This is a genomic window from Bradyrhizobium sp. CER78 (assembly GCF_029846235.1).
GTDB lineage: Bacteria > Pseudomonadota > Alphaproteobacteria > Rhizobiales > Xanthobacteraceae > Bradyrhizobium.
Genome location: NZ_JARVWP010000009.1, coordinates 57,082 through 287,767 on the forward strand (window position 1 = coordinate 57,082; position 230,686 = coordinate 287,767).

General features: G+C 64.5%; 201 protein-coding genes, 1 tRNA gene and 2 pseudogenes (2 of these 204 running past the window's edge). 110 read left to right on the forward strand and 94 right to left on the reverse strand.

Translation table 11 applies throughout. The annotated features are described in order from the left end of the window. Positions 1-641 carry the 5' portion of an enoyl-CoA hydratase-related protein gene (locus tag QDT69_RS20525; RefSeq protein ID WP_279708283.1) on the reverse strand. 97 nt of this gene lie to the left of the window's left edge, so the window shows 641 of its 738 coding nt (coding positions 1-641); it begins with the start codon at positions 639-641; its stop codon lies off the left edge, out of view. Between the two features lie 141 nt (positions 642-782). Next, on the reverse strand, positions 783-1,304 hold the full coding sequence (locus QDT69_RS20530) for a cupin domain-containing protein (RefSeq protein WP_279708284.1): 522 nt from the start codon (positions 1,302-1,304) through the stop codon (positions 783-785). A 144-nt stretch (positions 1,305-1,448) separates the two neighbouring features. Here QDT69_RS20530 and QDT69_RS20535 point away from each other — a divergent pair, with 144 nt between their 5' ends. Continuing rightward, the gene (locus QDT69_RS20535; RefSeq protein WP_279708285.1) at positions 1,449-1,664 is read left to right on the forward strand and encodes a CsbD family protein; all 216 of its coding nucleotides are present in this window, start codon (positions 1,449-1,451) and stop codon (positions 1,662-1,664) included. Positions 1,665-1,720: 56 nt separating this feature from the next. On the opposite strand, the gene QDT69_RS20540 is transcribed toward QDT69_RS20535, so the two are convergent. From QDT69_RS20540 to ggt, 3 genes are read right to left on the reverse strand one after another with little or no spacing between them, the layout of a single operon-like run. After that, positions 1,721-2,728, reverse strand: coding sequence for a D-2-hydroxyacid dehydrogenase family protein (locus tag QDT69_RS20540; RefSeq protein WP_279708286.1), 1,008 nt, complete (start codon positions 2,726-2,728; stop codon positions 1,721-1,723). A 29-nt stretch (positions 2,729-2,757) separates the two neighbouring features. After that, a complete protein-coding gene (locus tag QDT69_RS20545; RefSeq protein WP_279708287.1) occupies positions 2,758-3,216 on the reverse strand; it encodes an FKBP-type peptidyl-prolyl cis-trans isomerase in 459 nt (152 codons plus the stop codon). 35 nt (positions 3,217-3,251) lie between these two features. Then, entirely contained in the window at positions 3,252-4,838 is a 1,587-nt protein-coding gene (gene ggt / locus QDT69_RS20550; RefSeq protein ID WP_279708288.1) for a gamma-glutamyltransferase, read from the reverse strand. A 194-nt stretch (positions 4,839-5,032) separates the two neighbouring features. Here ggt and QDT69_RS20555 point away from each other — a divergent pair, with 194 nt between their 5' ends. Further along, positions 5,033-5,785: a rhodanese-related sulfurtransferase gene (locus tag QDT69_RS20555; RefSeq protein ID WP_279708289.1), complete on the forward strand. Its 753-nt coding sequence runs from the start codon at positions 5,033-5,035 to the stop codon at positions 5,783-5,785. Continuing rightward, the gene (locus QDT69_RS20560) at positions 5,778-5,993 is read left to right on the forward strand and encodes a SlyX family protein (protein WP_279708290.1); all 216 of its coding nucleotides are present in this window, start codon (positions 5,778-5,780) and stop codon (positions 5,991-5,993) included. Before QDT69_RS20555 ends, QDT69_RS20560 begins: the two co-directional genes overlap by 8 nt. 30 nt (positions 5,994-6,023) lie before the next feature. Here the strand turns inward: QDT69_RS20560 and QDT69_RS20565 are convergent, their stop codons facing one another. Then, a complete protein-coding gene (locus QDT69_RS20565; RefSeq protein ID WP_279708291.1) occupies positions 6,024-6,911 on the reverse strand; it encodes a LysR family transcriptional regulator in 888 nt (295 codons plus the stop codon). Positions 6,912-7,307: 396 nt separating this feature from the next. Here QDT69_RS20565 and QDT69_RS20570 point away from each other — a divergent pair, with 396 nt between their 5' ends. The 3 genes from QDT69_RS20570 to QDT69_RS20580 are packed head-to-tail and all read left to right on the forward strand — an operon-like array spanning position 7,308 to position 9,717. Beyond that, positions 7,308-7,721, forward strand: coding sequence for a pilus assembly protein (locus tag QDT69_RS20570; protein WP_279708292.1), 414 nt, complete (start codon positions 7,308-7,310; stop codon positions 7,719-7,721). Position 7,722: 1 nt separating this feature from the next. Continuing rightward, entirely contained in the window at positions 7,723-9,381 is a 1,659-nt protein-coding gene (locus tag QDT69_RS20575) for a pilus assembly protein TadG-related protein (protein ID WP_279708293.1), read from the forward strand. A gap of 45 nt (positions 9,382-9,426) precedes the next feature. Beyond that, a complete protein-coding gene (locus tag QDT69_RS20580; protein WP_279708294.1) occupies positions 9,427-9,717 on the forward strand; it encodes a PilZ domain-containing protein in 291 nt (96 codons plus the stop codon). A 150-nt stretch (positions 9,718-9,867) separates the two neighbouring features. Here QDT69_RS20580 and QDT69_RS20585 read toward each other — a convergent pair whose 3' ends face one another. Further along, the gene (locus tag QDT69_RS20585; RefSeq protein WP_279708541.1) at positions 9,868-10,053 is read right to left on the reverse strand and encodes a hypothetical protein; all 186 of its coding nucleotides are present in this window, start codon (positions 10,051-10,053) and stop codon (positions 9,868-9,870) included. Between the two features lie 143 nt (positions 10,054-10,196). Here QDT69_RS20585 and hemE point away from each other — a divergent pair, with 143 nt between their 5' ends. After that, the gene (hemE, locus tag QDT69_RS20590) at positions 10,197-11,243 is read left to right on the forward strand and encodes a uroporphyrinogen decarboxylase (RefSeq protein WP_279708295.1); all 1,047 of its coding nucleotides are present in this window, start codon (positions 10,197-10,199) and stop codon (positions 11,241-11,243) included. Positions 11,244-11,402: 159 nt separating this feature from the next. Here the strand turns inward: hemE and QDT69_RS20595 are convergent, their stop codons facing one another. The 6 genes from QDT69_RS20595 to QDT69_RS20620 form a co-directional block, all read right to left on the reverse strand. Further along, a complete protein-coding gene (locus tag QDT69_RS20595) occupies positions 11,403-13,034 on the reverse strand; it encodes a choline dehydrogenase (RefSeq protein WP_279708296.1) in 1,632 nt (543 codons plus the stop codon). 178 nt (positions 13,035-13,212) lie between these two features. Further along, positions 13,213-14,022, reverse strand: coding sequence for a GntR family transcriptional regulator (locus QDT69_RS20600; protein WP_279708297.1), 810 nt, complete (start codon positions 14,020-14,022; stop codon positions 13,213-13,215). 127 nt (positions 14,023-14,149) lie between these two features. Continuing rightward, a complete protein-coding gene (locus QDT69_RS20605) occupies positions 14,150-14,479 on the reverse strand; it encodes a 2Fe-2S iron-sulfur cluster-binding protein (RefSeq protein WP_074127886.1) in 330 nt (109 codons plus the stop codon). 12 nt (positions 14,480-14,491) lie between these two features. Further along, positions 14,492-14,788 (reverse strand): ferredoxin, encoded by a 297-nt coding sequence (locus QDT69_RS20610; protein ID WP_279708298.1) that lies wholly within the window; start codon positions 14,786-14,788, stop codon positions 14,492-14,494. 3 nt (positions 14,789-14,791) lie between these two features. After that, entirely contained in the window at positions 14,792-15,136 is a 345-nt protein-coding gene (locus QDT69_RS20615; RefSeq protein ID WP_279708299.1) for a 2Fe-2S iron-sulfur cluster-binding protein, read from the reverse strand. 21 nt (positions 15,137-15,157) lie between these two features. Then, entirely contained in the window at positions 15,158-15,925 is a 768-nt protein-coding gene (locus tag QDT69_RS20620) for an iron-containing redox enzyme family protein (RefSeq protein ID WP_279708300.1), read from the reverse strand. 303 nt (positions 15,926-16,228) lie between these two features. Here QDT69_RS20620 and QDT69_RS20625 point away from each other — a divergent pair, with 303 nt between their 5' ends. Genes QDT69_RS20625 through QDT69_RS20635 form a run of 3 tightly spaced genes read left to right on the forward strand, consistent with a single transcriptional unit; the run spans position 16,229 to position 19,798 of the window. Beyond that, positions 16,229-17,770 carry a hypothetical protein gene (locus QDT69_RS20625; RefSeq protein ID WP_279708301.1) on the forward strand — a complete coding sequence of 514 codons (1,542 nt, stop codon included), beginning with the start codon at positions 16,229-16,231 and terminating at the stop codon, positions 17,768-17,770. A gap of 10 nt (positions 17,771-17,780) precedes the next feature. Continuing rightward, complete coding sequence (locus QDT69_RS20630) at positions 17,781-19,286, forward strand: aldehyde dehydrogenase family protein (RefSeq protein ID WP_279708302.1); 1,506 nt, start codon at positions 17,781-17,783, stop codon at positions 19,284-19,286. Between the two features lie 38 nt (positions 19,287-19,324). Further along, positions 19,325-19,798: a heme-binding protein gene (locus QDT69_RS20635; RefSeq protein WP_279708303.1), complete on the forward strand. Its 474-nt coding sequence runs from the start codon at positions 19,325-19,327 to the stop codon at positions 19,796-19,798. On the opposite strand, the gene QDT69_RS20640 is transcribed toward QDT69_RS20635, so the two are convergent. Both QDT69_RS20640 and QDT69_RS20645 read right to left on the reverse strand, forming a co-directional pair. Continuing rightward, positions 19,788-21,407 (reverse strand): bifunctional 3-(3-hydroxy-phenyl)propionate/3-hydroxycinnamic acid hydroxylase, encoded by a 1,620-nt coding sequence (locus QDT69_RS20640; RefSeq protein ID WP_279708304.1) that lies wholly within the window; start codon positions 21,405-21,407, stop codon positions 19,788-19,790. The two genes, QDT69_RS20635 and QDT69_RS20640, sit on opposite strands and share 11 nt — an antisense overlap. Before the next feature lies 1 nt (position 21,408). Continuing rightward, positions 21,409-22,404, reverse strand: coding sequence for a VOC family protein (locus QDT69_RS20645; protein ID WP_279708305.1), 996 nt, complete (start codon positions 22,402-22,404; stop codon positions 21,409-21,411). A gap of 263 nt (positions 22,405-22,667) precedes the next feature. On the opposite strand from QDT69_RS20645, the gene QDT69_RS20650 reads away from it, so the two are divergent. Next, positions 22,668-24,629, forward strand: a complete 1,962-nt coding sequence (locus QDT69_RS20650; RefSeq protein ID WP_279708306.1) for an EAL domain-containing protein — start codon at positions 22,668-22,670, stop codon at positions 24,627-24,629. Between the two features lie 21 nt (positions 24,630-24,650). Here the strand turns inward: QDT69_RS20650 and QDT69_RS20655 are convergent, their stop codons facing one another. From QDT69_RS20655 to QDT69_RS20685, 7 genes are all read right to left on the reverse strand, one after another. After that, positions 24,651-25,631: a PDR/VanB family oxidoreductase gene (locus QDT69_RS20655; RefSeq protein ID WP_279708307.1), complete on the reverse strand. Its 981-nt coding sequence runs from the start codon at positions 25,629-25,631 to the stop codon at positions 24,651-24,653. A 12-nt stretch (positions 25,632-25,643) separates the two neighbouring features. Then, positions 25,644-26,390, reverse strand: coding sequence for a GntR family transcriptional regulator (locus tag QDT69_RS20660; RefSeq protein WP_050424033.1), 747 nt, complete (start codon positions 26,388-26,390; stop codon positions 25,644-25,646). A gap of 5 nt (positions 26,391-26,395) precedes the next feature. After that, complete coding sequence (locus QDT69_RS20665) at positions 26,396-27,445, reverse strand: aromatic ring-hydroxylating dioxygenase subunit alpha (RefSeq protein WP_279708308.1); 1,050 nt, start codon at positions 27,443-27,445, stop codon at positions 26,396-26,398. A 248-nt stretch (positions 27,446-27,693) separates the two neighbouring features. Continuing rightward, complete coding sequence (locus QDT69_RS20670) at positions 27,694-28,659, reverse strand: DUF2778 domain-containing protein (RefSeq protein WP_279708309.1); 966 nt, start codon at positions 28,657-28,659, stop codon at positions 27,694-27,696. A gap of 290 nt (positions 28,660-28,949) precedes the next feature. Then, on the reverse strand, positions 28,950-31,331 hold the full coding sequence (locus tag QDT69_RS20675) for an EAL domain-containing protein (protein WP_279708310.1): 2,382 nt from the start codon (positions 31,329-31,331) through the stop codon (positions 28,950-28,952). A 146-nt stretch (positions 31,332-31,477) separates the two neighbouring features. Continuing rightward, complete coding sequence (locus tag QDT69_RS20680) at positions 31,478-31,888, reverse strand: DOPA 4,5-dioxygenase family protein (protein WP_279708311.1); 411 nt, start codon at positions 31,886-31,888, stop codon at positions 31,478-31,480. A gap of 22 nt (positions 31,889-31,910) precedes the next feature. Continuing rightward, entirely contained in the window at positions 31,911-32,531 is a 621-nt protein-coding gene (locus QDT69_RS20685) for a class I SAM-dependent methyltransferase (protein WP_279708312.1), read from the reverse strand. A 185-nt stretch (positions 32,532-32,716) separates the two neighbouring features. Between QDT69_RS20685 and QDT69_RS20690 the strand changes: the two genes are divergently transcribed. Beyond that, positions 32,717-33,421, forward strand: a complete 705-nt coding sequence (locus QDT69_RS20690) for a hypothetical protein (protein ID WP_279708313.1) — start codon at positions 32,717-32,719, stop codon at positions 33,419-33,421. Between the two features lie 616 nt (positions 33,422-34,037). Here the strand turns inward: QDT69_RS20690 and QDT69_RS20695 are convergent. After that, entirely contained in the window at positions 34,038-34,691 is a 654-nt protein-coding gene (locus QDT69_RS20695) for a PilZ domain-containing protein (RefSeq protein ID WP_279708314.1), read from the reverse strand. Positions 34,692-35,068: 377 nt separating this feature from the next. Here QDT69_RS20695 and QDT69_RS20700 point away from each other — a divergent pair, with 377 nt between their 5' ends. Beyond that, positions 35,069-35,905, forward strand: coding sequence for an enoyl-CoA hydratase (locus QDT69_RS20700; protein WP_279708315.1), 837 nt, complete (start codon positions 35,069-35,071; stop codon positions 35,903-35,905). A 218-nt stretch (positions 35,906-36,123) separates the two neighbouring features. On the opposite strand, the gene QDT69_RS20705 is transcribed toward QDT69_RS20700, so the two are convergent. The 8 genes from QDT69_RS20705 to QDT69_RS20740 form a co-directional block, all read right to left on the reverse strand. Next, positions 36,124-36,906 (reverse strand): SDR family oxidoreductase, encoded by a 783-nt coding sequence (locus tag QDT69_RS20705; RefSeq protein WP_279708316.1) that lies wholly within the window; start codon positions 36,904-36,906, stop codon positions 36,124-36,126. An 86-nt stretch (positions 36,907-36,992) separates the two neighbouring features. After that, positions 36,993-37,916, reverse strand: a complete 924-nt coding sequence (locus QDT69_RS20710; RefSeq protein ID WP_279708317.1) for an NAD(P)-dependent oxidoreductase — start codon at positions 37,914-37,916, stop codon at positions 36,993-36,995. Continuing rightward, positions 37,916-38,785 carry a hypothetical protein gene (locus tag QDT69_RS20715; protein ID WP_279708318.1) on the reverse strand — a complete coding sequence of 290 codons (870 nt, stop codon included), beginning with the start codon at positions 38,783-38,785 and terminating at the stop codon, positions 37,916-37,918. Before QDT69_RS20715 ends, QDT69_RS20710 begins: the two co-directional genes overlap by 1 nt. Before the next feature lie 20 nt (positions 38,786-38,805). After that, positions 38,806-39,552 (reverse strand): TetR/AcrR family transcriptional regulator, encoded by a 747-nt coding sequence (locus QDT69_RS20720; RefSeq protein ID WP_279708319.1) that lies wholly within the window; start codon positions 39,550-39,552, stop codon positions 38,806-38,808. Between the two features lie 59 nt (positions 39,553-39,611). Then, positions 39,612-40,490, reverse strand: a complete 879-nt coding sequence (locus QDT69_RS20725; RefSeq protein ID WP_279708542.1) for an SMP-30/gluconolactonase/LRE family protein — start codon at positions 40,488-40,490, stop codon at positions 39,612-39,614. Between the two features lie 35 nt (positions 40,491-40,525). Beyond that, positions 40,526-41,596, reverse strand: coding sequence for a galactose mutarotase (locus QDT69_RS20730; protein WP_279708320.1), 1,071 nt, complete (start codon positions 41,594-41,596; stop codon positions 40,526-40,528). 2 nt (positions 41,597-41,598) lie between these two features. Next, positions 41,599-42,528, reverse strand: a complete 930-nt coding sequence (locus QDT69_RS20735) for a Gfo/Idh/MocA family oxidoreductase (protein WP_279708321.1) — start codon at positions 42,526-42,528, stop codon at positions 41,599-41,601. 237 nt (positions 42,529-42,765) lie between these two features. After that, on the reverse strand, positions 42,766-43,791 hold the full coding sequence (locus QDT69_RS20740) for a histone deacetylase family protein (RefSeq protein ID WP_279708322.1): 1,026 nt from the start codon (positions 43,789-43,791) through the stop codon (positions 42,766-42,768). A gap of 151 nt (positions 43,792-43,942) precedes the next feature. On the opposite strand from QDT69_RS20740, the gene QDT69_RS20745 reads away from it, so the two are divergent. Then, complete coding sequence (locus QDT69_RS20745; protein WP_279708323.1) at positions 43,943-44,554, forward strand: TetR/AcrR family transcriptional regulator; 612 nt, start codon at positions 43,943-43,945, stop codon at positions 44,552-44,554. Between the two features lie 4 nt (positions 44,555-44,558). On the opposite strand, the gene QDT69_RS20750 is transcribed toward QDT69_RS20745, so the two are convergent. Continuing rightward, complete coding sequence (locus QDT69_RS20750) at positions 44,559-45,503, reverse strand: fatty acid desaturase (RefSeq protein WP_279708324.1); 945 nt, start codon at positions 45,501-45,503, stop codon at positions 44,559-44,561. A gap of 14 nt (positions 45,504-45,517) precedes the next feature. Beyond that, positions 45,518-46,549 carry an alpha/beta fold hydrolase gene (locus QDT69_RS20755; protein WP_279708325.1) on the reverse strand — a complete coding sequence of 344 codons (1,032 nt, stop codon included), beginning with the start codon at positions 46,547-46,549 and terminating at the stop codon, positions 45,518-45,520. Between the two features lie 214 nt (positions 46,550-46,763). Between QDT69_RS20755 and QDT69_RS20760 the strand changes: the two genes are divergently transcribed. The 7 genes from QDT69_RS20760 to QDT69_RS20790 all read left to right on the forward strand — a co-directional run bounded on the left by QDT69_RS20760 (position 46,764) and on the right by QDT69_RS20790 (position 55,193). Beyond that, on the forward strand, positions 46,764-48,101 hold the full coding sequence (locus QDT69_RS20760) for an MFS transporter (protein ID WP_279708326.1): 1,338 nt from the start codon (positions 46,764-46,766) through the stop codon (positions 48,099-48,101). A 343-nt stretch (positions 48,102-48,444) separates the two neighbouring features. Continuing rightward, positions 48,445-49,350, forward strand: coding sequence for a LysR substrate-binding domain-containing protein (locus QDT69_RS20765; protein WP_279708543.1), 906 nt, complete (start codon positions 48,445-48,447; stop codon positions 49,348-49,350). A 126-nt stretch (positions 49,351-49,476) separates the two neighbouring features. Further along, positions 49,477-50,418: a 5-dehydro-4-deoxyglucarate dehydratase gene (gene kdgD / locus QDT69_RS20770; protein ID WP_279708327.1), complete on the forward strand. Its 942-nt coding sequence runs from the start codon at positions 49,477-49,479 to the stop codon at positions 50,416-50,418. A gap of 31 nt (positions 50,419-50,449) precedes the next feature. Continuing rightward, positions 50,450-51,805 (forward strand): glucarate dehydratase, encoded by a 1,356-nt coding sequence (gene gudD, locus QDT69_RS20775; protein WP_279708328.1) that lies wholly within the window; start codon positions 50,450-50,452, stop codon positions 51,803-51,805. A gap of 22 nt (positions 51,806-51,827) precedes the next feature. Then, complete coding sequence (locus tag QDT69_RS20780) at positions 51,828-53,276, forward strand: aldehyde dehydrogenase family protein (protein WP_279708329.1); 1,449 nt, start codon at positions 51,828-51,830, stop codon at positions 53,274-53,276. Positions 53,277-53,383: 107 nt separating this feature from the next. Then, positions 53,384-54,925 (forward strand): galactarate dehydratase, encoded by a 1,542-nt coding sequence (garD, locus tag QDT69_RS20785; protein WP_279708330.1) that lies wholly within the window; start codon positions 53,384-53,386, stop codon positions 54,923-54,925. Between the two features lie 97 nt (positions 54,926-55,022). Then, positions 55,023-55,193, forward strand: a complete 171-nt coding sequence (locus tag QDT69_RS20790; RefSeq protein ID WP_279708331.1) for a hypothetical protein — start codon at positions 55,023-55,025, stop codon at positions 55,191-55,193. Positions 55,194-55,235: 42 nt separating this feature from the next. On the opposite strand, the gene QDT69_RS20795 is transcribed toward QDT69_RS20790, so the two are convergent. Then, positions 55,236-56,741 carry a CYTH and CHAD domain-containing protein gene (locus QDT69_RS20795; RefSeq protein ID WP_279708332.1) on the reverse strand — a complete coding sequence of 502 codons (1,506 nt, stop codon included), beginning with the start codon at positions 56,739-56,741 and terminating at the stop codon, positions 55,236-55,238. Between the two features lie 96 nt (positions 56,742-56,837). Further along, positions 56,838-57,095 carry a hypothetical protein gene (locus tag QDT69_RS20800; protein WP_347952052.1) on the reverse strand — a complete coding sequence of 86 codons (258 nt, stop codon included), beginning with the start codon at positions 57,093-57,095 and terminating at the stop codon, positions 56,838-56,840. A gap of 214 nt (positions 57,096-57,309) precedes the next feature. On the opposite strand from QDT69_RS20800, the gene QDT69_RS20805 reads away from it, so the two are divergent. Further along, positions 57,310-57,486, forward strand: coding sequence for a hypothetical protein (locus QDT69_RS20805; protein ID WP_168193390.1), 177 nt, complete (start codon positions 57,310-57,312; stop codon positions 57,484-57,486). Between the two features lie 45 nt (positions 57,487-57,531). On the opposite strand, the gene QDT69_RS20810 is transcribed toward QDT69_RS20805, so the two are convergent. The 6 genes from QDT69_RS20810 to leuC are packed head-to-tail and all read right to left on the reverse strand — an operon-like array spanning position 57,532 to position 63,464. Then, positions 57,532-58,404, reverse strand: a complete 873-nt coding sequence (locus tag QDT69_RS20810) for an ABC transporter permease (protein WP_279708334.1) — start codon at positions 58,402-58,404, stop codon at positions 57,532-57,534. Further along, positions 58,401-59,234 (reverse strand): ABC transporter ATP-binding protein, encoded by an 834-nt coding sequence (locus QDT69_RS20815; RefSeq protein ID WP_279708335.1) that lies wholly within the window; start codon positions 59,232-59,234, stop codon positions 58,401-58,403. The genes QDT69_RS20810 and QDT69_RS20815 overlap by 4 nt, the downstream gene beginning before the upstream one ends. After that, positions 59,231-60,292: an ABC transporter substrate-binding protein gene (locus QDT69_RS20820; RefSeq protein ID WP_279708336.1), complete on the reverse strand. Its 1,062-nt coding sequence runs from the start codon at positions 60,290-60,292 to the stop codon at positions 59,231-59,233. Before QDT69_RS20820 ends, QDT69_RS20815 begins: the two co-directional genes overlap by 4 nt. Then, entirely contained in the window at positions 60,292-61,425 is a 1,134-nt protein-coding gene (gene leuB, locus QDT69_RS20825; RefSeq protein WP_279708337.1) for a 3-isopropylmalate dehydrogenase, read from the reverse strand. The genes QDT69_RS20820 and leuB overlap by 1 nt, the downstream gene beginning before the upstream one ends. After that, entirely contained in the window at positions 61,422-62,057 is a 636-nt protein-coding gene (gene leuD, locus QDT69_RS20830; RefSeq protein WP_279708338.1) for a 3-isopropylmalate dehydratase small subunit, read from the reverse strand. Before leuD ends, leuB begins: the two co-directional genes overlap by 4 nt. Before the next feature lie 3 nt (positions 62,058-62,060). Then, positions 62,061-63,464, reverse strand: a complete 1,404-nt coding sequence (leuC, locus tag QDT69_RS20835; RefSeq protein ID WP_279708339.1) for a 3-isopropylmalate dehydratase large subunit — start codon at positions 63,462-63,464, stop codon at positions 62,061-62,063. A 145-nt stretch (positions 63,465-63,609) separates the two neighbouring features. On the opposite strand from leuC, the gene QDT69_RS20840 reads away from it, so the two are divergent. After that, complete coding sequence (locus QDT69_RS20840) at positions 63,610-64,389, forward strand: helix-turn-helix domain-containing protein (RefSeq protein ID WP_279708340.1); 780 nt, start codon at positions 63,610-63,612, stop codon at positions 64,387-64,389. A 136-nt stretch (positions 64,390-64,525) separates the two neighbouring features. On the opposite strand, the gene ald is transcribed toward QDT69_RS20840, so the two are convergent. Continuing rightward, positions 64,526-65,641: an alanine dehydrogenase gene (gene ald, locus QDT69_RS20845; RefSeq protein ID WP_279708341.1), complete on the reverse strand. Its 1,116-nt coding sequence runs from the start codon at positions 65,639-65,641 to the stop codon at positions 64,526-64,528. Positions 65,642-65,767: 126 nt separating this feature from the next. Here ald and QDT69_RS20850 point away from each other — a divergent pair, with 126 nt between their 5' ends. Then, positions 65,768-66,256: an Lrp/AsnC family transcriptional regulator gene (locus QDT69_RS20850; protein WP_279708342.1), complete on the forward strand. Its 489-nt coding sequence runs from the start codon at positions 65,768-65,770 to the stop codon at positions 66,254-66,256. 182 nt (positions 66,257-66,438) lie between these two features. Here QDT69_RS20850 and QDT69_RS20855 read toward each other — a convergent pair whose 3' ends face one another. Next, positions 66,439-66,987 carry a cytochrome b gene (locus QDT69_RS20855; RefSeq protein WP_279708343.1) on the reverse strand — a complete coding sequence of 183 codons (549 nt, stop codon included), beginning with the start codon at positions 66,985-66,987 and terminating at the stop codon, positions 66,439-66,441. A gap of 455 nt (positions 66,988-67,442) precedes the next feature. Between QDT69_RS20855 and QDT69_RS20860 the strand changes: the two genes are divergently transcribed. The 4 genes from QDT69_RS20860 (at position 67,443) to QDT69_RS20875 (ending at position 72,515) form a co-directional block, all read left to right on the forward strand. Continuing rightward, complete coding sequence (locus QDT69_RS20860; protein ID WP_279708544.1) at positions 67,443-68,414, forward strand: hypothetical protein; 972 nt, start codon at positions 67,443-67,445, stop codon at positions 68,412-68,414. Positions 68,415-68,500: 86 nt separating this feature from the next. Beyond that, positions 68,501-69,211: a gamma-glutamyl-gamma-aminobutyrate hydrolase family protein gene (locus QDT69_RS20865; RefSeq protein WP_279708344.1), complete on the forward strand. Its 711-nt coding sequence runs from the start codon at positions 68,501-68,503 to the stop codon at positions 69,209-69,211. A 241-nt stretch (positions 69,212-69,452) separates the two neighbouring features. Continuing rightward, positions 69,453-71,189, forward strand: coding sequence for an ABC transporter permease subunit (locus QDT69_RS20870; RefSeq protein ID WP_279708345.1), 1,737 nt, complete (start codon positions 69,453-69,455; stop codon positions 71,187-71,189). A 15-nt stretch (positions 71,190-71,204) separates the two neighbouring features. Beyond that, positions 71,205-72,515 (forward strand): nitrate/sulfonate/bicarbonate ABC transporter ATP-binding protein, encoded by a 1,311-nt coding sequence (locus QDT69_RS20875; protein ID WP_279708346.1) that lies wholly within the window; start codon positions 71,205-71,207, stop codon positions 72,513-72,515. Between the two features lie 97 nt (positions 72,516-72,612). On the opposite strand, the gene QDT69_RS20880 is transcribed toward QDT69_RS20875, so the two are convergent. Both QDT69_RS20880 and QDT69_RS20885 read right to left on the reverse strand, forming a co-directional pair. Then, entirely contained in the window at positions 72,613-72,963 is a 351-nt protein-coding gene (locus tag QDT69_RS20880) for a hypothetical protein (protein WP_279708347.1), read from the reverse strand. Between the two features lie 235 nt (positions 72,964-73,198). Beyond that, positions 73,199-74,134 (reverse strand): LysR substrate-binding domain-containing protein, encoded by a 936-nt coding sequence (locus QDT69_RS20885; protein WP_279708348.1) that lies wholly within the window; start codon positions 74,132-74,134, stop codon positions 73,199-73,201. Positions 74,135-74,335: 201 nt separating this feature from the next. Here QDT69_RS20885 and QDT69_RS20890 point away from each other — a divergent pair, with 201 nt between their 5' ends. The 4 genes from QDT69_RS20890 to QDT69_RS20905 all read left to right on the forward strand — a co-directional run bounded on the left by QDT69_RS20890 (position 74,336) and on the right by QDT69_RS20905 (position 80,415). Next, entirely contained in the window at positions 74,336-75,667 is a 1,332-nt protein-coding gene (locus QDT69_RS20890) for an MFS transporter (protein ID WP_279708349.1), read from the forward strand. 19 nt (positions 75,668-75,686) lie between these two features. Next, positions 75,687-76,712 carry an amidohydrolase family protein gene (locus QDT69_RS20895; protein ID WP_279708350.1) on the forward strand — a complete coding sequence of 342 codons (1,026 nt, stop codon included), beginning with the start codon at positions 75,687-75,689 and terminating at the stop codon, positions 76,710-76,712. 239 nt (positions 76,713-76,951) lie between these two features. Then, positions 76,952-77,626, forward strand: coding sequence for an RraA family protein (locus QDT69_RS20900; protein WP_279708351.1), 675 nt, complete (start codon positions 76,952-76,954; stop codon positions 77,624-77,626). A 311-nt stretch (positions 77,627-77,937) separates the two neighbouring features. Beyond that, positions 77,938-80,415, forward strand: coding sequence for a TonB-dependent receptor (locus QDT69_RS20905; RefSeq protein ID WP_279708352.1), 2,478 nt, complete (start codon positions 77,938-77,940; stop codon positions 80,413-80,415). A 222-nt stretch (positions 80,416-80,637) separates the two neighbouring features. On the opposite strand, the gene QDT69_RS20910 is transcribed toward QDT69_RS20905, so the two are convergent. The 3 genes from QDT69_RS20910 to QDT69_RS20920 all read right to left on the reverse strand — a co-directional run bounded on the left by QDT69_RS20910 (position 80,638) and on the right by QDT69_RS20920 (position 82,596). After that, positions 80,638-81,411: an SDR family NAD(P)-dependent oxidoreductase gene (locus QDT69_RS20910; RefSeq protein ID WP_279708353.1), complete on the reverse strand. Its 774-nt coding sequence runs from the start codon at positions 81,409-81,411 to the stop codon at positions 80,638-80,640. A 91-nt stretch (positions 81,412-81,502) separates the two neighbouring features. Next, the gene (locus QDT69_RS20915) at positions 81,503-82,120 is read right to left on the reverse strand and encodes a hypothetical protein (protein WP_279708354.1); all 618 of its coding nucleotides are present in this window, start codon (positions 82,118-82,120) and stop codon (positions 81,503-81,505) included. A gap of 80 nt (positions 82,121-82,200) precedes the next feature. Then, positions 82,201-82,596, reverse strand: coding sequence for an MAPEG family protein (locus tag QDT69_RS20920; RefSeq protein WP_279708355.1), 396 nt, complete (start codon positions 82,594-82,596; stop codon positions 82,201-82,203). A 258-nt stretch (positions 82,597-82,854) separates the two neighbouring features. On the opposite strand from QDT69_RS20920, the gene QDT69_RS20925 reads away from it, so the two are divergent. From QDT69_RS20925 to QDT69_RS20935, 3 genes are all read left to right on the forward strand, one after another. Next, positions 82,855-83,226 (forward strand): hypothetical protein, encoded by a 372-nt coding sequence (locus tag QDT69_RS20925; RefSeq protein ID WP_279708356.1) that lies wholly within the window; start codon positions 82,855-82,857, stop codon positions 83,224-83,226. Between the two features lie 147 nt (positions 83,227-83,373). Further along, positions 83,374-85,644 (forward strand): TonB-dependent receptor, encoded by a 2,271-nt coding sequence (locus QDT69_RS20930; protein ID WP_279708357.1) that lies wholly within the window; start codon positions 83,374-83,376, stop codon positions 85,642-85,644. Positions 85,645-85,800: 156 nt separating this feature from the next. Continuing rightward, the gene (locus tag QDT69_RS20935; protein WP_279708358.1) at positions 85,801-85,953 is read left to right on the forward strand and encodes a hypothetical protein; all 153 of its coding nucleotides are present in this window, start codon (positions 85,801-85,803) and stop codon (positions 85,951-85,953) included. A gap of 37 nt (positions 85,954-85,990) precedes the next feature. On the opposite strand, the gene QDT69_RS20940 is transcribed toward QDT69_RS20935, so the two are convergent. Continuing rightward, the gene (locus QDT69_RS20940) at positions 85,991-86,899 is read right to left on the reverse strand and encodes a LysR family transcriptional regulator (RefSeq protein ID WP_279708359.1); all 909 of its coding nucleotides are present in this window, start codon (positions 86,897-86,899) and stop codon (positions 85,991-85,993) included. A 136-nt stretch (positions 86,900-87,035) separates the two neighbouring features. Between QDT69_RS20940 and QDT69_RS20945 the strand changes: the two genes are divergently transcribed. The 24 genes from QDT69_RS20945 (at position 87,036) to QDT69_RS21060 (ending at position 113,807) form a co-directional block, all read left to right on the forward strand. Continuing rightward, positions 87,036-87,809 (forward strand): SDR family oxidoreductase, encoded by a 774-nt coding sequence (locus QDT69_RS20945; RefSeq protein WP_279708360.1) that lies wholly within the window; start codon positions 87,036-87,038, stop codon positions 87,807-87,809. A 239-nt stretch (positions 87,810-88,048) separates the two neighbouring features. Continuing rightward, positions 88,049-88,984 carry a helix-turn-helix domain-containing protein gene (locus QDT69_RS20950; protein WP_279708361.1) on the forward strand — a complete coding sequence of 312 codons (936 nt, stop codon included), beginning with the start codon at positions 88,049-88,051 and terminating at the stop codon, positions 88,982-88,984. Between the two features lie 118 nt (positions 88,985-89,102). Next, positions 89,103-90,347, forward strand: coding sequence for an acyl-CoA dehydrogenase family protein (locus QDT69_RS20955; protein WP_279708362.1), 1,245 nt, complete (start codon positions 89,103-89,105; stop codon positions 90,345-90,347). Positions 90,348-90,372: 25 nt separating this feature from the next. Further along, positions 90,373-91,092 (forward strand): SDR family NAD(P)-dependent oxidoreductase, encoded by a 720-nt coding sequence (locus tag QDT69_RS20960; RefSeq protein WP_279708363.1) that lies wholly within the window; start codon positions 90,373-90,375, stop codon positions 91,090-91,092. 478 nt (positions 91,093-91,570) lie between these two features. Next, on the forward strand, positions 91,571-92,821 hold the full coding sequence (locus QDT69_RS20965; RefSeq protein ID WP_173641103.1) for an ABC transporter substrate-binding protein: 1,251 nt from the start codon (positions 91,571-91,573) through the stop codon (positions 92,819-92,821). Positions 92,822-92,957: 136 nt separating this feature from the next. Continuing rightward, positions 92,958-93,776 (forward strand): AraC family transcriptional regulator, encoded by an 819-nt coding sequence (locus QDT69_RS20970; protein WP_279708364.1) that lies wholly within the window; start codon positions 92,958-92,960, stop codon positions 93,774-93,776. 121 nt (positions 93,777-93,897) lie between these two features. Beyond that, on the forward strand, positions 93,898-94,908 hold the full coding sequence (locus QDT69_RS20975; RefSeq protein ID WP_279708365.1) for a branched-chain amino acid ABC transporter permease: 1,011 nt from the start codon (positions 93,898-93,900) through the stop codon (positions 94,906-94,908). A 1-nt stretch (position 94,909) separates the two neighbouring features. Further along, positions 94,910-95,995: a branched-chain amino acid ABC transporter permease gene (locus QDT69_RS20980; protein ID WP_279708366.1), complete on the forward strand. Its 1,086-nt coding sequence runs from the start codon at positions 94,910-94,912 to the stop codon at positions 95,993-95,995. After that, entirely contained in the window at positions 95,988-96,770 is a 783-nt protein-coding gene (locus tag QDT69_RS20985) for an ABC transporter ATP-binding protein (RefSeq protein WP_279708367.1), read from the forward strand. The genes QDT69_RS20980 and QDT69_RS20985 overlap by 8 nt, the downstream gene beginning before the upstream one ends. Then, positions 96,763-98,973, forward strand: coding sequence for an ABC transporter permease (locus QDT69_RS20990; RefSeq protein WP_279708368.1), 2,211 nt, complete (start codon positions 96,763-96,765; stop codon positions 98,971-98,973). Before QDT69_RS20985 ends, QDT69_RS20990 begins: the two co-directional genes overlap by 8 nt. A gap of 3 nt (positions 98,974-98,976) precedes the next feature. Beyond that, the gene (locus QDT69_RS20995) at positions 98,977-99,810 is read left to right on the forward strand and encodes a phosphoenolpyruvate hydrolase family protein (RefSeq protein ID WP_279708369.1); all 834 of its coding nucleotides are present in this window, start codon (positions 98,977-98,979) and stop codon (positions 99,808-99,810) included. A gap of 26 nt (positions 99,811-99,836) precedes the next feature. Then, positions 99,837-102,731 (forward strand): flotillin family protein, encoded by a 2,895-nt coding sequence (locus QDT69_RS21000; RefSeq protein WP_279708370.1) that lies wholly within the window; start codon positions 99,837-99,839, stop codon positions 102,729-102,731. 9 nt (positions 102,732-102,740) lie between these two features. Further along, entirely contained in the window at positions 102,741-103,178 is a 438-nt protein-coding gene (locus QDT69_RS21005) for an SRPBCC family protein (RefSeq protein WP_092124412.1), read from the forward strand. 216 nt (positions 103,179-103,394) lie between these two features. After that, on the forward strand, positions 103,395-103,838 hold the full coding sequence (locus QDT69_RS21010) for an SRPBCC family protein (protein ID WP_279708371.1): 444 nt from the start codon (positions 103,395-103,397) through the stop codon (positions 103,836-103,838). A gap of 15 nt (positions 103,839-103,853) precedes the next feature. Continuing rightward, positions 103,854-104,672, forward strand: coding sequence for an FAD binding domain-containing protein (locus tag QDT69_RS21015; RefSeq protein ID WP_279708372.1), 819 nt, complete (start codon positions 103,854-103,856; stop codon positions 104,670-104,672). 5 nt (positions 104,673-104,677) lie between these two features. Then, positions 104,678-105,157: a 2Fe-2S iron-sulfur cluster-binding protein gene (locus tag QDT69_RS21020; RefSeq protein ID WP_279708373.1), complete on the forward strand. Its 480-nt coding sequence runs from the start codon at positions 104,678-104,680 to the stop codon at positions 105,155-105,157. 12 nt (positions 105,158-105,169) lie between these two features. After that, positions 105,170-106,762: a molybdopterin cofactor-binding domain-containing protein gene (locus QDT69_RS21025; RefSeq protein WP_279708374.1), complete on the forward strand. Its 1,593-nt coding sequence runs from the start codon at positions 105,170-105,172 to the stop codon at positions 106,760-106,762. Between the two features lie 2 nt (positions 106,763-106,764). Then, complete coding sequence (locus tag QDT69_RS21030; RefSeq protein ID WP_279708375.1) at positions 106,765-107,787, forward strand: molybdopterin cofactor-binding domain-containing protein; 1,023 nt, start codon at positions 106,765-106,767, stop codon at positions 107,785-107,787. A 9-nt stretch (positions 107,788-107,796) separates the two neighbouring features. Continuing rightward, positions 107,797-108,678, forward strand: coding sequence for a MoxR family ATPase (locus tag QDT69_RS21035; protein WP_021075857.1), 882 nt, complete (start codon positions 107,797-107,799; stop codon positions 108,676-108,678). After that, positions 108,675-109,793, forward strand: a complete 1,119-nt coding sequence (locus tag QDT69_RS21040; protein ID WP_279708377.1) for a VWA domain-containing protein — start codon at positions 108,675-108,677, stop codon at positions 109,791-109,793. Before QDT69_RS21035 ends, QDT69_RS21040 begins: the two co-directional genes overlap by 4 nt. Beyond that, positions 109,790-110,680, forward strand: a complete 891-nt coding sequence (locus tag QDT69_RS21045; RefSeq protein WP_279708378.1) for an amidohydrolase family protein — start codon at positions 109,790-109,792, stop codon at positions 110,678-110,680. The genes QDT69_RS21040 and QDT69_RS21045 overlap by 4 nt, the downstream gene beginning before the upstream one ends. A 51-nt stretch (positions 110,681-110,731) precedes the next feature. After that, the gene (locus QDT69_RS21050; protein WP_279708379.1) at positions 110,732-111,580 is read left to right on the forward strand and encodes an MBL fold metallo-hydrolase; all 849 of its coding nucleotides are present in this window, start codon (positions 110,732-110,734) and stop codon (positions 111,578-111,580) included. Positions 111,581-111,598: 18 nt separating this feature from the next. Continuing rightward, positions 111,599-113,170 (forward strand): isochorismatase family protein, encoded by a 1,572-nt coding sequence (locus tag QDT69_RS21055; RefSeq protein ID WP_279708380.1) that lies wholly within the window; start codon positions 111,599-111,601, stop codon positions 113,168-113,170. 10 nt (positions 113,171-113,180) lie between these two features. Continuing rightward, positions 113,181-113,807, forward strand: coding sequence for an NAD(P)H-dependent oxidoreductase (locus QDT69_RS21060; protein WP_279708381.1), 627 nt, complete (start codon positions 113,181-113,183; stop codon positions 113,805-113,807). 494 nt (positions 113,808-114,301) lie between these two features. On the opposite strand, the gene QDT69_RS21065 is transcribed toward QDT69_RS21060, so the two are convergent. The 3 genes from QDT69_RS21065 to QDT69_RS21075 all read right to left on the reverse strand — a co-directional run bounded on the left by QDT69_RS21065 (position 114,302) and on the right by QDT69_RS21075 (position 116,989). Next, complete coding sequence (locus QDT69_RS21065) at positions 114,302-115,675, reverse strand: HAMP domain-containing sensor histidine kinase (protein ID WP_279708382.1); 1,374 nt, start codon at positions 115,673-115,675, stop codon at positions 114,302-114,304. Continuing rightward, complete coding sequence (locus QDT69_RS21070) at positions 115,662-116,354, reverse strand: response regulator transcription factor (protein WP_050425526.1); 693 nt, start codon at positions 116,352-116,354, stop codon at positions 115,662-115,664. The genes QDT69_RS21065 and QDT69_RS21070 overlap by 14 nt, the downstream gene beginning before the upstream one ends. Positions 116,355-116,482: 128 nt before the next feature. After that, positions 116,483-116,989, reverse strand: a complete 507-nt coding sequence (locus QDT69_RS21075; RefSeq protein ID WP_279708383.1) for a hypothetical protein — start codon at positions 116,987-116,989, stop codon at positions 116,483-116,485. 430 nt (positions 116,990-117,419) lie between these two features. On the opposite strand from QDT69_RS21075, the gene QDT69_RS21080 reads away from it, so the two are divergent. Then, positions 117,420-118,883 carry a catalase gene (locus QDT69_RS21080; RefSeq protein ID WP_279708384.1) on the forward strand — a complete coding sequence of 488 codons (1,464 nt, stop codon included), beginning with the start codon at positions 117,420-117,422 and terminating at the stop codon, positions 118,881-118,883. Positions 118,884-119,041: 158 nt separating this feature from the next. Here the strand turns inward: QDT69_RS21080 and QDT69_RS21085 are convergent, their stop codons facing one another. From QDT69_RS21085 to QDT69_RS21100, 4 genes are all read right to left on the reverse strand, one after another. Beyond that, positions 119,042-121,381: a Tex family protein gene (locus QDT69_RS21085; protein ID WP_279708385.1), complete on the reverse strand. Its 2,340-nt coding sequence runs from the start codon at positions 121,379-121,381 to the stop codon at positions 119,042-119,044. 118 nt (positions 121,382-121,499) lie between these two features. Further along, positions 121,500-122,354, reverse strand: a complete 855-nt coding sequence (locus tag QDT69_RS21090) for an amidohydrolase family protein (RefSeq protein ID WP_279708386.1) — start codon at positions 122,352-122,354, stop codon at positions 121,500-121,502. After that, positions 122,351-123,388, reverse strand: coding sequence for an aldo/keto reductase (locus QDT69_RS21095; RefSeq protein WP_279708387.1), 1,038 nt, complete (start codon positions 123,386-123,388; stop codon positions 122,351-122,353). The genes QDT69_RS21090 and QDT69_RS21095 overlap by 4 nt, the downstream gene beginning before the upstream one ends. 156 nt (positions 123,389-123,544) lie before the next feature. Continuing rightward, positions 123,545-123,862 (reverse strand): monooxygenase, encoded by a 318-nt coding sequence (locus tag QDT69_RS21100; RefSeq protein WP_279708388.1) that lies wholly within the window; start codon positions 123,860-123,862, stop codon positions 123,545-123,547. A gap of 81 nt (positions 123,863-123,943) precedes the next feature. Between QDT69_RS21100 and QDT69_RS21105 the strand changes: the two genes are divergently transcribed. Both QDT69_RS21105 and QDT69_RS21110 read left to right on the forward strand, forming a co-directional pair. After that, entirely contained in the window at positions 123,944-124,519 is a 576-nt protein-coding gene (locus tag QDT69_RS21105; RefSeq protein ID WP_279708389.1) for a TetR/AcrR family transcriptional regulator, read from the forward strand. Between the two features lie 38 nt (positions 124,520-124,557). Beyond that, positions 124,558-124,962, forward strand: a complete 405-nt coding sequence (locus tag QDT69_RS21110; protein WP_279708390.1) for a GFA family protein — start codon at positions 124,558-124,560, stop codon at positions 124,960-124,962. A gap of 19 nt (positions 124,963-124,981) precedes the next feature. Here the strand turns inward: QDT69_RS21110 and QDT69_RS21115 are convergent, their stop codons facing one another. From QDT69_RS21115 to QDT69_RS21150, 8 genes are all read right to left on the reverse strand, one after another. Beyond that, positions 124,982-125,821, reverse strand: a complete 840-nt coding sequence (locus QDT69_RS21115; protein WP_279708391.1) for a class I SAM-dependent methyltransferase — start codon at positions 125,819-125,821, stop codon at positions 124,982-124,984. Between the two features lie 52 nt (positions 125,822-125,873). Beyond that, positions 125,874-126,731: an alpha/beta hydrolase gene (locus QDT69_RS21120; RefSeq protein ID WP_279708392.1), complete on the reverse strand. Its 858-nt coding sequence runs from the start codon at positions 126,729-126,731 to the stop codon at positions 125,874-125,876. Positions 126,732-126,814: 83 nt separating this feature from the next. Continuing rightward, the gene (locus QDT69_RS21125; RefSeq protein WP_279708393.1) at positions 126,815-127,876 is read right to left on the reverse strand and encodes a hypothetical protein; all 1,062 of its coding nucleotides are present in this window, start codon (positions 127,874-127,876) and stop codon (positions 126,815-126,817) included. Between the two features lie 192 nt (positions 127,877-128,068). After that, the gene (locus QDT69_RS21130; RefSeq protein ID WP_279708394.1) at positions 128,069-129,190 is read right to left on the reverse strand and encodes a branched-chain amino acid ABC transporter substrate-binding protein; all 1,122 of its coding nucleotides are present in this window, start codon (positions 129,188-129,190) and stop codon (positions 128,069-128,071) included. A gap of 228 nt (positions 129,191-129,418) precedes the next feature. Continuing rightward, positions 129,419-129,970: a hypothetical protein gene (locus tag QDT69_RS21135; protein WP_279708395.1), complete on the reverse strand. Its 552-nt coding sequence runs from the start codon at positions 129,968-129,970 to the stop codon at positions 129,419-129,421. Next, a complete protein-coding gene (locus QDT69_RS21140) occupies positions 129,939-131,153 on the reverse strand; it encodes an acyl-CoA dehydrogenase family protein (protein WP_279708396.1) in 1,215 nt (404 codons plus the stop codon). The genes QDT69_RS21135 and QDT69_RS21140 overlap by 32 nt, the downstream gene beginning before the upstream one ends. A 172-nt stretch (positions 131,154-131,325) precedes the next feature. Next, positions 131,326-132,345 (reverse strand): DUF4424 domain-containing protein, encoded by a 1,020-nt coding sequence (locus QDT69_RS21145; RefSeq protein ID WP_279708397.1) that lies wholly within the window; start codon positions 132,343-132,345, stop codon positions 131,326-131,328. A 37-nt stretch (positions 132,346-132,382) separates the two neighbouring features. Continuing rightward, the gene (locus tag QDT69_RS21150) at positions 132,383-132,823 is read right to left on the reverse strand and encodes a hypothetical protein (RefSeq protein WP_279708398.1); all 441 of its coding nucleotides are present in this window, start codon (positions 132,821-132,823) and stop codon (positions 132,383-132,385) included. A gap of 349 nt (positions 132,824-133,172) precedes the next feature. Between QDT69_RS21150 and QDT69_RS21155 the strand changes: the two genes are divergently transcribed. Then, a complete protein-coding gene (locus QDT69_RS21155) occupies positions 133,173-133,406 on the forward strand; it encodes a hypothetical protein (protein ID WP_279708399.1) in 234 nt (77 codons plus the stop codon). Between the two features lie 32 nt (positions 133,407-133,438). Here QDT69_RS21155 and QDT69_RS21160 read toward each other — a convergent pair whose 3' ends face one another. Continuing rightward, positions 133,439-134,413 (reverse strand): AraC family transcriptional regulator, encoded by a 975-nt coding sequence (locus QDT69_RS21160; RefSeq protein ID WP_279708400.1) that lies wholly within the window; start codon positions 134,411-134,413, stop codon positions 133,439-133,441. A gap of 241 nt (positions 134,414-134,654) precedes the next feature. Between QDT69_RS21160 and QDT69_RS21165 the strand changes: the two genes are divergently transcribed. Beyond that, a complete protein-coding gene (locus QDT69_RS21165; protein WP_279708401.1) occupies positions 134,655-135,056 on the forward strand; it encodes a hypothetical protein in 402 nt (133 codons plus the stop codon). On the opposite strand, the gene QDT69_RS21170 is transcribed toward QDT69_RS21165, so the two are convergent. Next, on the reverse strand, positions 135,053-136,033 hold the full coding sequence (locus tag QDT69_RS21170; RefSeq protein WP_279708402.1) for an AraC family transcriptional regulator: 981 nt from the start codon (positions 136,031-136,033) through the stop codon (positions 135,053-135,055). The genes QDT69_RS21165 and QDT69_RS21170 overlap by 4 nt on opposite strands. A gap of 392 nt (positions 136,034-136,425) precedes the next feature. On the opposite strand from QDT69_RS21170, the gene paaG reads away from it, so the two are divergent. Both paaG and paaZ read left to right on the forward strand, forming a co-directional pair. Continuing rightward, a complete protein-coding gene (paaG, locus tag QDT69_RS21175) occupies positions 136,426-137,217 on the forward strand; it encodes a 2-(1,2-epoxy-1,2-dihydrophenyl)acetyl-CoA isomerase PaaG (protein WP_279708403.1) in 792 nt (263 codons plus the stop codon). Between the two features lie 113 nt (positions 137,218-137,330). Further along, on the forward strand, positions 137,331-139,358 hold the full coding sequence (paaZ, locus tag QDT69_RS21180) for a phenylacetic acid degradation bifunctional protein PaaZ (protein WP_279708545.1): 2,028 nt from the start codon (positions 137,331-137,333) through the stop codon (positions 139,356-139,358). Between the two features lie 393 nt (positions 139,359-139,751). On the opposite strand, the gene QDT69_RS21185 is transcribed toward paaZ, so the two are convergent. Together QDT69_RS21185 and QDT69_RS21190 are read right to left on the reverse strand one after the other, a co-directional pair. Then, positions 139,752-140,405, reverse strand: a complete 654-nt coding sequence (locus tag QDT69_RS21185) for a TetR/AcrR family transcriptional regulator (RefSeq protein ID WP_279708404.1) — start codon at positions 140,403-140,405, stop codon at positions 139,752-139,754. A 198-nt stretch (positions 140,406-140,603) separates the two neighbouring features. Then, a complete protein-coding gene (locus tag QDT69_RS21190) occupies positions 140,604-141,524 on the reverse strand; it encodes a LysR substrate-binding domain-containing protein (protein ID WP_279708405.1) in 921 nt (306 codons plus the stop codon). Between the two features lie 100 nt (positions 141,525-141,624). Here QDT69_RS21190 and QDT69_RS21195 point away from each other — a divergent pair, with 100 nt between their 5' ends. From QDT69_RS21195 to QDT69_RS21260, 14 genes are all read left to right on the forward strand, one after another. Then, positions 141,625-142,398 carry an ABC transporter ATP-binding protein gene (locus tag QDT69_RS21195; protein ID WP_279708406.1) on the forward strand — a complete coding sequence of 258 codons (774 nt, stop codon included), beginning with the start codon at positions 141,625-141,627 and terminating at the stop codon, positions 142,396-142,398. Next, positions 142,395-143,117, forward strand: coding sequence for an ABC transporter ATP-binding protein (locus QDT69_RS21200; RefSeq protein ID WP_279708407.1), 723 nt, complete (start codon positions 142,395-142,397; stop codon positions 143,115-143,117). Before QDT69_RS21195 ends, QDT69_RS21200 begins: the two co-directional genes overlap by 4 nt. 1 nt (position 143,118) lies before the next feature. Then, positions 143,119-144,033, forward strand: coding sequence for a branched-chain amino acid ABC transporter permease (locus tag QDT69_RS21205; RefSeq protein ID WP_095733037.1), 915 nt, complete (start codon positions 143,119-143,121; stop codon positions 144,031-144,033). Between the two features lie 3 nt (positions 144,034-144,036). Next, positions 144,037-145,110, forward strand: a complete 1,074-nt coding sequence (locus tag QDT69_RS21210; RefSeq protein ID WP_279708408.1) for a branched-chain amino acid ABC transporter permease — start codon at positions 144,037-144,039, stop codon at positions 145,108-145,110. A gap of 31 nt (positions 145,111-145,141) precedes the next feature. Further along, on the forward strand, positions 145,142-146,329 hold the full coding sequence (locus QDT69_RS21215; RefSeq protein WP_279708409.1) for an ABC transporter substrate-binding protein: 1,188 nt from the start codon (positions 145,142-145,144) through the stop codon (positions 146,327-146,329). 91 nt (positions 146,330-146,420) lie between these two features. Further along, positions 146,421-147,149, forward strand: coding sequence for a LamB/YcsF family protein (locus QDT69_RS21220; RefSeq protein WP_279708410.1), 729 nt, complete (start codon positions 146,421-146,423; stop codon positions 147,147-147,149). A 37-nt stretch (positions 147,150-147,186) separates the two neighbouring features. Then, positions 147,187-147,429: an acetyl-CoA carboxylase gene (locus tag QDT69_RS21225; protein ID WP_021082329.1), complete on the forward strand. Its 243-nt coding sequence runs from the start codon at positions 147,187-147,189 to the stop codon at positions 147,427-147,429. Between the two features lie 14 nt (positions 147,430-147,443). Beyond that, entirely contained in the window at positions 147,444-148,844 is a 1,401-nt protein-coding gene (locus QDT69_RS21230) for an acetyl-CoA carboxylase biotin carboxylase subunit (RefSeq protein ID WP_279708413.1), read from the forward strand. 43 nt (positions 148,845-148,887) lie between these two features. Beyond that, positions 148,888-149,763 carry an allophanate hydrolase subunit 1 gene (locus QDT69_RS21235; RefSeq protein ID WP_279708414.1) on the forward strand — a complete coding sequence of 292 codons (876 nt, stop codon included), beginning with the start codon at positions 148,888-148,890 and terminating at the stop codon, positions 149,761-149,763. After that, entirely contained in the window at positions 149,753-150,730 is a 978-nt protein-coding gene (locus tag QDT69_RS21240) for a biotin-dependent carboxyltransferase family protein (protein ID WP_279708415.1), read from the forward strand. Before QDT69_RS21235 ends, QDT69_RS21240 begins: the two co-directional genes overlap by 11 nt. Before the next feature lie 175 nt (positions 150,731-150,905). After that, positions 150,906-151,871, forward strand: a complete 966-nt coding sequence (locus QDT69_RS21245) for a LysR family transcriptional regulator (RefSeq protein WP_279708416.1) — start codon at positions 150,906-150,908, stop codon at positions 151,869-151,871. 106 nt (positions 151,872-151,977) lie between these two features. Beyond that, positions 151,978-152,937: a helix-turn-helix domain-containing protein gene (locus QDT69_RS21250; RefSeq protein ID WP_279708417.1), complete on the forward strand. Its 960-nt coding sequence runs from the start codon at positions 151,978-151,980 to the stop codon at positions 152,935-152,937. Between the two features lie 190 nt (positions 152,938-153,127). Beyond that, positions 153,128-155,152, forward strand: coding sequence for a hydantoinase/oxoprolinase family protein (locus QDT69_RS21255; protein WP_347952053.1), 2,025 nt, complete (start codon positions 153,128-153,130; stop codon positions 155,150-155,152). A gap of 3 nt (positions 155,153-155,155) precedes the next feature. Then, positions 155,156-157,117, forward strand: a complete 1,962-nt coding sequence (locus QDT69_RS21260) for a hydantoinase B/oxoprolinase family protein (RefSeq protein WP_279708419.1) — start codon at positions 155,156-155,158, stop codon at positions 157,115-157,117. 221 nt (positions 157,118-157,338) lie between these two features. On the opposite strand, the gene QDT69_RS21265 is transcribed toward QDT69_RS21260, so the two are convergent. Together QDT69_RS21265 and QDT69_RS21270 are read right to left on the reverse strand one after the other, a co-directional pair. Then, positions 157,339-158,097: an SDR family NAD(P)-dependent oxidoreductase gene (locus tag QDT69_RS21265; RefSeq protein WP_279708420.1), complete on the reverse strand. Its 759-nt coding sequence runs from the start codon at positions 158,095-158,097 to the stop codon at positions 157,339-157,341. Positions 158,098-158,177: 80 nt separating this feature from the next. Further along, positions 158,178-159,449: an ROK family protein gene (locus QDT69_RS21270; RefSeq protein ID WP_279708421.1), complete on the reverse strand. Its 1,272-nt coding sequence runs from the start codon at positions 159,447-159,449 to the stop codon at positions 158,178-158,180. Positions 159,450-159,690: 241 nt separating this feature from the next. Here QDT69_RS21270 and QDT69_RS21275 point away from each other — a divergent pair, with 241 nt between their 5' ends. From QDT69_RS21275 to QDT69_RS21310, 8 genes are all read left to right on the forward strand, one after another. Beyond that, positions 159,691-160,656, forward strand: a complete 966-nt coding sequence (locus QDT69_RS21275; protein ID WP_279708422.1) for a sugar-binding protein — start codon at positions 159,691-159,693, stop codon at positions 160,654-160,656. Positions 160,657-160,720: 64 nt separating this feature from the next. Then, a complete protein-coding gene (locus QDT69_RS21280) occupies positions 160,721-162,247 on the forward strand; it encodes a sugar ABC transporter ATP-binding protein (RefSeq protein ID WP_279708423.1) in 1,527 nt (508 codons plus the stop codon). Then, complete coding sequence (locus QDT69_RS21285; protein WP_279708424.1) at positions 162,244-163,305, forward strand: ABC transporter permease; 1,062 nt, start codon at positions 162,244-162,246, stop codon at positions 163,303-163,305. Before QDT69_RS21280 ends, QDT69_RS21285 begins: the two co-directional genes overlap by 4 nt. A gap of 73 nt (positions 163,306-163,378) precedes the next feature. Beyond that, a complete protein-coding gene (locus tag QDT69_RS21290; protein WP_279708425.1) occupies positions 163,379-163,507 on the forward strand; it encodes a hypothetical protein in 129 nt (42 codons plus the stop codon). Positions 163,508-163,605: 98 nt separating this feature from the next. Then, positions 163,606-164,961 (forward strand): carbohydrate porin, encoded by a 1,356-nt coding sequence (locus QDT69_RS21295; RefSeq protein ID WP_279708426.1) that lies wholly within the window; start codon positions 163,606-163,608, stop codon positions 164,959-164,961. A gap of 40 nt (positions 164,962-165,001) precedes the next feature. Then, on the forward strand, positions 165,002-165,766 hold the full coding sequence (locus QDT69_RS21300) for an ATP-binding cassette domain-containing protein (protein WP_279708427.1): 765 nt from the start codon (positions 165,002-165,004) through the stop codon (positions 165,764-165,766). Next, positions 165,766-166,848 carry an ABC transporter permease gene (locus QDT69_RS21305; protein ID WP_279708428.1) on the forward strand — a complete coding sequence of 361 codons (1,083 nt, stop codon included), beginning with the start codon at positions 165,766-165,768 and terminating at the stop codon, positions 166,846-166,848. The genes QDT69_RS21300 and QDT69_RS21305 overlap by 1 nt, the downstream gene beginning before the upstream one ends. Positions 166,849-166,942: 94 nt before the next feature. After that, the gene (locus QDT69_RS21310; protein ID WP_279708429.1) at positions 166,943-167,875 is read left to right on the forward strand and encodes a sugar-binding protein; all 933 of its coding nucleotides are present in this window, start codon (positions 166,943-166,945) and stop codon (positions 167,873-167,875) included. Between the two features lie 35 nt (positions 167,876-167,910). Here the strand turns inward: QDT69_RS21310 and QDT69_RS21315 are convergent, their stop codons facing one another. From QDT69_RS21315 to QDT69_RS21365, 11 genes are all read right to left on the reverse strand, one after another. Beyond that, positions 167,911-168,681, reverse strand: a complete 771-nt coding sequence (locus QDT69_RS21315) for an adenylyl-sulfate kinase (protein ID WP_279708430.1) — start codon at positions 168,679-168,681, stop codon at positions 167,911-167,913. A gap of 55 nt (positions 168,682-168,736) precedes the next feature. After that, complete coding sequence (locus QDT69_RS21320; RefSeq protein ID WP_279708431.1) at positions 168,737-170,662, reverse strand: tetratricopeptide repeat-containing sulfotransferase family protein; 1,926 nt, start codon at positions 170,660-170,662, stop codon at positions 168,737-168,739. Beyond that, positions 170,655-172,553 (reverse strand): tetratricopeptide repeat-containing sulfotransferase family protein, encoded by a 1,899-nt coding sequence (locus QDT69_RS21325; protein WP_279708432.1) that lies wholly within the window; start codon positions 172,551-172,553, stop codon positions 170,655-170,657. The genes QDT69_RS21320 and QDT69_RS21325 overlap by 8 nt, the downstream gene beginning before the upstream one ends. 77 nt (positions 172,554-172,630) lie before the next feature. After that, a complete protein-coding gene (locus QDT69_RS21330; protein ID WP_279708434.1) occupies positions 172,631-174,085 on the reverse strand; it encodes an HlyD family type I secretion periplasmic adaptor subunit in 1,455 nt (484 codons plus the stop codon). Continuing rightward, the gene (locus QDT69_RS21335) at positions 174,075-176,240 is read right to left on the reverse strand and encodes a type I secretion system permease/ATPase (RefSeq protein ID WP_279708435.1); all 2,166 of its coding nucleotides are present in this window, start codon (positions 176,238-176,240) and stop codon (positions 174,075-174,077) included. The genes QDT69_RS21330 and QDT69_RS21335 overlap by 11 nt, the downstream gene beginning before the upstream one ends. 28 nt (positions 176,241-176,268) lie before the next feature. Next, positions 176,269-179,355, reverse strand: a complete 3,087-nt coding sequence (locus tag QDT69_RS21340; RefSeq protein ID WP_279708436.1) for a hypothetical protein — start codon at positions 179,353-179,355, stop codon at positions 176,269-176,271. A gap of 247 nt (positions 179,356-179,602) precedes the next feature. Then, the gene (locus tag QDT69_RS21345; RefSeq protein WP_279708437.1) at positions 179,603-179,845 is read right to left on the reverse strand and encodes a hypothetical protein; all 243 of its coding nucleotides are present in this window, start codon (positions 179,843-179,845) and stop codon (positions 179,603-179,605) included. A 52-nt stretch (positions 179,846-179,897) separates the two neighbouring features. Next, positions 179,898-191,180, reverse strand: a complete 11,283-nt coding sequence (locus tag QDT69_RS21350; RefSeq protein WP_279708438.1) for a filamentous haemagglutinin family protein — start codon at positions 191,178-191,180, stop codon at positions 179,898-179,900. A 178-nt stretch (positions 191,181-191,358) separates the two neighbouring features. Beyond that, positions 191,359-192,339 carry a FecR domain-containing protein gene (locus tag QDT69_RS21355; RefSeq protein WP_279708439.1) on the reverse strand — a complete coding sequence of 327 codons (981 nt, stop codon included), beginning with the start codon at positions 192,337-192,339 and terminating at the stop codon, positions 191,359-191,361. Between the two features lie 93 nt (positions 192,340-192,432). Continuing rightward, positions 192,433-192,948, reverse strand: a complete 516-nt coding sequence (locus tag QDT69_RS21360) for a sigma-70 family RNA polymerase sigma factor (RefSeq protein WP_279708440.1) — start codon at positions 192,946-192,948, stop codon at positions 192,433-192,435. Beyond that, positions 192,945-193,616 (reverse strand): secretin and TonB N-terminal domain-containing protein, encoded by a 672-nt coding sequence (locus QDT69_RS21365; protein WP_279708441.1) that lies wholly within the window; start codon positions 193,614-193,616, stop codon positions 192,945-192,947. Before QDT69_RS21365 ends, QDT69_RS21360 begins: the two co-directional genes overlap by 4 nt. Positions 193,617-193,700: 84 nt before the next feature. On the opposite strand from QDT69_RS21365, the pseudogene QDT69_RS21370 reads away from it, so the two are divergent. Both QDT69_RS21370 and QDT69_RS21375 read left to right on the forward strand, forming a co-directional pair. Further along, positions 193,701-194,065 (forward strand): annotated as a pseudogene (locus QDT69_RS21370) (LysR substrate-binding domain-containing protein); the annotation flags it as partial. An 87-nt stretch (positions 194,066-194,152) separates the two neighbouring features. Continuing rightward, a complete protein-coding gene (locus tag QDT69_RS21375) occupies positions 194,153-194,641 on the forward strand; it encodes a dCMP deaminase family protein (RefSeq protein WP_279708442.1) in 489 nt (162 codons plus the stop codon). A gap of 26 nt (positions 194,642-194,667) precedes the next feature. On the opposite strand, the pseudogene upp (QDT69_RS21380) reads toward QDT69_RS21375, so the two are convergent. The 3 genes and pseudogenes from upp (QDT69_RS21380) to QDT69_RS21390 all read right to left on the reverse strand — a co-directional run bounded on the left by upp (QDT69_RS21380) (position 194,668) and on the right by QDT69_RS21390 (position 197,802). Then, positions 194,668-195,296: pseudogene (gene upp, locus QDT69_RS21380) on the reverse strand (uracil phosphoribosyltransferase). Between the two features lie 14 nt (positions 195,297-195,310). After that, entirely contained in the window at positions 195,311-196,546 is a 1,236-nt protein-coding gene (locus tag QDT69_RS21385; protein ID WP_279708443.1) for a URC4/urg3 family protein, read from the reverse strand. Between the two features lie 8 nt (positions 196,547-196,554). Next, entirely contained in the window at positions 196,555-197,802 is a 1,248-nt protein-coding gene (locus QDT69_RS21390) for a GTP cyclohydrolase II (protein WP_279708444.1), read from the reverse strand. 268 nt (positions 197,803-198,070) lie between these two features. On the opposite strand from QDT69_RS21390, the gene upp (QDT69_RS21395) reads away from it, so the two are divergent. From upp (QDT69_RS21395) to QDT69_RS21430, 8 genes are all read left to right on the forward strand, one after another. Then, a complete protein-coding gene (gene upp, locus QDT69_RS21395; protein WP_279708546.1) occupies positions 198,071-198,706 on the forward strand; it encodes a uracil phosphoribosyltransferase in 636 nt (211 codons plus the stop codon). A gap of 411 nt (positions 198,707-199,117) precedes the next feature. After that, positions 199,118-200,152, forward strand: a complete 1,035-nt coding sequence (locus QDT69_RS21400; protein WP_279708445.1) for an ABC transporter ATP-binding protein — start codon at positions 199,118-199,120, stop codon at positions 200,150-200,152. A gap of 17 nt (positions 200,153-200,169) precedes the next feature. Next, complete coding sequence (locus QDT69_RS21405; RefSeq protein ID WP_279708446.1) at positions 200,170-201,462, forward strand: extracellular solute-binding protein; 1,293 nt, start codon at positions 200,170-200,172, stop codon at positions 201,460-201,462. Between the two features lie 87 nt (positions 201,463-201,549). Next, positions 201,550-202,431, forward strand: coding sequence for an ABC transporter permease (locus tag QDT69_RS21410; protein ID WP_050419336.1), 882 nt, complete (start codon positions 201,550-201,552; stop codon positions 202,429-202,431). 1 nt (position 202,432) lies between these two features. Continuing rightward, positions 202,433-203,311, forward strand: coding sequence for an ABC transporter permease (locus QDT69_RS21415; RefSeq protein WP_279708447.1), 879 nt, complete (start codon positions 202,433-202,435; stop codon positions 203,309-203,311). 10 nt (positions 203,312-203,321) lie between these two features. Further along, positions 203,322-204,056 (forward strand): aspartate/glutamate racemase family protein, encoded by a 735-nt coding sequence (locus tag QDT69_RS21420; protein ID WP_279708448.1) that lies wholly within the window; start codon positions 203,322-203,324, stop codon positions 204,054-204,056. A gap of 93 nt (positions 204,057-204,149) precedes the next feature. Continuing rightward, positions 204,150-205,211, forward strand: coding sequence for an amidohydrolase family protein (locus tag QDT69_RS21425; RefSeq protein WP_279708449.1), 1,062 nt, complete (start codon positions 204,150-204,152; stop codon positions 205,209-205,211). After that, positions 205,204-205,716 (forward strand): nucleoside deaminase, encoded by a 513-nt coding sequence (locus QDT69_RS21430; RefSeq protein WP_279708451.1) that lies wholly within the window; start codon positions 205,204-205,206, stop codon positions 205,714-205,716. Before QDT69_RS21425 ends, QDT69_RS21430 begins: the two co-directional genes overlap by 8 nt. 90 nt (positions 205,717-205,806) lie before the next feature. Here the strand turns inward: QDT69_RS21430 and QDT69_RS21435 are convergent, their stop codons facing one another. Beyond that, positions 205,807-206,904, reverse strand: coding sequence for a hypothetical protein (locus QDT69_RS21435; protein ID WP_279708452.1), 1,098 nt, complete (start codon positions 206,902-206,904; stop codon positions 205,807-205,809). A 556-nt stretch (positions 206,905-207,460) separates the two neighbouring features. On the opposite strand from QDT69_RS21435, the gene QDT69_RS21440 reads away from it, so the two are divergent. From QDT69_RS21440 to QDT69_RS21455, 4 genes are all read left to right on the forward strand, one after another. After that, on the forward strand, positions 207,461-209,032 hold the full coding sequence (locus QDT69_RS21440; protein ID WP_279708453.1) for an ABC transporter ATP-binding protein: 1,572 nt from the start codon (positions 207,461-207,463) through the stop codon (positions 209,030-209,032). Beyond that, a complete protein-coding gene (locus QDT69_RS21445) occupies positions 209,016-210,107 on the forward strand; it encodes an ABC transporter permease (RefSeq protein WP_279708454.1) in 1,092 nt (363 codons plus the stop codon). The genes QDT69_RS21440 and QDT69_RS21445 overlap by 17 nt, the downstream gene beginning before the upstream one ends. Beyond that, on the forward strand, positions 210,094-211,011 hold the full coding sequence (locus tag QDT69_RS21450) for an ABC transporter permease (protein ID WP_279708455.1): 918 nt from the start codon (positions 210,094-210,096) through the stop codon (positions 211,009-211,011). The genes QDT69_RS21445 and QDT69_RS21450 overlap by 14 nt, the downstream gene beginning before the upstream one ends. A 76-nt stretch (positions 211,012-211,087) precedes the next feature. Then, a complete protein-coding gene (locus QDT69_RS21455; RefSeq protein WP_279708456.1) occupies positions 211,088-212,167 on the forward strand; it encodes a BMP family ABC transporter substrate-binding protein in 1,080 nt (359 codons plus the stop codon). Between the two features lie 123 nt (positions 212,168-212,290). On the opposite strand, the gene QDT69_RS21460 is transcribed toward QDT69_RS21455, so the two are convergent. Beyond that, entirely contained in the window at positions 212,291-213,640 is a 1,350-nt protein-coding gene (locus QDT69_RS21460; protein ID WP_279708457.1) for an 8-oxoguanine deaminase, read from the reverse strand. A gap of 119 nt (positions 213,641-213,759) precedes the next feature. Here QDT69_RS21460 and QDT69_RS21465 point away from each other — a divergent pair, with 119 nt between their 5' ends. Both QDT69_RS21465 and QDT69_RS21470 read left to right on the forward strand, forming a co-directional pair. Then, on the forward strand, positions 213,760-214,581 hold the full coding sequence (locus QDT69_RS21465) for an FAD binding domain-containing protein (protein WP_279708458.1): 822 nt from the start codon (positions 213,760-213,762) through the stop codon (positions 214,579-214,581). Between the two features lie 13 nt (positions 214,582-214,594). Next, positions 214,595-217,318: a molybdopterin cofactor-binding domain-containing protein gene (locus tag QDT69_RS21470; protein ID WP_279708460.1), complete on the forward strand. Its 2,724-nt coding sequence runs from the start codon at positions 214,595-214,597 to the stop codon at positions 217,316-217,318. Positions 217,319-217,371: 53 nt separating this feature from the next. On the opposite strand, the gene pucL is transcribed toward QDT69_RS21470, so the two are convergent. From pucL to QDT69_RS21500, 6 genes are all read right to left on the reverse strand, one after another. Continuing rightward, positions 217,372-218,214 (reverse strand): factor-independent urate hydroxylase, encoded by an 843-nt coding sequence (pucL, locus tag QDT69_RS21475; protein ID WP_279708461.1) that lies wholly within the window; start codon positions 218,212-218,214, stop codon positions 217,372-217,374. Between the two features lie 84 nt (positions 218,215-218,298). Continuing rightward, complete coding sequence (gene uraD, locus QDT69_RS21480; protein WP_279708462.1) at positions 218,299-219,183, reverse strand: 2-oxo-4-hydroxy-4-carboxy-5-ureidoimidazoline decarboxylase; 885 nt, start codon at positions 219,181-219,183, stop codon at positions 218,299-218,301. A gap of 140 nt (positions 219,184-219,323) precedes the next feature. Further along, positions 219,324-219,620 carry a hypothetical protein gene (locus QDT69_RS21485; protein ID WP_279708463.1) on the reverse strand — a complete coding sequence of 99 codons (297 nt, stop codon included), beginning with the start codon at positions 219,618-219,620 and terminating at the stop codon, positions 219,324-219,326. A gap of 637 nt (positions 219,621-220,257) precedes the next feature. Continuing rightward, entirely contained in the window at positions 220,258-220,848 is a 591-nt protein-coding gene (locus tag QDT69_RS21490; RefSeq protein WP_279708464.1) for an NAD(P)H-dependent oxidoreductase, read from the reverse strand. Between the two features lie 80 nt (positions 220,849-220,928). Continuing rightward, on the reverse strand, positions 220,929-222,302 hold the full coding sequence (locus tag QDT69_RS21495; protein ID WP_279708465.1) for a cytosine deaminase: 1,374 nt from the start codon (positions 222,300-222,302) through the stop codon (positions 220,929-220,931). A 75-nt stretch (positions 222,303-222,377) separates the two neighbouring features. Beyond that, the gene (locus QDT69_RS21500; RefSeq protein WP_279708466.1) at positions 222,378-223,283 is read right to left on the reverse strand and encodes a LysR family transcriptional regulator; all 906 of its coding nucleotides are present in this window, start codon (positions 223,281-223,283) and stop codon (positions 222,378-222,380) included. 200 nt (positions 223,284-223,483) lie between these two features. Here QDT69_RS21500 and QDT69_RS21505 point away from each other — a divergent pair, with 200 nt between their 5' ends. The 6 genes from QDT69_RS21505 to QDT69_RS21530 are packed head-to-tail and all read left to right on the forward strand — an operon-like array spanning position 223,484 to position 229,061. Continuing rightward, complete coding sequence (locus QDT69_RS21505) at positions 223,484-224,482, forward strand: ABC transporter substrate-binding protein (protein WP_279708467.1); 999 nt, start codon at positions 223,484-223,486, stop codon at positions 224,480-224,482. A 56-nt stretch (positions 224,483-224,538) separates the two neighbouring features. Beyond that, positions 224,539-225,339 carry an ABC transporter permease gene (locus QDT69_RS21510; RefSeq protein WP_279708468.1) on the forward strand — a complete coding sequence of 267 codons (801 nt, stop codon included), beginning with the start codon at positions 224,539-224,541 and terminating at the stop codon, positions 225,337-225,339. A gap of 46 nt (positions 225,340-225,385) precedes the next feature. Beyond that, positions 225,386-226,405, forward strand: a complete 1,020-nt coding sequence (locus QDT69_RS21515; protein WP_279708469.1) for an aromatic ring-hydroxylating dioxygenase subunit alpha — start codon at positions 225,386-225,388, stop codon at positions 226,403-226,405. A 24-nt stretch (positions 226,406-226,429) separates the two neighbouring features. After that, entirely contained in the window at positions 226,430-227,830 is a 1,401-nt protein-coding gene (locus tag QDT69_RS21520; protein ID WP_279708470.1) for an FAD-binding oxidoreductase, read from the forward strand. A gap of 11 nt (positions 227,831-227,841) precedes the next feature. After that, positions 227,842-228,672: an ABC transporter ATP-binding protein gene (locus QDT69_RS21525; RefSeq protein WP_279708471.1), complete on the forward strand. Its 831-nt coding sequence runs from the start codon at positions 227,842-227,844 to the stop codon at positions 228,670-228,672. A 5-nt stretch (positions 228,673-228,677) separates the two neighbouring features. Beyond that, positions 228,678-229,061 carry a RidA family protein gene (locus QDT69_RS21530; RefSeq protein ID WP_279708547.1) on the forward strand — a complete coding sequence of 128 codons (384 nt, stop codon included), beginning with the start codon at positions 228,678-228,680 and terminating at the stop codon, positions 229,059-229,061. A gap of 579 nt (positions 229,062-229,640) precedes the next feature. Here the strand turns inward: QDT69_RS21530 and QDT69_RS21535 are convergent. Both QDT69_RS21535 and QDT69_RS21540 read right to left on the reverse strand, forming a co-directional pair. Further along, positions 229,641-229,741: transfer RNA gene (locus QDT69_RS21535), tRNA-Ser, on the reverse strand. A 376-nt stretch (positions 229,742-230,117) separates the two neighbouring features. Then, positions 230,118-230,686, reverse strand: partial view of a family 1 encapsulin nanocompartment shell protein gene (locus QDT69_RS21540; RefSeq protein ID WP_279708472.1) — the 3' portion only. Its footprint extends 250 nt past the window's final position; only the last 569 of its 819 coding nucleotides appear in the window; its start codon lies beyond the right edge, outside the window; it ends in the stop codon at positions 230,118-230,120.

The window sequence follows — 230,686 nt, forward strand, 5'->3', positions numbered from 1 at the left end:
ACGTCGGCGACCGTCTCCAGCGGCCCCTTCGGCATGGCTTCACGGGCGAGCTTCTTCAGCGCGCGGACCACCAACGGCGCGTTGCCGGCGATCTTCGCGGCCATCTCCTGTGCCATCGCGATATGCTGTCCCTTTGGCACGACCTTGTTGACGAAACCGATCTGGAAGGCGCGCTCCGCCGACATCTCCTCGCCGACCAGCAGAAACTCCATCGCGACCTTGTGCGGCATGCGCGCCATCACCGACGAGACGCCGCCCGCGGTGGTTCCGATCTTGCCCTCGGGATAAATGAAACGCGTCGTCTCCGACGCCACGCACAAATCGGCCATCTGGACCAGCACGAAGGCACCGCCGACGACCCAGCCAGACGTCGCCGCAATGACCGGCTTGTCCAGTTCGACGCCCAGACCGGGCACCGCGTGCCACATATTGACTGGAAGGTCGGCCACATCGGCGCCGACCGAGAAATACTTCTCCTCCGCGGAAGCCAGCACCGCGACGCGATCGTCGCTATCGCGGAAGCGCAGCCAGGCATCACGCAACTCGCTGCACAGCGCATTGTTCAGCGCATTGTGCTTTTCGCTGCGAGCCATCGTGATGGTGGCGACGTGATCCGCACTCTCGTAACGAACGAGCGTCATGCTGGCCTCCTACCCTAGACTGTCATTCGGGGGCACGCGAAGCGTGAACCTCGGGTGCGCAATTGCGCACCGGTGAATCTCGAGATTCCGGGTTCGATGCTCTGCATCGCCCCGGAATGACGTTGCAGCCAAGCCGCGTCGTCACTTCTTCTCGTCGGGATGCCGGTGCACCGGATCGACCCACAGCACGTTCTCGGGCTTCTCGACCGGCTCGATGTCGAGATTGATCGCGACCGCCTCGCCGTCGGAGCGCACCAGCACGCATTCCAGCACCTCGTCGGGACTGGCATTGATCTCCTGATGCGGCACGTAGGGCGGCACGAAGATGAAGTCGCCGGGACCGGCTTCGGCGGTGAACTGCAGCTTCTCGCCCCAGCGCATCCGCGCCTTGCCCTTCACGACATAGATGATGCTCTCGAGGTGACCGTGATGATGCGCGCCGGTCTTGGCGTCCGGCTTGATGCTGACAGTGCCCGCCCACAATTTCTGCGCGCCGACGCGGGCGAAATTGATCGCCGCCTTGCGGTCCATGCCGGCGGTCGACGGGACATTCGGATCGAGCTGGTTGCCGGGAATCACGCGGACGCCGTCGTGCTTCCAGCGCTCGTCGTCGTGATGATGACCGTGGTCATGAGAATGGGTGTGATCGTGGGAACCGCTCATCGCTCTTGCTTTCGTTGGTCGAGTTTCGTGCCTGGAACGCTATCGAAAAGCGCGCGCGCAGGCGAGCGCAAAATCGGAACATTGCCAATCGGAACATCGCGGTGTCCGAGCGCGTTGCGTCAGCGTATTTCGAAGGAGTATTTCATGACCAGCACGACCGACAAGATCAGGGGCAGGGCTAACGAGGCGATCGGCAGGCTCAGGCGGCGCATTGGCAAGGCTACCGGTTCTCCGGCGATGCAGGGCCGAGGCGTGATCCAGGAAGCCAAGGGCAAGGGACAGAAGGCACTCGGCGGCGCCAAGCGGATCGTCAGAAATGCGCTCAAGCGAGCGACCTCAGCGGCCCATTGGCCTCGCTGAACGACAACGAGACGGCCGGCCGATCGGGCCCGCTGTTCGAGCATGTGCGACGCTCGTCAGCCGCGCGGGCGCGGATGTGCCAGCACATCCGGATGTGCCAGCACATCCGGATTGACCACATTGGTCGGCGTACCGGCAACGTAGGCCACGATCTGATCGAAGATATCGGTGAACTGGATCTCGTATTCGTCGCGCGAGACGTAACCGAGATGCGGCGTGCAGACCACATTGTCCATGTTGAGCAGCGGGTCCGTCGTGTCGCGCAGCGGCTCCTTCTCGTAGACATCGACCGCGGCCATACCGGGCCGGCCGGCCCGCAGCGCCTCGACGAGCGCGCCCGGCTCGATCAGCGGCGCGCGGCTGGTGTTGACGATCAGCGCGGTCTGCTTCATGCGCGCGAGGTCTTCCGCCTTGACGATGCCGCGCGTGGCGTCGACCAGCCGCATATGCAGCGACAGCACGTCGCAGCGGGCGAAGAAATCCGCCTTGCTGGCCGCGGTCTCGTAACCGTCGGCGCGCGCCTTCGCCAGCGCAGCCTCGCGCGCCCAGACCAGCACGTTCATGCCGAACGCCTTGCCATAGCCCGCGACCACGGCGCCGATGCGGCCGTAGCCGTAGATGCCGAGCGTCTTGCCGCGCAACGTATGGCCGACGCCGATCTGCCATTTGCCGGTTTTGAGCGCCGCCATCTGCTGCGGGACCGCGCGCATCGCCGCGAGGATCAGGCCCCAGGTGAATTCGGCGGTGGCGTAGGACGGCGTATCGGCATGCTGGCTCGACGACACGATGATGCCGAGCCGCGTGCAGGCGTCGATGTCGATATGCGGATAGACGCTGCGCTGGCTGATCAGCTTCAGCTTGGGCAGCCGTTCGAGCAGCGGCGTGCGGATCTGGGTGCGTTCCCGGATCAGGACCAGCGCGTCGGTGTCGCGCAGCCGTTCCGCAAGCGCGTCGACGTCCTGGACATGATCGTTCCAGATCGTGACGTCGTGGCCGTGGAGCTTGTGGAAGCAATCGAGGGTGCGCAGCGTGTCGAAATAATCGTCGAGGATCGAGATCTTCATCGCTGCGCCTCCCCTTTCTCGGGTGCCGCTTATTTCACGCCCAGCAATTCGACGTCGAACATCAGCGTGGCATTCGGCGGGATCACGCCGCCGGCGCCGCGCGCGCCGTAGCCGAGGTTCGGCGGAATGATCAGCGTGCGCTTGCCGCCGACCTTCATGGTGGCGACGCCCTCGTCCCACCCCTTGATCACGTGACCCTGGCCGATCGGAAACTCGAACGGCTCGTTGCGATCGACCGAAGAGTCGAATTTCTTGCCCTTCTGGCCGTTCTCGTAGAGCCAGCCGGTGTAGTGCATGACGCAGGTCTGGCCGGGCTTCGGCGAGGCGCCGGTGCCGACCTTGCTGTCGATGATCTGGAGGCCTGAAGCTGTGGTCATGGGCTTTCCTGCGGTTTGGGCCATTGCCGGACCGCCGGCAACGGATGTGGAGACTGCCGCCGCAAGGCCGGCGAACGCAGTCCTGATGATCGTGCGTCGTGAAGATTGCATCCGGGACGTCCTTCCTTGATTGATATTGATCGCGATCAGTAGCCGAGCGCGCAACCGTCCTTGCGCGGATCGGAGCCGCCGGTCAGCGTGCCCTTGTCCCAATCGATCCAGATGCCCTGGCCGCCGCCGAGCGGCGCGACCACGCTGGTGGTCTTGTGGCCGATCTTCTTCAGGCCTTCGACAATCTCCGCCGGCACGCTGTCCTCGAGCTGATAGACGCCCTCGTAATGCAGGCCGCGCGGCATGTCGATCGCTTCCTGAATGTCACAGCCATAGTCGAGCATGTTGGTCAGCACACGGGTCTGCCCGACCGGCTGATACTGCCCGCCCATCACGCCATACGGCATGACCGCACGGCCGTTTTTGGTGGCCAGCGCCGGGATGATGGTGTGCAGCGGACGCTTGCCCGGCGCGATGCAATTCGGATGGCCGGGCTGGATGCGGAAGCCGCCGGCGCGGTTCTGCAGCAGGACGCCGGTCTTGTTGGAGACGATCGCCGAGCCGAACGAATGCGCGATCGAGTTGATGAAGGAGCAGACGTTGCGATCCTTGTCGACCACCGTGATGTAGACGGTCGACGGATTCATCGGCGGCGCGACGTTCGGCAGTTCGAGCAGCCGGTCCATCCGGATGTTCTTGATGTGCTCGTCGGCGAATTCCTTCGAAAGGATGCCGGCGACATCGACGTGGGCGTGCTGGGGATCACCGATATATTGCTCGCGCATCATGTAGGCGATGCGCGCGGCCTCCGCCTCGAGGTGGAAGCGCTCGATGCTGAGCGGCTTGAACTTGGTCAGGTCGAAGCGCGACAGGATGTTGAGCATCACCAGCATGGTGATGCCCGGGCCGTTCGGCGGGCACTGCCAGACGTCGTAGCCCTTGTACATCGTGCCGATCGGCGAGGTCGTCTCGGTCGAATGCGCCGCGAAGTCCTCGAGCGTGTGCAGGCCGCCGATGCCGCGCAGCGTGTCGACCATGTCGGCGGCGATCTCGCCGCTATAGAAGGCGTCGCGGCCCTTCTGCGCGATGGCGCGTAGCGTCTTGCCGAGCTCGGGCTGGCGGATCACGTCGCTGGCGACCGCAGGCTTGCCGTGCGGCAACAGATAGCGCTCGGTGTTGGTGCCGTTCTTCAGCTTCTCGAAGCCGTTCTTCCAGTCGAAGGCGATGCGCGGAGCGACGACATAGCCTTCTTCGGCGGCCTTGATCGCGGGCTGCAGCAGCCGGTCGAAGCCGAACTTGCCGTGATCCCTGAGGATCACGTCCCAGGCATCGATGGCGCCGGGAATGCTGACGGCATGCGCCGAGGTCAGCGGCACCGAATGGATCTTGCGCTCGAGATACCAGTCGGCGGTCGCCGCCATCGGCGCCCGGCCGCTGCCGTTGTAGGCCGTGATCTTGCCCTCGCCCTTCGGCTGGATCAGCGCAAAGCAGTCGCCGCCGATGCCGGTCGATTGCGGCTCGATGACGCCGAGCAGCGCGCAGGCCGCGACCGCAGCGTCCGCGGCCGTGCCGCCCTCGCGCATCACCTCGATGGCCACCAGCGTCGCCTGCGGATGCGATGTGGCAACCATCGCGTTCTGGGCGTGGACCGTGGAACGGCCGGCGAAGTGGAAATTCCTCATAACGGAGAGCTCGCTTGATCGTGATGGGCTGATGCTGCTGCGGCGGATGGGCGCCAAAGGGATAGCAAGGGGATCGAAAGTACATGGCACATTCATCCCCGACTGAGCAATGCCTGGCATGCCAGAGGGATTATCCCGGTAATGCATGGCTTTGCGGGGTTACGCCGACCCGGCCGGGCTGATAAACCCCGGCCATGCCCCTCAAGGTCGCCGCCTTCTACCAGTTCGCCGCGCTGCCCGACTTCCGCGCGTTGCGCGAGCCGCTGCGCGCGCTCTGCGCGGGGCTCGATCTCAAGGGCAGCGTGCTGCTCGCGCATGAGGGCATCAACGGCACCATCGCCGGCAGCGACCAAGCGATCGATGGCTTCGTCGCCGAACTCAGGCACGGGCCGCTGTTCGGCAGCCGCCTCGACAATCTCGAGCTGAAATTCTCCGAGGCCGCGCAGATGCCGTTCCAGCGGCTCAAGGTACGGCTGAAGAAAGAGATCGTGACGCTCGGCGACACCACCGTCGATCCGACGCGGCAGGTCGGCACCTATGTCGACGCCGCCGACTGGAACGAACTCATCGCCTCGCCTGACATCATGGTGCTCGACACCCGCAACGCATTCGAGGTCGCGATGGGCAGCTTCGAAGGCGCGATCGATCCCAGGATCGCGAGCTTTGGACAGTTCAAGGAATTTGCCGCGCGGCACCTCGACCCCGCGAAGCACCGCCGGATCGCAATGTTCTGCACCGGCGGCATCCGCTGCGAGAAGGCGAGCGCCTATCTGCTCGCGCAGGGCTTCGCCGAGGTCTATCACCTCAAGGGCGGCATCCTCAGATATCTCGAGGAAACGCCGCAGCACGACAGCCGCTGGCGCGGCGACTGTTTTGTGTTCGACGAGCGTGTCGCGCTCGGCCACGGGCTGCGCGAGCGTGGATGCGAGGACGCCACGCATGAATGACACGGCAAGACTGATCGAACGGATCGATGCGCTGGAGGTCCGCCTGACCTATCAGGACGAAACCATCGAGACGCTCAACCAAACCATCACGGCGCAATGGAAGCAGATCGACGCGTTGACACGCCAGCTCGCCGAGCTGCGCGACCGGCTTCAGGAGGCCGAACGCCAGGCGCCAGGCCCCGCTAACGAGCGCCCACCGCACTATTGATCGGCGCCGCCGGACTGCCGCGGCACCGGACTACATGTTGCTCGCCTGACGCATCGGCTTGGCGCCGCTGAAGAACAGGCTGGACAACCGCTGCACCATCGCCGTCGCGCGGCTGCCCTCGAGGCCCGGACGAACACACAGCAGGCGCTTCTGCACCGGAAGCTCCGGAAGATAATAGTCCTTCGCCGAAATCAGCGAGGACGGGATCATCCGCTCGGGGCACGCCGTCAGGCCGTATCCGGCCCGTGCGGCTTCCAGTCGCAGTTGGTGGTTCGGGCTCCTGAACACGATCTTGTACGAGATGTTGTGCCTGGTGAGCGTCCGGATCATCCAGTCGTCGCCCGGCCACGCCAGGATCGGGATCGGGGCGCCCGGCCGCAGCACAAAATCGCGTGATCGCACCCACAGCGAACGCTCGTCGGCCTCGGCGGCGATCGTCACCTCGTCTTCGTTCTCATGTGACGGGTTGCTGTAGACGAAGGCGATGTCGATGTAGCCGTCGATCAATCCCCTGATCACGATCGGCGACATATCGACGTGAACCAGCACGTCGGCGAGCGCGTCGGCGGGATGCAGCTTGAGGAACTCCTCGGCGAGCATCGTGCTCATGCCGAGCCGCAACGGCTGCGGTCCTTCATGATTGCCGCCGAGCCGAAGCAGCTGATCGTTCGCTTCGAGGATGCGCCTTGCCTGCTGCACGGCAACCTTGCCGAGCTCGGTGGTCGTGGTGCCGTTTGCCGTTTTGACGAAGAGCGCGCCACCAACCAGGCTCTGCAGTCGTTTGACCTGCGAACTGATCGCCGGCTGACTGAGGCCGAGACGCTCCCCGGCCTTCGATAGACTTCCCGTCTCTGCAATCGCAACGACGGTGCGAACGATTTCAGTAGGAATATTCAAATGCTGACGTGGTCTGTGCATCGCGAGCCCTCCAATCTCAGCACGGGACGCAATTACGTTCTCCAGTATGTGATTCAGCTATACTAACATTTGGTTGCACTTTCGTTTAGTTTCAATTTGTCGCGGCACCGCCGTGATTGCGCGCCATATGTATTGTTACGTGCATTGCCACGTAATGCTACGGTATCGGACGGCTGCAGCTGCACACGCGCGCAGCACCTCGACACCATCGGCCCCCGGATTTTTGCGGACACGGCATCAAAGATTCTGATCGCCCCATAACGCATCGCGCACCCAATAAGTCCAAGCGCCGCCATTCATCTGAATTGGCGCCCCTGATTCGCGGAAGCGTTTTCATAGTTTTCCTTAATCAAAGCCCCGCAACGTGGCGCCGTAACTTGCGTTTCGAGGTGTCTCATGACCAGGTTTTTTCGCTGTCGAAGCGGCGCTTCTGCTGTCGAATTTGCGCTGATGCTGCCGCTGTTCCTTGCCTTCATTTTCGGCATCATTGTATTCGGTTCGTATCTTGCGATGGTGCATGGCGTTCAGCAACTCGCGGCCGAAGCGGCGCGATCGTCGATCGCCGGAATGACCGACACTGAACGCAACAGCCTCGCAACCAATTACGTCACCGCCAACGTATCGACCTATCCGCTGCTCGTTCCCAGCAACCTCACCGTGAATGCCGCGCCGTCGGCATCGAACGCGAACGTCTACATCGTGACGCTCAACTACAACGCGGCCGGCAACTTCATCTACAAGCTGCCTTTCGTGCCGGCGCCTGCGAGCACCATCGTCCGCTCCGCTGCGATTCAGTATGGGGGGTTCTAGGATGAGCGGCACCCTCACGCTGATGCGGCGCTTCGGCGCCGACGAGCGGGGAAATTTCGCGATGATCAGCGCCGGCCTGATGACGCTCCTGATCGGGTGCGCCGGGCTTGCCATCGATCTCGGCACGATCTTCGCCGATCGGCGCAAGACCCAGACCACCGCCGACCTCGCTGCAATCGTCGCCGCCGCCAATTTGAGCAATCCGGTCAACGCCGCCTCCGCGACGGTGACGCAGAACAACTATCCGGCCAGTGCGCTGGTCAAGGTCGAGACCGGGACCTACACTGCAAGCAGCGCCATCGCGCCGCAGTCCCGTTTCGTGACCCCGGCGGTCGGCGTTGCGAACGCCGCGCGCGTCACGCTGACGACCAAGACCCCGCTCTACTTCGCGCGCTACCTGACCGGCGCGAGCAGCTTCAACATCACGACGACCGCCACCGCGACATCGACCGAAATGGCCACATTCGAGATCGGCTCGCGGCTGCTCTCGGTCAACGGCGGGGCGCTCAATGCGCTGCTCGGCCCGATGCTCGGCACCACGCTGTCGCTTTCGGCGATGGACTACAACTCGCTGATCAGCGCCAAGATCGACGCGCTGGACTTCCTCTCGGCGCTGGCGACCCGGGTCAACCTGACCGGCGTCAGCTATGGCGACCTCCTGAGCAGCAACGTCAAGGTCGGCGATTTGATGGCGGCTGCGCTGACCACCCAGCAGATCACCAATGGCGCGGGTGCCGCGACCACCGCGCTGTCGACGATCTCCCAGGCCGTTACCGGCTCCTCGACCAAGGTTTCGCCGGGCACCCTGATCGACCTCGGGCCCTTCGCCAACCTCACGATAGGGCAAAAGCCGAAGGTCGGCGCCAGCGTCTCGGTGTTCGACCTCGTCAACACGGTGGCGCAGATCGCCAACGGCAGCCATCAGATCGCAACCTCGGTCAATCTCGGCCTGCCCGGCATCGCCAACGTGTCGGTGATCGCGACGATCGGCGAGCGCCCGGTCGGCTCGAGCTGGATCGCGATGGGCACCCAGGGCGTGAGCGTGCACACCGCGCAGACCAGGATCCTGGCGACGATCAACGTTCTCGGCTCCGGCAGCATCGCGTCGATCAATCTGCCTGTCTATGTCGAGGTCGCCTCAGGGACCGCGACGCTCAATGCGGTGTCGTGCGGCCATCCGAACATCAACACCTCGCAGGTCACCGTCGGCGTGACCCCGGGAATCGTGGATGCCTGGATCGGCAACGTCACGGTCGCCGACATGACCAACTTCGCGACCAAGCCCAATCCGCCGCCGGCGACGCTGGTCACTGTGCTGGGGATCCCGATCACGGGCCTCGCCCATGCCGGCATGGGCAACACCACGCCGACCAACGTCAATTTCAGCTACAGCGACATCCAGGCAGGAACGAAGAAGACCGTAACGACGACCAACTTCCTGTCTTCGCTGACGGCAAGTCTGCTCGGTGACCTCACGCTCAACATCGCTGGCATTCCGATCCCGGGATTGGGCGCGCTCGTCATGAGCATCCTGAACGGCGTGACGAGCCCGATCGATCAGGTGCTGGCGTCGCTGCTCTCGACGCTCGGCATCGGGCTCGGCCAGGTCGACGTCTGGGTGCTGGGCATCCGCTGCGACGGCGCCGTGCTGGTGAACTAGAGCACGATCGCGACCGGGCATCACACCGGGGGGTAGGAGACTGCCGTGAGTACAACAATAAGAAGATACAAGACCGACAGCCAGCGAATGGCCTTGATGAAACGCGGCACGATCTTGTTCCGCAACACCAGCGTCGAATGTCTTGTGCTCAACATCTCGACCGGAGGGGCCGGACTTGCGGTGGAAAGCGACGCCGCACTTCCGTTCGCGTTCGACCTCGAGATCGAGAGCGAGCCGATCCGGCGGCACTGCATTCTGGCCTGGCGCCTGGAGCGCCGGCTCGGCGTGACCTTCGAATTCGACCGGATGCAGCGTCCCGAAGGCGGCCCGATCTAGTTGATCGCGACGCTCACATGATACGGCGCCAGGGTGATTGCACCCAAGCCGCTAGTGCGCGCCCGCGTCGAACCGCCACGACGCGGCGGTTCGTTCCAATATGATTGAGCTGATCTCGCGTCGTGGTTAGCAATCGCTGGGATATACCAGCTAATTGTCCCGATTGCCGTCGTGCTTCGATGGCGAGGGCTGCGTGGCGCTGACCGGATCGGAAGCCGGGAAGGTATCCTCCAATCCCTCCTTCAGCTGGTTGCGGGCCTTGCGGTCGGCGGCCTGTGCCTCGTGCGGCTTCTCGGCATGCTTGTCGTGCGCCGCAGGATCGAATTTCTTGGTCATATCGAATTTCTTGGTCATATCGTCCCTCCATCCCTCCCAGAGGGCAACGCGCCCACGCAAACAGGGGTTCCAGAACCGCCTTGGCCCGCTGCGCCGCAGCGTGTATCAGGGGCCAAATTTTGACCGAGATCAGGAACCTTCGCGTGCCCCAGGATCCCACCACGAAGCCGCTCATCGACCTCCTGTCGGGTTACCGGCAAGCCACGCCGCCGCTCTGGATGATGCGGCAGGCCGGCCGCTATCTGCCGGAATATCGCGAGCTGCGTGCCAAGGCCGGCGGCTTCCTGGATCTCTGCTTCACGCCCGAATTCGCCACCGAGATCACGCTGCAGCCGATCCGCAGGTTCAACTTCGACGCCGCGATCATCTTCTCCGACATCCTGGTGATCCCCTACGCGCTCGGCCGTTCGGTGCGCTTCGAGGCCGGCGAAGGACCCCGGCTCGATCCGCTGGCGACGCCCGGCGAGATCGCGACGCTGGCGACGCACGCCAATTTCGACCAGCTCGAGCCGGTCTTTGAAGCCCTGCGCCGCGTCCGCCGCGAGCTTGAGCCCCACATCACGCTGATCGGCTTCTGCGGCGCGCCATGGACGGTTGCGACCTATATGGTGGCCGGACAGGGCACGCCGGACCAGGCGCCGGCGCGGATGCTCGCCTACCGGCATCCGGACGCGTTTGCCAAAATCATCGACGTCCTGGTCGAGAACTCGATCCACTACCTCGTCGGTCAGCTCAAGGCCGGTGCCGATTGCCTGCAGATCTTCGACACCTGGGCCGGCGTGCTGCCGCCGCGCGAGTTCGCCCGCTGGTCGATCGAGCCGACCCGGCGCATCGTTGCCGGGGTGCGCAAGCAGGTCCCCGGTGCCCGGATCATCGGCTTTCCGCGCGGCGCGGCGGGCATGCTGCCGGCCTATGTCGAACAGACCGGCGTCGATGCCGTCTCGATCGATTGGGCGGCCGAGCCGTCGATGATCCGCGAACGGGTGCAGAGCCGCGTTGCCGTGCAGGGCAATCTCGATCCGCTGGCCCTGATCGCCGGCGGCGCCACGCTCGACCGTGCGGTGGACGACGTGCTGGAGAATTTCGGCCAGGGACGGCTGATCTTCAACCTCGGCCACGGCATCCTGCAGGAAACGCCGATCGCCCATGTCGAGCAGATGGTCGCACGGGTGCGCGCGTACAAGGGGTGAGGCAAAGCCCCCCTATCACCATCACGCTGAGGAGCGCGCTCTTGCGCGCGTCTCGAAGGGTCGACGGCCCGAGTCTCTCCGAGCCGCACGAGCGGGGCCGTGCATCCTTCGAGACACCGCTTCGCGGCTCCTCAGGATGACGGGTTCGCTACTGCCGCGCTACCTCGCGTCCTCCAAAATCATGTCCGACGCCTTCTCCGCGATCATGATCGTCGGCGCGTTGGTGTTGCCCGACATCAGGTCCGGCATGACGGACGCATCGACCACGCGCAGACCATCGATGCCGCGCACCTTGAGCCTGTTGTCGACGACCGCGAGCGCATCGTTGCCCATCCGGCAGGTCGAGGTCGGATGATAGACCGTGCTGCCGGTGCGGCGGCAGAACTCGAGCAAATCGTCGTCGCTGACCACCTTGGCGCCGGGATCGACTTCGCCGACCGAATATGACTTCAGCGCCGGCGCGGCCAGGATCTTGCGCAGGATTCGGATGCCGTCGATGAAGGCACGGCGATCGGTCTCGGTCGCGAGATAATTGATGCGGATTTCCGGCGGCACGCTCGCATCCGCGCTCCTGATCTTCAGCGAGCCGCGGCTCTCCGGGCGCAGCTGGCAGACCGAAGCCGTGAAGCCCGAGAACGGATGCAGCTTCTCGCCCATCTTGTCGGTCGAGAACGGCAGGAAGTGGATCTGGATGTCGGGTGACGCCAGCCGCGGGCTGGTCTTGAAGAACGCGCCCGAGGTGCCGGCCGCGATCGTCAGCGGGCCCTTGCGCAGCGCCGCGTAGCGCAGGCCGGCCATCACGCGGCGCACCGGATTGTTGACGACGTCGTTCAGCGTCACCGTCTGGGCGCAGCGCGTGACGATGCGCACCTGCATGTGATCCTGCAGATCGTTGCCGACGCCTGGCGCATTGAGCACGATCTCGATGCCATGCTGCTTCAACAGATCGGCGGGGCCGACGCCGGAGAGCTGCAACAGTTGCGGCGAGTTGTACGCGCCGCTCGAGACCAGCACCTCCTTGCGCGCCTTGGCCGTGCGCAATTGCCCGTCCTGTCTATACACAGCGCCGCTCGCACGCTTGCCGTCGAACAGGATGCGCTGCGCCAGCGCCGAGGTTTCGACACACAGATTGCCGCGCGTCAGCGCCGGCCGCAGATAGGACCTCGCGGTGCTGGCGCGCCGGCCGCGCCGCGTCGTGGTCTGGAAGAAGCCCGCACCTTCCTGAGTCGCGCCGTTGAAATCCGGATTGGTCGGAATGCCGACCTCGGCCGCGGCATGCACGAAAGCTTCCGACAGCGGATCGTGATGGCGCCAGTCCGACACCGGCAGCGGGCCGCCGGCGCCGTGATACTTGTCGCCGCCGCGCTGCTGGTCCTCCGCCTTCCGGAAATAGGGCAGCACGTCGTCATAGCCCCAGCCGGCATTGCCGCGCTGGCGCCAGCGGTCATAGTCCTCGTGCTGGCCGCGCACATAGAGCAGGCCGTTGATCGAGCTGGAGCCGCCGAGCACTTTTCCGCGCGGCTGGAACACCTGCCGCCCGTTCAGGCCGGGCTCGGGCTCGGTCTGGTACATCCAGTTGACGGACTTTTCCTTGAACAGCTTGCCGTAGCCGAGCGGGACATGGATCCAGATGTTGGTGTCCTTCGGCCCGGCCTCGAGCAGCAGCACCGAATGCTTGCCGTCGGCGCTCAGCCGATTGGCGAGCACGCAGCCGGCCGAGCCGGCGCCGACGATGACGTAGTCATACTCGGCGACGTCGTTGGTCGACGCGCCATGATTGTTGTTGTTCATTGGTTTCCCCCGGCCATGCGGCGCGGCCGGCAGAGTTGCGTCCCTGCCCAGCATTGGGAAAAGACCTAGCGAGCGAGGCAGATGCGGTCAAGAAAGTAAGCGCACGATCCGGAGCGGTACCACCGGACCTCTGACCGCGGGATCGATGGCCACAAACGCCTCAACGCGACGCGCGCGTTCAGCTCCCCGCTTTTCGCCGCCGCGTACCGGCGCGTTCCGGGTTCCGGCGCGCGGGCTTGGTCGCCGTTTGATCGACGCGGGAGCCGGACGGCAGGCCGTATTTTGCCGACGCAGCCTCCAGCGAGGCCTCCTCGTCAGGCACATGCAGGCTCGAGAGAAAATCCGCGCCGGCCCGCATCACATGCTCGGCCGCAAGCGTCGCCGCGGCACGCTCATCGCCGGCGATGATGGCGCGCAGGATCGCCGCGTGCTCGTCCCAGGTGCGGGCCTGGCGTACCGGATCGGTCGGTGAGAACAGCATCGCCGTGCGTTCGCGCAGCCGCTTCAGCAGATCCGCAAGCACGCGGTTGCGGCCGGCCTCGGCCAGTTCATGGTGGAATTGCTGGTTGAGATCCGGCAGCAGGTCGTAGCGCCGTCCCGCAACCGCCTCGTTGCCCTGCTTCAAGACCGCCGCGATCCGCTTAATGATGCTCTCCTCGCGGCGGCGCGCAGCAAGGCGCGCGTTCTGCCCCTCGAGCAGCGCGCGGACCTCGACCGTCTCGCGCGCCTCCTCATCGCTCATCGTGATCACGGAGGCACCGCGCCGCGCGGTCACCTCGACGAGCCCTTCCGACTCCAGCACGCGGATCGCCTCGCGCACGGGATTGCGGGACACGCCGAGCTCATCGGCGAGACGGCCCTCGACCAGCCGCTCGCCGGGCTTCAGCCGCCGGCTCAGGATCGCCTGCCGCAGCTCCTCGATGACCCTGCCGTGGAGGGAGAGATAGTCGTCGCCGAGACGTTTGGAGCTTCCGAGCTTGCCTGCCATGAACTGACCCGTCCGGCCGCGCCTCGCTCAATGCATGGACACCGGAGGTCCAACGAGCTGCCAGACTCCTGGCCGAATGACCGCGATTGCGTATTTAGACCGCCGGCTGCATGCCATCAAGCCGCGCTCATTCGCCGTCAACAGCTACAGGCCGCGCCGCCTGCACCGCGGTCTTCGGCACCCACGACACGCTGACGCTGCCGGTCAGAAAGGTCTGGCACGCCATCCGATAGCCGGCGGCGAACTGCGCGTCGGTGAGGTGCTTGCGCTCCTTCGGCTTGATCGCATCGGTGTTCTCGATGCCCTTCTCGATCAGGCATTTGCAGGTTCCGCACAGCCCGCCGCCGCACTTGAACGGAATGCCGCCCTGCTCGCGCAGCGAGACGCGCAGCAGGTTGCTGTTCTCCGCGGCGGTCACGGTTTTCCCGCCATTGGTCAGAAACGTGACTTCGATCATCCCGGCATCCGCTCAGCGCTTGCGCAGTTTGGTGTCCATGTGGCCGAACGTGATGAGGTGCTCGAGCTCGTTCAGCGCCCGCTCCGGCGTTTCGAACTTCTCGAGGAATTTCGAGGGCACCTCGTTCACGATCGGCGGTGACCAGGCCTCGTCGATCACCCTGACCTTGGTCTCCGCGACCAGCTCGGCAATCACGAACGTCGCTTTCCTGATGCCGTAGAACAAATAGTCATAGGCCGCGAGCGGGCGCAGGCCCTCGACGATCTCGGTGCGAAACTGCCCCGGCTTGCTCGTCAGTATCACATACATCGGTCACGTCCTCCCAACCGCGGCGCCGGCCGGCGCGACGATGTCGGCCAGCGGGGCCGCCTCCTGCGACAGTTCAACGTCATGCGTGAGCCAGAGCTGGCAGGCGAGGCGATAACCCTGCTCGATCCTGGCACCGAGGCGCTTCTTCTCTTTCCAGTTCGGCTCCGGCAGGTGCTCGCCGCCCTTGATGATCAGCGACGCGCACTTCCCGCACTTCCCCATCCCGCAGCCGTACAGGAAGTTGGGATAGGGAAACTGGCGGATGCCGGCGCGGACGACGAGATTGGTGTTCTCCTTGACCTCGCCGGTGAAGGTCTCGCCATTGCGGTGAAAAATGACGTTGGGCATCGCCGCGCTGCTCCCCGCGATTCAGGCCTGCAACAGCACGCGTTCTTCAGCCGAGACGCCGCTGGCGAGATCGAGCTCCGCCAGTGGAATGTCGTTTGCGACATAGTCGTGGTACAGCGCGGTGGTGTAGAGCAGCCGCATCTGTGCGCCGACCTCGCAGATCTTGAGGCAGCGCTGCTGCAGCTCGACCGTATTGGCGTGCTCCAGCACGATCTGGTAGCCGCGCTCGCCGTGGATCTCGTCCGACACGATGTGAAGGTCGAAGAACTCGACCTCCTCGTCGGTGAATTTGTACTTCTCGCGCAGGGTCGGCGTCTGCTTGCGATAGATCGAAGGCACCTGCGACTCCAGACCGACCACGAGGCCGGCCACCGCGACGATCGGATCCTCGCGCATCGCCACCGCATAGCACCAGCTCTGCAGCCCCCGCGTCGTCGGCGTCATGTTGTCGGGATCCTTGATGCGCGCCGCGGTCGTGCCGCAGGCCTCCGCGAAGCGGATCAGGAGATCGGTATGACGGTCGCCGCCGATCTCTTCCTCATACATGTTGGCGAGCAGGAAGTCCTTGGCCTCCTGGTACTGCTCCGGCATCCGCGCATAGATATAGCCGAGGTAGTCGGCGAACGGACCGACATAGTGATAGTGGTTCTCCGCCCAGCGTGCGAGATGCGCGCGGCTGAGCTTGCCGCTGGCCCAGGCGACGCTGAACGGCGCCTTGTTGGCGCTCTTCCCCTTGATGGCGTTTTCGAGGGCCGCTCGAAATTCCACATGATCCATCAGCTTCTGCATCGTGGCGCTCCTGTGCCGTGAAGAAATTGCCGTCCAGACAAACCGGTCATGGTCATACCCAGCTTTTTCTGTATACTGTATACGATTTTGGTGACTGTCAACACCGAAGACCGGACTCCTCACCCCGCATCCTCAGCGGCATTATCCGCATGGTAAGCCGCTATTTGGTGCTTCCATTGCACAAAAATGCGGTCAGGATGCTCCCGCCCATTATACGCCGCGTGGATCGCGAGCCCGCAATTTGCGCTTGCCAATCTTGAATACAGTATACATTAATTGCGCATTAGAGGGGAAACAACAAACATGCAGCACGCTCCGATCGTCGCCGCACATTGGGTCTATCTGCTCGGCGTCGCCGTCATCGTTCTCACCATGATCTGGCGCGCCAACGTCGTGGTGCCGTCGGTGATCGCAACGCTCCTGGTCGCGCTTGCATGGACGCACAGTCCGGTCGCGGCGCTCGCCAGCGTCTTCAACGCGAGCTTCACTGCCGCCAAGGAGCTCTTCAACATCTTCCTGGTGATCGCGTTGATGACGGCGCTGCTGAATGCGCTCAAGGTGCTGCGTTCGGACATTCGCATGGTCGAGCCGTTCCGCGCCGTGATGAAGACCGGACACACCGCCTACTTCGTGCTTGCCGGCATCACCTATGTGATCTCGCTGTTCTTCTGGCCGACGCCGGCAGTGCCGCTGGTCTCGGCGGTGCTGCTGCCCGCAGCGATTGCCGCCGGCCTGTCGCCGCTTGGCGGCGCCATTGCGATCGCGATCGCCGGACAAGGCATGGCGTTGTCGTCGGACTACGTGATCGGCGTCGCGCCCGGGATCAGCGCCAAGGCGGCCGGCGCTGCGGTCAGCGCCGCCACCGTCGCGGACCGCGCGCTGGTGCTGTCGCTCATCACCGGCGGCATTGCGCTGACGCTCGCCTATTTCGCGATCCGCAAATCGATCACCGAGCCCGACGACCGGCTGCTGGAGCGTTGGCAGGCGCAGTCGAGCAACGGCGAACTGACGCGGCTGGAGCAGGAGGGCAGCTTCGACAAGGCGGAGATCGCGCGCGGCACTGCGGAGGGACAGCGGCCGTTCGCGACCCAGGCCCAGATCGACAAGGAACTTGCCGGAGTGCCGACGCGCCGCGAAGGCTGGTCGAAATTCTTTGCGGTTGCGACCCCACTCGCCTTCCTCTGCGTCATCGCGGTGATGGTGCTGGCCAAGCTCGGCATCGGCCATGACCTCAAGGGCGGCGACGCGGCCGCGCTGGTTGGCGGCGTCGCCGCGATGCTGATGATCTGCGCAACCTCCATCTCTGAAAACCTGCGCAAGTTCCTCGACACCAGCGCCGACCACGTCACCGAAGGCTTCGTGTTCGCCTTCAAGGCGATGGGATCGGTGCTGCCGATCGCGGGCTTCTTCTTTCTCGGCGCCGAGCCGGGCCTGTCTGCGCCGATCCTCGGAGTTCCGGCAGCCCAGGCACCGAGCCTTCTGTTCGAACTGATCCAGACCGCCCAGGCCTGGATCCCGGGCAACGAATTCTTCGTCGCCTTCGGGATTTTGATATCAGGCATGATCACCGGCATCGACGGCTCAGGTTTCGCCGGCTTGCCGCTGACCGGCTCACTGTCGGGTGCGCTGGCGCCGTCGGTCGGAATGCAGCCTGCGACGCTCGCCGCGATCGGCCAGATGGGCGCGGTGTGGACTGGCGGCGGCACCCTGGTGGCCTGGTCGTCACTGATCGCGGTGGCCGGCTTCGCGCGCGTCCCCGTCTTCCAGATCGTGCGGATCGCGATGGTCCCCGTATTGACCGGGCTGGCGATATCGACCGTCTGCGCGGTCCTGATCTGGCACTGAGGAGAATCCTGTGACGATAGCTGAAACGACGGTCCGCAATGCGCGCCCTTCCACCGAAGGCGCAGCCGACATCGAGGAGTTTCCAAACCTGATCGGCGGCGAGCTAATCTCAAGTAGTTCCGGCAGACTGTTCGCGAACATCAATCCCGCGGACACCAGCGACCTGGTCGGACGCTTCCAGCAATCGACCGCCGCCGATGCGCAGGCGGCCGTCAATGCTGCCGCCGCCGCGTTCGAAGGCTGGAGGCGGACGCCGATCACGAAGCGCGCCGCCATCCTGAACCGGGCCGCCGATCATCTCGAGGCACGCGCAGATCAGATCGCGCGGGAGATCACGCGGGAAATGGGCAAATCGCTCGGCCTCGCCCGCGACGAGGTGCTGCGCTCGGCCCAGACCCTGCGGTTCTACGCCGTCGAAGGACAGTCGCTCACCGGCGAGGTGTTTCCGAACGACGATGCGGACATGACGGTCTATACGCTGCGCGAGCCGCTCGGCGTCGTGTCGGTCATCACGCCCTGGAATTTTCCGATTTCGATCCCGGCGCGCAAGATCGCGCCGGCGCTGATCACCGGCAACACGGTGGTGTTCAAACCGTCGTCCGATGCACCGCTCAGCGGCTATCGTCTGGCAGAAGCGCTGATGGTAGCGGGCCTGCCCAAAGGCGCGCTCAACTTCATCACCGGCAAGGCCGGCGAGATCGGGCCTGGGATCACCGAGCCGCCGGTCATTCGCGCGATTTCCTTCACCGGATCGACGTCCGCCGGCGAACAGATTTGCCGTGCGGTCAGCTTCGTGACCCGCACGCAGATGGAGCTCGGCGGCAAGAATCCGCTGATCGTCATGGACGACGCCGACCTCGATCTGGGCGTGGATTTGACCGTCAAGGGCGGCCTGTCGCTGGCCGGCCAGGCCTGCACCGGCACCAGCCGCGTGTTGGTCATGAAGCAGGTGCGCGCCGAATTCACCGCGCGGCTGCTCGCCAAGGTGAAGGCAATCAAGATCGGCAGCGGCCTCACCAGCGGAATGGACATGGGGCCGCTCGCCACAGCGCGGCAGCTCGAAACCGTGCTGCGCTATGTCGCGATCGGGAAGAAGGAAGCGACGCACCTCTATGGCGGCGATCGGCTCACCGGCGCCGCCTATGACGGCGGATACTTCGTCTCGCCCGCGATCTTCACCGACGTGACCCAGGACATGACGATCGCACGCGAGGAGATCTTCGGCCCCGTGATCGCCATCATCGAAGTCGATAGCTACGCCGACGCGATCGCCAAGGCCAATGCCAGCGAGTATGGGCTGTCGGCCGCAATCGTGACCCGCAACCCGCGCGCGATGCACGATTTCGCGAGCGACATCCAGTCCGGAACGGTGAAGATCAACCGCACCACCACCGGCAATTTGATCAACGCGCCGTTCGGCGGATTGAAACGGTCGAGCACCTCGACATTCCGCGAGTCCGGCCGGACCGGCCTCGAATTCTACACCCAGATCAAGACGGTCTACCGCGGCGTCTGAGCCACGATCGACCATCTAGCCAATCCCGGAAGATAGCGATGAGACAGACATTCAAGCTTGAACTTGCCGAAGCCCGCCACATGATCGCCGCCGCGATCCGTAAATCCGCCGAAATCGGCGTTGCGGAGACGGTCTGCGTGACCGACGACGGCGGCTATCCGCTGGCGCTGGAGCGGATGGATGGCGCGCGGATCACCGGCCCGCAGATCGCCTGGAACAAGGCGTTCACCGCAGCCGGCCACAAGCGCTCCACCCATCTGTTCAACCAGCCGCCGAACGGACCCGCCCTGCCCGGCAATGAGGCCTTCGGCATCCAATGGAGCTTCGACGGAAAGTTTGCCGTGTTCGTCGGCGGCTTTCCGATCGTCGTCGACGACGAGGTGGTCGGCGGCATCGGGCTCAGTGGCGGCAACGGCGAGCAGGACACCCAATGCGGCGTCGCGGCGCTGCAGGCCTTGCAGGAGCTGCTGCACGGCCACCGCGTTCTGGTCGCGGCCGATATCAAGAAGTGACGGGATTCGCCGGAATTGATGAGGGCGCCGCACCCAGAGCTTCCAGCAGTTGACCGACGAGCAGATTGAGCTCGTCGGCATTGCCGGCGGCCCCGAACACGTAACGATCGGGCCGCACGATGACCGCCGCGGCGCCGTGTTGCCGCATCCAGTCGGCGAACAGACCGTCACGCTCCACCACGCTCAGAACGCCGTCGGCATCGCCGCTTTCACCCGACGTGGTGATGACGACGCGCTCGCCGGCGAGATGCTGCCATGCGGCACGGGATTCGTCCGACAGCCACGCCATCGGCGCCGCGGCCGCCGTCACGATCGCAAATTCCGGTTTCAGCAGATCGTCGAGCCGGCAGGTCCGCCCGTCCGGCGCGCGCACATGCGGCTGCACGAACAGCCGCCCGGCGAGATCGGTATCGCGCGCGATCAGGCCGGACACGAGATCGGGGATGAATTTCTGTCTGATGGTTTCGGCCGTGCCCGCCTTCAGGTCGGCGCGCAGCCGCACGTCGCGCTCAGCGGCGGCCGCTGGATCGAGCTCGCCGATGATCTTGCCGAACTCCTTGGCGCTGGCGACGACGGCGCGAACATGCGGCTTGCGCTCGATCTCGTAGCTGTCGAGCAGCGTCTCGCCAGCGACGCCGCGCAGCACCAGCCTCAGCTTCCAGGCGAGGTTCACGGCATCACGGATGCCGGCGCACAGCCCCTGCCCGAGGAACGGCGGCGTCTGATGCACGGCATCGCCCATCAGCAGCACACGACGATCGCGCCAGCGCTGGCCGAGCAGAGCGTGGAAGCGATAGACCGCCGAGCGCCAGATCGTGAGATCGGAGATGTCGGTGAAGCCCTGCAACAGCCGCACCACATTGTCGGGTGCGCCGGCGGCTTCCGGATCCTCGCCCGGCAGCAGCTTGATCTCCCAGCGCCGCAGATTGCGCGGGCCCGGCACGAAGGTGCCGGGACGCGACGGCCAACAATACTGAAAACTCCTGGCCGGCCGCTTGGCGGGATCGCTGGTCAGCGTGTCGACCACCATCCACCATTCGTCGAAGGCGAGATCTTCCAGGCCGACGCCGAGCTGCTTGCGCACGAAGCTGTTGGCACCGTCGCAGCCGACCAGATATCGCGCGCGGATCAGGAACTCCTCGCCTCGCTCGCGCCGCGCGGTCAACGTCACCGCGCCGTCGTCCTGCTGCAGCGCCACGCCGGCCGCCGCGAGGAAGACGTCGGCATGCGTATATTCGGCGAGCTTGTCGCGCAGCGCCTGCTCGAGATCGGGCTGCACGAAGGTCACGTTCGGGATCCAACCGAGCGGAAACGGCGGCGGCATCGGATCGAAGATCTTGATGATCTCGCCGTCGACGCCGAGATAATGCGATCCTTTGTGCGGCGCGATCGCCTGCTCCATGAAATCGCCGAGCCCGATCGCCTGCAGCGCGCGCAGCGCCTCGTGATCGAGCGTGATCGCGCGCGGCTTGTCGTAGATGTCAGCGACGCGCTCGACGACGGCGACGCGCAAGCCGGCTTTCGCCAGCAGATTGGCGAAGATGGCGCCGACCGGCCCGAGGCCGACGATTGCCACATCATAGGTGGGATTTGCGACGGACAACGACATGCTACTTCGCGAGGTAGCTCTCGAGCGTCAGCGGCATCGGCTTCATTTGCGGCTCGCGGATCGGAACATCGGCAAACGGCGTCGCCTCCTCGAACCAGGCCTGCCGCGCCGGCAAGCCCCATGGAAACGAGATCTTATGGTCGGACGGATCCCAGCCGATCGGCTCGTTCTCGATGTCCATGATCTGGTAGTGGGTGTTGAACAGTTCGACGCGGTGCCCGTCGGGATCGCGCATATAGACATACATCGCGTGTCCCGGCCCGTGCCGCCCCGGGCCGCGTTCGACGGCCGCGCCATAGCCGAGCTCGCCGGCGAGATCGCAGGCGTTCAGCAGATGGTGCACCTCGGGCGCGAGGAACGCGAAATGATGCAGCCGCGGTCCCGCGCCGTTGAACAACACGATGTCGTGCGGATTGCCCTTGCGCTGCAAGAATACGCCGCGCAGATCGAAGGTGCCGGCGGGCGCGATATACTCGCTGAGCCGAAAGCCGGCCGCAGTGTAGAACTCGCACGCCTTGCGCACGTCCGGCGTCAGCACCTGATAGTGATCGAGCCGCAGCGCCGAGCCGCCGGCATGGCGGCTGAATTGGGTGATCATGCGCAGCTCGACCGGCATGGTCGCACAGAACTCCAGCGGCGTGCCGGCCGGATCGGTGGCCTGCAGCGTGCGGCCCTGGTGCGGCACCTCGGCCCAAGCAGCGCGACAGCCATGCGCCTCGAAGAAAGCCTTGAGCTTGTCGAGGTCGTCGTCTTGAAACACCCGCAGGCCAAGCCGTGCGCAGACGGCGTCCGCGCCCTTGCGCAACACAAGGCTGTGATGGCAGGCCTCCTCGACGCCGCGGAAGTAGAGCGCATCGCCCTGCTCCGCGGTCAAGATCAGCCCGATCACCTTTTCGTAAAACTGCCGGCTCGTCGCGAGGTCGCGGACGGTCAGGACCACATGGCTCGCCCGCGTGATACGAAACCCGGGATCGTGGTTCGTGGTCGGCAAGCTCATGTGCACCTTCTGGTTTTGCCGTTCGCGGCAACCCAACTCATTGCGAAAAACCGGCAGGCGATCAAGCAGCGTGGTGGGCAAACTCTGCCGGTCCGTGACGTCGCGTCACGCATTTGTATCGATTTGTTAGCAATGCCCGCCCGTGGAACCGAAACGTGAGCCCACCGTGGCACGGTCTGTTCCAATAGTTCATAGTTTGTCAAAGGTTTGCAGAGAATTCTTCGGCGCTGCGCCACGGCCAACCGCGCAGGCAACGTGGTGAGATGCGTACCTATCTCAGATCATATTTCGCGGCCCTGTTCGCGGGTGACCTCGCGGTCTTCGGCGCACCACCGACGGATGAAGCGCTTGCCGGCCACATCCGCGCCGAGCAGGTGTCGCTCGTGCTCGGCTATTCCTTCGGCATCATGCTGGCCAACGCCTGCAACGCGATGGTGCTGGCCGCTGCACTCTGGCAATCGCCCGATTGGATCTTTGCGCTGGTGTGGGCCGCCGCCGTCAGCGGCGCGGCGCTGCTCTTCGGCCTGCAGGCGCGTGCGTCGCGCCGCATCGCCAAGCCGCAATTCGTCTCGCGCCGGACCATGTACCGGCTGGTGCGCAATGCGGTGGCGCTCGGCGCCGCCTGGGGCGTCGTCCCCGTTGCCTTCTTCGCCAACGCATCGAGCGGCGCGCAATTGGTGATCACGTGTCTCTGCGCCGGAATGCTGGCCGGCGGCGCCTTCGCCTTCTCCACCATCCCGATCGCCGCGATCGCGTTCACCGCGCCGATCTTCGTCGGCACTGCGATTTGCCTCGGCCGGGACGGCGACTTCATCTATCTCCTGATGGCGGTCCTCGTCCTGGTCTACGGCTCCGTGCTGCTGCGCGGCGTCTTCGTCAATGCGTTCGAGTTCCGCCGGCGCATCATCGCCCAGCATGAGGCCGAGCGGACGGTGCGGCAGGATCCGCTGACGCATCTGCCGAACCGCGTCGCCTTCAACGAGGCGCTCAACGGCGCGCTGAACCGATTGTCGCGCTCGGGCGAGGAATTCGCCGTGCTGCTGCTCGATCTCGATCGCTTCAAGGAGATCAATGACAGGTTCGGCCGTCCGGCGGGCGACGAATTCCTGGTGCAGGTCGCGGCCCGGCTGCAGCGCTGCACGCGCGCGGCCGAGCATGTCGCGCGGATCGGCGGCGACGAGTTCGCGCTGATCATGTCCAATCTGACCCGGCCCGAGGACGTGCTCGCGATCGCCGAACGGTTCGTCGCAGCCTTCGCCGATCCATTCCCGATCGACGGATTCGAGATATCAAGCGCGATCAGCATCGGCATCGTGCTCGCGCCGCGGGACGGCAACACGTCGCACGATCTGCTCAAGCATGTCGACATCGCGCTCTACCGGGCGAAGAAGACCGGTCCCGGCACGATCTGCTTCTTCGAGGCGAGCGACGACCAATCGGCGCGCGACCGCCGCGCGTTGCAGCGCGATCTCGAACAGGCGATCGAGGCGAACCAGCTGTTTCTGGTCTACCAGCCGTTCCTCGACATCCGCAAAGGCCGCATCACCGGCTTCGAGGCGCTGCTACGCTGGCAGCATCCGGTGCGCGGCCTGATCCCGCCGAGCGTCTTCATTCCGATCGCCGAGGAGAGCGGACTGATCCACCAGCTCGGCGAGTGGGTGATCCGCCACGCCTGCGCGATGCTGTCGCGCTGGCCAGACGACATCAGGATCGCGGTGAATTTCTCCGCGGTCCAGTTCCAGAACGTCGGCATCCTGCAGACCATCGTCGAGGCGCTTGCGGAGGCGAATGTTGCGCCGAACCGGCTCGAGATCGAGATCACCGAGTCGATGCTGATCTCGAAATACGGATCGGCGCCCGCGATCCTGAACGGGCTGCTCGAGCTCGGGCTAACGGTCGCACTCGACGATTTCGGCACCGGTTTCTCGTCGCTGACCTATCTGCGCAAGCTGCCGTTCAGCCGCATCAAGATCGATCAATCCTTCATCCGGGACATGCTGACCCAGCCGGATTGCGCGGCAATCGTCAAATCGGTGATCGGCCTCGCGCAAGACCTGCAGATCGGCGTCGTCGCGGAAGGCGTCGAGACCGCCGATCAGCTCGAATATCTGCGCCAGACCAGCTGCGACGAGGTCCAGGGCTACCTGATCGGCCGGCCGATGTCGGCCAGCGAGATCACCGCGCTGCTCGATCACGATCCGCAGCACTCGGTGCACGCGGCGTAGCCCGATCGAGCGCCGCGCGCGTCACGGAACGTCGGCGCGATGCAGTGTGTCCACCGTGATGGTGCCGCGCGCACGCGAAACGCACGCGCAGATCTTGCGGCTTTCCCGCTTCTGGTGCTCGCTGAAGAAGACGTCGCGATGGTCGATTTCGCCGTCGACAGCGACCACATCGAGCGCACAGACGCCGCATTCGCCGCGCCGGCAGTCGCTCATCACCTCATGACCGGCGTCGTTGAGCACGTCCAGCATCGAGCGGTCGTGCGGGATCACGAACTCGGTACCCTCGCCCGCAAGCCGCACCCGGAACGCCTCGGTCGGCAACAGCCCGCTCGATCCAAAGGTCTCGTAACGCAGATCGGTGATCGCCCGGCCTGACGCTTCCCAGGCACGCCGGGCCGCATCGAGCATCCGCATCGGGCCGCAGAACAATGTCATCGTATCCTGCGGCAGGTTTGCGAAGACGCGCTCGAGATCGAGCCGCCGGCCCTCGTCGCCGGCATGGACGATCAGGCGCTCGCCGAGCAGACCTTCGAGCATGTCGAGATAGGCCGCATCGCCGCGCGTGCGCACGGCATAATGCAGCGTGACCCCGGCGTCACGGCGGGCCAGCGCCTGCGCCGCACCGACGATCGGCGTGATGCCGACGCCGCCTGCGATCAGGCAGAACTGCCGCCGCGTCCAGTCGAGCTGCACCAGCGAGGCGGGCTGCGTGATGTTGAGCCGCGCCCCCGGCGCGAGCGACCACATGTAGCGCGAGCCGCCGCGGGAATCCGGCGCGCGCCGCACCGCGATCCGGAAACCTTTCGGATCGACTTCGCCGACCAGCGAATAGGAACGGGTCTGCGGCTGGCCGTCGATGGTGACGCCGACATCGATATGACTGCCGACGGGATAGGGCGCGCCGGTGAAATGATCCGGCCGCAGCAGGAACTCGCGGATCGCAGGCGTGAGATCGCGCACAGCTAGCAGCGTCGCTGATGTCCAGGTTTCAATGAATCGCATGGCGCGCTCCGCTCAGCCGGATGTGATCAGCGCCAGCGCCGGCAGCAGATCGAGGTGAGTGCGGTTGCGCAGCGCCAGCCGCAGATTGCGCGCCGCAAGCCGGGCGTGCTCGCGCATGACCGCTTCGGCGCGCGCACCCTCGCGGTTCTCGATGGCGTCGACCACCACGCGGTGATGGTCCTGCGCGATCAGCAGGATCTGGCGCGCCTCGGGCAGGGCCGATTGCGCCATCACGAAGCCGCTCGGCGAGGCGAACGGCAGCGCCGAGGCGCGGTCGATCTGCCGGATCAGCGGCGGGCTGCGCGACAGCTCGGTGAGCAGCGCATGGAAGCGCGCGTTGAGCGCGACATAGGACGAAAACGCTTCGACCGAGATCGGATCCTGCCGCACCAGGCCGTCGATCTCGTTGAGGCATTCCTTGAGCGGCTCGAGATCGCGCGACGAGACGCCGCGCTCGGCGGCAAAGCGCGCAGCCAGCCCCTCCAGCGTGCCGCGCAGCTCGATCGAATCGAGAATGTCGCGCTCGGAAAACGCCTTGACCATGAAGCCGCCGGACGGGATCGCCTCCAGCAGGCCTTCCTCCTCCAGCCGGACCAGCGCCATCCGCACCGGCGTGCGCGACACCCCGGTGATCTCGACCGCCTGCAGCTCGGAGATGCGCTCGCCCGGCCGCAGCCGGCCGGAGAGCACGAGGTCGCGCAGCGCAAGCTGCGCCCGCACGGTCTGCGACACGGAGCGATCGGTCTCGCGTTCCGCCATGCCGCCTACTCCGCCGCCTGCATCTGCTGCGGCGGATTCTCCTTCGCCACCATGCGGTCGATGACGCGACGCGCCCACATCGCGCCGGCATCGATGTTGAGATTGTAGAATACGCGGTCCGGATTCTCGTCCATCGCGCGCTGCTGCGCCTCCAGGATGATCTCGTCCTCGTGGAAGATGCCGGCGACGCCGTCGCGGATTTCGCTGGTCAGGCGCTGCTCGGTGATGCGGTGATTGCGGACGAAGGCCCAGAAGTAATGGCAGGTCTTCTCGGTCTCCGGCGTGATGGTGTTGAGCACATAGCCGTTGACGCCCTGCGAGCGATCGCCCTCCGGCGCGCCCGATCCGGCCGGCGCAACGCCGACATCGATATTGACGGTGCACGGCGCCTCGAAACGGATGATCTGCCAGCGATCGATCGGGCCCGGCTTCTGCAGCTGCTTGGCCCAGAACGGCGGCGCCTCGATGCCCTGCATCCAGCGCGTCACGGTGACGGTCTTCTCGCCATGGGTGACATCGAACGGCGCTTCGGCGACCGCGTCATTGCCGATGCTCGAGCCGTGCACGAAGGTCTCGTGCGTGAGGTCCATCAGATTGTCGACGACGAGTCGGTAGTCGCATTTGACGTGAATGGTCTTGCCGTCGCCGGCCCAGGCCGGATCGTGGTTCCAGTGCATGTCGGGCACCAGCGCCGGATCGGCCAGCGCCGGATCGCCCATCCAGAGCCAGATGAAGCGGTGACGCTCGACGACGGGGTAGGCGCGCACGCAGGCCGACGGATTGATCGTCTCCTGCGAGGGCATGAAGGTGCAGCGGCCCTGCGCATTGTATTTCAGGCCGTGATAACCGCAGACCACGGTGTCGCCGTCGAGCCGGCCCTTGGAGAGCGGCACCAGCCGATGCCAGCAGGCATCCTCGAGCGCCACCACCTCACCGTCACCCTTCCGGTACATCACGACATGCTTGCCGCAGATCGTTCGCGGCAGCAGCGCGTGCTTGATCTCGGCATCCCAGCCGGCCGCGTACCACGCGTTCATGGGGAAGGGTTTTGGCATCGTTCGCTCTCTCAGCATCTCCTCGGATACTGAATGTATACATCACTGACTTATATCGTGCAAGTAACGGTATTATAATACTTTAATTGCCATACTCGTATACATAAACTGATATCTGCTAGGTATGAGAGCTTTGCCTGAACGTTCCATCACGCACACGGCGCATCGCCGGCGCTTTCGCGCCGGAGGCGAGGAGACATACTGAATGCTGAAGGACTTGATGCGCCGAACAGCGCCGGCGCGCGGCCTTAAGAGTTCGACGCCGAGCGGGTCGAGGCCGACTGAACATCCCTGATGCTGATGACGACGGCGATGCGCTTGATCGTGCCGCTGCGGTAGGCCTGCAGGAACTTGTCGTAGTGCTTGACCGAGATGCAGCCGTTGGAGTCGCCGTTCGGCCCGAGCATGTAGCTGTGGACCAGCAGGCCGACGCGCCCGAACGTATCGCTGCCATCGACCGGCGTCATGCGCAGCGCCGGCACGCCGTGGAACAGCTTTTCGCGCGGCTTCATCTCATAGATGCCGGGCGGCGTTGCACCGGCGTTGCGGGCGTTCACATGCGCCGGATCGTCGAGCAGATTGCCGAGCCCCGAATGCGCTTCGAACTTGGTGCCGTCGGGCATGTACACAATGCGGCCGGTGATATCGTAGACCGCCGTGGTGCTGTCATAACCGAGCTTGCCGAGATCGGGGCTCGGGCCGGACAACAGGCCGTCATTCGGATCGACCGAGGCCAGCTGAATCTTGCCCGGCATCATGTCGGCGATCTTCTGCAGGAACGTCCGGTTGTCGCCCTGCTGCACCGGCGCCTGCGGCGGCAGCGGCTGATCGTTGCGCGCGAGCAGATTGGCCTCGGCAGGGCGCGACCGCGGCATCGGCACGGCGGGTGCGGTCGTCACCGTGGTCGTTGCGGCGACCGACGCCGTCGCCGGCTCGCTGCTGCTCGGCAATTCGGTCTGCGTGTCACGCAGCTGACCAGACAGCGCGTCCTCGATCTGACCGAACTCGGAATTGAAATCGCCGCGGCTCGAACGGAACCCGCGACGCAGAGGATAATAGAGCGAAGCCGTGTTGATCGTGGAGCGAGATCCGAAGCGGTCGTCGAAATTCAACGAGGCGGTGGTGTTGGCGAGTGCCGGTCCATGCAGCCATGCGGTCGGATCGATGCCGACCATCCAGGCGGCAAGGCCAGACGACAGGACGAGCGCGCTCACAGCGAACGCCGTGCTGCCCACCAGAGACATGCCGCGGCTTGACCTACGCCCGGCAGCTTTCGTCGTACGTTGACCCATCATCCCCAAGTTCGGTGTTCTGGGGCCTGTTAGCCGGCCCACGTGGGATTCACCGATCACTCATCATATCAGGGAATTAGAGTAAGGCATAATCGAGACGAAGCCGGCAACGACAGGTTTTTTAACGTTTTTCGGATGGAAAGTGCCAGGGAATCAGTCCCGTAAGGGCTGAAACGGACGAAAAAGTCCCGATTCGGGACAATTTCGGCGACTCAGGCGATCTTTTCTTCCCGCAGCGTCAGCACCGGGACCGGCTTGCCGATCGCGTAACCCTGGACGTAGTCGACCCCGATCTGGCGTAGCTCGTCCAGGATCGCGAGGCTCTCGACGAACTCCGCGACCACCTGCTTCTGCATGATCTTGGCGGTCTTGGTGATCATCTCCACCATCGCGCGATCGACCTTGCTGTTGAGGATCTCCTTCACGAACGAACCGTCGATCTTGATGATGTCGACCGGCAGGTGCTTCAGATAGGCGATCGAGGACATGCCGGTGCCGAAATCGTCGAGCGAGAAGCTGCAGCCGATCTCGCGTAACCGCGCGATGAACGTCTGCGCCTCGTCGAGATTGGAGATCGCGCTGGTCTCGGTGATCTCGAAACAGACCAGCGCCGGCGGGACGTCGTGCTGCGCGAACAGCCCGGCGACGAAATCGACGAAGTCGCTATCACCGATGGTAGCGCCAGACAGGTTGATGGCGTAGCTCGCGATCTTGCGCGGATGGTGCTTGCGCTCGGCGATGATCTCGAAGGCGCGGCGCACCACCCAGCGGTCGATCAGCGGCATCAATCCGTAGCGCTCGGCGGCGGGCAGGAAGCTGCCGGGCGGCACCAGGGCGCCGTTCTCGTCGCGCAGGCGCAGCAGCAGCTCGCGCCGGTCGTTGCCCTTCAGCACGCCGTTCACCGGGCGGATCTCCTGCTCGTAAAGGCAGAAGCGGCCCTCATCCAATCCCTTGCGGATGCGATTGACCCAGCTCATCTCGGCGACCCGCACCGCCATGCCGGTATCGGACGGACGGTGCTCCTGGACGCGGTTGCGTCCCTTGTCCTTGGCAAGGAAGCAGGCGACGTCGGCAAGCCGCAGCGCGTCCTGTACGCCGGCGCTGTCGGCAAGCGCGACCAGGCCGATGCTGGCGCTGATCCTGAAGCTCGAGCCCTCATGAACGAAGTTCGACTGCTCGACCACCGCCCTGATCCGCTCCGCGACATCGGCGGCAACGTCGTGCGTGGCAGAGCCGTCGTCGCGCAGCAGAATGCCGAATTCGTCGCCGCCGAGACGCGCAACCAGCCCGCTGTCGCCAACCTCGGCGGTCAGCAACCGCGCCACCTGTCTCAGCAGCCGGTCGCCGGCCATGTGGCCGCAGGTGTCGTTGACGATCTTGAACTGATCGAGGTCGATCAACATCAGATCGGCGCCAACAGCCGGTGCGCCCGACATCGCCTTGTGCAGCTCGAACTCGAACTGCCGCCGGTTCGCAAGGCCGGTGAGCGCGTCATGCGAGGCGGCCCACGCCAATTCCTCGACCAGCCGCCGCTCGGCGGTCATGTCGTGAATGATCATGACGCGGCCGGACGGCTCACCTTCATGCACGATCGGCGTCTCGACCACCGAGACCGGCACGCTGGATTGATCCGGCCGCACCAGCAGCCGCTGCTGCGGCCGGCTTTCGTCATCGCCATCCGCGCTCTGGAACGATCCGCGCACCGGCTGCTCGGCGATGTTGAACAGCGATGAAAGCTGCCATCCGGTCACGTCCTGCCCCGCCGCGATCAGCCGCTGCGCGGCGGCGTTCATGTAGCCGACGCGATCGTCCTGCGTGGTCACGATCACAGCATCGCCGATCGAGGCCAGCGTGAGCTGGGCGCGCTCCTTCTCGACCGCGAGCGCGGCCTCGGCAAGCCAGCGCCGCCACAGCATCCGCCGCGTGTGGAACAGCACGATGCCGGCAAGGCAGGCCGCGATCACGAGATTGACCAGCAGCAGCAGTGCGGAGACCTGACGCGACGCCTTGCCCAGTTCGTCCGAGAAATCGACGGCAAGCGTGCTCAGCGCGGCATCGACCGCACCGATCCGCTCGGCCCAGTGCTTGATGGCCGCAGCCGAGGGATCATGCAGCGCGACGTCGTTCGCGGCCTCGTTCCTGATCTCGATCAATTGATCGAGCAGCGCATCCGAATTCCGCCACGCCGTCACCGCGCCGGCCACGTGGTGCATCTTGCGGAAGTATTTGAACAGCCAGATCAGGCCACCGATGTCGTCATCGTGATTGCCCGCCTTGGCGAAACCGGCGCGGGCCACGGCGTCGTTATTGCCTGGCGATTCCAACGCGCGCCGCGCCGTGCGATCGGCCAGCGGCACCGCGATCGCGGCGTCGAACTTCTGCAGATAGAGCGGCGCGCCGGTGCTGACATAGGTCTGGAGATAGTGAATGGCGTCCTTCTGCCCCTTCGACCACATGCTTTCGCCCGCCACATAGGCCCTGACCGCGGACATCACCTGCAGGCTGCCCGCCGACAGGCCGCCCAGCAGCAGCACGATCGCCAGCAGAGGCCCGACGACCCGCCACAGCGCCCAGCTTCGGAATGAAAAGAACATGCCCAATGCGCCCAACCCTGAAATAGTCGGGTGAGCCTAGGAACGGTGACTTAACCTCACGTTGCAAAACGCGATGAGTTTGAAACGACTTGGTTGTAATTGAATTACGTCAAACTTTACGCACCCGGCGACCGGACCCGCAGCGGTCATGGGCGCAATGTCGGCGACGTATTCGGCGCCGGTGCCTGCTCCATTTCGGCCTCTTCGGGCAATTTGTCGGCATGGACGGCGAGCGGCGCGCCGATCCAGAGCGGATCGTCGCGATGATCGCGGCGCGGATTGGTCGTGTTGGGATGGACCAGGATGCTCAGGCTGCCGTGGTTGAGCATCAGCCACGGCACCAGGGTCGGAAACAGCTCGGCCGCAAACGCCACCTGATACATCGCCTGATCGTGCGGGCCGACCTTGACGTCGTGCCAACGCCCAAGCGTGACCAGGAAACGCTCGCCCATCCAGGTGCGCAGGCGCTCAGCCTCGCCCCGGCTGGTTGCGGGATCGTAATAGACATGGGCGTGATAGCTCGCGATCTCGGCGATCGTCCGTGGCGCGTCCGTCATCTCACCTCTCCTCCCGCGGCTGTCACCTGCGCCGCAGCACACTGAACTGGAACGACTGCGTCGCGCCCCAGGGCGTGACGTGCCGGTGCGCCTCATGCGCAATCAATTCGAATGCCGGACCGATGGCCCGGCCGAGCGTTGCGGGATCATAGCGCTGCACCGGCAGCCCGCTGCATTTCTCCGGACCGTCCAGCGCGAAGGTGCCGATCACGGCGTGGCCGCCTGCCTTGACGCCGCGATGCAGCCGGTCGAGATAGGCCGCGCGGTCGTTCTCCTCGACCAGAAAATGAAACGCCGCACGATCGTGCCAGATGTCGAAGGCCCGCGGCGGCTGCCAGACCGTCGCATCATCGGCGACCCAGCGCACCGCATCGCCTGTCGCGCCAATGCGCTTCCGCGCGCTCGCCAGCGCCGCCTCGGAGAGATCGAGCACGGTCAGATCGTGGAAGCCATTCGTCAGCAGCGCATCGACGAGGCGCGAGGCCCCGCCGCCGATGTCGATGATCGACGCGTCGCGGCTCGGCGCCACGGATTCGATCAGGCGTAGCGAAGGCTGCGGATCGGCTTGCGACCAGCTCACCTGCTGCTCGCCCTTGGTCAGATAGACGGTCTGCCAATGCGATTGGCGATCAGATGCGGTCATGGCGATACGTCCCGAAAGCGGCAGCAACCTGCGTTGCGCGCGGTTAACCATGAGCTAGGCGCGGCGCTATCCCGCGTCAACCGGCAGCAGCCGGCACACCCGGCCGCATGGCGGCAAATGCCGCATTTGCATCGCCGCATTTTCCATCTAACCTGACCGGCAGGTTGAGATCGGGGCGCCCGGGGATGGCCAATTTCGGCTGGACACGCGTCAACAAGCCTGCACAAGCGGAGGATGCCGCCAGCGACTTGCGCGGCCTCACCGACCCATCCGCGTTTCTCGCCGCGCTCGACAAGGTGGTGCCGCGCTATCTCGATCTCGCCGACAACGGCGTGCTGGTCTATCCTGCCTGCAAGCGCAAGCCCGGCGACCTGCTCGGCGATCCCAGGGCGATCTGGGAGCACACCCGCCTCGAAGCGATGCGCTACGTCCCGATGGTGCCGCGCAAGGATACCGCACTGCTGACCGATCCGGCCCGCCAGGCCGAGACGATCGATGCCTTCCTGCGCCAGCGCGCGCATGACAACACCGTTGTCGATTTCACGGGAACGGCGATCGAGGACTACGGCATCGCGATCTATGCGGCGCTGAACTGGCTGAACCATTGCGGCGCCATCGTGAACGCCGATCCGCAGAAATTCTCCGGCACGCTGCGAAGCTTCCGCAAGGTCATGGTCGTCGCCCGGCAGTGGTGGGCGCTCGACGGCGCCGCGGAGCGCTGCCGGCAGATGCTGGAGGCGCGCGAGCGGCCGCCGCTGGTGTTCTTCCTGCTGTGGGCCGAATGCACCAACCTGGCACGCGAGATTGCGATCGCGGCGGCCGGTGCGACTGCTGCCGAGGACAGCATCGCGCGCATGCGCGCAGCCGACGATCCGGAACAACTGACGTAGCGAAGAGGCCGGCGCTGTCCTGGTTAGGACACTCGCTCGCTATGGGAATTAGGACACCCGTTAAGCATGCTGGAAAAAAGCTGCAAATGATTTACGTTTGATTCACATACTTTAATTGACTGGCTCAGGCTTTGATTCGATCATTCAAACACTGGGCAGGCTGTTTCATTAAGATCAATTTACAAGCCCAGAAGGGGCCGTCTATTACCCGACAAGCGGCGGTTCGGCGTGAGAATGGGAATAAAGAACGGCCCCGGCGATGAAGCTTCGCTGGGGCCGTTTCTTCGCCGGCGGTTTTAGGTCGCGCTCGCTGCCATGCCTATGTGAATGCGGGAACGGTTATCCGGCCGCACACAAGTCCCATGTTCGATCAGATCGACGTCGTCGAATGCGCCGGCTCTGGGTTGATCGGCCTCGCTCTAGGCGCGGCCTACATCCTCATGTCCTAAAGCCACCTCTTGGATGACACGTAAACTTGGCCCCAGCTTGTGCCCCCTCGCTGGGGTCGACGAATCTAAAAGTGAAAGAGGCCGCCACTGAGCGGCCTCACCGTAGACCAATCCGAGCCACGGCCATCCAATACGAACAGCACCAAGAAGCCGGCGGAGCCCGATGGTCAGGCAACAGGGTCCGCGTCGGCGGACACCACCAGCAGATCCTTGGACTTGCGCGCGATCAGGCGGCCGAGATCGCCCTGCTTGTAGGTCTCGACGAACTTGATGGCGAAGCCGTTCGGCAGATGCCGGACCACGCGCCCGACACAGGCACCGATCGCCAGCGGCATGCCGATCGGCGGCTGCACCTCGGAGGACACCGCGGCGCCCGACAGCGACATATCGATGATGAAGCAGCTCTGCACGGTGCCGTCCGCCAGGGTCAGCATCGCGTGCGGCGCGACGGGAACGAAACGCCGATTGTTGCGCGCCTCGCGGACGCTCGGATCCTTCTGCTTCTTCTCGATCCAGGTCAGCTTGTCGGCGAACTTCTCGCGCCTTGCATGCGTCATCTCGAGCTCGAGCAGGAAGCTGCCGCTCATCGTGTCGGTGATGCAGCCCTCGAACTTGCCGAACTCCTCGAAATACGAGGTCAGCCGGTCGCCGACCTTGCCGACGACGGGCACGTCCACGATCATGCGGAACGGCGAGACGCGCGTGGTCCGGCAGGCAAACGTGCGCAGCTTGCCCTGCGCATCGTACCAGTTCGGCAGCGTGTAGCTGCCGTTGACCGCGATCCTGACCGCGCGTTGCTTGAGGAACTTTTCGACAGACACGACTTGACCTCGCCCGAGGCGATGTGAGTGCACGGAGGTCAGGGCAGACCGACATCCGGGTCGGTCTGGTGGTGGAGACATCCGCTACCGACGCGATGGCAGCGGGAAGGCTGCGGCACGCGTCCCAGCGCGCCGCGGGAGGGTCCTGGCGCGCAGGTGCGTACAGTCGTACCGTCGAAAAACTAGGGAAAAGTTAAACCGGGACGGAGCGCGGGCGGCGCACTCTATGGCGCAAGCCTTACGCGGCAGTTCATTTTGCGAGCCGTACAACTACCGGGAGAGTTGCCGCACGCCGATGCAATCGCGCCGTGCCCTAAACCGGCTGCCTCGGCTACCGGCCGGGTGCTAGGCTTGGCCAAAATCAGAGCGGACCTCACATGGCAAATATCACGGCAAATATCTCGGCAAACATCTCGGACAAATCGCTTGCCGACGGCAAGATCCTGCAAAGCGTGGTCGACGGCGTCGGCGTCATCACCTTCAACAATCCCGGCAAGCGCAACGCGATGTCGCTGGAGATGTGGGAAGGGCTCGGCGAGGCGTTGATCGCGCTACGCGACGATCCAGCCGTCCGCGTCGTGATCCTGGTCGGCGCCGGCGACAAGGCCTTCGTGTCGGGCGCCGATATCAGCCAGTTCGAGAAGACGAGACACAACGCTGAGGCCTCCGAGGAATATTCCCGCCGCAGCGCCGCCCAGCGCGCCTTGCTCGCGGATTACCCGAAGCCGACCATCGCCTGCATCCGCGGCTTCTGCCTCGGCGGCGGCATGCAGGTCGCGATGCTGACCGATATCCGCATCTCCGGTGCCAGCGGCCAGTTCGGCATTCCCGCCGCCAAGCTCGGCATCGCCTATGGTTATGACGGCTTGCGCCATCTGGTGTCGCTGGTCGGCCCGTCCTGGGCGCGGCTGATCATGTATACCGGCATGCGGATCGATTCCGCGGAAGCGCTGCGGATCGGCCTCGTCGATCGCGTGCTGCCGGATGCCGAGCTTTGGGACGCGACCATGGAGATCGCGCGCACCATCTCGGGCAACGCACCGCTGGCGATCAAGGCCGCCAAGATCACCATCGCGCAGGTGCTGAAGGATCCCGCCGATCGCGACATGGCCGCGATCAGGCAGATCGGCATCGACTGCATGGACAGCGCGGATTTCCGCGAAGGCCGCAACGCCTTCATGGAAAAGCGCAAGCCGCAGTTCAAGGGCCGGTAGAGCGTTTTCGAGCGAAGTGGCTGCCGGTAAAGTGCGTCAAAAACATCCGCTGTCATCGCCCGGCTTAACCGGGCGATGACAGATGCGGATGAGAACGCCGCCTGCATGATTTCTGAATATTAGAAATATATCCCTGAGTTGCCCGACGCGTCAAGTCCCCGGCTCGACGGCCGGCCGCTACTTTGCATGGGGTTGTTTTCGATATTTCGGCAGCGCCCCTACTTCTTGTCGTGGACCGGCACCGTGTAATTGAGGATCAACCGGCCGCCGTCGGGATAGATGGTCTGGCCGGTGATGTAGGAGGCATCGTCGCTGGCGAGGAACGCGACCACCGAGGCAACCTCGCTCGGCTCGCCGCAGCGGCCGACCGGGGTGCGCGACAGCACGCTGCGCCGCGCGTCCTCCGACGAGAAGATCGCGGTTGCCACCATCTCGGTCAGGATCGTGCCGGGCCCGACCGCCACGACGCGAATGCCGTGCGGCGCCAGCGCCACGGCGGCGACCGAGGTGAGCTGCTTCATCGCGCCCTTGGACATCGCGTAGGTCGCAAGCGAGGGGATCGCGAGCAGCGCATTGACCGATGACATGTTGACGACGACGCCGCCACCGCCCTGCGCAATCATCTGGCGCGCCGCGGCCTGCACGCCGAAGAAGGCGCCCTTCAGGTTGATCCCCATCACGTCATCGAACTCGGCCTCGGTGATGTCGAGAAAGTCGCGGTTGCGCGCGACGCCGGCATTGTTGACCATGACGTCGAGCCGGCCGAACTCCTTCACCGCCGTGGCGACGATGCGATCAACGTCGGCGCGCTTGCTGACATCGGCTTCCACCGCCCGCAGCTGATCGACATGTCCGAGTTCCTGGGCGGTGTGGACCAGCCCGGAGGCATCGACGTCCGAGATGACGACCCTGGCGCCATCGGACAGGAAGCGCGCGGCACAGGCCTTGCCGATGCCGCGCGCCGCTCCGGTGATGGCGACGACCTTGCCGGAATTCTTCATGGGAGTGCCTCCAAAACAAAGCTGTTTACGGAGCAATAGCGCATTGCGCGGCGGCAGGGAACGCGGCGGATTCTCCGCGCGATGCGTCAGGACTTGATGCGCGCGAGAATCCGATCGGCCTCGATCCGCCAATCGGCGCTGCGGGCGAAGTCCGCCGTGCCCTTAGCCCCGAACACGCCCTCATCGGCAAGATCGGCGATCCAGCTTTGCCGCTCGGCGGTCCCCGACGCGGACCATGGCGTCAGCCCGGCCTCGCGCACGGTCTCCGCCACCTCGCACACCTCCTCGGCGCGCCGCCGGCCGTGCTCGATCACCCGCTGGAAGAAATAGGCGCCCTGCTTCTCCCAGTCGACGCCAGGGAAGGTCTCCTTGAGCGAAGCCAGCACGGCGTCCTCGACGCCATAGGCGCGCGCGGTGGTAAAACTCTCGATCACCATCGCTTCCAGGCCCTTGATCATGATGCTGCGGCACATCTTGACCGCCGAGGACACGCCAAGCTCGTCGCTTGCAACCTTGGCGGCGAAGCCGAGCGCGACCAGCAGCGGCGCCAGCTCCCGCGCGCCCTGGCCGCCGAGCAGCAGCGGCACCTTGATCCGGTACGGCGGCAGTGAGGTCATCACCGCGCCCTCGACATAGCGGCCGCCGGCGCCATCGATGTGGGCCGCCGCGCGCTGCTTGGCGCCGGGCGAGGCCGAGTTGAAATCGAGGAACCAGGCGCCCTTCCGGATTGCGGGCGCGCAGGCCCCGGCCACCGGCACCGCCTGGCTCGCCGTCACCGCCGAGATGATGAAATCGGCGCGCGCCGCGAGATCGGCATGCGATTCCGCAAGCGCGACGCCGTTCTTCGCGGCGTGTGCACGCAGCGGCGCGTCCTGCCCGCGGTCGAGCTTGATGTCGTAGGCGGAGACCTTGATGCCCTCTTTGCGAAGATCTTCGGCCAGGATGCGGCCGACCTCGCCATAGCCGAGCATGCCGATCTGCCACTGTCGCGGATCGCTGGAGATGGTCATCAGTTCAAGTCCCGTGTTGTGTCGTCGAACAGCTCGTCGACCGTGACGCGCCGGGGGATCAACGCCTGCTGGGCGCAATAGTCGATCATCAGCTCGAGCGCCTTGCGGTTCGCCTCGACGCCGAACGGCACCATGTCCGGGACGCCAGGCGGTCCAGCCTCCGCCTTGCTGCGCTTCAGGAGATCGTAGAGGCTCCGCACCACATCCGGCCGCGACGTCGCGAGCCGCGTTGTCACCACCACCAGGTGATTGACCGGCACGACGCCATGCCGCGCGTACCACCGCGCCGCCTCCGCGGCCGGATCGGCGAACAACGGCTTGAGCGCCGGATCATTCGAGGTCTCGCCCAGCACGGCGTCGAGTTCACCATCCCTGAGCATCTGGATGATGCTGCTTCCCTTCGGGGCGCGCTCGGTGCGGTCGACATATTCGGCGACATGCGGGTCCTCGAAGGTCACCCAATTGATGCTGTCGAGGTTGACGCCATGGTCGTTGGCGAGGATGCCGCGCATCCACGCTCCGGTCGTGGTCGTGAACGAGCGGATACCGACCCGCTTGCCTTCGAGATCGGCAGGCGCAAGCGCGCCGCGATCCGCGCGACAAAGCGCGTGGCCGTGCTGGAAGCGGCCGACCATCGCCGCCGGCAGCAGCACCAGCGGCTTGCCGTACGCCCTTGCCATCAGATAGGTCACGATCGCCATCTCGCAGACGTCGAACGCCTGCTCGCGCACCATCGACTTGAACGCGGCATTGGTCGGCGTGAACTCGGTGAAGTCCAGATCGAACAGATCCGAGCCCAGCTCACCGCGCTTCGCCGCCTGGACGTGCGGGTGATTGCCAAGCACCGTGCGCAACCGAAGCTTCTCCATGGCGACGAACTCCGCGGGGGTCAGGTCAGCGCCCGTCCTTGAGTAACGCCCGGCGCCTTGCGCGGTGGGGGTGTCGCCGGATCGAGCGGCGCGGCTTGCAGCGCGGCGACCGTCGCGCGCACCAGCTCCTCGATGGCATGGCCGGCATCGGTGCCGTCGGCGCTGCCGCGCGACAGGCGCGAGACGCGCTCCGGCGTCACCAGCGTGTAGTAGAGCGCGCCGAGCAAGAAGTGGCCGCGCCAGACCAGATCGGTCCGCGGAATGTGCGGCAGGCTCTCATGGATCGCGTCGATGAAGGCATGGCTGGTGTCGTCGAAGGTCTGCGCGATGATCTTGCGCACCACCTCGTTGCCCTCCGCCGACATGATCGCGCGCAGCCGCGTGAACCGCGTGCCGCCGCCGGCAAGGTCGCTGCCCGAGGTGAAGGCCGGCAGCACATAGGCGCGCACGATCGCCTCGAGCCGGTCCTGCAGGTCGCGCACCCGCCGCGCCGCCGCCAGAAGCTCGGAGCGCCGCCGGTTCATCGGGCCGCAATGGCGCCGATAGATTTCGAGCAGCAGGCCGTCCTTGGTCTTGAAGTGATAGGTCACGCTGCCGGGATTGGCGCCCGCGGTCTGTGCGATGTCGCGCACCGAGACGGCGTTGAAGCCGTAGGTCGAGAACAACTCCTCCGCCGCGGCGAGGATCGCCTCGCGCATGTTCGGCTTGCGCGTGCTGACGGCCTTCGCGTCGGCCTTTGCGTTGGACTTGGCGGGCTTGCGGACCATATTTGTACTATCGTCCAAATATTCAGGTCGCGTCAACAAGGCGGCCCGCGGGCCCGCGATCAAGACAGTTTGACGTCGGGCTCGGCCCGGCCGCGTGCCGCCGCATCGAGCAGAAAGGTCTGGCCGTGGCCGGGATCAGCCGCGCGCTGCGCTTCATCCATGTCCTGCCAGGCAGAAGTGACCAGCACGCGCGAGAAATCGCGGCCGACAAAGGCCGGGCAGCTCGATTGCTTCGCCGGCACCTTCAGCGAGCGCAGATGCCGGCCAGAGGGATCGTAGACGTCGACGCAGCCGCCGCCCCAGCGCGCATTCAAGATCATGCCGTCGGCGTCGACGATCGCGCCGTCGAGCCCGCCGACGCCTTGATGTCTGATCAAGTCGATCGGCTCGCCCGTCGGCAATCCCGTTGCTGGATCGAGCGGTACGCGATGCAGCACGTTGGTCGCGGTGTCGGCGAAGTAGCCGACGTCGCCCGCGGGCGAAAAGCACATCGCATTCGGGATCGTAATCCCGGGATAAAGCCGCGTGATGCGGCCGCGGTGCAGCGCGTAGATCGCGCCGGCGCCCTGCTCGGCCTGGCGCCCCATGGTGCCGAGCCAGAAGGTGCCCGACGGATGCACGCGTGCATCGTTGGAGCGCGTCACCGCATTGTCGGCCTCCAGCGCGGCAAACAGCTCCAGGCGTCCGCCCGCAACCTGCCGCACATAAAGTCCATCTTCGGTCAGGATCAGCTGCCGCTCGCCATCGATCCGCGCCAACGCACTCGCCATCTTCGGCAGCGCGTGAATGATTGTGCGGCCATCTGCAAAACGATGCTCGAACAGGCGACGCTCGCGGATGTCGAACCACCAGGCGGTATCGGTCGATGCGTCATAGGTCGGGCCTTCGCCGAGATGACAACGCTCGGCCGACAGCACGGATGTCGGCACCTCTTCCATCAGCGGCTCGGCGGCACGGTCGGTCATTGCGTCACTCACACGGTTGAAAAGCGGTAGACGATACTGCGCCGGTAGATCTGGCCGGGATCGAGCCGCGCCGACGGGAAATCCGGCCGGTTCGGCGTATCCGGCCAGGCGTGCGGCTCGAGACACAGTGCGTCGGATTGCCGATAAAGCCGATCGCCCTTGCCGGCGGTCGAGCCGTCGAGGAAGTTGCCAGAATAGAACTGCAGTCCCGGCTGATCGGTGAACAGCTCCATCACGCGGCCGCTGTGCGGCGCCTCGAGCCGCGCGGCGAAGCGAAGGCCCGTCCCCGAGGCCAGACAGAAATTGTGGTCATAGCCGCGCCCGAGCCGCAGCTGCTCGTCATTCATCCTGATCCGCTCGCCGATCGCTGTCGGCTTGCGGAAGTCGAACGGCGTGCCGTCAACCGGGCGCGGCGATTCCGGTAACGGAATCGCCGTGGCATCCACCGCGAGAAAGTGGTCGGACGCGATCGTCAGCCGGTGATCAAGGATCTCCATGCCCGAGCGCGCGCCGTCGAGATTGAAGAAGCTGTGATTGGTGAGATTCACGTATGTCGGCCGGTCAGTCGTCGCCTCGTAGGTGATCGAGAGCTCTATTGAATCGCGGACGCGATAGGTCACCCGCGTCGCGAGCGTGCCCGGATAGCCCTCCTCGCCATGCGGGCTCTCGCGCTCCAGCACCAGCGTCGGCTCCAGGTCATCTGATAGCTCGGCGATCCGCCACAGCTTGCGATCAAAGCCCTGCGGCCCGCCGTGCAGCGCGTTGGGGCCGTTGTTGGCCTCGAGGTTCACCGTCTCGCCATCGAGCACGAAGCGCGCGCCGGCGATCCGGTTGGCATAGCGCCCGATCGTTGCGCCGAAGAATTTACGCTGCGCGAGGTAACCGTCGAGCTCGTCGTGGCCGAGCACGACATCGTCGCAATGCCCGCTGCGATCCGGTGTGAGCAGCGCTTGCAGCGTGGCGCCGAAGGGAAGGATCGCGGCCTCAAAGCCGTGCGCGCCGCGCAATGTCACGCGTTCGACCATGGTGCCGTCGTGCAACTTGCCGAAGGGCGCGCGAGCAATGCTGGCTGATGTCATTTTCAGTCCTCGAACGCCTCGACGGGGCGCCGTCGCCCCAGCATGAAGCTATCAGCGACGAGCCGCAAGGGCGCGAGGTCGACGTCGGATTTTCCGTTCGACGTCAACGCGACGAAGCGGCGGTACAGCGCCGGATATTCCTCGTCAGTGGCATCGACCACCAGCCTGTTGCCGTCGCGTAGCTGCCGTCCGCCTTTCGACAGCGTCACCGGCCCGGCCTCGGTCTCGCACAGGATGTCCCAGCTCGGCGGCCCGCTCTGCCGAAAATCGAATTCGGCGTGGATCGGCAAGCCGTTCGCATCGGACAGTTCGATTGCTGCTGCAATCGGCGTCTCTCGATTGGCGGGAAAGTCCAGCACCGCACTTTTGACAAAGACCGGATACGGCAGGATCTCGGTCAGGATCGACAGCGCGTTGATGCCGGGATCGAACACGCCGGAGCCGCCCGGCTCGAAGATCCACGCCTGGCCGGGATGCCAGACGCGGACGTCTTCCTTCCAGATGATGGTGACCTTGCTGATCGTGCGTCCGGCGAGCAGTTTTCGCGCCGGACCCACCGCGGGTGCGTAGCGCGAATGCCATGTCGCAAACAATGTCCGGTTCGCCTCATGCGCGGCGGCAATCAGCGGCGTGAGCTCGCTCACCGTGGCGCCCGGCGGCTTCTCCAGCAGCACATGCTTGCCCGCGGCGAGCGCCGTGGCAGCCTGCACGTGACGCACCTGCGGGGGCGCGCACAGCGCGACCGCATCGAACTCCGGCCCGTCGCGCAACAACTCCGGCAGGTCGCGGAAATGCGGCAGGCCGGATGGAGTCTTGGCAGGATCGACCACCGCGACGAGTGCGGCGCCTGACGTCTTCGCGATCGCAGGCACGTGTTGCCGGCACGCGATCTCGCCGAAACCGACGATGGCGATGCGAAGCAGGTCGCTCATGGCCGTCCTCGCGTTGCTGCCCGCCGGGCCAGCCGATGCCGCCAGGCGAGATCATAAGCCAGCGCCGAATACCAACGGCATGATCCGGGTTTGGTTGCAATCGTGCAAGCCCACGACGCCTTGTTGTGGCACACGCGGCTGGGACATCGGTTCTGATCCATCGCAACCGATGCTCCAGTCTGTTGTTTCGACGGGCTTTCTTCACGCGAACCGGTCACCGTGTCATTCGAAACCACGCTAGCGCGCGGCCTCGAATCCGCCGAGCACCGCCGTCAGATTGGCACCGAGGATGTCGGAGAGATAGCCGCCCTCCTGGACCAGCACCGTCGGCAGTCCGAAGCGCGCCAGCGCCTCGCCGATCCGCCGGAAGCCGTCGGTGGTGACAGCGAGACCTGCGAGTGGATCCTTCTCGGAAGCGTCGAGACCGAGCGCGACCACGAGCGCGGTCGGCGCGAAGGAACGGATCGCCTTCTCCGCCAGAGCGAGCGCCTTGACGTAATCGTCGTCGCCGGTGCCCTTGGCGAGGGGAATGTTGAGATTGGTGCCGAGACCGGGCCCGGCGCCGCGCTCATGCGCATAGCCCCAGACGAAGGGGTAGAAGAACGACGGATCGGCGTGGATCGAAACGGTGAAGACATCGCCCCGTTCGTAGAAAATGCCCTGGGTGCCGTTGCCGTGATGCACGTCGACATCGAGGATCGCAACGCGCTCGTGCTTCTGGCGCAGATGCTCGGCCGCGATCGCGCCGTTGTTGAGGAAGCAGAAGCCGCCGGCGAGATCGCGGTAGGCGTGATGGCCGGGCGGACGGCACAACGCGTAGACAGCGTCCTCGCCGTCGAGCACCATCTGCGCAGCCGTGACCGCGACATCGCTAGAGGCGCACGCGCCGGCCCAGGTGCCGGGGCCGATCGGGGCCGCGGTGTCGACTGTGTGCCAGCCGAGCTTGCCGACGATGTGGGTGGGATAGGTGCCGGCGTTACGCACCGGATGCATGTTCGCGATCATCTCCGGTCCAGCATTGCCGAGCGCCGACCATTCGTCCCAGGCACCTTCGAGAAAGCTCAGATATTCGGGACTGTGCACCCGCGCCCGCGGCCCCTGCCCGAACTTGGTCGGCTCGATCAGCGTGTGCTTGCCGGCTTTCAGGCCCGCTAGCAGGCGGTCGGCGCGCTCGGGCTGCTCGGTGGTGCGCTGGACCACACCGCGGACCAGGAAGAACTGCGGATCATGGCTGCGGTGCAGATCACTGTAGACGGCCTTCACGGGACACTCCTGTTTGAACGGCGGCTGAGCTGGGTCTTCGCTGGCGCGTTGCACACTATCAGCGACAGCGATGATCTGAAACCGAGCGCGATTTCATGCTATGTCCGCATGCAGCGCAATGATTCAAAGACGCAGGACGCGAATTCCGGCCATGGCGGGCAGCAAGGCGGAGACCGAGGATGCGACGACGGGACGGCGCGGCCGGCCGCGCTCCGCCGCGACCACAGCCGCGATCTTGCAAAGCGCCTATACGCTGATGGCGACAACAGGCCTTGCCGCCACCACCATCGACGCGATCGCCAAACATTCCAACGTCTCGAAGATGACGATCTACAAATGGTGGCCGTCGCGCGAAGCCCTGCTGATCGATGCCTTCCTCGACCAGGCCTCGCGCGCCGTGCCGCTGCCCGAGGCGGGTGGTCCGTCGGCCCGCATCCGCCGCCATGTCGCGACCTATGTCGAGGCACTGCAAGGCGAATTCGGACGGGTGCAGCTTGCGGTGATCTCGGAATGCATCTCGAAGACCGGCACGGCCGAGCTGTTCTATGAGCGCTATCTCGGTCTTCGCCGCGCCAGGATGATCGAGATCATCGCTGCCGGCCAGAAGGACGGCAGCATCGGCGCGCCGGGCGTGCCGGGCGATATCTATGACGCGATCTATGGCAGCCTGTTCTATCGCTATGTCTTCGGCATCAAGCCGCTGACGTCCGCCTATGCGCGCAATCTCGTCAATCTGGTGCTGCGGCCTCGCGCCGACGCTTGAATAGTCAGGCAGAACGCTGACGGCGGAACCAGGCCCAGGTCTCGCGCGTCACGGCGCGGTAGTTGCGGCCGCGATAGACGATGTGGCCATCAACGATGGCGTTCAGCTTCGGCAACGCATGGAACGGCACCGTCGGATAGGCGTGATGCTCGACATGGTAAGGCATGTTCCAGGCGAACCACTTCATGATCCGGCCGGTCATCGTGGTGCGGGTGTTCTCGAACGCACTCCGCGTCCGCTCGCAACCGGTATGCTCGGCATAGAGATAGGGGCGCAGGATCAGCTGACCGGCCAGCAGCGGCACGATCCAGGCCCACAGCAGGATCGCACTGTGCAGCGCGAGCGATGCCGCCAGCAGCAACAGATAGCCGGCGAGATAGAGCCTTGCTTCCAGCACAATCGCGGCGCGCTTGTGCTGTGGAATCCACGGCACGATCACCTGTCCGGTGAGTGCGTGCCGAAACATCAGACGGATGCGGACCACTACCTGCAACAGTCCCGAATAGGCGATCGCGAGCTGGGTGTCAGACGCGGGCTTGGGACCGACGATCAACTCCGGATCTTTCTCCGGATCCTGGGTGTAGCGATGATGGTCCCAGTGAAACAGGCAGTAGTACTGGTAGGGCAATCCAATCATGAATGCAGACAGGTTGCCGACGACAAGATTGAGCGCATGACTGCGGAACGCCGTCTTGTGCGCGGTCTCGTGCACCACCATGAACAGGAACGCGACGAAGTACCCCTGGATGGCGATCAGCGGCAGCGCCCACGGCAGCCCGTAGCGCGACGCGACCAAATAGATCAGCGCGCCGATGACGACGATCATGCCGTAATGGCTTGCCGCGCGCACCGCGCCGGCAAGATTCGATTTGATCGACAGATCGCGGAGGATCAGCGGGCTGAGCGGCTTCAGGCGCGGTCCGGCGTCACTGGCTTCTGCGGTGCTCATGGTCGTCTCACCTGTCAACGTTGCAGCAGCGCCGAGATCTCGGCGTTGATGAAGGCGCGGTCTTCGGCGTTGTTGATCGGATTGCCGGCGCGGTGGCCGTGGATGGAGGGGATCGGGTGCAGCGCCGCGGAGCGGGCATTGACCAGGCGGCCGAGTTCCTCCTCGTTGTCGCGCGGGTCGAAATAGCGGTCGGTACGGCCCGGCATCAGCAGCATGTGCGCCTTGATCGCCGCCAGCGCGCAATCGAAGTCGCCGCCGAATTCATCGCAGCGGCTGACGTCGCCGGCCTGCCAGATCGCGATTTGCGCCAGCAGATCGTTGGCATCACGCCGCGCGAAGGCGCCGTCCCACGATCCCGCGAGGTAGTCTTCCAATGAGTTGAAGCCGGCCTCGCGCCAGACTTCCCCGCGATAGAATTCATGCGACATCGCCCAGCCGGCATAGACGCGTCCCATTGCGCGCAGGCCCGCCGCCGGCTTGCTGACGAAGCGGCCATCCCGGTAAGCGGGATCGGCAGTCAAAGCGGCCTTCACGCCTTCGAGAAACACATAGTTGTAAGGCGAGCACCTCGCGCTGCCGCACACCACGGCTGCGCGCTCGACCATGTCGGGATAACGCGCAGCCCAGTGATAGGCCTGCATGCCGCCCATCGACCAGCCATAGACCAGCGCGAGCCTGGTCACGCCAAACCGCTCGACCAGCAGCCGCCGCTGGACGGCGACCGCATCATGATAGGTGAAGGCGGGAAACGGCGCACCGCCGAGCAACTCGGCCGAATTCGACGGCGAGGATGAGAGACCGTTGCCGAACAGGTTCGCAATGATGATGAAGTAACGCGCGGGATCGAGCGCACCGCCCGGCTGCACCAGCCAGTCGATGTCATCGTGCTGCGCAGCGAACGACGTCGGATAGAGGATGACGTTGTCCTTGGCCGCATTCAGCGTGCCGTAGGTCTTGTAGGCGAGCAGAAGCTGCGGAAACACCGCGCCGCCCTGCAAGGTTACCGAACCTGCCTCGAACACCTCGTAGTCGCGTGGCGTGGTCATCAGCATTCGACCTCGAACAGGTAGGCGCGACACTGCGCCCTCAATAACTGTACTAATAGTACACTAATTAGCAAGGCGATGCAAGGGCCGTAAAGGTGGAATGACACCGGGCCGATCCATTCAAAATCGGTATGGATCAATACCCGTTTGGGCTTGGACCCATTGTCGTCATCTCTCTAGGACAGACCCCGAGGAAATTTCCAAGGAGGCGCGAATGAGCGCAATTGTGTCCGCCACGGATGCGCGGCGATCCCGCGTCCGGCTGTTGATCGTGACGATGCTGTTTCTCGTCACCACCGTGAACTATGCCGATCGCGCCACGCTCTCGATCGCCGGCCCCGCCCTCTCCAAGGAATTGCATCTCGACCCGGTCGCGATGGGTTACGTGTTCTCTGCGTTCGGCTGGTCCTATGTGATCGCGCAGGTGCCTTGCGGCTGGCTGCTCGACCGCTTCGGTTCGAAATGGGTCTATGCGATCAGCATCATCGTGTGGTCGGTGCTCACCGCGATGCAGGGCATGGTCGGATTCCTGGCCGCGGGAACCGCGATCGTCGTGCTGTTCGCGCTGCGCTTCCTGGTCGGCATTGCCGAGGCGCCGTCATTCCCGGCCAATGCGCGCATCGTCGCGGCCTGGTTCCCCGGCAATGAGCGCGGCACCGCGTCGGCCTTCTTCAATTCGGGGCAGTATTTCGCGACCGTGATCTTCGCGCCGCTGATGGGCTGGATCGCGCATGAGCATGGCTGGAGCCACGTGTTCTACGTGATGGGCGGGCTCGGTATCATCATGGGGATCGTCTGGATCAAGACGATCTACGAGCCGAAGGACCATCCTGCGATCAACGAGACCGAGTTCGACTACATCAAGCAGGGCGGCGCCCTGGTCGACATGGACGCGGCGAAGGACGGCAAGGCGCGAGACAGCGGCCCGCGCTGGGATCACATCCGCCAGCTGCTCGCCAACCGCATGATGCTCGGCGTCTATATCGGCCAGTACTGCATCAACACGCTGACCTATTTCTTCCTGACCTGGTTCCCGGTCTATCTGGTGAAGGAGCGCGGGCTGTCGATCCTGCAGGCCGGCTTCGTCGCGACCTTGCCGGCGCTGTGCGGCTTCATCGGCGGCGTGCTCGGCGGCGTGATCTCGGATTACATCCTGCGCCGCACCGGCTCGCTGACCATGGCGCGCAAGATCCCGATCGTCGGCGGCATGCTGCTGTCGATGGTGATCATCGGCTGCAACTACGTCGACAGCCAGGCGCTGGTGATCGGCTTCATGGCGCTCGCCTTCTTCGGCAAGGGCATCGGCGCGCTCGGCTGGGCTGTGGTCTCCGACACCTCGCCGAAGGAAGCCGGCGGCGTGTCCGGCGGGCTGTTCAACACCTTCGGCAATCTGTCCTCGATCACGACGCCGATCATCATCGGCTACATCCTGGCCGCCACCGGCTCGTTCAACGGCGCGCTGGTGTTCGTCGGCGGCAACGCGCTTGTCGCGGCAATCGCCTATCTCTTCATCGTCGGCGAGATCAAGCGGGTGCAGCTGAAGGCGGCCTGATAATTAGCGGCTTCGCCCACGATGAAACCGGCCGCTCCGCGAGCTCGCTTCACCTCTCCCGCTTGCGGGGGAGGTCGCAGCGCATCGAAGATGCGATGCGGGTGGGGGCTCTCTCCACAGTACGACTCGTGGAGAGAGCCCCCACCCCACCCCTCCCCCGCAAGCGGGAGAGGGAGTAGAGCTCCCTCGCGGTCACATTCTAATCCAGCCCCGTCACCCTTTGCGTAACCTCAAACGGCGGCTTCGGCCGCCGTCTTTGTCTGCTTTTTGTCTTCTTGGCCAGTGGGAGGCATCGATGCTAGAACGTACAAATCCGCGATCGATCCATTCCGGGTTAGCATCGATGTTCGACCTGAGCCAGCTCCGCTGTTTCGTCACGGTGGCGGAAGAATTGCACTTCGGCCGCGCCGCCGCGCGGCTCAACATGACCCAACCGCCGCTGAGCCGGCAGATCCAGGTGCTCGAGCACATCATCGACGCGCCGCTGCTGGAACGCACCAGCCGTTCGGTGCGGCTGACCCCTGCGGGCCGCAGCTTCCTGCCGGAGGCGCGGCGTATCCTCAAGCTCGCGGAATCCGCCTCGCAGGTCGCACGCCGCATTGCGCTCGGCAAGACCGGCTCGCTCAAGATCGGCTTCACCGCGGCGGCCGCCTACGGCTTCCTGCCCGACCTGATCGCAGCCGCCCGCTCCCGCCTGCCTGAGGTCGACTTTTCGCTCAAGGAGATGGTCTCCGGCGATCAGTTCGAGGCGCTCACGACAGGCCAGATCGATGCCGGCCTGCTGCGCCCGCCGATCGCGCGGCCGGAATTCGCCAGCCGACGCGTCGTCGCCGAGCCGCTGCTCGCGGCGATCCCGAAGAAGCATCCGCTGGCTGCAGCCGAGACGATCAGCATCAAGGATTTCGACGACCAGCCCTTCGTGATGTATTCGCCCTATGAGGCGCGCTACTTCCACGACCTCCTGGTGTCGATGTTCACCCGCGCCGACGTGCTGCCGCGCTATGTGCAGCATCTCAGCCAGATCCACTCGATCCTCGCGATGGTGCGCGCCGGGCTCGGCGTCGCGATCGTGCCGGAGGCCGCCGCCAGCCTGAAGATCGCGGACGTCAAGCTGAAGCCGCTGAAGCTGCGCACGCAGGTGCCGGTCGAGCTGTTCATGGTGTGGCGGCGCGATCACGAGAACCAGCTGCTGCCGTCATTGATCGAGATCGCAACCGAAATCGCGGCGCCGCAGCTGCGCGGCGATTGATGCAGAGTTAGCATCGCTCGATACCGCGTTTGGCTTGGACGCGCATCGAACCATTCCCTAGAAACTCCGCCATGGACGCGCGCTGCTCGCGCATCCCTATCCCAACAGCATTCAAGGAGTGGCGCCATGAGCAAGATGACCCCTCGGGAGATGGCCGCGAGAATCGGCGGCGGCCTCCTGTCTTTTCCCGTGACCCCGTTCAACGCGGATTACTCGTTCGACGAGGCGACCTATCGCGCCAACATGGACTGGCTGTGCGGCTATGACGTCGCCGGCCTGTTCGCAGCCGGCGGCACCGGCGAATTCTTCTCGCTGACCCCAACTGAAGTTCCGCACGTCGTGAAGATCGCGGTCGAGGAGACCAAGGGCCGCGTTCCCGTGCTGGCCGGCACCGGTTACGGCACCGCGATCGCGCGCGAGATCGCCGTTGGCGCCGAGAAAGCCGGCGCCGATGGCCTCTTGCTGCTGCCGCCCTATCTCACGCATGCCGAGCAGGACGGCCTCGCCGCGCATGTCGAGGCGGTGTGTTCGTCGGTGAAGATCGGCGTCATCGTCTACAACCGCGACAATGCGATCCTGCAGCCCGACACGCTGGCGCGGCTCTGCGAGCGCTGCCCGAACCTCGTCGGCTACAAGGACGGCATCGGCGACATCGAGCTGATGACCCGCGTCTACACCAGGCTCGGCGATCGCCTGACCTATATCGGCGGCCTGCCGACCGCGGAAACTTTTGCGCTGCCCTATCTCGACATGGGCGTCACGACCTATTCGTCGGCGGTGTTCAACTTCGTGCCGGAATTCGCCACCCAATTCTACGCCGCGGTGCGCCGGCGCGATCATCAGACCATCCATGCAGGCCTGAAGGATTTCATCCTGCCGCTGATCGCGATACGCAACCGCAAGAAGGGTTATGCGGTGTCGATCATCAAGGCCGGCATGAAGGTGATCGGCCGCGATTCCGGCCCGGTGCGGCCGCCGCTCACCGATCTCACCGAGCAGGAGATCGCCGAGCTCGCGGCACTGGTGGCGAAGCTGCCGCAGGCCGCCGCGCAGCAGGCGGCAGAATAAGCTGAACGGCAAAGAACGAAGGGAGGAGCAGATGATTCAAGACACGATCCGCAGCGGCTTTGCCGGCGCCCCCGTCGTCACGGCGATGGAGGTGATCCCGGTCGCCGGCCGCGACGGCATGCTCCTCAATCTGAGCGGCGCGCACGCGCCGTTCTTCACCCGCAACCTCGTCATCCTCACCGACAACTCCGGCCACACCGGCGTCGGCGAGGTGCCGGGCGGCGAGAAGATCAAGAAGACGCTCGAGGATGCCCGCGACCTCGTCGTCGGCCAGACCATCGGCGCCTGCAACAACATCCTGGCGTCGATGCGCCAGACCTTCGCCGACCGCGACGCCGGCGGCCGCGGCAAGCAGACCTTTGACCTGCGCGTCACCATCCATGCGGTCACCGCGGTGGAGTCAGCGCTGCTCGATCTGCTCGGCCAGCATCTCAATCTGCCGGTCGCAGCGCTGCTCGGCGAAGGCCAGCAGCGCGCCGATGTCGAGACGCTCGGCTATCTCTTCTTCGTCGGCGACCGCAGGAAGACCAGCCTTCCCTATGTCGAGGGCGAGACCGGCAAGCCCGACTGGTTCGATCTGCGCCATCAGGTTGCGATGACGCCGGAGGCGATCGTGCAGCTCGCCGAAGCCACGCAAGCGCATTACGGCTTCGCCGATTTCAAGCTCAAGGGCGGCGTGCTCGCGGGCGAAGCGGAGATCGAGGCCGTCACCGCCATTGCAAAGCGTTTCCCGAAGGCACGTGTCACGCTCGACCCGAACGGCGCCTGGTCGCTGGATGAAGCGATCCGGCTCTGCAGCAACACGCATGGCGTGCTCGCCTATGCCGAGGATCCCTGCGGCGCCGAGGCCGGCTTCTCCGGCCGCGAGATCATGGCCGAGTTCCGCCGCGCTACCGGGCTGCCGACCGCGACCAACATGATCGCGACCGATTGGCGCCAGCTCTCCCACGCGCTGCGGCTCGGGGCGGTCGACATCCCGCTCGCCGATCCGCATTTCTGGACCATGCAGGGCTCGGTGCGGGTGGCGCAGACCTGCCGCGACAACGGGCTGACCTGGGGCTCGCACTCCAACAACCATTTCGATATTTCGCTGGCGATGTTCACCCATGTCGGCGCCGCGGCGCCCGGCAAGGTGACCGCGATCGACACCCACTGGATCTGGCAGGATGGCCAGGCGTTGACCAAGGAGCCGCTGCAGATCAAGGGCGGCAAGATCGCGATCCCGGATCGGCCGGGCCTCGGCATCGAGATCGATCGCGGTGCCATTGCGGCCGCGAACGCGCTATACAAGCAGCATGGTCTCGGCGCCCGCGACGACGCGCTGGCCATGCAGTTCCTGATCCCGGGCTGGACCTTCGACGACAAGCGTCCCTGCCTCGTGCGCTAACAACAAAAGGTTGGAGAGAACAATGACCGCTCACCAGAAGAACTTCATCGCCGGCGAATGGGTCGACGGAACCAGCATCACGCGGGACATCAACCCCTCCAACACCAAGGACGTGGTCGGCGAATACGCCAAGGCCGACAAGGCGCAGACCGAAAAGGCGATCGCCGCCGCAAAGGCCGCCTTCCCGGCCTGGGCGCGCGCGACGCCGCAGGAGCGCTTTGACGCGCTGACCCAGATCTCGGTCGAAATCCTCGCCCGCAAGGAAGAGCTCGGCCGCCTGCTGGCGCGCGAGGAAGGCAAGACGCTCCCCGAGGGCATCGGCGAGGTGGCGCGCGCGGGGCAGATCTTTGCGTTCTTCGCCGGCGAGGCGCTGCGGCTGATGGGCGAGAAGGGCGCATCGGTGCGTCCGGGTCTCGACGTCGAGATCACCCGCGAGCCGGTCGGCGTCGTCGGCATGATCACGCCCTGGAATTTCCCGATCGCGATCCCGGCCTGGAAGATCGCCCCGGCGCTCTGCTACGGCAACACCGTGGTGTTCAAGCCGGCCGAGCTGGTGCCGGGCTCTGCGCATGCGCTGTCCGAGATCATCGCGCGCTCCGGCATTCCGGCTGGCGTCTTCAACCTCGTTCTCGGCTCGGGCTCGGTGGTCGGCCAGACGCTCCTGGATCATCCTGACGTTGCCGCGATCTCCTTCACCGGCTCGGTGCAGACCGGCCGCAAGATCGCGCAGGCCTGCGTGCTCTCCAACCCGATGAAGAAGTTCCAGCTCGAAATGGGCGGCAAGAACCCGCTGGTCGTGCTCGACGACGCCGACGTCAAGGTCGCGGTCGAGGTCGCCGTCAACGGCGCCTATTTCTCGACCGGCCAGCGCTGCACGGCGTCGTCGCGCCTGATCGTCACCGCAGGCATTCACGACCGCTTCGTCGATGCGATGACCGAGCGGATGAAGGGCCTGTCGGTGGACGACGCGCTGAAGAGCGGCGTGCATGTCGGCCCGGTCGTCGACCAGAGCCAGCTCGACCAGGACCTCCGCTACATCAAGATCGGTCAGGATGAAGGCGCCCGCCTGCACTGGGGCGGCGAGCTGTTGAACCGCGAGACGCCCGGCTTCTATCTACAGCCGGCGCTGTTCACCGGGGCGAGCAATCAGATGCGCATCGCCCGCGAGGAGATCTTCGGCCCGGTCGCCTGCGTGATCCGCGCCAAGGATTATGAGGAGGCGCTCGCGATCTCCAACGACACCGAGTTCGGCCTCGCCTCGGGCATCTGCACCACAAGCCTGAAATACGCCTCGCACTACAAGCGCAACAGCGAGGCCGGCATGGTGATGGTCAACCTGCCAACCGCCGGCGTCGACTACCACGTGCCGTTCGGCGGCCGCAAAGGCTCGAGCTACGGCGCGCGCGAACAGGGCGCCTATGCCCGCGAGTTCTACACCACGGTGAAGACCGCCTATACGTTCCCGGGCTGAGATGCGTAGGGTGGGTTAGCGTCAGCGTAACCCACCATCGGCACCGCACACGAAACGCGGCGGGTTACGCCTTCGGCTAACCCGCCCTACAGACTTCCGGAGCCCTCATGGACCAGTCGATCGGCGCGCAGGAGCAGCCCCGCTACATCAAGCTCAACGCGCGCGACAATGTCGCGATCGTGGTGAATGATTTCGGCCTGCCGGCCGGCTCCCGCTTCGCCTGCGGCCTCACGCTGCGCGCCTTCGTGCCGCAGGGCCACAAGACTGCGCTCGATGACATCGCCGAGGGCGCGCCGATCATCCGCTATGGCGAGGTGATCGGCCATGCGCTGTCGCCGATCCTGGCCGGCGAGTGGGTCGACGAGGCGCGCATCCGCATGCCCGACGCGCCGCCGCTCGATCAGCTCGAGATCGCGACCGCGGTGCCGCCGGCGATGCCGCCGCTCGAAGGTTTTACGTTCGAAGGCTACCGCAATCCCGACGGTTCGGTGGGAACGAAGAATATCCTCGGCATCTCCTCATCCGTGCAATGCGTCAAGGGCACGATGGAATATGCAGTCAAGCGCATCCGCGCCGAGCTGCTGCCGAAATATCCCAATGTCGACGACGTCGTGCCGCTGACCCATGCCTATGGTTGCGGCGTCGCGATCACGGCGCCCGATGCTGTGGTGCCGATCCGCACCCTGCAGAACCTCGCGCTCAATCCGAATTTCGGCGGCGAGATCCTCGTCGTCGGGCTCGGCTGCGAGAAGCTCGCGCCGGAACGGCTCGTGCCGGAGGGCATCAGCGATGCCATCGTGCGGATGCAGGATGAAGCCTTTGACGGCTTCGGCGCCATCGTCGATGCGATCATGACGCAAGCCGAGGCCCGGCTGAAGGTGCTCAACACCCGCAAGCGCGAGACCTGCCCGGCCGCCGATCTCGTGATCGGCTTGCAATGCGGCGGCAGCGATGCGTTCTCCGGCGTCACCGCCAATCCCGCCGTCGGCTTCGCTGCCGACCTCCTGGTGCGATCAGGCGCGACCGTGATGTTCTCGGAAGTCACCGAGGTGCGCGATGCGATCCAGCTTCTCACCCGCCGCGCGGTCAACGAGGATGTCGGCCGCGCGCTGATCCGCGAGATGGCCTGGTACGACGCCTATCTCGCCCGCGGCGGCGCCGACCGCAGCGCCAACACCACGCCGGGCAACAAGAAGGGCGGCCTCGCCAACATCGTCGAGAAATCCCTGGGCTCGATCGTCAAGTCGGGCTCCGGCCCGATCGCGGGCGTGCTGTCGCCGGGCGAGAAGGCACGGCAGAAGGGCATGCTGTTCGCCGCGACGCCGGCCAGCGACTTCATCTGCGGCACGTTGCAGCTCGCCTCCGGCATGACCTTGCAGGTGTTCACCACCGGCCGCGGCACGCCCTACGGCCTTGCCGCCGCGCCTGTCATCAAGGTCGCGACCCGCAGCGAGCTGGCGCGGCGCTGGAAGGACCTGATCGATTTCGACGCCGGCTGCATCGCGACCGGCGAGAAGACCATCGAGGAGACCGGCTGGGACCTGTTCCACCTGATCCTCGACGTCGCGAGCGGGCGCACCAAGCCGTGGTCGGACAAGTGGGGCATCCACAACGACCTGACGCTGTTCAACCCGGCGCCGGTGACTTAAGCGCACCCAGATCCCGGATTAACCGCCTGTTAGCCACGTCCTCACTGGCCGGGGAACGTCGCAATTCGATTCAAATTGTCTGGGCATGGAGGCAGCCGTGAGCCGGACATTCGACGATCTCAAGGACAAGGCCGACCGCGCTGAGCGGCTGGTACGCACGGGTTTGGACCCGCTGACCGCCGAGCGGCTGCGGGCATTCGCCGAGGAATGCCGCCGTCAGATGGCAGCGACCGAGCAGGACGAGCGCGGCGCACCACACGCGGCGTGACACATCGCGTCATACGAAAGCCGCGACGAGACGGTGCATGCCCTAAAACGGCTTCAGTCCGCGCACTTCCTGCGCGGCGATCTTGATCAGCGGCTTGACCGCCTGCTCCTCGCGGCCAAGCACCACGCCGGATGCGAATGCACGGTCGCGTTCCCTGCGATGCGGCGCCTTGAGCGCAGCGTCGACCGCCAGCTTGCGATGCGCGACGAAATCGTTGAGCGAACCGAGCCCATCCTGGATCCGCTTCAGCTGCTTTGACAGCCGCTTGAGCTGCTTCCGCTCGTGCTTACCCGCGAACAGACTCTCAAAGAAGTCGATGGCGTATCTGATCTTCTTGGCCCTGATGCGCACCTTGTGCCGCTGCCGGGCCGCCAGTTCGTCGATATGGCGGCCGTCCTTGCGCAGCTTCCTGATCCGGCGATGCAGCAGCGCGGCGGCGAACTCGCCGATCGGGCCGCCTTCGTCCTCGACCGCGATCGTCTGCTTTGCTTCGATCCACTGCATGGTATCGATCAGCATCGACCGGTAATGCTGCGAATCGACCGCCTGCCTCGCGCGCGCGAATGCCCGGTCGCGGCGGACGGAGAATTCCTGCCGGATCGCCCTGCCGCCTCGTCGCAACAGCGCATCATGCGACGCAGGCTCGATATCTTCCTTGACGAACACGTCCAACTCGCGTGCCGGCGCGAGCGCGCTGGTCAGCCACTTCAACTGCGTCTTGACCTCTTCGGTCGAAGCCTTCGGCAGGATCTTCGAGAACAACGAGATCGCGGCGCGCAGCCGCCGCAGGCCGACCCGCATCTGGTGAACACCTTCGTGCTCTCCCTCGCGGACCGCATCCGTATTCGAAGAGAAGTGCCGGAACGTTGAACGCGCGATTACCCGAAAGGCCTCGCCTGCCGTGAACTCGGAATCAAGCATGACCCTCTCGGCGGAGACGGAGCCATGCTGATCATGATCTGCCAGTTCATACCCACGCTCGGCCTTCGAGCAGAGATCGAGTTCAGCGCCGGACCGCCGCTCCAGCGCCCTGGCGACCCGGAACAGATCGAGCACCCGCCCGCTCTTCAGCTCGAGCTCGACCTCCCGGATCGGACGGTACCGAAGGCCAGCTGTCGTGCGACCGCGATCGATGGCAAGCTCGATCTCGCTGCGCTTGGTCCGAAGCGGCACTGTGATGCGCTGCACCGATGTCTCGAACACCGGCTTCAGCTTGCGGCGCAGCCTGCCCGACGCGAGCTCCTCGAGCGGCGTGCCCTCGGCCTTTTCGAGGTCGAATGCGTCATCCCTGAGCTCGCTCTCCCATTCACCTCGCGCAAACTGTCGACCCGCGCCGGACTTGATCGTCTGAACATAGTCGTGGCCATCATAGCGCACGCGCAGTGTCAGCCCATGCCGTTTCAGCTTGTGCTTCGCGGTATCAAAATAGGTTGAGACGAGATCGCTCGTTGACGGTTCGCCGGTCTTGGCGCCGGCGATCCGCGGCTTCTCCAGCGCCTTGAGCTTGCGCCCGGGAACGCGAAATTTGAGCTCTGTCTCGGCAGCCATTGCCTCTCCACGGATAACCCATCGCGATCACGCGACGAGCAAAAGTCCGCCGCGACGGGATCGCAGCGGACTTTTGACCACACGCCCGTTCAACTATTAGTCGTCGTCGTCGTGAATCACGGTCTTGCTGCGATCGCCGAACTCATCCCGCGTCTTGATGACCGTGGTCCGGTCGCTGCGCGGTTCACGCTCCCTGATCACCGTGGTACGGTCACGATCGCGGTCGCGATACTCGGGGGCCCGGCCCACCGTCACGCCGGCGCCAACCGGACCTACGCGGACACCGACATCGTCGGCGAACACAGGCGATGCGATCGCGGTCACCGTGGCCGCGGCGAGCAGATACTTCCTTATGACGTCTCTTCTCCAGTTTCGACGTGAAGAACGAACGCTGGCTGCGACCATACCGTTCCTATGCTGGCTGTGCTGCATATGCTCACGCGCAAATACGGAACATCGCGCGGGAACTCGCTGAACAGACATTCACGTGTGTGGCGAAATGCTCATGTTCCACGCGTTGAATAGCCTGATTTGATGTCCCACGTCCTCACTAACAGGAGGACGTTCCATGAAGCAATCACAGCACTTCCTCGACAATGCCGAGAACTGCGCGCAGCTTGCCGAGCGCGCCGACGACGAGCCGACCTACAACCGCTTCAAGCGCATGGAAGCGGCCTGGCGCGCCCTGGCAGTTGAACAGGATTGGCTCGACGGCGAGACCTCGCCGGCGCAAACCGCAGCGTGAACCGGAGGCCTGTGGCGGCGGATGCGACGCCGTCACGGCCCTCGTCTATTCGGCGCTGCGTTGCCGCTGCCAGCGCAGCAGATAGGCCTGCAGCCGCCAGATGATCGCCGACAGCACGACGCCGACCAGCATCAGCACCACGACAGCTACCATCATGCCGGATGCCTCGCCGCGGGCCTCCGACTCGATGATCAGTCGGCCGATGCCGCGCTCGGCGCCGATGAACTCGCCGACGATGACGCCGATCAGCGCAAACGAGATCGCAGGCGTCAGCGAGGCGAACACCCAGGCCATGGTCGAGGGGATCACCACCGTGCGGGTGATCTGCCATTCGCTGGCGCCGAGCAGCCGCGCGGCGTTGGTGAAACCCTCGTCGATCGAACGCGCGCCCTCGAAGGTGTTGAAGAACACCAGGAACACGACGACGATCCAGGACGTCACGATCTTCGACATGTCGCCGATCCCGAACGCCAGCACGATGATCGGCGCCAGCGCGATCCGCGGGATCGAATTCACCGCGGTGATGAAGGGCTGAAAGATTGCGCTGAGCCGATCGGAGCGCCCAAGGATCAGCCCCGCGACGAAGCCAGAGACCACGCCGGTGACGAAGCCGAAGAAAGTGTTCTTCAGCGTGATCGCCGTTGCCGCCCAGAGATTGTTCTCGTTGCGCGCAAGGCATTTGCCGAAATCGCCGTTGAACCAGCTGTTGAACGCACCGAGCTTCGAGGTCAGGCAGCTCTGGATCAGGAAATTGTCTGATATCATCGACGGCTTCGAGATGAAATACGGATCGAGCAGGTCGGGCACCAGCCATGGCAGCTTGGTGCGCAGATCGTAGCCCCATTGCCACACCGACAGCACCACGGCGCAGATCAGGACCTGCCAGCCGACCGTCCCGAGCGTGCTGTACTTCTTCATGTGCTGCGGCCCTTGACGAATTCCTCGCCAAGCGAATGCCAGATGTGCTGGAACAGCTCGGCATAATGCGGGGTCTCGCGCACCTTGACCGCATCGCGCGGGCGGTCGAAATCGACCGTGAACATATCCTTGATGCGGCCCGGTCGCGCCGAGAACAGGATGATGCGGTCGGCGAGCGTGAGCGCCTCGCCGAGATCGTGGGTCACGAACAGCACGGTCTGCTGCTCGCGCTCCCAGATCCGCAGCAGCACCTCGTGCATGTCGATCTTGGTGTGGGTGTCGAGCGCACCGAACGGCTCATCCATCAACAGGATCCGAGGCTCGACGATCAGGGTCCGCATCAGTGCCGCGCGCTGCCGCATGCCGCCCGACAATGCCGACGGATAGGCGTTCTCAAATCCCTTGAGCCCGGCCTGCGCGACGCATTCCGCGATGCGCTCTTTCCGTTCGTGCGCGGGCGCGCCTGACAGCTCCAGCCCATAGCCGATATTGTCGCCGACGGTCCGCCACGGAAACAGCGTGTCGCGCTGGAAGACGTAGCCGACATTGGGTGTCGCCTTGCCGGCGACGACGCGCTTGCCGTCGATCAGGATCTCGCCGCCCGTGGGGCGGATCAGCGAGGCGATCATGTTGAGCACGGTGCTCTTGCCGGAGCCCGACGGCCCGAGCAGCGCGACGAACTCGCCGCGGCGGACGTCGAAGCTGACGTCGCGCACCGCCTCGATCGTGGTTTTGGCGAGCTGGAACGACTTGCTCAAGCCCTTGACCTCGACGCGGCGCTCGGCCGAGGCGCGCGGCGATGTGGTGACGCTCGTCTCGAGCGCGCTCAACCCGGATAGGCCTTTCGCGCCGCGTCGATAAGGTTGGAGTTGACCACGTCTGCGATCTTGAGCGGCTTGATGCCGGTCATCTCGCGGAACCAGACCTTCTCGCCGCGCGCGAAGCTCGCCGCGTCGACCGAGCCCTCATAGTCAGCGACTTTCTGGATCGCGGTGATCTCGAGCAGATTGGCGTCGCGCGAGGTGCTGCCGACATAGGGCTCGATGGCGTCGTAGACCTCGGCCGGCTTGTGCGCCTTGATCCATTGCGACGCGCGCCACAGCGCGGTGACGTAGGCCTGCATCTTGGCCGGGTCCTTGTCGATGGTGGCCTGCAATGTGAAATGCGCGGTCACCGGCACCTTGCCGCCGATATGCTTGTTCCAGATCGCCTCATCGGTGCCGTCGAACAGCAATTCGCCCCAGCCCTGCTGCTGCGCCTCGTTCAACAGCGACAGCGAGCTGACGAGGATGTCGACCTGCTTCGACTTCAGCGACCCCAGCATGGTGTCGACATTGCCGGTGCCGATCCAGGTCACCTTGTCGTCCAGCCCCATGGTTTCCATGTAGTAGGACGCCCAGACATGATTGGTGCCGCCGAGCGAGGAGACCGAGACGATCGGCTTGCGGCCGTCGGGCCGCTTCCACTGCGTGAACGCCTCCAGCGAGTTGATGCCCTGGTCCTTCAAATCCTTGCGCAGGATGAACATCACCGAGTTCGACCGTGTGTCGACCGGCAGAAGCACGCGCGCGGCGCGGCCGTGATTAGTCAGCTGCATCGGGTGGGTGACGTCGCCGATGCCGATGTCACCCTGCGACGATGCGATGATCTCGCGGGTCTTCACACCGCTGCCGCCCTGCACCAGCTTGCAGTCGAGCCCGGCCTCCTTGAAGTAGCCGATGCGGTCAGCGACAAATTGCGTCTGATAGACCGGCACCGCAACCGGATAGATTGCGCGGCCCGGGGTCGCCTGCGCCCATCCACGCCCGTTCACCAGCGCGGCACCGCCGGCGGCGATCACCGTCAGAGCCGATCGCCGCGAAATCTGAGGCGTGGTCAGGCGCGCCATTACGCGTGCTCCTTGGCCGAGATCTTGTCCAGCGCGTTGAGCACCGCATCGCCCATCTGGACGGTCGACAGCCTCTTCGCACCGGCTTCCGCAATGTCGGCCGTTCGGGCGCCGGAGGCAAGTGCGGTCTGCACCGCTCGCTCCAGCAAATCGGCGTCCGCGGGGCGGTTCAAGGTCAGGCGCAGCAGCATCGCGACGCTGAGGATCGAGCCGAGCGGATTGGCGACGCCATTGCCCGCGATGTCGGGCGCGCTGCCATGCACCGGCTCGTACAGCGCCTTGCGCCGGCCGAAGCGATCGACCGGGCCGAGCGAGGCCGACGGCAACATGCCGAGCGAGCCCGAGGCCATCGCCGCACAGTCGGACAGGATGTCGCCGAAGATGTTGCCGGTCACCATCACGTCGAACTGCCGCGGCTCGCGCACGATCTGCATCGCGGCGTTGTCGACATAGAGATGGGTCAGCTCGACGTCGGAGAACTCCTCCTTGTGCAGGGCGATCACCTCCTCGCGCCAGACCACGCTGGTCTCCAGCACATTGGCCTTGTCGACCGAGCAGACCTTGTTGCGCCGGGTCCGCGCCAGCTCGAACGCCGAGCGCGCCACGCGGCGAATCTGGTTGGTGGTGTATTGTTCGGTGTTGAAACCGCGGCGCTGGCCGTCGGGCAAGGTCTCGATGCCGCGCGGCTCGCCGAAATAGATGCCGCTGGTCAGTTCACGGATGATGACGAAGTCGACGCCTTCGAGCACCTCGGCTTTCAGCGGCGCGGACGCCGACAGCGCCGGGCTCGCCATGATCGGACGCAGATTGGCGTAGAGATCGTATTTGCTGCGCAGCCCCAGCAGGCTGCCGGCCTTGCGCGCAGCCGCCGGCACTTCGGTGGTCTCCGGTCCGCCGGTCGCGCCCCACAGGATGGCGTCGGCCTCGTCCATCGCCTCTGCGGTGTCCTCGGGCAGCACCTTGCCGGTCGCCAGATACGGGATCAGGCCGTATTGCGCCTCGCGCAAGGTCATCGGCACGTTACGCTTGGCCGCGAACCAGTCGAGCACGCGGCGCGACTGCGCGGTGACCTCGGGGCCGATGCCCTCGCCGCCGACCACGGCGACCTTGATCATGTTGGATTGCGTGCTCATGCTGATATCCTTGTCGAATGAATCCAGGGCCGCGCGGTGCGGTCGGAAGCCTGGAAGGCGTGGATCTCGTCGTCGCGTTGCAGGGTCAGCGCCACCTCGTCGAGCCCCTTCAACAGCCCGTCGCGCCGCCGCGGATCCATCTCGAACGAATGCCGCGCGCCCGACGGCGACACGATAGTTTGCGCTTCCAGGTCGATCGAGACCTTGCCGGCGCCCTGTGTCGCCTCGATGTCGGCGGCAAGCTGATCCACCACCGCCTTGTCGACGATGACAGGCAGGATTCCATTCTGAAAGCAGTTGGCGAAGAAGATGTCGCCGAAGCCAGAGCCGATGACGGCGCGGATGCCGCGCTCCTGCAGCGACCACACCGCGCCCTCGCGCGACGAGCCGCAGCCGAAATTCGGTCCCGTCACCAGGATCTCCGCCTCCCGGTACGGCTCGCGATTCAGGATGAAATCCGGATTCTCGGAGCCATCGGGCAAATAGCGCAGCGAGCCGAACGCCCATTTGCCGAGCGTGCCGCGGATCGAATTGCCGACCAGCCGCTCGATGCGGATGATTACGTCGGTATCGATATTGCTGCGCATGATCGGCGCGGCGGTTGCGGTGAGCTTGTCGAACGGTTTCGGCATCGTCTAGCGCCCCATCATCCTGACGTCGGCGATCGCGCCGGCGATGGCCGAGGCCGCCGCGCTCGCGGGGCTCGCCAGATGCGTCCGCGCGCGTGGCCCTTGCCGGCCGACGAAGTTGCGGTTCGAGGTCGAGACCGAGCGCTGCCCCGGCGCCACCACCTCGCCATTGGCGGCAAGGCACATCGAGCAGCCCGGCTCGCGCCACTCGAAGCCGGCGTCGATGAAGATCTTGTCGAGCCCTTCGGCGACCGCCTCGCGCTTGACGTTCTCCGAGCCGGGCACCACCCAGGCGCGGACACCTGCGGCGACCTTGCGGCCGCGCGCGACCTCGGCCGCGGCGCGCAGGTCGCTTAAGCGGCTGTTGGTGCAGGAGCCGATGAACACCCAGTCGACCGGCGTGCCGGCGATCGGCGCGCCGCCTTGCAGGCCCATATACTCCAGCGCGGTCTCGACCGCCGCGCGCCGTGCGGGATCGTCGATCGCCTTCGGGTCGGGAATGACGCCGTCGACGCCGACGACATGTTCGGGGCTGATGCCCCAGGTCACCTGCGGGATGATCTTCTCGACATCGATCACGACCTCGCGGTCGAACACGGCGTCGGGATCGCTCGGCAATTCGCGCCACGCCTTGACCGCGCGATCCCACATCTCGCCCTGTGGCGCATAGGGACGGCCGCGCAGGAATTCGAAGGTCTTCTCGTCCGGCGCCACCATGCCCATCTTCGCGCCGAGCTCGATCGAGAGGTTGCAGATCGTGAGCCTTCCCTCGATCGGCAGCGCGCGGATCGCACTCCCCGCATATTCGACGGCGTAGCCGGTGCCGCCGGCTGCGCCGATCTGCCCGATCAGCGCCAGAATCATGTCCTTGGCAGTGACGCCGAGCGGCAGCTTGCCTTCGAAGCGCGCGCGCAGCGTCTTCGGACGGCGCTGGATCAGCGCCTGCGTCGCCAGCACATGGGTGAGTTCGCTCGATCCGATGCCGAAGGCGAGCGCCCCCAAGCCGCCATGGGTGCAGGTGTGGCTGTCGCCGCAGACGATCGTCGCGCCGGGCAGGCTCAGGCCGAGTTCGGGTCCGATGACGTGAACGATGCCCTGGCCGGGCTGATCGACATCGAACAGCGTGATGCCGCTCGCCGCGGTCTCGACCCGCAGCGCGGCGAGCAATTCCTGTCCGATCTTGCTGGTCCCGGCGCGGCCGGGCGCCGTCGACAGCGCGTGATCGGGCGTCGCGAATGTCAGTTCGGGATTGTGAACCTTGAGGCCACGGCTCTTGAGATCGAGCAGGCCGCGCGAGCCGCCGAGATCGTGCAGCAGATGGCGATCGATATGAAGGAGATCAGTGTCCTCGCTCAAACGGGCAATGACATGCTGGTCCCAGATCTTCTCGAGCAAACTTCGGCCGGGCATCCGCCTTCCCCTGCTCTCTGCGTTTCCATGCGACTTGATCTAATTGGCGCCAATCTGTGCCAAAGTTGTCGTCAAGTGAAGCAGTTTGGGCCTAACATCACATATGTGATGGAGGCGCGGTACCTGCCCCGCCGCGGAGACTGCCATGCCGAACGCGAATAAGACGGCGATTGTCAAATCGGCCATGCGGGTGTTCGCAGTTCTGGAGTTCTTTCGGGAAACCAAGCGGGCTGCTTCCGTGACTGAAATAGCTTCCGCGCTGGCGATGCCCCAATCGAGCACGTCAGTGTTGCTCCGCACTCTCGTTGAATTGAACTACCTCGAATACGAGCGAAAGACGCGGCGCTTCATCCCTAGCTACCGGGTCAATCTGCTGGGTGATTGGATCCGTCGTTCTCCGTTCCGTGACAAGAAGCTCACCGATCTGATGGAGGAACTCTGGACCGCAACCGGCGGCGAAACCGTCATGCTTGGGCAACAGGCCGGTGCCGCCGGGATGCAATATCTGCACGTTGTCCCCGGCGGCTCTCAGCTTCAGTACACTGCACATGCCGGTCAAATACGACCGATGGTTCGGACCGCGCTCGGACACGTGCTGCTGAGCCAAATGCCGAACACCAAGATTCGCGGCATCATCCGCCGCAACAACGCCGAGGAGCCGAACCAGCCGGCGCGCGTCCGCGAAGCGGCCTTTCTCGAGGAGGTCGAGCGCATTCGCCGTCGCGGCTTTTCCGAGTCAGGCGGCCGTACGACGCCGGGCGCAAGCACAATAGGCATGCTTGTTCCCCTGCCAAAGCGCCGCGCTCCGCTCGCGATCGGCATCGGCGGACCAATCGAACGGATTGCGGCAAAGCGCGCGCATATCATTGAAGTCATGCAGAGCCGGCTGAAAGCACTGACCGGCGAAGCCAGGTCGGACGCTTGACGCATCGTGCGGATGACAGAACCGTAGCCCGGATGCAGCGAAGCGAAATCCGGGGCTGGTCTCTCCGCTGAGGGACCGCCCCAGGATTTCGCTTTCGCTCCATCCAGGCTACGAATACCCGGGCTTGCCGAAATTGCTACGAAGCCAGCGCTTCCTCCGGCATCACGGCCGACAGATGCTGGCTCTCGGCCACGGCACGATTGGTGATGCGGCCGCGATGGACGTTGAGGCCCGCACGCAGATGCGGATCCTCGACCAGCGCGCGCAGTCCCTTCGAGGCCAGCGCCAGGCCGAACGGCAAGGTGGCGTGGTTGAGCGCGTGGCTCGAGGTGACGGGTACGGCGCCCGGCATGTTGGCGACGCAATAATGCACGATGTCGTCGACCAGATAGGTCGGCGCCTGGTGCGTGGTCGGCTTCGAGGTCTCGAAGCAGCCGCCCTGGTCGATCGCGACGTCGACCAGCACCGCGCGGCGCTTCATGCCTGAGAGCTGCGCGCGCGACACCAGCTTTGGCGCGCTGGCGCCGGGCACCAGCACCGCACCGATCACCACGTCAGCCGCGAAAACTTCCTGCTCGATTGCCTCCAGTGTGGCGTAACGGGTGCGGACGCGGCCGATGAACAAATCGTCGAGCGCACGCAGCCGCGGCAACGAGCGGTCGAGGATGGTGACGTCGCTGCCGAGCCCAGCCGCCATCCGCGCCGCATGGGTGCCGACCACGCCGCCACCGATGATCGCAACGCGCGCCGGCGGAACGCCCGGCACACCGCCGAGCAGCTTGCCCATGCCATCGGCGGATTTGCGCAGCGCGGCGCCCGCGGCCTCGATCGCAAGGCGGCCGGCGACTTCGCTCATTGGCGCCAGCAGGGGCAGCCCGCCATGCGCGTCAGTGACGGTTTCATAGGCGACCGCCGTGCAGCCGGAGGCGATCAGCCCCGTGGTCTGCGGCACGTCGGGCGCAAGATGCAGATAGGTGAACAGGATCTGTCCCTCGCGCAGCCTGATCCATTCCGACGGCTGCGGCTCCTTCACCTTGACGATCATCTCCGCGACGGAGAACACCTCTTCGGCGGTGTCGGCGATCCGTCCGCCGGCCTGGGTATAGGCATCATCGCCGGCACCGATGCCGTCGCCGGCGCCGCGCTGCACCACGACCTCGTGGCCATGGGCCACATATTCCCGCACCGAGGCCGGCGTCAGCCCGACCCGATATTCCTCGACCTTGATTTCCTTGGGCACGCCGACACGCATGGTCCGCTCCTTGCAGAATTGGTTTCCGCCAACCACAAGGCTATGCCCCGTCACACGGGGTTTCTCAGCGAATTCCGGCTTGCCCACAGCCGGATACGCTCATATCCTTCGTCGTTGGCTTTGCTCTTGAAGGAAAACTGCGTGGACGGTCTCGATCGTATCGACCTCAGAATCCTCGCCGAGCTGGTCACTGATGCCCGCGCGAGCCAGATCGAGCTTGCCGAGAAGGTCGGGCTGTCGCCGACCGCCTGCGCGCGGCGCATCCGCCATCTCGAGGAGATCGGCGTGATCCGCGGCTACCGCGTCGACCTCGAAGCGTCAGCGCTTGGCCTCGTCACGACCGTCGTCGTCACCATCACGCTGGAGAAGCAGAGCGAGGATTATCTCGCCGCCTTCGAGGCCGCGATCGCGCGCTGTCCCGACGTCGTGTCCTGCCATCTGATGTCGGGCAGCGACGATTATCATCTGCAGGTCATCGCCCGCGACATCGCCGACTTCGAGCGCATCCACAAGCAGCATTTGTCGCGGATGCCGGGCGTCGCCCGCATCCATTCCAGCTTCGCGATGCGCGAAGTGGTCCGCCGCACCATTCCCGAAACCGCGCTGCGCGGTTAGTCCGAAAGAGTGGGGCCGCGATGGGATTGCGCTCCCTCTCCCGCTTGCGGGGGAGGGTTGGGGTGGGGCTCTCTCCACGAGTCATATTGTGGAGAGAGTCCCCACCCGGCGCTACGCGCCGACCTCCCCCGCAAGCGGGAGAGGTACAGCGAGTTTGCCGATAGACTGAGTAAGCTCAGACGTCAGGTCGGATTGCGGCTCGCGCGCGGCCACATCCGCGCTAGCGTCTCGTCCTTCTTGACGACGACATGCCAGAGCGTCGCCGCGATATGCAGGGCGACTACGGCGTAGACGACATAGGCGAGCGCGCCATGCGCAAGCTCGCCGGCCTCCGCCACCGCCTTGTTGTCGGTGAACAGGCGCGGCCAGCTGAAGGTCCAGAAATAGCGCAGCGAATAGCCGCCGGCCGACGAGAACATGTATCCGGTCACCGGCATCACGAACAGAATGGCGTAGAGCGCCCAGTGATTGAGCCGTGCTGCAATCCGGACCAGCGGCGAGAACGATCCCGGCTCCGGTGGCGCCGTGGTCGCGGCGCGCACGATCAGCCGCAGGATCGCCAGGAAGAACAGGGTGACACCGAGCGACTTGTGCAGCTCGAGCAGCTCGCGCCGCGGCGACGTCCCGGCCGGCTGCAGCCCGCAATACAGCCCGATCAGCATCGCCGCGATGAACAGCACCGCCGTCGCCCAGTGAATCCTGCGCAGCAGCGGGTCGTAGCTGGCCGTCATGTCCGTCGTCACAAGGCGCCTTCGCTTGAAGCCAGCCCGTGCGGGTGCGGCCCGAAAAAGGAAGCCGTTCTCTAGAGGATCGGGCGGAGCCTGCCTACCCGCCGCGGATGTCACATTCGATCACGATCGCGAAGGCCTGGCTTTCCACGCCGTCATTCCGGGGCGCGCGAAGCGCGAACCCGGAATCCATCAGGCAGCGACACGGCGGCCCGATGGATTCCGGGCCTGCGCCTTCGGCGCATCCCGGAATGACGAGAGGGGTTGGGCCGCTCGCTGTCATAAACGCCGGGGCCGCCGCTCACTGTCACGATCGCCGCGCTGTCACAAACGCTGTCACAATCCGTAGCCGCCCGGCCCCGCGCCACACGCATTTTTTAGTCGTGATTCGCGTCCTTCTATGACAGAATTACTACAGTTCAATATCAATTCGGTTACACGCGGAGCGGTGAATGAGCATGGAACGGCGGGCACGGCCGGTTTCGCTGGCTTGGTCGAATCCAGTGGTCCGGTGGTGGGGTCTCTTGAGCCTCGTCAGCGCCGCCAACATCGCGGTCTGGTTCGCGCTGTATCGCCAGTTCCATGAGCAGTCGAACGGCAGCTTCAGCAACACCTCCGGCATCGGGCTGATGCTGCTGCTCTGCGCGGCCTATGTGTTCGGCTGCGCCTTCCGCTCGGTGCTGCCGCGCGCCGACGTGCAGCGCATCTGCCTGTTCGACACCTGGCTGTCGAGCGTCGTGGTCGGCCGCACCGTCGCCACCGTCGCCGAGGTCTGTTTCGCCGCGCAATGGGCGATCATCCTGCATCAGCTCGGCACCATGACCGGCGCCGAGACCACCGTGACCATCGCCTGGATCATCGTGCCGCTGATCGTGATCGCGGAATGCTTCTCCTGGTATGCGGTGCTGACCACGCATTATCTCTGCAACGCGATCGAGAACTCGATCTGGGCCGTGGTGTTCTTCCTGGTCGGGATCGCGCTGTGCCGGCTGCTGCCGGAGTTTCACGGCCCGGTGCGCTGGGCCTTCGTCGTGGCGATCGTCGGCATCGCCGCCTTCCTCGCCTTCCTGATGACCATCGACGTCCCGATGTACCTGAATCGCTGGCGCGCCAACCTCGCCGCCGGCGGCACGCTGCTGCATCCGCTCGACGGCCTGCGCGACGTCAGCCGGCGCTGGGTCGTGACCCACGACATCGCCGAGTGGCGCGAGGAGATCGCCTGGATGTCGCTGTATTTCAGCATGGCGGTGTGGTCGAGCCTCGCGCTCTGCGTCGGCTATTCGCTCGAGGATCAGCTGCCGCGCTACCGCACCGAGCCCGTCATCGTCAGCACTGCGCCGGCGAGCGTGACGACGCCTGTGATCGCCCACACGACACCGGCAGCACAGCACACCGCGACGATCGACGCGGCGGCACCGTCGCAGAATTGATCGACGGCCGCCCCAGCGCGGCTTGAGGTGATCAGCGCTTTCGGAGTAAAGGCTGGGTCATCCCCGCTCCTCCGTCAGCGCGTTTCATGCCCCGCATCACCATCATCGAAACCGGGCTCGTCAGCCCGCAATACCGCGAGCGCCACGGCAGCTATCCGCAGATGTTCCAGCGGATGGTGGCCGCATCAGATCCATCTCTGACGTGCGACGTCGTGAGCGTCGCCAAGGGCGAGGCGCTGCCGGATCCAGCCACGCTGGATGCGATCCTGATCACGGGATCTGCGGCAGGCGTCTATGACGATGTCGAATGGATCGCGCCGCTCGAAGCCTTCGTGCGCGCGGCCCATGACAAGCATGTTCCGATGGTCGGCGTCTGCTTCGGCCATCAGTTGATCGCGCAGGCGCTCGGCGGCACGGTGCGCAAATCGGAGAAAGGTTGGGGCATCGGCCGCCACGTCTATCGGATCGCACCGGACAACGGCCTGCTCGACGGTGAGACGATTGCGGTGGCCGCCTCGCACCAGGACCAGGTGATCATCCCGCCCGCCTCCGCGAGCACGATCATGTCATCCGCCTTCACGCCGCACGCCGGGCTGCTCTATGCCAACGGCACGACATTGTCGGTGCAGCCGCATCCAGAATTCACCGCCGACTACGCCGATGCTTTGTGCGACCTGCGCCGCGGCCTCGCGCCCGACGCCGTGGTCGACACCGCCAAGGCGTCGCTCGCCGAGCCGCTCGACCACGCCATGCTTGGCGGCGTGATCACGCGCTTCCTGACCCGTCCCGGCTCCTGAATCACCGGCTTCGCGGGCGGACCCCGCGACCGGCATCCGTTCATCCCTCCATTGCGGCGTCCCCGCCCGGCGAATCTATGCGCAACCGCTCACCTCGTCCGGCAGGTATCGTCCGAGAGGCGCAATGCCCCATCTCCCGACTACCCTATTGTCGTGAATCCTGCCTATAAGCCGACCTTGGGGGCCGGTTCCGATCCCGTCGGGCCGCAATCATGCCGGTTCTGCCCTCGAAGGTGGCCTTATGTCGTTTCAGGACGTTCGCTCAGCTGTATGGGGACCTGTCTTCCTGCGGCCCAATTTCTGGGACCTTGCGGCGTTGTTGCTGCTGGTCGGTGCGATGGTGCTCGTCGTGTATGGCGGCGAGCAGACCATCGTTCCCCTGTCCGATCTTAAGCGGACGCCAGTATCGCTCGATCCAGCAAACCTGCCTTACTACGCGCTCAGGACCACGATGCGGATGCTGCTGGCGATCGTCTGTTCGATGGTCTTCACCTTCATCTACGCCACTGTCGCGGCCAAGAGCCGGCGCGCCGAGATGGTACTGATCCCGATGCTCGACATCCTGCAGTCGGTGCCGATCCTCGGCTTCCTCACCTTCACCGTCGTGTTCTTCATGAACCTGTTTCCCGGCCGCGTGCTGGGCGCGGAGTTCGCCTGCGTTTTCGCGATCTTCACGAGCCAGGCCTGGAACATGACGTTCAGCATGTATCAGTCACTGCGCAACGTTCCGAAGGACCTCGACGAAGCGACCGCGAGCTTTCACCTATCGGGCTGGCAGCGGTTCTGGCGACTGGACGTTCCCTTCGCGATGCCCGGCCTGATCTGGAACGCAATGATGTCGATGTCCGGCGGTTGGTTCTTCGTCGTGGCGTCGGAGGCGATCACCGTCGGCAAGACGACCGTGACTCTTCCTGGCGTCGGCTCCTACGTTGCCACGGCGATCGAGCAGAAGAACCTGCCTGCGATCGGCTACGCACTCATCACGATGCTGATCGTCATCATCGCCTATGACCAGTTGCTGTTTCGTCCGATCGTTGCCTGGGCCGATAAATTCCGCTTCGAGCAGACTGCCTCCGGCGAAGCTCCGACATCGTGGATGCTCGATCTGTTCCGACGAACACGCGCGCTGCGCGCCCTGACCTATCCACTGGGAATGGCCAACAAGGCGATCTCCACAATGCGCATCAGCTGGCCCGTGGCGCTGCGGCGCGACGGCAAACCTGGGCAATCTTCGCGCATCATCGACGGCATCTGGATTACGGTGATCGTTGCTACGGCTAGCTATGCGGCCGGGCTGGCGTACCAATATCTCTCCGCCTCGCTCGGGTTGTCTGATGTCGTCGATGCCATCGGATACGGGCTCATCACGCTGCTGCGCGTCATCGTGTTGATCGCGTTGGCCACGCTGATCTGGGTGCCGGTCGGCGTCTGGATCGGTCTGCGGCCCAAGCTTGCGGAGCGGATCCAGCCGCTCGCGCAATTCCTCGCGGCATTTCCGGCCAACCTCGCCTTTCCCGTGTTCGTCGTGCTGATCGTCCGCTATCACCTCGATCCCAATATCTGGCTGAGCCCGCTGATGATCCTGGGCACCCAGTGGTACATCCTGTTCAACGTGATCGCGGGCGCCGCCGCCTTCCCGACGGACCTGCGCGAGGCGGCCAGCAGCCTCCACCTTGGGGGGTGGCGATGGTGGATGAAGGTCGTACTGCCCGGCATCTTCCCCTATTACGTCACGGGGGCGATCACCGCGTCGGGCGGATCCTGGAACGCCTCGATCGTCGCGGAGGTCGCGAGCTGGGGCAATACCCATCTGGTCGCCACCGGCCTCGGCGCCTATATCGCTCGCGCAACCGAGGCCGGCGACTTTCCCAAGGTCGTGCTCGGGATCGTCGTCATGTGCATCCTGGTCACGTTGTTTAACCGCCTGCTGTGGCGACCGCTCTACGCCTTCGGCGAGCGCCGCCTTCGCCTCGGCTGATCGAGAGGAATCCCGATGCTCGACCAAACCAAGCAAGCCGCCCTGATCGACATCCGCAACGTCTGCCGGTCGTTCCCGAAAGGAAGCGGTGAGCAACTGCTGGTGCTCGAAAATGTCGACCTGACGATTCATGCTGGCGAGATCGTCGGGCTGCTCGGCCGCTCCGGATCGGGCAAGTCGACCTTACTGCGGATCATCGCGGGGCTTGTCGCGCCGTCATCGGGCGCTGCGACCTGCCGCGGCGAAGTGATCGCGGGGCCGCCGAACGGCGTCGCCATGGTGTTCCAGTCATTCGCGCTGTTCCCCTGGCTGACGGTCTTGCAGAACGTCGAGCTCGGACTGGAGGCGCTTGGCGTCGATGCTCCCGAGCGCCGCAAGCGCGCGCTCGCGGCAATCGACCTGATCGGCCTCGACGGCTTCGAATCCGCCTACCCCAAGGAATTGTCGGGCGGCATGCGTCAGCGCGTCGGCTTTGCGCGCGCGCTGGTCGTGCACCCCGACCTGTTGTTGATGGATGAACCGTTCTCGGCGCTCGACGTGCTGACGGCCGAGACGCTGCGTACCGACCTGATCGACCTTTGGATCGAAGGCCGACTGCCAATCAAGTCAGTGCTGATGGTGACGCACAATATCGAGGAGGCCGTCCTGATGTGCGATCGCGTCCTGGTGTTCTCGTCGAATCCGGGACGCGTCGCTGCCGAATTCAAGATTGACCTGAAGCATCCGCGCAATCGGCTGGATCCGACGTTCCGCCAGCTCGTCGATCAGCTCTATGCCCGGATGACACAACGAGAGGAACCCAAGGCGCCTACGCTCGGGGGAATTCCCGGCTCCGGTGTCGGCATGGTTCTGGATCACGTCTCGTCCAACGTGCTGTCGGGCCTGATCGAGACGCTGGCCGGTCCTCCCTATGGCGGACATGCCGACCTTCCGGTGCTGGCGAGCCAGCTTCAGCTCGAGACCGATGAAATCCTGCATCTCGGCGAAACGCTGCAACTGTTGCGCTTTGCCCAGCTCAGCGAAGGCGACGTGGTGCTGACCGAAGCCGGCGTGCGCTTTGCGCATCTCGACACCGACACGCGCAAGAAACTGTTCGCCGAGCACCTCATCAACTACGTGCCGGTGATCGGCCTGATCCGCCGCGTGCTCGACGAGCGGCCCTCGCACATGGCGCCGGCCGCGCGCTTCCGCAACGAACTCGAGGACTACATGTCCGAGGACTACGCGGATGAAACTCTCAAGACCATCGTGTCCTGGGGCCGCTATGCCGAGCTGTTCGCCTATGACGAGCAGTCCGAGACGTTCAGCCTGGAGAATCCGGGGTAAGCGATCGCCGGATTACCGCACGCCGGGCCGCTCGACCACGCCACGCTCGGCGGCGTGGTCATGCACTTCCTCACCCGCCGCCCCCCAATAAGACCGCTCAGGTCATGCTGCCCGGCATGAAGCAGCGCACGCGCGGGTGGCCGTCGATATAGTGCTTCCACACCATGGTTCGCCCGATCTTGTTCGGCTCGGTGATCAAGGCCTCGTCAGGCACTACGACCCATTCACTGTCGATCAGCACGCGATAATGGCCGTGATCCGACTCCCAATCGGGATCGGCGACCACATATCCGTCGGCATCCGAGCAGCACTGCCCGTAGCCGCTGTGCAGGCTTTCAAACCAGGGCTTCAATGGTGAGTTGGCGTAGCGGCCGTCGTCGCGCGCCAGGGTCGGCGATGTCAAGAACACCGTCCCAAGCAGGACTGCCGCACGTGTGAGAGCGTGCATCTTGTCGTCTCCGCAGATGTCAAATAGCTGCGGGCGCGCATCACCAATCCTTCGCTCGCGACATTGCCGTCGCAGGCGGAAGCACGACGAATCGGCGCCCCAGCATCTGACATTCGGCTATGCAAGAGCAGCGCCAGACTGCGTTCCGGGAGACTACGGCCTACGAAAGTATGGGGTCCGCGGACCGTCGCGTGCGACGCCCGACAAGCGGCCGGTCGCCTTCCGCGTGGCGCGATCAACGGCTCGCTGCGGCGACCTCGGGAACGAGCGGCGGTGCGCTGCGCGATGCCGCCTGCAATGCGCATTCGACGAACCGGCGCGGCAGCAGCGAGGCGTTTGAGCGCATCGCCACCAGCATGCGACTCTCGGCGTCCGGCGTATCGAGTGTCTTGGCGACGACGTTCATGACGCCGGCCTGCTGGTAGCAGGACGGCAGGATCGAAAGCCCGATTCCGGCCGCGACGAGGCTGAGCACGGTGCGCAGTTCATGCGCCTCCTGCGCGATCCGCGGCGCAAAGCCCGCGCGCCGGCACAGCATCGCAGCCTGATCGCCGACGCCGCAGCCGCTCTCCGCCATGCCGACGAATTCGTGCTCGGCAAGATCGGCAACGCCGAGCTTGCCGGGTGCTGTGGCGAGCGGATGATCGATCGGCAGGAACACCATCAGCCGGTCGCGCCAGACGACATGAACCTGCAGATCGGCCGCCGGCCGGAAGTCGAGCGGCGGCCGCATGATCGCGACATCGAGCTCGGCGTCGGCGAGAGCCTGGAGCTGCTTCGCCGTCGACATGTGCCTGAGCTCGATCTTCACCCGCGGATAGCTGGCGCGGAAGTTGCGGAACAATTCGGCGAACATGTCGAGCATCGGAACAGAATCCGTGAAGCCGACACGAACCGCGCCGGCTTCACCGCGCGCGGCGCGGCGTACGGTCTCCGACGCAAGGTCGAGCTCGCTGACGGCGCGGCGCGCGTGCTCCAGCAGCAATTGTCCGGCCTGGGTGAGCTCGACGGCACGCCGTGTCCGCGACAGCAGCTGCGTGCCGAGCTCCTCTTCCATCGCCTTGATCTGCGTGCTCAGCGGCGGCTGGCTGACATGCAGCCGTTTGGCGGCGCGGCTGAAGCTGAGCTCCTCGGCCACGGCGATGAAATAGCGAAGCTGCCTGTAGTCCATCGCTTATTCCGATTCCCTATAAGTGACGGGTCAAAGCGGTATTTGACCTCCCAGGACCGTTTCCCGATCTTGGCGCCAAAACGCGGTCCCTCCAAGGGGCAACACGCGCAGCCGGTCAGCCATGCGAAATCGCCGCGAATAACAGGCGTTCTGCCCGGTTCGGATCACAGGCGCGACAACAAAAAGCAAGGGAAGAATCCAATGGGCCAGGCGTCCGTCAGCGAGCTCGAACAGCAAACCATCCGCCGGGTCTATTGGCGGCTGATCCCGGTCCTGTTCGTCATGATGTTCTTCAACTATCTCGACCGCATCAATCTCGGCTATGCCGGGCTGACGATGAACAAGGATCTCGGCCTCAGCCCCGCGATCTTCGGCTTTGCCGCCAGCATCTTCTTCCTCGGCTACATGGTGCTCGAGGTACCGAGCAATTTGATGCTGCACTGGCTCGGGGCGCGGATCTGGCTGGCGCGGATCCTGATCACCTGGGGCCTCGTCGCCACACTCACCGCCTTTGTCTGGAATCCGCTCAGCCTCTACGTGATGCGGTTCGGCCTCGGCGTCGCGGAAGCCGGCTTCATGCCCGGCGTCGTGCTTTACCTCACCTACTGGTTCCCCTCGCGCTATCGCGCCCGCGCGGTCGCAGGATACATCATCGCCGGCTCGTTCTCGGCCGTAGCCGGCGGGCCGATCTCGACCAGCATCATGACCTGGTGCGACGGCACGGCCGGCCTGCATGGCTGGCAATGGATGTTCATCGCCGAGGGCGTGCCGACCATTCTGCTCGGCCTGTTCACGCTCTATTATCTGACCGACCGCCCGACCAAGGCGAGCTGGCTCACCAAGGAGCAGGCCGCCTGGCTGGAGGGCGAGCTCGCCGCCGAGCGGGCCGAGATCGAACAGCAGGGGCAGCACAGGTTGATCGAATGCGTGCTCGACATCAGGGTCTGGCTGCTCGCGGCGCTGTTCGGCTGCGCGCTGGTCGGCATCTATGGCCTGCTGCTGTGGCTGCCGCAGATCATCAAGGGCATGGGCGATCTCAGCAACATCCAGGTCGGCTTCCTCTCGGCGATCCCGCCGCTGCTCGGCGTCATCGGCACCATCGTGGTCAGCCGCAGCTCGGACAAGACCGGCGATCGCAAGTTTCATCTCGCGGCCGTCTATCTGCTCGCCGCCGTCGCGATGCTCGGCAGCGCCTATGTCGCGAGCCCGGTGCTGGCCTTCGTGTTCCTGTGCATCGTCGGCTTCAGCCTGAATGCCGGCAATCCGCTGTTCTGGAGCATCAACGCCTCGCTGCTGACCGGCGCGGCCGGCGCCGCGTCGATCGCGATGGTCAACACGCTGGCGCAGTTCGGCGGGCTGATCGGGCCGTGGTGCATCGGCCTGATCAAGGATTCCACCGGAAGCTTCTCCTGGGCGCTGGTCGGCATCGCCGGCTTCCTGTTCGTCGCATCCGCCATCGCCGCCACCATGCGCGTCAAGCCGCGCGAGACGGAATTGACCGGCGCGATCCCGTCATCCGTCGCACAGTCATAACACTGCCAAGGACACCACCATGATAATCGATTGTCACGGCCACTACACCACCGAACCGGCCAAGCTGCAGATCTTCCGCGACAAGCAGCTCGCCGGCCTCGCCGACAAATCGCGCCGGCCGCTCTCCACCAATCTCGGCATCACCGATGACGAGATTCGCTCGAGCGTCGAGGGTGCGCAGCTTCGCCTGCAGAAGGAGCGCGGCACCGACGTCACGATCTTCTCGCCGCGCGCCGCCGGCATGGCGCATCATGTCGGCAAGGAAACAACCAGCCGTGAATGGACCACGATCTGCAACGACCTGGTGCACCGGGTCTGCACCCTGTTCCCGCAGAACTTCGTTCCCGTGTGCCAGCTGCCGCAGAGCCCTGGCGTGGCGCCCAAGAACTGCGTCGAGGAGCTGGAGCGCTGCGTGACCCAACTCGGCTTCGTCGGCTGCAACCTCAATCCCGATCCGGCCGGCGGTTATTGGTGCGATCCGCCGTTGACCGATGAATGGTGGTATCCGCTCTATGAGAAGATGGTCGAGCTCGACGTGCCGGCGATGGTCCATGTCTCCTCGTCCTGCAATCCCTGCTTCCACGGCACCGGCGCGCATTACCTCAACGGCGACACCACCGCCTTCATGCAGTTCCTGACTTCCGATCTGTTCAAGCGCTTCCCGACGCTGCGGTTCATCATCCCGCATGGCGGCGGCGCGGTGCCCTATCACTGGGGACGCTACCGGGGTCTCGCGCAGGACATGAAGCTGCCGCCGCTGTCGGAGCATCTGCTCAAGAACGTGTTCTTCGACACCTGCGTCTATCATTTGCCCGGCATCGAGCTGCTGACCCGAGTGATCCCGGTCGAGAACATCCTGTTCGCGTCCGAGATGGTCGGTGCGGTTCGCGGCATCGATCCGGAGACGGGTCATCACTTCGACGACACCCGCCGCTACATCGACGCGCTGCCGCTCAGCGCCGAGGACAAGGCCAAGATCTTTGAAGACAATGCCCGCCGCGTCTATCCTCGCCTCAACGCCCATCTCGACCGCCGCGCGCACTAGGTGATGGTTGAACCGATCCGGCCGCAGACCCGCTTCACCTCTCCCGCTTGCGGGGGAGGTCGCATCGCAGGATGCGATGCGGGTGGGGGTTCTCTCCACGACACGACTCGCGGAGAGAGCCCCCACCCCAGCCCTCCCCCGCAAGCGGGAGAGGGAGCCCATCTGCTGCGCGGCCGCAGTTTAGCCCAATCCAATCATGCTCCAAGCAATCACGCTCAAGCAGACCCCGGAGAAAACCGATGGCCATAGGATTTGCAATTCACAAGGCAAAGCGGAAAGTCTCGCCTGATCTGGTCGCGCGCTACCGCACGCTGCCGGTCGCCAATATCAGCGATGTGATGTCGCGGATCGCGGGCACCAACCGGCTGCGGCCGATGCACAAGGGCGGCTGGCTCGGCGGCCCGGCGCTGACCGTGAAGACCCGGCCCGGCGACAATCTCATGGTGCACAAGGCGATCGACCTCGCCCAGCCCGGCGACGTGATCGTGGTCGATGCCGGCGGCGTCCTGGTCAACGCCATCATCGGCGAGATCATGTCGACCTTGGCCGAGAAGAAGGGCGTCGCAGGCTTCGTGATCGACGGCTCGATCCGCGATGCCGGCGCGATCCGCGCCGGAGCGTTCCCGGTGTTCGCCGCAGGCGTCGCCCATCGCGGGCCCTACAAGGACGGCCCGGGCGAGATCAACTGCGCGATCTCGATCGACGGCATGATCGTCGAGCCCGGCGATCTCATCGTGGCCGACGATGACGGCGTGCTCTGCGTGCCGCATGACGACGCCGAGGCGATCTGCAAGCTGACCGAGGCCAAGAAGGCGACCGAGGAGAAAGCCATCCAACAGATCCTCGCCGGCACCAGCGACCGCCGCTGGGTCGATGAAGCCCTGCAGCGGCTCGGCTGCGAGTTCAAGGACTAGACCCCGTTGCCCAAGAGGCGGGAGTGCCCGCTTCTTGGGCACGAATTTGCGTAAAGCTGGCCGGAATCACCCGCCCCGGCTGTCCGTCCATCGAAATCGGGAATTTTTCCCGATGACCGATGGAAAGAATCCCGCCCTCCCGGGACACATCTCGTTTGCCAAAGCACCAGCGCTCCCGCAGTCTCAGGACTAGGGTTCGTCGGGGATAAAAGCCGAACCGCGACAATGGGGTGGGCGTTATGGCTGGTACGTTGTTGCGTACGGCAACACGGTTTCTGTCTTGTTCGGTCCATACCCCCGGCGCTGCGGCCGTGCTCACCGCCATCGGAGCCGCAGCGCCGCTGACCGCGGGCGCCCAGACCCCCGCCCCGACCGAGCTGCCGCCGGTCTCCGTGATTGCCCCCTCGCCGCTGTCGGGCACGCGCAGCATCAAGCCCGCCTCGCGGCCGGTGGTGCGGACCTCGCGGACCGCCCGGACACGGGCCGCCCCGGCGCAAACCGCAGCAGCACCCGAGGGCGGCGCCGGGGTCCCCGGCCCCTCCGAGCGCGACTCGAGCCTGCTCGACCGCGACAAGATTCCGTCCAACACCGAGGTGCTGACCTCGGCCGATTTCAGCCGCAACTATTCGACCAACTTCCTCGACTCGGTGAACCGCAAGCTGCCCGGTGTCACGCTCACCGACCAGACCGGCAACCCGTTCCAGCGCACGCTTGATTACCGCGGCTTTGTCGCCTCACCGGTTCAAGGCACGCCGCAGGGCATCGCGGTCTATCAGAACGGCGTGCGCATCAACGAATCCTGGGGCGACGTGGTGAACTGGGATTTCATCCCGGAAAAGGCCATCGACCGGGTTTCGCTGGTGCCCAACAACCCGATCTTCGGCCTGAACGCGATCGGCGGCGCGCTCAGCATCCAGATGAAGAACGGCTTCATCTATCAGGGCTCCGAGGCGGAACTGTTCGGCGGCTCCTACGGGCGCGTGCAGGGCAGCGTGCAGGCCGGCGGCCAGCGGGACAACATCTCCGCCTATGCGGCGTTCGAATCCGCCTATGATCGCGGCTGGCGCGACCATGCGAATTCGTCACACATCAACCGGATGTATGTCGACGTCGGCGCGCGCAACGATGACACCGAATTCCACGTCAACTTCACCGGCGCCAGCAATCTGCTCGGCAACGTCGCGGCAACGCCGGTCGAGATGCTCAACCAGCGCTGGTCCAGCGTCTACACCTGGCCGCAATCGACACTGCTGCAGCTCGCCTTCGTCAACGCCACCTTGAGCCACAATTTCTCGGACACCTGGTCGTTCCAGGGCAATGCCTATTTCCGCGGCTTCCGGCAGACCCATGTCGACGGCAACGGCACCGACGTTGCGCCGTGCGACGATCCCACGACCTTGTGCATCGGCGACGGCCTTCCGGTCTTCGGTCCAGCCGATGGCCCGGCCACTCCGAACACGCTCGGCAACGCCTTCCTCGGCGAAATCGACCGCAACCGGGCCGCGACCAACAGCTACGGCGGCACGGCGCAGTTGACCAATTCGGACAAGCTGTTCGGGCACGACAACCACGTCGTGATGGGTGTCAGCGTCGACCACGGCAACACCAAATTCACGGCGAGCAGCGAGCTCGGCACGGTCGACCCGAACAACCTGTTCGTGACCGGCACCGGCGTCTTCATCAACCAGCCCGACGCAGGCCTCAGCCCGGTCGATCTGCGCGCCACCAACACCTACACCGGCATCTACCTCACCGATACGTTCGATGTGACCAACAAGTTCTCGGTGACCGCTGGCGGGCGATTCAATTACGCCCAGATCGATCTGCAGGACCAGACCGGGACCAATGACCTGCTCAACAGCAGCAACCGCTTCCAGCGCTTCAATCCGGTGATCGGCGGCACCTACAAGATCACGTCGAACCTCACCGCCTATGCCGGCTATTCGGAAGCCAACCGCACGCCGACGCCGCTGGAGCTTGGCTGCTCCGATCCCAACCATCCCTGCATGATCGACACCTTCCTGGTCGCCGATCCGCCGCTCAAGCAGGTGGTGTCGCACACCGTCGAAGCGGGCCTGCGCGGCAGCTGGGGCCGCGATGCCAAGACGGGCGTTCTGAGCTGGGGGCTGGGCGCGTTCCGCACGCTGTCCGACGACGACATCGTTCAGGTGGCAAGCCCGCTCGGCGTCAACAATTTCGGCTTCTTCCAGAACGCCGGGCAGACCTTGCGCCAGGGCATCGAGGCCAAGCTCGACTACCGCTTCGATCGCTGGAACGCCTACGCCAACTACACCTATGTCGATGCGACCTATCAAAGCGCGATCACGCTGTTCTCGCCGAATAATCCGAACGCCCAGATCGACCCGAACAACGACAGCGTCTCGTTCGTCAACGTCAAGCCGGGCGACCACATCCCTGGCATTCCCGCGCACCGCTTCAAGGCCGGCGTCGACTACAACGTCACGGATGCGTGGAAGGTCGGAGCCGACCTCAACATCGTGGGCAGCCAGTGGCTGATCCATGACGACACCAACAAGAGCCCGAAAGTGCCGGCCTACTCGGTCGTCAATCTGCACACGTCATATCAGATCACGAAGAACATCGAGGTGTTCGGCCTGATCAACAATGTGTTCAACCAGCATTACTATCTGAGCGGCGCGTTCTACCAGACCGGCGGCTTTGTCAGCGCCGGTGGTGCCCCCAACCTGATGGCGCAGCTCAGCGATCCCCGCGCCTTCGTGCCCGGCATGCCGCTCGCCGCCTATGCCGGCATCAGGGCGAAGTTTTAGGGCATTATAAAGTTAGGTTGAAGCGGCCAAGAGAAGCGAACTCGCTGCACCTCTCCCGCTTGCGGGGGAGGTCGGATCGCATCGATAGATGCGATCCGGGTGGGGGTTCTCTCCTCGTAAAGAGTGTCGACCGTGGAGACACCCCCACCCCAACCCTCCCCCGCAAGCGGGAGAGGGGGCGCAGTTCCTTGGGGCTGCAGATCGACTTCAGTTCATTGATGCCTACGCCACCGTCCCGCCGTCGACCGGCATCGCGATGCCGGTGACGAACGAGGCCTTGTCCGACAACAGGAACACCGCGACCTCGGCGATCTCCTCGGGGCGCGCGGCGCGGCCCATCGGATTGCGGGTGACCGCGGCCTTGATCAGTTCCTCGGGATCGGCCTCGTTGTGGCCGGGCTGGTCGGGCCGATTGACGAACACCCGCAGCATCGGCGTGTCGATCGCACCGGGACAGATCGCGTTGACGCGCACGCCATCCTTGGCGTGGCGCTTGGCGAGCGCACGCGCCAGACCAATGACGCCGGCCTTGGCCGCCGAATAGGTCGGGCTCCACGGCGAGCCGACCAGGCCGGAGGTCGATGCGGTGAACAGGATGCTGCCCTTGCGCCGCGCCGTCATCTGCGCGAGCGCCGCATTGGTCGTGATCAGCTGCGAGCGCAGATTGAGATCGACGCTGAGATCCCAGCCTTCGAGATCGTCGATCACGGACGGACCGGGAATGCCGAGGTGATTCCACACGCAATCGAGCGCACCGAATTCCTTCACGGTCGCGGCGACGATGTCGCGCGAGAACTTGTCGTCGCGCAGATCGCCGGCCAGCGCCAGCGCGCGTCCGCCGCCTTTCTTGATCTCGTCGACCACCGCCTTCGCGCCGGCCTCGTTCTGGTCGACCACCGCAACCGCGGCGCCCTCGCGCGCGAGGATGCGCGCGCCGGCGCGGCCGGCGCCCGATGCCGCAGCGGTGACGAGTGCGATCTTGCCCTGCATGTCCATGTTTCGATCCCGATTGTGCCCGTGAGGCCGAGCCTTCTTGGTGCTGGTTGGTTGAATCAGGACCGCGCCGCCGCAGTCTTGCGCTGAAGCGCTAGCGGCCGCCGAACAGAACCGGGGACTGGCCGGGCAACAGCTGCGAATGAATGTCGCTGTCCATGCGCTCGGCCCCCTGCTGGGTGAAGCTGGCCCCGAAGGACAGGCTGACATTCGAGCTCGGGCGGAACTCGACACCTGCACGCGCCGAATAGCCGGCGTTGACGCCTTGATTGCCGCTGAACGGCGCCAGCGGGCCGCCGGCGCCGGGGGGATTGTATTTCAACGAGTCGAAGCCGGCGAAGAACGTCACGGGCGTATTGCCGACGCCCTTGAAGTTGTAGCCGACCTGCGCGCCCTGATATTCGAGCCCGCCGAATGCCGCCGATTGGCCGAGCCCGTTCCAGCCGACACGGCCGCCTTCGCCGCCGACAAACCAGCCGTCCGGCCGGCCGTTCAGATACGAGAAGTCGGCGCCCTGCGCGCCGGCGGCGTCAAAGCTCGGAAAATTGCCGTAAGTGTCCGCCTTCTGGCCATCGGCCAGGCTGCCGCCGAAACCGAACAGCGAGCCCGGGGTCCAGTAGCGCACCGGTCCGGCCTGGGCATTGGCCTGCTGGCCGCTCAGGCACAGCACCAGGAAGATGATTGCGAGACCGGATTTGCTTGCGAGGGACATTCCGACTGACCGCCACGTTGGGCCCAAATTATACGTCCCGGACGCCGGGAATGCCAGCGCGGCACGCCGATCTTGGGCCGTCAGCCCAGGAACAGCCCCGCAACGATCATGAGAATGCCGATCGTAGGCACGTTCCAGACCAGCGAACGGAGCAGCGCGATATCCGCCAGATACACAATGGCGTAAAGGAGGCGGCCCCAGAAATAGCAATGGGCTCCCCACATTGTGAGCCCGTTGTGCTTGCCCGTCACCGCAGCCGCAAGAATTGCGGCCGCGAACAATGGAAACGTCTCGAGGAAATTGCGAAGGGTCCGTTCAGCCCTTCCGGCAATGCCGGTGAGCGGGGCAACGGGCTGCTCCCGCGAGCTGGCCGTCCATCGATACCCCCGCTGCCAGCTCTGCAGATGCGACGCGACGAGGATGTGCGCAATGCCGAGTACAACGCTTGCCGCAAGCAGCTCGAGTTCGACGGTCATGCAGGCAGCATAGCATCGGCCGCGCCGATGTACGCTCGGCTTCCGTCGCGCCCATCGCATAAGGCGCACCTAGAGAGCGTTTTGCCGCCTCAATCGCGATGTTGCAATTTCGTCCGATCGCCCGGAAATTGATCGCATTGCCCAGCAATGCGGATTGACAGGCTGGTGGGTTTTCGAAACTGTGCGGCATTGCGCCGCATGGGGGCTGTGGGCTTTACGCCAACTGGCCAATCCCGCTTGGCGCGGAATGGCGTCGTCATGAAGTGGTTTCGCTCGAACATCAGGCAGGGGACTCGGCTGGCGCTGTTGGCGCTGTCGATCCAGTTCGTGCTGTCGTTCGGGCATTTTCATGCCATCGCGCCGGCCCAGGCCACGACATCATTGGCGACGCATGTCGAGCGCGCTTCGCGCGACGCGCCGCGTTCGAACCCCGATTCCGATCAGGCAACCGACCTTTGCGCCATCTGCGCCGTCGTGGCGATGGTCAACTCGGCAGTACCGGCGCCAGCATTGCCGCCGTTGCAATTGCCTGATGCCGCCGGTCTGCTCTGCTGGCAGATCGACAATTATGCGGCGCCGGTCGAGATCGGCCGGCTTCACTATCAGCCGCGCGCGCCTCCGGTCGCCTGACATCCCCGCACACTTGAACGTCGAACGCAGCCTCGCACCGGCTGCCGTTTGATCAATCGGAATCTGGCCGTCGCGCAGCGACGGTGGGCTCGACCGCGTCTTCCTCAGAAGGATCCGGATCGCTGCCTGACGAGATCGGGAACCAACATGTCAGGACATATCAGACGACACGCCGCCGGTGCGGCCTCACTCTTGTTCTGCGGGATGAACGGCGCCGCACTCGCGCAGACGACGGCGCCGACCACCACCCTTCCGGACGTCACGGTGACGGCGCCGCAGAGCCACGCCGCGCCATCAGGGCCGAAAAAGCCGAAGACCCGCGTTGCCGCCGGCGGCGGCCACCGCGCGCGACGAACCGGCGCGGTCACGGCGACGCCCGAGTCTCCAGAACAGACGCAGGCTCAGGCCGTAGCAAGCCAGAATACGCGGCTCGACCAGGCCCGCGCCGCCCTGCTCGCGCCGACCGGCGCCAACAGCTACCAGATGAGCCAGCAGTTCCTTCAGTCGCTGCCGCAGGGAACCAACACCACGCTGGACAAGGCGCTGCTACAGGCGCCAGGCGTCTCGCAGGACTCGGCGGCAAGCGGCGAACTGCACGTGCGCAACGAGCACGCCAACCTGCAATACCGCATCAACGGGATCATGCTGCCGGACGGCGTCGGCGCCTTCGGCCAGATCATCGACACCGGCATCGTCGGCAGCATGGCGCTGATCACCGGCGCGCTGCCCGCGCAATACGGCCTGCGCACCGCTGGCGTGCTCGACATCCAGACCAAGACCAACGCCTTCAACAATTCCGGCAGCATCAGCGTCTATGGCGGCAGTCATGGCAACTTCACCACCAGCGTCGACTATGGCGGCACGGTCGGACAGACGCAGTACTACGTCTCCGGCCGCTATTTCGGCAGCGACGTCGGCATCGAGAACCCGACACCGGCCTACAACGCGATCCACGACCGGACCGATCAGGAGAAAGGCTTTGCCTATATCTCGACGGCGATCGATCCGACCAGCCGGCTGACCTATATCGGCGGCGTCTCCAACGGCAACTACCAGATCCCAAACAATCCCGGGCAAACTCCGGCCTTCACCGCTTTCGGCGTCTCCAATTTCGACTCCGCGCTGCTCAATGAGCGGCAGCGGGAGTTCAACCAATTCAATGTCGTCGCCTACCAGAAGTCGGGCGACGGCTTCGACTACCAGGTCGCCTATTTCAACCGCTACAGCCAGCTGCACTTCATGCCCGATCCGATCGGCGATCTCGTGTTCAACGGGGTAGCTTCGGACGTGTATCGCCAGAGCTTTGTCAACGGAATCCAGGAAGACACGTCCTACAGGCTGGGCTTCGCGCACACGCTGAAGTTCGGCATGTCGTTCAGCGCCGAGCGCTCGCTGGTCAATAATGGTTCGACCGTGCTGCCGCTCGACGATGCCGGCAACCCGATCGACGCACCATTCTCCGTGTTCGATTCCAACGCCAAGACCGGATATCTGTTCTCCACCTATATCGCCGACGAGTGGAAAATCACCAACCAGCTGACGCTCAACGCCGGGCTGCGCTTCGATCAGATGTGGCAATATGTCGACGCCAACCAGCTGAGCCCCCGGGTCAGCCTGACCTGGAAGCCCGTCGAGGGCACGACCTTCCATGCCGGCTATGCGCGCAACTTCACGCCGCCCGAGCAGGTGCTGGCCGCCCCGACCAATCTTTCGCTGGTGCAGAACACGACGGCGCAGCCGGCGATCTCGACCAACGATCCCGTGCTGCCGGAGCGCTCGCACGTGTTCGACATCGGCGTGACGCAGAAGGTCTATGCGATCCCAGGCCTCGAAGTCGGCATGGACGCCTACTACAAGATCGCGACCGACCTGCTCGACGACGGCCAGTTCGGCCAAGCCTACGTCCTGACCGCCTTCAACTATGCGAAAGGCACCAATGAAGGCGTCGAGCTGACGGCGAGATACGACCACGACAATCTGCACCTCTACGGCAATGTCGCGATCGCAAGGCAGGTCGCTACCAACGTCGTGTCGAACCAGTATCTGTTTGATCCGGACAAACTGGCCTACATCGCCAACAATTACGTCAACACCGATCATGCCCAGGCGGTGACCACATCGGTGGGCGGCTGGTATCAATGGCACGACACCAAGTTCAGCGCGTCGCTGATCTACGGCTCAGGCCTGCGCGACGGCTTCGCCAACACCGGCACGGTGCCGCCCTATTCGCAGGTCAATGTCGGCGTCTCGCACGACTTCAACATCGTCGCGCCGAACAAGCCGACAACGCTGCGCCTCGACGTGGTCAACCTGTTCGACACCGTCTACCAGATCCGCGACGGCTCCGGCATCGGCGTATTCGCGGCGCAATACGGCCCGCGCCGCGGCGTCTATGCCGGCATCACGCAGAAGTTCTGACGCGGCCGACCACCGAGCGGGCGGTACGTGGAGCACTGAAAGTATTGCTCCGAGATCAATCTTTCTATTGTACCGATCAATGTGCCTGACCATATCTGGTTCATCGAACACGTTGCACCGGGTAAGCCCGTTGCAAGCCGCATGGAGACAACTGAAATGGAGATCAATTATCTCGATACGTTCCTGGCATTCCTCGGAATGACCTTCGGACTGGTCTCGGTGCTGCCCGGCCTGTTTTTCCAGCCCAAGGCCGAGGTGAAGCGCGCGACAAGGACGGGCTCAAGCCGCGCCGCCAACAGCAGGCGATGACGCGCCGCGGCCGCCAGGCCGGCATCACGCAGAAGCTCTAGCCCGCCACAAGCAGCTTCTCCTTCAACAGTGCCGTCAGCCAATCGGCAAACACCTGCAGCCGCCGCGACAGATGCTGGCGGTGCGGATAGAGCAAGGTCATCGGCATCGGCATGGCGCGGTGCTGCGGCATCACCTCGACGAGGTCGCCGGCATCGAGGTGCCGCCTCACGTCATAGGCGGGAATCTGAATCAGGCCGAGGCCGGCAAGGCAGCACGCGATATAGGCCTCGGCGCTGTTGACGGTGACGCGACCGCGCATTGCGATGCTGCGTGCCGCGCCCTGCTCGCGCCATTCCCACGCCTCGATCCGTCCCGTGGATGGCGAGGCGTAGTTGACCGCCCAATGCGCGGCGAGATCATCCGGCGTCTGCGGCGTGCCGTGGCGCGCGAGATATCCCGCGCTCGCGACGTTGATCAGCGTGAGGTTGCCGAGCGGCCGCGCGATCAGACCGGAATCGCCGAGCGGGCCGACGCGCACCACGCAATCGGCGGAGTCCTCGATCAAATTGATGGCGCGATCGGTGACGCCGAGATCGATGTCGATCTGCGGATAGCGATCGAGGAAGGCCGGCAGCGCCGGCGCGATGATCAGGCGTCCGATCCGCCCGGGCACGTCGACCCTGAGCCGGCCCGACGGTTCGGCGGCGGTATGGCGGAACAGGGTCTCGGCTTCCTCGACGTCGGCAACGACGCGCAAGCACCGTTCGTAGAACGCCGCGCCATCATGCGTCGGTGACACTTTTCGTGTCGTGCGATGCAGCAGCCGGGCGCCGACGCGCTGCTCCAGTTCCGCGACGGCTGACGAGACCGACGAGCGCGGCAGCCCCAGCGTGTCCGCCGCCCGGGTAAAGCTCGCGCATTCGACGACGCGCGCGAAGATGCGGAAGAGATCGATGCGGTCCAAGATCGGGCCCCGATTGTTCGCCATTTCTGACAAGTGACGTCAGAATGCACGGCTTTATCGGCAAATCCTAGACGATATCGTTGCCTCCAGAAAGCGGCCGCAGGGCGTGGCCGCAAGATCTGGAGCAGCCAACGCCATGACCGACCACAGCATCAACGACAAGACCGTCATCATCGCCGGCGGCGCCAAGAATCTCGGCGGCCTGATCGCGCGCGATCTCGCGGCCCACGGCGCGAAGGCGGTCGCGATCCATTACAACAGCGCCGCCACCAAGGCCGATGCCGACGCGACCGTCGCTGCGATCAAGGCTGCCGGCGCCAACGCGGTCGCCTTGCAGGCCAACCTCACGACAGCGGGCGCGATGGAGAAGCTGTTCACTGATGCCGTCGCCGCGATCGGCCGTCCCGACATCGCGATCAACACCGTCGGCAAGGTGTTGAAGAAGCCGATGGTCGAGATCTCGGAGGCGGAATACGACGCGATGAGCGCGGTCAACGCCAAGTCCGCGTTCTTCTTCCTCAAGGAAGCCGGCCGTCACGTGAACGACAACGGCAAGATATGCACGCTGGTGACGTCGCTGCTCGGCGCCTACACGCCGTTCTACGCCGCCTATGCCGGCACCAAGGCGCCAGTCGAGCATTTCACCCGCGCGGCCTCGAAGGAATTCGGCGCACGCGGCATCTCGGTCACTGCGATCGGCCCCGGCCCGATGGACACGCCGTTCTTCTATCCGGCCGAAGGCGCCGACGCGGTCGCCTATCACAAATCGGCAGCGGCGCTGTCCGGCTTGTCGAGGACCGGCCTCACCGACATCAAGGATATCGTGCCCTGGATTCGCCTGCTGGTGTCGGAGGGCTGGTGGATGACCGGCCAGACCATCCTCGTCAACGGCGGCTACACGACGAAGTGAACTGCTGCCGTTCCCTGCAGCGGCCCCTCGCGCGTGCCTCCTTGCTGCGGCGCCCTCGCAAAGGGGGCGCCGCAACGCCTTGAAGCAGCGCGCAACGCGCGCCGTCCTGGCTTGTTCGCACCGTGCACGATGCTCCATTTGTTACAGCCGCAACAGGCCGATGACGGAATTTGACCACCACTTTGGCCGGCGATATCCTTCGAGCGCTGGGGCCTTGTGACATTCTATTCGAGGCGCGCATGGAATGGTCGACCAGGCCGGCCCGTCCGGATCAACCCTTCGGCAGTTGGGCGGACGACTTGGCCGCTGCTTTCGTGCGATTGGAGCCGCGCAGGATTGCAGAGGATTCCTTTGCAGGCGCGATCTCCAAGGTCGACGCCGCTCCGCTCCAGATATCGCTGGTCACGGCGAGCGGACACACCGTGCACCGGCTCGCGTCGCACATCGCTTCAAGCACGGATGACCTTTGCTTCGTCAACCTCCAGCTCGAGGGGCTGGGACGCACCTCGCAGCGCGGCCATGAGCAGATCAGCGCGCCCGGCGATCTCGCGATCGCGGATACGACCCAGCCGTTCGAGATCGCCCACCGCCACGCCTTCAAGCTTTTTTGCTTTGCCGTGCCGCGCCGTCTGTTGCCGGACGCGCTGTTCGATCACCCGCAGCTCTGCCTGTCCGCGACAGAAACCGGCCGCGCGCTGTCCCGGACGCTGGCGAGCTACGCCGAGCTCTGCCTGAGTGGCGGTCAACATGCAGAAACCTCCGCGCTGATCGGCGCGCACGTCGCCGAGCTGATTGCCCATGCGCCGGATATCCTCGCCGACCTGCCGGCGGAGCACGTGCATACGCCTGTGCTTTTGTCGATGATGCTTGAGCATATCGCCCGTCACAGCGATGCTCCCGAACTCAACGCTCGGGTGCTGGCCACCAGGTTCCGCTGCTCCGAGCGCTACGTGCATCGCCTGTTTGAGACCACCGGCCGTTCCGTGGGCGAACAAGTCAACGAGGAGCGGATTGCCGCGTGCACGCGCGCGCTGCTCGATCGCAACTCTGCTCACAAGACCATTGCCGAGATTGCCTTCACCGCCGGGTTCCGCGACATCTCGCATTTCAACCGTCTGTTCAAGCGCCGCACCGGCCTCGCTCCGCGCGAGTTTCGCCGCGCCGCCGCGAATTGAAGCGCGACGAGACCAGGTTCACTCCACGCCAAGGATTCGGGCGCTGCCGTCCAAGATTTCCTGGTCGCGCCAAGCTAGCGATAGCCAAGCGGCCGACACGGAGCCGGAGGGCATTGGCATGGCGATCGATTTCACGCTCACGGCGCAGCAACGCGAGCTGCAACTGGCCTCCCGCAAATTTGCCAGAGAGGTACTGGCCGAGGCCCGGGCGGCCGAGTTGCTGGCGACGCCGGAGCAGCGCTTTCTCGCGACCAGGCCGACCTACGAGGCGATGGTCGCGGCCGGCTATTTGCGCAAGTGCATTCCGACACCGGCAGGCGGCGACAATGCCGGAATGATCGACATGGCGATCCTGGCCGAGGAATTCTACAGCGTGAATCCGAGCGTGACCCTCACCATGCTCGGCACCGTGCTCGGCCTGCTGCCGCTTCTGCTCGGCGGCACGCCGGACCAATGCAAGCGGCTGCTGGCGCCGTTCCTGAAGACCAGTGGCGCGCCGCTGGCCGCCTTCGGTTCCAGCGAACCGGGCGGCAGCGCCAACGCCGCCGCGCCGCCGCCCGGCGAGGGCGTCCGCACGACTGCCCGGCGCGAGGGCGACAATTGGGTAATCAACGGCCGCAAGAAATGGGTGTCCTCGGCCACGGGCTGGAATCGCGAGGGCGCCGATCTGCTGACCATCGTATGCCGAACCGATCCGGCGGCGGCGCCCGACTCGGCGATCTCGATCATCGCCGTGGAAGGACCGGTGGCCGGGCTGGTATTCGAACGCGCGATCGACAGCATCGGTCATCGGGCGCATCTCGTCCCGCAGTTTGGCCTTCAGAACGTCATGGCGCCGCACCACAATCTACTCGGACAACAGGGTGCCGGCCTCGCGCTCACCGCGGCGGCATTCACCGGCACCGCGGCACTCGTCGGCATCTTCGGCGTCGCGCTGATGCGTGCGGCCTTCGCGTTCGCGCTCGATTTTGCTCGCACTGAAAAGCGCGGCGGCGTCCATCCGATCATCGAGCATCAGGCGGTCGGATACGCGCTGGCCGATGCCAAGACCACGATCGAGGCGGCGCGTTATCTCAGCTGGCGCGCCTGCCACGCTCTCGACACCCAGTCGCCGGCAGCCGAGGAACTGGCGGTGCAGGCCAAGATCTTCGGCTCCGAGGCCGCCGTCAGCGTCATCACCGGTCTGATGCGGGTGGTCGGGATCGACAGCTACGATCATGAGACGCCATTTGGCGGCTTGCTCCAGGACGCGCTCGCACTGCCGATCTTCGACGGTGGCAATCTGGGCATCCGGCGGCGGCAATTGCACACGATGTTCAAGAGCCGCGACTACAGCCCGCTTGCTGCAAGCGGGGCGGCTTAGCGCGAAATCTTGAAGGAGTTGAATCATGAGCACCGAGCGGAAAGTGGCAATCGTCACCGGCGCATCGCAGGGGATCGGCGCCGGCATCGTTCAGGCCTTCAGGGATCGCAATTGCCGGGTCGTTGCGACATCCCGTACGATCAAGCCGTCCGCCGATGCGGATATCGTCACGGTGGCGGGTGACGTCGGCGCAGCAGGGACGGCGGAGGCCGTGTTCAAGGCGGCGCTGGAACGTTTCGGCCGCGTCGACACACTGGTCAACAACGCCGGACTATTCATGGCGAAGCCCTTTACGGCCTACTCACAGGACGACTACGACACCTACATCTCGACCAACGTGACCGGCTTTTTCCACATGACCCGGCGCGCGCTCGAACTGATGAGCAAGCAGGGCCACGGTCACGTCGTCACGATCACGACAAGTCTCGTCGACCAGCCGATGAGCAGCGTTCCGGCCGCCCTCACCTCGCTGACGAAGGGGGCCTTGAGCGCCGCGACCCGTGCACTCGCGATCGAATATGCGAGGACCGGAATCCGCGTCAACGCGGTGTCGCCGGGAATCATCAAAACCCCGATGCACCCGCCCGAGGCGCATCAGGCAATGGCGGCCCTGCATCCGGTCGGCCGAATGGGAGACGTATCCGACATCGTCGATGCGGTGCTTTACCTCGATGGCGCAGGATTTGTGACCGGAGAAGTGCTCCACGTCGACGGCGGACAGGCGGCCGGCCACCATATGCCCTAAGTCCGCGCTCGCCCCATGCCACTGAATTTGCCCGACGGCGCAAGCCGTCGCGTCGACAAAAAAGAACAGAGCTCGGACAGATCTTGTCGCGAGAGCGCTTATCCATGACCACCGGCCGTGCAACATACTCGGTGTCGTCCCTGCGAAAGCAGGGACCCATAACCACGATTGGCTATCGTTAAACGATGCCGGAACGACGAGTCCCTTCCACAACATCGGCTGCGGAGTATGGGTCCCTGCTTTCGCGGGGATGACATCGAGAATGCATCCGCTAGCCCTCCGCACCGAGAGAACTCTGCGACATTGCGTCGCGAAACTCGTTGCGGCGCAACAATCAAAATGAGACTGCCCGTTAAGCACCCACGCACCGACGACATCCGCGCCGCGCCTCCCTTCGGCTAGCTTTGCCGGCAACAACCGGACGCCCATCAGCCTTCTCGCCATGTGGACGCCGGCGACAACACAGAGGGAGGAAGCGATGTTGAAAGGCAGTTTGGGACTGATTGCGTTGAGCAGCCTGTTGCTTTCGGGCACGGCGTTCGCCCAGGAGAAGATCAAGGTCGGCGTCACCGCGACGCTCGAGGGCACCTACACGGTGCTCGGCGAGGACGGCATGCGCGGCTTCCAGACCGCGCTCAATGTGCTCGGCAAGAAGATCGGCGACAAGGAGCTCGAATTCGTCGTCGCCTCGACCGACGCGACGCCCGACTCCGCGGTGCGCGCGGTGCGCAAGCTGATCGAGCAGGACAAGGTGCAGATCCTGCTGTCGCCGCTGTCCGGCGACGAGGGCATCGCGGTGAAGAATTTCGCCAAGACCCATCCGGAGCTGACCTTCGTCAACGCCGCCTCCGGCGCGCAGGAGACGACCTATGTCGATCCGGCACCGAACTTCTTCCGCTACAACATGGACGGCGCGCAGTGGCAGGTCGGCCTCGGCAAATACGCCTATGAGACCAAGGGCTATCGCAAGATCGCGACCGTCGGCGAGGACTACTCCTTCATCTACACCCAGGTGTTCGGCCTGGTGCTGGAATTCTGCGGCGCCGGCGGCCAGGTCACCAACCGGCAATGGGTGCCGCTCGGCACCAAGGACTTCGCCTCGGTCATCGCAGCGCTGCCTGACGATGTCGATGCGATCTATCTCGGCCTCGGCGGCGCCGACGCCGTCAACTTCCTCAACCAGTATCAGCAGGCCGGCGGCAAGGCGCATCTGATGGGCGGCTCGATCATGATCGACCAGACCATCCTGTCGTCGAAGGGCAGTGCCAAGAACGCGCTGATCGGCACCATCGCCGCGAGCGGCCAGGCCGACACCTGGGAGGATCCGGGCTGGCAGAAATTCGTGAAGGCCTATCAGGACTCCTTCCCGGAGAGCAAACGCTTCCCGAGCCCGTCGCTGCTCGCCACCAACTATTACGGCTCGACCATGGCGCTGATCCTGGCGCTGCGGCAGGTCAATGGCGATCTCTCCAACAACCAGGCCAAGCTGAAGGACGCGCTGGCGAAGATCGAGATCGACGCGCCGAACGGCAAGATCAAGCTCGACGCCAACCGCCAGGCGATCGGCACCAATTTCGTCACCGAGGTGGTCGATGACGGCAAGGGCGCGCTGTTCAGCAAGGTCGTGAAGGTGATCCCGAACGTCAACCAGACGCTGGGCTACGATCCGGCGGTGTTCGCCAAGATCGGCCTGCCGAGCCGCACGGTCCCGGAGTGCAAGAAGTACTGACGTATTTGTTGCAGTGCAGGCAGAGCGGCCGCGGCATGGCGCGCGGTTGCATCAGGAGCCCTGCTCGCCCTTGCTTTCCGCGGGCGGATGATGAACGCTTGTCGAAAAGACAAGAACATCCCGCGGGAGGGGAGGCATGAGCAGGGCGCTTGCCGTCTTCCACGGCCGGTTCGGTCGCGCGACGGTCTATCAGTTGAACCGTCCCTTCAACGTGCATGCGCACCGCGAAGGGCACCTGATCTTTCATGTCGGCGGCACGCCGGCGCAGATCGACGTCTCCGAGCAGCGCCTGCTGCTCAAGGACGACACCGTAGTCGCGGTCAACCCGTGGGAACCGCACAATTTCCTGCCGACCGACATGGACCACGGCGCGATCTTCTTCGTGCTCTATGTCAATGCCGAATGGTTCGCCCCGCAGCCCGCCAGCGCGCAGGGCCTGCGTTTCGGCCGCACCTTCTTTCCGCGCACCGAGACGCTCGACCGGCTGATCCGCCGCACCGCAGCACTGGTGTGCGGCGCGCCGTCGCTGCGCAGTCTCGATTGCGAGCTCAGACAGCTGATCGATTCCTGCTACGAGGAGAGCTGGCAGGCGGCCGAGGGCGCGCCCGCGGCCACCGCGGTGACCGATTTCCGGGTCCGCAAATCGATCAAGCTGATGTCGGAGAGCCCCGGCGCGGAGATCGAGCTCGATGCGATCGCGCGCGAAGCCGGCCTGTCGCGGCCGCATTTCTACCGGCTGTTCCGGACGCAAACCGGCGTCACCCCTCACCTCTACATGAACACGCTGATCATGGAGCAGGCGCTGGATGCGCTGGTCGCGACCGAAGCGCCGATCGCCGATATCGGCTTCGATCTCGGCTTCTCCTCGCAGAGCGGCTTCACCCGCTTCTTCGCCGCCAATGTCGGCATGGCCCCGACCGACTATCGCCGCGCCGCCAAGGTGTTGCGGCCGTGAGCGAGTTCCGCACCGGACGATAAAAGATACTCTCGATCAAATCCGACGCTTTCGCCCTCGGTAGGATATTGGACACGCGGCCCGGCAGACGGTCGCGACCGACTGAGGGAACGCGGCTGACATGGCCAGGTTCATCGAACGCCATCCGGCCTGGGCGCTGATCGTGATCATCGCGGTCGCGGTGCTCGCATGGCTGGTGTTCGCGATCTGGCCGCCGGGGCTGGAGGCCGCGATCGGCCGCAAGCGCGTGTTCCTCAACGCCGTACTCAACGGCATCACGCTCGGCGGGCTCTACTTCCTGGTGGCGAGCGGCTTCACGCTGATCTTCGGCCTGATGCGCAACGTCAACCTCGCGCACGGCTCGCTCTATCTGTTCGGCGGCTATATCGGCTACGCCGTCAGCACCTGGACCGGTTCGTGGATCCTCTCTTTCATCGTCGCCTTCATCGCGGTGGCGCTGGTCGGGGTGATCCTGCAGCTCGCCGTCTTCCGCCGCATGGAGGGTCAGGACCTCCGCCAGACCATGGTCACGATCGGGCTCTCGATCGTGTTCGCCGATCTGATGCTGTGGGTGTTCGGCGGCGATTTCTACCAGGTCCAGACCCCGAGCTGGCTGATCGGCCCGGTGCAGCTGCCGCTGCTGACCGCGATCAAATCATCGGGCGAGCCGGTCTATCTGCAATATCCGCTGGTGCGGCTGGTGATCTTCGCCGCCTCCGTTGTGATCGGCATCGCGATGTGGCTGGCGCTGAACCGAACCCGCATCGGCATGATCGTGCGGGCCGGCGTCGACGACCGCGACATCCTGGCCGCGACCGGGGTGCGGATCCAGCTGGTGTTCGTGCTGGTGTTCGCGCTCGGCGCGGGGCTTGCCGGCATCGCGGGTGTCGTCGGCGGCACCTTCCAGTCGCTGTCGCCCGGCGAGGATACCCGCTTCCTACTTGCTTCCCTCGTCGTCGTGATCGTCGGCGGCATGGGCTCGATCCCGGGGGCGGCGCTCGGCGCCGTCATCATCGGCCTCGCCGAGCAACTCGGCTCGGTCTACATCCCGACCTACGCCATCGTCGTCACCTTCCTGATCATGGTGCTGGTGCTGGCGCTGCGGCCGCAGGGCCTGCTCGCGAGGCGATGAGATGTCGTTGCTGCAGAGCACCCAGTTCCGCCCCGATCCATCCGCCAACGCGACCCGTCGCGCCCTGCTCCGCACTTGGCCGGAATTCCAGAATCCTGTGGCCTGGCTGGTCGCGCTGATCCTCGTGATCATGCCGCTGATCGCCAACGGCTTCTTCCTGATCGAGATCTTCGCCACCACGCTGATCCTCGGCGTCATCGCGCTCAGCCTGATGTTCCTGGCCGGCTATGGCGGCATGGTCAGTCTCATGCAGCTCACCGTCGCAGGCTTCGCCGGCTACATGGTCGCGGTGTTCGGCATGAGCGGCAACGCCAATATCAGCCTTGGCTGGCCGTGGTGGCTCGCGACCCCGATGGCACTGGCGCTGGCGACGCTGTTCGGCACGCTCGGCGGCGCGCTCGCGGTGCGTACCGAAGGCATCTACACCATCATGATCACGCTCGCGATCGGCGCCGCGTTCTACTATTTCACCAACCAGAACTGGGCGATCTTCAACGGCCACACCGGCATCAACACCGTCGCAACGCCGCACTTCTGGGGTGTCGACTGGCGTTCCGATATCGCGTTCTACTACGTGACGCTCGGCGTCGCCGCGATCTGCTACTTCGCCGTGCAGTATGTGTCGCGTGCGCCGTTCGGGCTCGCACTGCAAGGCGTCCGCGACAATCCCCGCCGCATGGCCGCGCTCGGCTTCAATCCCAATGCGCACCGCATCGCGGCCTACGCCTTCGCCGCCTTCATCGCGGCGCTCGGCGGCGTGTTGCAGGTCTGGAACTACCGGCAGATCTCGCCCGGTTCGGTCAGCGTCGGCGCCTGCATCGACGTCCTGATCATCGCCGTGGTCGGCGGCATCACAAGGCCGATCGGCCCCTTCATCGGCGCGCTGATCTTCGTGCTGCTGCGGACCTTCGCGCTCGACGTGCTGATCAAGCTCGGGCTCGACGGCAACCGCTTCCGCCTGTTGATCGGTCTCGGCTTCCTCGCCATCGTGTTCTGGTCGTCCGACGGTGTGATCGGCCTGTGGGAGCGTTGGCGGCGCCGCAATGCATCCTCGACGCAACGTTCGGGCGGAGGCCGCCATGGATAGCGTCGCGCACCGCCTGTCCGCTGTCGGCGCCGGCGCGGCGCTGGAACTGCGCGGCGTGACGCGGCTATTCGGCGCGCTGGCGGCGCTGACCGACGTCACCATCACCGTGCGTCCCGGCGAACGCCGCGCCGTGCTCGGCTCGAACGGCGCCGGCAAGACCACGCTGTTCAACTGCATCACCGGCGACTTCCCGCCCTCCTCCGGTACGATCCGCTTCTTCGGCGAGGACATCACCCAGTTCCCGCCCTATGAGCGCATCCGCCGGGGCTTGCGCCGCACCTACCAGATCTCGGCTTTGTTCCCCGGCCTCACGGTGCAGGACAACGTCTATCTCGCCTGCCGCGGCGTCTCGCGCGGACGGTTCTCCTTCCTGCGTCCGGGGCAGAACGATGCGTTGATGCACGCGACCGAGACGCTGGTGCAGGCGGTGCATCTCACGGGCGTCAAGGACCAGCGCGTCGCCGAGCTCGCGCATGGCCAGCAGCGCCAGCTCGAGATCGCACTGGCGCTGGCCGGCGCGCCGCGCTTCATCCTGTTCGACGAGCCGGCGGCAGGACTATCGCCGACCGAGCGGCGCGAGCTGATCGAGATCCTGACCTCGCTGCCGGCGCATATCGGCTACATCATCATCGAGCACGACATGGACGTTGCGCTGCGCGTCGTCGAGAGCGTGACGATGATGCACAACGGCCGCATCTTCAAGGAAGGCCTGCCGCGCGAGATCGAATCCGATCCCGAGGTGCAGGAGCTCTACCTCGGAGGCGGCCATGAATGACCGCCGCGCCGCGCCCGCGCTCGAGGTGAAGGGCCTCGACGTCTATTACGGCCATTCGCACGCGCTGCAAGGCGTCGATCTCACGCTCGATAGCGGCGTGTTCTCGGTGGTCGGCCGCAACGGCATGGGCAAGACCACGCTGTGCAAGGCCATCATGGGCCTGATCCGCGCCAGCGCCGGCTCGATCCGGATTCGCGGCGAGGAAGTCACGCGGCTCAATCCGGCGCGAATCGCCCGGCTCGGCGTCGGCTATGTGCCGCAGGGCCGCCGGCTGTGGCGTTCGCTGACGGTCGACGAGCACCTCGCGCTTGCCGGCGGCCTGCGCCGCGGTGCCTGGACCATCGAGCGCATCTACGACACCTTCCCGCGCCTTGCCGAGCGGAAGAACAACGGCGGCAACCAGCTGTCCGGCGGCGAACAGCAGATGCTCGCGATTTCGCGCGCACTGCTGACCAACCCGCATCTGTTGATCATGGACGAGCCGACCGAGGGCCTTGCGCCCGTGATCGTCGCGCAGGTCGAAGACATGCTGCTGCGCCTCGGTGACGAGGACGATATGTCCGTGCTGGTCATCGAGCAGAACATCGGTGTCGCGACGGCGGTGTCGCGCAACGTCGCGATCATGGTCAATGGCCGCATCAATCGCATCATCGACTCGGCCCGCCTCGCGACCGACCGCGAGCTGCAGCAAAGGCTGCTCGGCGTCGGCACCCACGGCACTGATGAGACCGACGCCGAGACGGCACCGGCGAAGGCCGAAGCGCCCGGAACGCCGCAGCCGGAGCGCAAGGGGCCGACCCGCATCTACGTCTCCAATCCCGCGCTGCCGACGCGCTGGTCGCAGCCGGTGCCGATCGCCCGGATCGAGGCCGCTGCGCGGACGCAGTCCGCCGCCGTCACGCGTCTCGAGGAGACGGCCCGCACGCGGCGCGAACCGGCAACGTCGAAGACATCGGGACCTCCCGTCGTACTGGTCGTCGGCACGCTCGACACCAAGGGCGCCGAGCTGCGCTTCATCCGCGACATCGTCGCGGGCAGCGGCCTGCGCACCCGGCTGGTCGACGTCTCGACCAGCGGCAAGGCGGCGAGCTGCGACGTCACCGCGCAGGAGATCGCGCTGAACCACGGCCGCGGCGGCTCCAGCGTGTTCGGCGCCGATCGCGGCGCCTCGGTCACGGCGATGGCGGAGGCCTTCGAGCGATGGCTGCGCCGCCAGGGCAATGTCGCCGGCATCATTTCCGCAGGCGGCTCGGGCGGCGCGTCGCTGGTCGCGCCGGGCATGCGCGCACTGCCGGTCGGCGTGCCGAAGCTCATCATCTCCTCGGTCGCGTCCGGCGACGTCGGCCCCTATGTCGGGCCCGCCGACATCACCATGATGTATTCGGTGACCGACGTGCAGGGCCTTAACTCGATCTCGCGTGCCGTGCTCGGCAACGGCGCCCATGCGCTGGTCGGCATGGTCAAGGCCCGGCTCGACGACCAAGCCAACAAGCAACGGGAGAGGAACGCCGGCCTGCCCGCAATCGGCATCACCATGTTCGGCGTCACGACGCCGGCCGTGCAGAAGATCGCAGCCGACCTGCGCGAAGATTTCGAGTGCCTGGTCTTCCACGCCACCGGCGTCGGCGGCCGCTCGATGGAGAAGTTGGTCGAGTCCGGTCAGCTCGCCGGCGTGATCGATCTCACCACGACCGAAGTCTGCGACCTCCTGATGGGCGGCGTGTTCCCTGCAACCGAGGATCGCTTCGGCGCCATCATCCGCAGCCGCGTGCCCTATGTCGGCTCGGTCGGCGCGTTGGACATGGTCAACTTCGGCGCGCCCGACACCATTCCGGAGCGCTACCGGCAGCGCAAATTCCATGTCCACAATCCGCAGGTCACCTTGATGCGGACCACGCCGGAAGAGAACGAGCGCATGGGCCGCTGGATCGGCGAACGGCTGAACCAGATGGACGGACCGGTGCGCTTCTTCCTGGCCGAGGGCGGCGTCTCCGCACTCGATGCGTCGGGCCAGCCGTTCTGGGACCCGGAGGCGGACGCCGCGCTGTTCCGCGCGCTGGAGCGCACCGTGCGCCAGACCGGCAACCGCCAGATCATCCGTATCAAGCGCAACATCAACGATCCCGAGTTCACCGCCGCCATCGTCAGCGCGTTCCGTCCGCTGCTCGGACGCGCCGGTGGCCGGCGGAGAGTGGCGAGGTGACCCATGCCCAGGTTTGAACGTGCGTCGCTGTTGAAGAAGTTTCACGCCATGATCGCCCGCGGCGAGCCGATCGTTGGCGGCGGCGCCGGCACCGGGCTGTCGGCGAAATGCGAGGAGGCCGGCGGCGTCGACCTGATCGTGATCTACAATTCCGGCCGCTACCGGATGGCCGGCCGCGGCTCGCTGGCCGGACTGATGCCGTATGGCGATGCCAACGCCATCGTCGTCGAGATGGCCGGGGAAGTATTGCCGGTCGTGGCAAACACGCCGGTGCTCGCCGGCGTCAACGGCACCGATCCGTTCCGCGACATGGACGTGTTCCTCGACCAGCTCAAGGCGCTCGGCTTCGCCGGCGTGCAGAACTTTCCGACCGTCGGCCTGATCGACGGCACCTTCCGCGCCAACCTCGAAGAAACCGGGATGTCCTACGCGCTCGAGATCGACATGATCGCGAAAGCGCATGACAAGAACATGCTGACCACACCCTATGTGTTCAGCGAGCAGGAAGCGACCGCGATGGCGATCGCCGGCGCCGACATCATCGTCTGCCATATGGGCCTCACCACGGGCGGCACGATCGGCGCGCAGACCGCGCCAAAGCTCGAAGACTGCCCTGCCCGCATCGAGGCCTGGGCCGAGGCCGCGCTCAGCGTCAATTCGAACATCATCGTGCTCGCGCATGGCGGTCCGATCGCGGACCCGGCCGACGCCGATTTCATCATGAAGAAGACCCGCAACTGCCACGGCTTCTACGGCGCCTCCTCGATGGAGCGTCTGCCGGTCGAGCGGGCGTTGACGGAACAGGTTCGCAAATTCAAGGCGATCGGCGCGCGCTAGAGCCGCCGTGACCAAGGGAGGAAGACATGTCGGGGATGCTGGTCGGTGAATTGATCCTCTGGCTCATCGTCGCAATCGTCGCGATCGTCATCATCGTCTATGTCGTGAACTGGCTGTATCACCGCTCCTCGAAGGAGGTCTCCTTCGTCCGCACCGGTTTCATGGGTGAGCGTGTGGTGATCAACGGTGGCGCCTTCGTGCTGCCGTTCATCCACGACTACACGCCGGTCAACATGAACGTGCTGCCGATGGGGATCGTGCGCTCCCGCCAGGATGCCGTAATCACCCGCGACCGCATGCGCGTCGACATCGAGGCCGATTTCTACGTCCGCGTTCAGCCGACCCGCGAGGCGGTCTCGATCGCCGCAGCGACGCTCGGCCGCCGCACCATGGAGCCGGAGCAGCTGCACACCCTGCTCTCCGGCAAGTTCATCTCCGCGATCCGCTCGGTTGCGTCAGAGATGACCATGGAGCAGATGCACGAGCAGCGCGGCGATTATGTCGCGCGCGTCAAGGCAAATGCGGCCGAAGCGTTGGCGCAGAACGGCCTCGAGCTCGAGTCGGTCGCGATCACCGATCTCGACCAGACCGATCTGGAATATTTCAACCCCTCGAATCGCTTCGACGCCGAAGGCTTGACTCGGCTGATGGAGGACATCGAGGCCAAGCGCAAGCTGCGCAACGACATCGAGCAGGACTCGATGATCAAGATCCGCTCCCGCAATCTGGAGGCCGAACGGCAAGCGCTGGAGATCGAGCGCGAAAGCGAGACCGCGCGCCTCGAGCAGGAGCGCGACATCGAGATGCGCCGCGCCCTGCAGCGCACCGAGGTCGCCCGTGAGCGCGCGCTGCGCGAGACCGAGGCCGAGCAGGCCCAGATCACCGCGCGCGAAGCCATCGAGAAAGCCCGCATCGCCAATGAGCAGGCCATCACTGAGGCAAGGATCGCCTCGGAGCGCGAGACCCGCCACAAGGAGATCGAGCGGACCCGCGCCGTCGAGGAGAAGGAGCTGCTGGCCCGCGAGGAGATCGAGAGGGTCCGGATCGCCAACCAGCGCTCGGTCGACACCACGCGGATCGCATCGGAGCGCGAGGTGCGCCAGCGCGAGATCGAGCGGATGCGCACGGTCGAGGAGGCCGAGATCGCCGCCCGCGAAGCGATCGAGAAGGCCCGGATCCAGCAGGACCGCGTCATCACCGATGCCCGCATCGCCAATGAGGAAGAGACCCGCCGTCGCGAGATCGAGCGCACCCGCGCGGTCGACGAGGCCGAGATCGCCGCTCGCGAGGCCACCGAGAAGGCGCGTATCGCCCAGACCATGACGGTCAATGTCGAGCGCATCTCCTCCGACGAGCGCACCCGTGCGCTGGAAATCCAGCAGGTGCGCATCATCCAGGAGGCCGAGATCGAGGCGCAGAAGGCGGTCGAAGCCGCCCGGATTGCGCGCGAGAAAACGCTGGCTGCCGAGCGCATCGCCGCCGATCACACCACCCGCAAGCTCGAAATCGAGCGCAACCAGGCGGTCGAGATCGCCGGCATCAGCGCACGCGAAGCCACTGAAGCATCGCGGATCGCCCAGGAAGAGCACGTCCGTGCGCTCGAGATCGCCCGCACCCGCGCGATCGAGGAAGCCGACATCGCCTCGCGCGAGGCGATCGAGGCGGCACGGATTTCGCAGGAGAAGTCGGTCGCCGCGCAGCGCATCCGCGCCGAGCGGGAGACCCGCGGGCTCGAGATCGAACGCACCGGGGCGATCGAGGCCGCCGAGCTGAAGCGCCGCGACGCCATCGAGCGGCAGCGCATCGATGTCGAGCTGGCGCTGGAAAGCGAGCGCATCGCCTCGTCCAGGACCCGCGAAGTGCTCAACATCGACCAGAAGAAGGCGATCGAGCTCGCCGACGAGGAGCGCGTGATCGCGCTCGCCGCCAAGCGCTCCGAACGGATCGATGCCGATCGCCAGGTCCGGCAGGCCGAGATCGTGGCGCGCAAGGACATCGACACGACCGACGTCTCGCGCGAGCAGGCGCTGGAAGCCGCGCGGATCGCGCGGCGCCGTGCGATCGAGCAGCTCGAAGTCGCCCGCAACCAGTCGCTGCAGGAGGCCGAGATCGCGGCCCGCGAGGAGGTCGAGCGCGCGCGCATCGCATCGGACCGCGGCCTCGACGAGGCCCGCATCGGCCGCGAGCGCGAGCTGCGCAAGCTCGAGGTCAACCGCGAAAAGGACGTCGAGACTGCGTTGATGGAAAAGGCCATCGCGCTGCATCAGAAGTCGCTGGAAGAATCCGCGGCACGCGCGGCCGCCGAGGATGCGCGGATCCGTGCGACGGAAGCCGCCGAGCGCGTCGTCACCGCGCGTGAAAGTGAAATCGCAAAACGGCGCAAGACCGTCGAAGTGCTGCTCGCCGAGAAGCAGGCCGAGGAGACCAGGATCGCCGCCGAAGCCGAGCGCGTCCGGGCTGCGGTCGAGGCCGAGGCGCAGCGCATGCTCAACGAGGCCGAGAACGTGCTGACGGACCAGGCGCGCTACTCGCTGTTCCGCCGCAAGCTGCTCGACCGCATCGAGGGCATCGTGCGCGAGAGCGTCAAGCCGATGGAGAAGATCGAGGGCATCCGGATCCTCCAGGTCGACGGCCTCAACGGCAACGGAAATGGTGGCGGCAACGGCCGCAGCGCCACCGACGAGGTGATCGACTCGGCGCTGCGTTACCGCGTGCAGGCACCGCTGATCGACTCGATCCTGTCGGACATCGGCGTCGAGGGCGGCAGCCTCGCCAAGATGCCCGGCCTGATCCGCGAGGCGCGCGACATGCAGGGCATCAAGGATTCCGCACGCAAGAGCGGCGGTGAATCAAAGCCGGCGGCGCCCGAGGGGGGAAGCGAACCGGCGCGCCCCGAGCGCACGCCGCGCAAGAAGGACTGAGCGCACACCATGGCACGGGTTTACGTCTCCACCGTCGTCAATGCCCGCAACGACCGGGTCTGGGCCCGCGTCCGCGATTTCAACGGGCTGCCGAACTGGCATCCGGCGATCGCGGAAAGCCGGATCGAGGGCGGCGAGCCCTCCGACAAGATCGGCTGCGTCAGGGATTTCCGGCTGCGCAACGGCGATCGCATCCGCGAGAAGCTGCTCGGGCTGTCCGACTACGACATGTTCTGCACCTACTCGATCCTGGAATCGCCGATGGGCGTCGAGAACTATGTCGCGACCTTGCGGCTGACGCCGGTCACCGATGGCGACCAGACGTTCATGGAATGGACCGCCGAGTTCGACTGCGCGCCGGAGCGCGAGGCCGAGCTCGTCAACAATATCGGCGGCGGCGTATTCCAGGGCGGCTTCGACGCGCTGAAGCGGGCGTTTGGAGGATAGCGATATGTATCGTCCAGCTATCGCGACGCAGACGGTCCACCTCTCCCCCTGTGGGAGAGGTCGGATCGCATCGCCAGATGCGATCCGGGTGAGGGGTTACGGTCTCTCGCGGGACCTGAGCCCCCTCACCCGGCGCTGCGCGCCGACCTCTCCCCGATGGGGAGAGGTGAGGTCCGCGGATAGCTCCATCAGACTCGCAGACACTGGACTTTGACCGTGCCGCATATCGTCAAAAGCACGATCCTGGATGCACCGACCGATGCGGTGTGGGCCGTGCTGCGCGATTTCAACGGCCATGACCGCTGGCACCCGGCAGTCGCGACCAGCGGGATCGAGCGCGCGCAGCCGTCCGACAAGATCGGCTGCGTCAGGCGATTCAAGCTGAAGGACGGCGCCGAACTGCGCGAGCAGCTGCTGGCGCTCTCGGATCTCGAACAATCGTTCAGCTACTGCCTGCTCGATACCCCGATCCCGATGTTCAACTACGTGGCGCATGTTCGCCTGCTGCCGGTCACCGACGGCGACCGCACCTTCTGGCACTGGGAATCGCGCTTCACGACGCGGACAGAGGACAGGGACCGCATCACGCAGATGGTTGCGGAAGACATCTACCAGGCCGGCTTCGAGGCCATCCGCCGGCATCTGAAGGAGGCCGCGTAAGCGGGGAAGGACATCATGCCAGTCACGGTGAAGACCTTCACCAGCACCCATGACGCCGCGGCGGCGCTGTCGTCGGATCGCAGCGCCCGCTATCTCGGCGGCGGCACGCTGGTGATGCGGGCGCTGAACGAGGGCGACATCTCGATCTCGACAATCGTACGCGCCAGCGACCATGCGATGACGCGAATCGACGCCTCGGGCTCGCGCATCACGCTCGGCGCCGGCGTCACCTTTGCGCGCATCCTGGCCGAGCGCGAGCTCGGCTTCCTGCACGGCCCTGCGCGCTCGATCGGCGGACCGGCGGTGCGCAACATGGGCACCGTCGGCGGCAATCTGTTTGCGCCGGTGCCGTATGGTGACTTCACGGTGGCGATGCTCGCGCTCGATGCTGTGGTATCGGTGCAAGGCGGCCTCGGTGGCCGCGAGATCCCGATCGATGAATTCCTGCAATCGCGCGACCGCCAGACCGGCGTGCTGGTGCTGGCGATCTCCTTTGCCAAGCCTGGTAGCGCAGAAGCCTTCCGCTACCGCAAGATCGCGCGGATCAAACCCAAGGGCGGCGCCGTCATCACGCTGGCGGCGCATCTGCCGGTCAACGGCAGCCGGATCGTCGGCGCGCGCGTCGCGCTCGGCTCGATGGCGCCGACGCCGATCCGCGCCCGCGCCGCCGAGCGTGCGCTGGAGGGCCGCGCGCTCGATACCTCCACGATCAAAGCGGCCGCCGCGGCGGCGGTCGAAGGCACGTCGCCCAGCGACAACGCGCTCGCCAGCGCCTGGTACCGCCGCGAGATCGTCGGCGTGCATGTCCGCCGCCTGTTGTCCGGTCAGGAATAATCGCGATGGCCAAGACTGCACTTCAATTCCAGCATAACGGCCGCGACGTCGCGATCTTCGTCGACGGCGGCACCAACCTCCTGGTCGCCCTGCGCGAATTGATCGGCGACATGACGCCGAAATTCGGCTGCGGCCAGGGCGGCTGTGGCACCTGCAGCGTGCTGATCGACGGCGAGTTGCACCTCTCCTGCCTGACGCTGGCCGAGACCGTCGCCGGCCGCTCGGTCGAGACGCTCGACGGCATCAAGGAGGGCCCCAATCTGCACCCGCTGCAGCGCGCCTTCGCCGACAATTTCGCCGCCCAATGCGGCTATTGCACGCCGGGCATGCTGATGGCCGCCAAGGCGCTGCTCAACCGCAACCCGCAGCCGAGCCGGGCCGAAGTGGTCGAGGCGATCTCGGGCAATATCTGCCGCTGCACCGGCTATGAGCCGATCATCAACGCCGTGCTGGCTGCCGCCTCCGGCGGCCGGGCGCGCGCGTAAGGGAACAGTGCCATGCTGGAATTGCGCAAGGACCTCTTCGCCGACGAGCGCGACGATAATCTGAAGGAGATCGGCAAGGGCACGCAGCGCCAGGACATGCTCGGCCATGTCACCGGCACCTCGCCCTATTTCGACGACCACAAGCTGCAGGGCATGCTGCATCTGAAGGTGGTCCGCAGCGCCCAGTCGCACGCACGGCTGCGCCGGATCGACACCTCGGAGGCCGAGCGATCGCAGGGCGTGCGCCGCGTGATCCGCGCCTCCGACGTGCCGCGCAATTTGAACACGCTGCTCAGCCTGATCAATTTCGGCAAGGACGACGAGCCGTCGCTCGCCGTCGACAAGGTGCGCTACAAGGGCGAGCCGATCGTCGCCATCGTCGCCGACAGCCCGCGCGAAGCCTATGAGGCGATCGCCAAAGTCAAGATCGACTACGAGGTGCTGCCGGCGGTGTTCGATGTCGAGGACGCGCTGAAGTCCGGCGCGCCCGTGGTCAACGAGGTCTATCCCAAGAACACCTTCACCTATCACGAGACCTATGATCGCCAGCAGTTGCGCTTCGGCGATGCCGACCGTGCGCTGGCCACCGCCGACCATGTGCTGGAGCAGCGCTACCAGATGTCGCCGATCGAGCACGCCCCGACCGAGACCAACGGCTCGATCGCCGCGCCCGACACCAACGGCCGCTATATCGTCTACACCTCGACGCAGGCGCTGTTCTTCTCGGTCGATACCTGCGCAAAAATCCTCGACGTGCCGTCCAACACCTTCCACTTCATCGGCGGTACGGTGGGCGGCGGCTTCGGCGGCAAGGTCGATACGCTGACCGAACCGCTCTGCATCCTCGGCGCGATGCTGACCGGACGCCCGGTGCGCTACGTGTTCGGCCGCGAGGAGGAGATGCAGTACGGCCCGCCGCGCGGCGCCGAACGCATCTACATCAAGGATGGCGTGATGCGCGATGGCCGCGTCGTCGCCCGCAAGGTGCGCGCCTATTTCGACAGCGGCGCCTATACGCGGCTGTCGAGCTATGCGGCGGTGAAATGCGCCGCGCATCTGCCCGGCCCCTACACCATCCCGAACGTCCACGGCGACGTCTACTGCGTCTTCACCAACCGCACGCCCGCGACCGCGATGCGCGGCTTCGGCGTCACCGCGATGGACTTCGCGATCGAATGCCAGATGGACAAGCTCGCCCATCTCGTCGGCATGGACCCGATGGAGTTCCGGATCCTCAATGCGTATCGCGACGGCGACATGAAGGCGCATCGCCGCGAGGCCAAGAACACCGCGCTGATCGAATGCGTGCAGGTCGCGGCGGAGAAGGCGAAATGGCCGCTGCGCGAGGACTTCAAGCGGATGTCGTCGCGCAAGGACGGCGGCGGCGCGCGGGCCGCCGTGACGCCGACGCCGCGCGAGACGCATGCGCCGCCGCCCGCACCGACCCAGCAGCGCACGACATATGACCGCGCGCCGGCCGCAACCCGCGAACCGCCGCCACCACCGCCCTCCTCACCGCCACCGTCATCACCGCCGGTGCGGCCGGCCGCGCCGTCGCATGGCGCCACCCGCTTCTCCTCCGTCTTCGGCACCAGGAGGCGCTGACCATGACAAGGCATCGCGGACGCGGCATCGCGTCGGTCAATTATCCCATCGGCATGAATCTCGGCGGCGACCCGAGCCAGGCGCTGGTGCATTCCAATCCGAGCGGCAAGTTCACGGTCGCGCTGTCCTCGATCGATCTCGGGCAAGGCATGAAGTCGGTGACGCGGCAGATCTGCGCCGAGACGCTCGGCGTCCCGGTCGAGGACGTCTATGTCGACACCGCTGACTCCGACACCGGGCCGCATTGCATGGGCTCGTTCGCCTCGCGCGGCACCCATCGCGTCGGCAACGCCGTGATGGCGGCGGCGCGGGAGGCGCGCGGCGTGATGATGGAGGCGGCGGCCGAGGAGCTCGAGGTGAATGCCGCCGATCTCGATACCGACGGCCGCGGCAACATCCACGTCAAGGGCGCGCCGCACCGCTCGATCTCGACCAAGGACGTCGCGATCGCCGCCCAGTTCAAGCAGGGCAAGACGATCTCCGGCCGCGGCATCTTCCTGGTGCCGCTGTCCGACGTCGATCCTGAGACCGGCGAGATGTCGCCGGCGACGTGTTACGCGCATGCCTGCCTGGTCGCCGAGGTCGAGGTCGACGACGAGACCGGCGAGGTCGACATGGTCAGGATGGACTCCGCCTACGAGCTCGGCCGCGCGCTCAATCCGCGGCTGGTCGAGCAGCAATTGGTCGGCGGCGCCTGGATGGGCGTCAGCCACGCGCTGTACGAGACGCCGGAGCCTTATTATCCGGAGCCGGTGCACGGACCGCGCGATTTCGTCGAATATCTGATGCCGGGACCCGGCGACATCTGCCCGCACGACATTGCGGTGCTGGAACGCCCGGCACCTGACGGCCCGTTCGGCGCCAAGGGCCCCGGCGAGATGTGCGCCAATCCGGTGCTGCCTGCGGTCGCGAATGCGATCTTCAACGCGGTCGGGGTGCGGATCGACGATCTGCCGATCACGCCGGAGAAGGTGCTGCGCGCGATCAAGGCGCAGGGCGGCGCGCGGCCGCAGCCGCGGCGCTGAGGTTCTGATATGCCGGTCCGCAGCAACATCGTCGGCATCGACAGCCCCGAGGCGCTGGAGAAGGCGCTGCGCGCGGCCTATTACCTTGCCGACGACGGCATCGCCACGGCCTCCTATCTCTCGCTCGCGCTCGGCAAGCCACTGCTGCTCGAGGGCGCGCCGGGCGTCGGCAAGACCGAGGCGGCGAAAGCGATCGCCGCCGTGCTCGGCCGCAGGCTGATCCGGCTGCAATGCTATGAGGGCATCGACGCCGCGGCTGCGCTCTATGAGTGGAACTATCCGCGCCAGATGCTGGCGATCCGGCAGGCCGGCGAGGAGAGCATCGACATCTACGGCGAGTCGTTCCTGATCGAACGCCCGATGCTGGCGGCGCTGCGCGCGCCTGACGCGACCGTGCTGCTGATCGACGAAATTGACCGCGCCGACCAGGAGTTCGAGGCCTTCCTGCTCGAATTCCTCTCCGACTTCCAGATCTCGATCCCCGAGCGCGGCACCATCCGCGCTGCCGAGCATCCCGTCGTGGTGCTGACCTCGAACCGGACCCGCGATCTGCACGAGGCGTTGCGGCGGCGCTGCGTCTACCACTGGATCGACTACCCGAATGCCGAACGCGAGGCGCGGATCGTGATGATGCGCGCCTCCAGTGTTGCCGAAGCCACCGCCCGCGCCGTGGTCGCCGCGGTCGGGCGGCTGCGCCGCGAGCCGCTGAGCAAGGCGCCGGGCATCGCCGAGGCGGTCGACTGGGCGGAAGCCGCGACGTTGCTCAACAAGGGCGGTGCGCGCTGGCCGGACGCGTTCAAGCGCTCGATCGGCGTCGCGCTGAAGGATGAGGAGGATCTGCATTTCATCTCGCCGCGGCTCGATGCGATCATTGCGGAGGCAGCCGCGTGAGCGACGATCTCAAGCTGCCGCGCGCCGCGCGGACCTTCGTCACCTTTGCCGCGCTGCTGCGCGCCAACGGCTTTTCGGTCGCGCCGGAGCAGACGACGAGCTTCCTGGCTGCGATCGAACTGCTCGGACCACGGAGTCTCGAGCACATCCGCCAGGCCGGGCTCGCCACGCTGGCTCCGCCGCCGGAACGCCGCGCGACATTTGACCGGCTGTTCGACATCCATTTCCGCGGCGCTGATGCCATCGAACAGGCCGAGGGCGAGGACGAGGAGACTGTCCGCCTGCAGGAGGAAGGCCGCGGCGACGACGAGCCGCCGCTCGCCGACGAAGCCAATGAATCCGGCCTCGCGGCGGCGCGCGCCGAAGCGCTGGTCGAGCGCCGCTTTGCGCAAGTCCCGACCAGCGATCCGCTGCGCCAATTGTCGCGCGAAGCGGCACGGCGACTGCCGCGACGGCGTGGCCACCGGCGTCGGCGCGCACGCAGCGGCCCGTTCGCCGATCTGCGCCGCACGCTGCGTGACAGCGTCCGCAATGACGGCGAGGTGCTGCGGCTCGGGCGCATGCGCCGCCGCCAGCGCCCGCGCAAGATCCTGTTCCTGATCGACGTCTCCGGCTCGATGAAGGCGCGCACCGAAGAGAACATGCGGCTCGGGCATGCGCTGGTGCAGGCGGCCGGCAATGTCGAGGTGTTCACCTTCGGCACGCGGCTGACCCGCGTCACGTCTGCACTGCGGCTGAAGCGCCGCGAGCAGGCGCTGAATGCCGCGTCCTTCCTGGTCAGCGATTGGGACGGCGGCACAAGGATCGGCGATGCGCTGCAGGCGTTCCTCGCGGTACCGCGGTTCGGCGGATATGCCCGCGGCGCAGCTGTCGTGATCGTCTCCGATGGTCTCGAGCGCGGCGATCCGGCGGCGTTGCGCGATGCCGTTGCAAAGCTCTCGCGCTGGGCGTGGCGCGTGAGTTGGCTGACACCGCTCGCGACATCGCCCGGCTTCAAGCCGCAAACCGAGGCGCTGATCGCGATCCAGCGCTTTGTCGATGATCTCGTGGACGGCGGATCGAGCGCGGCTGTTGTCGCGCATCTGCTGTCGCTCGGAACAAGGAGAGCTGCGTGACTGGAATCGTCGACGGACACCATCACATCTGGCGTCAGGCCGATCTCGCCTGGCTGTCCGGCCCGATGCAGCCGCGCATCTTCGGCCCCTACGAGCCGATCCGCCGCGACTATCCGATCGAAGAATATCTCGACGACCTCAAGGGCAGCGGCGTCACCCGCTCGGTCTATGTCCAGACCAACTGGCCAAACGGCAAGTTCGAGGACGAGGCAGCCTGGGTGCAGCAGACGGCGGATCAGCACGGCTGGCCGCACGCCCTCGTCGCCTATGCCGATTTTTCCTCAGGCGACGTACGGCCGCAGCTGGACCGGTTGAAGCGTTACCCGCTGGTGCGCGGGGTGCGCATGCAGCTGCACTGGCACGAGAACCCGCTCTATCGCTTCGCGGCGCGGCCCGATCTCTGCACCGACCCGGTGATCCGGCGCAACGTCGGCCACCTCGCCGACTATGGCTGGAGCTTTGACCTGCAGGTGTTCGCACCGCAGATGGCCGATGCCGCCGGGCTCGCCGAGGCCTGTCCCAATGTGACGTTCATCCTGCAACATGCCGGCATGCTGGAGGATCTGTCGCCGCAAGGGCGGGCCGCCTGGCGCGCCGGCATGGCACGCCTCGCACAGTGTCCCAACGTGGTGTCGAAGCTGTCCGGGCTCGGCACGTTCATCCATCGCAACGATGCCGCGCATATCGCCGGCGTCATGACCGACACAGTCGCGATCTTCGGTGCGGACCGCTGCCTGTTCGGCTCGAATTTTCCGATCGAGAAGCTGTGGACTAGCTACCGCGATCTGATCGACGCCTTCAAGGCAGCCGCCGAACGGCTCAGCCGCGAGCAGCGCGCCGCGATCTTCAGCACGACGGCGACGCGGGTCTATCGGCTGGAGCCATAGCCGCGCCGCGAACGCGAACACAACAACGAACATGAATTTGGAGGGAGAGCGATGCCGTTGGAGATCAAGATTCTGGACTATGGCGATATCGAGCTGGAATCGAGCTTCCTCGTGCTCGGGCACAATTGCGGCCGCACCCGCCGCGTGCTGACGCTCGGCTTCCTGATCCTCGGCGGACCCTACCCCGTGCTGGTCGACACCGGCTACCGCTCCAACCAGATCATGGAGACGCTCGGCATGCGCGGCCTCCAGTTCCACGAGAACATGATCGAGAACCAGCTCGCTCGCCACGGCGTGCGGATGGGCGACGTCCGCTTCGTCTGCCATACCCATCTGCACATCGACCATGCCGGCAAGGACGACCTGTTCCCGATGAACACGACCGTCGTGCTGAACCGCAAGGAACTGGAGTACTCCGTCTCCGGCCTGATGCATCCGCAATATCCCGCGCCCGACATCAAGCACCTGATCGACCGCCTGCACACCAAGAGCGCGCTGCGCTTCCTCGACCTCGAGATCACCGGCCCGGTCGAGCTGATGCCCGGCGTCTATTGCGATGCCGCCAACGCCCACACCGAAGGCTCGATGAACGTGCACGTCCATACCGCCGACGGGATCGCGACGATCTGCGGCGACGTGATCTATGACTTCAACGACCAGATCGTCACGCCCTTCAACGAAATCCACGACGCCGAGCCGCGCACCACCGGCAATCACGGCACCAGCAAGCGTGCCGAGAAGGCCGCGATCAAGAAGCTGCTCTCCAGCTCGCGCTATCTGCTGCCAGTGCATGATCGTCCGGCCAAGATCGAGGGCGGCATGGTGGTCGGCCGCCTGCATGACCAGGTGCCCGGGCCGGTCGTGCAGAGCCTGCCTCAGCGCAGCTGGTTCCCGGCATAACCGCGAAGGCCTGTCACGATGACGCATGTCACGCTGCGCAGCGAATTCGAAGACCTGATCGACCCCTACGCACCGGTCGGCCAGGTCGGCACCGGCTTCGATTTCACCGAAGGGCCGATCTGGCACCCGGTCGATCACTTCCTGCTGTTCTCCGACATGCCCGGCGACGTGCGCCGGCGCTGGGATGCGCGGCGCGGCGTGGTCGAGGTCAAGCGCCCGTCGAACAAATGCAACGGCATGACCTATGACGCGGACCTCAATCTGATCGTCTGCGAGCACGCGACATCCTCGCTGATCCGCGAACGGCCCGACGGGCGGCGCGAGGTTCTGGCCTCGCATTACGAGAACCAGGAGCTCAACAGCCCGAACGACGTCTGCGTCCATTCCTCGGGCGCGATCTACTTCTCCGATCCCTGGTATGGCCGGATGCCGGTCTACGGCGTGGAGCGGCCGCGGCAGCTCGGCTTCCAGGGCGTCTATCGCGTGCCGCCGGGCGGCGGCGCGCCAAAGCTGCTGGTCGACCGCTATCTGTTCGAGCAGCCGAACGGGCTGTGCTTCTCGCCCGACGAGCGCATCCTCTATGTCAATGACACCGTGCAGGCGCTGATCCGCGCCTTCGACGTCGGCGCCGACGGCACGCTGACCAATCCGCGGGTATTCGCCTCCGGCATCCGCTCCGAGCTCGAACCCGGCCTGCCCGACGGCATGAAATGCGACCAGCGCGGCAATGTCTGGGTCACCGCGCCCGGCGGCGTCTGGGTCTATTCGCCCGGCGGCGATCTGCTCGGCAAGGTCCGCCTGCCCGAGCTCGTCGCCAACCTCGCCTGGGGCGGCGCCGATTTCCGCACGCTCTATCTGACCGCGACCCATTCGGTCTACGCGATCCCGACCAAGGTCGGGCCGCGCAACGAGCCCTATATGAGCGGCAAGCGCGCCGGCGCCGGCGCTGCATCATCCACGCCCGCGCCGAACCTCACCGCCGGCGAGATGCGGATCGATCCGCAACGCTGCGCGATGATCATCCAGGACATGCAGAACGACGTCATCATGGACGGCGGCGCTTTCGCCGACTCCGGTGCCCCTGCGCATGCGCGCCAGCAGCATGTCGTCGATAATGTCCGCCGCGTGGCGGAGGCGGCGCGGGCGCGCGGCGTTGCCATCATCCATGTCTGGTTCGTGGTCGAGCCGGGCGCGCCGGGGGTGACCTTGAACGCGCCGCTGTTCGAGGGCCTGGTCGACAGCAAGGCGATGGTGCGCGGCAGCTGGGGCGCGGCGCCGGTCTCCGGCCTCGAGCCGCGCCCGGGCGATTTCGTGGTCGAGAAGATGCGGATGAGCGCCTGGGAGGGCACGCGGCTCGAGACCATCCTGAAGGCGACCGGCCGCGACATGATCATCAACACCGGGGCCTGGACCAACATGTCGGTCGAGCACACCGCGCGAACCGGCGCCGACAAGGGCTATTTTATGATCGTGCCGGAGGATTGCTGCTCGACCATGAACGCCGACTGGCACAACGCCGCAATCAACTTCGCGCTGCAGAACGTCTCCGTCGTGACCAACGCCGACGCGGTCATCAAGGCGCTCGGCTGAGGGAGGCGCGGTGCCGAAGCTGCTGCATCTTGCCTGCTCTCCCCGCGCCGATTCGGAATCGGCGGCCGGCGCGCACGTCTTCGTGGAGAGCTTCCGCAAGGCCCGCCCGGACTGGGAGATCGACCCGATGAACCTGTGGCGCGAGCCGCTGCCGGAGTTCGAGGGGTATCTGCTCGAGGCCAAATATGCCCGGATCGGCGGCAAGGGCTTCACCAATTCGCAGCACGATGCTTTCGCGGTCGCCGAACGCCTCGCGCTGCGGCTGTCGCTGGCCGATCGCGTGCTGATCTCGACGCCGATGTGGAATTTTAGCATTCCTTACAAGCTTAAGCAGTGGCTGGACGTCATCATCCAGCCAGGGCTGACCTTTCGCTTCGATCCGGCGCAGGGTTATCTGCCGCTGCTCAAGGACCGCCCGACGGTCGTGATCCTGGCGAGCGGCAGCGACTTCGTCACCGGCATGAACCGCGGCCGCATCGACATGGCAACGCCCTATCTGCGCGAGGTGCTGCGTTTCATCGGCATCAGCGACGTGCGCTTCCTGCCGATCGGCCCGACCACCGGCCCCGCGGAGCCGATCCGCGCGGCCCGCGACGCGGCGCATCGCAGGCTCGCGGAGATGGCGGCGCGGTTTTGAACGGTTAACACCGCCGTCGTCCTGGCGAAAGCCAGGACCCATAACCACCGCTTTCGGTGATGAGCGGGATCGCGGCCCCAGCATCACGCAACAATTGAGATTTGGGGTAATGGGTCCTGGCCTTCGCCAGGACGACGATGGGGATCGTTCGACTCAACGTGTCAAACAGCCTGTTCGGGGTCATCACCCGCGCATGCGGGTGATCCAGTATTCCAGAGGCAGCGGAGCTTGAACCGAGAAGCCGCGGCGTACTGGATCGCCCGGTCGAGCCGGGCGATGACAGTGAGGATGACGACGCTGCGGCCACTCCGCTTGGCGAGAGGCGCTCACAAGACAATTTCGGATTATTAGAAGTGTATCCCTGATTTGCCCGACGTGTCAAGTTGCCTTGTCGAACGCCGGCAACCGCGAGCTCCTTTGCATGGGGTTGTTTTTCAAAATTTTGGCGGCGCGCACCCAGCGAGGAGTTCCTCCGCCGTCACCACCCCACGTTCCTAGGTTTCCGCCACAGGGAAGACGAGCCTGAACAACAATCCCGGTCCGTTGTCGAGCAGCTCGATCTTCGCGCCGTGCAGGCTGGCGACCGCGGCGACGAGGCTGAGGCCAAGGCCGTTGCCCGGCGTGTAGCGGCTCTGCTCGAGCCGATAGAAGCGCTTGAAGACGCGGTCGTGCTGGTCGGCCGGAATGCCCGGGCCGTCATCGGCAACCGAGATCACCGGTCCGCCTTCGTCATCGTCGCAAGTCACGGTCACCCGTCCGCCCGGGCGGCCATGCTTGATGGCGTTGTCGACGAGATTGGCAATGGCGTCGAACAACAGGTCGCGGTCCCCGGTGACCATCACCGCGGGATCGCCGGCAAGGTCGAGATGGGTGGTCACCTCCTCGGCCGCGGCATCGTACAGCTCGACCACCTCGCCCGCGATCTCGACGAGATTGACGGTGCGAAACGCGCCCTTGCGGGCCCGCGTCTCGATCTCGGAGATCCGCGTGATCGACGCGAACATCCCGAGCACCGCGTCGAGATCGGCGATGGTGTCGCCGATCAGCGCCGCATCGCCGTCCGCGTTGCGTGGGGCGTGATAAGCCTTCTCCAGACGGCCGCGCATCCGGGTCAGCGGCGTGCGCAGGTCGTGGGCGATGTTTTCGCTGACCTGCTTGACGTCTCCCATCAGGGTCTGGATGCGATCCAGCATCAAATTGAGGTTCTCCGCGACACGATCCCATTCGTCATGGCTGCCAAGGAGCGGGATGCGCTGGTCGAGGCCGGAGAGCATGATGGCGCGACTGGTCGCATTGATCGACTCGATCCGGCCGACCGTCCGCCGCGTGACCCCGATGCTGGCGGCCGCAGCCAGCACGATGATCAGCACGACGACGGCGATGCCCGCGGCCCGGATCTGCGTCATGAAGCCATCGAGATCGCTGATGTCGCGGCCGACCAGCAACCGATCGCCGTTCGACAGGGTCTCCGTCACGACTCGCGCCAGCGAGGTTCCCGTGGAGAGCTGCGGCAGCGAGACCCGGAATTCGGTCCATCCCTGCCTGGCAGCCTCCGCCGGCCATTGCTTGAGATTCCCAGCGAACACCGCCGCGCCGGGGCCGGCCAACAGATAGACATGGTCGGCAAAGGCCTTGTCCGCGATGCGTTGCGCGATCAACGCGGTCAAGCCATCGCGGCCGGACCGCGCATAGGCATCGTCGAGGCTTGCCTGCTCGGTCATGATCGCGCGGTCGGACCTGTCGCGCACGTAGGACAGCGTCGACCAGTAGACATAGGCGAAGATGGCGGACACGATCAGGCCGAAGACGCCGATCGCGATCAAGGCCAGGCGGAACGTCGATGACCTGAGGGTCTTAGCCAGGAGCACGGAGGCAGTACCCGATGCCGCGGATCGTGTGGATCAGCGGATAGGCTTGCTGGTCGTCGACCTTGCGGCGCACCCGTCCGACGTAGACGTCGATGATGTTGGTCGAGGGATCGAAGTGCAGATCCCACACGTGCTGCAGCAGCATGGCGCGCGATACCACGCGGCCTTCGTTGCGCGCGAGATATTCGAGCAGCTGGAATTCCTTCGGCAGCAGCGGAATCTTGCGACCGCGGCGGCTCGCCGTCCGCGCGATCAGATCGACCGCGAGATCGCCGACCCGCAGGATGGTCTCCTTGGCAACGGTCTCGCTGCGGCGGCCGAGCGCCTCCAGGCGCGCCAGCAACTCGACAAAGGAGAACGGCTTGACCAGATAGTCGTCACCGCCGGCGCGCAAGCCGCGCACGCGGTCATCGACCTCACCGAGCGCGCTGATGATCAGGAACGGCACTGCGATGCCGTCGTCGCGCATCTGACGCATCACCGTGATGCCATCGATATCGGGCAGCATGCGATCGATCGTGATCACGGCATAGTCGCGCGCCGCCCCCTGGCTCAGCGCCTCGCGGCCGTTCGCCGCCAGATCCACGTCGTAGCCGCAGGTGGTGAGTTCCTCGACGAGCTGACCCGCGGTCTCCGGATCGTCCTCGACGACGAGAATGCGGCGGTGAGCTCCGGTCATCTTCTTGAACTCTCCGAGTTCTCAACCCCTCCGAGCGCCCCGCGACGGTCGCCGCCAGACTATCCCATTCCGGGGCTGGATGGAACGTCTGGCGACGGCCGCGACAACGCGTGCGGATGGTTGGGCGATCACCAATAGTCCCCGCACACATTGACCCATTGCAGCCCGTAGGACGTCCATACCCTGCGGTAACAGCCGTCGTAGTAATTGGCATAGACGTACGGCCCGCCAAAGAAGGCGAAGCGATGGAAGTGGTGGTGACGGAAGAAGCCGCCGTGATGGAAGAAGCGTCCGCCGTGGAATCCGGCGCCGGCAAACCGCGGCCCGAACGCCGGCGCACCGGCAAAGCGCGCGCCGCCGAAATGCCCGCCGGCAAAATGCCCGCCGCCGCCCATGGCGGCGAACGCCATGCCGCCACCATGCATACCGCCAAAGCCACCGCCGTGCATGCCGCCGAAGCCTCCGCCATGCATGCCGCCACCCATGGCGCCAGCAAAGCCACCACCGTGGCCGCCGCCACCACCGCCGCCATGCCCGCCACCACCGCCGCCGCCTCTGGCAAGGGCCGCGGGAGCGAGCGCAACGCTGACAGCGAGCGTCGCCGCCGTGAGACACGTGAGAAGCCTGTTCTTCATGAAATCCTCCCTGATTGGGACCGCGGCGAACCTCGTATCGCCGCACACGAGCATGATCAGAAGACGCAAGCGCGAGCCCGACTTCAACTGACAAATGCGCCAGATTCTGACGCCGGATTTAGGATTGGCGAGCGCACCGGCATGCGCAGCAAATGACCGGATCGCGGGCCCCGACTACGTTGGCCGAGATCGACGGACATTTGGCTGGAATCAGCGGATAGCGCGCGTTGAATCGATCCCCGCGATTTCTTAATCGGGGACTCATCCAGAGACGACGCCGTCGTAGCGGGATCGCAGATCCGGTTCACAATTTGTCGATCACCGGGTCTCCCGTCGCGCCGGCCGTAACGCATCCGCGATGCAATCGTCTTTCACCCGGCTTCCCTCAGGACCGGGACGACGAGTGCTGACTTCCAGCAAGGAGCTTTCGATGAGCGACGAGATCAAGAAGCCGTTCCTGACCCACGCCTCCGGCGCACCGGTTGCCGACAATGTGAACGTCATGACGGCGGGGCCGCGTGGGCCGGCGCTGCTGCAGGACGTCTGGCTGATCGAAAAGCTCGCGCATTTTCACCGCGAAGTGATCCCGGAGCGGCGCATGCACGCCAAGGGCGCCGGCGGGCACGGCACCTTCACCGTCACCCACGACATCACCCGCTACACCAAGGCCGGCATCTTCTCGGAGATCGGCAAGCAGACGCCGATGTTCGCGCGGTTCTCGACCGTTGCCGGCGAGCGCGGCGCGGCCGACGCCGAGCGCGACATCCGCGGCTTCGCGCTGAAATTCTACACCGATGAAGGCAATTGGGACGTCGTCGGCAACAACACGCCGGTGTTCTTCTTCCGCGATCCACTGCGCTTCATCGACCTCAACCACGCGATCAAGCGCCATCCGCGCACGGGCGTGCGCGATCCCGACATGAACTGGGATTTCTGGACGCTGCTGCCGGAAGCGCTGCACCAGGTCACCATCGTGATGAGCGAGCGCGGTATCCCCAAAAGCTTTCGTCACCAGCACGGTTTCGGCAGCCATACCTACAGCATGATCAACGCCGGCAACGAGCGCGTCTGGGTGAAATTCCATTTCCGCACCCGGCAGGGTGTCGAGAATCTGACCGACGCCGAGGCCGAGGCGTTGGTCGGCAAGGACCGCGAGAGCCACCAGCGCGATCTGTTCAACAGCATCGAGCGCGGCGATTTCCCGCGCTGGACGCTGTTCATCCAGGTGATGACGGACACACAAGCCAAGGCTTTCCCGTTCAACCCGTTCGATCTGACGAAAGTCTGGCCGAAGGCGGACTATCCCCTGATCGAGGTCGGATACTTCGAGCTCAACCGCAACCCGGAGAACTTCTTCGCCGAGGTCGAGCAGGCGGCATTCACGCCGGCCAATGTCGTGCCCGGCATCGGCTATTCGCCGGACAAGATGCTGCAGGCCCGCCTGTTCTCCTATGGCGACGCGCAGCGCTACCGGCTCGGCGTCAACCACCACCAGATTCCGGTGAATGCGCCGAAATGCCCGTTCCACAGCTATCACCGTGACGGCGCGATGCGCACCGACGGCAATCTGGGCGCGACGCTGACCTATTGGCCGAACAGCCACGGCGAATGGACCGACCAGCCGCTGCTGAACGAGCCGCCGCTCGAAATCTCAGGCGCGGCCGGGCATTGGGATCATCGCGTGGATGACGACCACTGGCAGCAGCCGGGCGATCTGTTCCGCAAGATGAATGCCGCACAAAAGCAGGCGCTGTTCGACAACACCGCGCGCCAGGTCGGCCAGGCATCGAAGCACATCCAGGAACGGCATGTTGCGAATTGTAGCAAGGCCGATCCGGCCTACGGCAAGGGCGTCGCTGAGGCGCTCGCCAGGTTCGCTGCAGCAAAGCTGTAACGAGGGCCGGGACGGGTCAAGTACCGCTTTCGTCCCGTCACCCTGAGGAACGCGCAGCGCATCTCGAAGGATGCACGGCCACGGTTGGGCCGTTGTGCTTCGAGACGGCCGCTCCGCGGCCTCCTCAGCATGACGGGAACGGAACCCGCACCACAGACCTACGTCGGCTTGCCGCGGCCGCTCTTCTCGGCGGCGCGACGCAGTGCCTCGGCGAGCGCGCCGCCGCCGGACTGTTCCTGCGGACGGCGCGGCGCGGATGAGGTCATCTTGGCCGAGCCGCGCGAGAAATCGCGCGACGGTCCCGCGTTATCCTTCTTCGGCCCGACCTCATCGTCGAGCCGCAGCGTCAACGCGATGCGCTTGCGCGCGACCTCGACGTCCAGCACCTTGACCTTGACGATGTCGCCCGGCTTCACCACCTCGCGCGGGTCCTTGATGAAATTCCGCGACATCGCCGAGATGTGCACCAGCCCATCCTGATGCACGCCGATATCGACGAAGGCGCCGAACGCCGCGACGTTGGTCACAGTGCCTTCGAGGATCATGCCCTGCTTGAGGTCCTTGACCTCTTCGACACCGTCCTTGAACACCGCCGCCTTGAACGCCGGACGCGGGTCGCGGCCCGGCTTTTCCAACTCGCGCAGAATGTCGGTGACGGTGGGCAGACCGAAGGTGTCGTCGACGAAGGATTGTGGCCTCAGGCCGCGCACCATATCGGCGTTACCGATCAGCGCCTTGATGTCGCTCTTGGTCGCCTCGAGAATGCGGCGCACCACCGGATAGGCTTCCGGATGCACGCCGGATGAATCGAGCGGATCCTCGCCGTTGCTGATGCGCAGGAAGCCGGCGCACTGCTCGAAGGCCTTCGGCCCGAGCCGCGGCACCTCCTTGAGCGCCTTGCGCGACTTGAACGGGCCGTTGGCGTCGCGGTGCTGCACGATGCTCTGCGCCAGTCCCTGGCCGATGCCGGACACCCGCGCGAGCAGCGGCACCGAGGCGGTATTTGCGTCGACGCCGACCGCGTTCACGCAGTCTTCCACCACGGCATCGAGCGAGCGCGCCAGCTTGGCTTCGCCGAGATCATGCTGGTACTGGCCGACGCCAATCGCCTTCGGATCGATCTTGACCAGTTCGGCCAGCGGATCCTGCAGGCGCCGCGCGATCGAGACCGCGCCGCGAATGGTGACGTCGAGGTCGGGCAATTCGTTGGAGGCGAAGGCGGATGCCGAATAGACCGACGCGCCGGCTTCGGAGACCACGATCTTGGTCATCTTACGCTCGGGCAGCCGCTTGACGAGCTCGGTCGCCAGCTTGTCGGTTTCCCGCGAGGCGGTGCCGTTGCCGATCGCGATCAGCTCGACGCCATGCTCGATCGCGAGCTTGCCGAGGATGGCGAGCGACTCGTCCCAGCGCCGCTGCGGCTCGTGCGGATAGATTGCCGTATGCGCCACCACCTTGCCGGTGGCATCGATCACCGCGACCTTGACGCCGGTGCGATAGCCGGGATCGAGGCCCATGGTGGCGCGCGGGCCGGCCGGCGCCGCCAGCAAGAGGTCGCGCAGGTTCGAGGCGAACACGCGTACCGCCTCGGTTTCGGCCGCGGTCCACAGCCGCATCCGCAAATCGATGTTGAGATGGATCTGGATCTTGGTGCGCCAGGCCCAGCGCACCGTCTCGGTCAGCCACTTGTCGCCCTTGCGTCCCTGGTTGGAGATCGCAAAGCGGTTCATGATCCTGAGCTCGTAGAGACTGGGCTGGCCGACGACCGGCTCCTGCGCCTCCGGCTTGATCGCGAGGTCGAGGATCTCTTCCTTCTCGCCGCGGAACAGCGCCAGGATGCGGTGCGACGGCAGCTTCGGCAGCGGCTCGGAGAAATCAAAATAGTCCTTGAACTTCTCGCCTTCGGTCTTCTTGGCGGTGCGGACGGTCGAGGCCATGATGCCGTTCGACCACATCTCCTCGCGCAGTGCGCCGATCAGGTCGGCATCCTCGGCGAAGCGTTCGACCAGGATGGCGCGCGCACCGTCCAGCGCCGCGGCGACGTCGGCGACCTGCTTCTCGGCGTTGACGAAGGGCGCGGCAACCTCGCTGGGGTCGTTCTGCGGCTGCGTCAGAAGCTGATCGGCGAGCGGCTCGAGCCCGGCCTCCTTGGCGATCTCGGCCTTGGTGCGGCGCTTCGGCTTGTACGGCAGATAGATGTCCTCCAGACGCCCCTTGCTGTCGGCCGCCATGATCTGCGCCTCGAGTGCGGCATCGAGCTTGCCCTGCTCGCGAATCGAATTGAGCACCGCGGTGCGGCGCTCCTCGAGCTCGCGCAAGTACGTCAGCCGTTCTTCCAGCGTGCGCAGCTGCGCGTCATCGAGCGCGCCGGTGAGCTCCTTGCGGTATCGCGCGATGAACGGCACCGTGGCGCCGCCGTCGAGCAGCGTCACCGCCGCCTCGACCTGCTCGTCGCGAACCCCAAGCTCCTGCGCAATCTGATGATGAATCTTTGCCACGCCTGTCTCTCTGATTCCGTTGCACCGCCAAATCACGACGACGCGGACGCCGCTTATGAACCATCCCGGATTGATTCATCAAGGCGCGCTGTGGATCAAATTGGGCGCAGGCTGCAATCTATTTCCGGGATGTTGGCCGCCCGCGGCTTGACAAATAGATGCGCGCCGCATTGCCGCCGAAAATCGCAGCTCTTGCCTCACTTGACAAATCAGCAAGCAGCCTCTGCGCCGCCGCGAACCAGTGCGCATAGCCGCCGGCGAGATTGACGACGGGCCAGTCGCTGCCCCACAGTAGCCGCTGCGGACCGAAGCATGCCAATGCATGATGCACCGCCTCGCGCAGATCGGCGACCTGCCAGTTCGGCGCGGCCTCGGTCGCAAGGCCCGACAGCTTGCAGACGACGTTGGCCCGTGCGGCAAGGCGCGCGATGTCGTCCTTCCAGGCCGCGATCTCGCCGGTTGCGAGCCGTGGCTTGCCGAAATGGTCGAGCACGAATTGCAGGTCCGGATGGCGATCGACCACCTGAACGAGCCGCGGCAGATGGCGCGGCAACACCAGCGCATCGAACACGAGGTCGTGCCGCACCATGGCCTCGAGCGGCGCCGCCAGTTCAGGGCGCAGCAGCCAGTCGTCGTCGGCGATGTCCTGCACCATCGGCCGCAGGCCGACCAGCAGTTCGCGTTCGGCGATCGCATCGACCCGGTCCGCGGCATCGGGCGCATCGAAATCGATCCAGCCGACCACGCCGCGCACCGGTTCCGAGCTCTTCGCGACGTCGAGCATGAATGCCGTCTCCGCCTCGGTCGGTGCGGCCTGCACCAGGATCGTGCCCTCGATCGCAGCCGCGGCGAGATGCGGCATCAGGTCGGCCAGGCCGAAGTCGCGATAGATCGGCCCGCGCTCGGGCGTCAGCCAGCCATAATCGGCACGCGCCAGGGTCCAGACATGGTGATGGGCATCGATCCGCATCATGTCGGCACCGGCGCATGCTGGTCGAGCAGGCCCTCGGCCTTCAGGTCGCGCCACAGCGCAGCAGGGACCGAGGCCGAGAGCGCGGCAGCATTGCGCTCGACCTCCTGCGGCGCCTGCGCGCCGAGCACGACGCTTGCGACCGCCGGATGGCCGAGCGCGAAATGCAGCGCCGCGGTCGGCAGCGCCACGCCATGCGCGCGGCAGACGCGCTCGATCGCCGCCACCTTCTGCATCACGTCGGGTGGCGCGTCCTTGTAATTGTACTTAGCGCCGGCCACCGCGCCGGTCGCCAGGATGCCGGAATTGAACACGCCGCCGAGCATCATGCCGATGCCTTGCTTCTCCGCCAGCGGCAGGAATTCGGCAAGCGCCGGCTGCTCCAGCAGCGAATAGCGGCCAGCGAGCAGCATGGTGTCGAACGTTCCCGCCTTGGCGAAGCGCACGCACATCTCGGCCTCGTTGACGCCGATCCCGATGCCCTTGACCACGCGTTCCGAACGCAGCCTGTCGAGCGCAACATAGGCGCCCTCCATCGCCTCGCGGAATCGGGCTTCGATGGCATCGGCGCCATGGGTCCAGACGTCGACGTCGTGGATCAAGAGCAAGTCGATATGATCGGTGCCGAGCCGCAGCAGCGACTGCTCCACCGAGCGCATGGTGCCGTCATAGGAATAGTCGACCACCGCACGATGCGGCTGGCCGCCGACGAAATTGGAGCCGTCGCCGCGGCCGTGGAACGGGTCCATCCAGCGCCCGACCTTGGTGCAGACGACGATGTCGTCGCGCGCCACGCGGCGCAGCGCGGTGCCGCAGCGATGTTCGGCGAGGCCATGGCCGTAGAGCGGCGAGGAATCGAGCAGGTTCACGCCCAGCGCAAATGCCCGCTCCATCGCGGCGATCGCAGCCGTGTCGTCGAGCCGCGCAAAGAGATCGCCGAGCGGTGCGGTGCCGAAACCGAGAATGGAAACATCGAGCCCGGTGCGGCCGAGCCTGCGGCGCGGCAGCGCTGGATGTGAAGATGGAGTCTGGTTCACCGTGACGGCTCCCTTGCAGTTTTCTTGCTTGCAGGGAGAGTAGCCTTGTGGACGCATCAAGCACAAGCGGATGCGCGCGGCGCATCACACGCGGACATGCGCCGCCGGGCGGCGGTCGAAAGTTCCGCCGTTGTCAATTGACGCGACGACGTCTTCCTAGTCGTCGCCGGAGCTGATCTGCTCGGCGACGTTGTCGACCACCACGGGGCTTTCGAAATAGGTCACCGTCGGATCGGCGCCGTACTTCTCGCGGGCGCGGGCGCGCCACGCATCGGTGTACAAAGCTTCCGCCTCGCTCCGCGAGTTCCAGAAATAGATGCCGCCCGCGGTCATGCCGTCTTCGGACAGCACATAGGTCTTGCGAAACAATCCCTGTACGCCGCGATAGATCGGCGCGGTGCTGAGGAAGATGGTGCGCGCTTCCTCGCGCGTTATCGGCTTGGGCAATTTGAAAGACGTGACGGCGGTAATCATGCTGATCTCCCGAGGCATCATTCTTGACATAGTTGTCAATTTTGACGATAGTGTCAATGATACTCAGGCGGAGTGAGTCGGATGGTGGGCGTGCGTCAGTTCAACGAGAACGAGGTGATTGCGACGGCGCTCGACGTGTTCTGGCGCAAGGGCCTGCACGACGCGACGATGCAGGACCTCGCCGCCGCGACCGGCGTGCAGCGCGGCAGCCTCTACAATGCCTATGGCGACAAGGAAGCAATCTTCCTGCGCGCCTTCGATCAATATACCGGGCAATTCCTGGAAGCGGCCGGTCATGCGCTGGCTCACGCCGACACGATGACCGCTTTGCGAAATTTCTTCGACATGATCATCGTCAACATGACCGACGGCTCGCCAGCGCGCGGATGCCTGACGACGCGCACCGCGCTTGATGCGGCGATCTCGAGCACCGAGGTACGTCAGCGCGTGCAGGATGTGCTGGGCCGGCTCGAGCAATTGATCGGCAAGACCCTCAGCGCGGCTCCGGGCCGGCGACGTGCTGCGGATGCCAACCGGTTGGCGCGGGTCATCGTGACCTTCACGCGCGGCCTCGCCGTGATGGAGCGCGCCGGTTACAGCCGCAAGCAGCTGAAGGAATCGGCTGCGACCTTCGTCGACGCGGTGATGGGCGCCTGAGGGAGATTTGTCAGGTCAGCGTTTTGGGAGGAAACATCATGCAGGATCGAAAGGGCGGCTGCCTGTGCGGCGCCGTGCGCTACGAATTGAAGGCCGAACCGCGCGGCATCGCAATCTGTCACTGCACGCATTGCCGGCGGCTGAGCGGTAGCCTGTTCTCGCTCAACGTCGTGGTCCGCGAGGCCGAGTATCAGCAATCCGGCGAGACCGCCGTCTTCATCAACGGGGGTGACAGCGGTCACCCGGTCAAGCGCCATTTCTGCGGCGGCTGCGGCTCGCCGATCCTGGCGAAGACCGCGCTGATGCCGGGCAAGGTCGTGGTCAAGGCCGGCACGCTCGACAGCATGGACGGTCTGCAGCCGCAGATCGAGATCTATACCGATCGGGCCGCGACCTGGCTCGCACCGGTCGCGGGCGCCGCACGCTTCGCGCAGAATGTGTGACGGCCGCGGCCCGCGGCAATCAGGCCGCCTGCTTGCGCGACCAGGCGCCGACGAAGGTGGGCAGCGCGAAGACCCCCTGCATGCCGACCACTTCGGTGCGAAGACGCTCGGCAAAACTATCCAGTGCCAGCTCCGCCTCGGTGGCGACGCCGAGCTTGACGATATGCGGCTGGTTGCTGCGCAGGCCGCTCGCCATGTAGTCGTAGCCGTCGAAATCGATGCCGCCTCCCACCGGCGCAAACAGGCTCATGCGCGGCGCGGGAAGCCCGGCCGCGACGAAGGTGCCGTGCAACGATAGTCCCATCCGCTTGTTCAGCCCGGCGCGGTGGAACATCTCTTTCACATAACCCCAGGCCTGCGACAGCAGCGGCGACGGCGGGTTGGCGATCGGCCCCTCGCCCCAGTCGAGATCCTGAAACGCCACGATGCCGCCAGGCTTGACGTGGGCGAGCAATTGTCGAACCAGCGCCGCGGGATCCTTCACGTAGATCAGCACGAGCCGGCCGACGACCGCATCGAAATCCCGCTCCAGCTCGATCGTGCCGATGTCGCCGACCCGGAATGACACCTGGCTCAAGCCGAGCGAGCGCGCGGTGGCCGCAGCCTCGTCGACGATGGCGGGATTGCTGTCGACGCCGACGACCGTCCCGCTCTTACCGACCAGGCTTGCGGCGATGAAGGACACGTTGCCGGCACCGCTTCCGACGTCGAGCACCTTCATGCCCGGCGCGAGCCCGGCCTCCTTCAGAAGCTGCCATGTCGACGAATCGTAGAGCTGCGACTGGCGCTTGAGCCTGTCGGTCTCCGCGGTCGAGCGCCCCATCACGTAGTTCGGATCGTAGCCGGACGTCTCTTGCATGAATGATCCCGCCTTCGGTTCGTGAATCTGAGGTACTGGATCGCGCCCGCGCTCACCGCGACAGCAGGCTCGACAGGAAAGCTTGCAGGTCTGCCGCGAAGCGTTGCTCGAATGCGATGGCGCGGTGGGGTGAATGGCCGCATCCCTCATAGCGAACGATGTCGGCACGCGGATTGGCATACGCGAGGCGCGCCTCGTGATCCCTGAGAAACGCCGCGCCACATCCCGGATCGGCCTGGACAATCCTGACCGGACACAGGAATTCCCGCTCGGTCGGGATCGCCGCCAGGACGGCGCCCGCAACGTTTCCATCGGCCCAGCACCGCCCGTCCTGCCGCTGCAGCGCAGAGGCGTGACTGAGCAGATGACGTGGGCCGTAATGATCGCGTCCGATTCCGCCCATCGGCGTCGGAGAGTCGGAAACGAACGCAAGATACGTGCCGAGCGGCGCGCGCGCTTGCTGCCACGTCGCCTGACGCGCGCTGGCGATGGAAAACAGTTTTGGGAAGGCCGATTTCTCCCACTCCCCCGGTTGTCCCAGATACCAAGGCGGATCCTCGAGCAAGGCGGCGCGTACATTGGCGTCACCGCTCTGCGCCAGCACACCGGCAACGCAGCCGCCGAGCGAGTGGCCGACAATCACCGCCGGACGCCCGATTGCGGCCAACGCGGTCGTCGCATCCGAAACATAGGCGGCGAGATCATAGTCCGGGGCACGATCCGAGTGCCCGTGGCCGCGGAAATCCAGGGTCCAGACCCGATATCGATCCTTCAGCCGGCCGGCGATTTCCTGCCAGGTGTCCCGGCTCAGCGACAGGCCGTGCAGAAACAGGATCGGTTCGCCGTCCGTCGGGCCATGGACGGATGCGGCGAGCCTGATGCCGTGATTGTCGAGCGCGATATCGGTCACCGAACATCTCCGTTACGAAATACGAGCAACACCGGGCATCGGCCGGCAGGCTTGCTGCTCGGCACGACACGCGAACGGCAGTCTCAGCGTCCGATCTGCCGGAACTTGTCAGAGAGGCCGTCGAGATAGCCGACCCAGGTCGAATTGATCGGCTGGTGCTCGATCAGCACGTGAAAGCGGATCATCATGCAGATCAGGAACAGCGGCTGGATGAATGCGGCGCGCACCGTCACGGCCAGCAGGGCCGCGATGAACACGGTGACGATGGCACCATACTCCCTGACCGCCTCCGGCAACCAGACCGTCACCAGCCCGGCAGGGACCAGCAGCAGCAGGCAAAGCAGGATGCTCAGGATCCGTTCGACGATGACCATCCAAACCGACGTGGTCAGGATCGGCTTGGCATTCTGGCAATAATAGACCAGCCCGTCCTGGATATTGCGCCTCGGATCGTCGCCGCCGCGCGCCAGATCGTATGACAGCACCACCTTGTCCAGATAGCGCGTCGCGGCCGACAGGATGGTGTTGAGCAGGCCGACGATCGCCTTCATGCCGGGGGCCGGCAGCCAATCGCCGAGCGTATCGAGCGCATTGTGAAACGCACGCAGCACGGCGCGGATCAGCGCATTGAGCCCGAACAGGACCGCGACCTCGCCGAACCGGTCCATCACGATCCGGCGGCCATAGGCAAACTGCCCTTCGGTGCCGTTGCCGATGCGGCCATGCGTGATCAGCTCGGTGAGCACGGCGACATGGCCGCAGGCGATCATGTGCAGCGTGTAGCGCAGGATGGCGCCCCAGATCCATCCGCCGAGCAGCAGGATGCCGAGCAGCCAGCAATAGCCGAACACGCTGGCAACATGGGTGCCGAGCCACACCGCGCCGCCCACGGCGACAAAGGCAAACACTGCGCACGCCACAGCAAAGCCCAGCAGCACGCCCCACCGCGCCAGCGCATAAGGCAGGGTCTCGAGCAGCATCTTCAGCGCGGTGCCAAGACCGTGATCGCGCACCAGCAGCGGATAGGAATGCGATGGTCCCTGCGACGATCCCGGAGACGATTCTTGCGTCGATCCTTGGGACTGCCCCGCGGCGCGCCATTCGCCAGAACGACCGCCGCCATTGCTCAGACTCATGTCAGACACGTGTTGCTCTCTTCCGTTGCCGTCGAACGACGTCCGGCGTTGGCAGTCGTTGGGTAAGTCAGTTGGTAGCGTTGGCGCCTGGCGTCACAGCGCCAACACCTCCGGGGCTGGCAGAGGGTTGGTCCGTTGGCGCTGTGAGCCGGCACAGCCGCGACATCGATCAGGGAGGAGCGCCGATGTCGCGGCCAGCGATCATTGACCCGCGGCCGGCAGCTCGGCGTAGTTGCCGTCCTTGTCGCGCCGGTACACGACGTAGTCGATCAGCGTGATGTCGCCCTTCGGCGTGTAGCTGATATTGCCGAGCACGGTGTCCCAGCTTCCGGCCTTGATGGCGGCTGCGACCTTCTTGGCGTCCGTGGTCTTGGCGCGGGTGGCGGCCTGGCTCCAGATCTGGAACGCGGCATAGCTGTAGAGCGTATAGCCGTCCGGATCGATGCCCTTGTCCTTGAACTTCTTCAAGGTCGCGGCCGCGGTCACCTTCTTGCGCGGATCCGGCGAGAAGGTGAACAGCGAGCCCTCGGCAAGCGGACCCGCGATCGCGGCGAACTGCTTGTCGACCAGGGCATCGCCGCCCATCAGCACCGCATTGACGCCCTGCTCGCGCATCTGACGCAGGATCAACGCGGCCTCGGCGTAGTAGCCGCCGACATAAACGAAATCGATCGATTCCTTCTTGAAGCGAGACACCAGCGCGGCAAAGTCCTTGTCGCCCTTGGTGTAGGCTTCATAGAGCTTTTCCTTCACGCCCGCCGCGTTGATGGCGTTCTTGGTTTCGTCGGCAAGGCCTTTGCCGTAGGTCGTCTTGTCGTGAATGATCGCGACGTTCTTGGTCTTGTAGTTCTTGATGATGTAGCCGGCCGCCACCATGCCCTGCTGGTCATCCCGGCCGCAGACGCGGAACGTGTTCCACAACCCGCGTTCGGTGAACAGCGGGTTGGTCGAGCCCGGCGTGATCTCCAGCACGTTGCCCTCGGCGTAGGCGTCAGAGGCGGGAATCGAGGTCGACGAGCAGAAGTGCCCGACGACGAACGGTATCTTCGCGCCTGCCATCTTCTCGGCAACCGACACCGCCTGCTTCGGATCGCAGGCGTCGTCGCCGACTTCCAGTTTCAGCTTCTTGCCGAGCACGCCGCCGGCCGCATTGATGTCGGCAATCGCGAGATCGGCGCCGTTCTTGAACTGCTGGCCGAAGCTCGCCTCCGAGCCGGTCATCGGCCCAACCACGGCAACACTGATATCCTGCGCCATGGCCGCGCTGGACAAAGCCAGGCTTGCGCCAAGCGCAAGACAATATCCTCGAAGTGCAAACTTCATCACATTCTCCTCGATGGTCTCAAGTCGCCTCAATGCATCGCAATCGACTCAACTCGCCGGCTGCGACGGTCACCGGGGGCTGCCTTGTATGCGCGCGGCGGCCGGCAGGCTCGGACAGGGGCGACGGGGGATTGGACATATGCGACATCGGCCAACAATGTGAAACACGTTGCCGTGCATTGGTGCTCAAATCGCACCGAGAAGCTGTCTTGTGTGCGTGACAGCACATCACGGCCGCACCAGCGGCTCGGACTCTTCCGGCTTGACGCCGGCCCCGACCGGCGCGGCGGCCTCGACAGCGCCCTTCAACTCGATCTCGTAGTAGCCGCCGATCTTGATCGCGCCCCATTGCGTCGAGACGGCCAGATTGATGCGTTGTCGCGCCGGCAGATCGGCATCGGTGTGCCGGTGGGCGATGGTGCCCTGAGACAGCATTTCGATGTGGGACAGCCGAACGCCGTCCGCGTTCCAGAAGTCGAAATTGAGATGCTGCGGCAGCGGACGGCCGAACACGCCCATCTCCTTGAAAGCCAGCTCGACATCGACATGGCCCTGGCCTGCCATGAACGTGTAGTAGTGGCCGCGGACATCATTGGTGATGTTGGCGCGATTGATCCCGGCACCGAGCACCGTCGGATGATGCGGATCGGTGGACTGTGCCGATGCGGCGCCGGCCAACGCGCCAGCCCAGAGAAGCAGGCAGCGCGCCGGCTCCGCGATCGTCCTGAACCCGCAGGCGATCGACGGTTCACCGCACGGGGGACAGGGAGCGCGCTTCATCGCGGTCATCCGAGAACAGCAGGGGCGTCGACCGCATGTCCGCGCCGAGATACGCCCCGCCAGCCATCTGATAATTGGCCGGCGCCAGAGCGAGGTGCTGGACCGCAGCATGGACGTCACGCACGCAACGCTCGAGCCCGCAGCTCACGTCGACAGACGCCGAGCCGCCGGCACCGAACATCAGCTCGGTCGCCTGCTTGGCCGTGTTCGCCGCGTGCGTCGATGCCAGCCACAGCTTGGCGCGCTCGGCAACGCTGAGTGCCTTGCCGGCACTGACCGCCTGCCACGCCTCTCCCAGTGTGCCGTAGAGGAACGCCCGCCCAGAGCCCAGCAAGGCCTCGGCGCGTCCGAGATCAGCCTGGACCAATGCATCCTCAGCGAGCAGCTTGCGCGAACGCGACGCGATCTTTCGTCCGACGAGCCCGACCAGGATGTCGATCGCGTGGCGGGCGATGCCGAGCGGCACGGCCGCGAGCGCCGCCCCGAACAGCGCGATGGTCGGAAACGCATAAAGCGGCCCCTGCTCCACCGGCGGCTCGCGAAACGAGAGCGACCGCGCGGACGGCACGAAAGCATCCGCGATCGCATAGTCATGGCTGCCGGTGCCGCGCAGCCCGATGCTGTGCCAGGTGTCAAGGATCTCGCATTGCGCGGTCGGAAACAGCATGAAGCGCATCACGGGGGTGCCATCGGGGTGCAAGCGCGGTTGATCGCCGTCGAGGATCCGGCAGTTGCCGATCATCCAGCCGGAGTGCTGGCAGCCGCTTCCGAGCGGCCAGCGGCCCGTGACGCGATGACCGCCGTCGACGACCGAAGCTGTGCCCATCGGCCGCAGGGCTCCCGCGGTTCGAACCAGCGGATCACTGCCGTAGATCTCGCGCGCGGCATCCTTGCCAAGATAGCCGCCGAACACGCCATAGATGCCGCCGATGGCCATGCACCATCCCGCGGCACCGTCGGCGCGCGAGATCTCCTCGACCACCCGAACAAGGGTCATCGGGTCCGCCTCCTCGCCGCCGATGGCGCGCGGAATCCAGAGCCGGAAGAGGCCCGCCTGCGCCATCGCCTCGATCAGCGGGACAGCCAGCCGCCGCGATCGCTCACTCTCCTGGGCGGATGCCTGAACCAGCGGCGCGAGCGCCGCGGCAGCATCGACGAAGGATGATCGGATGGTGTCAGTCATGGCTGCCTCGCTGCATCGCTGTCGATCAATCGCCCCCGCAAAGTGATCCGCGGGGGGGGGGCCGCCTTTTAGTCGCCCCGGCGATGCAAGGCTCGGACGGACGCGACGGCGATTGGGACGCATGCGACATCACACAACATTGTTCGCCTTCATTGCGTGCTGCTCGCCTGCGCTAATTCGGATTCGGCACGAAAATGACGATCTTCAGATCTCGCGACGGCGTGAAGTTCGCGTGCCGGACTTCGAAGCGGGTCAGTCCGGTCTTCTTGACACCTTCTGCGCAGAAGCTGACGAAATTACTTGGCTCGCCCTTGTCGACGGTAAGGTGAAAGTCGCCGATCGGCGCCGCCCAGTTCGCACCGGTCGAGAGCACGTACGCAATCGACCGTTCACTGAACGGCGGATAGGGAGCGCGCCTCGTCGCACGCGCGCGCTCAAGGCTGCGGATCAGGTCGTCGTCGATGCAGTATGACGCGAGAAACGCGGGCGCTTCCGGATTGCTGCGCCAGTTATCGGCGCCGATGATCGTTTGCACGGAGCCGCCGACGCTCGGACGATAGGTCTGCTCGAAGGTGATTTCCCGGCCGGCAGGGAAGGTCTGCGTCCAGGTATAGGCCGAGCGCAACGTCCAGGTCGGCAACAGATGATCCTGCATCGGGCCACCACAGCCATAGGTCTCGATCGCGCCGACACCGAGCTTGACGAGCTCGGGCCAGTTCGATTTCGGCACTTTGTCGAGCAGCTCGCCGGCGGGCCCCCTGATCGGCATCAGCGGAATGCCGAGCTTGCGCAGCAGCGCCGTCTGGTCCGCATCGTTCGCGAGCGCCGTCTGCTCGAGATGCGGCGAGGCCGCCTTGCCGTCGACCGTGACGTGGAAGTCGAAGATGTTTTCGGGATCGTCGGTCGGCAGGCCAATATTCTCGTCGCTCTCCTTGCCGGCGATGTCGGGCATCGGGAACGCGATCAGGATCGTCTTGTCGGCGGCCGAGGCGTTGAAGAACCGGTAGACGATCCGGATCTGCTGCTCGGAGATGAACAGATCCTCGGAGCGCATCACGATGTCGGGGTCCTGCTTGAAGCGAAGTCCGCCGGTTTCCAGCGCAGCGGACGTGTCGTTGGCCAGCGCGCACCAGGGCATCAGCCCGGCAAGCAGGACTAGAAAAGCCCCTTTGGCTATCGGAGGCATGGTCATTCCTTCTCTCTTGATTGAGGGAGCAAACTCGCGGCAGTCAGTCGCATCCGTCCTTGACCGGGAAGAAATCCGAGACGTCGACGTACGTCGTCTCGATCGGCAGCACGACCCAACTGTCCATCTCGAGATGACCGCAAAGCTTTACGACAGCGATCGATTTCCGGCCCTGCCAGGCCGTCACCATGAATCCGATCGGGACGGCACTGCGCTCGAAAACATGCAGCTTGGCAATACCGGCGGTAGCGCCGGCCGCAAGCGAGATCGTGATTTCGCCGGCGCTGGTGCCACCAGGCCGGATCGGCGATTGCCGCGCTGGTCCAAACGAGAGTTCGCTCCCTGCTGAGACCGCGACGGTCTGCTGGAATCCGTTTTCGATCCTGAGCACAGGTTTCGCACCCGCGGCCTCGGTGGCGATCGGCGCTATTCCCGCTAGAAGGCAGAACATCACTGATGCTGATCGAACGAACGAAACCGACATGAGCGCAATCCTACCTCAATGAGTGCGCGCAAAGCCGAACCGGTTCGCTGCGTCGTGATGTTTCTCCGAATCCAGTATCGATGCACGCGCACGCGCGCCGTCGCTGCGAACGATATCGAATGGCAAGTACTCTTCCTGTCGCGATCAGACGGAAGTTACCTTTTATGTGCTTCGCGGATGTGCGGCACGGACCGATGCGACACTGATTTGGACATATGCGACATCGGTCCACGACTTGAATCGAATTTGTCTCCGCCTGTATCGTCGACGACGTTCATAGGGATGGACAAGCAGCATGCGCGGATCATATCGGCGGATATTCCGATCGCTCCTGTTGATCGGATCAGCATTGATCGTGATGGCGGCTTCGACGCCCGCATCCGAAGTCGCGATCCGTTGGGACGCTAAAAATGCCTACCGCAAATGCGCCGGCGCGATCGACGGCACGATCGCCTGGCCGTCCGAACCAAAGGCGGCATGCGTCGCCATGCTGATGTGCGCGAATGAGAGCCCGCTGTCCGCGGAGCGTAATCAGCGATTGATCGAACAGATTCGGCGGGTGCCGGGCTGCGGCGAGCCGTAGACAGCGGCCGCAGCCCCAAGGCGCGCGTTCCGTCAGATGCGGCGCGGCGCGGTGCGAATGTCCGATGGCGTCGTACCGTAGCGCCGGCGAAACGTGCGGTTAAAGTAGGACAAGTCGCCGAACCCTGCCTCAAACGCAATGGTGCTGATGCTGCGGCCATTGCTGCGCGGATCGCTCAGCAAGCTATGCGCGCGCACCAGCCGCCGGTCGAGCACAAATTCCGAAAATGTCGTCCCTTCGTCGGCAAACAGCCGCTGAATTTGGCGTGGCGTGATCTTCTGGCGCCTCGCCACGGCGGTCAGGCTGAGGCTGTATTCCCCGATCCTCTCGCCGACGTCAGCCTTGACCGCGGCCAGCCGCGCAGCAGCAAGGCCGCGCCCTTCTGCAACCACCTCCCCGTCCCTGGACGCGCCGATCACCAGCGCCGCAAGGTCGATCACATGGCTGACGACGAGATGTTGCAGCTCCGCGCTCGCCGATCGATAAAGATCGTCGATATCCCGGACATAGTGGGTCAGCAATCGCAGCGCTTCGCTCGAGGGCGGCAGCGGACGCATCAGCGCGTCCTCGGGATTGGGCACCAGTGGTATCAGCGCCTTGCGCGGCAGTCGCAGGCTGATGAGGCGTGACGGCGAGGGGTAGGTCATCGTCGCCGTCTCTGCGGTCGCCATCAGAATTGCCTCTCCGGTGCCGATTGCCTGCTCCCGACCGCGGTGCGACACCAGCCGATTGCCACTGGCGCCGATCACCATCAACAAATCGTCACAGCCATCGAGCAGTTCGCGCGTGCGCTCGACCCGCAGGTTGGCGAACGTCCAGAATCCGATCCCGAGCCCGTGCAGCGCAAACACTCTGGCATCGCTATAGTAAGGGCTGTCGATCAATGGCGCCGGATCGAGCTTCACCATCATGCGCCCGATCCGCTCGCGAAAAATTGCCAATCGCTCGCGCTCCGCCCAATCCGCGGTCGAGTAGCGAAAATCCGAGACATCCGGCGCGTTTGGCATCACCGGCTCTTTTGGTGCGGTGGCGTCGCGCCCGCGATCTGCGGCTGATTTGTGGCAGCTCCGCAACGCCCGGCTCGATTGTGCACGATGTCGTCTCCGTCCAAATGCATGTCGCATCAGTCCATGCGTCGCGTTTCCCAGATGCCTTAAGGATCGGCCGGCAGGTGACCAAGGACCTGCGGCTTAGGAATTTTCGGAAATGGGACAAGGGATGGCATCGAGTTCACCAACTGCAGGAGCAATGCTCGCATCGAACCTCTTGCGTGTCAGCGTCGTCCTCTTTCTCGTCGGGCTTGGCCTTGGCATCGGCATGGGTGTGGCCCAGGATTTCACGCTGGCGCCGGCCCACGCGCATCTCAATCTGCTCGGATTCGTCGCATTGTTCCTTGCCGGGCTTTACTACCATGCGTTTCCCGCCGCGGCCACCGGTCCGCTCGCCAGGATACAGGCCTGGCTCTCCGTGATCGGTGCCGTCATCTTTCCGATCGGAATTGCGGCGATCCGGATCGGTGGCCCGGCTTACGAGCCGGTCGTCGTTGTTGGTTCGCTCATCGTGTTCGTGGGAGCTGCCCTGTTTGCCTTGATCGTTTTCCGCGGCGGAGCACGACGCGATGGGTTGGAATCGAAGATCGATATCGGCTAGCGCATTCGCGGCGCCGCGCGAATATCCGATGGCGTCGCGCCGTAATGCCGGCGGAAGGTGCGGTTGAAGTAGGAGAGATCGCCGAACCCGACCTCGAACGCAATCGTGCCGATGGTGCTGCCGCTGTGGCGTGGATCGGTCAGCAGATGATGCGCGCGCGCCAGGCGCTGACCGAGCACGAATTCCGAGAAGGTCGAACCTGCGCTTTCGAACAGCCTCTGGATATGGCGCGGCGTGAGTTTCAGCCGGGCAGCCACTGCGGACAAAGTGAGATCGCCGTAGCTGAGATTGTCATTGATGTCGGCCTTGACCGCGGCAAGTCGCGCGGCAGCCAGCCCGCCGTCTTGGGCGGCAACCGCGGCATCCCGGTTCGCACCGATGATCAGCGCGCCGAGATCGACCAGATGCTTGACGACGGCGCTGCGCAGCTCGGGCGTCGCCAGCTGGTAGCTGTCGTCGAGCTCCCTGATATAGAGCGCGAGCAGGCGCATGGCCTCGGTATTCGCCGGCAACGGACGGATCAACATGTCTTCGGGATCGTGAACCAGCGATGCGAGCGCCTTGCGCGGCAGCCTGAGGCCGACGAAGCGGCTCGGCGCCACCGGGACCACCATGTTGCCGGCCTCCGCGCTCGACTGCAGCACGGCCTGCCCCGGGCTGAGCTCGATGTCGCGGCCGCGCTGCGACGCGCGAACGTTGCCGCTCGTGATGATCGTCAGCACCAGGTCGTCGGTGCCGTCGAGCAGTTCGCGCGGTCTTGCTATCTTGAGATTGCTGCACGCCCAGGATCCGATGCCGAGCCCGGACAATTCGCGCACATTCGCTTCCGCATGAAACGCGCCGTCGTCGAGCGGCTCGGGATCGAGCTTGACGATCATCCGCCCGATCTGCTCGCGAAAGATCGGCAAGCGATCTCGCTCGCCGAAATGCGCGGTCGAGAATCGAAACCCTGTAATATCGCCCGACTGCATGGTCATAGGCTCGCCCTCGTGGCGGCGGAGGTCGCCGTTGATATGCGGCTGATTTGTGGCGGCGCATACCGCGGCATGGGGGCCATGCAGCGCGGCTGCGAACGTGAACCTTTCACGGGTTCCGCCGATGCCTCGGTCTGACAAGTGTCAAGCGTCCGCGCATAAGCATCGCAAATACGAGGGTCCGGCGCGGCGCGCGAAATTTGCTCCGATCTCGATGGCTTTGTCGCGCCCGAATTCGCGGCCGGGACTAAGATCGTCCTCGCTCCGATAAGCTCGGAGACGGCCGTCCGCATTGGGGCAGGCATAATTTATAATTGACTGACCGGACGGTCAATAGTAATCCGATCGCAGGTCATACGACCTCGGTCGTCAGAAGCCGAGAATGGGAGGTAATCATGGTCAGCGATCTCGTGTTGACCGATATCCGCGCCGGATATCGCGTCCTGACGCTCAACAGGCCCGACCGCCTGAATTCGTTAAGCGCCGATCTGCACGCCGCATTGATGGCCGCGTTGATCGCAGCAGAACAGGACAAGTCCTGCCGCGCCCTGATCCTGACGGGAGCCGGACGCGGGTTCTGCGCCGGGCAGGATCTTTCGGACGGCGTCTTCACGCCGGGCGAGACACCCGATCTCGCAGCGCCAATCGAGAAGTACTACAACCCGCTGGTGCGCAAGCTGCGCAGCATTCCGATGCCGGTCGTGTGCGCCGTCAACGGCGTCGCCGCAGGGGCCGGCGCGAACGTGGCGCTTGCCTGCGATATCGTGATCGCCGCACGGTCGGCCAAGTTCATTCAGGCCTTTGCGAAGCTTGGCCTCGTCCCGGATTCCGGTGGCACCTGGTTCTTGCCGCGGCTGGTCGGCGCAGCGCGGGCGCGCGCACTGGCCATGCTGGCCGAGCCGATCTCGGCGGAACGGGCGGAGGCATGGGGCATGATCTGGAAGGTGGTCGAGGATACCGAGCTGATGACGGAGGCCCACGCCCTCGCCGCCTCGCTCGCGACGCAGCCGACCGACGGTCTTGCGTTGATCAAGCAGGCGCTCGATGCCTCCGAGACCAACACACTCGACGCGCAACTCGATCTCGAGCGCGACCTGCAGGGCCGCGCCGGCCGATCGGCGGATTATGCCGAAGGCGTCACCGCCTTCCTCGACAAGCGCGCGCCGCGCTTCACCGGAAGAGCCTAACACCGATTGAACGTTCCGCCCGCAAGGCGAGACGCATCATTGATCACAAGTCAGAGGATTCGACTTCGATGACACAGCCTCAATCCAGCGGCACTCGGATGTCCGACAACATCATGAAGCTCGACTGCTTCGTGCGCGGCAAGTGGTCCGGCGCGGGCGAACCGGCCGCCGAGATTCACAGCGCCGTCACCGGCGACGTGGTGGCGCTCGCGACCAGGAGCGATCTCGACATGCGCGAGATCCTCGCCTATGGCCGCGCGGTCGGCGGCAAGAATCTCCGCAAGCTGTCGTTCCACCAGCGTGCGGGCGTGCTGAAGGCGCTGGCCGACCATCTGAGCCAGCACAAGGACCGGCTCTACAGGCTCTCGCTGCATGCGGGCGCGACCCGCACCGACGCGATGATCGACGTCGACGGCGGCATCGGCACGCTGTTCGCCTATGCCAGCAAGGGACGCCGCGAGCTTCCGAACACCAGGTACCTGCTCGACGGCAATGTCGAGGGGCTCTCCAAGGGTGGCGCGTTCGCCGGCCAGCACATCGTCACGCCGTTGCACGGCGTCGCGGTGCATATCAACGCATTCAACTTTCCGTGCTGGGGCATGCTGGAGAAGCTGGCGCCCGCGCTGCTCGCCGGCGTTCCCGTCGTCACCAAGCCCGCGACCGTCACCGCCTATGTCGCCTACGAGCTGGCGCGGATGATCACCGAATCCGGAGCACTGCCGGAAGGCGCGCTCCAGTTCATCGTGGGATCGACCGGCGATCTGTTCGACCACCTTACCTGCCAGGACGTGGTGTCGTTCACAGGATCGGCCGACACCTCGCAGAAGCTGCAACGGCATCCGGTCGTTGCGCGCGAAGCTGTCCGGTTCATCGCCGAGCGCGACTCGCTCAACGCCGCGATCCTCGCTCCGGACGCCGTGCCCGGAAGCCCGGAGTTCGATCTCTTCATCAAGGAAGTGGCAAAGGAGATGACGGTCAAGGCCGGGCAGAAATGCACCGCGATCCGCCGCGCACTGGCGCCGTCGGCACAGCTCGATGCCGTGATCACGGCCTTGCGCGACCGTCTGGCAAAGGTCGTGATCGGCAATCCCGAAAGCGACAAGGTCAGGATGGGACCGCTGGTCGGCGTCGCCCAGCGCAGCGATGTGCTTGCCCATGTCGCGAAGCTCCGCACCGAGGCCGAGCTGGTGGCCGGCGATCCCGACAATTTCCCGCTGGTCGACGCCGACGCCAAGCGCGGCGCCTTCGTTCCGCCGCTGCTGCTGCATTGCGCGAAGCCGCTCGCTGCGACCGCGGTCCACGAGATCGAGGCGTTCGGACCTGTTAGCACCGTGATGGGCTATGACGATCTTGACCAGGCCATCGCACTGACCAATCGCGGCGGCGGCAGCCTCGTCGCATCGGTCTACACCCACGATATCCCGACGGCGACCGAACTCACCTTCGGCATCGGCAGCTTCCACGGCCGTGTCGCAATCATCGACCGCGACTGCGCGACCGAGCACACCGGGCACGGCTCGCCGATGCCGCAGATGGTTCACGGCGGCCCGGGCCGCGCCGGCGGCGGCGAGGAGCTGGGCGGCGTCCGCAGCCTGCAGCACTACATGCAACGCACCGCGTTGCAGGGCTCCCCTCGCATGCTGAGCGGCGTCACCGGCCGCTGGTTCAAGGGCAGCCCAATGCTCGAGGGTGACCTGCACCCGTTCCGCTATCACTATGACGATCTGGAGATCGGCCGCACGCTGGTCTCGAAAGCGCGGCAGATCAGCCTCGACGACATCGAGCACTTCGCGCATTTCACCGGCGACACCTTCTACGCCCATATGGACGAGGAAGCGACCAAGGGGCATCCGTTCTTCCCGGGCCGCGTCGCGCATGGCTATTTGCTGCTGTCGTTCGCCGCCGGCCTTTTCGTCGATCCGGACTATGGTCCGGTGCTCGCCAACTACGGTCTCGACTCGCTGCGCTTCGTGAAGCCGGTCCAGCCGGGCGAACAGATCCAGGTGCGGCTGACGGCGAAGGAGAAGACGCCGCGCAACAAGCAGTATGGCGAGGTGCGCTGGGACGTCGAGATCACGACCGGGACCGGCGAGACCGCGGCGACCTACGAGCTGCTGACGATGAATGCGATGCGGAGCTAAAGCCTGATGAGATTAGGTTGAGCTGGAACGGCGTCGAAGGTTCACCTCTCCCTTGGGAGAGGTCGATTTGCGCAGCAAATCGGGTGAGGGGTTATGGTCTATCGAGAGGGCAAGAGCCCTCACCCGGATTGCTTCGCAATCCGACCTCTCCCCAACGGGGAGAGGTGAACCGAGACCGCGCCAAACCGATTCAACCAAAACTCATCCCGCCTTAGAGCGTGACGTCTCCCTCTCCCCGTTCTTACGGGGAGAGGGTTGGGGTGAGGGGCTACCTCCGCGTATGCGGTGACAGCTGTATTTGCGGAGACTCCCCCTCACCCGGATCACATTACGCTTCGCTCCATGCGATCCGACCTCTCCCCGCACGCGGAGCGAGGTGAAGCGAAGCCCACTTCAAAGTAGCTCCGCCTGCCGGCTTCGGCCGGCGGGCTTTGCCTTGCCGCGCGGCCGGGCAGCGGCGGCATCCGCGGCACCGGCCAACACCAGCTGCGCGACGAAGTCGGCGTATTCGGCACGGGTCATCGGCCCGCCCTCGCGGAACCACATATAATGCCAGTTCAGCATGCCGAACACGCTCATCGTCAGCGGCTTGAGCACGCGCTTGTGCTTCGCCGCCGGCACCGCCGCGGCGAGCGCATCCGACATGATCCCGACCAGGATGCGCTCACTCGCAAGCAGCGGCTGCTGCTTGTCCTTCGGCAGCAGCTTGAGGCTTGCGATCTGGACCTGATGCTCGGCGTCGGCATGCCGGTAGAGCTCGAGCAGGGTGGCAACGATCGTCCTGAAGCGCTCGACCGGATCGCCGGCCGACGCGCTCGCCTTGCGAACCGCCGCCGCCAGCGTCTCGAGATGCGACGACAGGATATCGAACAGGATCGCTTCCTTGTCGGGGTAATAGTGATAGAGCAGCGCCTTCGAGACCCCGCACGCATCCGCGATCGTATTCATCGACGTGCCGACATATCCCGATGCGGCAAACAGCTCGGCCGCGCGATGCAGCATCGAGAGGCGCTTGTCGTCGTAGTCCTTGGCGCGCGATCGGGCCATGTCGTTCCGTTCCACCGGCCGCCGTCCGGTCATCGTCAGAAGCCGTCAATCGACGGCAAAGTTCCGGAATGCCACCCTGTCTCGGCCGGGCCGCATCCGAACCACCTTTTATTGACCATCCGGTCGAACAATTCCATGGCTGAGTTGGAATGGCGCCCTGTCTTGCGGACACACCATGCAGACGCTGCCATCGGGACGTCAGTCGAGCTTGAACGGCTCCGATCCCGGATAGGAATGGGCGACGAACTCGCAGAAGGCGCGGGCCGCCGGCGAAAGCGCCGCGTTGCCCTTCCAGGCCAGCCCGACATCCATGGTGTGGACATCGTCATCGAGTGTCTTGAGGTCGATGCGATGTCCCTCGAGCGACCAGGGACGGTAGACCATGTCCGACAGGATGGTGATGCCCATCCCGGTCGCGACCATGCTGCGCACCGCTTCCACCGACAGGGTGCGGAAGATGACGTTGGGGACGTATGCCGTGTGCTGCCAGTAGCGCATCGCGGAGCGCTCCGCCTCATCAACGGTCAGCATCAGATACGGCTCGCTCGCCAGATCCGCCAGCTTGATGCTGTCCTTGCGCAGCAGCGGATGATTGACGCAGGTCCATAGCCGCCGCGGCGAGCGCAGCAGCAGGCGCGAGCGGATCGAGTGCCGGTCATGCAGGTTCGCGATCAGCATGATCGCCGCATCGACGCTGCCGCTGATCAGGCTCTGCTCGATCGCATCGCGTTGAAACTCGTGCAGCCGGACCGTGATGCCCGGAAAGGTTCGCCAGAACCGCGTCAGCAGCGGCGGCAGGAAATATCCGGCAACGGTGTAACTCACCGCCACGTCGACCGTGCCGTCGACCTGCGTTCCCCAGCGATGCGGCCCCCGTGTCGCATCCGACACGCTCGCCTCGATCGCGCGGGCCCGCTGCAGGAATTCGTGACCGTCGAAGGTCAGCGTCACGCCGTTGGAATGGCGGTCGAACAATTTGCGGCCGAGCTCGGCCTCCAGCGCCTTGATCGACGAGGTGACCGCCGACTGCGTCACGTTCAAAGCGGCCGCAGCCGCGGACACGCGTCCGCTCTCTGCGGTCGCGATGAAATGCCGGACCTGACGGAACGTCAGAGACATAAAAATTTCCGATATCAGCGAACGATATTTCGAATTTTACAATCCCGCGACGGAACGGAAAAATCAATCCGTCGGTTCTGGGTGAGAAGGCGTTGGGATGATGTCCGCTGGTTTGGAGTTGGTCGCGCGTGGGGTCAGCGTCCAATTCGAAGGCCTGAAAGCGCTGTCCGACGTTACACTGGCCGTGCCGCGCGGGCGTATCGTCGGACTGATTGGCCCCAATGGCGCCGGCAAAACCACCCTTATTAATGTGTTGACCGGCTTCCAGCCGGTCGGCACCGGCACCGTGGAGCTGGAAGGCGAAACGCTCAACGGCATTGCAGCGCACATGCTGCGACGCAAAGGCGTGGCGCGAACCTTCCAGTCAGGCCGACTTTTCCGCGACCTGCCCGTCATGGACAACCTGGAAGTGACCGGCGTCGGCCTCGGCCAAAGCCGGCCCGAAGCGATCAGCGAGGCCGAACGGGTGACGGCCTGGCTCGGCATTTCGCATCTTGCAAACACCATCGCCGGCGCCTTGCCCTATACGGACGAGCGCCGCGTTGCGATCGGCCGCGCCATCATGTGCACGCCGCGCTATCTGCTGCTCGACGAGCCGGCGGCCGGCATGTCGGAGCATGAGAGCCACGAGCTTGCCGCGATCATTCGCCGCATCGCAGGCGAGCTCAATGTCGGCGTGCTCCTGATCGAGCACAATATCGGCCTCGTGCTCGAACTCTGCGAACGGATCTTCGTGCTCGACTCCGGCGAAATCATCGAGGTCGGCACGCCGCCCCAGATCCGCGACAGCGATGCGGTGCGGCATGCCTATATGGGCACGCAGCGCGACGAACTGCTGCCACCGCTCGCAGCCGATGCGGCCGTCGCGTCATGACCGCGCTCGTCGTCGACGACATCACGGTCAGCTATGGGCGCCTCACGGCACTCCGCGGCGTGACGTTGACGGTCGACGAAGGTGAAATCCTGTTCGTCACCGGCCCGAACGGCGCCGGCAAGTCGACGTTGCTCAACGCCATCGCAGGTGTCGTGCCGCCCGCCTCCGGCTCCATCAGGATCGACGGCGCGGGGATCACGGGCGCCGCGCCCGAAGACATCGCCCGGCGCGGGTTTTCGCTGGTGCCGGAAGGACGCAACGTCTTCGGCGCGCTGACGATCGAGGAGAACCTGAAGGTTGGAACCGGCATGCGCGCCGACCGCAGGAAGATCGCCGACGACCTGAATCAGGTCTACGGCGAATTCCCGATGCTGGCCGAGCGCCGCCACACCCCGGCGGGCATGCTCTCCGGCGGCCAGCAGCAGATGCTGGTGATCGGCCGCGCGCTGATGGCCGCGCCCCGCATCATGGCCATCGACGAGCCGTCGCTCGGCCTCGCGCCCAAGATCATCGACCAGGTCTACGAGATCCTGATGCGGCTGCGGGCACAGCGCAAGCTCACGCTGCTGATCGTCGAACAGAGCTCGACGCGCGCCATGATGACGGGCGGGCGGATGGTCCTGATCCGCGGCGGGCGCATCGTGCTCGAGGGCCCGGCGGCCGACATGGTCAGGGACGATCGCCTGAAGCAGAGCTATTTCGGCTTCGGAGATCACTGAGATGCGAGAGCTGCTCCAGATCATCTTCGACGCGCTGAGCCTCGGCAGCCTCTATGCGCTCGGTGCGCTCGGCATCGCCCTGATCTTCGGCGTGATGCGGCTGGTCAACTTCGCGCATGGCGACTTCATCGCCTTCTGCGTGTTCGCCATGCTGTGGCCCTCGATCGATGCGGCGGCGGTGGTGTTTGCCGGCCAGCTGCCATTCTATCTCCTGATCCCGCTGCTGCTCCTGACCGGTGCCGCGCTGTCGATCCTGTCGGAGATCGTCGTCTTCCGGCGTTTCCGCAACGCCAATCCGGCGACCATGATGATCGCGTCCTTCGCGCTCGGCTTCGTCATCCGGCATCTGCTGCTGATGCTGTTCTCCAGCCGGCCGAAGTCGATCACGCTGTGGCCGAGCCTCGGCCTTCCGGTCGAATTCCTCGGCGCCCACATCCCGATGCTCCAGGTCGTGACCATCATCATCACGCTGGCCGTGCTGGTGATCCTCGTGCTGTTCCTGAAGCGCACGCGCTACGGGCTCGAGATGCGCGCGGCGGCCGATAATTTCACCATGGCGCGCATGCTCGGGGTCCGCGCCAACGGCGTGATCCTGCTGGCCTTCGCCATCAGCGGCATGCTGGCGGCGGCGATCGGGCTGATCCTGGCGACCAATTCCGGCACCGCCGACATCGGCATGGGCGCCAACGTGATGCTGATCGCGTTCATCGCGACCGTGATCGGCGGCCTCGGCAGCATTCCCGGCGCCGTTGCCGCCGGTTTCCTGATCGGCGCGGCCAGCGTCGTGTTCCAGGCGACCCTGCCGCACGACGCCCGCGTGTTCCGCGACGCGTTCGTCTACGGCGCCGTCATCGTCGTCCTTCTGGTGCGGCCGCAGGGCCTGTTCGCACCGAAATCCGCCAAGCAGAGGGTCTGACCGATGTCGCAGCGGCCGTCCGTCATCCGGCAAACGATCATCACGCCGATCGTGCTGATCGTGGCGCTGCTCATCATGGCCGCCCTCAGCTATCAGTTCGGCAGCCGGGCCTTCAACCGCACCGTGGTCGAGATGTTCATCAACATCATGGTGGTGGTCGGCCTCTACGTCTTCGTCGGCAATTCGGGGCTGCTGTCGTTCGGCCATATCAGCTTCTTGTGCCTCGGCGCCTACATGACCGCGTGGCTCACGATTCCGCCGGTCATGAAATCGATCACGCTCAAGGGGCTCCCGGCGTGGCTGCTCCATGCGCAACTGCCGATGTGGGTGGCGACGCCGATTTCGGGGATATTTGCCGCCTTGTTCGCGCTGATCGTCGGGCGCGTCATCATGCGCCTGTCGGGCATCGCCGCCTCGATCGCGACCTTCGGCCTGCTCGGCGTCATCAACAACGTCTATTCGAACTGGGATTCGGTGACGGGCGGACAAGGCTCGATCGTCGGCATTCCGCCCACCATGAACGTCTGGACCGGATGGATCGGCGGCGCCGTGGCGATTGCGATCGCCTATCTCTATTCGATCTCGCGCTCGGGGCTGGCGCTGCGCGCCACCCGCGACGAAGCGGTCGCAGCCAGCGCCTCCGGCATCGACATCGTCCGCGAGCGGCTGATCGCCTTCGTCGTCAGTGCCTTCATCATCGGGCTGGCAGGCGCGCTGTACGCGCACTTCCTGAGCATCGTCAATCCCGGCGCATTCTATCTGCGGACCACCTTCATTACGCTGTCGATGCTGGTGGTCGGCGGCATGTACAGCCTCAGCGGCGCGGTCTCGGGCGTGGTCGCGATCTCGGTGCTGATCGAGCTGTTCCGCGATCTCGAGAAGGGCATAAGCCTTGGCGGGCATACCGTCGGCCTGCCGAACGGTGTCCAGGAGATCGCGATCGGCATCATCACCATCGTGATCCTGATGTACCTGCCGACCGGATTGACCCGCAACCGGGAGTTCTCCTGGCGCCGATGGCCGCTGCAGCGGCGCCTGCCCCGGCCGGTCCAGACCGCGCTGAAGGAACTGCACTGACGCTCGTTTTGTAAAATTGGAGGAGTGGCATATGCGCTTGACGACATTACTCGGCATCCTGGCCGGAGCATCCACGCTCTGGTTCGCGCCAGCCCAGGCGGCCGACGAGATCGTGGTTGGTTTTGCGACCGCGGCATCCGGATTCATGCAGGCCTATGACAAGCCGGCGCAGGACGCGGCGCTGATCCGGATCGAGGAGATCAACAAGGCGGGCGGCCTGCTCGGCAAGAAGCTCAAGCCGGTGTTTGCCGACACCAAGACCGATCAGGCCGAAGGCGCCAAAGCCGGCCTTGCGGTGCTCGACCAGGGCGCCGACCTCGTGATCGTCTCCTGCGACTACGATTTCGGCGCGCCCGCGGCGCTGCAGGCGCAGGCCGCCGGCAAGGTTTCGTTCTTCCTCTGCGCCGAATCGATCAAGGCCGGAATTCCCGGCGTCGGCCCGTTCTCGTTCTCGGCCTCGGTGCTGGCACCGGTGCAGGGCGCGACCATGTCGGAATGGGCGTACGCCAAGAAGAACGCGCGCAGCTTCTATCGGCTGCTCGACAGCTGGACCGTCTACAACAAGGGCATCTGCGACGGCTTCGACTGGATGCTGCCGCGCCTGAAGGAAGCCAAGCTGGTCGGCAGCGACACCTTCAAGAACGACGACGCCTCGATCGCGTCGCAGATCACGCGGATCAAGAGCCTGCCGAAGGAACCCGACGCCATCATGCTCTGCACGATGATGCCGGGCGCCGTCTCCGCCATCAAGCAGATCCGCGCCGCCGGCATCAAGTCGATGATCCTCAACGGCTCGGGCGTCGACGGCAGCTACTGGATGAACGCCGTTCCGGATCTGTCGAACTTCTACGTTCCGGTTCAGGGCTCGGTCTACGGCGACGATCCGAACGCGAAGGTCAACGAGTTCAACAAGAAGTACAAGGAAGTCACCGGCGGTGACCCGTCCAGCCAATACGTCTATCCGGGCTACGTCCTGATCGACGTCTGGGCCAAGGCGGTCGAGCGCGCCAAATCGACCGACGCAGCGGCGGTCGTCGCCGAGCTCGAGAAGATGAACAACGAGCCCACGCTGTTCGGGCCGCGCACCTTCACCAAGGACATCCACCACCAGAACCAGGGCCGCTACCTGATCGTCGACACCGAGGCCGGCAAGCCGAAGGTGATCGACCAGTGGACGATCTCGGAAAAGATCCCGCTCGACTATCTGGTGTCCAAGTAACCCGGCAACGCGCCGCCCTGGGTGCGCCAGCCGTACCCAGGGCGGCCTCGCCGCCGGTCCTCTACGAAGCCTGTTGGAAGGAAATCAGGAGATGGTCGTGATCAACTGCGACATGGGCGAGGCCTACGGCCTCTACAAGATGGGCGACGACAGGGCGTTGATGCCGCATATCGACGTCGCAAACGTCGCCTGCGGCTTTCATGCCTCCGACTTCAATCACATGCGCAAGACGGTGCAGCTCGCCAGGGAGTTCGGCGTCAAGGTCGGCGCGCACCCCTCGCTGCCGGATCTGCAGGGATTTGGCCGCAGGGAGATGAAGATCAGCCGCGAGGAGCTGACCAACTGCCTGCTCTACCAGATCGGCGCCCTCAAGGCGTTCCTGGATGCCGAAGGCATGTCGCTCAACCACATCAAGCCGCACGGTGCGCTCTACGGCATGGCGTCGCGCAACGAGGACATCGCCGAAGCCGTGGCCGACGCCGCTGACGTCTACAAGGTGCCGCTGCTCGGCATGAAGGGAACGCTGCACCAGCAGGTCTATGAGCGCCGCGGCCATGCCTTCGTCGCCGAATATTATGCCGACCTCGACTACAACGCCGACGGCAGCCTGATCATCACGCGCGAGCACGAAGCGAAGGACCCGGCCGACGCCGCGACCCGATGCGCGAGAGCCGTGAACGAGGGCAAGACGCGCACGGTGGCGGGAAACGACATCGTGGTCGGCGCCGATTCGATCTGCATTCACTCCGACACGCCGAACGCCGTCGCCATCGCGGAAGCCGTGCGCGAGGCGGTTCGTCCCTATCTCACCCCGCGCTGAGCCGGCGCGGCAAAAACCAACGATCCAAGAGGAAACCATGGCAACGCAGCAGATCTTCTCGCCGCTCCCGGGCATCTTTTACCGCAAGCCCGCGCCCGACAAGCCGGTCTACAAGAACGACGGCGACGTCGTCGCAGAGAGCGACACGATCGGGCTCATCGAGGTGATGAAATCGTTCAACGAGGTGAAGGCCGGCGCCGCCGGCAAGATCGTTCGCTTCCTGGCCGAGAACGAGGATGCCGTGATGGCCGGGCAGCCGATCGCCGAAATCGACGTTTGAGCCCCCAACCAGCCATGGCAATCAAGAAGCTCCTCATAGCCAATCGCGGCGAGATCGCGGTGCGCATCATCCGCGCCGCACGCGATCTCGGCATTGCAACCGTCCAGGTCTACAGCAAGGCCGACAAGGACTCGCTCGCGGTCCGGCTCGCCGACGAAGCGATCGATATCGGTCCGCCGCAGGCGTCGAAATCCTATCTCAACCAGGCGGTCATCCTCGCCGCGGCGCAGGCCACTGGCGCCGACGCCATCCATCCCGGCTACGGCTTCCTCGCCGAGAACGCCGAGTTCGCGGCCGCCGTCGAAGCGGCCGGATTGATCTTCGTCGGCCCGACCGCGCAATCGATCCGGCTGATGGGCGACAAGGTCGCGGCGCGCGAGGCGGCCGCCTCGGCCGGCGTGCCGACCGTCCCCGGCAGCGAGGGGCGGCTGGAGTCGGCGGAAGCGGCCTTTGCGCTGGTCGAGAAAACCGGTTTCCCTGTCATGATCAAGGCCGCCGCCGGCGGTGGCGGACGCGGCATTCGTATCGCGCGGTCCGCCGAGGAATTTCATCATCTGATGCCGCAGGCCCAGGCCGAAGCGCTTGCGGCGTTCGGCGATGGCGGGCTCTACGTCGAGAAGCTGATCGAAGGCGCGCGGCACATTGAGGTCCAGGTGCTCGGCGATGGACGTGACGTGATCCATTGCTTCGAGCGTGAATGCTCGTTGCAGCGGCGCCGCCAGAAAGTGTGGGAAGAAGCGCCCTCGCCCTCGCTGACCCAGGCCGTGCGTGAAAAACTCTGCAGCTCCGCGGTGGCGCTGGCCAAGGCGGTCAACTACCGCGGCGCCGGCACGCTCGAATATCTCTACGACGACAGGACAGGCGAATTCTACTTCCTGGAGATGAACACCCGGATCCAGGTCGAGCATCCCGTCACCGAAATGGTCACCGGCATCGACCTCGTGCGCGAGATGATCCGGATCGCCGGCGGCGAGCCGTTGCGCATTCGTCAAGACGAGGTGCGCGTCGGCGGCCATTCGATCGAGGTCCGCATCAACGCCGAAGATCCCGCCAGGAATTTCCTGCCCAATCCCGGCACGGTGAACGCACTCAGCGTGCCCGGCGGCGACGGCGTGCGCTTCGACAGCATGCTCTATCAGGGCTACACCGTGCCGCCGTTCTACGACAGCCTGCTCGGCAAGCTGATCGTGCACGACAAGGATCGGCAGAGCGCCATAAGACGGCTCGAACGCGCGCTGGCCGAGCTCAGCGTCGAGGGCATTTTCACGACAAAGCCCCTGCACCAGGCGCTGGCGCGCGACGCCGACGTCAAGGCCGGTCGCTTCCACACGGCATGGCTCGAACCGTGGCTGGAGTCCCATGCCGCAGCCCTTGCCACCGCTCAACCGCCATCGGCCGTGAAGGTCGCGCCATGATGACGAAACATTCCGCTCCGTCAGCAACAGGAGGCCGCTAGTCATGCAAACCCGATTTTCCTTCGGCGGCGACGAGCACATCTTCGCCGAGGTCGGCGAGGCGATGTCGCTCGAGGCCTTTTTCAAGAGCCTCTTCATCACCAACGCGGTGCGCGACGCGAAGATCAAGGGCGTCACGGAAATCTGCCCTGCAAATGCGTCCTATCAGGTCAAGTTCGATCCCGACCAGATCAAGCCGGACGATCTCCTCACCGAGCTGAAGCGGCTAGATTCCGCATCGGAGAAATCGGAACCGGTGATCAAGACGCGGATCATCGAGATTCCCGTGCTCTACAACGATCCCTGGACGCATGAGACGCTGATGCGCTTCCGCGAGCGTCATCAGGATCCCAACGGAACCGACCTCGAATATGCCGCACGCATCAACGGCCTCGACAGCGTCGACGCCTTCATCAAGGCGCATTCCAGCGCGCCCTGGTTCGTCTCGATGGTCGGCTTCGTCGCCGGCCTGCCCTTCCTCTACCAGATGGTCGAGCGCAAGCGGCAGCTTCAGGCGCCGAAATATCTGCGCCCACGCACCGACACGCCGAAGCTCACCGTCGGACATGGCGGCTGTTTCAGCTGCATCTACTCGGTGCGCGGCGCCGGTGGCTATCAGATGTTCGGCATCACGCCGATGCCGATCTACGATCCTAACCAGAACATCAGCTATCTGCGCGACTTCATGTGCCTGTTCAGACCGGGCGACATCGTGAAGTGGAAGCCGATCGACCGCGCGGCCTATGATGCAGCGGTCGCCGATGTCGATGCCGGCCGGTTTGCGCCCGTGATCCGCGACGTCTCGTTCTCGCTGACCGAATTCAACCGCGACGTTGATGCCTACAACAGCAAGCTCGATGGAGTTCTCCATGGCCGTTAAGGTTTTGAAGCCGGGTCTTGCGACCACCGTCCAGGACCTCGGACGTCCGGGCTATTATCACATCGGCATCCCGCTCTCCGGCGGCATGGACCGTCACGCGCTCGCGGCCGCCAATCTGCTGGTCGGCAACGAGGCGGGCGCAGCCGTGCTCGAAGCCGTGTTCATGGGACCCGAGCTCGAATTCACCGAGGACGCCATCGTCGCGGTCACCGGCGCGGAGCTGCCGCCGAAGCTCGACGGCGAGCCACGCGAGACCTGGACCAGCTTCAGGGCGAAGCGCGGCCAGATCCTCTCCTTCGATTTCCTCAAGCAGGGCGCACGCGGCTACATCGCGGTTTCCGGCGGCATCGACGTGCCCGTCGTACTCGGCTCGCGCTCGACCTACGCGCTCGGTGCGCTCGGCGGTTTCAAGGGCCGCAAGCTCGAGGCCGGCGACGAGCTGCCCATCGGCCGTGCCGTCGCGACAGGCAAGGAAGGACGCAGTGTTGCCAGGGAACTGCGCGGGCAACCGGCGGGAATGCCGACGGAGCTGCGCGCCATGCCCGGACTCTACTGGCACCGCATCACCGAGGCGGCCGGCAACGGCTTCTTCTCCGACACCTGGAAGGTTGCACCGGAGGCGGACCGGATCGGCTACCGCTTCAAAGGCGGCAAACCGCTCGAATTCGTTCCACGCGAACCGCCGTTCGGCGCCGGCTCCGACCCGTCCAACATCACCGATGCCTGCTATCCCTACGGCTCGATCCAGGTTCCCGGCGGCACCGAACCGATCGTGCTGCATCGTGATGCAGTCTCCGGCGGCGGCTACTTCATGGTCGGGACCGTCATCGCCGCGGACATGGACTTGATCGGCCAGCTGCAGCCCAACACACCGGTGAAGTTCGTCAAGGTCGACATGAATCAGGCGCTTGTGGCCCGCAAGAGCCGGTCGGAACTGCTCGGCAGGCTGCACAGCGCCCTGGCGTGATCGCCGCCGAGCCGCCCTATCCATCAGCGAGACCCCGGCCGGTGCCATTGGTCGGGGGATCGTGCCTGAGGTCGACATCACCGCGAGAGCTGCGGCTGTCGGCACGAGAGTTGCAACGCATGCGGCCGGGCTGAGAAACACCGCTCATGAGTTAGGCAACATCGGAACAACCGCGATGTCCGTTTCTCTGAAACAGATCCGTTACTTCGTCGCCGCCGCCGAGACCGGGCGCATCAGCCAGGCGGCGATCGACCTCAACGTCTCGCAATCCGCGGTCACCGCAGCGATTCAGCAGCTCGAAGCGACCGTCTGCGCCCGCCTGCTGGAACGCGCGCCGAACGGCGTCACCGTCACGATGGAGGGCAGCCGCTTCCTGTCCCAGGGCCGCCAAATCCTCGCCGCCGTCGCCGAGGCGGTGCGGAATACGCAGATGTCGGCGGGACCGCTGTTCGGGACGATCCGCATCGGCGTCACCTATACCGTGTCGGGCTATTTCCTGCCGCGTCACCAGAAGCGCTTCCAGGCAAGCTTTCCCGGCATCACGGTCGAGCTGTTCGAGGCGCCGCGCGACGTGCTGGAACGTGCGCTCGTCGATGGTGCGCTCGATCTGGCGGTCATGCTGGTGTCGAACCTGCGCGACAACGCCATGCTGACGAGCGAGACGCTGCTGCGATCGCCGCGCCGCCTGTGGCTTGCGCCCGAGCATCCGCTGACCCGCACCGAGCGGGTCCATCTCGCCGACATCGCGACGTATCCCTACGTCATGCTCACCGTCGACGAGGCCAAGCACACCTCGATGCGCTACTGGAGCAACGCCTCGCTCGAACCGAAGACGATCTTCCGCACCTCCTCGGTCGAAGCCGTGCGCTCGATGGTCGCAGGCGGCATGGGGATCGCCATTCTGTCCGACCTGATCTACCGGCCCTGGTCGCTGGAGGGACAACGGATCGAGACCCGCGTCATCGAAGACGAGGTGCCCAGCATGGATATCGGCCTGGCCTGGCGGCGCGACACCAGGCCATCGGAAGCCGCGATGGCGTTCCGCGATTTCATGCGCTTCGCGGTTGCCGGCGTCGGGCCGGGGCGGCCGCCCGTCAGCATGGATCAGCGGCATCAGGCCGAGGAGGCGATCGAAATCTAGAATATCTGTTTCCGTTTTATTCGACTTGACGCCGTCCGGCAGTCCTCGCCAAACTTTGCCCGGGGACACGACGAGCGGAGGCACAGCCGGCGGCGGGGAGTGAGACATGCAAGTCACCTACACGACCAACGACATCCCGTTGCAGAGCCGCCGCCAGTACTGGCAGGAGGTCGTCTCGAAGACCTATTACTCGCTCGACCTGCGCTTCCCGAGCACGCGCGAGTTCGATGCGCGCCTCGGCGCCTGGTCGATGGGTCGGCTCTCGGTCTCGCGAAACATCGCCAATGGCCTGCTCTACAAGCGCCACGAGCGGCATCTCCTGAGCGAGCGGGAGGAATCCTTCCTGATCACGGTGCCCGAACTCGCCGAAATCCGCTTCGAGCAGGACGGCAAGGTGGTGCGCTGCCGTCCCGGCGCATTCCTGATCGAACGCAGCCATCTGCCCTACGAATTCAGCCATCAGGATCCGACGGCGCTGTGGTGCCTGAAGATCCCGAGCGCGGTGCTGCGCGGCCGCATTTCGCGGCCCGAGCGCCTTGCCACGCTGCAATTCGATGCCAGCCGCAGCGTCGGCGCGCTATTCGTCGACACGCTGCGGCTCTCGGGTGAGCGCATCGAGGAAATGGACGAGACGGCGCGCACGCTGATGGGCAAGCACCTGATCGAGCTGCTCGCAATGGCTATCGAATCCGACGACCGGGTGCTGACCGGCCACTCGTCCTCGGTGCGCAATGGCCATCTGCTGCGCTGCGAGCAGTTCATCCGTGCCCGCCTCGACGACATGCGGCTGACGCCGCAAATGATCGCCGACGGCTGCGGCATTTCGCTACGCTATCTGCATCAGATCTTCGAGGGCGAGGGTCTGACCGTCTGCGCCTATATCCGCAACCAGCGGCTGGCGATGTGCGACGCCCTGCTGCGCGATGCGAGCTGCCGCAAGAGCATCTCGGAAATCGCCTATCAATGGGGCTTTGCCGACCAGGCCCAGTTCAGCCGCAATTATCGCGGCCGGTTCGGCTGCACCCCGAGCGAAGCGCGCGCCACCTCCCGCGCCGCCAATGCCTGACGGCACCGCGACCGCATCGGCCCGATCGTTTCCTGGGCAGCCGTCTTTGGCAGCCCGCCGCCGTCCGCGGCACGCACCCCCACCATACGGTTCGCTCTCTCGCACAAATCTTCCTGCGCTCAGCGTCAAGAAGGCCGGCCGCCGCTCTGCCTAAGATCGGCGAAACGCTTGATCGAAAGGAAGACGCATGGTGCAGGACCTTCGTGTGGCTGTCGATGTCGGGGGTACGTTCACCGACATCTGCATCATGGACGAGACGACCGGTCTCATCCGCATCGAGAAGACCTCCTCCACGCGCGATCCGATCGAAGGGATCATGGGCGGCGTGTCGAAGGCCGGGATCGATCTGTCCAGGGTGGCGCTGTTCTCGCACGGCACGACGGTCGCCACCAACGCGCTGATCACGCGCCGCCTGCCGCGCACCGCCGTGGTGACGACCAAGGGGTTCCGCGACGTCATCGAGATCCGGCGCGCCAACAAGGAAGACCTCTGGGACACCTACAAGGACGTCGTGCGGCCCTATGTGCCGCGGCGCGATCGCCTGACCGTGCCCGAGCGCGTCGATGCCGGCGGCAAGGTGATCGAACCGCTCGACGTCGAAGCCGCGCGCGAGGTGGCCCGCATCCTCAAGCGCCGCGGCGTCGCCGCGGTCGCGGTCTGTTTCATGAACGCCTATCTCAACGGCGCCAATGAGCGCGCCATGCGCGACATCCTGCTGGCGGAGATGCCCGACATTCCCGTGTCGATCTCCTCGCAGGTGCTCCCCGAAATCTTCGAGCATGAGCGGTTCTCGACGACGGTTGCCAACGCCGTCGTGAGCCCGGTCGTCGTCAACTACACGAGCCGGCTCGGCGAGCGCCTCGCCCATGAGGGCTACACGCGCGATCTCTTGTTGCTGCACACCGGCGGCGGCGTGATGACGCCGGCGAGCGTCAAGGACTTTGCCGCCCGCCTCGCCGGCTCCGGCATCGCTGCCGGCGCCATCGCCAGCCGTTACATCGCCGGCCTCTGCGGCTTCCCCAATTCGATCGGCCTCGACATGGGCGGCACGTCCACCGACGTGTCGCTCGCCTATGAGGGCCACTCGCGCGTCACCAAGGACTGGCACATCGAATTCGGCTATCCGATCCGCTTCGCCTCGATCGAGGTGCTCACGATCGGCGCCGGCGGCGGCTCGCTGGCCTGGACCGACCCGGCCGGCTCCTTGCGCAACGGCCCGCAATCGGCCGGCGCCCACCCGGGACCTGCCTGCTACGGCAACGGCAACACCCAGCCGACCAACACCGACGCCAACGTGACGCTGGGCCGGCTCGGCACCGACCTTGCCGGCGGCAAGGTGAAGCTCGATCCCGAGCTGGCGCGGCAGGCCGTTGAGAGCGGCGTCGCCAAGCCGTTCGGCCTCGGCCTGCACGAGGCCGCGGACGCGATCGTCAAGGTCGCCAACGCCAACATGTCGGATGCGGTGCGGCTGATCTCGATCAGCCGCGGCTACGATCCGCGTGACTTCGCGCTGGTGGCGTTCGGCGGCGCCGGCGCCCTGCATGGCGTCGACGTCGCGCGCGAGCTGTCGATTCCGGTCGTGATCGTGCCGCCGAATCCCGGCGTGACCTCCGCGCTCGGATGCCTGCTCGTCGACATGCAGCACGACTTCTCGCAGAGCTGCATGGTCGACGCGGCCGACGCCGACGCCGCCGAGATCGAGGCGCAGTTCGCCGAGCTCGAGAAGACCGCGCTCGCGCGGCTCACCCATGAGGGTGTCGCGCAGAACGACATCGTACTGCAGCGCTCGATCGACATGATGTATCGCGGCCAGTGGCGTTCGCTCGCGGTGAACGCGCCGCAGCCGATCGGCGCGATCGCCGACCTGGTGCAGAGCTTCCACGCCGAGCACCAGCGCGAATACAATTTCCGCCGCGACAGCGCACCGGTCAGCTTCTTCCGCCTCAACTTGAAGGCGGTCGGTGTGGTTCCGAAGGCCGAATTCGCCGTTCACGCGCCGACCGGCGTTAGCCCCGCACCGGTTGGCCACCGCAGGGTCTGGTTCGAAGGCAGCGGGCTCGATACGCCCGTCTATCAGCGCGACGACCTGCCCTGCGGTTTCTCCTTCCAAGGCCCCGCGATCATCGAGCAGCTCGATGCCACGACCGTCGTGCCGCCCGGCGCCGGCGCGGAGGTCGACAAATATCTCAACATCATCATCCGCGTGAAGGAGTGAACCATGGCCACGGCCCTCCCGCTCGATCCCGTGACCTTCGAGGTCCTGAAGAACTCCTTCATCACCAGCGTCGACCAGATGGGCGAGCAGGTGCTGCGAACCTGCTACTCCTTCGTGATCTACAACCGCGATTTCTCGAGCGCGCTGCATGACGCCAACGGCGAATGCGCGGCGCAAGGCAACCAGGATATCGCGGTCCACGTCGGCACGCTGCATTTCACCTGCAAGGACGTGATGCGGCATTTCGAAGGCGACATGCATGAGGGCGACGTCTTCGCGATCAACGATCCCTACGCCGGCGGCACGCACTTCTCCGACGTGCGGCTGATCCGTCCGATCTTCGCCGACGGCAAGATCATCGCCTTCAGCCAGTCCAACGGACACTGGTCGGACGTCGGCGGCAGCGTGCCGGGATCGTTCGACGTCGCCGCCCGCGAGATGTTCCGCGAGGGCCTGCGCATCACGCCGGTCCGCCTGTTCGACAAGAACGGCCTGCGCAAGGACGTCGCCCATCTGATCGCCTCCAACACCCGCGACCCGGCCTCGATCATCGGCGATATCCAGGCGCAGGCCGAAGCCACCGCCGTCTGCGAACGCGAGATCCTGCGCCTGGTCGGCAAATACGGCCGCAACACCGTCGAGACCGGGCTTGCCGCGGTCCAGGACTATGTCGAGCGCTCGGCGCGCCAACGCATCGCAGCACTGCCCGACGGCGAATGGGAAACCGTCGACTTCATCGACCGCGATCCGGCCGGCGGCGAGGGCATGATCCCGATCCGCATCAAGATGACGATCAAGGGCGACCGCGCGATCTACGACTTCACCGGCAGCCATCCGACCATCGGCTCGATCTACAACTCGGCGTTCGGCGCCACCTTCTCGGCCGTTGCGGCCGGCATGAAGACCTTCTTCCCCGATCTGCCGCTCAATTCCGGCTTCTATCGCTGCTTCGAGATCATCGCTCCCGAAGGCTCGATCGTCGACGCCAAATGGCCGATCGCGGTGACCGGCTTCCTGATGCCGTTCGAGAAGATCATGAACTCGATCTACGAGATGTGGTCGAAGCTGATGCCGGAGCGCGCGCTCGCCTGCGCCTTCAACCTCGAATATCTGCTCACCGGCGGGCTCGACGCCCGCAGCGCCGACAAGCCGATCTTCATGTTCTACGACTGGCTGCCCGGCGGCTGGGGCGGACGCAACGGCAAGGACGGCAGCAATGTCACCACCGCCTGCTTCGGCACCGGGCTGATGTCGCAGCCGGTCGAAGGCCAGGAGCGCGCCAACCCGATCCTGACCACCGAATGCGAGATCCTCACGGACTCGCCGGGTCCCGGCAAATGGCGCGGCGGCGCGGGCGTGGTGAAGACGTCGCGGATGCTGCAGGCCGAGAAGACCGTGATCTCCTATATCTGCGACCGCGAGCGCGCCATCGTGTGGGGCATTGAGGGCGGCCTGCCGTCGATGCCGCACGGCCTGACCCTGAAGCGCGCCGGCAGCACGGCCGAGGAGCGGCTCGGCTCGATCTTCTCGGACGTTCCGATCGGCGAAGGCGACGTGTTTTCGCGTCCGACCGCCGGCGGTGGCGGCTTCGGCGATCCTTTGGAGCGCGACCCGAACCTCGTGATCGAGGACATCAAGGACGACTATGTCTCGATCGAACGCGCCGCCAAGGACTATGGCGTCGTGGTGCACACGATCGATGCCGAACTCTGCAACTACGAGGTCGACAAGGTCGCGACCGCCGCGCTGCGTGCGAAGATCCGCTCCGAGCGCGTCGCCAACGTCCGGCTCGATCCGGAGACGGTGGCGCAACGCTACCGCAGCGGGGAGCTCAACGCATTCGACGTGATCCGCAAGCACGCCGTGATCCTCGACTGGGGCACCGGCGCGCTGCTTCCTGAATCCACCTGCCAGTTCCGCGAAGCGTTCGAGCGGCGCTCGGTCGCAATGTGGAAGGCAGTCTGATCGTCATCGGCAGCCGCGCCGCAGGCGGGCTCCATGCACCAGAAGAGGACTAGAAGCCGCCGCACGTGCTCGAACTCCTGGTCGATCGCACGCAGGATCTAGCCCTACCCCCACATCGCCGATGCATGGACGGACAATCTGATACGATCGCATCAGACAGCTCGCAACAAATAGCAGCGAACCCGCGTCCGTCCGGTGCGTCAACGCGGTCGATTGAATCGCTAGACCCAGCCGCCGTCGACGATATGGCTCTGGTTGGTGCAGGCGCCGCTGTCATCGGCGGCGAAAAACAGCACGACGCGGGCGATGTCGTCAGGCACGAGCTTGCGCTTGAGGCATTGCCGCTGCATCAGTTCAGTGACGCCTTCGGGCGTCAGCCACAGATCCTGCTGCCGCTGGGTCATGATCCATCCGGGCAGGATGGAGTTGACCCGCACATTGTGCGGCCCGAGATCGCGGGCCAGCGCACGGGTGAGGCCCTGAACCGCTGATTTCGCCGTGGTGTAGCAGGGCATGTTGCCCTGACCGATCACCCAGCTCACCGATCCGATATTGATGATCGCACCGCCGCCCGCCTGTTTCATGTCGGGTGCGACCGCCTGGGCGCTGAAGAACTGGTGCTTCAGGTTGACGGCGATCCGCTCATCCCAAAATTCCGGTGTGACGTCCTCGATCGCGTGACGATCATCGCGCGCCGCGTTGTTGACCAGGATGGTGATCGGCCCGAGCGCCTCGCGGATGCCTGCGACCGCGCGGCGCAGCGCGCCGATGTCGCGCAGGTCGGCGTGTTCGAAGTGCACGCGGGCTTGCGCCCCCAGATCGGACAGCAGCTGCTCCGAGGACGTCAGATCGATGTCGATGAAACCGACCCGCGCGCCCTGGCTGATGAACTGGCGGACGATCGCCTCGCCGATGCCGGAACCGCCACCGGTGACCAGGACGGTCCGGTCCTTGAGGCTTGGATAGATAGCACCCTGCATTGGCATCCTCACGATTTGGCGCCTGAAGGGCGTCAGTTGCATTGCTGCGGCTCAACCAAAGGGCCACAGCTCCCGAGGTTTCACTCGGTTGTCTCCATGTGGCTTCGGTCCACGACCCGTAGCGTCCGCCGCACCATGCCGTCGACAATTGTCGCCGACTCGCTTGGACGTACATGGATCGCCGTAGACTTGAGCAGCCACGGCAACGCCGCCTGCTCGAGCCTCTCCTCATAGGCACTGCGCATCATGTCGAACGCCTGCAGGCCGGGACCTGCGAGGATCAGATGATGCGGGCGCAGCACCGATATCGTCGTGGCAACCGCCTCGGCAAGCGCGTGGCCGGCCTGCCGGAATAACTGCTCAAGACGAGGATCGCCGGCGCGTGCCCTTGCCCGCAGCAGCGCCATCTGCGCCTCGGACGGTTGCTGCGACACCGCCGGCGGCAGGTCGAGAAAGGTGCGGGCGTCGCGGTAGAGCGCATAGTCGGCAAGATGGGCCTCGATGCAGCCGCGCTGACCACAGCGGCACTGCGGACCGTTCGGCGTCAACTTGACGTGGCCGATCTCGCTGCCCGCGCCGGCCCCCCAGCGCGCTTCACCGTCGACGACGATGCCCATGCCGATGCCGTGACCGACCATGAGCGTGGCCGTGAGACCCTGCGCCAGTGCCGGCTCGGCCGCGACAAGGGCGAGCGCCACCGCGACCGCGTCGTTCGCCATCACGACTTCGACGCCGAATTCCTCGCGGATCGGCTTTGCCAGGTCGACGTCGGTGATCGACAGCGCGGGGCTCCACAGATGGCGGCCGGTGTCGGCGTCGACGATGCCCTGCAGCGCAATCCCGATTCCCAACAGCCGGTCTCGCGGCGTGCCCGTCTCTTCGAGCATGGCCTCGATCTGCGCGATCACGAGATCGCACACCGCGCCTGCATCGAGCCCGCGTGTCGTCAGTTCAAGCCGCGATTGCGCCAGGGCCGAGCCGCTGAAATCGGCGATCAATGTCTCGATCAGATTCATGCGCAGCGAGACGGCAATGATGCGGCCGAATTCGGGGTTCAGGGTCAGCAGGACCGCCGGCCGGCCACGGCGGCGCCCGTTCACCCCATCCGCATCCTCGTCGTCGGTATCGTCCGGCCACGACGTCGCCGCATCGGTCTCGGCCTCAACCAGCAGGTCTTCCGCCATCAGCTTTGACGTGATGGCCGAAATGGCCGGGAAGCTCAGCCCGGTGCTACGTGCAAGCTCGACGCGCGGCAATGGTCCCTGACGCCGCAAGACTTCAACGAGACGGTCGCGGTTCGATCCGCGGGTCAGACTTGAAGCGCGTCTCAGCGGTTCGGACTGCTCATTCATACCGGCTTTTTTAATTCGCTTGATAAAATTATTCAACGGATACGCCTCAGATGTTGGTCAAAAAGCGTCGATCGCGACCGAAATACATCACCTTGATACTATTTTTGCTTGAGCGTCCGGACTTGAACATCCTTGACTGGACATTTTGCCGCGCTAATTTATTAGTTACGTGAATAAAATAAGGCGCGAAAAGCGCCGAGCGTGAAATCCCCTCGCGGGGGGTATCGACAGGGAGGTGCATATGAATGACTCAATAAAGAGATTGATCGTGCCGCTGCTGGCGGGCGCGGCTGCGCTCGCGATGACCACGGGGATAGCACAGGCACAGCAAAAAAAGACCATCGCGCTGGTGACCAACGTCGCGGCCGACTTCTGGACCATCGCGGGCCGCGGGCTTGAGAAGGCACAGAAAGAGCACCCCGACTACAATATCGAGCTGATCGTCACCAACGAAGGCACCGCGGCCGGTCAGCGGCGCGAGCTGGACGACCTGTTGGTGCGCGGCGTCGCCGGCATCTCGATCTCGGTCGACGATGCGCCGCATGCGACCGAAGAACTCAACAAGGTTGCCGCCAAGACCGTGCTGATCACGACCGACAGCGACGCGCCGCAGAGCAATCGTCTCGCCTATATCGGCACCGACAACGTCGCCGCCGGGCGACAGGCCGGCGAGGAGATCAAGAAGGCGCTGCCGAACGGCGGCAAGATCGCGCTGTTCGTCGGAACGATGGACGCCGACAACGCCCGCGAGCGGGTGCAGGGCATCAAGGAATCGATCGCCGGCACCAAGGTCGAGCTGGTCGACGTGTTCACCGACCAGGTCGACTTCGCCAAGGCCAAGGCGAACATGGAGAACGTGCTCGTCAAGTATCCCGACATCGCACTGCTGTCCGGCCTGTGGAGCTACGAAACGCCGCTGATCTATGACGCAGTGAAGGCCGCGGGCAAGGCCGGCAAGGTGAAGATCGTCGGCTTCGACGAGGACCAGCGCACGCTGCGGGGCATTTCCGACGGCACGATCGAATCCACCGTCGTGCAGCAGCCGTACGAGTTCGGCTATCTCTCCGCCACCAACATCATCAAGACGCTGAACGGCGACAAGTCCTGGATCCCGAAGGACAGCAAGCTGATCGTGCCGACCAAGGTGATCAGCAAGGCCAACGTCGCGGAGTTCGCCGCGAATCTGAAGGATCTGCTGAAGAAGTAACTTCAGCCGGCTTCACCGCCCGGCCGCCACAGGCCGCCGGGCGGTGTGCAGGAGGACATGCCGAATGGCGGAAACGCTGCTCGAACTCAGCGGAATCAGCAAGACCTATCCCGGCGTCCGGGCGCTCGACGACGTCAATCTGCGCGTCGGCCGCGGCGAGGTGCTGGGCTTGATCGGCGAGAACGGCGCCGGCAAGTCGACGCTGATGCGCGTGCTGGCCGGCGTGATCGCACCGAGCGCGGGTGTGATCCGCATCGGCGGTACCGAGCACGCCCGGATGACGGTGAACGAGGCGACGCTCGCCGGCATCGCCTTCGTGCACCAGGAGCTGAACCTGTTCGAGAATCTCGACGTCGCAGCCAACGTCTTCATCGGGCGCGAGAAGCTTGCCGGCGGCCCGCTGAAGCTGGTGGACAATGCGGAGATGCGCGCCCGCGTGACGCCGCTGCTGGAACGGCTGGGCGCCGATTTCACGCCGAGCACGCTGGTCGACAATCTCTCGATCGCCGAGCGTCAGATGGTGGAGATCGCCAAGGCGCTCTCGATCGACGCGCGCGTGATCATCATGGACGAGCCGACCTCCAGCCTGACGATTTCGGAGACCGAGCGGCTGCTGGAGGTGATCGCCGACCTGAAGGCGCACGGCATCTCGGTGATCTACATCTCGCACCGGCTCGGCGAGATCATGAGCTGCGCCGATCGCGTCGTGGTGCTGCGCGACGGGCGCACCGTGGGGGAGCTGGCGCGGGACGAGCTGAGCCACGCCGCCATGATTCGGCTGATGATCGGCCGCGACCTGAAGGCGCTGTACACGCCGCCGGCGCACGCGCCGCAGCCGGGCGGCTGCGACATCGCAGGCGTCGTGACGACGGCCTTTCCTGACCGGCAGATCGATCTTTCGGTGCGGCGCGGCGAGATCCTCGGCCTTGCTGGACTCGTCGGCGCCGGCCGCACCTCGCTTGCCCGCGCCGTGTTCGGCATCGACCCGCTGCTGGGCGGCGAGATCAGGATCGACAACGCGCCGGTCGGCGTCGCCTCGCCGCGCGATGCGATCAGGCAGGGAATCTATTTGGTGCCGGAGGATCGCAAGAAATCCGGGCTGGTGCTGGAACTGCCGATCCGCGAAAACGTGACGCTCGCGAGCCTGTTGGATTATGCGCGGATGTGGCTGGTCAACGGCAACGCCGAACGCAAGATCGCAAAGGACCAGGCGAGGCGCCTGTCGATCAAGGCGCCGAGCATCGACATCGAAGCGGTGACGCTCTCCGGCGGCAACCAGCAGAAGGTGGTGCTGGGCAAATGGCTCTCGATGCAGCCGCGCGTGATGTTCTTCGACGAGCCGACCCGCGGCATCGATGTCGGCGCCAAGAGCGAGATCTACGCGCTGATGCGCAGCCTCGCCGACCAGGGCGTCGCCATCGTGATGATCTCCTCCGACATGGAAGAGGTCATCGGCGTCTCCGACCGGGTCGCTGTGATGCATGAAGGCAGCGTCAGCGGCGTGCTCGAGCGCGACCAGTTCAGCGAATACAACGTGTTGCGGCTGGCGGTCGGCCAAGCGCTCGAGACCATGGAGGCCACTGCGTCATGATGAAGAAGGAACTCGGCCTGTTCTTGCTGCTGGCGGTGATCTCCGCCATCACCGGCGCGATCAACCCGGCCTTCCTGTCGTTCGTGAACCTGCTGAACATGGCCAATTTGATCGGCCTGTTCGGTGTGTTCGCGCTGGGCGAAGGGCTCGTCATCATCACCGGAGGCATCGATCTTTCGCTCGGCTCGATGTTCGCGTTGCTTGGCGTCGTCTTCATCGACCTGCTGACGACGTATCAGGTGCCCTGGCCGTTCGCGCTGCTGCTGGTCCTGATGGGCGGGCTGGCGCTGGGCGGCATCCAGGGCTTCCTGATCACCCGGCTGAAGATGCAGCCCTTCATCGTGACGCTGTGCGGGCTTTTGATCTATCGCGGCGCCGCGCGCTACTACACCAGCGATTCGACGCGCGGCTTCGGCTACGGCGACGAGGCCAACACGCTAAGCAACATCGCCTCCGGCAATGTCGCGGGCATTCCGAACACTTTCATCTTCCTGATCATCCTGGCGGTGATCCTCGGCGTGCTGCTGCATCGCTCGGTCTACGGGCGCTGGCTCTATGCCGTCGGCAAGAACGAGGAAGCAGCGCGCTTCTCCGGCATCAGAACGAACCTCGTGATCGCGACCGCCTATGTCATCAGCGGCGGCCTCGCCGGCGTTTCGACCGTGCTGTTCGTCTTCTATACCAACTCGGTCTCTCCGAGTTCCTTCGGCAATTTCTACGAACTCTATGCGATTGCGGCGGCCGTACTCGGCGGCTGCAGCCTGCGCGGCGGCGAAGGCTCCATTCTCGGTATCGTGCTCGGGACGGCGCTGCTGCAGGTGCTGCAGAACCTCGTGAACATCCTCGGCATTCCGAATTCGCTGAACTTCGCGGTGATGGGCACCGTGATCCTGATCGGCGTGCTGGCGGATCAGCAATTGCAGGCCCGGCGGCGGCGCAAGGCCGCGCTGGCCGGCCTCGCACGCACGGCGCCGAAATCGAAGGAAAACACTCGTCTGCAGAACGCATCTCCGCACGGCGCGGCTGCGTTGCCGACGACGACGGGCGATCAGGCATGACCGCTCGACAAGAAAGGACTGCGATCGGGAATAGGGTCGCGGCGACTTGAGTAGAGGAACTTGGGGAGAATCGATGCGCAAGACCGATCAAGCACATGACGCTCGCATTCGCGCTGCGGGCCGGGCCAAGCCGGGCGGCGGACAGAGCCTCATCACCGTCTTGACGGGTCTTGGTGCGCGCGAGTTTTCTATCTCAAGTTGAACGATCACGACTGAAACGGGGCGCGTTCCACGCTGAAGGGCTTTGGGCGGGAACGTGATGCAAAATGGACAAAGCCGGGGACGCTGGGAGTGCAGAAAATGTCGTTTAGGTCTGTAGGCACCGCGGGGGCGTGCGGATTGGGGATCGCCCTGTTATCTCTATTCAGCGGCGGCGGCGCCGCGCATGCGGCCGATCTGCTCACGAAGGCTCCGCCTGTGCCTTACACGGAGACCGATGATTTCTGGACAAGGCCGTATCTGTTCGGCGATCTCGGCAGGACGCAGCTGAAAGAGCGAGGCATCTCGCTCGCCCTGACGCTGGGCGACGAAGCCGTCGGCAATTTGTCGGGTGGCAACAAGAACGTCGGGGCTAACGCCGGACAGCTGTTCTTCCAGGCGAAGTTCGACATGGCGAAGCTCGCCGGCATCCAGGGCGGCACCGTCGGCCTCACGCTGGTCGACCGCTTCGGCCACAATCTGAACGACGACGCAGGCATTCCGGCCTTGCAGCTGACCAACGAAGTGTTCGGCCGCGGCAATATCCTGCGCCTCACAGAACTCTACTATTCGCAAAAACTGTTCGACGATCGCCTCGAACTCAAGGGCGGCCGTCTGCCGGTCGGCTCCGACTTCTTCTTCGGCCTCTGCGAGTTCATCAACCTGACGTTCTGCGGCGGCCAGCCCGGCAACATCCAGGGTGGCTACATCTACAATTGGCCGGTGAGCCAATGGGCCGGTGTGGCGCACTACAACTTCACCAAGGAATGGCAGCTGTCGGTCGGCGTCTACGATGCCAATCCGAATTATCTGACGACGTCGGATTCCTCGACCTACTTCCTGCCGGGCGTTCCCGGTTCGAGCCGCGCCTCCGGCGTGCTGGTGCCGGTCGAGGTGGTCTGGGCGCCGAGCGGTCCCCTGAACGGGACCTGGAGATTCGGCGGCTGGTATGACAGCGCGTCGACGATTGACGGCGGCCTGCCGGGCATCATTGCGGCCATCCCGGGCGTCGACGGTGTCCCGGGCCAGAATCTGGGAGATCAGCGCGGCCGCTATGGCGTTTACGAGTCGATCCTGCAGCGGCTGACCGTTGAGGGTGCAAAGGCGCAGGGTTGGTACATGTTCCTCAACACGACTGTCGCCGATCACCGCACGTCGTACCAGGACTACCAGGTCGCGCTGGGCTTCAGGCACACGGGAACGTTCTCCTGGCGTCCGGAAGACGAAGTCGGCTTCGCGGTGGGTACGACCCATGTGAATTCAGCGGCCCTCACCCCCAATGCCGGCGGCAACGAAGTTCCGATCGAAGCCTGGTACGGCTGGCAGGCGACTGGCTGGATGAACCTCAAGTTCGACGCCCAGTACGTGATCAACCCGGGCGGACGCGGCTATAACGGCGCCGGCGTCAAAACCGAGAACGCTTGGGTTCTTGGTCTGCGCACGCTGGTGCACTTCTGAGCCGGAGGTGGTTTACCAGCATGCTTGAGCGAGGCCAGCCATGGTGACCCCTCACGACGCCGGGCTGGCAGTCCTGGAGTTGAAGGGTATCGGCAAGGAGTTCGGCGCCATTCGTGCGTTGCATGGCGTCGACCTGCGCGTCTCCCCCGGCGAGGTTGTCGGCCTGATGGGCGACAACGGCGCCGGCAAGTCGACGCTCGTCAAGATCATCGCCGGCAATTTCCCGCCAACTCACGGCGAGATGCGCTTTGACGGCAAGCCGGTTCACTTCGCCCGTCCGATCGATGCCCGTGCGGTCGGAATCGAAGTGGTCTATCAGGACCTCGCGCTGGCCGACAATCTCACGGCGGCGGCCAATGTCTTCCTCGGCCGTGAGCTCAAGCGCAAGCTTGGTCCGTTCGCGTTGCTCGACCACAAGGCGATGGCAGCCCGCGCGCTGGAACTGTTCGGCGAGCTGCGCTCGGAGACCCGGCCGCACGACCTCGTCAAGCAGATGTCGGGCGGCCAGCGCCAGGCGGTCGCGATCGCGCGGACGCGGCTCTCCAATGCCAAGCTCGTGATGATGGACGAGCCGACGGCCGCGATTTCGGTCCGCCAGGTCGAACAGGTCCTGAGCCTGATTCATCGCCTGAAGGAACAAGGCGTCGCGGTCATGCTGATCTCGCACCGCATGCCCGACGTGTTCGCGGTCTGCGACCGCGTCGTCGTCATGCGCCGCGGCGAGAAGCGGGCCGACAAGGCGATCGGCGACACCAGCCCCGAGGAGGTCACCTCCCTGATCACGGGAGCGAAGGAGGCTGCGTGATGGCCACGCCCCTGGAATCTCCCCTCACCTTCACCAATGTCGGCAAGGCCAAATGGTGGCGAAGCGGCCTCTTCGCCTCGCAGACCGGCTACGTCCTGCTGGCGCTGGTGGTCCTATTCGTGGTGATGAACTTCGCCAGCCCCTACTTCCTCACCCAGGGCAATCTGCAGAATGTGGCGAAGAACTTTTCCTTCATCGCCATCGCTACGCTCGGCGTGACCTTCGTCATCATCACGGGCGGCATCGATCTCTCGGTCGGCTCGGTGATGTGCTTCTCCGCGATGATCACTTCGATGGTCATGACGTCCATTTCGACGCCCGGCATGCCTGGCGCGGAATGGTTCGTGCATCTGGCGGACGACGGCAAGACCGTGATCGCCAACGTGCCCGGGTTGATCCTGCTCGTCTCGGTGCTGGCAGGGCTCGGCGTCGCGCTGGTGGTCGGCCTCGTCAACGGCTTCTGCATCGCGGTGCTCGGGCTGTCGCCCTTCGTCACCACGCTCGGCATGCTCTCGATCGTGCGCGGGCTCGGCTACGTCATTTCCAACGGCCGCGGCAGCTTTCCCAGCGGCCCCGAAGCCGATTACTTCTACACCCTGACATCGGGCGTCGTGTTCGGGTTGCCCGCGCCATTCATCTATCTCGTGGTGCTCGCCGTGGCGATGGCGGTGGTGCTGCACCACACCGGCTTCGGCCGCCACGTCTTTGCGCTCGGCGGCAATGAGAAGGCGGCGGCCTTGACTGGAATCCCGGTCGTCCGCGTCAAGATCGAGGTCTACGTGATCTGTGCGCTCGCGGCCGGCCTGCAGGGCATCATCATCTGCGGCTGGCTCGGATCCGCCCCGGCCAACATGGCGACGTCCTACGAGCTCAACGTCATCGCGGCCGCGGTCATCGGTGGCGCCAATCTTGCCGGCGGCGCCGGCGGCCCGCTCGGGGCCATCGTCGGCTGCGCGCTGCTGGAGGTGATCCGCAACGGCCTCGTGCTCGCGCAGGTCAACTCTTACTGGCAGCAGACCCTGGTGGGCGTGATCATCATCGCAGCGGTGCTGGTCGACCGCCTTCGCTCGCGCATGGCCTGACAAGTTCATCCTGGAGGATCGTGAATGTCCGCCTATCCGCCTCCCGGAGCCGCCACCTGAAGGGATAGGCACAATAAGAACGCGGAGGGAAACAATGAGGAAGGCACTTCTTGCCGCCGCGGTGCTCGCCACGATGGCGACGCCCGGCTTCGCCCAGAACTACAAATTCGTGATCGTGCCCAAGGCGATGAACAATCCGTTCTTCGACTTCGCGCGCGACGGCTGTCAGAAGCGCGCCAAGGAGCTCGGCAACATCGAATGCATCTACAAGGGGCCCGTCGAGCACGAGCCGGCGACGCAAGCGCAGATCATCCAGGACTTCATCACCCAGAAGGTGGACGGCCTCGCCATCTCGGTCGCCGACGTTGCTGCAATGACCAAGTCGATCGAGGCGGCAACCGCAGCCGGCATCACCGTCATCACGTTTGACGCGGACGCACCTAGCTCGAAGCGGATTGCCTATATCGGCACCGACAACAAGGAATTCGGTGTCGCGCTCGGCAAGCAATTGCTGAAGCTCCGGCCCGACGGCGGCAAATACGCGATGCTCTCCGGCGGGCCGGGTGCGGAGAACCTCGCCGAACGCGTCAATGGTGTCCGAGAAGCGCTGAAGGGCTCGAAGTGGACCGAGGTCGGAGGATCGCCGACCTTCTGCAACGACGACCCTGCGCTCGGCGTTCAGCAGATGACCGATCTGCGCACTGCCGTTCCCGACCTCGCAGCAATCATCCCGGTCGGCGGCTGGCCGATGTTTGCGCCGGAAGGCTTCAAGGCGTTCGCCAGCAAGAGCAAGAAGGACATCGACGCCGGCAAGTTCACGCTCGTCGTGGCCGATACCCTCAAGATGCAGCTGGAGCTCCTGAACGAGGGCTACGCCAATGCGCTGATCGGCCAGCGTCCGTTCGAGATGGGCGAGAAGGCGATGGATACGCTGCTTGCCATCAAGAAGGGCCAGAAGGTGCCGGAGATCATCCACACCGGTCTCGACGTTGTGACAAAGGACAACGTCGCGGCGATGCTGAAGTAGGAGTTGAGCGGCGCTTTGATGGTTCGCCACGCTCGTTATCGAGAGCAGCTCATCAAGCGCCGCACTTCACTCGCCGAGATCGCTTCCGTTCCTTCATCCAACACCAGCTTCTCCACCACATAGCCGACGTCGCGCCCGTAAAACACGTTGGTGATGTTCGGTAGCGCGACGACGACGAAGCGGCCGACGTGATCTGCAAGGCCTGCTTCGATGCGCTGCCTGATCTCGGAAAACGAGAACGGATTCTTCTCGTCGGTTCCGTGTGTGTCGCGTACTGCCACACACGCCTGCCCGACCCGCCGGATGCCTTCCTCTATCAGCCGGCGGTGGCCTGCGTGAAACGGTTGATAGCGCCCGACGAAGAGTGCGGTCGGCTTCCGTGGATCGAATGGCGGCCGCAATCTCGCAAGCACCTTCTCTGCCCAGAATTGCGGAGTTCCATTTCTATTCACGCGAAGATCGAAATTGCCGGGGAGAACGAACATGCGGTTGGTATCTTCAAAGCGGCCAGCATCGATGCGATCGACCCAGATGATAAATGCCTTGCCAAAGGCCGCTCGGGTCTCATCCGTCGGGCAGACGAAATCGGCAATCACCGTACCGCCGGCCTCGACCACGCGATCACACATCCATCCCATCCGCCTCGCGTGCTCGACACGGTCTTCGTGACTGAAGCCGAGATCGCGTGACAGGTTCTCCCGCACTGCGTCGGCGTTGAACACGACGGCATTGATGAGAGGCGCAAGGGCTTTTGCCAGTGTGGTCTTGCCCGCGCCAGGTAGCCCCATGATCAATATCTTGCGCATCTTGTTCCTCTCGAACGATACCGAACTGCCGCCGGATGCGGATCGGCGCCCCGCTTCACGAGGCACCCATTTTGAGGTTTGCCTGTCGCGGCAGGCTGTTAAATACCCCGAGCCAGGGTTCATAACGTTGCCAGCGCGAGACGGAGGTCCGATAGATCGGCTGCCGCGCCTGCCATACGCTTGCGGTCTTGATCACCCGTTGGTTCTGCTCCGGCCGCAGACAGGCGTCGTCCCATTGCAAACCGCAAAATTCGATGATCCGTCGTATGAAAGGTTCGGGAGCCCCGACCATATCTTCATAGCTGATTTCAAGCAAGAATCCTGGCGGCAGCACATTTCGCCAGTGTTCGGTCAGCCGCGCATATTGCCGGTAATAGTCGACGATCCACTGCCGATCGAACGAAAAATCCATGCCATTCGCAAAGTTGTTGAAGTAGACCGAAAGGCAGGTATCGATCGGATCGCGGCGACAATGGATGACGCGCGCCCCGGGGAATGTTGCATACAGCAGTCCGATGTTGTGGAAGTTCTGCGGCAGTTTGTCGGTGATCCTCCGCGCGGTGAGAGAGATTTGCTTCAGCCGCGTCTGACATGCTGCTTGCGTCTCCCGGATCCAGGCCGGATCGATCCTGCCTTCGCGGTCCACTCCGAATTCCGGGGCATGATCAGGCCAGAACGACAGCTCGCCACCCGCCGTGACATGGGGATGACTTGAGAGGACCTGTTCAACCAGCGTCGTGCCGGAGCGCGGCATTCCGACGATCAGCACCGGCGCGTCCCACGCATGCGCGGCATCTTTGTTGCGATCAAAGAATTGTGGCGTGAAACGCCGGATCAGTCGGTCAACAAGCTCAGCGTGCGCCGCGGGATTGTAGTGCTTGTTCTTGACACGCTTTTTCAGTGAGTTCGCTTGATCGAAATGTCCGATGGCGTGACCGTATTCGCCGATATCGTCATAGGCCTTGCCCAACGCGAAATGGACAAGTGCCGCCTCGTGTCCGGTGATAGCCGGATTTTCCAACTTTCGCTCCAGCTGGCCGATCAAGGGTCGATCGGCATCCGTGAGGCGCTTCACCTCAACCAGGCCGACAGGTCCCAACACGTCGTGAGTGTTCAGCGCGTTTGCCAGGTCGAATGACGCAGAGGCCTCATCGAAGCGCCCCTGCTGCATCAGGATCGTGCCCAGCATTGCATGCGCATCGCTCTTGCGCGGCTCGAGCAAAATCGCGCGCCTGACGAGTTCCTCCGAAGCCAAATCATCGCCCTCGAAGCCGAGTATCCTGGCCTGGCACAACAGCGCAAAAGTCGTGCCCGGTCTGAGCGCGGCAGCGGCACGAAGGCATTCGATGGCCCGTTTGCGGTAGCCTTCCTCTTCGAGCAGCAGACCGAGCTTGTAGTGCGCTTCCACCAGATTTGGCCGCAACCGCGCGGCTTCTTGATACCGTTCCATGGCGGCGGGAAGCGAACCCAGCGCCTCTAATGCAAGCGCCATGTTGTAGTGTGTCAGCCCGCACGATGGATCAATCCGCAAGGCCTCGGCGAAGCAATCGATGGCTCGCTCGAATTGGCTCTCCGCCAGAAGGACAAGTCCGCGGTCATTATGCGCCCCGGCGTTGTCCGGCTGAAGCTGCAGCGCAAGATCGAGCTCGTTGGCTGCCCCGGCAAGATCGCCGTCCTCGCGCAGCAGGTTAGCCAATTGAACGTGAGGCGAAACATGGTTTGGGTGCAATGATACGGCGTGCCGCGCGATGCGGAGCGCGAGCGGCAGTCGGCCGGTTTGCCCCGCCACGACGGTCAGGATCTGCAGACCGGCAAGGTGATCAGGCTGCTGGACCAGGATCTCGCGAGCTCGCCGCTCGGCATCATCGCCTCGGCCGTCGGTGTACGCCCCAATCGCGTCCCGCAGCAGGGCCTGAATATCGCTGGACGACGGAGCGGTCGCGGGCGCCTCCTCGATCCACATGGCGAATTCGTCATTCATGCCGGGTCAACGCTGCGAACAAGGGATCGAGGTGTCTCTCGTAGTGCCGCCACCGCCCGACTGAACTTTGATAGAGCGGCTGCCGAACCTGCCAGTAGCTCAAGGTCGACACCGGCCGTTCGGTGAGGTGAAAGTTCATGCAAGCCGGCTCCCAGTCCAAGCCAAGAAACTTGATCAAGCGCCGGCTCTGACCTTCGAGATCGTCGGTCAGGGTCTCGTAGTTCATCTCGATGATCCGATCGGGCAACAGGCCGATCCAGTGCCGGGCCAGTCGTCTGATCAGCCGCGCCCTATGGCCACAGTCCGCCAGATCGTAGGAGAAATGCTGGGCTCCAGGTGCGAACATCTGAAAATAACAGGACAATGCGGTATCGCGATCATCGCGGCTGCACAGGACAAATCGTGCCCGGGGAAACAGCTGCGCGAGAAGGCCAACGTGAAGAACGTTGTCCGGCATCTTATCGACGACGCGATGGGCACCTTTCGCATCACCGTACAGCTTGACGATGTGCTCCTTTGCAAGTCGCCGCGCGGTGTCGTGAAACGCTTGCGTTGTGCCGGCAATGTCGGGGCGGCTCAAGACGCCGTCCATCCGAATGACGTCACCGAGTTCACCCGCACCGAACACACGCGAATGGCTGGCGCAGATCTGTTCCACCAGCGTCGTGCCGGACCTCGGCATGCCGACGACGAACACCGGCAATTCCGACATGTTGCTGAAGTCCGTCGGTTCGACGCGGGATCGGTCGCGGTAGCGTTCGATCAATTGCTCGATCCGGACGGTAAAGCTCTCCTGGTCGAACAGATCGGCCACCTTGGGCCAAATGCCGCGGACCAGGCTGTTTGCAGCGGAATACCGCGCGAACGCCTCATCGTATCGTCCGGTCTTGTCGAGCAGACGCCCAAGGCCAAACCCTGCGGTGATCCGCCCGTCTATGCTTGTGTCCGGCTGCTCCAGCGCGTCGGCAAGACGTTGCTCGTCTTCAATCTCGAGCGCGGAGCCCTCGCTGGATACGTGCTTGTACGATCGCAAATCGCCCGGATTGAGAGCGCGGACCTTGTCGGAATAGCTGTCAGCCTCTTCGAACCGACCTAGCGATCGCAATGCCCAGCCGATTCCGGCCAGGGCATCGGGCAGGCCTGGCGAGATGGTCTCGGCCCGCTGGAAACATACCAGCGCCTCGTCGGCCTGGTTCAAATAGATCAGCGTGGCACCCTTGGCGCACAGAAACTCCGGAATGTCGGGCTTCAAGGCCAGCGCCTTGTTGTGGCAGCGCAATGCCTCCGGCAATTGCCCCATATCTCGAAACTGGGTTCCCAGAACGTAGTACGATTCCGCCCGGTTGGGAGACAGAGCAATGATTTTGGACCAGTGACGCGTCGCGTCCTGCAATCGCCCCGCGGATCTTAGCGTGATGGCGAGTTGAATCTGCGCCGGGATGGAAGCCGGCGCGATTGCAACCGCCGCTTCACAATAGGACACCGCCGCCTCATAACGACCGAGATCCGACAACAATCTCGCAAGTTCGGTATATGCGAGGACCATGTCCTGCTTGATGTTGATGGCGCGCTGATACGCGCCGATCGCCTCGTCGTTCTCATGGATCGTCCGCAGCGCGCTCCCGAGATTGACCCACGCTTCGGGATGTCCGGGATGAACCTTGATCGACCGCCGGATCAGGTCGATCGCGCCTCGAACGTTGCCGCGCTGCAATTCGATGACCCCCAGCATGTGCAAGGCCTGGGGGTGGTCAGGCAGTCTTGCCAGGACGCTGCGATAGCCGGCCTCGGCCTCGGCCAGATCGCCCAGCTTGTGAGCAGCGACCGCGGCCGAGAGGACGTCAATGATCTCCGTCATCTGGCTGCGGAAACCTTCGTTCTCGTCGAACAACCTGGCTAGTCTCGCGCGGAATTCCGCGGCGGGACCAAGCGCCGCGCCTGTCAAGGCAATCGTTGGTGCGACCGCACTCATCGCTCGTGCAAGCTTTCGTGTCTGTAGCGCATGATCGGCGACAGCACATACTCGATCACGCGCCGCTGCCCGGTCCTGATCTCCGCCGTCACCCCCATGCCGGGCCCCAGCTGCATTTCTCCCTGTTCGGTACCGATCGTGGTCTCCTTCAACGCGATGCGAACCATGTAGGAGGACTCGCGCTCGGAAGGATTCCCTGCAGCCTGCGGCTTCCCTGCGAATGGATCCTTGTCGGATGTCTCGGAAGAAGGTCGCGTGTAGCGCAGGGCGTCTCGGCCGACGAGGCGAACATTCCCGTGGAGGAGACCGTAACGCGTGTAGTTGAAGGTCTCGACCTTGATCTCGGCTTCCTGCCCCACTTCCACGAATCCCACTTCGCGGTTCGGAAGGGTCGCTTCGACCTCCAGCTTCGAGCCACGAGGAACCACGACCATCAGCGTCTGGGCCGGCGTCACGACGCCGCCGATCGTATGGACCGACAGCTGTTCTACCGTTCCGTCAACCGGTGATCTGAGGGTCTGCAAGCCGCTGCGTTGTCGGGCCTTGATGCTGTCCTGCGACAATTGGGCCGCGGTCTGGTTCGCCTTCGCGAGCTCCTTGATGTCCTGGTCCCGCAACTCCTCTTCCGTTTGCTTGCGCTGTTGGACCAATGCGGCGATCTGCGCAACCGTCGCTTCGACGTGGTGCTCGGTCGCAATCCGGGTATGGCTCGACTCAACCAGCTGCCGTTCCGACTCCAGCAGGTTGACCTTTGACGTCAGGCTCTTTTCCAGGAGCTCCCTGTACATCCGCACCTTCTCTTCGAGCAGGGGCAACGTCGCGTCGATCTTGGCAATGGTTGCCTTCGATTCGTCCCGCTCCGCGACCTTGGCCAGGACTTGCTGATCGATCCCGTCGAGCTTGGCGCGGTGCTGTGCCAGCTCGGTCAACAACTGCCGCTTCTGCGCGTCGACCAACGCTGGCTCCGCGTCCGTTGGCGCAACGAAGGCGTCAGCGTCTCCGGCGAGTTGCGCGGACAGCCGTGCCGCATCCAGCCTCGCTTGCATCAGATCCCGCGCAATCCGGTCGACGTCCGCAGCGGTCGCTGTCGGATCGAGTTCGACCAGGACATCACCGCGCCGGACAGAATCGCCCTCGCTGATCGCGATCCGCTTCACCACTCCGATTTCGAGCGGCTGGATCAGCTTCACCTCTCCGGCCGGGATCAACCGTCCATTCGCCACCGCAATGATGTCCACCTTGCCAAGACAGGCCCAGATCACCGCCACCGTCACGAGCAAGACGATCGTCCCAATCATCAGATGACCGGCCGGCGACGCCGGGGTTTCGATCACCTCGAGTGCGCTGGGCAGGAACTCCCGCTCCGAGGCGCGGCGCTGCGCCGAGCGGCGCTGAAAGAGCACCACCTCGCCGGGCTTATGACCTGCAGCGGAGACGCCGTTAGACCGCATTGGAGATCCCCGACTGAAGCCGATAGAGATGCGCGTAACGTCCCGACCGCCGGAGCAGTTCTTCGTGCGTGCCCTCTTCGACTTTTCGTCCGTGGTCGAGCGTGATCAGACTATCGGCGCCGCGCACGGTCGAGAGCCGGTGTGCGATGACAAGCACGGTCCGTCCTGCCGCGATACGGCGCATGTTCTCCTGGATGACACGTTCGCTTTCGTAGTCCAGCGCGCTGGTTGCTTCGTCAAAGATCAGGATACGTGGATTCGCCATCAGCGCCCGGGCGATCGCGATGCGCTGGCGTTGACCGCCCGACAAGGACGCGCCGCGTTCGCCGATCGTCGTGTCATAGCCTTGCGGCAGCTCGACGATGAAGTCGTGCGCCCCCGACAAGGTCGCGGCGCGAATGATCTGCTCGATCGGCGCTCCGGGGTCGGCCAGCGCGATATTCTCGCGCACCGAGCGGTTGAACAGAACGTTGTCCTGCAACACGATGCCGATTTGGTGACGTAGCCAGGCAGTATCGACCATGCTGAGGTCGATCCCGTCGATCAGCACGCGACCGGATTCCGGCGTATAGAGGCGCTGCACCAGCTTGGCGAGTGTGGATTTGCCCGATCCCGATGGTCCGACGATACCGATGACCTGCCCCGGTGTCACATGTAGCGATACATCGGCGAGCACTGCGGGCCCGTTCGGCACGTAGCGGAACGTAACATGTTCGAACCGGACCTCGCCCCTGATCGCCGGTAGCGAGGCAGCCGCTGTCTGGGCAGGCTCTCGCTGCGCATTCAGAATATCGCCCAAACGCGCGATCGAGAGCCTGGTCTGCTGGAAATCCTGCCAAAGCTGCGCAATGCGTAGCACCGGCTGGGCGACTCGCCCGGCCAGCATGTTGAAGGCAACCAGCTCGCCCACGGTGAGGTCGCCCGCCATCACCGCCTTCGCACCCAGATAAAGCGTCGCGACGATCGTGAACTTGTTGATGAACTGGACAACCTGACCACCAATGTTTCCCAAGGTCTGCGCACGGAAGCTGGCGCGAACGTAACCCGACAACTGATCTTCCCATCGCCGCAGCATCTGCGGCTCGACTGCCATCGCCTTGATGGTTTCAGCGCCGCTGACGGACTCGACCAGAAAGGCCTGATTGTCGGCACCGCGGGCGAATTTCTCATCGAGGCGGCGGCGCAGCACCGGAGTCAAGATCACGCTGATGATCAGATATGCCGGCAGCGAGGCAATGACGATCCACGTCAGTAGCGGACTGTAGAGATACATGACCCCGAGAAAGATGAAGGTGAAGAACAGGTCGATCGACAGCGTCAGCGCGGACCCCGTAATGAAATTGCGGATGTTCTCCAGTTCACGCACCCGCGCAACAGAGTCGCCCACGCGGCGATTGGCGAAGTAGGAAAGCGGCAGACCGAGAAGATGGTCGAACAGCCGCGCGCCCAGTTCGACATCGATGCGGTTCGTGGTGTGACTGAAGACATAAGTACGCAGCGCACCCAACGTCACCTCGAACACCGACACAAATGCCAGGCCGATCATCAATACGTCGAGCGTGGACAGCCCGCGATGCACCAGCACCTTGTCCACCACCACCTGGAAGAACAGTGGCGAGACCAGGCCGAGCAGTTGCAGGAAGAATGATGCGATCAGCACCTCTGTAAGCGCGTATCGATACCGATGCACCGCCGAAAGAAACCACCGGATATCAAAACGATTGGCCAGCATTGCCGGCGAGAGCCGCCAGCTCAGCAGGATCAGCTCGCCTGTCCAGACCGCATCGAGATCCGAGCGTTCCAGCAGATTCGGGAGCGCAGTTCCCGCGGTGTGCACAGCGGCGCGACCATCGATGACACGGCTGACGATGCTAAACTGCTCGTTCTGGTTGACGAGGATTGCAGGCAGCGGCGTTTTCTCGAGCCGATCCCAGTTGGTGTTCACCAGCCGCGCGCGCAATCCGAGGCGTCGCGCGATCCGGATCAGATCTTCCTTGCTCGCGATCGCGCCCGCCACCAGGTGATGGCGGGCCAAGGTCACCGGGTTTGCCGGAATCCCCAGATGTCGCGCGATCTGACAGAGCGCCACAAGACCTGTATCAGTCCTGGGCGGGACTGATACAGGCTCCGACTTTCCATCGTTGACGGTTTCCACAGCGCTAAGCCGTAAGTCGCAGCGGTGGCTATACGGTCTGGGTCACGGTCTGTTGCCCGAACCCGTTCAAGGCGAATGTCTTGTTGTAGATCGGCGGGAACGTGCCGAGTTGGACAGTCGTACCGGCCTTGAACGCCGTAAACGAGCCGATATGACTGACGGAAAGCGCGAGCGCGGTGATCGAGGCATTCATCGTGGCGCCGAGCGAGGTGTTGTTCGTCAACGTTGCCGTCGGCACCAGACCAAGGCCGAACTCGATCTTCCCGTCGTGGTTTGCGTCGTGAGTTGACGCGTTCGGAATCGTCAGCGGAGTACCGAACGACAGCGGCTCGACGGTCCCATCTTCCAGGACCAGTGCAGGCACCAGGCCGGAGGAGTTCAGATCGAACTTCTGCACCACGTTTAGTCCGATACCGAGAATCAGATCGAGAACATCGATCGACAACGGACCGATGTTGATGTCGGTCACGTCGGTGCCGAAGATGATGTTGCTGGCGATCGCGACGAGGTCGCCCGACAGGTTCACGATATCGTTGCTGGTCCCCTTACCGGAAATCGTGCCGGGGCCCGCGTTGCTGCCGTTGGTGTTCACATTGGGGAATGCCAGGGTCAGCTGCGCACCGCCGGGCAGGTTGATCGTCGTGCTCAGCTGGCTGCTCTTCAGACTGAAGCCCAGCACCGGCTTGGTGAACGACCCGACGCTCACATGCGTACTTGGGCCGGCGCCGAAAACGGTGGCGTGCGCGCCGGCCGAAAGGCCAAGATCCAGCCCGAAGGTGAATGAGCCGCTTGGTCCATGCGCCGTGAAGTGCCCGCCGCCGAGTTGCACGTCGGTCGCCATGATCTGCATCGTGTCGGTGGTCTTGTTGTAGGTGGAGTCCAGCCCGACGTTGAACGGCAACGTTGCGCTGATATCACCTGCAGTGATCTTCAGGTCGGCCTGAACGCCTGCCCTGACGTGCAGGTTGGCGCCGGCGCTGGCGATCGTGGTAGAGAAACCAAGCGCACCGACCACGGCCTTCTTCGACGTGCTATAGCTCTTGTCAAGACCGAGGAATCCGGTGTTGAAGTCCTTGCTGAAGGCTGCGCCGGTATCCCAGATGCTCTGCCCGGAGGTCTGGAACGTCAGATTGGTCGAGGATTGAGCGTTGTCGATCACGATCGACTGGCTCGTGGTGTTCGAGGCGGACACGGTCGGGTTTTCCGTCTCGGCCGCCGTCGCAGTGATCCCCAACGAGTCAACGATGGAGGTGTTCGCCGGCATCAGAATGTCGACTTCGTCTTGAAAACTGCCCTGGTTGGATGGGTTGAGATTGATGGTATTGCCTGACAGCAATCCGAGCTTGTCTATGATCGACGTGGCGCCCGTCGTTCCGGTCAGGTTCAGCGCGATGCTCTGAACGAAATCCGAGCCCTGATTCACCGTCCCAAAGTCGCCCGATTGCGAGGTAATTTCCAGACGGACTTCGTTGATCGGGTCGCCCGGCTGCATCGGGAGCACCGTCACGTTCACGGCGGGCGTGTCCGCCACCGGCGTCTCCTTCACGGTAACCAGGGTTACCGCGTTGTTGCCCGCGCCATTGGACGAATAGACCTGGAAAACATCCTGATCGCCGGTCGGCGTCCCGTTGACGAAATCGTCGAGCGTCGTCGGCGTGTAGATAAGGCTCTGTCCGTCAGGTGCGATGGTGACTGTGCCGTATTTTGGTCCGAGCGGCCCTGGAGCAACTCCCGTAATGCTCATGTTCGCGCCGCTGACCAGGTTTCCGATCGGAATAGTGATCGCGGTATCCTCAGGCGTCGTTTCGGTATCGGCGGTAATCGTCTGGGTGATGGTCGTGGACGCGGTCGCCGGGGAGCCGGTGTTTTCGACTTCCGCATTGGTCCCCGTCATCGACAGGGTATCGCTGAACGTCGATCCGGCCGGCAACGAGACGAGCAGTTCGTCCGTGAACTGGCCCTGGTTGACAGGAGGCGTAATCAGGTTGCCAGACAACAAGCCGTCGCTGTCAGTGACCGTAATTCCGCTGGTGTTGGTGCCGGTCAGTGAAAGGCTGAAGCTCTTGATGTAGTCCGACATCTGATTGATCGTCGCGAAATCACCCGACGTGACGGTGATATCGAACCGCACCAGCGTCGCAGCGTCGCTGGCATGTGGCGCGGCGATTTGATCGACAACCTTCGGTGGATCTGCAACGGGCACGGCATTCACGGTGACGAAGCTCGTGACCTCGCCGCCAAAACTGTCCGTCACGCAGACCTGGAACGCGTCCCGATTGCCGGTCAGAATGCCGTCAACATAATAGTCAAGCGTCGTCGGCGTATAGATCAGGCTCTTTCCGTCGGGCGAGATGGTCACCGTGCCGTATTGCGGCCCCTCAGGACCAGAGCCGATCTCGCCGATGCTCAGAATCGCACCGCTGTTCTTGTCGGTCGCGAGCGCGCTGACCGGAATGATGATTGACTGATCCTCCAGCGTAGTCACCGTGTCGGGCGTGGCTGTCGGCGCATACGGCGCGACCGTGTCGAGCTTCTGGCCGACACTCAGCGTTCTGACGCCGACGATGCCGGTTTCTCCGGTCGGGTGGAGGTCATCGATCGACAAGTCGTGCGCAGCGTCGCTCAAGACGAAGCTGGTTGAGTGGATGTCCAGATGATCGCTGCCGATACCGGCCAGCCCGAACTCCATCCCAACGTCAAACGCCGGCACCTTGGCGCCGTTCATGTTTACGCCGTTCTTCAGGTTGATCACGCTTCCGGCGCCCGTGACGAACTGCGTGATGTCGGGATCACCGGAGACCTGGAGGCTGGCCAGCTTGCCGTTCGTCAGATCGAAGAACAGACCCGACAGATCGGCCTTGGGCCCTTGCATCGTCACCGTGAAATCAAGGTTGCCGCCATCTTCGACGACTGTGACTTCTGCTCCGGGTGAGCCCGGTACTGTGAAAGTGATGCTTCGGGGGCATACGACTTCGCTCTTGGGTGGCGAGGTCGGATCGGTGGGAAGGAAGACTCCGTCAATGCTTCCGTAGAGCGCCGCAGGGAAGGTAGGGTCTAAGGGATTTCCATCGGACCAGTACCAGAAGCCGTCCTTGCTCTTGAGGACCAACGCCATCTCAGCCTCCCTCGATCATTGATGAAAAATCAAATTGCTACAATGCACCTCTCCTCGCGGAATCTCCTGCCCGGAGAGTCCGCGGTACTGCCAATGAAGATTGACTGACGAAAACGATATTGGGTAAGCGACGAAACTATTGCACGATCGCGTTGTCGCCACAACGCTTATCGTTTCTACTTTTAACTAATACATCTTTAGATAGTACGATCGCGCAGCAAGAGAGCCGGCAATTGGATCGATGATCTCAAGTCGAAGCAGATAAATGCGCCCGCGATTGCATCGGCTCGATTGATCGACAGCGCTCTCCTATCTCCACATCAGCGAGCCGCGGAACACGGCGGTCGCCGATATTCGCGAACAGGCCGCACACGACGTTGCGTCGGCGATTGTCGCGGATGTTAGCAAAGCCATCGCTGTCCCGCTCGACGCTGGAAATCAGGCACGCATTGACGTCGCCGTTGCACGAATCATCAGGGAGTTCGATCAACTGGATATCGTGGCGCCTGCGGCTTTGTGCGCCATGACGTGCTCCGATGCGACTATCGCGACGTCACGCGCTGCCTTTCCTCATCCGTCAGCTGCCGCGCCTGCTCCGCCGTCAGACTGCCGCTGCCGACCACGCGAAACATGCTGTTCGGATCATAGCTCTGCCGCTCATTGTCGTCGCGGCGGCGCTCGTTGCCGCCAGGGTCCGACACTCCGTCGCCGCCGCCATAGCCTAGCACCTCGACAATGATGACCGACGGCTGGCCAGTGTTGGAGGCGGGTGCCGCGGCCGTTGGTTGCTGGGCCGCACCCGCAGTGTTGTTCGCCGCGGTCAACGCGCCCACCGGCGGCCCCTGCACCACCGGCACACCGACCGATGTGCCCTGCACCTGGATGTTGGCGACGTTGAGCACCTGGAGCGCTTCGAGAGTGAGATTGCCCGACACGCGAATTCCGGCCTCGCCGGCGTCGATCGTACCGTGCGGCGCGAACAGATCGACGTTGCCGGGAGGAACACCGGGAACACCAATCAGGGTTGCGATACCAGCACCGGTCTGCGGCGTGTTCGGCGTCTTGGCTGCGCGGCCATACTGATCGTAGACGACCAGGGGCGGCGATGTCACGATCGAGGTCTGCTTGCCCTTGCCAGCGTTGAGGTCGCCGTTGGTCGAGAACATCAGGATGTCGCCGCCGAGCTCGGTGAAGACGCGCGACTGCGCCACCACCACGCTGCGATCAGTGAAGATGTTGACGTCGCCGCCTTCGAGCGTCAGCAGGCCGGGGCGCGCGGTGTCGGTTTGCCCAGTCAGGTCGGGCGTCTGGTTCTCGATGCCAAGCGACACACCGCCACCGGGCGCAAGGATGTTGATGCTGCCGCCCTGCTCGGTGCGGATACGTGCGAGCTGGAACAGCGACAGATTGCCGGCATAGGCCGTGGTGGTCCCTCCGATCACGCTGCCCGGAAACAGAGTTTCAATCGCCCGGTAGGCGCGATCGTAACCCTTGCCGCCGGCACCTTTTCCGTTTGCCGCCGCCTCGCCGCCCGCCTTGAGCTCGGCGAAATATACCTGCTCGATGAACGGCAATTGTGCGGCCGGGGCGAGGTTGCGGAAGTCGGCCAGTGCCTGGTCGCGACCAAGCGCGACGCCCTCAATCATGCTCATGTAGCTCGTGAGTTGCGCAAGATAGCCTTGCGTCGTCGCATCGGTATTGCGCGGATCGAAATAGAGGTTGATGAAGTCCGTATTGTCGGGACCGTCGGCACCGGTGCCGACCACGACGCCGATCGAGGCGCCGGTCGGCGGAAGCAGCGGATTGTCCGCGTTGCCGACCGACGTGATGCCAAGGCCCTGCGTCTTGAACTGGCCCAACTGAGCGACGATGTTGCGACCTGCAAGGACGGACAACGAGCCGGGTCCCTCCACGCGAATGTTGAAGAAATCCGGGTAGGCCAGGCTGCAGGGCTGACAGCTCGCAATGTCGCGCCCGGCCTGCACCAGCGAAGCATCGCCGGGCCCGGCATTCTCGATATCGATGACCGGCTGCATGATATCGAGGCCTGCGCGCACCTGCGCCCGCTCCGACGTCGCCAGCGCGAGTTTTGTCAGGCTGCCCTGGACCGCATAGACATGGACGGTGTGCGGATCGTTGAACTGCACCAGGTTCGACGGCAGCGACAGGGGGCCACCGAACGTGTCGTAGGAGGACGGATTGAAGATTGTGCTCGCGTAATCGCTCCCTGACGGCGCCGAGGCGCCGTTGATTTGGCTCAGCAGTTCAGCCGCCGTCATGCTGACGCCAAAGCCGACGATATCCCGCTGCGCCAGCAGATCGAGGCGCGCCGTCGGCGCCGCCAGTGACGCTAGATAACTGAAGCCAAAGGTGCTTTGGAAAGTGCTGCCGGCCCGGATGGACCCTCCGGCTGCCGTCAACTCGAAGATCGGTGGCGCGAAATCACCGCTCACCGTGATGTCTCCGCCTTCCGAGAATTCGCTCAGAGCGCTGTTGGCCGTCATGCTGGTGAAGAAGCCCCAGGGCGACTGCGGGGTGTAGTAGAATGAGGGAGGCCCATTGCCCTCCAGGCCGGCCGGGATGCGATAGCTGCTAAAGCCCAATGGATCGGGCTGCTGCGTCGTTCGCGTCGGATCGCCGACGATCGCGTTGATCCCCCGGCGAGTCACCACGTTGAACTGGGCATCGCCGATCAGCAGATCCACCCGCGCAGTCGACAGGGAATTGGCGGCCAATGGCGCCATCCCGACCTCGCCGGCCTGGATGTTGGCCGTCCCCTGCCCGACCAGCAGATTGGCGTAATTGATACCGCCTTCCACCGTGAGCGAGAGATTGCCGCCGCCATACACCGACAGGGCGCCGGTTGCACTCATTCCGCCTGTTGTCGGCACGCTGATGTCGACATTCCTGAGGTCGCCGTCGACAGCGACCCGGACGCTACCTCCTCCCAACGCACCAAGTCCCCTGAACGCGGCCACCGACGGGACTGAGTCGGTTCCGAAGTCGAGATAGGGTTGATAGTAAGTGCCGAAATTGAGGAACCAGGTCGGGCTGGCGGCGAACGGTTCGGTCCACAGCCAATAGGTATCGAGCGCAGTGGCCGCGTAGTCCTTCACGGCACCACCGTTGGTGTCGGCGCCGATCAGGCTGCCATGCACCTTGACCGTGAGATTGCCACCACCGGTCTGATAGCTCGCGTTGAGTGTGGTGGGATAAAGCGTATCGAACGAGAGCAGATTGCCGTTCGCGTCGTAAGTGTAGCCGAGATAGCTGCTGTAGTCGTACGTATTTGCCGACAGGATCGGCGCGCGCGACGGCACCGCAAAATTCGGCGTGGCCTGCTCGCCCGCGGTGTAGATCCCGAACGCGGTCTGGATGTCGATGTTTCCAGCCGCGGCAAGGACGAGGTCGCGGGCTCCGGTGCGCACGACGCTCGGAATCTGCACGACGATGCCGCTGTCATTGACGTTGCCGTCGATCAAGTAGGGCGCCGCGAAGATGATCGAGCCCGGCTCGGGATTGGCCGCCGTGGCCGCGGGACGCAATACGGTCGGCACGAGCGCGAGCGGATCGGCACCGGCGAGATCTGCGCCCGCGACCAGCCGCAACGTGGCGGAGCCCGAGCCCGCCGGCAACGGCGCCGCGATCGCGAAAATGCTGCCGTCCGGCGGACCGACCGGCGCCGCAAAGCCGTCGCTGAGGCTGCCATTGATCAGCAGGTTTCCGGCCGCACGCAGCGTCAGCACCATCGGCTCGCCATTGTAGCGATAGGTGTGCAGGTCGATTCCCGAGTTGGTCCTGGACGCATTTTGCAGCAGTTGCAGGTTGCCGCCACTGTCCAGCTCGATGCCGGGCATCAGGTGGAACGCGGTCACGGAGGTGCCGGTCAGCGACCCGATCCCGGCCTTGATATTTGCTGCGGCGATATAGGCCTGCGCATCGCTATCTGCCGTCGCCAGGCTGGTGTCGACATAGGGCGAGCCGGTAACGTCGTAGACCTTGACCGCCTCGACATCGATCTCGCGCGCGCCGACGACATGGACCCCGTTGTTGCGGATGCGCACACCGGTGGTGCCATCGGCGTTGACCGTCCGCGGCACGCGCAGCCAGAGCTGTCCACCGTTCTGCGCGATATTCGGATCAGCACCGGCAACGTTGATCGTCGGCGTGCTGCCGGAGCCGGCGTCGACATCGAATGTCAGCATGCCCGAGCTGTTACCGGCGAGGCCGAGCGTAACCGTACCGCCCCTGGCCGCGGTGGTGCCGGCATTGAGCACCGCATGCGCGCCGAGCTCCAGATTGTTGCCTGCGATCAGGCTGATGGTCGCATCGCTGCCGCCGCTCGCATCGATCAGGCCGGTGACGGTGATGTTGCCACTGCTCGCGGTGAGCTCGACGTCGTGGGCGGTGATGTTGCCGACATTGATGTTGCCGTTTGCCAGCGTCAGCGCCTGCTCGCCCGAGAAACCCGCGATGCTGCCGAGCAGCGCGCTCGCGTTGCCTGAATTGACCGTGATGATCGCCTTGCCGCCGGGGTAGCGCGGATCGGCGCTGGCCAGCAGCTGACCGTCGAGATGGGCGGTCCCGTTCGGCGCCACGACGGTGAGCGTTCCGGCGTCGCCGCCCTGGTCGGAATCCACGACATCGAGCATGGGCAACGTCACCGAGCCGAGCCGGCCACCGCGCAGGTCGACCGTCGCGCCGGAGGCAATCGCGACATCGCCATGCGCGGTCTGCAGCGTCACGCTGCCGGCCGGAGCAATCCGCACCACGTCGAAGAACGGCGTCACCGCCCCGGCGACGTTGGTGACCGACCCGGCCTGCAGCGTGATGGCGTTCTGCGCGGTGAAGGTGATCACGCCGGACGGCAGGTTGATGGTGGTGCCCTGGACGATGCTCTGCGCCGAGACCGAGAGCGTCGCGCCGTTGGAGGCGGCGACTGGCTGGCCGGTACCGCCGGGCAGCGCGGCAAAGGTGACCGTGCCGGCATTGGCGACGAGCTGCGTCAGCGCGCCGGCCTGCGCCGTCACCAGCGGCGTCACGATCGTCAGACCTCCGCTGACGCTGAAGGTACCCGGCATGACCTCGCCGGGGGCGTAGGACACCGTACCGATCGTTTGCATCGCGCCCGCAGCGATCGGCCCCGCATAGGCGACGCCGCCGATCACCTGCTGAGAAGCCGCCAGCGTCACGGCGTTGAAGCCGCCGAAGGCAAGGCTGCCGCCGCCGCCGAGCGTCAGTTGCGTTGCATCGATCTCGAACGCGCCCTGCCCGGTTCCTGTCGCCGCGGCGCCCGTTGCGCCGCCATTCAGCGTGATCGTGTTGGCGCGGAGCTTGACGCTGTCGTCAGCAGTACCAAAGCCGTTGATCACGGGCGCGCTCACCGTCAGCGCGGCGAGCAGGGGCTGGCCAGTCACCGGATCCAGATTGCCGAGATCGACCGAGCCATAGACGTTGATCGCCGAGGACGCCGACAGCACCAAATTGCCGGTCGCCGGCAGATTGCGCAGCGGATCTCCTTCGGACAACTGCGCAAGCAGGCTGGCGCTCAGGTTGAAGCCTGACGCGCCGCCGGTTCCGAAATTGATCACGGGCACGCTGACCATCACGGTTGGCGCCGCAAGGCGCGCGGATGGATCCATCCTGATCGTGTTCGATGCGCTCAGCGCCAGCTCGCGGCCGCCGAGGATTTGCGCACCCGCGCCGATGTTCAGCCGGCTCGCGCTGCTACCCGTTGGCAACGTGACCGGCAGCACCGGCGCATTGGACGCCAGCACGAAGGCGCCCGCTCCGCCTCCGCTGAGGCGCGCCAGCGCGATCGATCCCAGGGTCCTGCCGGTCTTCGGATCGTTCGGAAACAGGGTCGGGATCGCGCCGTACGACGTCGTGTCGATCAGCGCACCGGCGCCGATCGTGATCGCGCTGCTCGCTGTCAGCATGATTTCGGGCGCGGTCAGCACCGCCCCGCTGTCGATCTGGAGCTTCTGCGCCGCCGGCGTGATGGTCAGCACGTTGCCGTACAGGCTGCGCGTGCCGCCGATCAGAATGCTCTGCGCACCGATGCCGTCGATCGCATTCGCCAGCAGCCCGGTCATGCCCGCTGCTGCGGTCCCGCCCGGCGCGAGGATCTCGAGATTGGACGCGACGATATCGACCTGCCCGCCGCGGCCGCCGGCCGGCGCCGTGAAATTGCCGAACCCGCCTGAGGCCGGCAACGACAGACTGTTGATCGCATTGATGACGAGTTGCCCCGCATCGATCGGCAGATAGGGCGCCGCAATGCCGCTCGCCGCGGCCTTGGAGGCATAGAACTGGGTCGCCGTGGTTTCGGCATATTGCGACTGTTGGCGGACGACCGATCCGGGCGTGACGATGTAGACCGAGGGCAGCGGATCGCGGAAGCCGGTGTTGGCGACCTCGCCGTAGCCGAGCACCCGGTAGGAGCCGTCGCGCTGCGCGGAATTCGACAGCCCGGTGGCCGAGGTCTGATTCACCGCGACGGTGACCTTGAAGGCGCCGGGCAACAACGCATAGTGCCCCGGCAGCAAGGTGTAGGTGCCGGCCGGCAGCCCGGTACCCCCGCTCAGATAGACCTGCTGACCGACCTGCAGGGCAACCGGCGCCGACGCGCTCTGCGTCGGATCGCTGAGCTGCATCTGCGGATCGCGCGGCGCATAGCGGTTGCCGAGGCTCGGCAGGATCGCGAATGTCTGGGTGCCGCTCAGCGTATCGAGCGACCCGCCGGCGCCGCTGACGAACTGCGCACCGTAGATGTCGCCGCCGCCGGACTCGTCGATACGCGCAGAGCCCACTTCACCGGACGCTCCCGCGACCGTCAACGCCTTGCCATAGAACGAGATCGTCTTGGCCGGTGGCGCGCTCATCGTATTCGCCGTGCCGGTGTTGTCGTAGCCGTAGATCCAGTCGGTGTTGCCGAGCGGCGCGCCGTACGGGATCAGCGTGCCGCCCGCCGACACCGACGTGATGCTGCCCGGCAGCAGGTTGATCGCCTTCGTGCCGGAGGGATTCCTCGGGTCTCCGAAGGTGATCTGCCCGAGCGGCGCCAGCAGGACGCCATCCTGGTTGATGGTCGGCGCGATGATCTGCACGGATCCGCCCGCTGACAGCGGCACATAGGGCGTCTGGCCGTTGCTGACGACGCTGACCACGCTGTTGGGCCCAGTCGCCTGAATCACGAACTGACCGCTGGATACATTTGAGTATCCATTGTTGATCGGCGCAGTGCTGATCGGATAGATTTCCGTCCCGGTGAACGTCACGTCACCGGCCGTCGCCATCGTGGTCGGCATGCTGTTGTAAACAGGTGAATTCCTGGAGGCCGGCGCCAACCGGATGTCGCCGAGGCTGTTGAACGACATGCTGGCGAAGCCAGGCAAGGACACCGTCCGCTGAACCGGAGTGTTGAAATCGATGAAGCTGGTGTCATAGCTGTAACTCGCGCCGCTGCGCAGGCTTCCCTCGATGTCGATCAGGTCGGCATCAACCTCGAGACGAGCCGTGCCCGCCATGGGCTTTGCGCTGTAGCTACCCAGAGGGATGAAGCTGGAGCTCGAATATTCGTTGACGTTGCGCCGGCCGCCGCCGATCTCGACATAGGGCGCGCTGAGCCGGACGCTGGCACCCGGCGTCGCGCTGATGTTGGTGGCGTTGATGGTCAGGCTGCGCGGCAAGGCGAGATTGACGCTGCCGTTGAACACCAGCGCATCGATGGCGCCGAGCGACGCCGACGCGAAGCCGCCGCTGGAGATCTGGTCGGCGCCGATGAAGAGCTCCCCGAGCAGGCTGCCCGGGATCGCCTGCCCCGGCGACAGGCCCGCCGACATCTGTGGAGCCGCCTGGCTCACGATGGTCTGGAAGATCGGCTGGACGAATTGCGAGGCGCCGGAGTTGTCGGCGACATAGCCCCCGATCACCTGATCGATCGTCAGGCTGCCGCCCGCAACACCGGCGCCACCGGCCTGCGCCTTCATGGTGGCGTCGAACAGCAGGCCGAGCGATGCCCGGATCGCGACGCTGCCGCCCGGCGTCGCAACGGGTGACTGGGTCGCTCCCGATCGGCCCGTGACCTGGAGGATCGTTCCCGACGCCCCCGAAACATCAATGATCGCCCCGGCCTGTGCCACGACGACGCCGAGCGGTTGCTCGCCATAAGGCTGCGTGGCTGCATAGGGGTAGTAGAGCGACGGCTGCGCGTCCTGATTGATGTTGACCTGGCCGCCACCGAGCACGGTGTTCACCGGACGCCTCAACGGGTCGAGCGTCGAGGTCACGAGCCCCGACGCCAGCAACCGCGCGTCTGCTCCGATCCAGAGCGTCTGCGTCGCGGCATAGAACGGGCCATTGTAGGGCGGCGTACCGGCCACTGATCCAATCGGGACCCAGGGTCCGGGCACGCCGGTCAGATCGAGGTTGATGGTCCCGGCGGGCGCGTTGACCGTGCCGTCGACCGTGAGTTGATGGCGCGCGTGCAGCGATATTGTCGCCTGCGGATCGGCGTTGATCACGACGCCGCGCTGAACATTGAGATTGCCGTTGAAGGCGTCGATCGCGCTCAGGACCAGGTTGACCGGCGCCGGCGGCTGATACGAGGGCAGCGCCCCTGCCGTCGCGACATCAGCGACATCGCTGCCGCTCGGCGCCGATACGGCTTGCAGATTCGGAAGCAGATTGCCACCATGCAGCTCGAGATCGGTGCCGGCAGCGACCGTCAGGTTCTGATAGCTGTAGAGCGCGTACTGGCTGAAGCCGCCGCCGGCGAAGAAGCCCGGCGACAGCCGCAGCACGCTCGCGGGATCGACCGGCGTGAGGTTGCTGGTCCCGTCGGCATTGATAGAGCTGACCGTGCGGAGCGGAAGGATGGCATCTCCGCCGATCTGGATCGCAGGCGTGGCGATGCTGAGCGCGCCGCCACGGGTGAAGCCATAGGACCGTACCGTGCCGTCGAGATAGACCCGCCCCGGATAGGTCTGCGCGAGCGTCGCCGAGTTGTGCAGCGTCGCGCCGAAGCCGTCGCTGATCAGCGTGATGTTGCCACCGGTTCCGACCGGCAGGCCGTTGCCGGTCTTGATCCTGCCCGTGCTCTGCATCCAGCCGCCGCTCGACGCATCGATCACCGCGCCGGCATCGATCCGAACATTGCCATAGGCAGCCAGGCTGACGTTGCCGCCGTTGTAGAGCGTGGGCGTGGTGGCGCTGCCGCCGACGAAATCGTTGACCCACAGGCCGCGCGTATCGATCAAGCTGCCGGAATGCAGCTCGACGTCGCCGGTGATAACAGTCGTTCCCCCCTGCGCGGCGTTGACGGTCACCGAACCGGCACGCGCGATCAGCTGACCGTCGATCGAAATTCCGCCCCCGGTCAAGCCGATGCTCGAATTCAGGGCGATCGAGCCGCCGGAGGCGACCTGAAGCCTGGCGCCGCCCACGACGCTGATGGCGGGAGATACGGCGCCGCTGACCGGATCAGTCACGCCGCCCCCGGCATTGATGGTGATGCTGCCATAGTTCGCCTGGTCGAGCAGATCGGCCGACAGGTAGATGGTCTGCTGCCAGGACGGCGGCAGCGGCGACGTCACGCTCGAAAGCGCCGGCGGCGCGATCGACGGCGTGACGACCACGCTGGCCGGGATGATGCTCGCATCGGATGCCCCGAGGGTGAACGCGGCGCCGGCAGGAAGCGTGTTGGCGGTCCGCTGATAAGGCCCGTTGACCGTCGCCGCGACAACCGAGGCGTCGACCTCGGCAGCGTTCGCAATCACGCTCAGGGCGCCGGCGGCGCGTCCTTCGAGATAGGCCGGCTGGTACCGCTGATCAGAGAAAAATGGATTGGCATAAAATTCGGTGACGCCCCAGTGGGCATGATTGACCGTGAAGCCGACCCCGATCGAGACGTAAGTCAGATCGGCAGGGGCTTGGTTGGCGCTGTAGATCCTGCCATCCGAGCCGATCAGCCAGGTGACCGGCACATAGCCGGCCTGGTGCGCGAGCGAGCCGCCGGAAATATTGATCGACGCACCAGGTCGCAGGATGACATCGCCCGTGGAATAGGCGATCACCGCGCCGCCCGTGGTCAGACGCTGGTCGATCGGCCGGTCGACCTGACCGAGCCATCCCGACACCTCCAGCAGGCCGCCCGCGGTGTAGACCCGATCCGAAGCCACCGGGTTGAGTTCGTGGACGTTGATCCACACGTTCTTACTGGAGAGGATGCCGCCGCGCTGCAATGGCGAGTCGCGCAGTTCGTTGGCGCGCACGTTGACCTGCACCACATCGCCCGACGCGGCGACCGGCACGCCCTGCAACCCTGAAACGTCGATCAGGGACCCTGTGTCGACAAGAACACGCGCACCATCGCGGTTGGAGTTCGTGTTGATCTTGGCCGTGGGATTGTCCTGCAGATAGAGCTGGTCTCCGTAGCTCGATGCCTCGAGCGCCACGCGCCCGGACGGCGCGATGATCGCGGCCCCCGACTGCACATTGACGAAGCCGCCTTCGACCAAAATCCGCGACTGCGCCTGGGGTTGCGTGTCCTTCGCGGTAAGACCATCCTCCTCGGGAAGCACCGCGGTGACACTGCCACGCGCGAGTTGCACCGTGCCGGTCTGCGTCGACACCGCGTAATGCGAGGAGCTGTCGTAGCCAAACTCCCCCTGCAATCCCTGCTGCGCGGACAACAGGATCGAACCGGCCTGATTGACCGAGGTGGTCGCCACCAGCACGCCGGATTGCTGCAGATTCATACCGACCAGCGTGATGTTTCCGGTTGGCGCCGCGATCAGGCCGGTGTTGCTGACGGTGCCGCCATTGAGCACATTCAACGCCAGACCCTGCTGGCTCGTGCTGCCGCTTGTCGTGACATAAACCGACGTGCCGGCGGCGAGTGCGGCCTGCCCACCCGGCGTCACGATGCTGCCGGCGTTCTGCACATTGGCGCCGAGCAGAAATACGTTCCCGCCGCCCGTGGTGACGGATGCGGGCGGCGCCGTGACGATCACGGCACCAGCCTCGACGATGACATTGCCGGTTGGGCCGCTGCTATTGCCGAAAATCGGCGCCTGCAAATTACCGGCACTGTCGAACGGCGAGCGATTGAGCAGGCCGGTCTTGAACTGCTGATCGGTGATATTGAGCGTCGAGGCCACCAGCGAGCCGACATTGACCTGGCTCGCGCCGCCGAAAATGATGCCGCTCTGGTTGATCAGCAGCACTTGGCCGTCGGCCCTGATGTTGCCGAGGATCTGGCTCGGCCCGACATTGCCGGTCACGCGATTGAGCGCAACCCAGCTGCTGTTGCCTTGCTGATTGAAGACGACGTCGGTCTGGGCGCCGACATTGAAGCTCTGCCAGTTGAGGATTGCCTGCGGCGCGGTCTGGGTAATCCCGACACTGGTGCGTCCGTTCACATTCGCCTGGGTCGGAAGGTTGGCACCAGACCAGAGGCCTGATCCGGGCGCGACCTGCAGCCCACCCGGCGTAAGACCATTGGGCACCGCAAGCTGCGGCAACGTCCGCGACGTGCCAGCCGCCTGTGCGGCATTGCGCGCGGCCGCCTGCGCCGCCTGCATGGCCTGGATAGCCTGCGCCGCCCTGGTCAGTGCTCCCGAGCTCTTCGCAGCCGCGTCTGCCGCCTGCTGGGCCCCAGAGCTCGCCGCGTCGGCCGCGTATTGCGGCGCCGCGACCGCCCATGGGCTCCCGAACGGCCGCGCATCCGCAGGATGCGCGGCGAGTAACAATGTCAACAGGCTCGTGCCGGCCATCAACCCGCCACGGGACACCCGGCGCGACGACCGCAGCAGTGCGGTCACGGCCAATTCACCGCGCGTATGGGGATGATGGGTGGCTTGGGCTCGAACCGGCATGACACGTCCTTCCAGCGAACATCGCAGAGGTCACACCAGCGTGACGGGAAGCCACGCTCAAAACTGCATGGATTTTTTGTGAAAGTTTCGTGTCATTGCAGAGCGGTCAGTCGAGGAGTCGGGCTCAGCTCAGCAGCACGATCCCGCCAGGCAGCAACCGCACACGCGCATCGAACGCCTGCTGGATTTGGGTCAGGATCTCGTCCATGCGATCGATACGAAAACGGCCGCTGACGGGTAGCCGCGCGATCTCGGTGTTGACAATGAAGATGCGGCCGGGCCGGTAGCGGTTGATCTCCTCGACCACATCAGCCAGCGGCGTAAAGCGAAACAGCAGAATGCCGCGTTGCCAGGCGGAGGCAACCTCGATATCGGCTTCGGCAAGGCTCTCCCCTCGCGTGTCGTAGCGCAGTTGCTGCCCTTGCTTCATGGCGGTCACCTCGGCGCCGCCCTCGACCTTCAGCGCGCCCTTGAGGCAAGTCACGCAGACCGGCCGCTCGCCGCCGGTCGCCACATAGCGCACGTCGAACTGCGCGTTGTCCGCAAGAATCCAGCGGTCGGCCGCGCGGACGCCAAAGCTGCGCCCGGTTGTGGCGAACGCCGCCTCGCCGGAGAGCAGCTCGATCCACGCAGCGCCGGGATCGGCGGGCCGCAGCGCGATGCTGGTTTGTACGTTCATTCGGATTGAAACATCGCCCGGTAGCGCCACGCTGCGCTGCTCGCCGGTGCCGGTCCGGTAGTCGGCAGCGAACTCCGACCAGGACGGCCACAGGCCGAGCGGCGGACGCGCCAACGCATAGACGCCCGCCGCCGAGGCCGCGAGGCCGCCACCGAGCAATACACGGCGATTGAGCGGCCGCGGCGCGCTGCTCGACTGCCTCGCCAGCGCAGCCGCCCGCACATTGCGGCCGGCCGGTGCAAGGTCTCGCCACAGGTGGCTCGCGGCGGCGAACGCGGCAGCATGCTCTGCGCTCTGGGCACACCAGCTCCGCAGCGCTTCGGCATCAGCCGCGGTGGCCTGTCCGGAGGTGAGATGCCGCACCCAGCCGACCGCCTCCCGCTTGAGCGGATCAAATCCCATATCGTCGTTATCCGTTGCGCTCATGGCCGGCGTCCGCCGCGTGCCTGCCCAGGCCGGGACATGGCTTTTCTCACCACCCCTCTCACAATGACGTTTCCTGCCCGGCGAAACCGCATGTTATCCGCCGCTCCGACCACGCCGCGCCAGACAATATTCCTGTGCCCGCTGCAGCTCCAGATCCACCAGGCGCAAGGAAATGCCGAAGCGGCGGGCGATCTCCTGCCGCGGCATCCGGTCGAGCCGTGCCGCGAGCAGAATTTCACGGCGCCGCTCCGGCAGCTCGTGCAGGATGGCTTCGAGCTTGCGCAGGTCGGAACGCGCGCGCGCCACCTGCTCGGGATCGGGCGCGCCATCGGCGATCTGCAGCAGCCCGTCGACCTCGGCGGCGCTCAGGGTGCGGCTATCCGCATTGCGCTGGCGATCACGCGCCGCGTTCATGGCGACACCAAAGACGTAGTTGCCGGGATTGCCGACCGTACCGACAGAATCCACCTGGGCGATGCGGAGCCAGGCGTCGTGCAGCGCGTCACCCGCGAGCTCGGACGATCCCAGCCGCCGCGTCAGGCGGCGCTTGAGCTCATCATAGCGCTCGACCAGCAGACGTCTTATCAAGGCAAGGGACGCTTCGGTCATGGGCGTGCCGGAGAACCGTCACAAGCCATCGTGACGCCGGATCCCTGCGGAACGACCACCAGGGTCACGGGCTGGGCAAGGCCCACCGGCGGCGCCACGTGGACCTGCATCCGGCGCAGAGCGCGATCGATGCCTGCATCGATCGTGGCGCTGCCCGCCGAGCCCAACCGCTCGAACCGCTCCACATTACCGGCCGGATCAATCCAGAACTGCAACGCGATCCGATAACCGCCCGGCCGCGCATCGGCCTCCCCGCACAGCGCAGCCCGAAGCTCGGTCTGCAGCCGCGCATAATAATGGTTCACGGGAGCCGGCAGCGCCACCTGCGTCGTGGCCGGTATCGGATAGAGGACGAAAGACGTCTCTCCGAGCGCACGCGCCGACAGACCGGTGCCTGCGAGCAGCCGCGCGAGCGCCATGCCCGCAGTCATGGGTCCCTGAACGGCGCTGGAATGCCGTCCGGCCGTCAGGTTGCTGTTGTAGAGGACGCTTCGACCAGCCACGTCACCATAGTGCTCCAGCGCGGCCGCCAGCGGCTGGGCTGCGATATCGAAGTCGATTTGCTTCCCCTCCGCCGATGCCTTCGGCGCCGCCAAGACAATGGCACCGAACACCAGCGCACGGCACAGCCGGGCGCTCCGGGCCTGCGCTCGCGCATCCGGGGGCAACTCGACTCCTCGCGTTACAAGATTGTCATGGTCGGGCCGGGACCATAGGCAGACCGTGTAACAGCCTCATGTCAGGAAGATCGGATGGCCGGACAGCCGATCGTCTCCGCAGCCGACCTGGTCGGCCTGCCCTTCATCGGCTCGAGCGAGGCACCCGCCTCGGTGAAGCCGTGCGTGACAGCTTTGCCCGAGCCGGCGCGCCGTTCCAGCCGACCGTCGAAGTGCGCTATTGCAATACGGCCTGCGTGCCGGCGGCGGCTGGCGTCGGTGCGGCCGTCGTCGATCCCTTCTCTCCGCGCCAAGGCGGTAGCAACGGTCTTGTCGTGCGCCCCTTCGCGCCCAAGACACTCGCTGTCGCCTACATGCTATGGTCGGAGGCAGAGCCCTTGTCGCGGTTGGCGAAGGCGTTCCTGAGCGAAGTTCGGCAGGCGAGCCGGTTGCTGGACTGAATGCGGCAAAGAAGGCACGAGGAAACCGGCTGTTGACTTTTTTAGCGCCTGTTTGATGCTGGGCGCACGTTAGCGAGGTCGGACGAATTGCGAGACAGGAAGTGGGATGAGCGGTTCATGCTTCTGGCGCATCATTTGGCGCACTGGAGCATTGAAAAGGGACGCCGCGTGGGCGCCGTCGTGGTCGGGCCCGATTATGAGATCCGCTCGACCGGGTACAATGGCCTGCCACGCGGGGTCAACGATGCGGTGGAAGAGCGGCACTCCCGTATCACCGGCGCAAAATACGTCTGGAGCTGCCATGCCGAGCAGAACGCCATTTTCAACGCTGCGCGCATCGGGATAGCGCTCAAGGGCTGCACGATCTACGTGCCCTGGTTCCCCTGCGTGGAATGCACCAAGGCGATTATCCAATCGGGCATATCGGAGGTCGTCGGCTATGAGCCTGACCGGCCGAATTCCAACTGGTCCCAGGATTTTGCGATTGCCGGTACGATGCTGAAGGAAGCAAACGTCGCGGTACGGTTCATTCCGAGGCTCGCAGAGCTGCCGGATGTTTCCGACGAAAGCGATTGATCGCCGAATCCTCCGACCAGCCTCGACTATCGAGTCCCGTAGGCACGGTCACCCGCATCGCCAAGGCCCGGCAGGATGAAGGCGTTTTCGTCCAGCCCTTCGTCGATCGCGGCAAGCCAGATTGGAACATCCGGGTGAATGCCGCGCATGCGTTCGACCCCTTCAGGAGCGGCGATCAGACTGACCAACCGGATGTCGTTGGCACCACGCTCCTTCAGCCGGTCCACCGCCGCGACGGACAGATTGGCTGTCGCCAGCACCGGGGAAATCACGATCACGAGTCTCTCGTGCAGATCGCTCGGCGCCTTGAAAAATACTCCACGGCCACGAATGTTTCGGGCTCGCGATAAAGGCCGATATGGGCGACACGCGCCGTCGGCACGAGGTCCAGCATGCCTTCCGCAAAGGTGACACCGGCGCGCAACACAGGCGCGAACACCAGTTTCTTGCCTGATATCTCCGGCGATTTCATTTTCGCCAGCGGTGTCTCGATCTCGACATCCGCCAGTGGCAGATCGCGGGTCACTTCGTAGCAGAGAAGCATCCCGATCTCCTTGAGGAGTTCTCGAAACGACTTGGTCGAGGTGTCCTTGCTGCGCAACAGTGTCAGCTTGTGCTGTACCAGCGGGTGGCTAACGATCGTGACGCCTTCCATACCGAGCCCCTGCCCTAAAACACCGTACCGTCGCTGATGATCTTGATCGGAGGCGACGCGTCGGCGCGGCGCTCACGCGCCAGCCGTCGGCCCGCAGCCCAGGTTCCTCCTTCGAGGATTTTCGCCAGCGGCAGCGCGTTTGCGTCGAGCCCGAGACGACGCCGCACATCATCCGCGACGCGGTCGAGCAACGCCACCGTCAGCCCCCGCCATTCCACAACAAGCGTCGAAGCGACATCATGCTCCCGGAATGCATCGCCCTCGTCGCAGAATGTCAGCACGCCATTGTCGAGGAAAAGACCACCGTTTCGGTACTCGGCAAGGCCGGTCAACCCATCGATATCGGTCACGGCAATGCCGGCATTCTGCAGCGGCTCGATCAGCGAATAGGCCAACCACTGCGAAAGCTTGTGCAACGGCATGAGCTGGCTGGTCACATCGTCAGTCGCCAGGACCGGATGCTTCCAGCAATCACCGAGCGCGATCCCGCCAAGCCTCAGTCGCGACGGCCAGATTGGCCCAAGCTCCGTCAAAAGCTCCGACAGTATCGTCGGCGCGGGAAGTCTGCGATCGTCGGTCAGCGATGCCAGCCGATCGAACAGCCCGCCGGGCCGCGGCGTATCGCAGCTGCCGAAGACATCGGACTTCGCGGCCACCAGGCGGCCGAGGCTGCGCAACAGATTCACCCTGCCGTCGACGCCGACCAGCGGATTGGCGTCCGACACCTGCATGCCGCGTGCGAGGTCGGTCACGGATAGATTCGCGAGCACCTCGGCATCGGCGCGAAGCGGCTGCCGCGGATCGGAGGAGAATGCGCCAGCGGCAAACATCGCAAGCGAGACCAGTCCCAATCCCTCCGAACGGCCAATCGCCGATCCGGTCACAGGGTCGTGGTAACGCCATGATGGCCCGGCGCCGGCGTCGAGAAAGACGCTGACCATGGCCAGATCGAATTCGGCACGGGCCCGTGCCGCGGAATCCTGCCATGCGATCCGATCAGCCAGGGCCGTCCAGCGATCGGCACCGTCACTAGAAAAATGCCGCCAGCGCGAATGAAACGGCACGGCCAGCGAGGGATACGCCTTTCGCGTGGTCTCCACCACCAGTTCGGCCGTCGCATCCATGCGGTCGAGGTCGACGTGGAAGTTCGGCAGCCGGTCCTCGAGGCCGACGGCAAGAAGCTTGTGCGCGCGCTCCCGCACCGCGCCTGCATTGAGCAACGACAGGGCCGCCGACGCCTCGGGACTCACAGCCGCGCTCAATACTTGTCGAGCGAGCGGCCGACGAAGTCCCGCTCGGTTGGCTCCTCGGCCGAGTAGTAGCCGGCCGCCTTCTTGGCGACGATCTCCACTTGGGCATCGGCCGGCACCAGATCGTCGGGGATCGGCACGCGCTCGACGATGTCGATGCCTTGGCTCACCAGCGCGTCATACTTCATGTCGCTCATCGAAACGAAGCGATCGATCCGCTTCAGTCCGAGCCAGTGCACGACATCAGGCATCAACTGCTGGAATCGGGCATCCTGAACCCCCGCGACGCATTCGGTACGTTCGAAATACTGGGCGGCGGCATCGCCGCCGTCCTGCCGCTTTCGCGCATTGTAGACTAGGAATTTGGTCACCTCACCGAGGGCGCGACCTTCCTTGCGGTTGTAGATGATGATGCCGAGCCCGCTGGTCTGTCCGGCGCGCACGCATTCCTCGATGCCGTGCAGCAGATATGGGCGGCAGGTGCAGATGTCCGAGCCGAACACGTCGGAGCCGTTGCATTCGTCATGCACGCGGCAGGTGATTCTGGTGCGATAGTCCGGCAGTTTGGCAACATCGCCGAACAAATAGGCCGTGGTGCCACCGATCGGCGGCAGGAACACGTGAAGGTCAGGCCGTGTCACCAGTTCCGGAAACATGCCGGCCGTCTGCTCGAACAATTGCCGGCGCAGATTGCTTTCGGTCGTGGCGAAGCGAGCTGCGATTCCGGGCAGATACCAGACCGGGTCGATCGCGATCTTGACAACGGAGACGCTGCCACTCTCGTGAACGACAACACCGTCACGCTTGAGCCGACCGGCGGCGATCGCCGCATGTAACTCGGGCAAATCGAGGCGGGCGCGGGTGACGGCAATGCTCGGACGGATATCGACGCCCTCGGCGATCTCGTTCGCGAACGCCTCTGCAGCCAGGTGTCCCCATGGATCGAGCGAGACGATCCGGTTCGGATCGGTCCATTGCGGGAATGGCCCAACCGTGGCGGCAGGTTGCGTATTGGTCAGGTCCGGACGCCGGATCGGATCGAGTGCGCCCGACGAGACCGCCAGCGCGCGATAGATCGAATAGGAGCCGCTGTGGGTGCCGATGACATTGCGCTGCTGGGGGCGTGACACCGTCCCGATCACCGGCCCGCGTTCACGCGCCGTGGCCGCTCCCCAATGAATCGGGAAATCGATCTTCGCGCCGGGCGCCGGATGGGATGTAATCCGAATATGATCGGTTCGATTAGAACGAGTCATCATCACGCACCAATGGATACAGACTGCCGGCGGGGCGGATGGGCCCGGTTGCCAGCAATCGAAGGATTCTTCAGTATGGCCGAATTGCGGCTGAACACAACGGCCGTTTCGCAAGCCTCGCGGGCACATTAGCCGTAGGGTTTACGACGCGATCATGACCCGCGCAGCCGGGCCAGCCCCATTTGCCCGGCGGCACGATAGTCAAGGACCGCATGGGGCATACTCCTTGCACGACACTCCACTTGCGCCACTCCAGATAAGCGATCTCATGACCAAGAACAGCGTGAACCTCGTCAGCCATCCCCTGGTCCAGCACAAGCTCTCGCTGATGCGCGACAAGGATCGCTCGACCAAGGGGTTTCGCGAGCTTCTGAACGAGATCGGAATGCTGCTCTGCTACGAGGTCACCCGGGACTTGCCGTTGGAGATGGTCGACATCGAGACGCCGGTCGCGGCGATGAAGGCACCACAAATCGCGGGCAAGAAGCTTACGCTCGCGCCGATCCTGCGGGCGGGTGTCGGATTTCTCGATGGCATGTTGGCGCTGGTGCCGTCGGCGCGTGTAGCGCATATCGGCCTCTATCGGGATCCGGTAACACTTGAAGCCGTGGAATACTTCTTTAAGGCGCCGCAGGATGTGTCGGAGCGCATCGTGATCCTCCTGGATCCGATGCTTGCCACCGGAAACTCAGCCTGTGCTGCGGTCAGCCTGCTCAAGTCGCGAGGCGCCCGAGACATCCGGTTCGTCTGCCTGCTCGCCGCTCCCGAGGGGATCGCCCGATTTCAGGATGAGTGTCCCGACGTCCCGATCTGGACGGTTGCGATCGACGAAAGACTGAACGATCACGGTTACATCGTGCCAGGCTTGGGCGATGCCGGGGACCGCATGTTCGGCACCAAGTAGGCGTACGGCATCGGCTCTGATGAAAATGCGATCAACCTGACCGATTTTGTGAGCACGCCCCATGCCCTCACATTGCTCGAGGCCAACGAAAGGATCCATCAACACACAACGGCCGGCAGCGCCTTCGAACGCGGAAAGCTTCGATGGGGTCGGCATTGGCTTGCGAAAAGGCCTTTTTTGACATCGCCTCAATCGCTTACGTAACTAAGCCTGAGGAAGCGGGCTAACGCGACAGCTTGACCTGCGAAATCTGGCCAGAGCGGCGCAGGCGACTGCGTCGAACGGCGGAATGTGCCCAGTTTTTGGGTCCTCTGTCGCAATTTTTGGCACACCTGTTGCATCCCATCACGCATAGCGCCCCGAGCGACAGCTCGCCCTGGGTCCTCGGTAAGACGATGCGGAATGGTGCGGATGACGACGACGGCGGCGCTCGAACTGGTGCAATTGACGAAGATGTACGGCGGCGTCACCGCCGTTGACGCCATCAACCTCAGGATTCCTGCCGGCTCCTATTGCTGCCTGCTCGGGCCGTCCGGCTGCGGCAAGACATCGACACTGCGCATGGTGGCCGGTCATGAATCGGTGACCTCAGGCGACATCCTTGTCGGGCCGAAGAATGTGACGGACTTGCCGCCTGCCGATCGAAGCACGGCGATGATGTTCCAGTCTTACGCCCTGTTCCCTCATCTTTCCGTCATCGACAATGTCGGCTTCGCCTTGAAGATGAAAGGCGTAGCCAAGGCCGTGCGCCATGCCGAGGCCAGAAAATTGCTGGGGCTCGTCGACATGCAGCATTATGCGGCAAGGCTACCCGGCCAGCTTTCGGGCGGCCAGCAGCAGCGTGTGGCGCTGGCGCGCGCGCTGATCACCTCTCCCCAAATCCTGCTGCTGGATGAGCCGCTTTCGGCGCTTGATCCGTTTTTGCGACTGCGGATGCGAGCCGAACTGAAAAAGCTGCAGCGCGAGCTCGGGCTGACCTTCATCCATGTGACGCACGGCCAAGACGAGGCGATGGCGCTGGCCGACATCGTGGTGCTGATGAACGGCGGCCGGATCGAGCAGCAGGGTTCGCCGCGTGACATCTTCAACTATCCCCGAACCGAGTTCACGGCGAAATTCATTGGCGGCCACAACGTCATTGCCATGGGCTCCGAGACCTTCGCCATACGGGTCGATCGGCTGATGCTGAAGCGACCGAACGAAGCCGTTGCTGGTCCGTCGGTTGCAGGCACCATCAGCGAGATCGAATACCAGGGGACCTATGTCCGCGTCGTCATCGCTATCGACGGGGGACCCGAAATTTCGGCCCAGATCACCGAAACCCAATTCGACGCAGCCCACTACGCCGTCGGTGAGCGTGTTCTTGCCACGTGGGATCCGGCGCAGGCCAGCCTTCTCAAGACCACCAGTTCTGCAATCGTCCGGTCGCCCGAAAAGGCGGCGTGACACCAAGGGAGATCATCATGACCAAATCTTCGAAGCTCGGTCGTAGCATCAGCCGTCGCGCCATGTTGAAGGGCACCGCCGGAGCGGTCAGCCTTGCGGCAGGTTCAGGCATGATCACCGGATTTCCCTATATCCATGCGGCCGAGCCGAAAGTCCTGCGCTATCTCGGGACGGCGGTGAACGAAGGCGACGAGATCTCAAAGAAATGCCTGGAGGATACCGGGATCAAGATCGAATACATCACCGCAACTACCGACGACGTGACCAAGCGCGTGATCACCCAGCCCAACTCGTTCGATGTGCTGGATACCGAATATTTCTCGCTGAGGAAGCTCGTGCCGTCGGGCAACATCTTTGCGCTGGACGCCAAGAAGATCAAGGAATTCGGCAACATCACCCCGGTGTTCACCAAGGGCCAGTTGCCGAACGGCAAGAAGATCGGCGATCAGGGCACCGCGCCGTGGAAGGTGCTCTATCTCGAGGGGGCGAACTCGAAGACATTCTCCAAGACGCCGACCGAGTTCGTGACGCTGATCCCCACCGTCTACAACGCCGATACGCTCGGCATCCGGCCCGACCTGATCAAGCGGCCGATTTCATCCTGGACCGAACTGCTCAACCCCGAATTCAAGGGCAAGGCCTCGATTCTCAACATTCCGTCGATTGGAATCATGGATGCCGCGATGGTGGTCGAAGCCAGCGGTCAACACACCTATGCCGACAAGGGCAACATGACGAAGCCCGAGATTGATCTCACCATGAAGATCATGACGGAAGCCAAGAAGGCCGGCCAGTTCCGCGCGTTCTGGAAGGACTTCAACGAGTCCGTCAACCTGATGGCATCGGGTGAAACCGTCATCCAGTCGATGTGGTCGCCCGCGGTCACCAAGGTACGCTCGATGGGAATCCCCTGCACCTTCCAGCCGCTCAAGGAAGGCTATCGATCGTGGGCGTCGGGCTTCTGCGTCTCGAAGGCGGTTTCGGGACCCAAGCTCGATTGGGCCTATGAATTCGTGAATTGGTATCTGTCGGGCTGGGCAGGCGCCTATCTCAATCGTCAGGGCTATTATTCCGCTGTGCTGTCGACCGCCAAGGCCAACATGACGGCGGACGAGTGGGGCTACTGGATGGAAGGTAAGACCGCCGTCAACGACATCAAGGCACCCGACGGCACCATTCTCGAGAAGGCCGGCGCCAAGCGTGACGGCGGATCCTACGACGATCGCATGGGCGCCGTCGCCTGCTGGAACGCGGTCATGGACGAGAACGATTACATGGTGCGCAAGTGGAATGAATTCATCGCCGCTTGATGCAATCCAGATGACTTGAGCGGCAGGACTTGCCGGGCCAAAGCGCATGGCAAGTCCTGCTTCGCCATCACCGCGACCGGCCTTTCAATGACGCAAGACCGCAAGACCTTCGTTGCCTGGCTGCAAGCCGCACCGATGATGCTCGTTTTCGCGCTGTTCTTTCTGCTGCCGTTGCTCTTCGTGACGATCGTCAGCGCATGGGACTACAACGAATATGAGATGATTCCGGCCTTCAGCCTGCGCGGCTACACCGATACGTTCGAAGGATGCATTGCCGACCTGCCCAATCTCTGCACCATCCTGAAGACCTATCTGAACACGCTGAAATTATGCCTGCTGACCTGGGGCCTGACCCTGCTGATCGGCTTTACTGTCGCCTATTTTCTCGCGTTCCACGTCCGATCCAAGACCTGGCAGATCGTGCTCACCCTGCTTTGCACCATCCCGTTCTGGACGTCGAACGTCATCCGCATGATTGCGTGGATTCCGCTTCTTGGCCGGAACGGATTGGTCAACAGGGGCCTCGAGGGCGCAGGTTTGATCAAACAGCCGCTGGAGTGGCTGCTGTTCTCCGAGTTTTCGGTCGTGCTCGCCCTCGTTCACCTCTTCACGTTCTTCATGGTGGTGCCGATCTTCAATTCGATGATCCGCATCGACAAGCGGTTGATCGAAGCCGCCTATGATGCCGGCGCCAGCGGATGGCAGACGCTGGTGAACGTCATCATTCCGCTGACCAAACCCGGTATCGTCATCGGCTCGATCTTCGTGATCACGATCGTGATGGGAGATTTCGTCACGATAGGCGTGATGGGCGGCCAGCAGATTGCGTCCGCCGGGAAGATCATCGAGTCGCGCCTCAATGCGTTGCAATTCCCGGCGGCGGCAGCCAACGCGGTCATCCTGCTCGGCGTCACGATCCTGATCATTTCGGCGCTGACCCGGATCGTCGATATCCGTAAGGAGCTGTGAGATGAGCGAGAGGCGGCCGAGGTCCTTTTACTTTCTCGCTGCGTTCTTCAGCGCCTATGTCCTGTTCCTCTATGGACCAATGTTCGCGATCTACATCCTGTCGTTCCAAGGCCCCGATGGTGGTTTGACCTTCCCCATGAACGGCGTGTCGCTGGTGTGGTTCGGCAAGGTGTTCTCGGGTTCGGGCATCGTCGACATCGGGGCAGCATTCAAGCGATCGCTTCAGCTCGGCCTCGTGGTCATGGTGTTGACGGTCGTTCTTTCCGTTTCGGCCGGCCTCGCCTTCCGCAGATCGTTCCGCGGTGCGACCTTGCTGTTTTATGTTGCGATCGCAAGCCTGATCATGCCCTCGATCATCACCTCGCTCGGCATCGCCCTGGAATTCCGCCTGCTTGACGATTTCATCATCAAGAGCGGCGCTGCGAATTGGACGACGGCGATGGGGCTTTTCACGTCCGGCCTCGGCGCGCATCTGACCTGGACCCTGCCCTTCGGCCTGTTGATCATGTTTGCGATCTTCAACAGGTTCGACGGTCGTCTTGAAGAGGCGGCGCGCGATCTCGGCGCAACGCCTTGGCAAACATTTCGCCATGTCGTGCTACCTATTATCCTGCCGTCCGTCGTCGGTATCGGCCTGTTCGGATTTACCTTGTCCTGGGACGAACTCGCGCGATCGAGCCAGACCATCGGCTCGGTCAACACACTGCCGCTCGAGTTGCAGGGTCTGACAACCACCGTGACAAAGCCGGACATCTATGCGCTGGGAACACTGACGAGCGCGGTATCCTTTCTCGTGATTCTTTCGGCGCTGGTTGTCATTCTCGTGCTTCAGGCCCGGCAACGACGCCACGGGTCGGACGCCGGCAAGGGAATGGTGTAGAACCAACCTCATGCGCATCCTGATCGTCAACCCGAACACCACCGCCGCCATGACGGAAAAGATCGGCCGGGCCGGCCGCGCCGTTGCCGCCCAGGGGACGGAGATCATCGCCGTCAACCCGGCGGATGGGCCGGTCTCCATCGAAGGTTATTATGACGAGGCATTTTCGGTGCCCGGGCTGCTGGCCGAAATCGTCCAAGGCGACGCAACAGGCGTTTCTGCTCACATCATTGCTTGTTTCGACGATACCGGCCTTGATGCGGCGCGCTGCATCGCGCAGGCTCCCGTCATCGGTATCGGCGAGGCGGCGTTTCATTTGGCCACGATGCTCGGTCATCGCTTCACGGTCGTGACCACCCTCTCCCGGTCCATTGCGGCCGTTGAGAACAATCTTTTGAAGTACGGGCTGGCCAGCCGGTGCGCGAGGGTGCGCGCATGCGAAGTGCCCGTTCTGTCACTCGATGACCCCGCGTCCAATGCGGCCGCACAGATCAGCGCGGAAATCGAACGATCCAAGCGGGAGGACCACGCCGAAGTGGTCGTGCTCGGATGCGCCGGCATGGCCGATTTGGCCGCGCGGCTTTCGGAAACCCACGGGCTGCCCGTGATCGACGGGGTCGCGAGTGCGGTCAAGCTGGCGGAAGCGTTCGGAACGTTGGGTCTCAGGACATCCAAGATTGGGGCTTATGCGCAGCCGCGACCAAAGGCGTATCTCGGGTCTTTCGGACCATGCGAACCCCGTTAGCGCCCCTTCTGCGATCCATGGCGACGGTCCGACGAACCAAGACTATACTATCTGAGGGCAAGCGAAGCCGGCAGATTCGACCGAGAATGCTACATGACGTTCGACACCATCATTCGCGGCGGCACCGTGGCGACAGCCTCCGACACCTTCCGGAGCGACGTCGGGATCTCGGCCGGACGGATCACTACCCTCGGGCTTGATCTCGGCGCCGCACGGCAGGTCATCGATGCCACCGATCGCCTGGTGTTGCCGGGCGGCATCGACAGCCATGTCCATATCTCGCAGCCGAATGGCCCCGGCATCGTGATAGCCGATAATTTCGAAAGCGGCACGCGCGCCGCCGCCTTCGGCGGCAACACCATGGTGCTGCCGTTCTGCCTGCAGGAACGCGGACAGAGCCTGGGCCAAGCGGTGCGCGACTATCACGCCAAGGCCGACGGCAATTGCTGCGTCGACGTTAGCTTCCATCTCATCATCTCCGATCCGACCGAGCAGGTGCTCGGCCAGGAACTGCCGGCGCTGATCAAGGACGGCTACACCTCGTTCAAGGTATTCATGACCTATGAGGACCTCGCGCTCAGCGATCGCCAGATCCTGGAAGTGATGTCGGTGGCGCGCGAGACCGGCGCGCTGGTGATGGTGCACGCGGAAAACTTCGATGCCATCCGCTTCCTCACCGACCGCCTGGAACGAGCCGGCAAGACCGCGCCGAGGGGGCGCACCAGCTTCCGCTGGGTGCCGAACGGCATTCCCGATATCGAGACGCGGCTGCCGATCCTGTTTTCCGAAGGCGTCTCCAAGGGACGCATCGATCTCAACCGCTTCGTCGCGTTGTCGGCGACCAACCACGACAAGACCTACGGCCTCTATCCACGCAAGGGCACGATCGCGGTCGGCTCGGATGCGGATATCGCGATCTGGGATCCAAAGCGCGAGGTCACGATCAGCCAGCAGATCCTGCATCACGGCGCCGACTACACGCCGTATGAGGGACTCCGTGTCACCGGCTGGCCGATGACCACGCTGGTGCGTGGCGAGGTGGTCGTGTCGGATGGCGCGCTGACCGGCCGCAAGGATCACGGCCAGCATCTTGCGCGGGACATCTCGTCCTTTGCGCCGCCGTTGGTGAGCGCGGGAACATATGTTCATGGTTGACATCGCGGCATTGAGCCAGGAGCAAGCCGACGAGCATTTTCTGCGAAGGTCCTTTGATGTGGCGCGCCGGGCGCTCAGCCATGGCAACCATCCCTTCGGCGCAATTCTGGTCGACCACGACAGGCGGGTGCTGCTTGAAGTCGAAAATGGCTTCATGCCGCCACGCGACGGCACGGCGCATGCCGAGCGGTTGCTGGCAACACAGGCCTGCGTGACCCTTCCCGCCAGCGTCTTGCGCCAAGCAACGCTTTATTCTTCTGCGGAACCTTGCGCCATGTGTGCGGGCGCAATCTATTGGGCAGGCATCGGCCGGGTCGTCTATGGCCTGAGTGAGCATGCATTGCGCGAACTCACCGGCGACCACCCCGAGAATCCAACGCTCAACCTCCCTTGCCGCGAGGTATTCGGCAGCGGACAGCGCCCGACCGAAATCGTCGGACCCCTGCTTGAGACGGAGGCCGCGGCACTCCATCAAGACGTCTGGCAACGCAACCGAACCAGCTAAGCTTAACTCCCTTGCCCGGCAACAGAAAAATGGCGCCGCGGGGAGCATCGCGGCGCCATCAGTGCCACCCGGAGGAACGGTCCAGGTGGATCAGAACTTCACGCTGATGCCGGAATAGAGCGATTCCTCGGTGCAGGAATTATTGCTGACGCCGGCAGCGACGTTACAGACGACACTCTTGGCGTGGTCGAGGCCGAACTTGTTCTGCCAATAGCGATAGGCCACCCAGACGTCGACGAAGTGTGAGTATTTCGGACCCCAGAACGCCTTGCTCGCGTCGAAGGTCAGGCGGATCGGCTCGGAGTTGAGTTCGACCGCCGTGCTGATATTGGTGACCGGATTGAAGGCCATCGGCTCGTTCTCGGTGCCCTTCTTGCCGTACCAACCGGCGCGGCCGCTGATCGAGAAATACTGCATGTTCTCGGGCAGGAAGCCGAGATCCATGTAGTAGTTTACCTCGACGGCCCAGGTCGGCTTGAATTTGGTGTTGCCGTCGATGAGGCACGTCACGCCCGGTACGCCCGGTCCGAACAGACCGCACTGGTCGAACGCGTTGTGATTGGAGAACTCGTAGTACATCAACGGCGACACGTTGATGTAACCCTTGTAGGGAAGATTGAATTCGAACTGGAGACCGGCAACGACGTCACGCTTGGCCGGCGCGAGGAAGTTGTTCTCCGTGTTGGCGTCCATGCCGACTTCGAACGAGATGTTGTTCAGCGGCCCCATGCTGAACGCCTTGGTGTTGAAGATCTGATTCCAGCCGAAGGTCGACCGGAACAGGCCGTAGATCTCGGTAGCGCCGGCGCAGGTGGCTGGAGCTCCGGTGATGGTCACGCCGACATTCGAGCACGGCGACGCCGGGTCGTTGTGATCCGACTTGTACATCGAGATTGTGAAGAAGTTCTGGCCATAGGCCCAGATGTCGAAGTGCGTAAAGGAATAGACCTGCTTTGCAGTCTTTCCGTCGATGCTACCGTCGGGGCGACGGGAGAAGACGCCGGGATCGGTACCGGAGAAGATGTACGAATAGGTCACGCGGTCGTCGATGACCAGAAAGAACGGCAGGTCGGCGGCCGGCTTGGGCGCCTTGACCGGCAGATCGGCGGCGCTTGCAAGGTTAGTGGCTGCCGGCATCAGCCCGAGCGATAGCGCGGCGGCTGACAAGGTTCGGCGGAAATTGAACATCGTGAAGACCCCCAAAGTGAAGCATCAGGAATTCAGGCTTCAATGAGAGCCTTGCGCAGCTTGGGGGCGGACAGGAAGCCTGAAGTTTTTTCAGCTGCTGATGCGAGTTTGATCAACAACCTCTGCGAGTTGGTCCGGTTTGATCGGATCTGGCGAGCCAAAAATTCTGCTTCGACTGAATTCAGAACTTTTCAAATTATGCCCATCATTGTTCGGCTTCCGCGACATTTCCGCGCAACGCACGGAGCGCCGTCGACACGCGAAAAAGCCAGACAAAACCGCGTCATCGCGCTCTGCTCAAATTTCCGCCATCGTTGCCTAGCCCTGTGCGAATTGGGTCGACAGTCACAATTCTGCAACAGCGAGGTTCGGGTGCATGGCCGGCCGACGGCCAAGTCGCGCTGCGCCACGCACCGAGGACGCCCCCGTGGATTTACGGAAAAGCTCAACTATGCCGAAGGCTTGAGCAGCTGGTGGCGCTTTTTCGCTACTTACGCATGCAGGAAAACTGGCTCACTATTGCCGCTCCCTCTCCTCATGAACGCGATATCCACGGATGCGAGACACGACATCGGCCGCGCCGCACACGAGTGCCACGCCGCTCTTGCAGACGGTCGGCCTGACCAAGCGATACGGGTCGTTTCTCGCCAACGACAAGATCGATCTCGACGTGTGGCCGCAGCAGATCCACGCACTGCTCGGCGAGAACGGCGCAGGCAAGTCCACCCTCGTCAAGGCCATCTACGGTCTGGTGCAACCCAGCGAGGGCGAACTGCGCTGGGAGGGCCAGACCATGGTGCTGTCGGGTCCGTCGCAGGCCCGCGCCCGCGGCATCGGCATGGTGTTTCAGCACTTCTCGCTTTTCGACAACCTCACCGTTGCCGAGAACGTCGCACTCGGCCTCGATGGCAAGGAATCGTTCAAGGAGATGTCCGCGCGGCTTGAGCAGGTATCCCGCAGCTATGGGCTTCCGCTCGATCCCAAGCGCGAGGTCTGGCAGCTTTCGGTGGGCGAACGTCAACGCATCGAGATCGTACGCGCATTGATGCAGAATCCCAAATTTCTCATCCTGGACGAGCCAACCGCGGTGCTGACGCCGCAGGAAGCCGACCAACTGTTCGTCGTGCTCGAGCGCCTCAAGAGCGAAGGGCGTGCAATTCTCTACATCAGCCATAAGCTCGAAGAGGTGAAGAGGCTGTGCGACACGGCAACTATCCTGCGCGGCGGCAAGAAAGTCTCGACTTGCAATCCCAAAGCGGAGACCGCCGCCTCGCTGGCGCGCATGATGGTCGGCACCGAAATCAAGGAAGTGAAGCCGGCGGCAAGCCGCGAGATCACGGTGCCGCGGCTGGTGATTAACGATCTCAACCTCGACCCCGACGATGCGCATGGCGTGCACCTCAAGGGCATCTCATTGGAGCTCAGAGGTGGTGAAATCTTGGGCATTGCGGGCGTGGCCGGGAACGGACAGGACGAGTTGTTTGCGGCATTGTCGGGCGAGCGGCTCGCCCGCGACCCCGGCACGATCGTGATCGAGGGAATCGCGGCCGGACATCTCTCGATCAGCCGGCGGCGCAAGCTTGGAGCGGCCTTTGTGCCCGAAGAACGTCTCGGTCACGGGACCGCGCCGCGCATGAGGCTTTCGGAGAATGCCCTGCTGACCGGACACGCCGCCGGCAACATGGTGCAGCACGGTTTCGTCAACACTGCGGCGACGCTGAATGCCGTCGACCGAGCGACGGAGACTTTCGACGTGCGCAAGGCAAAGCGTGATCCGGAAGCTGCGAGCCTATCAGGCGGCAACCTTCAGAAATTCATCGTCGGCCGCGAGATCCTGCGCAATCCGGCTGTGCTGGTCGTCAGTCAGCCGACCTGGGGCGTCGATGCCGGTGCGGCTGCCGTGATCCGCCAGGCCTTGCTCGATCTTGCGGCCGCCGGCGCCGCAGTGCTGGTGACGAGCCAGGATCTCGATGAACTCATCGAAATCTCCGACCGGATTGCCGTGATGTTTCACGGCCGCCTGTCCGCATCGCTGCCGACGGCGTCGGCCAGCCGCGAGAAGCTCGGCCTGTTGATGGGCGGCAGCAGCCTCGAAACAAAGGAGCAGGCGCATGCAGCTGATACTTGAGAAGCGCGCCGAGCGGTCGAGGACGGTCGCGCTGGCGTCCCCGCTGATCGCGATCGGGCTCACGATCGTCACCATGACCATCCTGTTCATGGTCCTCGGCAAGAATCCAATCTCGGCGCTCTACGTCTATTTCATCGTACCGCTCGCCGACGGCTACTCGCTGCAAGAGATCGCCGTGAAAGCGACCCCGCTGGTGATGATCGCGATCGGTCTGTCGCTTTGCTACCTCGCCAACGCCTGGAACATTGGCGCAGAGGGCCAGTTCCTGATGGGCGCGGTCGCAGGAAGCTGGATTGCGGTGAAAACGCAGGGGACCGGGGCCGGCCATTGGGTGCTGCCGGCGATGCTGTTGCTCGGCGCCCTCGCCGGCGCGCTCTACGCCCTGATCCCCGCAATCTGCAAGGTCAGGTTCGGCGCCAGCGAGATCCTGACCTCGCTGATGCTGGTCTACGTGGCCGACCTGTTACTCGACTATCTGGTCCGCGGACCCTGGCGCGATCCGCAAGGCTTCAACTTTCCGACCACCGCCGAGTTCGACCCAGTCGCCACGGTGCCGACACTGATCGAGGGTGGCCGACTGCATCTGGGCTCCATCCTGGCACTGATCGTGGTAGCCGCCGGGGCCGTACTGCTCGGCAAGACCATCAAGGGGTTCGAAATCCGCGTGGTGGGCGCAGCGCCCCGCGCGGCCCGTTTTGGCGGATTCAACGCCAATCAACTCATCCTGCTGACGTTTGCGATCTCAGGTGCGCTTTCGGGGCTCGCCGGGATCATCGAGGTCGCGGGCCCGGTCGGCCATCTCCAGCCGGGCATCTCGCCGGGCTACGGCTTCACGGCGATCATCGTTGCCTTCCTCGGCCGCCTGAATCCGATTGGAATATTAATTGCAGGGCTCTTTCTCGCACTCACCTTCATTGGCGGCGAGCAGGCGCAGATCACCATGAAAATCCCGTTGGACGTCACCAAGGTTTTCCAGGGAATCCTGCTGTTCTACGTGCTCGCCTGCGACTCCCTCATTCTCTATCGCTTCCGCATCGTTTCGTCGTCTCCGCAGGTGGCACGTGGAGCTCACTGAAGCCATCATCCTGTCGGTTCTGGCGGCCTCGACACCCCTGTTGCTGGCAGCGACCGGTGAACTGGTGGCCGAGCGCTCCGGCGTGCTCAATCTCGGCGTCGAGGGCATGATGATCGTCGGCGCCGCATGCGGCTTCGGCGGAGCGTGGCTGACGGGCTCGATCATCATCGGCGCGCTTTGCGGCATGTTTGCCGGCGTGCTGATGTCGCTGCTGTTTGCCGCGATGGCGCTCGGGCTTGCGGTCAATCAGGTCGCCACCGGTCTGGCGCTGACCATCTTCGGCGTCGGCTTGTCGGGCCTGATCGGCGCACGCTTCGTCGGCGAACGGATTACACCGGCGCCGCATCTCCATATCCCCTACGTCAGCGACATTCCGCTGATCGGACGCGTCCTGTTCGGCGAGGATGGATTCGTCTATCTATCGCTGGCGCTGGTCGTGGCGGTGTGGTGGTTCCTGTACCGGATGCGGGCCGGGCTGATCCTGCGAGCCTGCGGCGACAACCACGTCTCGGCGCACGCGCTGGGCTATCCGGTGCTGAAGATCCGGATGTATGCCGTGATGTTCGGCGGCGCCTGCGCCGGGCTTGCCGGCGCCTATCTGCCGCTCGCCTACACGCCATTCTTCATTCCGGGCATGACCGCCGGCCGCGGCTGGATTGCGCTCGCGCTGACGGTTTTTGCCTCCTGGTTGCCCGGCCGGCTGGTGATCGGAGCCTACCTGTTCGGCGCGGTGACTATTCTGCAATTGCACGCACAGGGCGCCGGAATCGGCATTCCGTCTCAATTCATGTCGTCCCTGCCCTATCTCGCAACGGTGATCGTGCTCGTGCTGCTGTCGCGCGCGCGGACGGGCGGCTCAACCGCGCCTGCGGCGCTCGGCACCGTGTTCGTCCCGGATCGCTGACATCGATTTCCGGGCGGGCGCGATGGGGGGCGCCGTCCTGGATTGTGGTTCACCCCGCACTTGGAGGACATTCACGATGAATAGGAACTTGCTTGGGGCCGCCGCAGCGCTTCTGATCGCCGGAAGCCTGACGAGCAGCGCCGTCGCGGCTGACAAGCTGAAGGTGGGGTTCATCTATCTCGGACCGGTTGGAGATCTCGGCTGGACCTATCAGCATGAACTTGCCCGACAGGCGCTGGTGAAGGAGCTCGGCGACAAGATCGAAACCACCTTTCTCGAAAACGTCCCGGAAGGCCCCGACGCCGAGCGCGCCGTCGAGCAGCTCGTCCGCGCCGGCAACAAGCTGATCTTCACCACCTCGTTCGGCTACATGGACCCCACGCTGAAAGTGGCGAAGAAATATCCCAACGTGCACTTCGAGCACTGCTCTGGTTACAAGCGCGACAACAACATGGCGACCTACTCGGCGCGCTGGTACCAGGGTCGTTACATCCAGGGAGAAATCGCAGCCAAGATGTCAAAGGCCGGCGTGCTCGGCTATATCGGTTCGTTCCCAATCCCTGAAGTCGTCTCGGGCATCAATGCGACCATGATCGGCGCGCAGACGATCAATCCAAACATCAAGGTCAAGATCATCTGGGTCAACTCGTGGTTCGATCCCGGCAAGGAGGCCGATGCCGCCAAGGCGCTGCTCGATCAAGGCGCCGACATCATCATGCAGCACACCGATTCGCCCGCCGCGATGCAGATCGCAAGCGAGCGCGGCAAGCTTGCATTCGGCCAGGATTCCGAGATGATCAAGTTTGGTCCCAAGTCACAGCTCACCTCGATCCTCGACACCTGGGCCCCCTACTACATCGAGCGGGTCAAGGCGGAGCTCGACGGCACCTGGAAGTCCGGAGATGTTTGGGGCGGCCTCGAGACCAAGATGTTCGAAATGGCGCCCTACACGAACATGCCGGACGACGTAAAGAAAATGGCCGAAGGTACCCAGGCTGCGATCACCGCCGGCAAGCTGCATCCGTTCAAGTGTCCGGTTGTCGGCCAGGACGGCAAGGAGGTCGAATGCAAGGGCGGCGATCACCTCGAAGATAGCCAGATCCTGGGCATGAATTTCTATGTCAAGGGTATCGACGACAAGCTTCCCGGCAAGTGAGCGATCGCCCGATGATAGATCCCTCCCCTCAGGGGAGGGATCTTTCAAGGCGACTCTCGGAAAGGATCATGTTCGAACAAGGAGCTGAGGCGCGATGACCATTCGACTCAATCTTATCGCGCTTTAGCCGGTCTGCATCGCCCGGGCAGCGGCGCTGTGACGACGGATCAGATCGGCGACATCGAGGCCCGGGATCGCTCCATCGATCACGGTCCAATGACCGCCTACCATAACGCGATCGGCACGATGCGCGCCACACAGGACGAGAGCGGCAAGCGGATCACCGTATCCGGAGAAGCGCAGTTCGTCCGGCTTGAACAGTGCGAGATCAGCCGCCTTGCCGACTGCGATTTCACCCAGTTCGGGCCGCCCGACGCAAGCCGCGGAGCCCCTGGTTGCCCATCGAAGCGCATCGATGTGACTGACGCGATTGACGCCGTACCGCGCCCGCTGCAACAGGAACGCCGCGCGTACTTCCTGCATCAAATTCGATCCGTCGTTGGAGGCGGAACCGTCGACGCCAAGCCCGATTCCGACGCCGGCCTCCTCCATCTCGCAGACCGGGCAGCAGCCCGACGCCAAGACCTGGTTGCTGCATGCGCAATGGCTGATCGTCGTCCCTGCCCTGCCAAGCCGCACCATCTCGCCTGCATTGAAATGAACGCCGTGGGCAAGCCAGGTACGCGAATTGAGCCAGCCGCATTGTTCGAGATAGTCCAACGGGCGACAGCGGTATATGCTCTCGCAAAACCTGTTCTCGTCCTCGGTCTCGGCGAGATGGGTGTGCAGGCGAACGTCGAGTTTGTCGGCAAGCTCCGCCGTCTTGCGCATCAGCGACGTTGTCACCGAGAACGGCGAGCAGGGCGCCAGCGCAATCTGCACCATCGCATTCTCGCCGCGCTGATGATGTCGAGAGACGACGCGCTCGCTGTCGGCCAGGATCGTGTCCTCGTCCTGCACCACGCTGTCGGGCGGCAAGCCGCCATCGCGCTGCGACAGGTTCATCGAGCCGCGCGTGAGCAGCACGCGCATGCCGAGTTGCCTGGCCACCTCAACCTCGATGTCGATGGCGTCCTCCAGCCCCGCGGGAAACACATAATGATGATCGGTTGTCGTGGTGCAGCCCGAGAGCAGCAATTCCGACATCGCCACCTTGACGCCAAGTTCCAGCGAGCCCGGCGTCAGTCGTGCCCACACCGGATAGAGCGCCTGAAGCCAGGGAAACAGCTCGCGATCGAGGGCGGCAGGCAGGGCACGCGTCAGGGTCTGGTAGAAATGGTGATGGGTGTTGATCAGGCCCGGCAGAACGACATGCGCGCTGGCATCAAAGATCACCGCGTCGGCGGCCGCAGCTTCGCGGCCACGGCCAACCAGTTCGACGATCTTGCCATGACGGACGACAACGCCGCGTTCGGCCCCGTCGGCCAGAATGGAGAGTGGATCCTTGATCCAGATCGGTTGCGTTTTAGCCATGACCCCAATCATCATGCTCGACTGCGTGGCAAAGCCCAAAGATGCAAGGATCAGCCCAGAATGGCGCTAGTCTTGCAAGATTGCCTTGCGAGGGCGGAACAGGAAAGACTTATATTGCAATGGACTTGAACACCATCAGGGAGGTTGCGCGTCCGCGGACACGCGCACAATTGCCCGTTTGGACGGCAGGCGATGCATGGCTTGCGGGCGGCACGTGGCTGTTCTCCGAGCCGCAGACGCATTTGAACCGCCTGATCGACCTGACCGACCTGAAATGGCCCGCCTTGACCGTTGATGGCGATCACCTCAGCATCGCAGCGACCTGCACCGTGGCGCAGCTCGACGGTCTCGCCTTCCCGCCGGACTGGATCGCGGCACCGCTGATCAACCAGTGCTGCCGCGCTTTCCTGGCATCTTTCAAGATCTGGAAGACGGCGACCGTTGGCGGCAATATCTGCATGTCACTGCCGGCGGGACCGATGATCTCACTAACCTCGGCGCTCGATGGCATCTGCACGATCTGGCGCGCCGACGGCGGCGAGCATCGGATTCCAGTCGCTGATTTTGTGACCGGCAACCAGCGGAACGTGCTCGCAGCCGGCGATCTGTTGCGGCAAGTCGACGTACCGCAGGCCGCGCTGCGGCGGCGCTCGGCGTTCCGCCAGATATCGTTGACGCCGGTTGGCCGCTCCGCGGCGCTCCTGATTGGGAGCGTCGATGGCACCGGCGCGCTGTCGCTGACAATCACCGCCTCAACTGTACGGCCGATCAAGCTCTCCTTTGCGGATTTGCCCGGGCGAGAGGCTCTGAGCAACGCCATCCTTCAGCAGATCCCGGAAGCGGCGTACCATGCCGACGTTCATGGCAAACCGATGTGGCGCAAGCATATGACCTTGCGCCTGGCCGAGGAGATCCGCAGCGAACTCGCCACCGACCCATGAGCTTCGGCATCACATGAGCATCGAGATCAACGGCAGAACATTTGCGGAGACGCCTCGTCCCGGCCAATGCTTGCGCACGTTTCTGCGAGAGCTCGGACAGTTCGGTGTCAAGAAGGGCTGCGACGCCGGTGATTGCGGCGCGTGCACTGTCCTGCTGGATGGCGAGCCGGTCCATAGTTGCGTGATCCCGGCATTCCGCGCCGAAGGACGCGCCGTCACGACAATCGAGGGCTTCGGGTCCGAAGGCGGGACGCATTCTCTGCAACAGGCGTTCCTGGATGCCCAGGGATTTCAATGCGGCTTCTGCACCGCAGGCATGATCCTGACCTGCGCCTCGCTCAACCAGGCACAGCGGCAGGAGCTCGGCGTAGCGCTGAAAGGCAACATCTGCCGCTGCACCGGGTATCGCTCGATCCAGGATGCGATGGATGGAAAGTCGAATGTCGAGGATGCCGCCGCCGGTGGCGCCTTCGGGCGCAGCCTCCCTGCACCGGCCGGACCGCTCGTGGTGCGGGGTGCTGCTCCCTACACGTTCGATATCGCGCTTGACCGGTTGCTGCACATCAAGCTGCTGCGCTCGCCGCATCCGCATGCGAGGATCATCGGGATCGACAAGGCTGCGGCGCTCGCGGTGCCGGGCGTGCATGCCGTCCTGACGCATGAGGACGCACCCAAAATCCTGTTTTCGACCGCGCGGCACGAAAGGGATTGGATGGACCCGGACGACACCCGCGTGCTTGACGACACGGTGCGCTTCATAGGGCAGAAGGTCGCGGCTGTGGTGGCCGAAACCGAGGCGGCGGCCGAGGAAGGTTGCCGCCGGCTCAAGGTCGATTACGACATCTTGCCGGCGGCGACGGACCCGGCGCTGGCGATCGCGCCGGGTGCGCCGGTGATCCACGGCGACAAAACCGCCGAAATCCATCGTGTCAGCAACGCAGCCCGCAATGTCGTCGCCGAAAAGCACGGCGAATTCGGCGATGTCGCCAGCGCGCTCGCAAGTTCCACCGCTATCTATGAAGGCACGTTCACGACTCACCGGGTCCAGCACGCCGCCCTGGAAACCCACGGCGGACTTGCCTGGATCGATGCCGGTGGCCTGCTGAATGTCCGCTCCAGCACGCAAGTGCCTTTCCTGATCCGAAGATCGCTGGCGCAGATCTTCGATCGCCCGCTCGACAAGGTACGGGTGTTCTGCGAGCGCGTCGGAGGAGGATTCGGCGGCAAGCAGGAAATGTTCGTTGAGGACATTCTGGCGCTCGCCGCGATTGCAACCGGCCGGCCGGTCAAGCTCGAATTCACCCGCGAGGAACAGTTCATCGCGACCTCGACCCGGCATCCGATGCGCGTCACTGTCAAGGCCGGCGCCGACAGCGACGGCAAGCTGACGGCGCTGCAGCTCGACGTGCTCTCCAATACCGGTGCCTATGGCAACCATGCCGGGCCCGTGTTGTTCCACGCCGTCAGCGAATGCATCAGCGTCTATAACTGTCCGAACAAGAAGGTCGATGCGGTCGCGGCCTATACCAACACGGTGCCGGCCGGCGCCTTCCGCGGCTATGGCTTGCCGCAGACACTGTTTGCCGTCGAGGCCGCCATCGACGAATTGGCAAGACAACTCGGCATCGACCCGTTCGAGATCCGCCGACGCAATATCGTGAAGCCCGGCGATGCCATGCTGTCGCCGCCGCCATCGCAGTACCATGACGTGTTCTACGGCTCCTACGGGCTCGACCAATGCCTCGATCTGGTCGAGCGCGCAATGTCCGCGGAACGACCCGACTACGGGCTTTCCGATGACTGGCTGGTCGGTGACGGCGTCGCGCTCACCATGATCGACACCGTGCCGCCAGCCGGGCATCTGTCCGATTCGACGATCACGCTCCGCGACGACGGCGGGTTCGAGCTGACGGTAGGGACCGCCGAATTCGGCAACGGCACCAGCACCGTGCATCGACAGATCGCCGCGACGGCGCTGGCGACGACCGTCGATCGCATCAGCCTGCGGCAGTCCGACACTGCGCTGGGCGGCCACGACACCGGGGCGTATGGTAGCGCGGGTACCTTCGTGGCCGGGCGCGCGACGCAAGCGGCGGCGGAGCAACTTGCCGATGGCATCAAGGCTTTGGCTGCGGAGCTGAGCAACGCCGCCGCCTCGTCATGCATCATCGAGAATGAGACCGCGATCTGCGGGAGCGAACGCCGGTCGTTCTCAGAACTTGCATCGGCCGCAAGGACAAAGGGACGCGTGCTGCAAGCCAGCGGCAATTCGGCCGGCACGCCGCGCTCGGTCGCGTTCAATGTCCAGGGCTTTCGGGTCGCCGTCAACAAGGGCACGGGAGAGGTCCGAATCCTGAAGAGCGTACAGGCCGCCGATGCCGGCCGCGTCGCCAATCCCATGCAATGCCGCGGCCAGATCGAGGGCGGCGTCGCGCAATCACTCGGCGCCGCGCTTTATGAGGAGTTGCTCATCGACGATAGCGGCAGGGTGATCAATCCGACGTTCCGCGACTACCATCTGCCGTCGTTCGCCGATGTACCGCGCACCGAGGTCTATTTCGCCGAGACGTCGGATGCAATCGGCCCGATGGGCGCGAAATCGATGAGCGAGAGCCCCTATAACCCGGTCACCGCGGCGCTCGGCAATGCCATCGCCAACGCCACCGGCATCCGCTTTACCAGCACCCCCTTCAAGCCGGACCGGTTGTTCCCGGCCCTGCATGAAAAGTTCGGCTGAAATCCGCGAGGGGCCGCACGAAAGCAACCCGTCCAATGAAACCAATGCCTCGCCTAGCCCCTGGCCACGGTGCATTCGATCTGGCCGTGCGGCTCATCAGTGGGCAGAAAGACTTGGTTGTCGTTGTCGAGCCCGAAGGCCGATAGATTCATCAGGATGAAGTGCATGTTTGGACAGGCCATGCTGATGTCGGAAATCTCCGGCACCGCCGCGAGCGCGGCCTCGCCCATCCGGTAAAGGCTGTCCTGCACACTCCAGCTATAGGTCGTGGCAAACACCTGCAGCAGCGTAGCGAGAATCCTTGCGTTGGTCGCGGGATAGCTCGCCGGCCTGCCCGACCATCTCCATGTTGCGACCATGCTGGTCGCGCACAGCCGATCGTTGGTCGGCGGAATCGTCGTGTAGCGATCCTTGACGTAGTTCTCCCAGCCGGACTGCGTCGACTTCATGAAGGCAAAATTGTCGACGCCGGACGACATCGTCATTGGCCCGCCCCGCTTCACCGCGACTTCCACCGTCGGCCTGCCATTGCCGTCGAGCACGAAGCTGTGCGGATGCGGCTTTCCATCGAAGCTCAGCCGGCTCCATTTGGTCTCGTGCGAAGTGATCGACACCGAGGAGATCTGCGGATAGGTATCGAGATATCTCTGCGCCAGAACCTGACAGAAGTCTTCCGGACTCAGCCCGGTATTTTCCCGCGCCACGACATTGACGATGTTCTTGATCGTGTCGGTCGACACCGTCGAGGAATTGTCGGCGTGGGTGAAGGTGCGGGCGAAATCACCCTCGAGCATGGCCTTGATGCTGAGCTGGCTGACCTCGTGCCGGTCGCCGTCGCGATGAATCCGCATCACACGGACGCGGCCCTTACCGTATCGGTTTTTGATCAGCGGCACGTCTTGTCTCCAACGGGGCTGGCGATCGTACGGATGCTAACTCGGGTTCCGGATAGAGAGCAATGTTCGTGCCAGAGGTGGGCATCAGCTTCCGCGATACGTCGCGTAGCTCCACGGCGTCACAAGGAGCGGCACGTGCAAATGACCTTCCGGCTCACTCACGGCGAAGCGCAGCGTGATGCGATCGAGAAAAGGAGGATCCGCCAACGGCACACCGCGCGCGGCGAAATAGTCGCCGACGCTGAACGTGAGCTCGTATTTGCCGACCGGCACGGGACGTCCGCCAATCAGCGGCGCATCCGTTCGACCATCTCGATTGGTCGTCGCACTTGTCACCACCCGGCTGACGCCTAGTTCGGCCAATTCAACCAATTCGAGAGCGACGCCCGCGGCCGGCCTGCCGCTATTGGTGTCGAGCACGTGTGTTGTCAGCCGGCCGGACACGGCAAGGCGATCGGTGCTCGTCACCGACTGGTCCAGTCGCAGCGCGGCAATCCGGCAGATTTCATCGACCGAGGTCTGTGTTTCAGTCGCAAGGTCGTTCGGCAAACGCCGCGCGAAGTCGCGCAAGATCGAGTCCTTGGTGTGCCGGCGCACACAGACGATGTAGGGGAAGCCGAATTTCGAACGATAGGCCGTGTTGACGCGCTCGAACGCTTCATACTCGGCATCCGACAGGCGATCGAGACCGACACTGTTCTGTTCGGCGTTGGATTCCACGGTCAGCCCCGCAGCACGCTGCGTCTTGTCGGCGAGGTCGGGGTGTGCCTTGATGAGCGCCATCCGCAAGTCGGCCGGCGCTTGATCGACAGCCTCTCGCATCGCGGCAAACAGATCACCGATGCCGGTGAATGGCCGCCTGGCCGCCGCCCGTTCTGCGATCCATGGTGAATGTTCAAAGATATTGGCGAGCGCCGCGACGAAAGTATCGCGGCTGCAAGCGTTCAATTCGGCAAGCGGCTTGGACATCAACGATCCAGTTCTGACGGCACGCTCGGTGCGGGATTTCTCACCAGCCGGAATCCATCGAAACTCTCCAAGCGGCGCCTGGGACGCAGATAGACATCGGACGCAAGGACTGTTCCATCGAGGACGCGTGGCAGGCCCTGCTACCGGCGATCATAAGACCATCCGAACACGCCGCTCCGGCGCACCTCGGGTTCCGCGGCTGGGGCCGCCGCCGGCGCCTCCACCCGCGGCGCCGTCGAAGCAGCCGCACTGGACGGAACCGGCAGGTTGTCGCATTTCAGCGAATAGACCAATTCGCCCTTCTCGGTGCGGCCGATCGGAGCGCAATCGTCAACCACCGGCGCGGCCGGCCTTGCCGAGGGTTTGACGGTCGCTGGCTTGGTCTGAGCCCAGACTGGTGAGACCAGCAGCAGCAGGATAGGCAGAACCTTTTTCATGGGCAGCTCTCGAACACTTGTGCATTCAAACGGATCGAACCGGCAAAGTCCACGATAACACCGCTGATAGGTTGCCGATTATTTAGCCGTGACTAAGGAATTTGCTCGCCACTTCGTGAATCCACCCACCGTCGCAACCAACGCATGCGGGCACCACCTAACCCGGTAACGACGCCATTCGCGGACAAGGCGCATCGGCGTCGACGCAACTATCGGCAACGGGAGACAGGACATTGCCCAGGATATTCTTGACCGCGATCGGCGCGATCCTCATCAGCACGGCTTTGGTTCAGCATGCGACGGCAGCGCAACGCCACCACGCAAGGCCGGACCGGGCTGCAACGACCCTGACCTCGGGTCGCAATCTCGACTCCTACGCGGCCTGGCCGCGCGCCACATCTGAAGGATACGGAGGCCCCGCGCCAAGCTATTATCGCGGTGGCTACTCGGCCCCAGCCGGGCATTGACGGGACTTCTTCTCAACCCGACCTAATTTGCGACCTAGATCCGTAAGCTTCGCGCTCACCCGTAAGCCGACATTTAGCCAGCTTAGGGCCGAGCAGGCTTGTGCGGCTCCTACGGATGTATGGGTTCACGCTCTCGCGACGCTTAGAGCAATCCTATTTTTCATCGTGCCTTAAGGACCGAGCCGCTCTAGCGCCCGCGTCACCCGGCCGATGAAAGCGACGCGCCGGGGCTCCGAAGCAACATTCAAATGATACAGCGCGTGGTAGTCCACGCGCGCCTTGCCACCGGTGAACCAGCGCAGATAACGCTTGACGATCTTGCGCGGTGGATCGCTCATCCACAGCGCCATAAAGCGCGGCCGGCCGTAGGTGACGATGCCGATGATGCACGTGATGTTGTCGAGCATCGGCCTGACCTTGGCCGGATCGCTGATGTCGAAGGCAACGCCGGGCATGATCATGCGGTCAAGGAATCCCTTGAGCATCGCTGGCATGCCGAAGCACCAGGTGGGAAACTGCACCACCAGTACCTCGGCACGCTTCAGCCTCGCGATATAGCTTTCCAGCCCGGCCTGATTCCGCGACATATCGTGGTAGTGTCGCCGCGCATCTTCCGACAATACGGGATCAAACCTTTCGGCATAGAGGTCGAGCAGATCGACCTCATGCCCGGCCGCCTGCAAGGCCCCTAGCGCCCTTGCGCGAATGCCGGCGTGGAAGCTCTCAGGCAATGGATGGCAATAGACGTAGAGGACTCGCATGGGCTTGAGCGATCAATGCCTTGCCCGGCGTCGGGGCCGCGCCGTCGGCAGAAGCTGGTGCATGAGCATGGATGAACTCTCTATTCCGCCGCGGCCGTCCTGCCTGGCAAATCGTCATCTGGCCAAAGCTCCGAATAATCGGGAGGCTTCGCGGTAATCCGCCTGCCACCCTCGAGGACAACGCGGTCGGCCTGCGGCCGGCTGACGATCTCGTTGAGGCTGCGCGCGTTGAACACGATGAGCCGCGCCGGCGCGCCCTCGCCGATCGATCCATGCCCCTCTAGTTTCGCGATGCGCGACGGCATGCTCGCAACCAGCGACGGCGCCTCAGAAAGCGGATGATCGAAATGCAGGATACGCACGGCCTGCCGGAAGGTGTCGACCATGTCGTGATCCCCGTATGCGTAGAAGCTGTCGCGGCAATTGTCGCCGGCAGCAGCCACGCGGATTCCACGCTTGATCATCTCGTGCACCACCGTGACGCCTCGCCAACGCGGTGTTCGGCCGCTGCACCGGTCCTGGAGATACATATTGACCGTCGGCAGCGTCACGATGGATATGTCCGCTTCAGCCAGCAAGTCGAGCGTCCGATCGATCTCGCTGTCGCCCTGCACCGCAAGGCTGCAGCAATGGCCACAGACGACACGGCCCTTGTAGCCGTGCCGGAGCGCCGAGCGTGCGATGAAGGGCAGCGTCGCGGCGGCCGGGTCGTCCGTTTCGTCGACGTGGAGGTCGATATCGAGGTCATGGCGGGTGGCCAATGCGAACAGCCGATCGAGCTGTCGATCGATGTTGGCCTGCGGAGCGCCATGCATGCCGATCGCCGGACGCGTGACGCCGCCAAGCAGCCCTCCCGATTCCTTCACGATTTCGGCGACGCGGTCACCGAAGGAATCCATCAAGAGTTCGATCGGGCAGAGCGAGACCGCCTGCAGATCCACCCTGCCGGCCCATTCCTCGCGCATCTCGCGCAACACCGACCAGCTTCGCTCGGCGCTGTCATGATAGGTGTCGATATGCGTGCGGATTGCCGAGACACCGTGCGCGTGGGCACAGCGCAAGCCGAAACCCATGCGTCGCCGCAAATCGGGCGCCGTCCAGTTCGGACGGTCGGCGGCTGCGGCTAGCCGCGCGTTGTTGAAGGTTCCGTCGATATTCGGGTTGCGCTCGATCGAATGGCCTTTGTCGAGATGCGTGTGAACGTCGATCAGCGTCGGCCAAATCTGGCGGCCGCCGAGATCGACGCGCGCGATGGCATCGTCGCGAGTATCCTGCGCGGGCATGACACGCGCGATCTTGCCCTGCTCGACCAGCACGTCGACACGTATGACACCTTCATGATCGCTGTCCGCCGACCGTGCGGAATTTGCCAGCAGGCAAACCGGAATGCGCGCATTGGCAAGCCAATAGCGCGGCGCGTCGGACCAGGCAATCTCGGCGAAATGAATTGTCATAAGGCGTATTCAAACGTGTCAGAGGAACGTAGCAAGCATCAATTTGTGTCCGCGGCGATGCCTATTCGTCATCGTTCATGTCCGTTGCAAGCCCGGCATGGCAATGCGCATCTCCTCGAGCAGGACACTCGGAAATGCATCAAGCGTGCCACGGGCGCGCACCGCGAGCTTTATCGTGATCGGATCGACCCTGAGATCCTGGAACGGGATAAAGACAAGATCGCCGCGCGCGATATCGACGCCGATATCCACCGGGTTGAGGAAGGTGACGGCATTGCCCTCGCGCACGATCCGCATCATGAACGCGATGGAATTGCTCTCGATGGTCGGATGCAAGGGGATGCCGGCGCGCGTGAAGGCGAGTTCGACCACGGGACGGATGGTCATGGACGCATCGCCCAACACCAGCGGGAATTCGAGACAATCGGCGAGCCAGGCCGGCTTGCGACGCGTCAACGGATGTCCCGGCGCGACCACCGCGCCCAGGTGCAAGTCGTGGCTTGCCACGACGCGCAGGCCCGGCCCCGCGGGGAAATTATAGCCCAACGCGATATCGGCCTCGCCGGTGAGCACTGCATTCGGAATCTGATCGAGCGTCAGGACGCGCAGTCGAATATGCATGCGCGGATGCGCGCCCATCACCCCGGCAAGGAACCTGGGCAACGGACCGCCGGCGAGGCCGTTCATCGTCGCGATCGTCGCCTCGCCGCGCTGAAGACCCTTGAGCGCTTCGATCTGCGCCGCGACACGCTGGCTCGATTTCAGGGTCTCCCGCACATGCATGATCAGGATCTCGCCGGCGGAGGTCAGGCGGAGGCGGCGCGGCATGCGCTCGAAAATCGGTGCGCCCAATTCCGCCTCGAGCGCCAGGATCTGCCGGTTGATGGCGGAAGACGCCACGTTCAGCCGCGCCGCCGCCTTACGGATCGATCCGAACCGCGCCACCTCGTCCAGATAGGTCAGGATTCGGGCATGCAGCATTGGGAACTGGCCTCCAGCCATTTGATGATTCAATGCGTTGAATCCGCGCTGACGAGCCGCTGCCTAGTGTGAAAGCTCGTCGCCCAAGAACTAGCCATCGATGCCGCAAAAGCATCACAACGCACTAAAATTGATGCTTTCTAATCATTCGCATTTGCTGACATCCTTGCCAAGCCTGATCACACCAACGGATGTCGCAAATGACCACGCCCGTACGGATCTCCCGACATGCCATCGCTGGTGCGATGCTCCTTGGCATTGCCTGCGCTCCATCGTTTGCCGCTGCCGCCGACAAGATCACGCTGCTGTCGAGTTGGTTCGCGCAGGCCGAGCATGGCGGCTTCTATCAGGCCAAGGCGACAGGCCTGTACGAGAAGGCCGGCCTCGACGTCACCATCAAGATGGGCGGTCCGCAGGTGAACGGTATGCAGCTTCTGCTCGGCGGCGAAGCCGACGTCATCATGGGCTACGACATCCAGGTGCTGCAGTCGGTCGGGAAAGGCCTGCCCGTCGTCACCATCGGTGCGTCATTTCAAAAGGATTTGCAGGGCATGATGACGCATGATGACGTCAAGAGCCTCGCGGACCTCAAAGGCAAGGACATCCTGATCGCGAGCTCCAGTCACTCCACCTTCTGGCCGTGGCTGAAGACCAGGTTTGGCTTTGCCGAAAACCAGGCCAAGGCTTACACGTTCAACCTTCAGCCGTTCTTTGCAGACGCCAACGTCGCCCAGCAGGCGTATCCCTCATCCGAGCCGTTCCAGGCGTTGCAGAAGGGTGTAGCGGTCAACTTCTTCCTGTTCGCGGATGACGGCTATCCCCCTTACGGCACGACGATGGTGACCACGACCAAGCTGGTCGCAGAGAAGCCGGACGTGCTGAAGCGTTTCGTGCGCGCGTCGATGGAGGGCTGGAAGAGCTATCTGACCGACGATCCCGCCGCTGCCAACGCACTGATCAAGGCAGATAACCCGAAGATGACTGACGATCAGATCGCCTTCGGCGTCAAGCGCATGAAGGAATTGAAGGTGGTCGATGGCGGCGATGCCCAGACCATGGGCATCGGCGTGATGACCGACGCGCGCTGGAAGTCGACTTACGACTTCATGGTGGCCGGCGGCCTGCTCGACAAGAGCGTCGACTACAAGAAGGCGTTCACGACGCAGTTCATCGACGGCATGAAGATTCCGATGAACTGACACGCAGCGCAGCTGATCCCAGCTGCGCCCCCCGATACGACAGACGAACGCCGGCGATGCAACAACACAAGGCCAGTTCCGCCCTTACCGAAGTGCTGCCGCCCCTGGTGGTTGGCGTGATCATCGTCACCGCCTGGGAAACCGCCTGCCGCATCTTCGCCATTCCAGCCTACCTCTTTCCGGCGCCAAGCGCGATCGCGCAGGCGATCGTCGTCGATACGCCGGGACTGATGCGGGAACTCTGGAGCACGTTGAAAGTGGCGCTGACCGCGCTTGGTCTCGCAACCACGATCGGCTCGGCCCTGGCGTTCCTGTTTGTGCAGAACAGGCTGATCGAGCGCAGCTTCTTCCCCTACGCTGTCATCATGCAGGTGACGCCGATCGTTGCCATTGCCCCATTGATCATCATCCTGGTGAAAAATACGCAGGTTGCGCTGATCATCTGCGCCACGATCATTGCCGTCTTCCCGATCATCTCCAACACCACCGTCGGCCTTCGCAGTATCGAGAGCGGCCACCAGAACCTGTTCGCTATCAACCGTGCCACACGTCTGCAGAGCCTGCTTTATCTACGCATACCGAGCGCCCTGCCGTTCTTCTTCGCCGGCTTGCGCGTCGCCAGCGGCCTCGCACTGATCGGCGCGGTGGTGGCCGAATTCGTCGCCGGCACCGGCGGCCGCAGCGCGGGCCTCGCCTATGAGATCATGCAGTCCGGTTTCCAGCTCGACATACCCCGCATGTTCGCTGCGCTGTTCCTGATCACCATCACCGGCATCGCCCTGTTTCTGGCGATGGCCGCCCTGTCGAAGCTGGCGCTCGGCCGCTGGCACGACAGCGAGTTCGAGCGGGACGGCTGATGTCCCGCGAGTTGCCCGCAACACAACACGTCCCGACGAGGTTCGCATGCTGACCACCAAGCAGAAGGTGCTGCGCCGTTTCTGGTACGCGGTGATGCCGCTCTCCGACCTCGCAAACGGACCAAGGCCGTTCCGTCTGCTCGATGAGGACATCGTGCTGTTCCTCGGCCCGGATGGAAGCCCGGCCGCGCTCAGGGACCGCTGTTGCCACCGCACCGCCAAGCTCTCGAGAGGCTGGTGCAAGGACGGGCAAATCGTGTGCGGCTATCACGGCTGGACCTACGACTCCACCGGCAAGCTCGTGCACGTCCCGCAATTTCCGGTGCAGCAGGAAGTGCCGAACCTGTCGACGCCCGCCTATCACTGCCAAGCGCGCTACGGCTATGCCTGGGTGGCACTTGATGAGCCGCTGGCGCCGATCTTCGAGGTGCCCGAGGACAGCGACCCGTCGTTCCGCTACGTGCCGCAGTTCTACGAAATCTGGAACACCTCGGCCCTGCGGATGATGGAGAACTCCTTCGACAACGCCCACTTTGCCTTCGTGCATCAGGGGACATTCGGCCAGGCCGACCAGCCGCTCCCTGACAAGTACGAGATCACGGAAACTGACTACGGGTTCGAGGCCGAGACGCTGATCACCGTCATCAATCCACCGATCCAGCACCGGATATCCGGAACCGATGCCGCCACCACCACGCGTCACATGCGCAACAAATGGTACATGCCGTTTTGCCGCCGGCTCGACATCGAATATCCGTCGGGCCTTCGCCACATTATCTTCAACTCGGCGACGCCGATCGACGACAGCCATATCCAGCTGGTGCAGTGGCTTTACCGCAACGACACGGAAGAGGACTGCCCGGCGCAGCTGCTGAACGACTGGGACTACAAGATCACGCGGGAGGACAAGGACATCATCGAGTCCACCGACTATGACACCCCCATCGACGTCGGTCGCCGCGCCGAAGCCAACATGGTGTCGGACCGGCCCGGCATGATCATGCGCAAGCGGCTGATGAAGCTCCTCGAAGACCACGGCGAGGCGGAGGTCTATCGCGCCGCTTGAACCTCCGATTGCAGGTCGCCACAGATGTCCGACGCCACCCTGTCCATGCCAAACACTCTCGCTGCCGCGTGCTACCCGATCAAGGCCCTGCTCGCCGACATCGGCGATATCGCGACGAGCCTCGATCCGGCCGATCTGCGGCGGAAGTCGCGCGACTACTACTGGTATTCGCCAATCCTCGCCGCCCGGTTGAGGGACAAGGTTGCAGACATCATCATCACGCCGCGCGACGAGGCCGACGTGGTCCGCGTCGCCGCCGCCTGCTACCGCCATCGCATCCCGCTCACCGTGCGGGGAGGCGCGACCGGAAACTACGGTCAATGCGTGCCGCTCGAAGGCGGCGTTCTGCTCGACATGTCCGCCATGAACCGCATCGAATGGCAGACGCCGGGTATCGTCCGCGTCGAAGCCGGCGCCAAGCTGTTCGACATTGACGCACAGACCCGGCCGCTCGGTTGGGAGCTCCGCATGCATCCGTCCACCAAGCGCATGGCGCAGATCGGCGGCTTTGTCGCCGGAGGATCCGGCGGTATCGGCAGCGTCACCTTTGGCGGCATGCGCGAGCCCGGCAACATCCTCGCCGCGCGTATCGTCACCGTAGAGGAGACGCCGCGCGTGATCGAGCTGCGCGGCGACGCGGCGCAGAAGATCAGCCGCGCCTACGGCACAACAGGCATCATCACGGTGCTGGAAATGCCGCTGGCGCCGGCGCTGCCATGGATCGACGTGATCGTTGCCTTTGACGACTTCGCTGAGTCAATCCGCTTCGGTCGCGCGATCGCAATGGCGGACGGCGTGGTCAAGAAGCTGCTGGCGCCGATCGAGTGGCCGCTACCGCAGAACTTCGCCAGCCTTCGCCAGTATTGCCCTGACGGCAAGGCTGTGCTGCTCGGCATGATCGGATCGATGTCGATCGAGAGCTTCGAGACGCTGCTCGACTCATTCGGCGGCACCCTCACCTACAAGGCGCCGAGCGAGGACGTGCTTACGAAGGCGCCGCTCTACGAGCATAGCTGGAACCACTGCACGCTGCAGACGTTCAAGGTCGATCGCAGCATCACCTACCTGCAGGTGCTCTATCCACACAACCGCATTGTCGAGGCGGCCGCAGAGATCGGCGCCCGGTTCGAAGGCGAGGTGATGCAGCACCTCGAATTCATCCGCATCAACGGACTAATGACCGCGAGCGGACTCCCCGTGATCCGCTATTCGACGCCGGAACGCCTCGACGAGATCATGGCAGCCTATGAAGCACTCGGAATCATGATTGCCAATCCGCATGTTGTTACGCTGGAGGACGGCAGCCGATACAAGCGCGTCGACGCCGACCAGCTGAGCTTCAAGCATGAGGTGGATCCGCTCGGCTTGCTCAATCCGGGCAAGATGCGCAGCTTCGTTCCGCGCTTGCCGGGAGCGCAGCAGTGAATGTCATGCCCATGTTCGAGGCGAAGCCTCCCGAGCTCGTCGCCGCGCCCGCCCCATCGCGCGCATTGCTGCAGCTTGCGGGCGTCTCCAAGACCTTCACCAACAGGACGCTGGCGCTTGAGGGCGTTGACCTGACCGTCCGGCCCGGCGAGTTCCTCACCTTGCTCGGAGCGTCGGGCTGCGGAAAGTCCACGCTCCTGAAGATGATCGCCGGCCTCAGCGCGCCCACGACCGGTACCATCGACTGGCCGACCTCGACCTACGATGCGCGCGGAGAGCCCGACCGCTCGCTCGGCTTCGTGTTCCAGGAACCGACGCTGCTGCCTTGGCGGACGGTGTTCGACAACGTCTATCTGCCGCTGATGCTCGGCGGCGCGCGTCGCCGGGATGTGCGCGAGCGCATCATGGAAGTACTGGCGCAGGTCGGCCTCACGCGCTTTGCCGACGCTTATCCGCGCGAGCTCTCGGGTGGCATGCGAATGCGTGTCTCGGTGGCTCGTGCCATGGCGACCAACCCGCGCATCCTGTTGATGGACGAACCTTTCGCCGCGCTGGACGAAATCACTCGCACGAAGCTCAACAACGATCTTATGCAACTGTTTGCGAAGAACAACCTCACGGTGATCTTCGTAACCCACAGCGTCTACGAATCGGTCTATTTGTCGTCGCGGATCGTGGTGATGCGCGCACGGCCCGGCCGCATGAGCACCGAGATCGCGATATCAGCACCCTACCCACGCAACGAAGACTTCCGCGTCTCGCCGATCTACAACGATTATTGCCGACGCGCTTCGGAGGCGCTGCGCCAAGCCATGGCGCAGAGCACCGACGAGCCGGAGTGAACACGGTGCTCCGCCATCTCATCCATGCGGGAATCCGCAAGCCGTTTGCCAATTACAGCCATGCGGTCGAAGTACAGGCCGGCGCACGACTGCTTTTCTGCTCGGGCCAACTCGGCATCTCGGCGAGCGACCGCATCCCGGAGGGCGTTGAAGAGCAGTCGGCGCTCTGCTTGGAGGCCATCGGCTTGTGCCTAGCCGAAGCCGGCATGGGCTTTCGCGACCTCGTACGCATCAACGCCTATGTTACGGATCGCGCATGCATGGCGCCCTATATGGCCGTGCGCGATCGCTACGTGGCACTGCCGGCACCGGCCTCGACCCTGATGATCGTCAGCGGCTTTACGCGACCGGAGTTCAAGGTCGAATTCGAGGCCCTTGCGGCGAAGTGACAGCCGCAGCGCACGAATGCTTTTGTCGCGATTTCAATTGCATACCCGATCGGTATACGAGCCCTATGCATTTGGCTCCAAAGCCATTGGCGTCCTAGACATGGAGTCGGCGCGCGAGATACGCTAGGCCATCGTCGCCAGACGCGGTATCTGGCACCCGCACAACCATCGCACGCTGCTTCGCGGCCGAGACAGCAACGGTCGTGCAGGTCTCTCGCCGCGCTACGGGCAGGAGTACAAAATCGCGGCAAATCGCAGTTTGGCGGACAAAATCGAGGGAGCGACTCGAACCCCTGACCCGAACGATCTGGTTTTGGTTCTGCAGCAAGCGGTATGTCGCTGTGACGGGCAGAACAGGTTGTCCGTTTTGCTCGCTCTAATTTCCGATTCTACGACGAGCAAGTAATCGACCTGTCCCATCGGATCTGCGTGCTGTATCGAATGGGGTGAAGACACAGAAACAAGGGAAAAGCCGAACAGCAATCTGGTGATGTCCGCCAAACCACAAAGCGTCGCACGAAACCCGTTTTGTTCTCGTCGACCGCTCCGCGAAGGGCTTGGAAAACAAGAGTTTTCCAATGGTGGGCGCACCAGGGCTCGAACCTGGGACCCGCTGATTAAGAGTCAGCCTCGGGCTGAGGACAATCAATGGCTTACTGGTCGCACCACTGGGCTTATCCGGCCGAAAATGGGCATTCGTCGCACGATCATAATGCTTCGGTGGATTGTCTGTTACTCTGAACTACCCGTCGGATCGAAAGGCGTATTCCGCGATCGGCGGCATCGCGCGCCTGCCCTCCGTAGGCAAAGGTCACACGTTCGAATCGTGTCGGGTGCGCCATCTTTTCAGGCATTTTGGGGTGCTCTCCCGACCCGGCCGTTTCGCTTCGCACAAGCAGCGCGGGGCGGGACGACCACTGGACCTCCCCGAAGGCGATGCAAATCGCTTCCATCGATCATGGATGATCGATCAGAGTAGGCGGAAAGGCTTCCGAAATGTCCCCACCGGGTGACGTTCGCAGAGCCACCCGTTACCTGGCACAGCGGCCGGGCTCGCTATTTCACCTTCTGCTTCCCGGCTGGGGCGAGCACGACCGAGGCCTCGGTAGTCAGCACCCGGAAAGTGAACGTCTCCTGGAGGTAGAGCCCGACCGTTGTGTCGGTGTGGTTGAGATAGCCGATTGAGAGATCTTGGCCGATATCCAGCTCGAAATCGCCTCCTCGCGTCGTTAGAACAAAGGCGCCGTCGATGGCAGGCGCCCAGAAAACACCGCCATCAGCGAGCCGTTCGACGTGGTGGAAAACCGGGTATCCTTCATCACTTCCGCCGCTGGCCGCGGTGTACGCCTCCGCCCCAAGAACAAGGGCATATGGCCCATTGCAGCCGGCAAGCCTGAGTTCACTTACCGCTTGCGCGACGGCACTTGGATAAGCTCCTGCATTTGTGGGAAGAATTAGCCCTGAGTTGTTGCTGGCCCGGCGAATGCCCTCGATCCCTGCGGCAGCATATCCGTCGAAAATCGCACGGTCCTCCGCAAATGCAATTTTGCGGGCAGCGACTTTGACCGGCGTCCAATCAGCGTCCAGGGCGCCGCGCTCGACGTCATCAATCTGCTGGCGGGAGA

Excerpts from the sequence above, each read along its gene's own strand:
- QDT69_RS20760 (WP_279708326.1), top strand. The coding sequence starts at position 46,764 with ATGAGCGCAATTGTGTCCGCCACGGATGCGCGGCGATCCCGCGTCCGG.
- QDT69_RS21250 (WP_279708417.1), top strand. The coding sequence starts at position 151,978 with ATGCAAGTCACCTACACGACCAACGACATCCCGTTGCAGAGCCGCCGC.
- QDT69_RS20805 (WP_168193390.1), top strand. The coding sequence starts at position 57,310 with ATGAAGCAATCACAGCACTTCCTCGACAATGCCGAGAACTGCGCGCAG.
- QDT69_RS21025 (WP_279708374.1), top strand. The coding sequence starts at position 105,170 with ATGCTGGAATTGCGCAAGGACCTCTTCGCCGACGAGCGCGACGATAAT.
- QDT69_RS20900 (WP_279708351.1), top strand. The coding sequence starts at position 76,952 with ATGGCCATAGGATTTGCAATTCACAAGGCAAAGCGGAAAGTCTCGCCT.
- QDT69_RS20555 (WP_279708289.1), top strand. The coding sequence starts at position 5,033 with ATGCCCCTCAAGGTCGCCGCCTTCTACCAGTTCGCCGCGCTGCCCGAC.
- QDT69_RS21320 (WP_279708431.1), bottom strand. The coding sequence starts at position 170,662 with ATGAATGACGAATTCGCCATGTGGATCGAGGAGGCGCCCGCGACCGCT.
- QDT69_RS20840 (WP_279708340.1), top strand. The coding sequence starts at position 63,610 with ATGCCGAACGCGAATAAGACGGCGATTGTCAAATCGGCCATGCGGGTG.
- QDT69_RS21515 (WP_279708469.1), top strand. The coding sequence starts at position 225,386 with ATGCTGACCACCAAGCAGAAGGTGCTGCGCCGTTTCTGGTACGCGGTG.
- QDT69_RS20640 (WP_279708304.1), bottom strand. The coding sequence starts at position 21,407 with ATGTCGTTGTCCGTCGCAAATCCCACCTATGATGTGGCAATCGTCGGC.
- QDT69_RS20745 (WP_279708323.1), top strand. The coding sequence starts at position 43,943 with ATGGCGGGCAGCAAGGCGGAGACCGAGGATGCGACGACGGGACGGCGC.
- upp (WP_279708546.1), top strand. The coding sequence starts at position 198,071 with ATGACCAAGAACAGCGTGAACCTCGTCAGCCATCCCCTGGTCCAGCAC.
- QDT69_RS20570 (WP_279708292.1), top strand. The coding sequence starts at position 7,308 with ATGACCAGGTTTTTTCGCTGTCGAAGCGGCGCTTCTGCTGTCGAATTT.
- QDT69_RS21115 (WP_279708391.1), bottom strand. The coding sequence starts at position 125,821 with ATGCAAGAGACGTCCGGCTACGATCCGAACTACGTGATGGGGCGCTCG.
- QDT69_RS20610 (WP_279708298.1), bottom strand. The coding sequence starts at position 14,788 with ATGTATGTGATACTGACGAGCAAGCCGGGGCAGTTTCGCACCGAGATC.
- QDT69_RS21465 (WP_279708458.1), top strand. The coding sequence starts at position 213,760 with ATGGACTTGAACACCATCAGGGAGGTTGCGCGTCCGCGGACACGCGCA.
- QDT69_RS21500 (WP_279708466.1), bottom strand. The coding sequence starts at position 223,283 with ATGCTGCATGCCCGAATCCTGACCTATCTGGACGAGGTGGCGCGGTTC.
- QDT69_RS20995 (WP_279708369.1), top strand. The coding sequence starts at position 98,977 with ATGCCCAGGTTTGAACGTGCGTCGCTGTTGAAGAAGTTTCACGCCATG.
- QDT69_RS21390 (WP_279708444.1), bottom strand. The coding sequence starts at position 197,802 with ATGACTCGTTCTAATCGAACCGATCATATTCGGATTACATCCCATCCG.
- uraD (WP_279708462.1), bottom strand. The coding sequence starts at position 219,183 with ATGTCCAAGCCGCTTGCCGAATTGAACGCTTGCAGCCGCGATACTTTC.
- QDT69_RS21260 (WP_279708419.1), top strand. The coding sequence starts at position 155,156 with ATGGCCACGGCCCTCCCGCTCGATCCCGTGACCTTCGAGGTCCTGAAG.
- QDT69_RS20885 (WP_279708348.1), bottom strand. The coding sequence starts at position 74,134 with ATGGACTACAGGCAGCTTCGCTATTTCATCGCCGTGGCCGAGGAGCTC.
- QDT69_RS20915 (WP_279708354.1), bottom strand. The coding sequence starts at position 82,120 with ATGTCCCTCGCAAGCAAATCCGGTCTCGCAATCATCTTCCTGGTGCTG.
- QDT69_RS20620 (WP_279708300.1), bottom strand. The coding sequence starts at position 15,925 with ATGCAGAAGCTGATGGATCATGTGGAATTTCGAGCGGCCCTCGAAAAC.
- QDT69_RS20860 (WP_279708544.1), top strand. The coding sequence starts at position 67,443 with ATGGAACGGCGGGCACGGCCGGTTTCGCTGGCTTGGTCGAATCCAGTG.
- QDT69_RS21235 (WP_279708414.1), top strand. The coding sequence starts at position 148,888 with ATGCAAACCCGATTTTCCTTCGGCGGCGACGAGCACATCTTCGCCGAG.
- QDT69_RS21135 (WP_279708395.1), bottom strand. The coding sequence starts at position 129,970 with ATGAAGCGCGCTCCCTGTCCCCCGTGCGGTGAACCGTCGATCGCCTGC.
- QDT69_RS20795 (WP_279708332.1), bottom strand. The coding sequence starts at position 56,741 with ATGGCTGCCGAGACAGAGCTCAAATTTCGCGTTCCCGGGCGCAAGCTC.
- paaZ (WP_279708545.1), top strand. The coding sequence starts at position 137,331 with ATGAAGCTCGACTGCTTCGTGCGCGGCAAGTGGTCCGGCGCGGGCGAA.
- QDT69_RS21355 (WP_279708439.1), bottom strand. The coding sequence starts at position 192,339 with ATGAGCGCAACGGATAACGACGATATGGGATTTGATCCGCTCAAGCGG.
- QDT69_RS20980 (WP_279708366.1), top strand. The coding sequence starts at position 94,910 with ATGTCGTTGCTGCAGAGCACCCAGTTCCGCCCCGATCCATCCGCCAAC.
- QDT69_RS21170 (WP_279708402.1), bottom strand. The coding sequence starts at position 136,033 with ATGACCATGCAGTCGGGCGATATTACAGGGTTTCGATTCTCGACCGCG.
- QDT69_RS20585 (WP_279708541.1), bottom strand. The coding sequence starts at position 10,053 with ATGACCAAGAAATTCGATCCTGCGGCGCACGACAAGCATGCCGAGAAG.
- QDT69_RS21215 (WP_279708409.1), top strand. The coding sequence starts at position 145,142 with ATGCGCTTGACGACATTACTCGGCATCCTGGCCGGAGCATCCACGCTC.
- QDT69_RS20950 (WP_279708361.1), top strand. The coding sequence starts at position 88,049 with ATGGAATGGTCGACCAGGCCGGCCCGTCCGGATCAACCCTTCGGCAGT.
- QDT69_RS21265 (WP_279708420.1), bottom strand. The coding sequence starts at position 158,097 with ATGCAGGGTGCTATCTATCCAAGCCTCAAGGACCGGACCGTCCTGGTC.
- kdgD (WP_279708327.1), top strand. The coding sequence starts at position 49,477 with ATGAGCAAGATGACCCCTCGGGAGATGGCCGCGAGAATCGGCGGCGGC.
- QDT69_RS20635 (WP_279708303.1), top strand. The coding sequence starts at position 19,325 with ATGAGACAGACATTCAAGCTTGAACTTGCCGAAGCCCGCCACATGATC.
- QDT69_RS20535 (WP_279708285.1), top strand. The coding sequence starts at position 1,449 with ATGACCAGCACGACCGACAAGATCAGGGGCAGGGCTAACGAGGCGATC.
- QDT69_RS21445 (WP_279708454.1), top strand. The coding sequence starts at position 209,016 with ATGCAGCTGATACTTGAGAAGCGCGCCGAGCGGTCGAGGACGGTCGCG.
- QDT69_RS21165 (WP_279708401.1), top strand. The coding sequence starts at position 134,655 with ATGCTCGCATCGAACCTCTTGCGTGTCAGCGTCGTCCTCTTTCTCGTC.
- QDT69_RS20675 (WP_279708310.1), bottom strand. The coding sequence starts at position 31,331 with ATGTTCTTTTCATTCCGAAGCTGGGCGCTGTGGCGGGTCGTCGGGCCT.
- QDT69_RS21160 (WP_279708400.1), bottom strand. The coding sequence starts at position 134,413 with ATGCCAAACGCGCCGGATGTCTCGGATTTTCGCTACTCGACCGCGGAT.
- QDT69_RS21440 (WP_279708453.1), top strand. The coding sequence starts at position 207,461 with ATGCGAGACACGACATCGGCCGCGCCGCACACGAGTGCCACGCCGCTC.
- QDT69_RS20875 (WP_279708346.1), top strand. The coding sequence starts at position 71,205 with ATGCTCGACCAAACCAAGCAAGCCGCCCTGATCGACATCCGCAACGTC.
- QDT69_RS21435 (WP_279708452.1), bottom strand. The coding sequence starts at position 206,904 with ATGTTCAATTTCCGCCGAACCTTGTCAGCCGCCGCGCTATCGCTCGGG.
- QDT69_RS20720 (WP_279708319.1), bottom strand. The coding sequence starts at position 39,552 with ATGGTCCGCAAGCCCGCCAAGTCCAACGCAAAGGCCGACGCGAAGGCC.
- QDT69_RS21270 (WP_279708421.1), bottom strand. The coding sequence starts at position 159,449 with ATGAATGAGCAGTCCGAACCGCTGAGACGCGCTTCAAGTCTGACCCGC.
- QDT69_RS21430 (WP_279708451.1), top strand. The coding sequence starts at position 205,204 with ATGGTTGACATCGCGGCATTGAGCCAGGAGCAAGCCGACGAGCATTTT.
- QDT69_RS20965 (WP_173641103.1), top strand. The coding sequence starts at position 91,571 with ATGTTGAAAGGCAGTTTGGGACTGATTGCGTTGAGCAGCCTGTTGCTT.
- QDT69_RS20870 (WP_279708345.1), top strand. The coding sequence starts at position 69,453 with ATGTCGTTTCAGGACGTTCGCTCAGCTGTATGGGGACCTGTCTTCCTG.
- paaG (WP_279708403.1), top strand. The coding sequence starts at position 136,426 with ATGGTCAGCGATCTCGTGTTGACCGATATCCGCGCCGGATATCGCGTC.
- QDT69_RS21230 (WP_279708413.1), top strand. The coding sequence starts at position 147,444 with ATGGCAATCAAGAAGCTCCTCATAGCCAATCGCGGCGAGATCGCGGTG.
- QDT69_RS20960 (WP_279708363.1), top strand. The coding sequence starts at position 90,373 with ATGAGCACCGAGCGGAAAGTGGCAATCGTCACCGGCGCATCGCAGGGG.
- gudD (WP_279708328.1), top strand. The coding sequence starts at position 50,450 with ATGATTCAAGACACGATCCGCAGCGGCTTTGCCGGCGCCCCCGTCGTC.
- QDT69_RS20700 (WP_279708315.1), top strand. The coding sequence starts at position 35,069 with ATGGCAAATATCACGGCAAATATCTCGGCAAACATCTCGGACAAATCG.
- QDT69_RS20660 (WP_050424033.1), bottom strand. The coding sequence starts at position 26,390 with ATGGCGGAACGCGAGACCGATCGCTCCGTGTCGCAGACCGTGCGGGCG.
- QDT69_RS20935 (WP_279708358.1), top strand. The coding sequence starts at position 85,801 with ATGGAGATCAATTATCTCGATACGTTCCTGGCATTCCTCGGAATGACC.
- QDT69_RS20910 (WP_279708353.1), bottom strand. The coding sequence starts at position 81,411 with ATGGACATGCAGGGCAAGATCGCACTCGTCACCGCTGCGGCATCGGGC.
- QDT69_RS20710 (WP_279708317.1), bottom strand. The coding sequence starts at position 37,916 with ATGACCATCTCCAGCGATCCGCGACAGTGGCAGATCGGCATGCTCGGC.
- QDT69_RS21290 (WP_279708425.1), top strand. The coding sequence starts at position 163,379 with ATGCGCAAGACCGATCAAGCACATGACGCTCGCATTCGCGCTGCGGGC.
- QDT69_RS21015 (WP_279708372.1), top strand. The coding sequence starts at position 103,854 with ATGCCAGTCACGGTGAAGACCTTCACCAGCACCCATGACGCCGCGGCG.
- QDT69_RS21510 (WP_279708468.1), top strand. The coding sequence starts at position 224,539 with ATGCAACAACACAAGGCCAGTTCCGCCCTTACCGAAGTGCTGCCGCCC.
- QDT69_RS21005 (WP_092124412.1), top strand. The coding sequence starts at position 102,741 with ATGGCACGGGTTTACGTCTCCACCGTCGTCAATGCCCGCAACGACCGG.
- QDT69_RS20955 (WP_279708362.1), top strand. The coding sequence starts at position 89,103 with ATGGCGATCGATTTCACGCTCACGGCGCAGCAACGCGAGCTGCAACTG.
- QDT69_RS20750 (WP_279708324.1), bottom strand. The coding sequence starts at position 45,503 with ATGAGCACCGCAGAAGCCAGTGACGCCGGACCGCGCCTGAAGCCGCTC.
- QDT69_RS21035 (WP_021075857.1), top strand. The coding sequence starts at position 107,797 with ATGCCGGTCCGCAGCAACATCGTCGGCATCGACAGCCCCGAGGCGCTG.
- QDT69_RS21420 (WP_279708448.1), top strand. The coding sequence starts at position 203,322 with ATGCGCATCCTGATCGTCAACCCGAACACCACCGCCGCCATGACGGAA.
- QDT69_RS21070 (WP_050425526.1), bottom strand. The coding sequence starts at position 116,354 with ATGACCGGAGCTCACCGCCGCATTCTCGTCGTCGAGGACGATCCGGAG.
- QDT69_RS20930 (WP_279708357.1), top strand. The coding sequence starts at position 83,374 with ATGTCAGGACATATCAGACGACACGCCGCCGGTGCGGCCTCACTCTTG.
- QDT69_RS20725 (WP_279708542.1), bottom strand. The coding sequence starts at position 40,490 with ATGGAAGAGGTGCCGACATCCGTGCTGTCGGCCGAGCGTTGTCATCTC.
- QDT69_RS20945 (WP_279708360.1), top strand. The coding sequence starts at position 87,036 with ATGACCGACCACAGCATCAACGACAAGACCGTCATCATCGCCGGCGGC.
- QDT69_RS21455 (WP_279708456.1), top strand. The coding sequence starts at position 211,088 with ATGAATAGGAACTTGCTTGGGGCCGCCGCAGCGCTTCTGATCGCCGGA.
- QDT69_RS20735 (WP_279708321.1), bottom strand. The coding sequence starts at position 42,528 with ATGAGCGACCTGCTTCGCATCGCCATCGTCGGTTTCGGCGAGATCGCG.
- QDT69_RS21055 (WP_279708380.1), top strand. The coding sequence starts at position 111,599 with ATGACGCATGTCACGCTGCGCAGCGAATTCGAAGACCTGATCGACCCC.
- leuD (WP_279708338.1), bottom strand. The coding sequence starts at position 62,057 with ATGCCGAAACCGTTCGACAAGCTCACCGCAACCGCCGCGCCGATCATG.
- QDT69_RS21470 (WP_279708460.1), top strand. The coding sequence starts at position 214,595 with ATGAGCATCGAGATCAACGGCAGAACATTTGCGGAGACGCCTCGTCCC.
- QDT69_RS21200 (WP_279708407.1), top strand. The coding sequence starts at position 142,395 with ATGACCGCGCTCGTCGTCGACGACATCACGGTCAGCTATGGGCGCCTC.
- QDT69_RS21105 (WP_279708389.1), top strand. The coding sequence starts at position 123,944 with ATGGTGGGCGTGCGTCAGTTCAACGAGAACGAGGTGATTGCGACGGCG.
- QDT69_RS21110 (WP_279708390.1), top strand. The coding sequence starts at position 124,558 with ATGCAGGATCGAAAGGGCGGCTGCCTGTGCGGCGCCGTGCGCTACGAA.
- QDT69_RS20615 (WP_279708299.1), bottom strand. The coding sequence starts at position 15,136 with ATGCCCAACGTCATTTTTCACCGCAATGGCGAGACCTTCACCGGCGAG.
- QDT69_RS20530 (WP_279708284.1), bottom strand. The coding sequence starts at position 1,304 with ATGAGCGGTTCCCACGATCACACCCATTCTCATGACCACGGTCATCAT.
- QDT69_RS20715 (WP_279708318.1), bottom strand. The coding sequence starts at position 38,785 with ATGGAGAAGCTTCGGTTGCGCACGGTGCTTGGCAATCACCCGCACGTC.
- garD (WP_279708330.1), top strand. The coding sequence starts at position 53,384 with ATGGACCAGTCGATCGGCGCGCAGGAGCAGCCCCGCTACATCAAGCTC.
- QDT69_RS21140 (WP_279708396.1), bottom strand. The coding sequence starts at position 131,153 with ATGACTGACACCATCCGATCATCCTTCGTCGATGCTGCCGCGGCGCTC.
- QDT69_RS20665 (WP_279708308.1), bottom strand. The coding sequence starts at position 27,445 with ATGCCAAAACCCTTCCCCATGAACGCGTGGTACGCGGCCGGCTGGGAT.
- QDT69_RS21145 (WP_279708397.1), bottom strand. The coding sequence starts at position 132,345 with ATGACCATGCCTCCGATAGCCAAAGGGGCTTTTCTAGTCCTGCTTGCC.
- QDT69_RS20650 (WP_279708306.1), top strand. The coding sequence starts at position 22,668 with ATGCGTACCTATCTCAGATCATATTTCGCGGCCCTGTTCGCGGGTGAC.
- QDT69_RS21520 (WP_279708470.1), top strand. The coding sequence starts at position 226,430 with ATGTCCGACGCCACCCTGTCCATGCCAAACACTCTCGCTGCCGCGTGC.
- QDT69_RS21240 (WP_279708415.1), top strand. The coding sequence starts at position 149,753 with ATGGCCGTTAAGGTTTTGAAGCCGGGTCTTGCGACCACCGTCCAGGAC.
- QDT69_RS21425 (WP_279708449.1), top strand. The coding sequence starts at position 204,150 with ATGACGTTCGACACCATCATTCGCGGCGGCACCGTGGCGACAGCCTCC.
- QDT69_RS21285 (WP_279708424.1), top strand. The coding sequence starts at position 162,244 with ATGATGAAGAAGGAACTCGGCCTGTTCTTGCTGCTGGCGGTGATCTCC.
- QDT69_RS20545 (WP_279708287.1), bottom strand. The coding sequence starts at position 3,216 with ATGCAATCTTCACGACGCACGATCATCAGGACTGCGTTCGCCGGCCTT.
- QDT69_RS21495 (WP_279708465.1), bottom strand. The coding sequence starts at position 222,302 with ATGACAATTCATTTCGCCGAGATTGCCTGGTCCGACGCGCCGCGCTAT.
- QDT69_RS20655 (WP_279708307.1), bottom strand. The coding sequence starts at position 25,631 with ATGCGATTCATTGAAACCTGGACATCAGCGACGCTGCTAGCTGTGCGC.
- QDT69_RS21360 (WP_279708440.1), bottom strand. The coding sequence starts at position 192,948 with ATGACCGAAGCGTCCCTTGCCTTGATAAGACGTCTGCTGGTCGAGCGC.
- leuC (WP_279708339.1), bottom strand. The coding sequence starts at position 63,464 with ATGCCCGGCCGAAGTTTGCTCGAGAAGATCTGGGACCAGCATGTCATT.
- QDT69_RS20705 (WP_279708316.1), bottom strand. The coding sequence starts at position 36,906 with ATGAAGAATTCCGGCAAGGTCGTCGCCATCACCGGAGCGGCGCGCGGC.
- QDT69_RS21525 (WP_279708471.1), top strand. The coding sequence starts at position 227,842 with ATGTTCGAGGCGAAGCCTCCCGAGCTCGTCGCCGCGCCCGCCCCATCG.
- QDT69_RS21030 (WP_279708375.1), top strand. The coding sequence starts at position 106,765 with ATGACAAGGCATCGCGGACGCGGCATCGCGTCGGTCAATTATCCCATC.
- QDT69_RS21340 (WP_279708436.1), bottom strand. The coding sequence starts at position 179,355 with ATGGCGTTGGTCCTCAAGAGCAAGGACGGCTTCTGGTACTGGTCCGAT.
- QDT69_RS21220 (WP_279708410.1), top strand. The coding sequence starts at position 146,421 with ATGGTCGTGATCAACTGCGACATGGGCGAGGCCTACGGCCTCTACAAG.
- QDT69_RS21315 (WP_279708430.1), bottom strand. The coding sequence starts at position 168,681 with ATGCGCAAGATATTGATCATGGGGCTACCTGGCGCGGGCAAGACCACA.
- QDT69_RS21225 (WP_021082329.1), top strand. The coding sequence starts at position 147,187 with ATGGCAACGCAGCAGATCTTCTCGCCGCTCCCGGGCATCTTTTACCGC.
- QDT69_RS21210 (WP_279708408.1), top strand. The coding sequence starts at position 144,037 with ATGTCGCAGCGGCCGTCCGTCATCCGGCAAACGATCATCACGCCGATC.
- QDT69_RS21280 (WP_279708423.1), top strand. The coding sequence starts at position 160,721 with ATGGCGGAAACGCTGCTCGAACTCAGCGGAATCAGCAAGACCTATCCC.
- QDT69_RS21185 (WP_279708404.1), bottom strand. The coding sequence starts at position 140,405 with ATGGCCCGATCGCGCGCCAAGGACTACGACGACAAGCGCCTCTCGATG.
- QDT69_RS20920 (WP_279708355.1), bottom strand. The coding sequence starts at position 82,596 with ATGACCGTCGAACTCGAGCTGCTTGCGGCAAGCGTTGTACTCGGCATT.
- QDT69_RS21130 (WP_279708394.1), bottom strand. The coding sequence starts at position 129,190 with ATGAAGTTTGCACTTCGAGGATATTGTCTTGCGCTTGGCGCAAGCCTG.
- QDT69_RS20765 (WP_279708543.1), top strand. The coding sequence starts at position 48,445 with ATGTTCGACCTGAGCCAGCTCCGCTGTTTCGTCACGGTGGCGGAAGAA.
- QDT69_RS20820 (WP_279708336.1), bottom strand. The coding sequence starts at position 60,292 with ATGGCGCGCCTGACCACGCCTCAGATTTCGCGGCGATCGGCTCTGACG.
- QDT69_RS21080 (WP_279708384.1), top strand. The coding sequence starts at position 117,420 with ATGAGCGACGAGATCAAGAAGCCGTTCCTGACCCACGCCTCCGGCGCA.
- QDT69_RS21190 (WP_279708405.1), bottom strand. The coding sequence starts at position 141,524 with ATGTCTCTGACGTTCCGTCAGGTCCGGCATTTCATCGCGACCGCAGAG.
- QDT69_RS21415 (WP_279708447.1), top strand. The coding sequence starts at position 202,433 with ATGAGCGAGAGGCGGCCGAGGTCCTTTTACTTTCTCGCTGCGTTCTTC.
- QDT69_RS20685 (WP_279708312.1), bottom strand. The coding sequence starts at position 32,531 with ATGACCGCATCTGATCGCCAATCGCATTGGCAGACCGTCTATCTGACC.
- QDT69_RS20680 (WP_279708311.1), bottom strand. The coding sequence starts at position 31,888 with ATGACGGACGCGCCACGGACGATCGCCGAGATCGCGAGCTATCACGCC.
- QDT69_RS20865 (WP_279708344.1), top strand. The coding sequence starts at position 68,501 with ATGCCCCGCATCACCATCATCGAAACCGGGCTCGTCAGCCCGCAATAC.
- QDT69_RS21410 (WP_050419336.1), top strand. The coding sequence starts at position 201,550 with ATGACGCAAGACCGCAAGACCTTCGTTGCCTGGCTGCAAGCCGCACCG.
- QDT69_RS21195 (WP_279708406.1), top strand. The coding sequence starts at position 141,625 with ATGTCCGCTGGTTTGGAGTTGGTCGCGCGTGGGGTCAGCGTCCAATTC.
- QDT69_RS21490 (WP_279708464.1), bottom strand. The coding sequence starts at position 220,848 with ATGCGAGTCCTCTACGTCTATTGCCATCCATTGCCTGAGAGCTTCCAC.
- QDT69_RS20985 (WP_279708367.1), top strand. The coding sequence starts at position 95,988 with ATGGATAGCGTCGCGCACCGCCTGTCCGCTGTCGGCGCCGGCGCGGCG.
- QDT69_RS20855 (WP_279708343.1), bottom strand. The coding sequence starts at position 66,987 with ATGACGGCCAGCTACGACCCGCTGCTGCGCAGGATTCACTGGGCGACG.
- QDT69_RS20645 (WP_279708305.1), bottom strand. The coding sequence starts at position 22,404 with ATGAGCTTGCCGACCACGAACCACGATCCCGGGTTTCGTATCACGCGG.
- QDT69_RS20625 (WP_279708301.1), top strand. The coding sequence starts at position 16,229 with ATGCAGCACGCTCCGATCGTCGCCGCACATTGGGTCTATCTGCTCGGC.
- QDT69_RS21150 (WP_279708398.1), bottom strand. The coding sequence starts at position 132,823 with ATGTCGGTTTCGTTCGTTCGATCAGCATCAGTGATGTTCTGCCTTCTA.
- QDT69_RS20970 (WP_279708364.1), top strand. The coding sequence starts at position 92,958 with ATGAGCAGGGCGCTTGCCGTCTTCCACGGCCGGTTCGGTCGCGCGACG.
- QDT69_RS20540 (WP_279708286.1), bottom strand. The coding sequence starts at position 2,728 with ATGAAGATCTCGATCCTCGACGATTATTTCGACACGCTGCGCACCCTC.
- QDT69_RS20880 (WP_279708347.1), bottom strand. The coding sequence starts at position 72,963 with ATGCACGCTCTCACACGTGCGGCAGTCCTGCTTGGGACGGTGTTCTTG.
- QDT69_RS21485 (WP_279708463.1), bottom strand. The coding sequence starts at position 219,620 with ATGAAAAAGGTTCTGCCTATCCTGCTGCTGCTGGTCTCACCAGTCTGG.
- QDT69_RS21090 (WP_279708386.1), bottom strand. The coding sequence starts at position 122,354 with ATGATGCGGATCGATGCCCATCACCATGTCTGGACCCTGGCGCGTGCC.
- QDT69_RS21405 (WP_279708446.1), top strand. The coding sequence starts at position 200,170 with ATGACCAAATCTTCGAAGCTCGGTCGTAGCATCAGCCGTCGCGCCATG.
- QDT69_RS21300 (WP_279708427.1), top strand. The coding sequence starts at position 165,002 with ATGGTGACCCCTCACGACGCCGGGCTGGCAGTCCTGGAGTTGAAGGGT.
- QDT69_RS20895 (WP_279708350.1), top strand. The coding sequence starts at position 75,687 with ATGATAATCGATTGTCACGGCCACTACACCACCGAACCGGCCAAGCTG.
- QDT69_RS20810 (WP_279708334.1), bottom strand. The coding sequence starts at position 58,404 with ATGAAGAAGTACAGCACGCTCGGGACGGTCGGCTGGCAGGTCCTGATC.
- QDT69_RS20780 (WP_279708329.1), top strand. The coding sequence starts at position 51,828 with ATGACCGCTCACCAGAAGAACTTCATCGCCGGCGAATGGGTCGACGGA.
- QDT69_RS21020 (WP_279708373.1), top strand. The coding sequence starts at position 104,678 with ATGGCCAAGACTGCACTTCAATTCCAGCATAACGGCCGCGACGTCGCG.
- QDT69_RS20755 (WP_279708325.1), bottom strand. The coding sequence starts at position 46,549 with ATGACCACGCCACGCGACTACGAGGTGTTCGAGGCAGGTTCGGTAACC.
- QDT69_RS21075 (WP_279708383.1), bottom strand. The coding sequence starts at position 116,989 with ATGAAGAACAGGCTTCTCACGTGTCTCACGGCGGCGACGCTCGCTGTC.
- QDT69_RS20730 (WP_279708320.1), bottom strand. The coding sequence starts at position 41,596 with ATGACATCAGCCAGCATTGCTCGCGCGCCCTTCGGCAAGTTGCACGAC.
- QDT69_RS21000 (WP_279708370.1), top strand. The coding sequence starts at position 99,837 with ATGTCGGGGATGCTGGTCGGTGAATTGATCCTCTGGCTCATCGTCGCA.
- QDT69_RS20600 (WP_279708297.1), bottom strand. The coding sequence starts at position 14,022 with ATGGCAGGCAAGCTCGGAAGCTCCAAACGTCTCGGCGACGACTATCTC.
- QDT69_RS21305 (WP_279708428.1), top strand. The coding sequence starts at position 165,766 with ATGGCCACGCCCCTGGAATCTCCCCTCACCTTCACCAATGTCGGCAAG.
- QDT69_RS20925 (WP_279708356.1), top strand. The coding sequence starts at position 82,855 with ATGAAGTGGTTTCGCTCGAACATCAGGCAGGGGACTCGGCTGGCGCTG.
- QDT69_RS21505 (WP_279708467.1), top strand. The coding sequence starts at position 223,484 with ATGACCACGCCCGTACGGATCTCCCGACATGCCATCGCTGGTGCGATG.
- QDT69_RS21100 (WP_279708388.1), bottom strand. The coding sequence starts at position 123,862 with ATGATTACCGCCGTCACGTCTTTCAAATTGCCCAAGCCGATAACGCGC.
- QDT69_RS20560 (WP_279708290.1), top strand. The coding sequence starts at position 5,778 with ATGAATGACACGGCAAGACTGATCGAACGGATCGATGCGCTGGAGGTC.
- QDT69_RS20975 (WP_279708365.1), top strand. The coding sequence starts at position 93,898 with ATGGCCAGGTTCATCGAACGCCATCCGGCCTGGGCGCTGATCGTGATC.
- QDT69_RS20595 (WP_279708296.1), bottom strand. The coding sequence starts at position 13,034 with ATGAACAACAACAATCATGGCGCGTCGACCAACGACGTCGCCGAGTAT.
- QDT69_RS21400 (WP_279708445.1), top strand. The coding sequence starts at position 199,118 with ATGACGACGACGGCGGCGCTCGAACTGGTGCAATTGACGAAGATGTAC.
- QDT69_RS20990 (WP_279708368.1), top strand. The coding sequence starts at position 96,763 with ATGAATGACCGCCGCGCCGCGCCCGCGCTCGAGGTGAAGGGCCTCGAC.
- QDT69_RS20890 (WP_279708349.1), top strand. The coding sequence starts at position 74,336 with ATGGGCCAGGCGTCCGTCAGCGAGCTCGAACAGCAAACCATCCGCCGG.
- leuB (WP_279708337.1), bottom strand. The coding sequence starts at position 61,425 with ATGAGCACGCAATCCAACATGATCAAGGTCGCCGTGGTCGGCGGCGAG.
- QDT69_RS20575 (WP_279708293.1), top strand. The coding sequence starts at position 7,723 with ATGAGCGGCACCCTCACGCTGATGCGGCGCTTCGGCGCCGACGAGCGG.
- QDT69_RS20690 (WP_279708313.1), top strand. The coding sequence starts at position 32,717 with ATGGCCAATTTCGGCTGGACACGCGTCAACAAGCCTGCACAAGCGGAG.
- QDT69_RS21310 (WP_279708429.1), top strand. The coding sequence starts at position 166,943 with ATGAGGAAGGCACTTCTTGCCGCCGCGGTGCTCGCCACGATGGCGACG.
- QDT69_RS21275 (WP_279708422.1), top strand. The coding sequence starts at position 159,691 with ATGAATGACTCAATAAAGAGATTGATCGTGCCGCTGCTGGCGGGCGCG.
- QDT69_RS21205 (WP_095733037.1), top strand. The coding sequence starts at position 143,119 with ATGCGAGAGCTGCTCCAGATCATCTTCGACGCGCTGAGCCTCGGCAGC.
- ggt (WP_279708288.1), bottom strand. The coding sequence starts at position 4,838 with ATGAGGAATTTCCACTTCGCCGGCCGTTCCACGGTCCACGCCCAGAAC.
- QDT69_RS21330 (WP_279708434.1), bottom strand. The coding sequence starts at position 174,085 with ATGCGGTCTAACGGCGTCTCCGCTGCAGGTCATAAGCCCGGCGAGGTG.
- ald (WP_279708341.1), bottom strand. The coding sequence starts at position 65,641 with ATGCGTGTCGGCGTGCCCAAGGAAATCAAGGTCGAGGAATATCGGGTC.
- QDT69_RS20565 (WP_279708291.1), bottom strand. The coding sequence starts at position 6,911 with ATGCACAGACCACGTCAGCATTTGAATATTCCTACTGAAATCGTTCGC.
- QDT69_RS21050 (WP_279708379.1), top strand. The coding sequence starts at position 110,732 with ATGCCGTTGGAGATCAAGATTCTGGACTATGGCGATATCGAGCTGGAA.
- QDT69_RS21460 (WP_279708457.1), bottom strand. The coding sequence starts at position 213,640 with ATGGCTAAAACGCAACCGATCTGGATCAAGGATCCACTCTCCATTCTG.
- QDT69_RS21295 (WP_279708426.1), top strand. The coding sequence starts at position 163,606 with ATGTCGTTTAGGTCTGTAGGCACCGCGGGGGCGTGCGGATTGGGGATC.
- QDT69_RS20605 (WP_074127886.1), bottom strand. The coding sequence starts at position 14,479 with ATGATCGAAGTCACGTTTCTGACCAATGGCGGGAAAACCGTGACCGCC.
- QDT69_RS21245 (WP_279708416.1), top strand. The coding sequence starts at position 150,906 with ATGTCCGTTTCTCTGAAACAGATCCGTTACTTCGTCGCCGCCGCCGAG.